Source organism: Halomonas shengliensis (assembly GCF_900104135.1).
Lineage (GTDB): Bacteria > Pseudomonadota > Gammaproteobacteria > Pseudomonadales > Halomonadaceae > Halomonas > Halomonas shengliensis.
On sequence record NZ_FNIV01000002.1, the window covers coordinates 1 to 226,868 of the forward strand.

Here is a 226,868-nt window from a genome sequence, read left to right on the forward strand (position 1 = left end):
GCGACGTAGAGCGGACCCTCGATGGTGCGCGGGGTGCCACCGGTGCGCTTGGCCTCGGCGTCGATGGCGTCCTGGCGCATGTCCAGGAAGTGGTCGAAGCCCAGGCCCGGGGAGAGCAGGCCGAACTGGGTCTGGCTGCCCAGGGCGTTGAGCAGGTTGACGGCGGACCAGTACTCCTCCTGGGTGACATCGAAGTCGTCGATCAGCTTGAACAGGTCGGAGATCAAGCGATGCACGATCTGCTTGGAGCGCTCGTTGCCGCCCTCCTGGTCGAAGCCGGCGATGGTCTTCAGGAAGTCCTGGACTTCGGGGGTGTCGAAAATCTTCACGGTCATGATGGGTATCCTCTTGGAATCTCTTCTTCTACCCGTCAGCGACGGGAACTGGCGTGATTCATCCGTGACTCAGGAGTCGTCCTCGCGGATGGAGGACGGATGGCGGCACAGCGGCTTGACGCTGATCTCCATGTAGGGGAAGAGCGGCAGGTTGCTCACCAGCTCCTGCAGCTCGGCATTGTCCTCGACGTCGAAGATGCTGACGTTCGAGTAGCTGCCGGCCACGCGCCACAGGTGGCGCCACTTGCCCTGGCGCTGCAGGTCCTGGGCGTAGGCCTTCTCGGTGGCCTTGATCTCGGCGGCCTGCTCGGCCGGCATGGACGGGGGCAGCTTGACGGTCATTTCCACCTGAAACAGCATGGCTCGATCCTCCGGTTGTCGTGTCGTGTTCTTGCTTGCCGCGCTCGGCGGGCACGCCTGGCGCGATCTCCTGCGCGATGCCTCAAGAGCGGGCGTAGTGCGCCAGCTTGTCCTCATCCAGGGCGATGCCCAGTCCCGGACCGCTCGGCAATGCGACGCCAAAGTCATCGTAGGCCAGCGGCTCGGCGACGATGTCGTCCTTGAGCAGCAGCGGGCCGAACATCTCGGTACCCCAGGCCATCTCCGGCAGGGTCGCCCAGGCGTGCAGGGAGGCGGCGGTGCCGATGGTGCCCTCGAGCAGGGTGCCGCCGTAGAGGCCCACCCCGGCCGCCTGGGCCAGGTGCGCCAGCTCCAGCACGCCCTGCAGGCCGCCTGACTTGGCGATCTTCAGGGCGAAGGCGCCGCTGAAGCCGCCGGCGATCAGGTCGAGGCCGTCACGGGCATCCTGCACCGCCTCGTCGGCCAGCATCGGCACGTTGAAACGGTTGGCCAGGCGGATCAGGCCGGCGTGCTCGCGGGCAGGGATGGCCTGCTCGATCAGCTCGATGCCGGCGTCCTGCAGGGCCTGGATGCCGTAGACCGCGGTGGACTCGTCCCAGGCCTGGTTGACGTCGACGCGCACCCCGGCGCGATCGCCCAGGGCCTCCTTGATGGCAGCCACATGGCGCACGTCCTGCTTGACCGGGTTGGCGCCGATCTTGAGCTTGAAGTCGCAGTGGCGACGCTGCTCCAGGCGCAACAGGGCCTCGTCGATGTCCTTGGCGGTATCGCCGCTGGCCAGGGTCCACAGCACCGGCAGGTGCTCCTGACAGGCGCCGCCCAGCAGTTCGGCCACGGACAGCCCCAGGCGCTTGCCCTGGGCGTCGAGCAGCGCGGTCTCCAGCGCCGACTTGGCGATGGCGTTGCCGCGCGCGCTGCGGTTGAGGCGGGCACGCAGGGCGTTGAGGTTGCCGGAGGGCTGGCCGATCAGCAGCGGCGCCAGGTAGGTGTCGATGTTGGTCTTGATGCTCTCGGGGCTCTCGGGGCCGTAGGCCAGCCCACCGATGGTGGTGCCCTCGCCGAGCCCCTCGATGCCATCGGAGTGGCGCATGCGCACGATCACCATGGTCTGGCAGGCCATGGTGGTCATGGAGAGCTTGTGCGGACGGATGGTCGGCAGGTCGACCAGCAGCGTCTGGATGGATTCGATCACGGATGACATGGCGGCTCCCGCTCGGGTATTCGGTGATTGGGTGGCAGTTTGATTGCAGCGAGAAGACGTAACCAATATTGTTTGGGTGGCCCGCCATACCCTGGAGGTATCATGGAGCTGCGCCATCTGAGGTACTTCTGCGTGGTCGCCGAAGAGCTCAACCTGACCAATGCGGCCGAGCGCCTGCACATGTCACAGCCGCCTTTATCAAGACAGATCAAGCAGTTGGAAAAGGAAGTCGGGGCCGAGCTCTTCGAGCGCAGCTCCCGCGGCCTGCGCCTGACCCCCACCGGGCAGTTCTTCCGCCAGCACGCCCTGCAGATACTGGAGAAGGTGGATGTCACCCTGGAGGCCACCCGGCGCATGGCCCGAAGCAAGCGCAGCCTGTTCGGTATCGGCTTCGTGCCCTCGGTGTTCTATGGGCAGCTGCCGCTGCTCGTGCGCGATTTGCGACAAAAGGATAATGTCGAGCTGACCCTGGCCGAGCTGACCACGGTGCAGCAGATCCAGGCGCTCAAGGCAGGGCGCATCGACATGGGCTTCGGTCGTCTCAGGATAGACGACCCCGACGTGGAGCAGGAGGTACTGTTCGACGAGCCGTTGATCGCCGCCCTGCCCTGCGGCCATCCGCTGGAGGGTACCACCCCGAGCCTCGAGGAGCTGGCCCGCTACCCATTGATACTGTTTCCCGCCAAGCCGCGCCCGAGCATGGCCGACATGGTGCTGGGCCTGTTCCGCCGCAAGGCGCTCAAGGTGGAGGTGGTGCAGGAGGCCAACGAGCTGCAGACGGCGTTGGGCCTGGTCGCCTCGGAGGTGGGCATCACCCTGGTGCCGGAACAGGTCAAGCGCGTCCAGCGCGACGGCATCAGCTACGTCTACCTGGCCGATCCGAGCCTGACCTCCCCGGTAATCTGCAGCCGCCGTCGTGGCGAGCCCCCCTCGGCGGTGATGCAGGAGGCCGACGCCATCCTCGAGGTGCTGGTGGAGAACCGCCGCAGCGGGCGCTACCCCTGACGCGACGACGCCCCGGGACCGTCTGGCGGCCCCGGGGCGGCATGCGTCCGTGGGTACGACCTACCCCAGTGACTCGTAGGGCAGCCCCACGTAGTTCTCGGCGATGGTGGTCAGTCCCGCCTCGGAACTCGTCACGTAGTCCAGCTCGGCCTGCTGCATGCGGGTGTTGAAGTCCTCCTCCTCGGAGAACTTGTGCAGCATGGAGGTCATCCACCAGGAGAAGCGCTCGGCCTTCCAGATCCGCTTGAGGCAGGTCGCCGAGTAGTTGGGGATCAGGTCCGTGCGCCCTTCCTGGTAGACCTTCACCATCAGCCGGTAGAGGGTGTTGACGTCGCTGGCCGCCAGGTTGAGCCCCTTGGCCCCGGTGGGCGGCACGATATGGGCGGCGTCGCCGACCAGGAAGAGGCGGCCGTACTGCATTGGCTCCACCACGAAGCTGCGCAGCGGGGCGATGCTCTTCTCGATGGAGGGACCGGTGACCAGCTTCTCGGCCACGTCGTCGGGGATGCGGCGCTTGAGCTCCTCCCAGAAGCGCTCGTCGGACCACTCCTCGACCTTCTCGTCCAGGCCCACCTGGATGTAGTAGCGGCTGCGTGTCGAGGAGCGCATGCTGCACAGGGCGAAGCCACGCTCGTGGCGGGCATAGATCAGCTCCTCGGCCACCGGCGGGGTGTCGGAGAGCAGGCCCAGCCAGCCGAAGGGATAGACCTTCTCGAACTCCTTGATGCGATCCGCCGGGATCGACTGGCGCGAGATCCCGTGGAAGCCGTCGCAGCCGGCGACGTAGTCGCAGTCGAGGCGATGGGTCTCGCCATCCTTCTCGAAGGTGACGTAGGGGCTGTCGCTCTCCAGGTCATGGGGCTGGACGTTGTCGGCCTCGTAGATCGTGGTGGCACCGATCGACTCGCGCGCCTCCATCAGGTCACGGGTGACCTCGGTCTGGCCGTAGACCATCACCGTCTTGCCGCCGGTGAGCCCGGCCAGGTCGACGCGCACGCGCCGGTTGTCGAGGGCCAACTCGACGCCGTCGTGCACCTCGCCCTCCTCGTCCATGCGCCGGTCGACGCCCGCCTCGCGCAGCAGGTCCACCATGCCCTGCTCCAGCACGCCCGCACGGATGCGGCTCAGCACATACTCTCCGGACTTGCGCTCGAGGATGACGTTGTCGATGCCCTGGCGGCTGAGCAGCTGGCCTAGCAGCAGGCCAGAGGGGCCGGCGCCGATGATCGCGACCTGTGTCTTCATGGGAAACTCCGTGCGTTCGATCAGGGTGAACAAGTGTTCGCTATGTGGATTGTATTTTTCACTGAAAAACCGCCCCGCTTAAGGCAATATTGGCAGTGTTATCTGGACAATCCCAATATCATCCTCCATCTTTGGTCGAAGCCGTTCCCCGGGGAGGCCCCATGCCCGATGCCGCCGTTCCTGTCTTCAAGCTGTATGGCGAGACCCGCCATTGGCCCACGCCCGACCTGCTGCACTGCGAATCGATCCCCGAGCGAAGCCGCCTGCACGACTGGCGCATCCAGCCCCACCGCCACAGCGACCTGGTGCACCTGCTCCACCTCTCCGGCGGCGAGGTGGAGCTGGAGCTCGAGGGCAGCCTGCACCGCGGCCGCGCGCCACTGCTGATCGTGGTGCCGGCCCTGTGCATCCACGGCTTCCGCTTCTCACCGGACACCCAGGGCCACATCATCACCCTGGCCCGGCCCCTCGGCGAGGCGCTGGCGAACCGGCTGGGCGAGGCCGCCGCCATCCTCAACCGGGCGGCGCCCTACCCGCTTGGCGAGCCCCAGGCACGGCGCATCGCGCGCCTGGTCGCCCAGGTCGACGAGGAGTACCGCCACCCCGCCCCCGGCCGCGAGAGGCTGCTGGGCGCCCTGTGCGACGCCCTGGTGGTGGAGGCATCGCGCCTGGCCGCGCCGCCGGGCGATGCCGCCCGCCCCCCGGGCCCGCGTCGCGAGGCGCGCTCGCTGCGTCACCTGAAGCACTACCAGGCGTTGATCGAGCAGCAGTTCCGCCAGCAGCCCAGCGTCGAGCGCTTCGCCGAGCAGCTGGGCATGACCAGCGCCCACCTCAACCTGCTGTGCCGACGCCTGGCCGGGCGCAGTGCGCTACAGCTGCTGCACGAGCGCCTGCTGCTGGAGGCCAAGCGCCAGCTCACCTACACCAACATGACCGTCGGCCAGGTGGCCGACTCCCTGGGCTTCTCGGAGCCCGCCTACTTCACCCGCTTCTTCAAGCGGCTGACCGGCTTCTCGCCCCGGGACTTCCGTCGCCGCCAGCCCGAAACCGCCGACTGAGACGACTCCCCAAGTCCCCCGCAACGACGACGCCCCCGGCAGCCTTGCTGCCGGGGGCGTCGTGGGGGTGTGACCGAGGGCCGCTGGCGCGCGTCAGCTCGCCACGGCCATCGCCCTGTGCTCGAAGGCCGCCGCGTTGGGACAGAAGGCGCGGCACACCTCCCGGGACGCCCCGGCGCGCATCGCCTTCCAGCAGCGCCCCACCGCCGGGCAGCGGTTGCACACCCGCTCGAGCTCGGCATAGCCGCTCGGCTCGCCGTCGAAGGCCTCACGGGTCAGCGTGAAGCGGGCCATCATCTCGGGCATCAGGGTCTCGGCGGGGATCAGGTCGCGCTGGCCGGCAGCGTTCAGGGTGCGGGCCACCTCGCGCTCGAAGCCCGGTACCATTGGCGCCTTGAGGTCACGCACCAGGGCGCGGTACTCGACGCTTGCCTCGTGGCGCATGCCCTGTACCACCTGGGGCAGGCTCGCCTCGAAGAGCCGCTGTTCGAGTCGGGCCAGCCAGCCCTGGCCTTGGGTCTGCTTGTCGCTCATCTCGCACCTCCATCGGGCCCGCCGGCACCACCGGCCACCCATCGTCATTGGTCTGTGGTCAGCATGGCCCCATGCGTACCGGCTGCCAAATGAGGATTCGGCGCACCTCTATAACTCCATGGTTATGCCAATCCCCCTCGCCCCTACAGCAGGAACAGCGTGGTGAGCACCGGGAAGGCGATCAACAGCGCCAGGCGCAGGAAGTCCGAGACGATGAAGGGTGCCACCCCGCGGAAGATCTCGCCCAGCCCCACGTGGGGCGCCATGGCCTTGATCACGAAGACGTTCATGCCCACCGGCGGGGTAATCAGCCCCAGCTCCACGGTGAGCACCGTGATGATGCCGAACCACACCGGATCGATGCCCAGCGACTGAATGATCGGGAACACCACCGGCACCGTGATCACCAACATGGCGATGGCATCCATGAACATCCCCAGCACGAAGTAGAGCGCAAGGATGCACAGCACCACCACCAGCGGCGACAGCTCCATGCCGTAGAGCAGGTCGGTGATCGAGAAGGAGATCCGCGACACCGAGATGAAGTAGCCGAGCATCTCGGCCCCCACCAGCATGAAGAACACCACCGTGGAGAGCGCCAGGGTCTCCTGCACGCTGCGCCACAGCTCGGCACCGCGCATGCCCTTGGCCAGGGCGTAGAGCAGGGTGGCGAAGGCGCCGACGCTGGCCCCCTCGGTGGGGGTGAAGGCGCCGAAGTAGATGCCCAGGATCATCACCAGGAAGACCGCGAAGAAGGGCACCAGCCCCGTCAGCGAGGCCAGCTTCTCCCGCCAGGCCGTCGGCTCGCCGGCCACCGCCAGCGACGGCTTCAGGCGCATCACCACGGTCACCGTCAGCGCGTACATCGCAAGTCCCATCAGCCCGGGCACCAGGCCGGCCATGAACATGTCGCCCACCGACTGCTCGGTGAGGATGGCGTAGATCAAAAGCGCGATGGAGGGCGGGATCATGATCCCCAGGGTGCCGCCGGCGGCGAGTGCCCCGGTGGCCAGGCCGCGATGGTAGCCGTAGCGCTCCATCTCCGGCAGGGCGACCCGGGTCATGGTGCTGGCGGTGGCCAGCGAGGAACCGGAGATCGCCGAGAAGATGCCGCAGGAGCCCACCGCGGCGATGGCCAGCCCGCCCTTCCAGCCGCCGCAGATCACCCGGGTGGAGTGGAACAGCTTGCCGGCCATGCCGGAGTGGGCCGCCAGCACCCCCATCAGGATGAACATCGGCACCGCGCTGAAGCTGTAGTTGGAGAGCACCTCCACCGGCACGGTCTTGAGCTGGGCGATGGCGGCGTCCCAGCTGATCACCTGGGCGAAGCCCGCCACCCCGACGATCAGCATGGTCAGCGCCACCGGCACGCGCAGCGCCATCAGCAGCAGCAGCAGGCCCAGGCCGATGGCCCCGATCATCTCACTCCCCATGACTCACCTCCCCCTCGGCCCCGAACAGGGCACCGAGCAGCGCGTGGATCAGGGCCCGGACGCCCAGCAGCAGGCTGAGCACGGCGGCGGTGGTGTAGATCGGCCCCATCGGCAGCCGCAGGTCCTGGGTCACCTCGCCGTGGCGGGCCGCCGCGGCGGCGGAGTCCACCAGGCCGAGGCACAGGATCAGGCCGAGCGCCGCGAAGCCCAGCAGGTAGACGCCCTGCAGGCGGTGCTTGAAGCCGGGCGAGAGGCCGTGGGAGAAGGCCTCCACCACCACCTGGCTCTTCTCCACGTTGGCGGCCATGGCCGCCAGCAGAGAGCAGAGCATCAGGTAGCTGACCAGCTCGACGCTGCCCAGCAGGGTCACCGCCACCGCGCCGTCGCTGAGCCGGTCGAGGTAGCGCGTGGCCACGTCGACGATGGTCACTCCCAGCATCGCGATCAGGGCGACGCCGGCGATGACACGACAGACGAGGGCCAGCCAGTGGCTGGCCCTCTCCAGGATCGACCGCATCATCCCTTACCCCTGCTCGGCGGCGCAGGACTCGCTGGCGGCCAGCGCCGCCTCGTAGACCTGGCGACCCGGCAGGCCACGCTCCTCGAGCTCGGCCAGGTAGCTGTCGATGCCGGCCTGCAGCGGCTGCTGCCAGTCCGGATGCTCCAGGGGGTTCTCGATCTCACGGATGGTGTGGCCGGCGTCACGGGCCTCCTGCTTGCCCTCGACGTCCAGGCGGTCGAAGACCACACCGGCGTTCTCGGCCCAGCGCATGCCGGAGTTGGCGTCGATCACCGCCTGCTGCTCGGGGGAGAGGCCGTCATAGGTGCGCTGGTTCATGGTGGCCACGAAGATCAGCGTGTAGAAGGGCACCTCGGTGTGGTAGTTGACCAGCTCGTTGATGCGGAAGCCCTTCAGCCCCTCCCAGGGGAAGCTCAGGCCATCGATCACGCCACGCTGCATGGCGGTGTAGATGTCCGGCGCCGGCATGCCCACCGGGCTCGCCCCCATGTTCTCCAGCATCTCACCGGCCACCGCGGTGGGACGGCGGATGCGCAGCCCCTCGAGGTCGGAAGGCACCTGCACGTCGGTGTCGATGGTGTGGATGCCACCCGGGCCGGTGGTGAAGAAGAACAGCGGCCGGGTGTCGGCGTATTCCTCGTCGAGGTGGCCCTCATCGTAGAGGGTCTGCAGCACGCAGGCGCCCTGGGTCGCGGTGGTGGCCACCCCGGGCAGCTCGACGATCTGGGAGAGCGGGAAGCGCCCGGCGGTGTAGCCCTGGGCGGTGGCGCCGATATCGGCGATGCCGTTGGCCGCCGCCTCGTAGAGGGAGTCGGGCTTGGCCAGGGTGCCGGAGGGGAACATCTCCACCCGCAGCTCGCCGCCGGACTCCTCCTCCAGGGTGGCCGCCCACTGCTCGAAGATCTCCTGGTTGACCCCGGAGGCGCCGGGCCAGAAGTGCGCCATGCGCAGGGTGGTGGAGGCCTGGGCGGCGGAAGCGGCGGTCAGGCCGGCGATGGACGCGGTCAGCAGGCAGCGAGTCAGGACGCGTTTCATGGGAGTCCTCCGGGGCGTTGTTGTCATGGGCTTGGTGTCATGGACTTATCGAAAGTTCGCATCCCGAATACACGTTCGGGACAAGGGCAAGCTACCCCACTCTCGGGGCCCTGAAAAATGGACCTTGGTCTAGGATAGGGCGCCCGCCGGCGATACGCCCATGCCCCGACAAACGCAAACGCCCCGACCAGGACAAACCGTCAGTAAAGTTGGACGATTCGCATATTCCCGTCGAGGCGTCGTGTTTCCGGGCGCCCGAGCCCACCCCGGCAAAAGGCCGGAGGGCCGGCTCGGCTCAGTTGGGTTCCACCATGAAGCCGGAGAAGAAGGCGTCGAGCGCGTCGAAGCCATCCAGCGGCAGCACCAGGGAGACGTACTGGTCGGGGCGCACCACCACCAGGGCGCCGGCGCCGCGGTCGATGCCCCGCAGGTCGAAGATGTCCTGATCCGTCCCCAGCACCGGCGCATGGGCCTTCTGGTAGTCCTGCAGGCCGAGAGGCCCCTTGTGCGGCTTGAGCAGCGCGTGCATGTCGGCCCAGTCCACCTCGAGGTGGGACTGCTGGATGATGCCGTGGACGTCGAAGATGGCATCCGGATCGGCCCCCTTGGGCGTGAAGCGGCGGATCGGCGAGGCGTCGCTGGCCAGGTAATCCATCAGGGCGTTGAAGCGTGAGCTGGGGCTTCGCGGGTCGACCATGTCGGCGAAGGCGTAGAGCCGCCAGCGGCCGTCGGCACGATGCACGTGCCCCAGGTGCACCTGCTTGGCATCGCCGAGCCGGATCACCTCGGCGGAGTGGAAGCGGCGCCCGGGCGGGAAGCCGCTGGCCAGATGCAGGTGGCGATCGTCGCCCGTAAGCAGGGCCGGGGTGTAGTGGGTGGCGAAGCCGGCGGTGAACTCGCTGTTGGTGACGAACTGGCGCTGCACCTCGGCCAGCCCCTTCATCGCGGCCTCGGGGTCGTCGGAGTCCTGGGCGGCGCCGATCGCCCGCGACCAGCGGGTATCCATCTCGATCAGGTTCTCGGCGATGACATGGCGCTCATCGTTGTAGGTGTGCAGCAGGCTCGCCGGGCTGCGCCCCTCGAGCACCGAGATCAGTTTCCAGCCCAGGTTGAAGGTGTCCTGCATCGACACGTTCATGCCCTGACCGGCCTTGGCGGTGTGGGTGTGGCAGGCATCGCCGGCGATGAAGACCCGCGGGGTGCGACTCTCCACCTGGTCGTCATCGACGTCGTCGAACTTGTCGGTGACCCGGTGGCCGACGCGGTAGACGGAGAACCAGGCGGTCTCCTTCACCTCGAAGGTGTAGGGCGCCAGCACCGCCTGGGCCTTGGCCAGCACCTCCTCCTTGGTCAGCCAGGCGTCCGGGGCGATGTTGCCCATGTCGACGTAGAGCCGGACCATGTAGCCGCCCTCGCGGGGAATCAGCAGGATGTTGCCCGCCTCGGCGGACTGGATGGTGCACTTGAAGCGGATGTCCGGGAAGTCGGTCACCGCCAGCACATCCATCACGCCCCACGCCTTGTCCTCGCCGTGGCCCTGGGGCACACGTCCGATGGACTCGCGCACCACGCTGTGGGCGCCATCGCAGCCGACCACGTACCTGGCGCGCACCGTCTTCTCGCCCTCCGCGGTCTTGAGCCGGACCGTGACGCGCTCGTCCGGGTTCTCGGGGACCTTTACCTCGAGGGTCTCGTGGCCGTAGTCGACCCCCAGTCGGCTGGGCGAGTTGTGCATGTACTCGAGCAGGAAGTCGAGCAGCCGTGCCTGGTTGACGATCACGTGGGGGAACTCGGAGAGGCCGTCGCGCACGTCCTGGACGCGGCCGAGGCGGGTGATCCGCGACGTGTCGCCGGGGGCCGGCCCCCAGAAGTGGGTCTCGTTGATCCAGTAGGCCTCGGTGGTCAGCTTCTCGGCGAGGCCGAAGGCCTCGAACATCTCCACGGTGCGGCAGGCGATGCCGTCGGCGCGCCCCACTTCCAGCGGCCCGTCGGCCTTCTCCACCACGCGGGTGACGATCTCCGGGAAGGTCGACAGCTGGGCCGCCAACAGCAGTCCCGCCGGGCCGGTGCCGACGATCAGCACGTCGACCTCCTCCGGCAGCGGGCCCTGCACCTCACTGCGACCTTCGGCCACGGGCTGGATCCGGGGGTCGCCGCTGCGGTAACCGTCGAGGAAGTACTGCATCTTTCTTCTCCATCCCGCCTGTCGCGGGTCGTTGTTGGGGTCCATCAGGGGTCGGGGTCTGTCCGCTGCGGCAATCCGCCACGGCAATAATGATCAGTATTGTGATCAATATTGCGGCGAACAATACGACTTTCCGCCAAGGCCGCCCGTCGATGCCCCACCCTCGGGTCACGGCGACTCATCGCGATATCGACCTTCGGACCATTGCTCACTACTGTGATGATCACAATACTGACGCAGATCAAGGAGTGACCACTTCCTTGCCCATCGCCCCCGACCACACGACAAGCGAGCCGACAATGACAACCACCACACGCCACCCGCTGCGTCGCCCCCTGACCCTGACGCTGCTCTCCGCCTCCCTGCTGGCCGCCAGCGCCCCGGCGCTGGCCAAGGAGCTCAGGCTCGGCATGATCACGCCGCCCCAGCACATCTGGACCCAGACCGCCGAGAAGTTCGCCGAGAGCGTCGCCGAGCGCAGCGATGACGAGCTGAGCGTCGCGCTCTTCCCGTCGGGCCAGCTCGGCGACGAGTCCGCCATGTTCTCCCAGATGGAGACCGGCCTGCTGGACATGGGCATCATGACCGCGGCGCTGACCAGCCAGCGCGAACCCTCCATCGTCGGCTGGTTCACCCCCTTCCTGTTCGACAGCGTGGCGCAGGCCGCCAAGGCGACCGAGACCGAGGCCGCCCGGCTGATGCTGGACAACCTGGAGAGCAAGGGGTTGCACGCCTTCGGCTACACCTTCGCCGGCATGCGTCACATCCTGATGCGCGACCAGCACGTGACCCGCGCCGAGGATGTCGCCGGCAAGAACATGCGCATCATCCCCTTCGCCGCCATGAACACCTGGTGGCGCGCCATGGATGCCCGCCCCACCCCCATCAGCCTGCCGGACGTCTACCAGGGCCTGCAGAACGGCATGCTCGACGGCGTCGACATCGACCTGGACGCTCTGGTCGGCTCGGGCTTCTACGAGGTGGCGGAGTACCTGACCCTGACCAGCCACATGGCCTTCCCGGCCGTCTCGGTGATGAGCCAGGCGACCCGTGCCTCGCTCTCTGAGGAGGAGCGCGAGATCATCGACACCGCCATGCAGGAGGCCCTGGCCTGGGGCATCGAGGCGCAGATCGAGGCCGAGCAGCGCAACCTCGCCACCCTCGAGGAGCGCATCGACGTCTACACCCTCGAGGATGCCGAGGGCGTCTTCGCCGAGGCCAACCAGGCCTTCGCCGAGCGCTTCGGCGACCACCCGCTGATCCAGGCCTTCCAGCAGCAGGCCGCCGAGCGCCTCGCGGCCGAGTGATGCCACCGGGGCGCCGCCGCGCCCCGACGCGCACCGAAGGAGTCCCCATGCCGTCTCGACCCCTGACCTGGCTGAGCCGGGCGAGCCGCCGCCTGGCCGCGCTGGAGCAGGCGCTGTGCAGCCTGCTGATCGTGGCCTTCGGCGCCCTGCTGATCGCCAACGTCTTCGCCCGCTACGTACTCAACAGCCCGCTCTACTTCGCCAACGAGCTGGCGGTCTACATCCTGATCTGGATGGCCTTCCTGGCCGTCTCCATCGCCATCCACCATGACCAGCACGTGCGCCTGACCATGCTGGTGGGCCTGCTGCCGGCCCCCGCCCAGCGCGCCTGCTACTGGCTGACCGAACTGCTCTGCGTGGCGATGCTGGCGGTGATGCTGTGGTACGCCATCGGCTGGCTACGCTCGCCGTCGGTGACCTACGACATCGCCATCACCCTCGACTGGCCCAAGTGGCACTTCTACCTGATCGTGCCGATCTTCTGCGCCACCTCCCTCTTTCACCTTATCGCGCGCCTGCCCGACCGTTCCCGTACGGTCTTCAGCCTGCCCAGCGACGAGGAGTGACCCATGACGCTCGCCGCCTTCCTGCTGCTCATGCTGCTCGGCATGCCCATCGCCTTCGTGCTGCTGGGCGCCACCTTCACCTTCATCATCGCCTCGGGCAACTTCCGCCTGCTGGAGAACCTGCCCCAGGTGATCTTCGGCTCGCTGGAGGTCTTCGACCTGCTGGCGATCCCGCTCTTCATCCTGCTCGGCGAGATCATGAACGAGGGGGGCATCACCCGGCGCATCATCACCGCCGCGCGCGCCTGGTTCGCCTGGGTGCCCCACAGCATCGCCTACGTCTCGCTGACCTCGAATCTGATGCTCGCCTCGATCATGGGTTCCGCCACCGCGCAGATCGCCATCATGAGCCGGGTGATGACCCCGGAGATGGAGCGCGACGGCTACGACAAGGGCTTCGCCGCCGCCCTCACCGCGGGGGCCGGCCTGCTCGGCCCGATCATCCCGCCGTCGATGGTCTTCATCATCTACGGCGTCATCGCCCAGGTCTCGATCGGCGCCATGTTCATGGGCGGCATCATCCCGGGGCTGGTGCTCTTCCTGCTGATCAGCGGCCTGATCGCCCTGGTGGCCAGGCGCGCCCACCGCAGCGGCGGCGCCGAGAAACGGCGCATCCCGCTGTGGGGCGCGACACGCGGCGCCCTGCTCACCCTGAGCATCCCGCTGGTGATCGTCGGCGGCATCGCCTTCGGCGTGGTGACCCCGACCGAGTCCGCCGCCGTGGCGACGCTGATGGCGCTGATACTCGGCGGGCTGTTCTTCCGCGAGCTGCGCTGGGGCCAGTTCCCCGGCGTGCTGGCCAGGACGGCACGCAACACCGCCATCGTGCTGTTCCTGATCGCCGCCGCCAAGGCCTTCAGCTGGGTGCTGGTCTACAACCAGATCCCCCAGCAGGTGGCCGGGCTGATGCAGGGCACCACCGAAAGCCCGGTGGTCTTCATGCTGCTGGTGTTCGTGATGCTGATCCTGGTGGGCATGGTGCTCGACGGCATCGCCGCGCTGATCATCCTGGTGCCCATCCTGCTGCCGGTGGCCCAGCAGAGCTACGGCATCGACCCCATCCACTTCGGCATCGTCACCTGCATGACCCTGAGCCTGGGGCTGCTGACCCCGCCGGTGGGGGCTGGTCTCTACGTCGCCTCCGCCATCAGCAACGTCAGCCTGCCGCGCATCACCAAGTGGATCTTCCCCTTCGTGCTGGCGGCTTGCCTGGTGATCCTGGCCACCATCTTCAGCCCAGGGCTGGTCAGCGTCTTCCGCTAGGCACCGCCCCGGGATGGTAGAATACGTCCTGACGATCCACCCGAAGCGCCGGGGCCCTTCCCATAGCGGCCCCGGCGCGCCAGCAACCGGCAGCCCCCATGCAGACACCCGCCCCCCATGCAGCGCCGTCTCGCGAGCCCCGGGATGGCGCCCTCTCGACGGCCAGCGCCCTGCCCGGCAACCTGCTGCGGCGCTGCCACCAGATCAGCGTCGCGATCTTCCTGCGCAAGTGCGAGGCCTTCGAGCTGACCCAGCTGCAGTACATCATCCTCTGCGCCCTGGAGGAGAAGGGGGCGATCGACCAGATCACCCTGGGCGGGCACACCGCGCTGGACCGCAACACCGTGGCCGTGGTGGTGCGCAAGCTTGAGGAGCGCGGCCTGGTGAGCCGCGACCGCAACCCCGAGGATCGCCGCTCGATGCTGGTGAGCCTGACCGCGGAGGGCCGCCGGCTACGCCACGCCGCCGAGCCCGCCGTGGCCGAGGTACAGGAGGCGCTGCTCGCCCCCCTCGACGAGGAGGAGCAGGAAACGCTCTGCCGGCTGCTGCAGACCGTGGCCGACGAGAACAATCACCTGAGCCGGGTCCCCGTGCGCCAGGCGGGCTGAGTCGCCGCGTCGGACTCGTCGCCCAAGCCCTAGGAGAGGCCGCAGCAGGCCTTGAACTTGCGCCCGCTGCCGCAGGGGCAGGGCGCATTGCGGCCGGGCTTGAGGCGCTCTAGCACCGGGGTGCCGTCCAGGTAGGTCCAGCGCCCCGCCTCGCGCACGAAGCGCGAGCGCTCCTCGAGTACCGCCCAGCGTCGCCCCTCGCGGAAGGTGGCACGGAAGTGGACCCAGCCGCTCTCGCCCGCCTCGCCACTGTCGAGGATCTCGAGGCGCTTCCAGGTCGTCGTCGCGTCCCGCTCAAGCATCGACGGCCGGGTGCTGGGGTGCCAGGTCGAGAGCAGGTAGTCGGTCAGCTGCAGCGCGAAGGCACTGTAGCGCGAGCGCATCAGCGCCTCCGGGGTCGGCGCCGGCTCTCCGCCGTGGTAGCGACCGCAGCAGTCGGCCAGCGGCCGCCCGCTGCCGCAAGGGCAGGTGGTGGGACTCAGCATGCCTTGCCCATCTCCATGGCGGGTTCGGGCGAGACCCCCTGGGCCAAGGCCGCCTCCCGCTCCACGCCCAGGGCGCGGCGGAAGGCCGGACGCCGCTGCAGGCGCTCCCAGTAGGCGGCCACCGGGGGCTTGAAGCGCTCGGCGAGCCCCACATGGCTGGCCAGCAGCAGCGCATACCCCACCGAAACATCGGCGGCGGTGAAGCGCCCCGCGCACAGGAAGGGCTCGCGCTCGAGGCGCGGCGCCAGGGTGCGCAGGCGCGACAGGCACCAGCGGGCATAGTCTTCCACCACCTGGGGCTGGCGCCGCTCCGGCGGCTCGAAGTGGCCGTAGCGCAGCACCAGGGTCTGGGGGAAGGTGAGGGTCGCCTCGCCGAAGTGCAGGAAATTGAGGTAGTCGCCATAAGCGGGCTCGTCCGGCGCCACCTCCAGCCCCGCCTCGGGCAGCCGTGACGCCAGGTACTGGCAGATGGCCGCGGACTCGGTCATCACCACCTCGCCGTCGAACAGCGCCGGCACGGTGCCCAGCGGGTTGAGCTCGAGAAAGGCCTCGTCATGCACCCGCGGCGGGAAGGGATGCATCACCAGCTCATAGGGCAGCCCCAGCTCCTCCAGCAGCCACAGGGGGCGGAAGGAGCGTGCGCTGATACAGTGGTGGAGCTTGATCATGGCGGTATCCAGGCAACGGTCTTACGGTCATGGTGCCCCGAACGCCGCGGGTCGCGAAAGCCCCTCTCCCTCACCAGTCTAAAGACGCCGAACCCGCCACTTGGGCGGGTTCGGAAAGTTGCCATCAAGACAGCGGGCTCACTCCCACTCGATGGTCGCGGGCGGCTTGCTGCTGACGTCGTAGGTCACGCGGGAGACGCCGCTGAGCTCGTTGATGATGCGGTTGGAGACCGTCTCCAGCAGCTCGTAGGGCAGGTGGGCCCAGCGGGCGGTCATGAAGTCGATGGTCTCCACGGCGCGCAGGGCGATGACCCACTCGTAGCGGCGGGCGTCGCCGACCACGCCCACCGAGCGCACCGGCAGGAAGACGGCGAAGGCCTGGCTGGTCTTGTGGTACCAGTCCGCCTTGTGCAGCTCCTCGATGAAGATGGCGTCGGCCTCGCGCAGGATGTCAGCGTACTCCTTCTTCACTTCGCCGAGGATGCGCACGCCCAGGCCCGGCCCCGGGAAGGGGTGACGGTAGACCATGTCGTAGGGCAGGCCGAGCTCGACGCCGAGCTTGCGCACCTCGTCCTTGAACAGCTCGCGCAGCGGCTCGACGAGCTTGAGCTTCATGGTCTCGGGCAGGCCGCCAACGTTGTGGTGGGACTTGATGACATGCGCCTTGCCGGTCTTGGCGGCGGCGGACTCGATGACGTCCGGGTAGATGGTGCCCTGGGCCAGGAAGTCCACGCCCTCGATCTTGGCGGCCTCGGCGTCGAAGACGTCGATGAAGGTGTTGCCGATGATCTTGCGCTTGGCCTCGGGGTCGGACTCGCCCTCGAGGCGCGAGAGGAACTGATCCTCGGCGTCGACACGGATCACCCGCACGCCCATGTGGCGGGCGAAGGTCTCCATCACCTGGTCACCCTCGGCCTTGCGCAGCAGGCCGTTGTCGACGAAGACGCAGGTGAGCTGGTCGCCGATCGCCTTGTGCAGCAGGGCCGCCACCACCGAGGAGTCGACGCCGCCGGAGAGGCCGAGCAGCACGTGGCGGTCGCCCACCTGGGCCCGAACGCGCTCGATCTGGTCCTCGATGATCTGGGCCGGGGTCCAGTTGCACTCGGCCTGGCAGATGTCGATCACGAAGTGCTCGAGGATGCGCTGGCCCTGCAGGGTGTGGGTCACCTCGGGGTGGAACTGCACACCGAAGAAGCGCTTCTCCTCCCAGGCCATGGCGGCGATAGGGCAGCTCGGTGTGGAGGCGGTGACGGTGAAGGCGTCGGGCACGCGGGCCACCTTGTCGCCGTGGCTCATCCACACGTCCAGCAGGCTCTTGCCGGTCTCATGGTCGACATGGTCGGCGATGTCCTTGAACAGCGCGGTCTCCTCGTCGAGGCGGATCTGGGCGTAGCCGAACTCGCGGACGTGGGAGCCCTCCACGGCGCCGCCGAGCTGCTCGGCCATGGTCTGCATGCCGTAGCAGATGCCCAGCACCGGCAGGCCCAGCTCGAACACGCACTGGGGGGCGCGCGGCGAGCCGAGTTCGGTGACCGACTCCGGGCCGCCGGCGAGGATGATGCCGTTGGGGGCGTACTCGCGGATCTCGGCCTCGGTGATGTCGAAGGCACGGATCTCGGAGTAGACGCCGATCTCGCGCACGCGGCGGGCGATCAGCTGGGTGTACTGGGAGCCGAAGTCCAGGATCAGGATCTTGTGGGCGTGAATGTCGGTCATCAATCTGGTCCTTAACCCGCCCGGTAGTTGGGGGCTTCCTTGGTGATCTGCACGTCATGCACGTGAGACTCGTTGAAGCCGGCCCCGGTGATCTGCACGAACTGCGGCTTGGTGCGCATCTCCTGGATGTCGCGGCAGCCGGTGTAGCCCATGGAGGCGCGCAGGCCGCCCATCAGCTGGTGGACGATGGCGCCCATCATGCCCTTGTAGGGCACGCGGCCCTCGATGCCCTCCGGCACCAGCTTCTCGGCGCCGGCGTCCTTGTCCTGAAAGTAGCGGTCGGCGCTGCCCTGGCTCTGGGACATGGCGCCCATGGAGCCCATGCCGCGGTAGGCCTTGTAGGTGCGGCCCTGGTAGAGCTCGATCTCGCCGGGGGCCTCCTCGGTGCCGGCCAGCAGGCCGCCCACCATCACCGCGCTGGCGCCGGCGGCGATCGCCTTGGCCAGGTCGCCGGAGAAGCGCACGCCGCCGTCGGCGATCAGCGGGACGTCGTAGGGGGCGAGCGCCGCGGCGACGTTGGAGACCGCGGTGATCTGCGGCACGCCGACACCGGCCACCACCCGGGTGGTGCAGATGGAGCCGGGGCCGATGCCCACCTTGACGGCGTCGGCGCCGGCCTCGGCGAGGTCACGCGCCGCCTCGGCGGTGGCGATGTTGCCGCCCACCACCTGGATACGCGGGAAGTGCTCCTTGACCCAGCGCACCCGGTCGATCACGCCCTTGGAGTGGCCATGGGCGGTATCGACGATGATCAGGTCCACGCCGGCCTCGGCCAGGGCCGCGACGCGGTCCGGGGTCTCGGGGCCGGTGCCCACGGCGGCGCCAGCCAGCAGGCGGCCGTCGGCATCCTTGGCGGCATGGGGGAAGGTGCGCGCCTTCTCGATGTCCTGGAAGGTGACCAGGCCACGCAGGCGGAAGGCGTCGTCCACCACCAACATCTTCTCGACCCGGTGCTCCTGCATCTTGCCCTTTATCACGTCGAGGCCGGTGCCCTCCGGCACGGTGACCAGGCGCTCGCGTGGGGTCATGATGTCGGCGACACTGTCGCCGTGGTTGGGCTGGAAGCGCATGTCACGCTCGGTGACGATGCCCACCAGGGTCTCGCCCTCGACCACCGGGAAGCCGGAGAAGCCGTGCTCCTCGGCCATGGCCAGCAGGTCCTCGAGCTTGGCCTTGGGACCCACGGTGACCGGGTCCTTGACGATCACGCTCTCGTGCTTCTTGACCTTGCGCACCTCGGCGGCCTGGTGGGCGATGGTCATGTTCTTGTGGATGATGCCGATGCCCCCTTCCTGGGCCATGGCGATCGCCAGGCGCGCCTCGGTCACGGTATCCATGGCCGCGGAGAGCAGCGGGATGTTGAGGTGAAGGTCGCGGGTCAGGCGAGTCCGCAGGCTGACGTCCTTGGGCAGGACCTCGGAGTAGCCGGGTACGAGAAGGACGTCGTCGAACGTCAGGGCTTCTTGGGCCATACGTAGCATAGTCGGCACACCCAGTGGGCTGGTGGGAGGAGGGAGGTGAAGTTAATCCCCCATTATAACGGGTGGAGGCGCCACTCGTCACGGGCAGCGCGTCCTTCGTTCTTGCCACGCGCCCGAGCCCTTCGCGCCGGCCGCATGCTAGGCTGGGCTCATCGCCCAGTGACGAGTCGCCGCCATGCCCGATGCCGCCCCGCTCTCCGTCAGCGAGCTCAATCGCCACGCCCGCCAGTGCCTCGAGGGGCGCTTCGGCGAGGTGTGGGTGGAGGGCGAGCTCTCGGGGGTGTCGCGGCCGAGCTCCGGCCACGTCTACTTCACCCTCAAGGATGACAGCGCCCAGCTGCGTGGCGCGCTGTTCCGCCAGCGGGCGCGCTTCGTGGGCGCGCCGATGCGCGACGGCGACCGGGTCAAGGTGCGCGGGCGGCTGTCGATCTTCGAGCCCCGCGGCGACTACCAGCTGATCGTTGATGCGGTGCAGGCGGCCGGCGTGGGCGAGCTGCTGGCGGCCTACGAGCGCCTCAAGGCGCGGCTCTCCGCCGAGGGGGTGTTCGCCAACGCCCGTGCCCTACCCTGCCCGCCGCGCCACCTGCTGGTGGTCACCTCGCCCAGCGGGGCGGCGATCCGCGACGTGCTGGCGGTACTCGCCGCGCGCTGGCCGCTGACCCAGGTGACGCTGATCCCGGTGCCGGTGCAGGGGCGCGAGGCGGCGCCGGCGATGATCTCGGCGCTGGGCCTGCTCAACCGCCAGTCGGCGCTGGACCCGGCCCGCGACGCCGTGCTGCTGACCCGCGGCGGCGGCAGCCTGGAGGACCTGTGGGCCTTCAACGACGAGCACCTGGCCCGGGCCATCTTCCATTCGCGACTGCCGGTGATGTCGGCGGTGGGCCATGAGGTGGACGTCACCCTGGCCGACTTCGCCGCCGATGCCCGCGCGCCCACCCCCTCCGCCGCCGCGGAGCGGCTGGTGCCGGACCGCCGCGAGCTCGTCGGGCGCCTGGCGACCCTGGGCGAGCGCCTGGGCCGCGCCACCCAGGCCCGCCTGGACGGCGAGGGCCAGCGGCTGGACCACCTGCGCGCCCGGCTGCGCCACCCCGGCGAGGGGCTGGCGCGACAGCGCCAGGCCCTCGCGCAGCAACAAGGACGGCTGCGGCGCGCCATGCGGCTACGCCTGGCGGAGGAGCGCCGTCGCCAGGCGCAGCTGGCCCGCCGCCTGCTGGCGCATCCGCCCGAGCGCCAGCTGGCCCAGGCCGAGCAGCGACTGCAGGCGGTGCGGCGACGCCTGGCCACCGCCGCGCCGCGGGAGCTCTCCCGGCATCGCGAGCGGCTGGCCGGGGTGGTACGCGAACTCCAGGCGGTCAGCCCGCTGGCGGTGTTGGGCCGCGGCTATGCGATCCTCGAGGACCGCGATGGCCGGGTGGTACGCCGCGCGGCGGACACCGCCCCCGGCGAGCGGCTGGCCGCGCGCCTCGGCGAGGGTCGCCTGACCCTCGAGGTGCTGGAGCGCGACAACACACCGCAGGACGAGCCCTCATCGACTCAATAGATTATGGAATATGGTTATCCCATAAAAACCTATCCATGCTGGAGTCGCTAAGCTTAGTCACAACGAATCTTGACGCGCTCGGCCAGATGCCGTTTCGTCGTCTGTCTCAACCGCCCCCGCCGCCGGCGAGGGCCCATCACCACGCAACAGGGAGTATCCCCATGTCTCTGCGCATCAACGACGTCGTACCGGACTTCGAAGCCGACACCAGCCAGGGCCCCATCCGCTTCCACGAGTGGCTCGACGGCCAGTGGGCGATCCTGTTCTCCCACCCCAAGGACTTCACCCCGGTGTGCACCACCGAGTTCGGTGCGGTGGCCAAGCTCGGCGAGGAGTGGAAGAAGCGCAACACCAAGGTGATCGGCGTCTCGGTAGATGGCGTGGAGGAGCACAAGGGCTGGATCCAGGACATCGCCAGCTACGCCAGCTGCGACGTCGGCTTCCCGATCATCGCCGACGAGGACCTCAAGGTCGCCAAACTGTTCGACATGCTGCCGGCCGACGCCTACCTGCCGGACGGCCGCACCCCGGCGGACAGCGCCACCGTGCGCTCGGTGTTCATCATCGGCCCGGACAAGCAGCTCAAGCTCTCCATGACCTACCCGATGAACGTCGGCCGCAACTTCGCCGAGGTACTACGCGCGCTGGACGCCCTGCAGACCGCCAACGGCGAGAACGTCGCCACCCCGGCGGACTGGACCGTCGGCCAGGACGTGATCATCCCCACCAGCGTCTCCGACGAGGACGCCAAGGCGAAGTACGGCGAGTTCGAGACCGTCTTCCCCTACCTGCGTCGCGCCAAGCTGCCGCAGAAGTAAGCGACCCGGCATTCGCCATCGCCTCCGACCCCTGCCCTTCGGCAGGGGTCTTGCGTTGGGCGGGCGTCAGCGACCCGGCTTGAAGGCGGAGGGCTCCAGGTCGTGGCGCCCCAGCAGCTTGTAGAAGTCGGTGCGGTTGCGCCCGGCGATGCGCGCCGCCTGGGTGACGTTGCCCTCGGTGAGCTTGAGCACCTTGATCAGGTAGCGCCGCTCGAAGGCCGCCCGGGCGTCGTTGAAGGTGGGCAGGGCCTGCTCCTCGGCGGCCAGCGCCTGGGCCACCAGCGCCTCGGGGATGATGGCGGTGCTGGTCAGCGCCACGCACTGCTCCACCACGTTGACCAGCTGGCGCACGTTGCCCGGCCAGGCGCTGCCCGCGAGCAGCTTCAGCGCCTCCGGCGAGAAGCCCTTGACGAAGGGCTTGTGGCGCTCGGCAGCCTGGGTCACCAGGTGCTTGGCCAGCAGCGGCACGTCCTCGGCGCGCTCCTGGAGCGGCGGCAGGCGCAGGTTGACCACGTTGAGGCGGTAGTAGAGGTCCTCGCGGAACTCCCCCTCGGCCATGGCGCGATCGAGGTCGCGGTGGGTGGCGGAGATCAGCCGCACGTCCACCGGCACCGAGGTGGTGGAGCCCAGCGGGCGGATCTGGCGCTCCTGCAGGGCGCGCAGCAGCTTGACCTGCAGCGGCAGCGGCATGTCGCCGATCTCGTCGAGGAACAGGGTGCCGCCGTCGGCGGCCTGGAAGAGCCCGCGGTGCTCGCTCACTGCCCCGGTGAAGGCGCCCTTGGCATGGCCGAAGAGCTCACTCTCCAGCAGCTGCTCCGGCAGCGCACCGCAGTTGAGCGCCACGAAGGGCTTGTCGGCACGGCGGCTGGCGCGGTGGATGGCCCGCGCCATCAGCTCCTTGCCGGAGCCGGAGGGGCCGGTGACCAGCACGCTGACGTCGGAGGCGGCGACCATGCGCGCCTGCTCCAGCAACCGCTCCATCTCGGGGCTGTGGGTGATGATCTCGGCGCGCCAGGCGTCGTCGCCCTCGGCCACCACCCCTGGTGTCTGGGCCAGCGCCTCCTCGATGGCGGCGAACAGCTCGTCGCGGTCCACCGGCTTGGTGAGGAAGCTGAACACCCCCTCGCGGGTGGCGGCGACGGCATCGGGAATCGAGCCGTGGGCGGTGAGCAGGATCACCGGCAGCCCCGGCACCTCGCGCTGTACCTCGCGGAACAGCGCCAGGCCGTCCATCTCGTCCATGCGCAGGTCGGTAAGTACCAGGTCGGGGCGGTTGACCTCCAGGGCGCGCAGCGCCTCGCGGCCGCTCTCGGCGGTGGTCACCCGGTAGCCGCGGCTCTCCAGGCGCATGCCCAGCAGCTTGAGCAGGCTGACGTCGTCATCCACCAACAGGATATGCGCCGCCTGCCGTCGGCCGGTGCCGCCGGCCGGCGCCACGCGGGTGGCGTCGGCGCGGCCTTGCAGGGGGAACAGGGTCTTCACGGAGTGGCCTCCCTCAGGGTTCGGACTGCTGTCGCAGGTTGATGCTGCGCTCGATGGCGGTGAGCGCCTCGAGCTTCTTCTCCAGCGCCGCCTTCTCCTCGGCCAGCTCGGCCTCGCGCGCCTCGTGACGGGCCACCGCCGCGCGGCTCTCGGCCAGGCGTGCGGCCCGGGCGCGCCGCCCCTCCAGCTCGTTGAGCCAGTAGCGCAGCAGCGGCTGCAGGGCGACCGGCGCGGTGGCGAGGTCGGCCTTGTAGAGCTCCGAGGCGCGTTCCCACTGGGACTCGCTGCCCCAGGCGAGGGCCACCGCCCGGGCGAGGCGCCGCTGCGGCAGCGACCCCTCCAGGCGGCCCAGTACGTCATCGCGCCAGGCGCGATCGCCGCGCTGGGAGGCCAGCCCGAAGGCCACCCACTCCGGCAGCAGGCAGTGGTCGTCGACGAAGTCCGGCAGTTCGGCACGGCAGCCGCCGGCCGCACCCTCGGCGGCCGAACGGTTGGTGGGCAACTCGAAGGGCATCCGAGGCAGCGCCTCGCAGCCGGCGAGCCAGGTCGCCGCCAGGCAGACCAGCAGGGGGCGAAGGCGAAGGGTCATGGCATCAGTTCCTTGCATGGGCGTCCGCCTCCAGGGCGGACTCACTGTTGTCGTGCGCCGGCGACGGCGTGGCGGCCGGCAGCGTCAACCGGAAGCACACCGCCAGGCGCGGGTCATCCACCAGCGCCAGCTCGCCGCCTTGGAGGCGCGCGCAGTCGGCGGCCACCGAGAGGCCGATCCCCGAGCCCTTGAGCGGCCCCTTGCGACGGGTCTGCCCCTGGTAGAAGGCCTCGAACAGCCGCGGGCGGTCGGCCTCGGCGATGGGCTCGCCGCTGTTGGCCACCTCCAGCTCCAGGCGGTCGCGGCGGCGCCGGGCACGGATGACCAGCTCGCCGCCATCGGCGCCATAGGCCAGCGCGTTGGAGACCAGGTTGTCCAGCAGGCGCATGGTGGCGGTGCGGTCCAGGGCCCACATCACGGGCCCATCGAAGCACTCGACCCGCATCCCCTTGTGGGAGAGCGCCAGGCGGTGCTTGGCCAGCACCTCCCGCACCAGGGTGGCCAGGTCGTGGCGGGCGATCTCCGCCCGGCGGCTGTGCTGGAGCAGGTTGTAGTCGAGCAGCTGCTCGATCAGCCGCTGCAGCTCGCGGCCGCTGCCGTCGATCAGCTCGAGGATCTCGAGCTGGCGCGGGGTGAGCTCGCCGGCCACGCCGTCGGCGAGCAATGCCGAGCCCTCGCGCACGCTGGCCAGCGGGGTCTTGAGCTCGTGGGACATGTGGCGCAGGAACTGCTGCTTCTCGGCCTCCAGCTCGTCGAGTCGCGACGCCAGCCAGCGCAGGCGCTCATCCAGCTGGACCAGCTCCGCCGGCCCCTGGACGGGCCGCGGAGGCTCGCTGCGGCTGCCGCTGCCGATGCGCAGGATGCGCCGCTCCAGCTGGCGCACCGGGCGGATGATCAGCCACGAGAAGAGCAGCATCAGCACCAGGCTGGCGGAGACCAGGGCGCCGGTCTGCCACCACAGCCGCCCCTGCACGCCCTGGGCACTCTCGCGGATCGAGTCGATGCGGGTGTCGATGCGCCGGTTGGTGGCCTGGCGGATCGCCTCGGTGCGCTGGGCGAACACCGGGAAGTCGGCGAGCCGCGCCTCGAACGCCTCCAGCGGTAGCCCGGGCAGCTCCGCCAGCTCGTCGAGCTGCCGCGAGAGCGCCGCCACGTCGGGGTCATCGGGGAGCAGGCGGCGCTGCAGCGCCAGCAGCTCGCGATACTCCGCCAGCCGCTCGGCGTAGATCTCCAGCAGGCTCTGCTGCTCGAGCACGGCGTACTGGCGGGCGCTGCGCTCCATCTCCAGGGCCAGGGCCCCCAGGGTGCGGGCGCGACGGGTCTCCTCCACCGCCTGGCGGGCACTGACGTCGGCCAGCCGTGAGAGCTCGGAGAGCGCCTGGGCGGCCTGGAACATCAGCACGGCCAGGGGCAACATCACGGTCAAGAACGCGATCAGCACGAGTTGCAACAGGGAACGGGGGCGCCAGCGGCGCACGGCGCGGGTGGTCATGTCCAGCGATCTTCGCAGCGGGCCGATGGGCGGGGCGGTGGATGGGGCTGCCATCATGTCGAACCTTCAGGATACCAGAGTTTGCTAAGGGGCCCCGGCCTCCGCTCCCGGCCCGGACCGGCGTCGAAAAAAAGGGCCGGCAGAGCCGGCCCAAGTACGCAGGGAACTGAAGGGTCTGGAAACGTCGACGCCGATCGGCCTGGTCCGTCCGGCGACTTCCCTTCCAGGCGGGCCGGGGAGGGCCCTCGAAGCCATGAGGCCACCCTGTGCCACCAGGGGCGGGTCGTCTCATGCGGCCGATGCGCCAGGCGCATCGCCCTGCTTCGTCGGTGGCGGCGTCGCCCGCTTGGGGCGCCGCCGCGCGATTCGATCCCCCGTGAGGGGGAGAGGCATCCATGCCAGGGCATCCTTGCCCCTTGGGGTACGCGTCCCTGAGCGTGTCGGTACCCGTCTCATCGCAACCTAAGTCACACATCGCTAGGAGCAGACGCTGATCGCCGGGGGAGCGAGGCACAGGGCAGTGTGGTTCCGCCCCCTCGGCGATCGAAAGCGGCTCGAGCCGTAATGAACCGCTTCCGTTTGCTCACCCAGAACATTGCGATCCGCGTGCCAAAATCTGGATTTCGTATAAATATCAGTTAGATAAAAATATCCAGCGGAGGCGAACGACGATCTCGAGGGAAGAAGGGGCAGGACATCGGGGCGTTTCTGTCGCCATATGGCAACGCCGAATGGAGGCGGGGCAATAACCCCTTTAATGTCATAGGGTTATGACGTCGCCTATCGGCGACGCCGCCACACAGGGTGGCGTCGCCAGGCGACAGCTCGCCGCTCTCAGCCCAGTGCCTTGACCAGCACCTTGGACTTGCGGGCGTGGTTGTAGGTGTCGCGGCGCAGCGGCGGCAGCGCCTGGAGGTCGGCCAGGCGGAAGCCGTGCTCGAAGAACCAGTGGGTGGTGTGGGTGGTCAGGGCGAACAGCGCCACCAGCCCCAGGCGCCGCGCCCGGCGCTCGATCTCGGCGAGCAGCAGCTCGCCCCGGGCGCCGCCGCGGTAGTCGTCGTGGACCGCCACGCAGGCCAGCTCGCCCATGGCGGCATCGTCGAAGCGGTGCAGGGCCGCACAGCCGATGATCATGCCGTCGCGCTCGATCACCACGTAGTCGTCGATCTCGTGCTCCAGGCGCTCCCGGGAGCGCGGCACCAGCATGCCGCGCCGCTCCAGCGGCTCGAGCAGCTCGAGCAGGCCGCCGATATCACGCAGCTCCGCCGGGCGCAGCTGTTCGTAGCGGTGCCGGGTGATCATGGTGCCCACGCCGTCGCGGGTGAAGAGCTCGCCCAGCAGGGCGTCGTGGTCGTGCCAGCTGAGCAGGTGGGTGCGTGCCACGCCATGGCGCGCCGCCCGGCAGGCGGCCCCCAGGTGACGGGCCAGCTCGCTGCCGGCGGGCGCCTGGTCGAGTAGCGGCAGGGCCTCGTCCGGGGTCAGCTGGCGCTGCAGCTGACCGCTGGCGTCGAACAGGCCGCTGGCCTCGCCGAGCAGGATCAGCTTGTCGGCGGAAAGCGCCATGGCGGCGTGCTGGGCCACGTCGGAGGCATCCAGGTCGAACACCTCGCCGGTGCTGGAGAAGCCCAGCGGCGGCAGCACCACCAGCGAGCCCTTCTCCAGCAGACCCTCGATGGCGGTGGCACGCACCCGGCGCACCTCGCCGCTGCGGTCGAAGTCGACCCCCTCGCGCACCCCCAGCGGCTTGGCCATCACCAGGTTGCCGGAGACCGCGGTGAGCTCGACGCCATGCATGGGGGTGTTGGGCAGCCCCAGCGAGAAGCGTGCCTCCAGCCACAGCCGCTGCTGGGCGGCGACCCGCTCGATGCAGGCCATCACCTCGCCGTCGGCGACCCAGCGCCCCTGGTGCTGCCCCGGGGAGACCCCCGCCGCCTCCAGCGCCTGCTGCACCTGGGGCCGGATGCCGAACACCACCACCAGCCGCACGCCGAGGGTGTGCAGCAGCGCCAGGTCCTGGATCAGCTGCTCGCCGCGCCCACGGGCCATCGCCTCGCCCTCGATCAGGATGACGAAGGTGCGTCCGCGATGGGCATTGATGTAGGGCGAGGAGTTGCGAAACCAGTCGACGAAGGGGAAGCGTGTATCCAAGGGCCGCTCTCCGGCAGCGGGTGAACGAAAGGCGCTGGGGCGCCACGACTATAGCAGAGCAACGAAAACGGCGGCACCACTGCCGTGGTACCGCCGATCAGCAAGATTTCCCCACTGAAGGAAGCTCGATTTACGTCGCGAGCGACGTCAGGCTGGCCGCCGCCGCAGCGCAGCCGCCGGAGTGTAGCCCGCTACATGAGGACGGCGAGCAGCGCCGGCGGCCAGGATGTCGAGCGCAGCAGTAAATCGTTTTCCTTCAGCCGAACATGCCCTTGAACATGAAGAAAAACAGGATCGCCAGCGCCGCGCCGGCCGGCAGGGTGATCAGCCACGACATGGCGATGGTGCCGATCACGCGCAGGTTGAGCGCCGCCATGCCCCGCGCCAGGCCCACGCCCAGCACCGCGCCCACCAGGGTGTGGGTGGTGGAGATGGGCAGGCCGGTGCCCGAGGCCAGCACCACGGTGACCGCGGCGGCCAGGGTGGCGGCGAAGCCACGGCTGGGGGTGAGCTCGGTGATGCCGGTACCCACGGTGGCGATCACCTTGTGGCCGTAGGTGACCAGGCCGACGACGATGCCGCCGCCGCCCAGCACCAGCACCCACCAGGGCACCAGGGCCGCGGACTCGATCTCGCCGCCGGTCTGCACCACGCTGATCACCGCCGCCAGCGGGCCCACCGCGTTGGCCACGTCGTTGGAGCCGTGGGCGAAGGCCATGGCGCAGGCGGTGAAGATCATCAGCACGCCGAACACCCGTTCCACGCCCGAGAAGCCGAACTGGTCGGTCTGACGGCTGCTGGCCTGGACCCGACGCTCCATCACCGTGCCCAGCGCCGCCACCGCGACGCCGGCGAGGATGGAGAGCAGCAGGCTGGCGCCGAAGCTCAGGTCGAGGCCGACATGCTTGAGCCCCTTGGTCAGGGTCACCATGGTCACCGCGAAGCCGACCAGGAAGACGTACATGGGCACATAGCGCTTGGCGGCGGCGAAGGGGTCCCGGGCCTCGAAGATCAGGTGCTGCACCGACTTGAACAGGGTGAAGGCGATGGTGCCTGAGAGCACCGGCGACACCACCCAGCTGGCGGCGATGGTCATCACCGAGCCCCAGTCCACCGAGGCGGCCCCCAGGCCCGCCACCGAGAAGCCGACGATGGCGCCGACGATGGAGTGGGTGGTGGAGACCGGCCAGCCCTTCATGGAGGCGATCAGCAGCCAGGTGGCCGCCGCCAGCAGCGCCGCCAGCATGCCGTAGACCAGCAGCTGGGGGTCCCCCTGGAGCAGCTCGGGATCGATGATCCCCTTGCGGATGGTATTGGTGACCTCCCCCCCGGCGAGCCAGGCGCCGAGGAACTCGAAGATCACGGCGATAAGGATCGCCTGCTTGATGGTGATGGCGCGAGAGCCCACCGAGGTACCCATGGCATTGGCCACGTCGTTGGCACCCACACCCCAGGCCATGAAGAAGCCGAAGAGGCAGGCCAGGATGATGAAGATCTCGCCGTGCTGCGCAATGATCGACATGAGGATGTGTCCCCTCGTTGCGGTCGTGAGATGGCGTAACGTTTCGGCCCCGGGATCGCCGGGGCCGTGGTGTTCAGTTGGCCGTCATGATCTGCAGGCGGCTGCCGACGCGCTCGGCGCGGTCGGAGAGCTCGCCCACCCAGTCGATGATCTTGTAGAGGAACATCACGTCCACCGGCGGCAGGCGATCCTCGAGGCCGAACAGCTGGCGGCGGATGGCGATCTGCTGGTCATCGGCCTGCTGCTCCAGGCGATGCAGCTCGCGGATCAGCTTCTGCATCACGTCGCTGACGTTGCGGCCGAAGCCCGATTCGAGCAGGTCCTTGAGCTCCTCGAGGGCATGGCGCGCCTGGGCCACGCAGGCCACCGCGGTGCGCATGTAGTCGCGCATCGGCTGGGCCAGCTCCTCGGGCACCTGCATGCGGCGGCCGAGCATGATGCCGGTGATGTCGCGCACCTTGTTGGCGATCTTGTCCTGTACGCTGATCAGGTCGAGCAGGTCGGAGCGCGACACCGGCAGGAAGAGGGTGTTGGGGAGGTTGAGGCGCAGCTCGGTCTTGAGCTCGTCGGCATCGTGCTCGAGGCGGGTGACCGTCTCACGGTGGGTCGCCGCCGCCTCCCAGTCGCCCTCGAGGGTGGCCTCGAAGAAGGGCAGCAGCTGGTCGGCACACTCGCTCGTCTTGACGATATGGGCCAGCAGCGGCTGGAATGGCGAGCGACCGAACATCGCGGAGAAGGGGTTGGATGTCACCATGGGGCATCTCGGAACCTGGAAAATGGCGGCGTCAGTATAGTGACCAAGGCTGCTATCGTCATGAAAAATTCACTTAAGTGTCACCAACACGAGGACGCCGCGCCATGAGCCAGGAGATCGAACTCAAGCTCGCCCTGGGGCCCGAGGGGCCTGCCGCCCTGAGGGGCCATCCGCTGCTCCGGGCCCTCCCCCCGACGGTCGCCGAGCTCGGCAACACCTACTACGACACCCCCGACGGTGCGCTCGAGGCGGCACGCATGGCGCTGCGGCTGAGACGCCTCGACGGGCGCCTGCTGCAGACGGTGAAGACCCGCGGCGAGGGCGGCGGTGGGCTGTCGCGACGCGGCGAGTGGGAGTGGGAGGTGCCGGGCCCCGGCCTCGACCTCGCGGGGCTTGAGGGGCTGCCGCCGGCGGCGCTCGGCGAGGGGGTGCTGGAGCGCCTGGAGGCGCGCTTCACCACCGACTTCCGCCGCGAGGCCTGGACCCTCGAGCACCGGGGAGCGCGTATCGAGCTGGCACTGGACGAGGGGGCGATCCTCGCCGCCGGGCGGCGGGTGGCGATCCGTGAGCTGGAGCTGGAGCTCAAGGCGGGCGAGCCGGCCGCCCTGTGGTCGCTGGCCGAGGCGCTGGCCGAGCGCGTGGCGCTGCGTGCCTCGGACACCAGCAAGGCGGCCCGCGGCGGGGCCCTGCTCGCCGGCGAATGGCGCCTGCCCGAGGGGCACTCGGCCACGGCCTGGCTGCACCGTGCGGTGGTGGCGCTGGACGCCCACGCCGATACCGGCGAGCCACGCCTTCGCGAGGCGGCCCGGGAGGCCTTCCAGCGCCTGGCCGCCCTGGGCGACGCCGAGACCCGCGACGACGCCCGCACCCTCGCGGCGGCGCTGGCCGACGAGGGGACGCCGACGCCGGCCCTGGGCCGCACGCTGCTGCGCCTGTCACGACGCCTTTCCGGCGCCTCGCCGCTGGCCTGATCGCCCCACCACAAGGATGCCGCCGTGAACCACCTCCCCAAGCCCGCCGCCGAAGGCCTGCGCACCCGGGTCTTCCAGATCATCTTCGAGTCCGACACCCCGCTGGCCAAGGGCTTCGACATCGCCCTGATCGTGGCGATTCTCGCCAGCGTGCTGGTGGTGATGCTGGAGAGCATCGAGAGCCTGCGCGCCGACTACGGCACCCTGTTCTTCTGGCTCGAATGGGGCTTCACCCTCCTCTTCACCCTGGAGCTGGCAGTACGCCTCTACTGCCTGGAGCGGCCGCTGCAGTACCTGCGGAGCTTCTACGGCATGGTGGACCTGATCGCCATCCTGCCCACCTGGCTGGCGCTGCTCCTGCCCGGCGCCCAGACCCTGGTGATGGTGCGCCTGCTGCGCACCCTGCGCATCTTCCGGGTGCTGCGGCTGATGGAGTTCGTCGGCGAGGGCCGGCTGCTGATCGGGGCGCTGAAGCGCAGCAGCCACCAGATCTTCCTGTTCCTGTTCACCGTCTTCATGCTGGTCTCGATCTTCGCCTCGCTCGTCTACCTGATCGAGCCCGCCGAGGCCGGTTTCACCAGCATCCCCACGGCGATCTACTGGGCCATCGTCACCCTGACCACGGTGGGCTTCGGCGACATCGTGCCGGTGACCCCGCTGGGCCAGGCGATCTCGGTGATGGTGATGCTGATCGGCTACTCGATCATCGCCGTGCCCACCGGGGTCTTCTCCGCCGAGGTGATCCGCTCGATCCGTGCCGACCGCTACTCCGACGAGGCCTGCCCGGGCTGCGGCCATGACCGCCACGAGCAGCGCGCCAAGTACTGCCTGCTGTGCGGCACCTGGCTCGACGAAGACAGCCCCGACCCGCGGCTCAGCGAGGAGGAGCAGGCGGCCTGGTGGGAGGAGCATGGCGGCCAGGGCAACGACGCCTGACCGCCACGGGAGTGAGGCTTACTCGCGGAAGGGCTCGACGTCGCCGCGGCCCTCGCGCAGGATCGTCGGCGGCAGCTCGCGCAGGTCCACCACGCTGGTGGGTTCCAGGTGGCAGGCGCCGCCGTCGATGATCAGGTCGAGGTGGGCGCCGAAGCGCTCGCGGATCTCCTCGCCGTCGGTCATCGGCAGTTCCTCGCCCACCGGGATCAGGGTCACGCTCATCAACGGCTCACCCAGCGCCTCGAGCAGGGCATGGGTGATGCGGTGGTCGGGCACGCGCACGCCGATGGAGCGCCGCTTGGGGTGCAGCAGCAACCGCGGCACCTCGGTGGTGGCGGTGAGGATGAAGGTGTAGGGCCCCGGGGTATGGGCCTTGAGCAGGCGGAAGACGGCGTTGTCCACCTTGGCGTAGGTGCCGATCTCGGAGAGGTCGGAGCAGACCAGGGTGAAGTTGTGCTTGTCGTCGAGCGAGCGCAGCCACTTGATCTTGTCGATCGCCTTCTTCTCGCCCAGCGAGCAGCCCAGGGCATAGCCGGAGTCGGTGGGATAGGCCACCACCCCGCCCGAGCGGATGATCTGGATCGCCTGGTCGATCAGGCGCTTCTGGGGATTCTCGGGGTGGATCTGGAAGAACTGGCTCATGGTCACGCTCCTTGGGTGAACCGCGGCGCCAGCCGCGGGTGGGTCCATACCGGCGGCGTGGCGGTGCGCGGTACCGGGCCGAGGCTGCCCGGCGCCAGGTGGCCGCCGGGGGAGTGGAAGTCGCTGCCCAGCGAGGCATAGAGCGAGCGCTCCTGGAGCTGGCGCGCCAGGTCGCGGGTCACGTCGGCATTCTGGAAGCCGCTGACCAGCTCGGCGGCCTGGCCGCCGGCGGCGGCGAAGTCGTCCAGCAGCAGGCCGCGCTTGCGTCGGGTCAGGCCGTGGCGCAGCGGATGGGCCAGCACCGCTACCCCGCCGGCATCCAGGATCCAGCCCACCGCCTCGGGGATCCCCGGCCACAGCATCTTGACGTCGCCGGGCTTGCCGTCGCCCAGGTACTTGTTGAAGGCGGTGGCGACGTCGGGCACCCGCCCCGCCGCCACCAGCGCCCGGGCGAAGTCGGGGCGGCCCAGCGGCCGCTCGCTGCCGGCCTGCTCCCGCGCCCGGGCCAGGGCGTCGGGCAGGCCCAGCTTCTCCATGCGCGCGGCGATGGTCTCGGCACGCCGGGTACGCGCCTCGGCCTGGGCCGCCAGGCCCGCCACCAGGGTGCCCCGGGCGCCCGCCGGCAGCAGTCCCACCACGTGGATGTTGTGGCCGCGCCACTGGGTCGAGAGCTCGCAGCCGGCGATCAGCACCAGTCCCTGCGCCTCGGCGGCCGCGGCGGCCTCGGCCACGCCGTCGACGGTATCGTGGTCGGTCAGCGCCATGTGGGTCAGGCCGCGCGCGGCGCACAGCGCCACCAGCTCGGCGGGCGACAGGGTGCCGTCCGAGGCGGTGGAGTGCATGTGCAGGTCGATGGTGAGCGGGCCGGGGTCGCCCGTGAAGCGGTCGGGAAGCGGGGGCATTGGCATGACGCCGGGCGGCGACTTTGTCAGAATGGCTCTTCATGGTGCGCGCCAGACCGGTGCCGGTCAATGGCGCCCGAGCCCGCGGCGCGAGCCGCCCCACAGAAGGAAGCCCCCATGCTCTACGCCATCATCAGCGAGGATGTGAACAACAGCCTGGAGCGTCGCCTGGCCGCGCGCCCCGACCACCTGGCCCGCCTCGAGGCGCTGCGCGACGAGGGCCGCCTGGTGCTGGCCGGCCCCCACCCCGCCATCGATGGCGAGGACCCGGGCGAGGCCGGCTTCTCCGGCAGCCTGGTGGTAGCCGAGTTCGACAGCCAGAAGGCGGCCCAGGCCTGGGCCGATGCCGACCCCTACATGATCGCCGGCGTCTACGCCCGGGTGACGGTCAAGCCCTTCAAGAAGGTCCTCCCCTGACCCACCGCGTTTCTCCACAGCCGGTTTTGCACAGCGGCTGTGGATAACGCTGTTGAAACGCCGCGGATGCCTGCCGGAAGCCCCCGGCCCCTGCCGCCGCGGCCCCATCGATCACATCCTGACCAGCGCCCGGAGCCCCCGTGACTGCCGCCCCCGATGGCCTGCCGCCCCTCGCCGCCCTGGAGACCGCCCGCCTCGACTGGCGGGACGACGCCGGTGGCGAGGCCGTGCCGCACTCGGCCGCCTTCGACGATGTCTACTTCTCTCGCCACGACGGCCGCGCCGAGACCGAGCATGTCTTCCTGGCCGGCAACCGCCTGGCCGAGCGCTTCGCCGCCTGGCGGGAGGCCCGTCCCTTCGTGATCGGCGAGACCGGCTGCGGCACCGGGCTCAACCTGCTGTGCGCCTGGGCCTGCTTCGCTGCCCATGCCCCGCCCGGGGCGCGCCTCCACCTGGTCTCCACCGAGAAGTTTCCCCTCACCCGCGAGGACCTGGCCCGGGCGCTGCGTGCCTGGCCCGACCTGGCCGAGCGCGCCGGCGTACTGATCGCGCAGTGGCCCCGGCCGGTGGCCGGGGTCCACCGCCTGTGGCTGGACGACCGAGTCACCCTGGACCTGCACCTGGGCGACGCCGCCGAGCGCCTGGCGCTGCTCGAGGGCCAGGTCGACGCCTGGTTCCTGGACGGCTTCGCACCGGCCAAGAACCCCGAGATGTGGCGGCCCGAGCTGTTCGCCGCCATGGCGGCACGCTCCCGCCCCGGCGCCACCTTCGCCACCTTCACCTGCGCCGGGGTGGTCAAGCGCGGCCTTGCGGCGGCCGGCTTCGCCTGGCGCAAGGCGCCGGGCTTCGGGCGCAAGCGCGAGATGCTCTGCGGCGAGATCGCGGCGCCACCGGCGCAGTCTCGCCGCCATGACACCCCCTGGTTCACCCCACCGTCCCCCCGGCCGCCGCGGCGGGTGGCGGTGATCGGCGCTGGTATCGCCGGGGCCAGCACCGCCGCCGCCCTGGCCCGCCGCGGGGTCGAGGTGACGCTGATCGACCGCCTCGACCGCGCCGAGCTGGCCGAGCTCCCCCTGCAGGGCGCCCTCTACGTCAAGCTCGCCGCCGATACCAACCGCCAGAGCCGCGTCTACCTGGCCGGGCTCCTCCACAGCCGCCGCTGGCTCGCCCGCCTCGACCCCGAGGAACGGGTGTGGCGGCGCTGTGGCGTGCTGCAGCTGGCGCTGGGCGAGAAGGAGCAGCGCCGCCAGGCACGCTTCCTGGCCAACCACCCGCTGCCCGAGGCGGTGGTGCGCGGGCTCGACGCCGAGGCGGTCGGGGATGCTGCCGGCGTGGCGGTGGAGGCGCCGGCGCTGGAGTACCCCGAGGCGGCCTGGGTGAGGCCGCTGGCGCTGTGCGCCCGGCTGGCGCGCACACCGGGGATCCGCTTCCGGCAGGGTGAGGTCACGTCCCTTGAACGCGACGGCGAGGGGTGGCGGCTGACCCTCGCCGAGGGGGAGGCCGAGCTCGCCGACCAGGTGGTGGTCGCCACCGCCACCGAGGCGGGGCGCTTCGCCGAGACCGCGCCCCTGCCGCTGCAGCCGGTGCGCGGGCAGCTCAGCCAGCTGCGCCTGCCGCCCGGGGCGCCCGCGCTCCAGCGGGTGGTGTGCGCCGGCGGCTATGTGCCGCCGGCCGCCGACGGGGTGCTCAACTTCGGCGCCACCTTCGGCCCCGGCGACACCGACACCGCCGAGCGCGAGGCGGACCACGCCGCCAACCTCGCCGAGCTCGAGCGTGGCCTGCCGCGCTTCGTGGCGGCCCTGCGCGAGGCCGGCGCCGACCTCTCCCCGGCGGCGCTCACCGGGGTGGTGGGGATACGCGCGGCGAGCCCCGACAAGAGCCCCTACGCGGGCCCGGTGCCCGACGCCGACGCCTGGCGGGCGAGCTACGCCGTGCTGGCCAGGGACGCCACCCGCATCCCCGACATCCCGGGCGCCCACCACGACGGACTATGGATCAGCGCCGCCCATGGCTCGCGCGGCATGGCCAGCGCGCCGCTGTGCGCGGAGCTGCTCGCCTCGCGGATCTGCGAAGAGCCGCTGCCCCTGGAGCAGCCGCTGGTGGACCACCTGCACCCGGGGCGGCGGCTGATCCGCGACCTGATCCAGGGGAAATAGCCTCGGCGGAGGCGTCGGGCACCGCACATGGCAGCGCCTGCGCCTTACCCCTCTTCCTCGTCGTCGGCCAGGTCGCGGCCGAAGGCGCGCCACTGCGCCAGGGTCATCACCTCGGTGCTCTCGGTCCTGAGGTCGTGGGCGATGATCAGCTCACCGTGCTCGAGCTGGCGCCTGAGCTCGGCGACCCAGCCGCGCATCCCCTCGCCGGTATCGGTGGTGTCGTAGCCCTGGCGGGTGACGAAGGCCTCGAGCAGCGCCTCCAGGGTCTCGCCCGGGAGCATGCGGTAGGGCACCTCGATGAAGCGATCGCCATTCATGCCCGATCCCCCCGTGACGCGTCCTCTGCGGATTCGCCGGCCTCCCAGGCGGCCAGGCGCGCCAGGAAGGCCGCCTCGTCCAGCACCGGCACCCCCAGCTGCATCGCCTTCTCGAGCTTGCTGCCGGCGGCCTCGCCGGCCACCAGGCCGGCGGTCTTCTTCGACACGCTGCCGGCCACCTTGGCCCCCAGCGCCTGGAGGCGCGCCTTGCCCTGGTCGCGGGTCATGCTCTCCAGGGTACCGGTGAGCACCCAGGTCTGCCCCGCCAGGGGCTGGGGGCGCTCGGCCACCGCCTCCTCCTCCCAGCGCAGGCCACAGGCGAGCAGGTCGTCGAGGGACTCGCGGTTGTGGGGCTGGCGGAAGAAGGTGTGCACATGAGCGGCCACCACCGGCCCCACGTCCTCCACCGCCTCCAGCGCCTCGATATCGGCCGCCATCAGCGCCTCCAGGGTGCCGAAGTGGCGCGCCAGGTTGGCCGCGGTGGCCTCACCCACCTCACGGATACCCAGGGCGTAGATGAAGCGCGGCAGGGTCGTCGCCTTGGCCTTCTCCAGCGCCGCCACCAGGTTCTCGGAGGACTTCTGACCCATGCGCGGCAGCGTGGCGAGCCGCTCGGCGTCGAGGCGGAAGAGGTCCGCCGGGGTGGTGACCCATTCCCGCTCCACCAGCGCCTCGATCAGCTTCTCGCCCAGGCCGTCGATATCCAGGGCGCGGCGCGAGGCGAAGTGCTTCAGCGCCTCCTTGCGCTGGGCCGGGCAGTAGAGCCCGCCCGAGCAGCGCGCCACCGCCTCGCCCTTGAGGCGCTCGATCTGCGAGCCGCAGGCCGGGCAGCGCGACGGGAAGGTGATCTCCCGGGCCTCGGCCTCCGCTGCCGCCTCGACCACCCGCACCACCTGGGGGATGACATCCCCGGCGCGGCGGATGGCCACGCTGTCGCCGATCCTCACCCCGAGGCGGACGATCTCGTCGGCATTGTGCAGGGTGGCGTTGGCGACGGTGACTCCGGCCACCGAGACCGGCTCGAGGCGGGCCACCGGGGTGATGGCGCCGGTGCGGCCGACCTGGAACTCGACGTCGTTGAGCCGGGTGACCTGCTCCTGGGCGGGAAACTTGAAGGCGATGGCCCAGCGCGGCGCCCGGGCGACGAAGCCCAGCTCGCGCTGCAGGCGCAGGTCGTCGACCTTGATCACCACGCCGTCGATGTCGTAGCCGAGGCGGTCGCGGGCCTCGCCCAGCCGCCGGCAGTAGTCGATCACCCCCGCGGCGCCCTGAACCACCTCGAGGCGAGCGCTGGTGCGCAGGCCGAAGTCGCCCAGGTGGGCCATCAGGGCACTGTGAGTGGCGTCGCCGGGGTCGGGCTCGACGCGGGCCACCTGGTAGGCGGTGAACTCCAGCGGCCGGCTCGCGGTGACCTTCGGGTCGAGCTGGCGCAGGCTGCCGGCGGCGGCGTTGCGCGGGTTGGCGAAGACCTTGGTCTCCTCCGCCCGGGCCTGCTCGTTCATCGCCTCGAAGCCGGCGTGGCTCATGATCACCTCGCCGCGCACCTCGAGCAGGTCGGGCGGGGCCTCGCCGCGCAGCCTGAGCGGCACCGAACGCAGGGTGCGCAGGTTGGAGGTGATCCCCTCGCCGGTGCGCCCGTCGCCGCGGGTGGCACCGCTGGCCAGTCGCCCGTTCTCGTAGACCAGCGACACCGCGGCGCCATCGAGCTTGGGCTCGCAGCAGAAGGCGATCGCCTCGCCGTCGCGCTCCAGGCGCTCGGCCACGCGCTGGACGAAGGCCTCGAGCTCGGCCTCGTCGAAGGCGTTGTCCAGCGAGAGCATGGGCACCGCATGCTCCACCTCGGGGAAGCCGGCCTCCGGGGGCGCGCCGACCCGCTGGGTGGGCGAATCGGGGCTGGCGAGTTCGGGATGGTCGGCCTCGAGTTCCTGCAGGCGGCGCAGCCGGCGATCGTAGTCGGCATCGGTCAGGCGAGGGTCGTCGAGGACGTAGTAGCGGTAGTTGGCATCGTCGAGTTCGGCGCGCAGGCGCTCGACCTCTTCGCGGGTCGTCGAGTCGGGCTGGGTCATTGCGTCCTGGTTCTCGGTCCTTGGCAGAGCCTCGACGGGCGAGGCGGGCATGTGCGCCTAGCTTATCAAAGCGACGACCCCCGTGGGCGGTGCCTCACGGGGGTCGTCTCGGGGCTGACGAGCGCTGGTCGCCGGGTCAGTTCACCTGGTAGCGATGCAGGCGGTTGCGACGCACGAACTCCTGCACGCGCTGGCGGGCGAATTCCACCGTCTGGGCGGTCATCACGCTGTGATGCTCATCCTTCAGTTCTCCGCCCAGGTGGCGCACGATCACCATGGCGGTCTCGACCATCGCCTCGAAGGCCGCGCCGCAATCCTCGGCGCCCGGCAGCGGCATCAGCAGGGTGATGCCGGCGGTGCGGAAGTCGTCCATCGCCTCGATGGGGAAGGTCCCGGGCTTGACCACGTTGACCATGGAGAACTGCAGCCGGCTCTCGGGATCCTCGGTCTCGAAGCGATGGAAGACCCCCATCTCGCGATCGTAGCGCAGGCCGCAGGCCATCATCAGGTCGAGCAGGGCGGTGCCGGAGAAGCCTTCGTCGTCGCGGGCCATCACCGAGATCACGATGATCTCCTCGGCCTGGCTCAGGGTGAGGCGGGCATGCTCGGCGCTGACGTCGTGGCGCAGGGCCTTCTCGAGCACCGGATGCACGCGCACCTTGTCACTGTGCCGGGACGCTTCCAGGGCGGCTTCCTCGGGAGCCAGGGTCTCGTTGGCCTCGGCGGCGGCCGGGCGCGAGGGAGCGAAGAGCGGATCGCCCTCGTCCTCGTCCATGGCGGCCGCGGCCTGACGCCGACTCTCCGCCTCCTTCGCGGCAAGCGCCGACGCCTCCTCGGCCTGGCGGCGCTGCTCGGCCTGTTCGGCCGCACGACGCGCCTTCTCCTCCTCGCGGCGGGCCTTCTCGCGACGCTTCTGCTCGCGCCGCTCGGCCAGCCCCTTCTGCAGGGAGGCGCCGAAGCGCTGCACCGAGGCGCCCATGCGCTTCGAGCCACTCTTCAGGGAGTCGCCCATGCCGTCGAGGTCCACCAGGCGGTAGCGTTCGACGTCATCGAGCTCCTCGTGATCCCGGGGATCGGCGGCCAGGGGTGCCTCGCCACGCGAGTCGGCCGTCGCCGGAGCCGGCGCGGCATCGTCGTCATCCAGTGCCGACAGGGTCGGCTCGTGGCGCGACGGCGGGGCGGCCTCGGCACGCGGCTCGTCGGACGCCGCCAGCGGCGACGCCTCGGCGGGCGCTTCTGGCTCAGGCTCTGGCTCCGGCGTCTGGGTCACACCCGGCGTGGCTGCCGTCGGCTGCTCGGGCGCCGGACGCGGCGGCGCGGTGCGCCCGGAGGTAGGCGCGGTGGCAGGCGACGACGGGTTGGCGGCACCTCCGGAGGGCATGGCTACCTGCGCCTGCTCGGTCTCGGCTGCCTCGTCGGTGGTCGCCGCCTTCCAGCCGGAGAGCACCCGGGAGGGCCCGGGATGCTCCTGGCGCTGCAGCTTGGGCTTGGGTTGCACACGGCTGTAATCCGCGGGCCTGACGACTCGCGCCCCTCCGTTGGGCAGTTCCCAGTTGATTTCGGCCTCGCGGGCCGCCGCGTCGGGGTCGGTGCTGTGGGCGTCTTCCGCCACCTCATCGAGACGAGGGATGCGTCGCTGGCGCTGCAGGCGACGCACACCATCCACCACGATGAGGGTCACCAGCGCCAACCCCAGGATGATCAGCCACTCTCTAAGTTCCATGGGTCGTCAGCCTTTGCTAGGGCGCCATGCCTGATGGTTGTCCGTCACCAGCATAGCGCGATTGCCGAAAAAAGGGCCACTTTTTTTGTTTGTCAAGCCTTGGTGTTTGGTCACACCAGGCGTCGAGTACCCTTCGCAATCGCCCTTCGATGATCCCCCTGCTTCCATGCGATGCAGCATGTCATCCTTCCTTGTTACCCGTTTTCGGGCTTTCCTTCAAGCGTTCAGGCCTCCGCCAGGGCGGCGGCCTCCTCGACGTCCACCGCCACCAGGCGGGAGACACCCGGCTCCTGCATGGTCACCCCCATCAACCTCTCGCCTGCCTCCATGGCGATCTTGTTGTGGGTGATATAGATGAACTGGACGCTCTCGGACATCTCCTTCACCAGCTTCGCATAGCGTCCCACGTTGGCATCATCCAGCGGCGCATCCACCTCATCGAGCATGCAGAACGGGGCCGGGTTGAGCTGGAAGATGGCGAACACCAGCGAGAGGGCGGTCAACGCCTTTTCGCCCCCCGAGAGGAGATGAATGGTGCTGTTCTTCTTGCCCGGCGGGCGCGCCATGATCGCCACCCCGGTCTCCAGCAAATCGTCGCCGGTCAGCGTCAACCATGCGGTTCCGCCACCGAAGACTCGTGGAAAAAGTGACTGCAGGCCGGTGTTGACTCGCTCGAAGGTGTCGCGGAAACGGCTGCGGGTTTCCTGGTCGATGCGCCGGATCGCCCGGTCGAGGGTCTCCAGGGCCTCGCTGAGCTCGGCGTGCTGGGCCTCCAGGTAGTCACGCCGCTCGGCCTGCTGGTCATACTCCTCGATCGCCGCCAGGTTGATGGCGCCGAGCCGGCGGATGCGCTCGCCGAGCTCCTCGAGGCGGGTCTGCCAGGCGGACTCGGTGGCGTTGGGGTCGAGACCCTCGCCCAGGGCCTGGGCGTCATGGCCCAGCTCGCGCAGCTGCTCGTCCTGCCCCTCGGCCTTGAGGCGCAGCGCCTGGACCTGCATGCGGGACTCCTGCAGCCGCTCGCGGATGCCCTCCAGGCCGCGCTCGTGGCCCTGGCGCGCCTGCTCGTCCTCGCGCAGCCGCTCCACCAGTTCGGCGGCACGGGCACGCACCGCGTTGAGGCTGCGCTCCTCGCGTTCGCGACGGTCGAGCAGCTCCTCGAGCCGCTCGCGGCGCTCCTCCTCCGGCTCACGCAGCAGCTCGCGCTCCTCCTCGAGCTCCTCGAGGCGGCCCTCCAGGCGCTCACGCGCCTCGCCGGCGCGGCCCTGCTGCTCGGCCAGGCCGGCCCGTTCGGCGGCCAGGCGTTCCTGCTCCAGGGCCAGGCGCTGCAGCTGTTCCGCCAGGGGGCGCTGCTGCCCACGCAGTTGGGTGAGCCGCTCTCGGGCCGCCTGGCGCTCGCGCTCCAGCCGCTCGCGCCGCTCGGCCCCCTCCTCCAGGCGCGCCATGGCGGCCTGCCAGGCCTCACGCGCCTCATCGATGGCGAGCACCGCCTCCTCCCGGGACTCGGCGAGGTCGGCGAGCTCCTGGTCGAGCTCCTCGGCACGTCCCTGGAGGTGCTCCAGGCGGCTGGCCAGGCCGCTCTGCTGGACGGCGAGCTGCTGGTGCTGCCGGTCGAGTTCGCGCTCCTCGCCGCGGCACGCCTCGAGCGCGTCATCGGCGTGGGCTACGCGCTCCCGGGCCGTCTCCAGGCGCGCCTCCTCCTCGGCGAGCCGGTCGTCCACCGCCGCCAGCTCGGTGCGTGCCTCCTGCTCGCGGCGGCGGCTGACCAGCAGTGCATCCGGTCCCTCGGCGGCGCCGCGGCGGCGTGCCCAGTCGGGCCCCAGCCAGAGGCCGTCCGGGGTAATCACGCTCTCGCCGGGCGCGAGTGAGCCACGCAGGGCCCAGGCCGCCTGCGGGTCCTCGACGCAGCGGATCGCCGCCAGCCAGCGTGCGGCGGCGCCGGCCCCCGCGACCCGCGCGGCGAGGCTCGCCTCGGGCGCCTCGGCCTCGCTCGCCTCGATCAGCCCCAGCTCCGCCGGGGCGGCGGACAGGGCCGCCTCGCGCCCGGCCAGGGGCGCGACCCGGGCGCGCAGCCAGGGGGCCAGCACCCAGGAGACGACCTCCTCCCAGCCGGGGTCGACGGCGAGGCGTTCGCCCAGCCGCGGTGCCGCGGCGAGGTCGTGGTCGGCGAGGTGGGCGTCGAGCGCCTCGTCGTGGTCGGCAAGCCCGGCCTCGATCAGCGCCTCCAGGGAGGCGAGCTCGCCGGAGAGCTCGCTGCGCCGCTGGCGCTGGGCCTCGCGGGCCGCCTCGGCCTGCTGCACCGCCTCCCGGGCCGCCTCGCGCTCGAGGGTGAGGGCCTCGCGGCGCTCCTCCAGGGCCTCACGCGACAGCGAAAGCTCGGCCAGCTCCTCGCCGGCCGCCGCGTGCTGGGCAGCGAGGCCGCCGAGGTCCGGCAGCTCCTGCTGCTGCTGGCGCCGACGGGTGAGGTCAGCCTCCAGGCGCTCGAGCCGCGACTCCCGCTCACGCAGCCGGTCCTGGCCGCGCTCGGCCTCGCGGCTCGCCGTTCGCCACTGCTCGCTGAACGCCTCCCAGGCGGCGTCGGCCTCCTCCGCCTCGGGCTCGGCCTCCTCCAGTGCCGCCTCCAGCTCCTCCAGGCGCTCGGCCAGCGCCTCGCGCTCCGGGACCAGGGTCGCCAGGCGTTCGTCGAGGCCGGCCAGGCGCTCGCCGTCGTCCTCGCCCAGGCGGTCGAGCTCGGCGAGCTCGCGGCGGGCGGCCTCGAGGTCGCGAGCCAGCTGGCCATCGCGGGCCCGGGCATGCTCCAGGTCCTGCTCCAGACGGGCGATGGCGGTGGTGGTCTCGAAGAAGCGCGCCTGCTCGGCATCGAGCTCGGTGGCCAGGCGGTCGTGGTCGGCACGGGCCTCCTCCAGACGGGTCTCGCACTGGCGCAGGCCCAGCACCTCGCGCTCCACGGCGGTCTCCAGCTCGGCGACGCGGCGCTCCTCCTCGCCCTGACTGGCGCGCAGGGCGCGGGCGCGCAGCAGCGCCAGCTCGCCCTTGACCCGGTGCTCCTCGTTCTTGAGCTGCTGGTAGCGGCGCGCCGCCTCGGCCTGGCGCCTGAGGCGCTCGAGCTGCTTGTCGAGCTCCTCGCGGATGTCCTCCAGGCGCTCCAGGTTCTCCTGGGTACGGCGCATGCGGTTCTCGGTCTCGCGGCGCCGCTCCTTGTACTTGGAGATGCCGGCGGCCTCCTCGAGGGTGGCCCGCAGCTCCTCGGGGCGCGCCTCGATCAGCCGCGAGATCATGCCCTGGCCGATGATGGCGTAGGAGCGCGGCCCCAGGCCGGTGCCCAGGAAGAGGTCGGCGATGTCGCGGCGACGGCACTTCTGGCCGTTGAAGAAGTAGCTGGACTGCCCCTCGCGGGTGACCTGGCGCTTCACCGCGATCTCGGCGTACTGGGCATAGGGGCCGCCCATGGTGCCGTCGCGGTTGTCGAAGCGCAGCTCGATGGCGGCCTGCCCCACCGGCTTGCGCCCGGTGGAGCCGTTGAAGATGACGTCGGCCATGGACTCACCGCGCAGGGTCTTGGCGGAGGACTCCCCCATGACCCAGCGCACGGCGTCGATGATGTTGGACTTGCCGCAGCCGTTGGGCCCGACGATGGCGGTCATGTTGCCGTCGAAGGGCACCGTGACCGGGTCGACGAAGGACTTAAAGCCCACCAGGCGGATCGAGGTCAGACGCATCGACGGCGGCCCGCGCGGCTCATTCGACGACGCTGTCGATCACGACCTCGACCGGCTCGCCGGCGGTCTCGCCCACGGCGACGCCGGCGCGCTGGCCGAACATGTCGCCTGGCTGGGGTTCGGCCTGGCCGCCCGCCGAGACCCGCACCACCAGGCGCGCCTGCTCCACCTGGGCGAGGCTGGCCTGGGGGGACATGGCGTGGCGGCCATCGAGCACCAGGTCGGCGGGAAGCTCCCCCAGGGTCAGGCGTGCCACCGCCAGGGGAGGCAGCTCACCGGCCATGTCCCGGGCGACCACGAACACCGGGGTGTCGGCATCGTGCCGGCCGGCGAGCGCCTCGTCGAGGCGGACCCGGGCATGGATGCCGGGTCCCTGGGACGCCGTCGCCGCTCCACCCTCGGGGGCCTGGCCGAGGCGCTGCTGGGCGATCTGGATGCCCTGGCGCAGCGCATCCGCCGAGCCGGGGTCATTCATGCCGGCGATGGCGCGCCGCCAGTGGTCGATCGCCTCCTGGTAGGCACCGCGATCGAAGGCCTCGATGCCCAGCAGGCCGAGCACGGTGGGCTCGCTGGCGTCCTTCTCCAGGGTCTCGTCGACCAGCGACTGGACGCGTTCGGTGAGGCGGCGGCCGGCGACGAAGAACTCGATCTGCGCCAGCTGCGCCAGCAGCTGGGGATGACGTCCCTCGATCTCGATCAGCCGCTCCAGGGCGTCGATGGCCCGGTCGCCCTGGCCGCTGTCGCGATAGAGCGGGAAGAGCATGCTCCAGACGTTGGGGTTCTCCGGCTGGCGCGCGGCCTGCTCCTCGAGGCGCTCGATCAGCATCTCGGGGGAGCCCTGGGGGTCGCTCATCACCGCCTGGCGCACCCCCATCAGCGCCAGGTCACCCTCGGCGCCCTCGTGCTGGTACCAGAGGGCACTGGCCACCACCAGCGCCAGCATCACCACCGGCACCGCCAGGCGGCCGGAGGCGGAAGGCTTCAGCGGTGCTCGCTTGAGGCGCTCGGTGTCCTCCAGCAGGCTGCGCTCGAGCTCCAGGCGGTCCTCCTCGAAGCGTGCCGCGTCGATGTCGCCGCGCTCCCGGGCCTCCTCCAGGGAGGCGAGGCGGCGCCGGAAGACGGCCACGTTCTGTTCGGCGGTGCGGTCGTTGGCCTCATGGTCGCGCTGGGCGTCATGCACCGCGCGCGCCCGCTTGAGGGGCGCCACCAGCAGCCACAGGGCCGGCAGCAGCAGGAGGGCGAAGGCGATCCACAGCAGGGTCATTCGGTTCTCTCGCGGTTGATCAGGGCATCCAGGCGCTTGCGCTCCTCGGTGGAGAGCGCCTGGGCGGAGGCGTTGCGGCGGGAGCGCACCAGCAGCCCCACCAGCACCAGCCCCAGCACGGCCAGGGCGGCAGGGAGCCCCCACAGCAGGAAGGTGCGCCCCTCCAGCCGCGGGTTGTAGAGCACGTAGTCGCCGAAGCGATCCACCATGAAGTCGAGGATCTCCTTGTCCGAGCGCCCGTCCTTGAGCAGCGCATAGACACGGTCGCGCATGTCACCGGCGATGGGGGAGTCGGAGTCATCGATGGCCTGGTTCTGGCACTTGGGGCAGCGCAGGGTCGCGGTCAGCTCCGCATAGCGCCGCTCCATGACCGGGCCATCGAACTCGCGAACCTCGATGCCCCCGGCCAGCGCCAGCCCCGGCAGCAGGAAGAGCAGCAGCAGGGAGGTCGATATCACTCGCGCCATTTTTCCACCTCCGGCAGGATCACCTCGGTCACGTCCTGGGGCTTGATGTAACCGGTATGGTGATAGCGAATCACCCCGTCGGCGTCGACCAGGAAGGTTTCCGGCGCGCCATAGACGCCGAGGTCGAAACCCAGGTCGCCGTCCGGGTCGAAGATATTGACCTCGAAGGGGTTGCCGAACTCCGCAAGGAAGCCCAGCCCCTTCTCACGGGTGTCCTTGTAGTCGACCCCCACCAGGCGCACACCGCGCTCGGCAAGCTCCAGCAGCTGCGGCATCTCCTGCTTGCAGGTCGGGCACCACTCGCCCCAGACGTTGACCAGGGTGACCTCCCCCTGAAGCAGGGACTCGTCGACCGTGCGGGAAGGATCCTCCAGGGTCGTCAGCTCGAAGGCGGGAAAGGTCTCCGCCATCAGCGCCGAATCACGCTGGAAGGGGTTCAGCGACAGCCCCTGGTAGAAGAACACCGCCAGCACCAGGAAGAGCGCCAGCGGAAGCAGCAGGATGAGACGACGCTTCATGCGGTGGCCTCCCGACCCGCCGGACGGGCACCCTTCTCCTCGGGGTCCGGCGCGGTGGCCAGGCGCCGGTAGCGCCGGTCGGCCACCGCCAGCACCCCGCCGAAGGCCATCAGCAGGCCGCCCAGCCACAGCCAGCGCACGAAGGGCTTGTACTGCACCCGCAGCGCCCAGCTGCCGTCACCCAGGTCCTCGCCCATGGCCACGTAGAGGTCACGGAAGAAGCCGGGGCGCAGCGCCACCTGAGACATCGGCATGCGGGTCGCCAGGTAGAGGCGCTTCTCGGGGTTCATGGCGAAGCTCCGGCGGCTGTCGCCGTGCTGCACGGTGATGTTGGCGCGGTCGGCCAGGAAGTTGGGGCCCTGGCGGCTGGACAGCTCGTTCATGGTGAAGGTGTAGCCGGCCACCTCGACGCTGTCGCCCGGGGCCATGCGCACGTTCTGCTCGATGCTGTAGTTGGAGACCACGGCCACGCCGACGATGGTCACCGCCACGCCGAGGTGGCCGAACTGCATTCCCCAGTAGGCCAGCGACAGCTTCTTGAGGCCGGCCCCCACGGAGGCGGCGTTTCGGGTCTTGTCGACCAGGTCACGGACCATCGGCAGCACGATCCACAGCGCGGCGACCAGCCCCAGCGCCACCGCCGGGCTCCAGCGCTCGGCGAACAGCAGCGGCAGCGCGCCACCCAGCACCACGGCCCCCAGCGCGGCCAGCCACAGGCGCCGCACCAGCAGCGCCACCGGGGTCTGCTTCCAGCGCGCCACCGGGCCGAGCCCCATGAACAGCGCCAGTACCAGGGTCAGCGGCACGAAGAGGGCGTTGAAGTAGGGAGGGCCGACGCTGATCTTGCCCAGCTCCAGGGCGTCGAGCAGCAGCGGGTAGACGGTGCCCATCAGCACGGTGATGGTCATGATCACCAGCAGGATGTTGTTGATCAGCAGCAGGGCGTCGCGGGAGAGCCAGGTGAAGCCCACCTTGTGGCTGACCCGCGGGGCGCGCAGGGCGAACACCAGCAGGGACAGGCCCACGGTGATGCCCAGCAGCATCAGGATGAACTGGCCGCGGGACGGGTCGTTGGCGAAGGCGTGCACCGAGGTGAGCACCCCGGAGCGCACCAGGAAGGTGCCCAGCAGCGACAGCGAGAAGGTGAAGATCGCCAGCAGCAGGGTCCAGCTCTTGAAGGCGCCGCGCTTCTCGGTCACCGCCAGGGAGTGCATCAAGGCGGTGCCGGTCAGCCAGGGCAGCAGCGAGGCGTTCTCCACCGGGTCCCAGAACCACCAGCCGCCCCAGCCCAGCTCGTAGTAGGCCCACCAGCTGCCGAGCGCGATGCCCACGGTGAGGAAGGCCCAGGCCAGGTTGGTCCAGGGGCGGGCCCAGCGTGCCCAGGCGGCGTCGAGGCGGCCGCCCAGCAGGGCGGCGATGGCGAAGGCGAAGACCACCGAGAAGCCCACGTAGCCCATATAGAGCATCGGCGGGTGCATGATCAGGCCGATGTCCTGGAGCAGCGGGTTGAGGTCGGCGCCGTCGGCGGGCACGTTGGGCAACAGCCGCTCGAAGGGGTTGGAGGTGATCAGCACGAAGGCCAGGAAGCCGGTGGCCACCAGGCCCAGCACCCCCAGCACCCGGGCCACCATGTCCCGGGGCAGCTCGCGTGAGAAGCGTGCGGCGAGGTAGCCCCAGGCCGCCAGCAGCAGGCTCCACAGCAAGACAGAGCCCTCGTGGTTGCCCCATACCGCGCTGAGCTTGTAGTACCAGGGCAGCAGCGAGTTGGAGTTGTTGGCCACGTTGGCCACGCTGAAGTCATCCAGCATGTAGCTGGCGGTGAGGCAGGCGTAGGCGATGGCCAGGAACAGGAGCTGCCCGGCCGCCATGGGCCGGGCATAGGCCATCCACAGCGGGCGGCGGGTGGCCGCCCCGGCCAGCGGCATCACGCCCTGCACCGCGGCCATCAGCATGGCGATGACCAGGGCGTAGTGGCCGATCTCGGGGATCATCAGGGTCTGCATGGGCTCTCCGCTGGTTACTGGGTGGCGCCTTGCTGCTCGGCTTCCATCCGCTTGCCCACCTCGGCGGCCTTGGCCTGGTAGTCCTCCGGCGCATAGCCGGCCTCCTCCAGCGCCTGGGCCACCTCGGGGGGCATGTAGTTCTCGTCGTGTCGCGCCAGCACCTGGTCGGCGCGCAGCCAGCCCTGGGGCTGCAGCTCGCCCACCACCACCACGCCCTGCCCCTCGCGGAACAGGTCGGGCAGGATGCCGCTGTAGCGTACCTCCAGGTCGTCGACGTAGTCGGTGACCACGAAGGCGACGTCGAGGCTCTCGGGGTCACGCGCCACGGTGCCCTCCTTGACCATGCCGCCGGCACGGATCTGGCGCTCGAGGGGGGCGTCGCCGGCGGCGATCTGCACCGGGCTGAAGAAGAGGTTGATGTTGCTGCGCAGGGCGTAGAGGGTCAGGCCCACGGCGATCGCGGCCAGGGCGACAAGCCCCAGGATCACGAACAGCCTCTGCTTGCGCTTCGGTGTCAGGCTAAGTGTCATGACGATTACCACCCGATTGATGTGAAACTCTCGCCGCCTCGCCCTGATCGGCTCCCAGGCGCTGCTCGCGGCGGGCGCGGCGCCGCAGGTGGCGCAGCAGCTGGCGGCGCTCGGCACGGGCGTGGAGGACGATGGCGACGAGCAGCGCGGCGGTCGCCGCCCAGGCCGCCCAGACATAGGGGGCATGCCCCCCCATGGCGATGAATTCGTTGAAGGAGTCGAAGGCCATCAGTGTCTCTCCCCGGCCAGCTCGCGCACCCAGCGCTTGTTGGATTCGCGGCGCAGGATCTCGCTGCGGGTACGCATCAGGGTGACGGCGATGAAGAAGCTGTAGAACCCCAGCACCATGATCAGCAGCGGGGCCCACATCTCCATGGGCATGCCGACACGCCCGGTGACGGTGAAGGTGGCGGGCTGGTGCAGGGTGTACCACCAGTCCACCGAGTACTTGATGATGGGGATATTGATCACCCCCACCATGGCCAGCACGGAGGCGGCCCGGGAGGCGCTGTCACGGCTCGCGAAGGCGCCACGCAGGGCGATCACCCCCAGGTAGAGGAAGAACAGGATCAGCATCGAGGTCAGCCGCGCATCCCACATCCACCAGGTGCCCCAGGTGGGCACGCCCCACACCGCCCCGGAGAACAGCGAGATGAAGGTCATGGCGGCCCCCAGCGGCGCCACCATGGCGGCGACCATGTCGGCCACCTTGATCTTCCACACCATGTAGACCAGGCCACACACCGCCATGCTGACGAAGATCGACTGGGCCAGGAAGGCCGCCGGCACGTGGACATAGATGATACGGAAGCTGTTGCCCTGCTGGTAGTCGGCGGGGGCGAAGGCCAGCCCCCAGACGCTGCCCACCAGGATCAGCGCCGCCGCCGCCACCCAGAACCACGGCAGCAGCCGTTCGCTGATGGCGTAGAACCACTTGGGGGAACGCAACTTGTTAATGAAGGCCCACATGCCTCTTCCACCTCTCAACCGTTGATGCTGATGCGCAGTGACGCCGCGATCGCCCAGGGGGCCAGCATCAGCGCCAGCGCCAGCAGGGCCCCCAGGATGGCCAGATGGGCCGCGGCCCCGTCACCGAGAATCGCCGCCTGGACGGCGCCGGCGCCGAAGATCAGCACCGGGATATAGAGCGGCAGCACCAGCAGCGACAGCAGCACCCCGCCCCGGGAGAGGCCCACGGTCAGCGCCGCGCCGATGGCGCCGATCAGGCTCAGGCTGGCGGAGCCCAGCGCCAGCGAGATCGCCAGGATCAGGTAGCTGCCCGCGGGCAGCGCCAGCATGATGCCCAGCACCGGGGCCATCAGCGCTAGCGGCAGGCCGGTCAGCAGCCAGTGGACCGCCACCTTGGCCAGCCCCAGCATGGCAAGCGGCTGCGGCGCCAGCAGCAATTGCTCCAGGGAGCCGTCGTCATAGTCGCCGCGGAACAGGCTGTCCAGGGAGAGCAGCGCGGCGAGCAGCGCCGCCACCCACAGCAGACCCGGCGCGATGGTGGCCAGCAGCTCGGGGTCGGGCGAGATGCCGATCGGGAACAGCGTGATCACCAGGGCGAAGAACACCAGCGGATTGAGTACCTCACCGCGGCGCCGCAGCATCAGGGTCAGGTCGCGCTTCAGGGTGGCCCACACTGCGACCGCCAGGCCGCCGCCGGGTTCCCCGACCGCCGCCGGGTGGGCCGCATCACGCTGCACGGAGGAGTCAGCCTTTGACATCCGGCCCTCCCGATCCGAGACGCACTCGCCGGAGCTCCTGCGAGGCCTTGAGTTCATGGTGGGTGGTCACCAGCACGCAGCCGCCCGAGCGGGCGTGGATCACCAGCCGCTCCTCCAGCGCCGCCACCCCCTCGCGGTCGATGGCGGTGAAGGGCTCGTCGAGCACCCACAGCGGGCGCGGCGTCAGCTCTAGCCGGGCCAGCGCCACGCGGCGCTGCTGGCCGGCGGAGAGCTGCCCCGCGGGCACGTCCTCGAAGCCGGCCAGGCCCACCGACTCGAGCGCCGCCAGGCGCGGCGCCTCGTGGCTCACCTCGCCGGCCAGCGCCTGATACCAGGCGAGGTTCTCCAGCGGCGTCAGCGCCGCCTTCACCCCCGGGGCATGCCCCAGGTAGAGCAGGTTCTCCAGGAAGGCCTGGCGCGCCTGGCGCATGGGTCGTTCGTTCCAGAACAGCTCGCCATGGTAGTCGGTGAGCTGGCCGGAAAGGATCTTGAGCAGGGTGGTCTTGCCGCTGCCGTTGGGGCCTTCGACGCGCACGATCTCGCCGCCGCGAATGTCCAGGTCGAGCTCCTCGAACAGCCACCGATCATCCCGTTCACAGGCCAGGCCTCTGGCTTGCAGGCGCAGGGTCAAGACACTCTCCGGCATGGGTAATTTGGCTCGAGACTCTACACGGAAAGGCCTTTTTCTACCAGAGACGCCCACTGCGTCAGCCGGTCGCGGTTGACATGCATCAAGCGGCGCGTGGATAGCGTGCCTTGCCAGATTCGAGCGCCCTGCTATGCTCAACAAACACTGTATGTTTCAACAGGAGATGCAGCATGCCCGAGGTCACCACGCGGTTCATGATCCGTCGCCCCAACCTGCCCCTGGCCGAGGCCTGGCATCCCTGTCCCGAACCCGACGCCAGCGAGGCGCTGGTGGAGGTGCCGCTGCTCGGCAGCGTCGCCGCGGGCCTGCCCATCGAGGCCTGCCCCAGCGTGAGCCATATCCACGTCCCCCGGCGCATGGTGCGGCGCAACACCTACGCCCTGCGCGTGCGCGGCGACTCGATGATCGATTGCAACATCTTCGATGGCGATGTGATCATCATCGAGCAGTGCGAGAGCGCCGAGAACGGCGAGACCGCGGTGGTGATGATCAACAACCAGGAGGTCACCCTGAAGAAGCTCTATATCGAGAGGTCCGGCGTGCGCCTGCAGCCGGCCAACGAGCGCATGGCCCCCATCTTCCTGAAGAACAGCGACATCCAGGTGCTGGGCATGGTGATGGGCGTGGTGCGCCAGGCCGAGATGGCCGCCTGATGCGCTACCCGGTGCCCGACCTGCCGCCCGGCGAGTGGACCCGGAGCGAGCTCGAGGTGGAGAGGAGCCGCTTCCTCACCTGGGTGTGCCACGCCCCCGACGTGGCCGCCTTCGAGGCGCTGCTGGCCGAGGCCCGGCGGCGCCACCCCGACGCCAGCCACCACTGCAGCGCCTTCATCGCCGGCCCGCCGGGGGAGCAGGCAGCCATCGGCTTCTCCGACGACGGCGAGCCCGGCGGCACCGCCGGCCGCCCCATGTTCCAGGTGCTCGAGGGCTCGGGGCTCGGCCAGGTGGGCTGCGTGGTCACCCGCTACTTCGGCGGCACCAAGCTGGGCACCGGCGGCCTGGCGCGGGCCTACGCCCAGGCCGTCGCCCAGGCCCTGGAGGCCCTGCCCCGCCGCGAGGTGGTGGAGCGCGACCCGCTGCGCCTGCGCCTCGACTTCGCCGGCGAGGCCGAGGCCCGGGCCTGGCTCGCCGAGCGCGAGATCCCCGTGGAGGCGGCCGACTACGACGCCCGGGGCGTGCGCCTCACCGTCGGCTGGCCCCGCGACCTCGCGGTGGACCTGAGCCCGCTGGCATCGCGGCTGCGCGGCCACCTCGAGCTCCTCGAGGCCTGACCCCTCCCCTTTCACCACCGCGAAAGGACGAAAGGCGCCCGCAGGCGCCTTTCTGGCATGGCTGGGGGGTCGCCGTGGCGATCACCCCAGGTACTTGATCATCACCCCGGCGGCCACCGCCGAGCCGATCACCCCGGCCACGTTGGGGCCCATGGCGTGCATCAGCAGAAAGTTGTGGGGGTTGGACTCCAGTCCCACCTTGTTGGAGACCCGTGCCGCCATGGGCACCGCCGAGACCCCGGCGGAGCCGATCAGCGGATTGATCGGCATGCGGCTCACCGTGTTCATCAGCTTGGCCATCAGGATCCCGCAGGCGGTGCCGATGGCGAAGGCCACCATGCCCAGCCCCAGGATGCCCAGGGTCTCCACCGCCAGGAAACGATCGGCCATCAGCTTGGAGCCCACCGAGAGCCCAAGGAAGATGGTGACGATGTTGATCAGGGCATTCTGGGCGGTATCGGAGAGACGCTCGACCACGCCGCACTCGCGCATCAGGTTGCCGAAGCAGAACATCCCCAGCAGCGGTGCCGCATCGGGCAGGAAGAGCACCACCAGGATCAGCAGCGCCAGCGGGAAGACGATCTTCTCCAGCTTGGACACCGGGCGCAGCTGGGTCATGACGATCTCGCGCTCCTTCTGCGAGGTCAGCGCCTTCATGATCGGCGGCTGGATCAGCGGCACCAGCGCCATGTAGGAGTAGGAGGCGACGGCGATGGCACCCAGCAGCTCCGGCGCCAGGATGCTCGACACATAGATCGAGGTGGGGCCGTCGGCGCCGCCGATGATGCCGATGGCGGCGGCCTGGTTGAGCGAGAAGTCCATCCAGCCCATGGCCGTCATGCCCACCGCCCCGAGCAGGGTGGCGAAGATGCCGAACTGCGCCGCCGCGCCCAGGAACAGCGTCCGGGGGTTGGCCAGCAGCGGTCCGAAGTCGGTCATGGCGCCCACGCCCATGAAGATCACCAGCGGGGCGATGCCCGAGGCGATGGCCACGCTGTAGAACTGGTAGAGCATGCCGTGGGCATAACCGGCGTCCATGGCCACGTCGTTGGCGGCGCGCACCAGCGCCGGCGAGATGTCGCCATGCAGGACCTCGGCGATGGCGTGGCGCCACCCCTCGACGCCGGCGGCGGGGTCGAGGGAGGTGCCCAGGGCGGTGGCCATCTGCTCGAGCACGCCGGGGCGCGCCAGGTGGGCGGCCTGTTCGGCCGCCGAGAGCGCCAGCCCCGCCTCGGGGATGTTGGCCAGTATCCCGCCGAAGCCGATCGGCACCAGCAGCAGCGGCTCGAACTTCTTGGCGATGGCCAGGTAGAGCAGCCCCAGGCCCACCAGGACCATGACGCCCTGCCCCAGGCTGAGGTTGTAGAGCCCCGAGCCATACCAGAGGGTAAGCAGTTTCTCCATGACGGGGCCCCTAGAGTTCGATCAGCACGTCGCCGACGGCGACGCTGTCGCCCTCGCCGACCTTGACGGCGGAGACGGTGCCGGCGCTCGCCGCGCGCACCTCGGTCTCCATCTTCATCGCCTCGAGGATGATCACCACGTCGCCCTCGGCGACGCTGTCACCCTCGCGCACGTTGACCTTGAAGATGTTGCCGGCCAGCGGCGCGGTGATCGCCTCGCCGCTGGACGCCGGGGCCGGCGCGCTGGCGGGCTGGGCCTCGCCCTGGGCGGTGACGTCGCCGATCTCGCCCCCCTCGGCGACCTCCACCACATAGGCCTTGCCGTTGACCTTGACGGTATAGGTCTCGGGGCCGGACGGCACGGCCGCGCCCCCCTTGGCCTCGGCCTTCGCCGGCGGCTGCGATGCCTGGGCATCCGGTGCCTGGGGCGCCGGCTCGAAGGCATCGGGGTTGTCGCGGTTGTTGAGGAACTTCAGGCCGATCTGCGGGAAGAGCGCGTAGGTGAGCACGTCGTCGATCTCGCGCTCGCCCTCGGCCAGGCGGATGCCCTCGGCCTTGGCCTTCTCCTTGAGCTCGGCGGCCAGGCGGTCCATCTCGGGGCTGAGGTTATCGGCCGGGCGGCAGGTGATCGGCTTGCCCCCCTCCAGCACGCGCGCCTGCAGCTCCTGGTTGAGCTCGGCGGGGGCGGCACCGTACTCGCCCTTGAGCAGCGCCTGGACCTCCTTGGAGATCGACTTGTAGCGCTCGCCCATCATCACGTTCATCACCGCCTGGGTGCCGACGATCTGCGAGGTGGGGGTGACCAGCGGGATGTAGCCGAGATCCTTGCGCACCGCCGGGATCTCCTTGAGCACGTCGTCGAGCTTGTCGCCGGCGCCCTGCTCCTTGAGCTGGTTCTCCATGTTGGTGAGCATGCCGCCCGGGACCTGGGCGACCAGGATGCGCGAGTCGATGCCCCTGAGCGAGCCCTCGAAGGCGGCGTACTTCTTGCGCACCTCGCGGAAGTAGGCGGCGATCTCCTCGAGCAGCTCGAGGTCGAGGCCGGTGTCGCGCTCGGTGCCCTGGAGGATCGCCACCACCGACTCGGTGGGACTGTGGCCATAGGTCATGGACATGGAGGAGATGGCGGTGTCGACGTTGTCGATGCCCGCCTCGGCGGCCTTGAGCGCGGTGGCGGTGGACATGCCGGTGGTGGCATGGCACTGCATATGGATGGGGATATCCACCGCCTTCTTGAGCTTGGTGACTAGCTCATAGGCGTCGTAGGGCTTGAGCAAGCCGGCCATGTCCTTGATCGCCAGGGAGTCGGCCCCCATGGCGGCGATGGTCTTGCCGAGCTCGACCCAGCCGTCCAGGGTGTGCACCGGGCTTACCGTGTAGGAGAGGGTGCCCTGGGCGTGGCCCTCGACCTGGCGCACCGCCTGGATGGCACGCTCCAGGTTGCGCGGGTCGTTCATGGCATCGAAGACACGGAAGACGTCGACGCCGTTGGTCTTGGCCCGCTCGACGAACTTGTCCACCACGTCATCGGCGTAGTGGCGGTAGCCGAGCAGGTTCTGGCCGCGCAGCAGCATCTGCTGGGGGGTGTTGGGCATGGCGGCCTTCAACGCCCGTATCCGCTCCCACGGATCCTCGCCGAGGTAGCGGATACAGGCGTCGAAGGTGGCCCCACCCCAGGACTCCAGCGACCAGAAGCCGACGCGGTCGAGCTTCTCGGCGATGGGCAGCATGTCGTCGAGGCGCATGCGGGTGGCGAATAGCGACTGGTGGGCGTCGCGCAGGACGACATCGGTGATGCCAAGCGGGCGTACGGTGTCAGTCATGGTCGTGACCTTGTCGTTATGAATGGAAAATGAAGGGGACGGAAGAGGCGGGATATGGCAGGCTGCCGCTCAGCGACGGTGGCGGCGGCGGTAGCGGTGCACCGCGGCACTGATGGCCACCATGACGTCGTCGTCCTGGCTCGGCGCGGCGGCGCCACGGCCGCGGGCCGGCGTCGCCGGGGCCACGGGCTCCGGGAAGAAGCGCCCGATGACCTTGGACATCAGGGTGGTAACGATCACTAGCAAGGTAAGAAAAACAAAAACAAAGCCCATGCCCAGGGCCATGAGGGACAGGCCCTCCTCCAGTAGCTGCATGTCCTGCATCGGGCGCCTCCTGACGTTATCTCGCTACCATGCGCCCTATTTCGCGGAACATGGCGGCTTGCGCAGAATGATTATGGTATAACCTGCCAGATTGTCGACAAATTGCAATGGATTCATGGTGGAAGTCAGCGTTGTTAATTTACTACAAGAGTCACCCGGTTTCATCGGCCTGGCCCCGATGGAGGGGGTCATCGACGCCCATACCCGGGACCTGCTGACCCGCCGGCCGGGATTCGACTGGGTGGTGACCGAATTCGTGCGCGTGGTGGACGCGCGCCTGCCGCCGCGAGTCTTCCACAAGCACTGCCCCGAACTGCGTGAGCCACGCCTCGCCACCCCCGCCGGGGTGCCGGTGCAGCTGCAGCTGCTCGGCTCCGACCCGGCGGCGCTGGCCGCCAATGCCGAGCAGGCCCTGCGCCTGGGCGCCACCGGCATCGACCTCAACTTCGGCTGCCCGGCCAAGCTGGTCAACCGCCACGACGGCGGCGCCTCGCTGCTGCGCGACCCCGGCCGCGTGCGCGCCGCGGTGGCGGCGGTCCACGACGCCGTGGGGCACGCCATCCCGGTAACCGCCAAGATCCGCCTGGGCTTCGCCGACCGACGCCTGGCGCTGGCCTGCGGCCGCGCCGCCCAGGCCGGCGGCGCCCGCCACCTGGTGGTCCACGGCCGCACCCGCAACGAGGGCTACCGGCCGCCCGCCCACTGGGAGTGGATCGGCAGGCTCAGGCGCGACCTCTCCATCCCGGTGGTCGCCAACGGCGACATCTGGACCCTGGAGGACTACTGGAAGGCGCGCACCCTCTCCGGCTGCCGTGATGTCATGCTCGGCCGCGGGGCACTGGCCGACCCCTGGCTGGCGTCACGCATCCGCCACTGGCAGCACACCGGCGAGCGCCTGGCACCGACCCCCTGGGCGGCGCGGGCAGGGATCCTGAAGAAATTCGCTGCACTGCAGCGTAGCACACTCCCCGAGCGCGTGGTCACGTCGCTGGTCAAGCAGTGGCTCAACCATATGCGCCAGGGCGACGCCGAGGCGGCACGACGCTTCCAGCGCCTCAAGCGGCTCACGGCGCTGGACGAGCTGCTGGCGGGCCTGGCGGCCGATACGCCGGGATACGAGGAGGCCGCCGCCCGGTCGATGATGGCCATGACGACAGCCCAGGCAGCCTCTGCGGGATAACCATGACGGCAGGATAAAAAGGAGGCGCACGTCGCGGGGGCGACGGCGCCTCAAACGATCGCTGGGGCGCCGGGAGGCGGCGCCCCGGCTAGCAGAACCGGGCGGGACCGGGGTCCCGAGAAAGAGAAGACCCGCCCTCCAAGGAGGACGGGTCGCAGTCTGGCGCGCCCGGGAGGATTCGAACCTCCGACCACCTGATTCGTAGTCAGGTACTCTATCCAGCTGAGCTACGGGCGCGAAGTGCGGTGTTGTGTGTGACCGCCATCACCTGTCTTGCGTGGAAGCTGGCGCGCCCGGGAGGATTCGAACCTCCGACCACCTGATTCGTAGTCAGGTACTCTATCCAGCTGAGCTACGGGCGCTTGTGCTTCACGGTGTCGCTGTGGCGGAGAGGGAGGGATTCGAACCCTCGATGAGGCTATAAACCCCATACTCCCTTAGCAGGGGAGCGCCTTCAGCCACTCGGCCACCTCTCCCTAACGACACGGCGCATATCCTACCGTTACCGAAGGGGTTTGTCCAGCCTCCCTGCGGTTTTTTGCATCGCGGCGAGGCTACTCCTCATGATCGCCGGCATCCTCGTCGCTCTTCTCGCGCTGGATGCGCTGGTAGATCTCCTCGCGATGCACCGCCACATCCTTCGGCGCATTGACGCCGATACGCACCTGGTTGCCTTTCACGCCCAGTACCGTCACGGTGATGTCGTCCCCGATCATCAGGGTCTCGCCGACGCGGCGGGTCAGGATGAGCATGGCTGATCTCCTTCTCAGGCTTTGTTCTCTGGCTGGCAACGGGATGTTGGCCGGCGGTACCACGCCGCCCCATTATGTGGCAGAACGTCCTCCGTGACCAACACGGCAGCCCATCAGACACGGGCCGCCCGTTGAAGGGAAGCGCCGCGACGCGACGCCGGGCGCTTCCCTACCAGCGTAGAAGGTAATCCGCCGCCGGGGGTCGGCTTATTCCTCGCTCTCGATGTCGGCCTTGTCGAGGCCGAAGGCCTTGTGCAGGGCGCGCACGGCGAGCTCCATCTGCTTCTCGTCGATCACCACGGAGATCTTGATCTCGGAGGTGGAGACCATGCGGATATTGATGTTCTCCTCGGCGAGCACGCGGAACATCTTCGAGGCCACGCCGGCATGGGAGCGCATGCCCACGCCCACCAGGGAGACCTTGGCGATGTTGTCGTCGCCCTTGACCTCGCCCTCGCCCAGGTCCGGCAGCACCTGCTCGTTGAGGATCTTGAGAGTCTGCTTGTAGTCGCCCTTGGCCACGGTGAAGGTGAAGTCGGTGTAGTCGCCGGCCGGGGCCACGTTCTGGACGATCATGTCGACTTCGATGTTGGCGTCGGCGATGGGGCCGAGGATGCGCGAGGCCACGCCCGGCACGTCCGGGGTATTGAGCAGGGTCAGCTTGGCCTCGTTGGCGGTGAAGGCGATACCGGAGATCAGCGGTTCTTCCATGGAGTCCTCGTCTTGGTCGGAGTCTGCAACGATCAGGGTGCCGGGGCCATCCTCGAAGCTAGATAGCACGCGCAGCGGGACATTGTACTTGCCGGCGAACTCGACGGCGCGAATCTGCAGGACCTTGGAGCCCAGGCTCGCCAGCTCCAGCATCTCCTCGACGGTGATGGTCTCGAGGCGCTGGGCCTTGCTGCAGACCCGCGGGTCGGTGGTGTAGACGCCGTCGACGTCGGTATAGATCTGGCACTCGTCGGCCTTGAGCGCCGCGGCCAGCGCCACGCCGGTGGTGTCGGAGCCGCCGCGACCGAGGGTGGTGATGTTGCCCTCCTCGTCGACGCCCTGGAAGCCGGCGACCACCACAACCTGGCCGTCGTCCAGGTCGGACTGCAGCTCGTCGGTCTCGATGCGCTGGATGCGCGCCTTGGTGTGGGCGCTGTCGGTCTGGATGCCCACCTGGGAGCCGGTGTAGGAGGTGGCCGGCACGCCGATCTTGTGCAGCGCCATGGCCAGCAGCGAGATGGTGACCTGCTCGCCGGTGGAGACCAGCATGTCCATCTCGCGGGGGGTCGGCTCGTCGTTGATCTCGTTGGCCATGCCGATCAGGCGGTTAGTCTCGCCGCTCATGGCAGAGACCACCACCACCACCTGGTGGCCGTTGTCGCGGAAGCCCTTGACCTTCTCGGCCACGGCCTTGATGCGCTCCACCGAGCCCACCGAGGTACCGCCGAATTTCTGAACGTATAGTGCCATCTGTGAGTTTTCCCTCGTGCGTCGGGCATCGATGCCCGGATGAGTGAAAGGTGACTCGCTACGAACAGGGCCGGCGCCCTTCGGCGACCGGCCCTGTGGTATCTACTCGCCGAGGCGCTCCTCGACCCAGGCGGCGACGCTCTCCAGGGCGCCCGGCAGGGCCGCCACGTCGCTGCCGCCGGCCTGGGCCATGTCAGCCCGGCCGCCGCCCTTGCCGCCGACCTGGCCGGCCACGTGATTGACCAGCTCGCCGGCCTTGACGCGGCCGGTGAGGTCGTCGGTGACCCCGGCGATCAGGCTGACCTTGCCGGCGGCTTCGTCGGCGACGCCGAGCACGATGATGCCGGAGCCCAGCTTGTTCTTGAGCTGGTCGAGCAGGCCGCGCAGCTCCTTGCCGGAGACGCCTTCCAGCACCCGGGCCAGCACCTTGACCCCGTGGATCTCGCGGGCCTCGGCGGCCATGTCGCTGCCGGCGGCACTGGCCAGCTTGGCCTTGAGGCGCTCGAGCTCCTTCTCCAGGCCGCGGTTACGCTCCACCAGGGCGTCGACGCGCTCCTCGACCTGCTCGGGCTTGGCCTTGAGGCGCTCGCCGATGCGGTTGACCCGCGCCTCCTGCTCGCGGAACCAGGCGAGTGCCCCTTCGCCGGTGATCGCCTCGATGCGGCGTACGCCGGAGGCGATACCCTGCTCGCCGACGATATGGAAGCAGCCGATGTCGCCGCTGCGCGCCACGTGGGTGCCACCGCACAGCTCGATGGAGAAGTCGTCGGCGCCGATGGTCAGCACCCGCACGCTGTCGGCGTACTTGGCCTCGAAGAGCGCCGCCGCCCCCTTGGCCTTGGCCTGGTCGAGGGTCATCTGCTCGATGCGGGTCGGCGCGTTGGCCAGAACCTGCTCGTTGACCAGGCGCTCCACCTCGGCGAGCTGCTCGGCGGTCATCGGCTCGAAGTGGCTGAAGTCGAAGCGCAGCCGCTCCGGGGTCACCAGCGAGCCCTTCTGGGCGACGTGGTCGCCCAGCACCAGGCGCAACGCCTTGTGCATCAGGTGGGTAGCGGAGTGATTGCGCACCGTGGCGGCGCGCAGCCCGGCGTCCACCTCGGGGCGCACCGTGGCCCCCACGGCAAGCTCGCCCTCGAGCAGCACGCCATGGTGCAGGTGGTGGCCGCCCTGCTTCTGGGTGTCCTCGACCAGGAAGCGTCCGCCGCCCTCGAGGTGCAGGTAGCCGGTATCCCCGACCTGGCCGCCGGACTCGCCATAGAAGGGGGTGCGGTCGAGCACCACCACCGCCTTGTGCTCGGGGGCGAGCGCGTCCAGGGCATTGCCGTCACGGTCGGCCAGGGCGGTCACGGTGGCGCTGTCCGCGAGGCGCTCGTAGCCGGTGAAGGTGGTCTCGCCCTCGAGCTCCAGGGCGGCGCCGTAGTCGGCGCCGAACTGGCTGGCGGCACGGGCGCGCTCGCGCTGGGCCTCGAGGGCGCGCTCGAAGCCGACCTCGTCCAGGGTCACGCCGCGCTCGCGGCAGACGTCGGCGGTCAGGTCATAGGGGAAGCCGTAGGTGTCGTAGAGCTTGAACACCGTCTCGCCGGGCAGCACCTCGCCGTCGAGGCCGGACAGGGCCTCCTCGAGCAGGCCCATGCCGTGCTCCAGGGTGCGGGCGAACTGCTCCTCCTCCTTGAGCAGCACGCGCTCGATCTGGTGGCGCGCCTCGCGAAGCTCGGGATAGGCGTCGCCCATCTCGGCATCCAGCGCCCCCACCAGCCTGTGGAAGAAGTGGCCCTGGGCGCCCAGCTTGTGGCCATGGCGGATGGCGCGACGGATGATCCGGCGCAGCACATAGCCACGCCCCTCGTTGGAGGGCAGTACACCGTCGGCGACCAGGAAGGCGCAGGAGCGGATATGGTCGGCGATCACCCGCAGCGAGGGGTGGCGGGTATCGGCGTGGCCGGTATGGCGCGCCGCCGCCTCGAGCAGGTTCTGGAAGAGGTCGATCTCGTAGTTGGAGTGCACCCCCTGCATCACCGCGGCGATGCGCTCCAGGCCCATGCCGGTGTCGATGGAGGGCTTGGGCAGCGGGTGCATGGTGCCCTCGGCATCGCGATCGAACTGCATGAACACCAGGTTCCAGATCTCGATGTAGCGATCGCCATCTTCCTCGGGGCTCCCGGGCGGCCCGCCCCACACCTCGGGGCCATGGTCATAGAAGATCTCGGAGCTGGGGCCGCAGGGGCCGGTGTCGCCCATCTGCCAGAAGTTGTCCTCATCGAGCTTCGAGAAGCGCTCGGGGTCGATGCCGATCTCCTCCTTCCAGATCGCCTCGGCCTCGTCGTCGCTGACGTGGACCGTGACCCACAGCTTCTCCTTGGGCAGCCCCAGGGTGCCGGTGAGGAACTCCCAGGCGAAGCGGATGGCGTCGCGCTTGAAGTAGTCGCCGAAGCTGAAGTTGCCCAGCATCTCGAAGAAGGTGTGGTGGCGGGCGGTGTAGCCGACGTTGTCCAGGTCGTTGTGCTTGCCGCCGGCGCGCACGCAGCGCTGGGCCGAGGTGGCACGCACGTAGGGGCGCGGGTCGCGGCCCAGGAAGACATCCTTGAAGGGCACCATGCCCGCGTTGGTGAACAGCAGGGTCGGGTCGTTGCCGGGAACCAGGGAGCTGGAGGGCACGACGGTGTGGCCGTGCGCCTCGAAGTAACTCAGAAAGGCCTGTCTGATGTCTGCGCTTTTCATGGGGTATCCGTGGCGATGAACGGGGTGACCCGGCGGGCGACGCTGGCTCGAGACGGGCGCCACGACACGGCGGATGACGACGCGTCACGGTGCCGCGGGATGCCACCCGGGGCGTTCGCAAAGGGAGTCATTATAGCGCAGCTGTCAAGGGACTGAAGGGGCGGGGCGCCCCGGCGGGGCGATCAGACCTCGTCCCAGGCATGCGCCAGGGCGTGGCGCACCTGGTCGAAGTCGAAGCCGCGGCCGGCCAGGAAGCGCTCGCGGCGGGCGCGCTCGCGGGGGGAGTCGCCGGGCCCGGAGAAGCGCCGCGCCAGGGTCTCGGCGGCCAGCGCGAACCAGTCGGTCGCGCCGCCGGCCTCCTGCTCGGCGAAGGCCGTGGCGACGACCTCGCGCTCGACACCGCGGCGCTCGAGCTCCAGGCGGATCTTGACGGGCCCCTGCCCCCGCGCCAGGCGCGAGCGCAGGAAGCTCTCGGCGAAGCGCGCGTCGGACTGCAGCCCCGCTTCTGCCAGGGCGTCGAGGCAGGCCTCGACCTCCGCGGCGGCATGCCCCTTGGCCGCCAGGCGCTCGGCCAGCTCGGCGCGGGCATACTCGCGCCGGGCCAGCAGGCGGATGGCGTCGTCGCGGGGCGTGGCCTCGCCCGGGGTCCGCTCGCGCATGGCTTACAGCAGGTCGTCGTCCGCGTCGCCGCCGGCGGGCAGGGCGGCCGACTCGGCCTCCTCCTTGGGCTTGGGCACGGTGAGCAGCTGGGCGCGGATCTCGCTCTCGATCTCCTCCATGATCGCCGGGTTGTCCTCGAGGAACTGGGCGGCGTTGGCCTTGCCCTGGCCGATCTTGTTGCCCTGGTAGCTGTACCAGGCACCCGCCTTGTCGACCAGCTTGCACTGCACCCCCAGGTCGATCACCTCGCCGGCGTGGTAGATCCCCTTACCATAGAGGATCTGGAACTCGGCCTGGCGGAACGGCGGCGCCACCTTGTTCTTGACCACCTTGACCCGGGTCTCGTTGCCGGTGACCTCATCGCCCTGCTTCACCGAGCCGGTACGGCGGATGTCGAGGCGCACGCTGGAGTAGAACTTCAGGGCGTTGCCGCCGGTGGTGGTCTCGGGGCTGCCGAACATCACGCCGATCTTCATGCGGATCTGGTTGATGAACACCACCAGGCAGTTGGCGTTCTTGATGTGGCCGGTGATCTTGCGCAGCGCCTGGGACATCAGGCGCGCCTGCAGGCCGACGTGGGAGTCGCCCATCTCGCCCTCGATCTCGGCCCGCGGGGTCAGCGCCGCCACCGAGTCGATGATGATCACGTCGACGCCGCCGGAGCGCACCAGCATGTCGGTGATCTCGAGGGCCTGTTCGCCGGTGTCGGGCTGGGAGACCAGCAGGTCGTCGAGGTTGACGCCCAGCTTCTCGGCGTAGCTCGGGTCCAGGGCGTGCTCGGCGTCGACGAAGGCGCACACCTTGCCCTGCTTCTGGGCCTCGGCGATCACCGACAGGGTCAGGGTGGTCTTGCCCGAGGATTCGGGGCCGAAGATCTCCACCACGCGGCCATAGGGCAGGCCGCCGATGCCCAACGCGATGTCCAGGCCCAGCGAGCCGGTGGAGACCGCCGGCATGGCCACCCGGGGCGCGTCGCCCAGGCGCATCACGGTGCCCTTGCCGAACTGGCGCTCGATCTGGGAGAGGGCGGCGTCGAGCGCCTTGGAGCGGTTGTCATCCTGAGCCATCACGGGCCTCCTGAATCTGGGGTCTCTGAAATACTGTATGACTGCACAGTAGTATGGCGAAAAAACGCGGGCGCGGCCAGTGCCGATTCGCCCGCGGCGAGGGCGTCACGCCTGCTCCAGGCGCCGCACCAGCCCGACCAGCGCCTCGCGCACCGCCTGCTCGCGCACCGCCCGGCGATCGCCGGGGAAATGGTGGCACTCCGCCTCGGCCGCCTCGGCGCCGCCCCAGGCCAGCCACACCGTGCCCACCGGCTTGTCGGGGCTGCCGCCGCCGGGGCCGGCCACGCCGCTGATCGCCACGCCGAGTGAGGCGCCGCTGTCGCCACAGGCGCCGCGCACCATGGCCTCCACCACCTCGCGGCTGACCGCGCCGTGGGCCTCGAGCAGCGCCTCGGGCACCCCCAGCAGGCGGGTCTTGGCGGCGTTGGAGTAGGTGACGTAGCCGGTCTCGAAGTAGTCGGAGCTGCCGGCCACCGCGGTGATGGCGCTGGCCACACCACCGCCGGTGCAGGACTCGGCGGTGGTGAGGGTGGCGCCGCGCCGTCGACACTGCCGCCCCAGGCGCTCGGCCAGGGTGACCAGGTCGAGGTTGGCGAGGCTCGCCGGGGAGTGGGACATGGAAACACCTCCTGGGTCGCGTGCAATCGCTCCTGACGGAGCCGCTGCCTGGGGGCTAGAATACTGGCTTTTGCCCGCGAGTGCAGAGCCCCAACAGGATCCCCGATGTCACAGGCCGCAAGCCCGCAACACACGCCGATGATGGCCCAGTACCTGAAGATCAAGCGCGAGCACCCCGAGGTGCTGCTGTTCTACCGCATGGGCGACTTCTACGAGCTCTTCTACGACGACGCCCGGCGCGCCGCGGCGCTGCTCGACATCACCCTGACCCAGCGCGGCCAGTCCGCCGGCAAGCCGATTCCCATGGCCGGGGTGCCCTACCACAGCGCCGAGGGTTACCTGGCGCGGCTGGTGGCCGCCGGCGAGTCGGTGGCGATCTGCGAGCAGATCGGCGACCCCGCCGCCGCCAAGGGACCGGTGGAGCGGCGCGTGGTGCGCATCGTCACCCCCGGCACCCTCTACGACGAGGCGCTGCTCGACGCCCGCCGCGACAACCTGCTGGTGGCGGTGCACGGCGCCGGGGAGCGCATCGGCCTGGCCTGGCTGGAGCTCTCCAGCGGACGCTTCGGGGTGCTGGAGGTGGAGGGCGAAGGCGAGATGCTCGCCGAGCTCCAGCGTCTCGACCCCGCCGAGCTGCTGGTGGCGGAGAGCCTCTCCCTGCCGCCGGCCCTGGAGGGACGCCGCGGCCTGCGCCGCCAGAGCGACTGGCTGTTCGACCTGGAGAGCGCGATCCGCCTGCTCTGCGACCAGTTCGGCGTGGCCGACCTGCGCGGCTTCGGCTGCGCCCATCTCGAGGCCGCCATCACCGCCGCCGGGGTGCTGGTGGAGTACGCCCGGGACACCCAGCGCTCGCGCCTGCCCCACGTCACCGCCATCGGCGTGGAGAGCCGCGACGACGCCGTGGTGATCGACGCCGCCAGCCGCCGCAACCTGGAGATCGACGTGAACCTCGGCGGCGGTGGCGACAACACCCTGGCCAGCGTGCTGGACACCAGCGCCACCGCCATGGGCTCGCGACTGCTCAAGCGCTGGCTCAACCGCCCGCTGCGCGACCGCGAGCGGGTGGAGGCGCGCCAGGCGGCGGTGGCGCTGCTGCTGGAACATGATGGCTTCGCGCCGCTGCGCGACGACCTCAAGGCGATCGGCGACGTGGAGCGTATCCTCGCCCGGGTGGCCCTCTACAGCGCCCGCCCCCGGGACCTCGCCCGCCTGCGCGACGCCCTGGTGGCGCTGCCGGCGCTGGAGCAGACGCTCGCCGACTACCCCGAGGGCTCCGCCCTGGACGAGCTCAAGCGCCATGTCCACCCCTACCCCGAGCTGGCCGACACCCTGACCCGCGCCCTGGTGGAGAACCCGCCGGTGGTGATCCGCGACGGCGGGGTGATCGCCGAGGGCTTCGATGCCGAGCTCGACGAGCACCGCGGCCTGGCCGAGCACGCCGGCGACTACCTGGTGCAGCTGGAGACCCGGGAGCGCGAACGCACCGGCCTGCCCGGCCTCAAGGTGGGCTACAACCGCGTCCACGGCTACTACATCGAGATCCCCCGCGCCCAGGCCACGGAGGCCCCCGCGGACTACATCCGCCGCCAGACCCTGAAGAACGCCGAGCGTTTCATCATTCCCGAGCTCAAGGCGTTCGAGGACAAGGCACTGTCGGCCAAGTCCCGGGCCCTCGCGCGGGAGAAGCTGCTCTACGACGGCCTGCTCGACACCCTCAACGCCGAGCTCGACGCCCTCCAGGCCAGTGCCCGGGCACTGGCCGCCCTGGACGTGCTGTGCGCCTTCGCCGAGCGCGCCCAGGCGCTGGAGCTCACCCGGCCGCGGCTCGCCGATGCCCCGGGCATCGCCATCCGCGGCGGGCGCCACCCGGTGGTGGAGCATGTCTCCGACGCCCCCTTCGTGCCCAACGACCTGATGATGGGCGACGACCGCCGCATGCTGGTGATCACCGGCCCCAACATGGGCGGCAAGTCCACCTACATGCGCCAGGCGGCGCTGATCGTGCTGCTGGCCCACACCGGCGCCTTCGTGCCCGCAGACGAGGCCAATATCGGCCCGGTGGACCGCATCTTCACCCGCATCGGCTCCTCGGACGACCTGGCCGGCGGTCGCTCCACCTTCATGGTGGAGATGACCGAGACCGCCAGCATCCTGCACAACGCCACCGACGAGAGTCTGGTGCTGATGGACGAGATCGGCCGCGGTACCAGCACCTTCGATGGCCTGTCGCTCGCCTGGGCCAGCGCCGAACACCTGACCCGCACCCGCGCCTTCACGCTGTTCGCCACCCACTACTTCGAGATGACCGCCCTGGCCGAGCAGGCCGAGGGGGTGGCCAACGTGCACCTGACGGCGGCGGAGCACAAGGACGGCATCGTCTTCATGCACCGGGTCGAGGAGGGGCCGGCGAGCCAGAGCTATGGCCTGCAGGTGGCCCAGCTGGCCGGCGTGCCCCAGGGAGTGATCGCCCGGGCGCGGGAGAAGCTCGCCCAGCTCGAGCAGCAGGAGGTCGACCAGGGCAGCCGCACCGCACCGGGCGCCGAGGGCGGCGGCTCGGCACCGCTGCAGAGCGACCTATTCGCCAGCGCCCCCCACCCGCTGGTGGAGGAGCTCGGCTGCCTCGCCCTGGACGACCTCACCCCGCGCCAGGCGCTGGAGCTGCTCTACCGCTGGCGGGAAACGCTTTGAATACTGCGCAGGTTCGTCACCGCCCCCAGCACCGCTCGGGCTGACCCGGGGGCAGGCCTGCAGGGAGGCGCTGTAAACCCATCCCTGGGCGCTACCGACGCCGTCCCTGGCGTAGGACCTCCCTTTCGGCCTGCCCCCGGCGCTCCTCGCTACGTGCCCCGCGGCACTGTCCTGCAGTCGCTTGCTTGCGGCGGCCTGGCGGCGGCGACTAGAATGGACGGATTACCGGACACGTTAGAATAAGAAAGCTTCTTTTTATTACCTTTTACTATTCACAGCGGCCGCGGCCCCAGGCGCGCCCGGCCATGAGGGAGGGAAGAGCGGCATGACATTCGTCGTCACCGAGAACTGCATCAAGTGCAAGTACACCGACTGCGTCGAGGTGTGTCCGGTGGACTGCTTCTACGAGGGACCCAACTTCCTGGTGATCCACCCCGACGAGTGCATCGACTGCGCCCTGTGCGAGCCGGAGTGCCCCGCCGAGGCGATCTTCTCGGAGGATGAGCTGCCCGACGGCCAGGAACCGTTCATCGAGATCAACGCCGAGCTCGCCGAGGTGTGGCCCAACATCAGCGAGAAGAAGGACCCGCTGCCCGACGCCGAGGAGTGGGACGGCAAGCCCGGCAAGCTCGAGCAGCTGGAGCGCTGAGCCGGCCGCCACTCCGCCGGCAGGCTGGCCATGAAAAAAAGCGCCGACCATCTCGCGATGGTCGGCGCTTTTCATGCTGCCCTGCCGGGCAGCAGGAGAAGCACACCACTCACTGAAGGAAAAAAGGCGGCCCTCAGGCCGCCAGCTCCAAGCCGTTCCTCGAGCGGGTCCTTCCGCCCGGACTCCCGTGATGACTTCCTTGCCCGGAGGCGGCGTCCTGCCGCACCTGGCGCATCACTCAGCATCCCGTTGCATCCTGCCGGGGGCATCGTCCCATGCCCCCTCGTCCCGCTGTGCATTCTGGCAGAGCCTGGCGGGGGCACAAGCACCCGGTGCGCCGCCACCGGTGACGCTCCCAGTTCCTTCAGGGCAGCACCCTCTCGGGAATAACGCTTAAATTTCAAACAGATAAGAAAAAAGCCGGCACCCTGGGGTACCGGCCTCCTCGCCGCCATATCGGCCATCGCCTACGCAATATGTAGGCGATTTCCTACACGAGGTTACTGTCCCTTGATCGCCGCGAGGCCGGGATAGCCCACGCCATCGCCGAGCTCCTGCTCGATCACCAGCAGGCGGTTGTACTTGGCCACGCGGTCGCTGCGGCACAGCGAGCCGGTCTTGATCTGGCCGGCGCTGGTACCCACGGCGAGGTCGGCGATGGTGGTGTCCTCGGTCTCGCCGGAGCGGTGGGAGATCACCGCGGTGAAGCCGGCATCCTGGGCCATGCGGATGGCGTCCAGGGTCTCGGAGAGCGAGCCGATCTGGTTGAACTTGATCAGGATGGAGTTGCCGATCTGCTCGTCGATGCCGCGCTTGAGGATGCGGGTGTTGGTGACGAACAGGTCGTCGCCCACCAGCTGCACCTTGTCGCCCAGCCGGTCGGTCAGCGCCTTCCAGCCCGCCCAGTCGGACTCGTCCATGCCATCCTCGATGGAGACGATGGGGTACTGGTCACACAGCTCGGCCAGGTAGTCGACGAAGCCGGCGGCGTCGAAGGCCTTGCCCTCGCCGGCCAGGGCGTACTGGCCGTCCTTGAAGAACTCGGAGGAGGCACAGTCCAGCGCCAGGGTCACGTCGCGGCCCAGCGCGTAGCCGGCGTCCTCGACGGCCTGCTTGATCACCGCCAGGGCCTCGGCGTTGGAGGCCAGGTTGGGGGCGAAGCCGCCCTCGTCGCCCACCGAGGTGGAGAGGCCGCGGCCGGCGAGCACCTTCTTCAGGGCATGGAAGATCTCGGCGCCCATGCGCAGGCCCTCGCGGAAGTTCGCCGCGCCCACCGGCTGGACCATGAACTCCTGGATGTCGACGTTGTTGTCGGCATGCTCGCCGCCGTTGAGGATGTTCATCATCGGCACCGGCATCAGGTACTGGCCAGGCTGGCCGTAGAGCTCAGCGATATGCGCGTAGAGCGGCACGCCCTTGGCGTTGGCGGCGGCCTTGGCGGCGGCCAGCGACACCGCGAGGATGGCGTTGGCACCCAGCTTGGCCTTGTTGTCGGTGCCGTCGAGGGCCAGCATGGCGTCGTCGAGGCCGCGCTGGTCGCGGGCGTCCATGCCGACGAGGGCCTCGCGGATGGCGCCGTTGACGGCGTCCACCGCCTTCAACACGCCCTTGCCCAGGTAGCGGGCCTTGTCGCCATCGCGCAGCTCCAGGGCCTCACGGGAGCCGGTGGAGGCGCCGCTGGGGGCGCAGGCCACGCCCACGGCGCCGCTCTCCAGGCGCACCTCGGCCTGGACGGTGGGGTTGCCGCGGGAGTCGAGCACCTCGAGGGCGCGAATATCGACAATCTTGGTCATCTTTGTCGTCCTTTCATGATGTCAGCGTTGATGGAGTCGATGGGAAACCGCCGGGCTCTCTCGGCTTGCCGGTGCTGCCTGGGTAGCCGGATTATTCGATGTCCAGGGCGGGGAACCCCTTGACCAGCTCGTCGATGGCCTTGAGCTGCGCCAGGAAGGGCTCGAGGCGGTCCAGCGGCAGCGCACAGGGGCCATCGCACTTGGCGTTGTCGGGATCGGGGTGGGCCTCCAGGAAGAGCCCCGCCAGGCCCACGGCGACCCCGGCGCGGGCCAGCTCGGCGACCTGGGCGCGACGCCCGTCGGCGCTGTCGGCGCGCCCGCCGGGCCGCTGCAGCGAGTGGGTCACGTCGAAGAACACCGGCAGGCCGGTCGCCTTCATCTCGCCGAAGCCGAGCATGTCCACCACCAGGTTGTTATAGCCGAAGCTCGAGCCGCGTTCGCAGAGGATCACCCGGTCGTTGCCGGCCTCCTCGCACTTGCGCACGATATGGCGCATCTCGTGGGGCGCCAGGAACTGCGGCTTCTTGACGTTGATAACCGCCCCGGTCTGCGCCATGGCCACGACGAGGTCGGTCTGGCGGGCCAGGAAGGCCGGCAGCTGGATGACGTCGGCCACCTCGGCCACCGGGGCGGCCTGCCAGGGCTCGTGGACGTCGGTGAGGATCGGCACCCCGAAGCGCGCCTTGATCTCGGCCAGGATCTCGAGCCCCTTCTCGAGGCCCGGGCCACGGAAGGAGTGGATGGAGCTGCGGTTGGCCTTGTCGAAGCTGGCCTTGAAGACGTAGGGCATGCCGAGCCGGCCGGTGACCTCGACGTAGGCCTCGGCGACCTCCAGGGCCAGCTCCCGGGACTCCAGCACGTTCATGCCGCCGAACAGCATCAGCGGCAACGAATTGCCGGCCTTCAGGCCGGCAATCTCGAGGGTTCGTTCGGGTGCGCTCATCGGCATCACTCCTGGTGGGAGGACTGGGCGCGGGTCCGCGCCGCCTTGTGCTCCAGCGCGGCGTTGACGAAGCCGGTGAACAGCGGATGGCCATCGCGCGGCGTGGAGGTGAACTCCGGGTGGAACTGGCAGGCGACGTACCAGGGATGGTCGGGCAGCTCCACGACCTCCACCAGGGAGTTGTCGACGCTCTTGCCGGAAACCACCAGGCCCGCCTGCTCGAGCTGCTCGACGAACTGCTCGTTGACCTCGAAGCGGTGGCGGTGGCGCTCGACGATCTCGTCGGCTCCGTAGGCCTCGCGGGCCTTGCTGCCGGCCTTGAGCTGGCACACCTGGCCCCCCAGGCGCATGGTGCCGCCGAGGTCAGAGGCCGCGTCGCGCAGCTCGACCTTGCCCTCGGGGCTCAGCCACTCGGTGATCAGGCCCACCACCGGGTGCAGGGTGTCGTGGGTGAACTCGGTGGAGTTGGCGTCCGCCCAGCCGGCCACGTGGCGGGCGAACTCGATCACCGCCACCTGCATGCCGAGGCAGATGCCGAGATAGGGGATGCCGTTCTCGCGGGCGAAGCGGGCCGTTTCGATCTTGCCCTCGACGCCGCGCTCGCCGAAGCCGCCGGGCACCAGGATGGCGTCCTTGCCGGCCAGGCGCTCGGTGCCGTGGCGCTCGATGTCCTCGGAGTCGATGTAGTCGACGTTGACCTTCACCCGGGTCTGGATGCCGGCGTGGATCAGCGCCTCGTTGAGCGACTTGTAGGCGTCGAGCAGCTCCATGTACTTGCCGACCATGGCGATGTTGATCGACTTGAGCGGGTTGAGCTTGGCGTCGAGCACCTTGACCCACTCGGAGAGGTCGGCCTCGTCGGCGGTAAGGCGCAGCTTGTCGCAGACGATCTCGTCCAGGCCGTGCTCGTGGAGCATCAGCGGGATGCGGTAGATAGTGTCGGCATCCTGGAGCGGGATGACCGCGCGCTCCTCGACGTTGGTGAACAGCGCGATCTTGCGCCGCTCGGTCTCCTCCAGCTCCACCTCGCTGCGGCAGATCAGGATGTCCGGCTGGATACCGATGGAGCGCAGCTCCTTGACGCTGTGCTGGGTCGGCTTGGTCTTGGTCTCGCCGGCGGTCTTGATGTAGGGCACCAGGGTGAGGTGCATGAAGATCGCCCGACTCGCCCCCAGCTCGCTTCTGATCTGGCGGATCGACTCCAGGAAGGGCAGCGACTCGATGTCGCCCACGGTGCCACCGATCTCCACCAGGGCCACGTCGAAGCCCTCGCCGCCCTCGTAGACGCGGCGCTTGATCTCGTCGGTGATGTGCGGGATCACCTGCACGGTGCCGCCCAGGTAGTCGCCGCGGCGCTCCTTGCGCAGCACGTGCTCGTAGACCCGGCCGGTGGTGAAGTTATTGCCCTGGGTCATCTTGGTGCGGATGAAGCGCTCGTAGTGGCCAAGGTCCAGGTCGGTCTCGGCGCCATCCTCGGTGACGAACACCTCGCCGTGCTGGAAGGGGCTCATGGTGCCCGGGTCCACGTTGATGTACGGGTCGAGCTTGAGCATGGTGACCTTGAGGCCGCGCGCCTCGAGAATCGCCGCCAGCGAGGCCGACGCGATGCCCTTGCCGAGAGAGGACACAACGCCGCCGGTCACGAAGATGTATCGTGTCATGGAGAACCTGTCGAAACGTGATCGGTAGGCCCGGCAGGAAGCCGCGCCAGGATGGGTCGACAGGATAGCAGAGGGCGACCTTGGTCTCAATTTCGGGCTATGGCACCCTGTGCCCGACATGTCATCAGAGCCCACTCGGGGCTGCTCTGGCGGCAAGCCTGCGAGGAGGCGCTGTGAATACCTCCCTGTACGCTACCTCGGCCATCCCTGGTCCTCGGACCTCCTCTTCGGCTTGCCACCAGCGCCCCTCGCTCCTTGCCACTTCATACCGGCTTCAAGCCAGCCTTACACCCCCAGGTAGTCCAGGATGCCCTCGGCGGCCTGGCGCCCCTCGTAGATAGCGGTGACCACCAGGTCCGAGCCGCGCACCATGTCGCCGCCGGCGAAGATCTTCTCGTGGCTGGTCTGGAAGGCGAACTCGCTCTGCTCCGCGGCCTTGACCCGGTCGCGCTCGTCGACCTCGACCCCTGCCGTCGCGAACCACTCGGGTGGGTCGGGCTGGAAGCCAAAGGCGATGACCACGGCGTCGGCGGGGATCACCTCCTCGGAGCCCGGCACCACCTCGGGGCGGCGGCGGCCGTTCTCGTCGGGCTCGCCCATGCGGGTGCGCACCACCTTGACCCCCTCGACCTTGCCCTCGCCCACCACGGCGACGGGCTGGCGGTTGAACAGGAACTCCACGCCCTCCTCGCGCGCGTTGGCCACCTCCTTGCGCGAGCCGGGCATGTTCTCCTCGTCGCGGCGATAGGCGCAGGTGACGCTGGTGGCGCCCTGGCGGATCGAGGTGCGGTTGCAGTCCATCGCGGTGTCGCCGCCGCCCAGCACCACCACCCGCTGGCCCTTGAAGGAGATGTACTCGCCCGGGTCCTTCTCGAAGCCCAGGCAGTGGTTGACGTTGGCGATCAGGAAGTCGAGGGCCTTGTAGACGCCGGGCAGGTTCTCGCCGGGGAAGCCGCCCTCCATGTACTTGTAGGTGCCCATGCCCAGGAACACCGCGTCGTACTCCTCGAGCAGGCTGTCGAAGGTGATGTCGCGGCCGATCTCGACGCCGAGGCGGAACTCCACCCCCATCTCCTCGAACACCGCGCGGCGACGCTCCATGACGTTCTTCTCGAGCTTGAACTCGGGGATGCCGAAGGTGAGCAGGCCGCCGATCTCGGGGTTGCGGTCGAACACCACCGGCTTGACGCCGTTGCGCACCAGGATATCGGCACAGCCCAGCCCCGCCGGGCCGGCGCCGACCACCGCGACGCGCCTGTCGGTCCAGCTCACCTGGGACATGTCCGGGCGCCAGCCCATGGCGAAGGCGGTATCGGTGATGTACTTCTCCACCGAGCCGATGGTGACGGCACCGAAGCCGTCGTTGAGGGTACAGGCGCCCTCGCAGAGGCGGTCCTGGGGGCACACCCGTCCACACACCTCGGGCAGCGAGTTGGTCCGGTGACACAGCTCCACCGCCTCGAGGATGTTGCCCTCGCTGACCAGCTGCAGCCAGTTGGGGATGTAGTTGTGCACCGGGCACTTCCACTCGCAGTAGGGGTTGCCGCAGTGCAGGCAGCGGTGCGACTGGCTGGCCGCCTCCTGGGGCTTGAAGGGCTCGTAGATCTCGGCGAACTCCCGCGAGCGGGTGCGGGCGTCGCGCTTCTCGGGGTCCTGGCGACCCACGTCGATGAACTGGAAATCGTTGCTCAGACGGTTTGCCATCTTGTCTCTCCTGGAAGTCCTGTCGGCCGCCCCGCCGGTGCCCGGCGGGGCGCATCACCTGTTGTCAGTGGCGCTATTCCGGCTGACGCCTGGATTGGGCCAACAGGCTGTTCAGGCTCGCCGCCTTGGGCTTCACCAGCCAGAAGTGGCGGGTGAAGTCGCTGAAGTCCTCGAGGATGGCACGGCCGCGGGCGGAACCGGTCTCCTCGACGAACTCCTCGATCACCTCGCGCAGGTGGCGGCGATGGGCTTCCATGGCCTCGGTATTGATGCGGTGGATCTCCACCAGCTCGTGGTTGTACTTGTCGACGAAGGTGCGGTCCTCGTCGAGCACATAGGCGAAGCCGCCGGTCATGCCCGCGCCGAAGTTGACCCCGGTCTCGCCGAGAACGGCCACCAGGCCGCCGGTCATGTACTCGCAGCAGTGGTCGCCGGCACCCTCGATCACCGCGTGGGCGCCGGAGTTGCGCACCCCGAAGCGCTCGCCGGCGGTACCCGCGGCGAACAGCCTGCCGCCGGTGGCGCCGTAGAGGCAGGTGTTGCCGACGATGGCCGTCTTGTGGCTCTCGAAGCGGCTGCCCTTCGGCGGGGTGATCACCACCTTGCCGCCGTTCATGCCCTTGCCGACATAGTCGTTGGCATCGCCCTCCAGATAGAGGTGCAGGCCGCGGGCGTTCCACACCCCGAAGCTCTGCCCGGCCACGCCGGTGAAGCGCGCGGTGACCGGGGCGTCCTCGAGGCCCGCCTCGCCGTAGCGCTTGGCGATGGCACCGGAGGTCAGTGCGCCCACGCTGCGGTCGCAGTTGGTGATGGTGAAGGCGAACTCGCCGCCGCTCTTCTGCTCGATGGCCTCCTTGAGCGCCTCCAGCACCTCCTGGTTCTTGGCGCCCGGGTCATGGGGCACGTTGCGGCTCACCTGGCAGAACTGCGGGGCCTGCGCCGGCACGTGGTCGTTGCCGAGCAGCGGCGTGAGGTCGAGCTTGCGCTGGGAGGCGGTCACCCCCTCGATCGTCTCGAGCAGGTCGGTGCGGCCGATCAGGTCGGTGAGCTGGCGCACGCCGAGCATGGCCATCAGCTCGCGCACCTCCTCGGCGATAAAGCGGAAGTAGTGCTTGACCATGTCCACGGTGCCGCGGAAGTGCTCGCCGCGCAGGTAGTCGTGCTGGGTGGCCACGCCGGTGGCGCAGTTGTTGAGGTGGCAGATGCGCAGGTACTTGCAGCCCAGCGCCACCATGGGCGCGGTGCCGAAGCCGAAGCTCTCGGCGCCGAGGATCGCCGCCTTGACCACGTCGAGGCCGGTCTTCAGGCCGCCATCGGTCTGCAGGCGGATCTTGTCACGCAGGCCGTTGATGCGCAGCGCCTGATGCACCTCGGGCAGGCCCAGCTCCCAGGGGGAGCCGGCGTGCTTGATGGAGGTGATGGGGCTCGCCGCGGTGCCGCCGTCGTAGCCGGAGACGGTGATCAGGTCGGCGTAGGCCTTGGCCACGCCGGTGGCGATGGTGCCGATGCCGGGCTCGGAGACCAGCTTCACCGAGACCTGGGCGTCCGGGTTGACCTGCTTGAGGTCGAAGATCAGCTGGGCCAGGTCCTCGATGGAGTAGATGTCATGGTGCGGCGGCGGCGAGATCAGGGTCACGCCGGGTACCGCGTAGCGCAGCCGGGCGATCAGCTCGTTGACCTTGCCGCCGGGCAGCTGGCCGCCCTCGCCGGGCTTGGCGCCCTGGGCCACCTTGATCTGCAACACCTCGGCGTTGACCAGGTAGGCCGGGGTGACGCCGAAGCGGCCCGAGGCGATCTGCTTGATCTTGGAGGAGCGGATGGTGCCGTAACGCGCGGCATCCTCGCCGCCCTCGCCGGAGTTGGAGCGCCCGCCGGTCTCGTTCATGGCCTGGGCGAGTGCCTCGTGGGCCTCAGGGGAGAGCGCCCCCAGCGACATGCCGGCGCTGTCGAAGCGCGGCAGCAGCGCCTCGACCGGCTCCACCTCCTCGAGGGGCAAGGGCTCTGCGGCCGGCTTCAGGCGCAGCAGGTCGCGCAGGGTGGCAGGATCACGCTCGTTGACCAGCGCCGCGAACGTCTTCCACTTGGCGTAGCTGCCCTCCTGTACCGCCTCCTGCAGCGACTTGACCACGTCGGGGTTGAAGGCGTGGTACTCGTGGCCGTGGACGTACTTGAACAGGCCGCCCTGGCTGATCCCCTTGCGCGGGATCCAGGCGTCGCGGGCGAGCAGCTCCTGCTGCAGCTGCAGCTCGGCGAAGCCGCTGCCCTGGATGCGCGAGGCCATGCCCGGGAAGCACAGCGCCATCACCTCGTCGTCGAGGCCCACCGCCTCGAACAGCATGGAGCCACGGTAGGAGGCCAGCGTCGAGATGCCCATCTTGGAGAGGATCTTGAACAGCCCCTTCTGCAGCCCCTTGCGGTAGTTCTCGCGGGCGTCGGCGGGGTTGCCGACCAGCTCGCCGGTGCGGTGCATGTCGGCCATCACCTGGTAGGCGAGCCACGGGAAGACCGCGGTGGCGCCGACGCCGAACAGCACCGCCATCTGGTGGGCATCGCGGGCGTAGCCGGTCTCCACCACGATGTTGCAGCGCGGGCGCAGCGCCAGCCGGCCCAGGTGATGGTGCACGGCGCCCACCGCCAGGGCGGCATGGATCGGCAGCTCGCCCTTGTCGAGGTCGGCGTCGGAGAGCACCAGGATCACCTTGCCATCCTGCACCGCCTGCTCGGCCTCGCGGCAGAGCTCGCGCAGGGCCGCCTGCAGGCCGTGGCGTTCGGGGTCGTAGGCCATGCGCAGCCGCTGGCTGGCGTAGGCCGGGTCCTCCTGCTCCACCAGGGCGGTGAACTTGCGCGGCGAGAGGATCGGCGTGGTCAGGATGATGCGGTGGGCATGCTCCGGGGTCGCCTTGAAGACGTTGCGCTCGGCGCCGATGCAGGTCTCCAGCGACATCACGATCGCCTCGCGCAGCGGGTCGATGGCCGGGTTGGTGACCTGGGCGAACTTCTGGCGGAAGTAGTCGGTAAGCAGGCGCGGCTTGGCGGAGAGCACCGCCATGGGGGTGTCGTCGCCCATGGAGCCCACCGCCTCCTGACCGCTCTCGCCCAGCGGACGCAGCAGCAGGTCACGCTCCTCGAAGCTGACCTGGAACATCTTCTGGGCCACCGCCAGGGCGTCGGCATCCATGTTGTGGAAGCTGGCCAGTTCGGTGAGCGCCGACTCCAGGTACTGCGCCTCCTGCTTCAGCCAGCGCTTGTAGGGGTAGGCCGACTTGAGGCGCTCGTCGATGTCGTCGGTATGCAGCACCTCGCCGGTCTCGGTGTCCACGGCGAGCACCTGCCCCGGCCCCACGCGGCCCTTGGCCACCACGTCCTCGGGGGCATAGGCGTAGGTGCCGATCTCCGAGGCCAGAGTGATGAAGCCATTCTTGGTGATCACCCAGCGCGCCGGGCGCAGGCCGTTGCGGTCGAGCATGCACAGCGCCTGGCGGCCGTCGGTCATCACCACCCCCGCGGGGCCGTCCCAGGGCTCCACGTGCATGGAGTTGTACTCGTAGAAGGCGCGCAGCTCGGCGTCCATCAGCTCGACGTTCTGCCACGCCGGCGGCACCATCATGCGCACCGCGCGGTGCAGCTCCATGCCGCCCATCAGCAGCACTTCGAGCATGTTGTCCATGCTGGAGGAGTCGGAGCCCACGGTGTTGACGATCTCGTCGAGCTCGGCGATGTCGGGCAGCCGCTCGCAGACGAAGTTCTCCTTGCGCGAGTTGGCCCAGCCGCGGTTGGCCTCGATGGTGTTGATCTCGCCGTTATGAGCCAGCAGCCGGAACGGCTGGGCCAGCGGCCAGCGCGGCGCGGTGTTGGTGGAGAAGCGCTGGTGGAAGACGCAGATGGCGGTCTCCAGTCGCTCGTCGCCGAGGTCATGATAGAAGGCCGGCAGGTCCACCGGCATCACCAGGCCCTTGTAGGAGAGCACCTTCTCGGAGAGCGAGCAGACGTAGAACTCCTCCTCGTCGCGCAGCGCCTGCTCGGCGTGGCGGCGCGCCATGAAGAGGTCAACCTCGAAGGTCTCGGCGCTGCCGTTCTTGCCCGGCTCCACGAAGAGGTGACGGATGCGCGGCAGGCACTCGAGGGCCATGGGGCCGCACACCGAGGCATCCACCGGCACCTCGCGCCAGCCGCGGATCACCAGGCCACGGGCGCGCAGCTCGCCCTCGAGCACCTCGGCGGCGCGGCCGGCGCGGGCGTCGTCATCGGGCAGGAACACCGCCCCCACCGCGAAGCGCTCGCCGAGGGTGACGCCCAGGTCCGTCTCGGCGACGTCACGCATGAAGGCGTCCGGCAGCTGCAGCAGCAGGCCGCAGCCATCGCCGGTCTTGCCGTCGGCGGCGATGCCGCCGCGGTGGGTCATGCAGGTGAGGGACTCGATGGCGGTACGCAGCAGCTCGTGGCTGGCACGGCCCTCCATATGGGCGATCAGGCCGAACCCGCAGTTGTCGCGGAACTCGCCGGGCTGATGAAGACCTCTGTTCATTGGCGCGCCTCGGTGAAGGTGGTTTTCTTGGCAGGAATCCCGTGCTATTTTAAAAAGTTTTTCTTTTTATGGGCTTGGCGCGAGTCTCGCGCCGTCCTGCGCGGCAAAAGGCCAACCAGCATAGCCAGCGCCCACGCTGCAGCGCAATGGAAAGCCCCTCCCCCTCGCACAAAAACCGTCGGCAAATCCGGTGGTTGCCCCACCCCCTCGAGACAAAAAAGCCCGCCACTCAACGACTTGCACACCCCATAAACGCAGTGCAAACGAAGCACGCCAGACACTAGACTTTGGTCTAATTTGTGCCGATTCCTCCATGCCGATAGCGCATGAGGCATGCCGATCGATCGCGATCTGGGCGCCGACGCGCGTCTTTCACCCAGCATAGACGAGCACGCCCGCGCCGAGATGGCGCGGGCGTGACGATCCGATGACGGGGAAACCGGAAGGCGGGGACGGGGTCAGCCGCGGGGAAAGTGCTCCAGCAGCTCCCGCAGGGTCGCCTCCGGGGTGGCGTCGTGGACGCAGGCGGCACCCAGGGCACGCAGCAGCACCAGGCGCAGGCGGCTGTCGATGTTCTTCTTGTCGAGGCGCATGCGGGCGAGGAAGTCCTCCACGCCCATGGCGGCCGGAGCGGCCGTGGGGAGCGCGGCGGCCTCGAGCAGCGCCTCGACCCGGTCGACGTCGGCCGACGCGAGCCAGCCCAGGCGCGCCGAGAGCTCGGCCGCCATCAGCATGCCGGCGCCCACCGCCTCGCCGTGCAGCCAGGCGCCGTAGCCCTGGTGCGCCTCGATGGCGTGGCCGAAGGTGTGGCCCAGGTTGAGCAGGGCCCGTACGCCCTGCTCGGTCTCGTCCGCGGCGACGATCTCGGCCTTGAGCGCACAGCTACGCTCGATGGCGTGGGCCAGGGCGGCCGGCTCCAGGGCACGCAGCTCGGGCAGTGAGCGCTCCAGCCAGGCGAGGAAGTCGGCGTCGCGGATCAGCCCGTACTTGATCACCTCGGCCAGGCCCGCGGAGAGCTCGCGGGCCGGCAGGGTGGCCAGGGTATCGGTATCGATCAGCACCGCCCGCGGCTGCCAGAAGGCGCCGATCATGTTCTTGCCCAGCGGATGGTTGACCCCGGTCTTGCCGCCCACCGAGGAGTCCACCTGGGCCAGCAGGGTGGTGGGCACCTGGATGAAGGCCACGCCGCGCTGGTAGCAGGCCGCGGCGAAGCCCACCATGTCACCGATCACGCCGCCGCCCAGGGCGACCAGGGTGCAGCGGCGGTTGAAGCCGGCCTCGAGCAGGGCGTCCCAGATGCGCGAGACATGCTCGAGGGTCTTGGTGGCCTCGCCGTCGGGCAGCACCAGCTCGCGCACCTCGGCGTCGGCGGGCAGGGCCGCCCGGCAGCGCTCGAGGTAGAGCGGCGCCACCGTCGCGTTGGTGACGATCATCACCTGGCGGCCGGCCAGCCAGGGCGCCAGGGCGGCGGGCGTGCCGAGCAGGCCGGGGCCGATATGGATGGGGTAGCTGCGGCTGCCCAGCGCCACCTCGAGGGTGCGCGAGCCGGAAGGGGTGTCGGTCATGGTTCAGGCCTTGGCTTGCAGGGGATCCACCAGCCGCGTCACGCGGCGGACGATGTCGTTGACCACCGAGCGCGGGCCGCGGCGGTCGGTGCGCACGGTGAGGTCGGCGGTGGCGCGGTAGAGAGGGTCGCGCACGCCGAACATCTCGCGCAGCACCGCCTCCTTGTCGGGGCGCTGCAGCAGTGGCCGGTTGCGGTCCTTGGCGGTACGCCTTAGCTGCTGCTCCACGGTGGTGTAGAGGTAGATGACGGTGCCCCGCTCGCGCAGCAGGCGGCGGTTCTCCTCGCGCAGCACGGCGCCGCCGCCGGTGGCGATCACCACGCCCTCGCGCCGGGTCAGCTCGTCGATCATCTGGGTCTCGCGGTCGCGGAAGCCCGCCTCCCCCTCCACATCGAAGATCCAGGGGATATCCGCCCCGCAGCGCGCCTGGATCTCGTGGTCGGTGTCGAGGAAGTCACGAGAAAGCTCGGCCGCCAGGAGGCGGCCGATGGTGCTCTTGCCGGCCCCCATGGGGCCGATCAGTATCAGGTTGGGTAGTGCCAGCATCAGCGAAGTGCCACGCCTTCATCCAGGATTCGTGGGGTAATGAATACCAGCAACTCTACCTTCTCGTCGCTCTGCTGGGTATAGCGGAAGAGATTGCCGAGCACCGGAATGTCCCCCAGGAAGGGCGTCTTCACCAGGTTGCGCAGCTCCTCAGTCTGCAGGATACCGCCCAGCACCACGGTCTCGCCGTTATCCACCAGCACCTGGGTCTCGATCTCGTTGGTGTTCACCGGCGGCTCCTCGCCGGGATTGAACTCGCCGAAGGAGTCGTTGGTGATGGCCACATCCATGATGATGCGATCATCCGGCGTGATCTGTGGCGTCACCTCCAGGGAGAGCACCGCCTCCTTGAAGTCCACCGCCGAGGCCCCGCTGGCCGCCGCCTCGCGGTAGGCGCGCTCCTGGCCCTGCTTGATCACCGCGGTGCTCTGGTTGGCGGTGATCACCCGCGGCTGGGAGATGGTGTAGCTCTTGCCATCGCTCTCCATGGCGCGCAGCTCGAGGTCCAGCAGCACGTCACCGGAGAGGTAGCCGAAGGCGAAGCTGGTCATGCCACCCACCCCACGGTCGGTGGAGCCGAAGTCCACGGCGAGGCCGCCCAGGCCGGAGATCGGCGAACCATCCGAGGCGCCACCCAGGTCGAAGCGGCTGCCGCTGCCCGAGACACCCCAGTTGACCCCCAGCTCCCGGGAGGCGCTGTCGCTGGCGATGACGATACGCGCCTCGATCTGCACCTGGCGCACCGCCACGTCGAGGCGCTCCAGGGTCGCCATGATGCTGTCGATCTGCTCGGCGGTGTCCTGGATCAGCAGGGTGTTGGTGCGCGGGTCCACCGCCACCTTGCCACGCTCGGTGAGCAGGCCGAAGCCGGCCTGGCCACCGCCACGCAGCAGGGCCGCGATGTCGTCGGCCTTGGCGTAGTTGACCTGGATATACTCGGTCTCCAGCGGCGCCAGGGTCTCGAGCTGCTCGCGGGTCTGCAGCTCCAGCTGCTCACGCTGGGCAAGCTCGGCGGCGGGCGCCACCACGATCACGTTGCCCTCCTGGCGGCTGGCCAGGCCGTGGCTCTTGAGCACCAGGTCCAGCGCCTGGTCCCAGGGCACGTCCTGGAGGTTCAGGGTCACTCGTCCCTGAACGCTGTCGCTGGCCACCAGGTTGAGCCCGGTGAAGTCGGCGATGATCGCCAGCACCGAGCGCACCTCGATGTCCTGGAAGTTGAGGGTGATGCGCTCGCCGGTATAGGGGAACTGTTCGCGCACCCGCCGCTCCTGTTCCTGGCGCGTCACCGGCTGGGCCTCGATGGTCAACTGGCGCCCGCTCTGGGTGGAGACCATGGCGTAGTCGCCGCTGCCCTCGATGTTGAGGGTCACGCCGTTGCGGCCCACCAGCGGGGTGATGCGCTGCAGGGGGGTGCCGAAGTCGCTGACGTCATAGACCTGGTCCAGGGAACGCGGCAGGTCGACGTCCATCAGCTCGGCGGTGATGCGGTTGCGCCCGCTCTCGCGCACCCGGGCGTCGACGCCGGCGCGGTCGAAGGTGACGATCAGCCGCCCGGCTCCGTCGCTGCCACGGCGGAAGTCGATGTCCTCGACGCTGGGGCCGCTGCTCACCGGCTGGCGCGGGGCCGGCTCGGTCGTGGACGCGGTGGTGGCAACGGTCGAGGGGGTGGCGGTGGTGGCCACCCCGGTGTCGGCGGCACCGCCGCCGATGGCCAGGCGCAGGCGATCACCCTGCTGGCGAGTGTTGTAGGGCAGCGGCCCGTCGAGGTCGAACACCAGCCGCGTGCGCGAACCGGCCTCCAGGGCGGTGACCTGCTGCACGCCACCGATGCCCAGGGAGTAGCGCCGCTCGGGAAGGCCATTGTCGGTCTCCATCAGGTCGATGGTGAGCCGTGCCGGATCGTCGATGCGGTAGCCGCGCACCTCGGGCACCGCCCCGACGAAGTCCAGATCCACCTCGAGCTCGCCACTGGGGCCCTGGCGGAAGTCGAGGTCCTGGAGCGTCGAGGCCGCCAGGGCCACCCCGGAGACCGCCAGCAGGGCGAGCGCCGCCGCTGCACGCTTGATGATGAGTGATCGCATGGTTCCCTTCCCCCCGCTTGATGCCACCCTCATACGGGCGGCTATCGCTTGCTGTGCTGTTGGTTATCTCTGGCCGGCGTCCTGGCCGTTGAGCTCGAGCCTGGTGGTGCGCTCGATCCAGCCACCACGACCGGTGGGCACCACCTCGACCAGCTGGACCGAGGACGAGGTGATGCTGACGATGCGACCGAAGTCGCTGCCCATGTGGTTGCCGACATAGAGGCGATGCACCTGGCCGTCCGGTGCCCTCACCAGCGCCGAGGGCTGACCATCCTCCACCAGGGTCCCCACCAGGCGGAGCTCGGAGAGGCGGTAGGCCTCGAGGGTCTCCCGCGGGCGGGTCATGTCGGGCGCCAGCTCCTCGGAGCCCTGGGCCTGCTCCTCGGCCTCGGGCAGGCGAGCCACGAAGGGGCTGCGCTCGTCGGCCGCGGTGTAGGGCACCGGCTCGTACTCGGGAATCTCAGGCAGCTCGACGTTGGGCGTCGGGCCGGGGTTGTTGCGGATATCGGCCAGCTCGCGGTCGAGGCTAGCCAGCTGTGGGTCGGCGCAACCGGCCAGGGCCAGCAGCACCGCGGCGCCGAGAAGGGGTACCAGCCGATACGTCATGAGCCACCCTCCTCTCGCTGGCGATAGCTGTAGGTGCGCGCCAGCATCGACAGGCGCAGGTCCTGGCCGTTGCTGCCCTCGGGGGTCAGCGTCATGTCATGCAGGGTGACGATGCGTGGCAGGCCGGCCACGCCGGCCAGGAAGGAGGCGATGCGGTGGTAGTCGCCGCGTACCTGGATGTCGAAGGGCTGTTCGACATAGTGCTCCCGCGCCGCGGTGCCACGCAGGCGGATGTAGTCGATGGCCAGCTGGTTCTCCAGCGCCGTCTCGGTGATGTTGTCGATCAGCGCGGGCACCTCGGCGCCGCTGGGCAGCATCTCGCGCAGGGTATCCATGCGCGCCTCGAGCACGCCCATCTGTTCGCGCATCGCCTCGAGGTTGGCGGCCTGGGCCGCCTTGCTGCGGTAGTCGCGGATCAGCTGGGCCTCCTGCGAACGAACCTGCTCCAACTCTTCCTTGGCGGGGCCGGCCAGGTACCAGTGCATGCCGGCGAAGGTGATCCCCAGCAGCAGCAGGCACAGCACCAGCTGCAGCGACCAGGGCCAGATGCCGGCCTCCTTGATGTCCAGTTCGCGCCAGTCCAGCTCGCGCAGGCGGCGCATCTCTGCCTTGAGACTCATGACCCCTCCCCTTCACCGCCACCCTCGGCGGTCGTCGCGCTGGATTCCGGCGGCATGCGCTGGCTCATGCTGAGGCTGAAGCTGCGACGCTCGCCGCCCCCCTCGGCCTCCACCGCGGAGAGCACCGGCTCGGTGAAGGAGGCCGCCGCCGCCAGGGCACGCAGCTGGTCGGAGACCTGGCCGTTATTCTCGGCACGACCGGAGAGGCGCAGGCTGTCGCCCTGGCGATTGAGCTGGGTATAGTGCACCCCCTCCTCGAGGCTCTCGGTGAGGTCGTTCATCACGTGGACCGTCTGGGTGCGCCCGTTCTGCAGCTCGGTGAAGACCCGCACCTGCTCGAGCATCTGCTCGCGGATCTGTTCCAGTTCGCTGATCTCGCGGATCGCCGAGTCGAGCTGGCGGCTCTGGGCCTCGATATGGGCGTTGCGCTGGCGCTGGGCCTCGACCTCCTCCTGGTAGTACCAGGTCATGCCGTAACCGCCACCGAGCCCGAGCAGGGCGGCGAGGCCCAGGGTCACGTAGAAGCGCTTGCTGCGGCGGGCGCGCTGCTCCTCGCGCCACGGCAGCAGGTTGATCTCGATGGTCATGGGCGCGCCCTCATTGCCAGGCCGCAGGCCGTGAGCATCGCCGGCGCATCACCGGAGAGGGTCTGCACGTCGATGCGGTTGGTGACCTTCATGCGCGCCAGGGGGTTGGCGATGGTGACCTCCATGCCGCTCTCCTGGGCCAGGCGCTCGGCCAGTCCGGGGAGCACGCTGGAGCCGCCGGCCAGCACCATGTGACGCACCTCCTGCTTGCGCCCGGCGGTGTAGTAGAGCTGCAGCGAGCGCCCCACCTGCTGCACCAGGGTGTCGAGGAAGGGGTCGAGGACGCTGCGCTGGTAGTCCTCCGGCAGGCCACCGCGCTTCTTGGCCAGGCCCGCCTCGTCGAAGCTCAGCCCGTAGCGATTGCGGATCTCCTCGGTGAGCTGGCGCCCGCCGAAGACGGTGTCACGGCTGTAGACCACGCGCCCCTGGCGAAGCACATGGAAGGTGTTCATGGTGGCGCCGATATCCACCAGCGCCACGCAGTCGTCGTCGCCGGCCAGCGCCGGCAGCTGGTGACGCACCTCGGTGAAGGCGCGCTCCATGGCGAAGGTCTCGACATCCACCGCCGCCGGGGTCAGGCCGGCCTGCAGCACGGCGTCGGTGAGCTGGCTGACATCCTGCTGGCGACAGGCCACCAGCAGCACGTCCTGCTGGTCGGCGTAGCGGGCGTTGAGCCCCAGACGCTGGAAGTCGAAGGCGACCTCGCTGAACGGAAAGGGGATATGCTTGTCTGAATCGAGCTGGATGCGCGCCTCGATCTCGTCGTCGCTGAGCGAGGCCGGCAGCGTCAGGGTCTTAGTGATCGCCGCGCTGGCCGGCACCGCCACCACCGCCTTGCGGGTGTGCGGCTTGGCCTGCTGGACGGCACGGGTGAGGGCGTCGACCACCTCGCCCATGTCATGGATGCGCCGCTCGACCACCGCGCCCTCGCGCAGCGGGCGGACGGCATAGCTTTCCACCTGATAAGTGGCGCCAGCACGCCGGAGTTCCACGAGCTTGACCGTGGCCGAGGTGATATCGACGCCGATCAGTCCCTTGCTGGATGCCATCAATCGCATCTCGGTCCTGCCCCTGCTGAGTCACGCGGCTTTTCCGCCTTGTCATGGTGCCTGCCGTTCCTGGCGCTGGCAGGGCTTCCTATTTTTCCCATCCTGTAAGCATGAGGTTACATGATCTTGCCAAGTCTCACACGGTAAACATTGGGCGTGCACGGTCAACGCTGGTGACCCCCGCCCCGGCTTCCTATAATGGCGGCGCAACCGAGCGTCACCTTCACCTCCTTTCCGCTCACGCCCCCTGCACGGACACCGCCTTTACATGACGTTTCTCAGAACCCTGCTCTTCTCCCTGGCCTGGCTCGTGGTCTCGCTCACCGCCGCGGCCGGGCTGGGCGTGGTGGGCGCCGCGCTCTACTTCGCCCCCGGCCTTCCCGACGTGCGCCAGCTCCAGGACGCCGAGCTGCACTCGCCGCTGCGGATCTACACCCGCGACGGCAAGCTGATCGGCGAGTTCGGCGAGGAGCGCCGTCTGCCGATCGACTATGACGAGATCCCGCGGACCTTCATCGACGCCCTGCTGGCCGCCGAGGACGACCGTTTCTTCGAGCATCGCGGGGTCGATCCCATGGGGCTGGCGCGCGCCGCCTCTGAACTGGTCGCCAGCGGCGGCGAGATCCAGTCCGGTGGTTCCACCATCACCATGCAGGTGGCACGCAACTACCTGCTGACCCTGGACCGCACCTTCACCCGCAAGATCCGCGAGATCCTGCTGGCGCTGCAGATGGAGCAGGTGCTGAGCAAGGAGGAGATCCTCGAGCTCTACGTCAACAAGATCTTCCTCGGCCACCGCGCCTACGGTATCGCCGCCGCCTCCGAGATCTACTACGACCGCCCGCTGGCCGAGCTGACCCTGGCCGAGACGGCGATGATCGCCGGCCTGCCCAAGGCCCCCTCCAGCTTCAACCCGCTCTCCAACCCGGAGCGCGCGCTGATCCGCCGCAACTGGATCCTGTTCCGCATGCGCGAGCTGGGGCACATCGACCAGGCCGCCTACGACGAGGCGGTGCAGGCCCCGGTCACCGCCGAGCGCCACGTGGCCCAGGCCGAGGTGGATGCCGACTACGTCGCCGAGATGGCGCGCCAGTATGCCGTGGAGCGCTTCGGCGAGAGCGAGGCGTACACCGGCGGCTACCACATCACCACCACCCTGGACAGCGAGCTGCAGCCCATGGCGCGCCGCGCCCTAGCCCGGGGCCTGATCGAGTACGACACCCGCCACGGCTGGCGCGGCCCCGAGGAGGAGGAGATCCCCCAGAGCCTCGCCGAGGCCCAGGACCGCACCGAGCGCAGCGGCCTGGAGGAGGAGCTCGAGGAGTCCCCCGAGGTGCTCGAGACCGCCCGCCGCGCCGCCGAGCGCAGCGAGACCCGGGTCGAGGGCATCGACGGCGACGTCAGCAACTGGGTCCAGGTGCTGGAGCGCACCCCCCGCTACGGCCTGCTCCGCCCGGCCATCGTGGTGGAAAGCGAGGGACGCGAGATGCGCGTGCTGCTGCGCGGTGGCGAGCTGCGCACCATCGCCTGGGACGGCCTCTCCTGGGCGCGCGAGTTCCGCACCGCCCAGTACCGCGGCCCCGAACCGGGCTCCGCCGCCGAGATCGCCGGCCGTGGCGACCTGGTGCGGGTGATGGAGCGCGAGGACGGCAGCCTGCGCCTGGCCCAGCGTCCCGGCGCCGAGGGCTCGCTGGTGGTGCTCGAGCCCGACACCGGCGCCCTTCTCGCCCTGCAGGGTGGCTTCGACTTCGACGCCAGCAAGTTCAACCGCGCGGTGCAGGCCCAGCGCCAGGCGGGCTCGATCTTCAAGCCCTTCATCTACCTGGCGGCGCTGGAGAGCGGCCTGATGAACGCCGCCAGCGTGGTCAACGACGCCCCGGTGGTGGTCAACGACGGCAGCGACGAGCTGTGGCGCCCGGTCAACTCCAGCGGCGACTTCCTGGGCCCCATGCGCCTGCGCAACGCCCTGGCCCGCTCCCGCAACCTGGTGACCATCCGCGTGTTGCGCGAGGTGGGGCTGGACACCACCATCGACTTCCTCACCCGCTTCGGCTTCGAGAAGGAGCGGCTGCCGAACGGCCTGTCGCTGGCGCTGGGCAGCGCCAGCCTGACCCCGCTGGAGATGGCCAACGCCTACGCGGTGCTGGCCAACGGCGGCTTCCAGGTCTCGCCCTGGTTCGTCGAACGCATCGCCCAGGGAGAGACGCTCATCGAGGAGGCCCTGCCCGCGGTGGCGTGTCGCGACTGCGCCCCCGGCACCGAGGAGGTGACCCGCGGGGACCGGCGCTACCCGGTGGCCAGGCGCGTGGTGGACCCGGTCAACCTCTACATCCTGCGCGACATGCTGCGCGACGTGATCGAGAACGGCACCGGCCGCCGCGCCCTGGAGCTGGGTCGCGAGGACATCGTCGGCAAGACCGGCACCACCAACGGCCAGCGCGACACCTGGTTCTCCGGCTTCAACAGCGAGCTGGTGGCCACCGCCTGGGTGGGCAAGGACGACAACACCACCACCGCCGAATATGGCTCGAGCGCCGCCCTACCGGTGTGGATGCACTTCATGGGCGAGGCGCTGGAGGGCCAGCCGCCGGCGATGCCCGAGCCTCCCGCCGCCCTGGTCACCGCCCGCGTCGACCCGGACACCGGCCGACGCCTGCCCGATGGCGCCGGGGGCGGCATCAGCGAGATCTTCCACCCCGACCACCTGCCCAGCGTGCAGCCCCGCCAAGTGGAGCGCGAGGTGGAGCGGCGCAGCGGCTCCCAGGGCACCGGCACCTACGAGGCGATCTTCTGAGAGGCGGCAGGCGCCACCCGGCGCCTGCCACCCTGCCCGGACACGACAAGGCCGGCCCCGAGGGGCCGGCCTTGTCGTTGTGGCGACTGGCGTCTGCGGCATCAGCCGCCGTAGACGTCGTCCACGGTCTTCAGCGGGTAGTGGGCGGGATAGGGCTTGCGCGCCACCCCGGAGTCCACCGCCGCCTGGGCCACCGCCGAGGAGACGCGCTCCAGCAGGCGCACGTCCACCGGGGTGGGGATGATGTAGTCGCGGCCGAAGCTCATGCTCTCCTTCTCGTAGGCCACCAGCACCTCCTCGGGCACCGGCTCCCGGGCCAGGTCCTTGAGCGCATGCACCGCCGCCACCTTCATCTCCTCGTTGATGCGGGTGGCACGCACGTCCAGGGCACCGCGGAAGATGAACGGGAAGCACAGTACGTTGTTGACCTGGTTGGGATAGTCCGAGCGACCGGTGGCCATGATTACGTCGTCGCGCGCGGCGAAGGCGTCGGCCGGATGGATCTCCGGGTCGGGGTTGGAGCAGGCGAACACCACCGGGTTGGGTGCCATCTTCTTGAGCTGCTCGGGGGAGAGCAGGTTGGGTCCGGAGAGGCCCAGGAAGACGTCGGCGCCGTCGATGGCGTCGCCCAGGGTACGCTTGTCGGTCTCGGTGGCGAACATCGCCTTGTACTGGTTGAGATCCTCGCGCCCGCTGTGGATCACCCCCTTGCGGTCGAGCATGTAGATGTTCTCGGCACGCGCGCCGCAGCTGACCAGCAGCTTCATGCAGGCGATGGCCGCGGAGCCGGCCCCCATGCAGACGAAGCGCGCCTCCTCGACCGACTTCCCGGCGATGGCCAGGGCGTTGAGCATGCCCGCCGTGGTGACGATGGCGGTGCCGTGCTGGTCGTCATGGAAGACCGGGATGCTGCACTGCTCGATCAGCGTCTGCTCGATCTCGAAGCACTCGGGCGCCTTGATGTCCTCGAGGTTGATGCCCCCCCAGGTATCGGCGATGCGTGCCACGGTGTCGATGAAGGCCTGCGGGCTCTCGGCATTGACCTCGACGTCGACGGAGTTGATGCCGGCGAAGCGCTTGAACAGCACGCCCTTGCCCTCCATCACCGGCTTACTGGCCAGCGGGCCCAGGTTGCCGAGGCCGAGGATGGCGGTGCCATCGGAGATCACCGCCACCAGGTTGCCCTTGCCGGTGTAGCGGTAGGCGTTCTCGGGGTCGCGGGCGATCTCGCGCACCGGCTCGGCGACGCCGGGGCTGTAGGCCAGCGAGAGGTCGCGGGCGGTGGCGGTGGGCTTGGTCAGCTCGACGGAGAGCTTTCCGGGAATGGGCTTGGCGTGATAGTCCAGCGCTGCCTGTCTTGCGTCAGTCATGCTTTGTGTCCGCTCAGGGTGAAGTCGTGATCCAGAGTATAGAAAAAGTTTCCATATCTTTACAGCACCTTGCATAGCCGCCCGATCGGCGCTCATTCGACGCCATTGTCGACATTATTCCGGCCAGATACGCAAGAACCCGCCCAAGGGGCGGGTTCTTGTCACGCACGGCGAAGAGCCGCAACGCGATCAGCGCTTGAGCGCGGCGCCGAAGCGCTTGTTGAAGCGCTCGACGCGACCACCGGTGGTCGCCTGCTTCTGCTTGCCGGTATAGAAGGGGTGGCACTGGGAACAGACGTCCAGCTCCAGGTCGTGGCCGGCGGTGGAGCCGACCTCGAAGGTGGCGCCGCAGGAGCAGGTCGCGGTGACCGCCTTGTATTCGGGGTGGATACCTTGTTTCATCTTGGGCCTCGTTGCGCTGTATGCCGCCACCTGATCCATTGCCAGGCACCGCATACGGTTGTGATCCGGTTGCCGAGCAACCGCGGAAACTCACCAGGAATCCCCGCCACGCCGTATCGGCATTTCGGGGAGCGCCGCATTCTACCAGAGCCGCCACCGGAGGCCAATTGCCTGACTCCCCCGCCCCTCGGGTGCTGCGCGTCGCCGTGCCCTCGCCGCTGCGCCGCCTGTTCGACTACCGCCCCGCCCGCGAGGCGCCGCCCGGCGGCTGGGCGCCGGGACTGCGGGTGCGAGTGCCCTTCGGGCGCCGCGAGGTGGTCGGCGTGGTGGTGGCCTGCCTCGACCACGGCGAGCTGCCGCTCTCGGAGCTCAAGCCGGCGCTGGCCTGTCTCGATGAGGCCCCGCTACCGGCGGACTGGCTGTGGCTGTGCCGCTTCACCGCCCGCTACTACCAGCACCCGCTGGGGGATACCCTGCACCAGGCGCTGCCGGTGCTGCTGCGCCAAGGACGCCCCCTGGCCGGGCGCACCCGGGAGCGCTGGGCGCTCACCACCGCCGGCCGGGACGCCGGCCCCGAGGCCCTCGCCCGCGCCCCGCGCCAGGCGGCGCTGCTGGCCATGCTCGCCCAGCACCCCCACGGCCTGGCCAGCCAGGCGATCCTCGCCCAGGCCTTCAGCCGCGACCAGTTGCGCTCGCTGGCCGCCAAGGGGCTGATCGAGCGGCAGGAGGAGGCGCTGAGCGCACCGGCCCGCCCCGACGCCGACCACCTGCTGGCCGAGCCCGCCCTGCCCCTCAACCGCGAGCAGGCCCAGGCCCTGGCGGTGCTCCACGAGCGCCTCGATGCCTACCACCCCTGCCTGCTGGAGGGGGTAACCGGCAGCGGCAAGACCGAGGTCTACCTGCAGCTGATCGAGGCGGTGGTGGGACGCGGCCGCCAGGCGCTGGTGCTGGTGCCCGAGATCGGCCTCACCCCCCAGACCCTGGCGCGCTTCCGCCGTCGCTTCCGGGTGCCGGTGGTGGCGCTCCACTCGGGGCTCACCGACCACGAACGCCTGGACGCCTGGGAGGCCGCCGCCAGCGGCCGTGCGCCCATCGTCATCGGCACCCGCTCGGCGATCTTCACCCCCCTGGCGCGGCCCGGGGCGATCATCGTCGACGAGGAGCACGACGGCTCCTACAAGCAGCAGGACGGCCTGCGCTATCACGCCCGCGACCTCGCCGTGGCCCGCGCCCACCGCCACGCCATCCCGGTGCTGCTGGGCAGCGCCACGCCGTCGCTGGAGAGCCTCGCCCTGGCCCGCCGCGGCGACTGGCGCCACCTGCCGTTGACCCGGCGCGCCACCCGCCACGCCCCGGCGGCGCTGGAGCTGCTCGACCTGCGCGGCCGACGACGCCTGGGCGGCCTCGCCCCGCCGGCGCTGGAGGCGATCGCCGAGACCCTCGACGCCGGCCACCAGGTGCTGGTGTTCATCAACCGCCGCGGCTTCGCCCCCACCCTCGCCTGCCACGCCTGCGGCTGGCTGGCCGAGTGCGACGCCTGCGACGCCCGCATGACCCTGCACCGCCGGCCGCCGCTGCTCGCCTGCCACCACTGCGACCGCCGCCGCGCCCTGCCCGAGGCCTGCCCCGAGTGCGGCAGCATCGACCTGCGCCCCCTGGGCAGCGGCACCGAGCGCACCGAGGAGACCCTCGCCGAGCGCTTCCCCAAGGTGCCGGTGCACCGCATCGACCGCGACAGCACCCGTCGTCGCGACGCCTTCGAGGCGGTCCTCGCCGAGGTGCGCCGGGGCGAGCCCTGCCTGCTGGTGGGCACCCAGATGCTGGCCAAGGGGCACCACCTGCCCCACGTCACCCTGGTGGTGGTGGTCAATGCCGACGCCGGCCTCTACGCCAGCGACTTCCGCGCCCTGGAGCAGGGCGCCCAGCTGCTGGTACAGGTGGCCGGCCGGGCCGGGCGCGCCGCCCACCCCGGCCGGGTGCTGGTACAGACGATGCACCCCGACGACCCCCACCTGCGCCTGCTCGCTGAGCGCGGCTACGCGGCCCTGGCCGACCGCCTGCTGGAGGAGCGCCGCGCCGCCGCCCTGCCGCCCTTCCGCTTCCTCGCCCTGCTGCGCCTGGAGAGCGCCCGGGAGGAGGCGGTGGGCGAGCTCGCCCGGCGCGCCGCCACGGCCCTGCGCGGCTGGCTGGCCGAGCGCAAGCTCGCGGTAGACTGCCTGGGGCCGGTGCCGGCTCCCATGGAGCGCCGCCAGGGCCGCTACCACCTGCAGCTGATGCTCGGCGCCGAGCGGCGCAGCACCCTCCACGAGGCCGGCGCCTGGCTGGCCGCCTGGCTCGAGGCCACCCCCGAGGCGCGCCGGGTGCGCTGGTCGCTGGATATCGACCCCCAGACGCTGAGCTGAGCGTCGCCCTTTAAAGCCGCCCCACAATTGCCGATAATGGCCAGCCGCGCCGCCAAGGCTCCCCATCCATGCCCGCATCGCACGAGCGCCTCGTCACCGCCGGTTCATCGGCCGCTCGCCGCGACGCCACAGGACATTCCGACGCCTCATGAAAGAGACCATCGTTGCGCTGCTCGAGGACGCCCTCGACTCCCTCCGGCAGCAGGGCGTACTGCCCGCCGACCTGTCCCCGACCATCAAGGTCGACCCCACCAAGGACAAGACCCACGGCGACTACGCCTCCAACCTGGCCCTGATGCTGGCCAAGCCGGCGGGCCGCAAGCCCCGCGAGCTGGCCGAGGCGCTGGTCGGCGCCCTGCCCGAGAGCGACGCGGTGCAAAAGGTGGAGATCGCCGGCCCCGGCTTCGTCAACTTCTTCGCCGCCACCGATGCCGCCGCCCAGGTGGTGCGCCAGGTGCTCGACTCGGGTGACGCCTTCGGCCGCAGCCTCACCGGCCAGGGCCGCAAGGTGCAGGTGGAGTTCGTCTCCGCCAACCCCACCGGCCCGCTTCACGTGGGCCACGGCCGCGGCGCGGCCATCGGCGACTGCCTGTGCCGCCTGCTGGAGGCCACCGGCCACGACGTCACCCGCGAGTTCTACTACAACGACGCCGGCGCCCAGATCACCAACCTGGCGCTCTCGGTGCAGGCGCGCGCCAGGGGGCTCGACCCCGAGGACGCGGGCTGGCCGGCAGATGGCTACCGCGGCGGCTACATCATCGACGTGGCCAACGCCTACCTCGCCGGCGAGACCGTCCACGCCGACGACCGCCACGTCACCGCCCAGGCGGACCCCGACGACCTGGCGGCGATCCAGGAGTTCGCCGTGGCCTACCTGCGCCGCGAGCAGGATCTCGACCTCAAGGCCTTCGGTGTGCATTTCGACGTCTACTTCCTGGAGTCCTCCCTCTACCGCGACGGCAAGGTGGAGGCGACCGTCGAGCGCCTGATCGAGAAGGGCCACACCTACGAGCAGGATGGCGCCCTGTGGCTGCGCACTACCGACTTCGGCGACGACAAGGACAGGGTGATGCGCAAGTCCGACGGGCAGTACACCTACTTCCTGCCCGACGTCGCCTACCACCTCGACAAGTGGCAGCGCGGCTTCGAGACGGTGATCAACGAGCAGGGTGCCGACCACCACTCCACCGTGACCCGGGTGCGCGCCGGCCTGCAGGCCCTGGAGGCCGATATTCCCAGGGGCTGGCCCGATTACGTGCTGCACCAGATGGTGATGGTCACCCGCTCCGGGGTCGAGGTGAAGCTCTCCAAGCGCGCCGGCAGCTACGTCACCGTGCGCGACCTGATCGACGAGGTGGGCCGCGACGCCACCCGTTTCTTCCTGGCCGCGCGCCGCGCCGACTCCCAGCTCACCTTCGACATCGACCTGGCGCGCTCGCAGTCCAACGACAACCCGGTCTACTACGTGCAGTACGCCCACGCCCGGGTGTGCAGCGTGGCGCGCAAGGCCGAGGCCGAGGAGAAGCCCTTCGACCACGCCCTGGCCATGCAGAGCCTGGCCCTGCTGGAGGCCGACCAGGAGAAGGCGCTGCTCAACCGCCTGGCACGCTTCCCCGAGGCCGTGGAGCACGCCGCGGCCTCCCGTGAGCCCCAGCAGATCGCCCAGTACCTGCTCGACCTCGCCGCCGACTTCCACACCTGCTACAACGCGGTGAAGGTGATGGTCGAGGACGACGCCCTGCGCAACGCCCGGCTGGCGCTGGGCCTGGCCACCCGCCAGGTGCTGCGCAACGGCCTGGACCTGATGGGAGTCGGTGCCCCGGAGGAGATGTAAGCCATGGCCACCCGCAAGCCACCCGCCAAGAAGCGCGGCGCCACCAGCAGCCGCCGCCAACCCACCAGCAGGACGCGACGCGAGTGGCGCCTGCCCGGCTGGCTATGGGGGCTGACCGGCCTGGTGGCGGGCTTCCTGCTCTCCCAGCACCAGCATGGCGTAGCCCCCTGGCAGGACGAGGACTCGCCGCTGGCCCGGGTGCTGCCGCGCAGCGCGCCGCCGCCCGGCGAGCCCGCACCAGCGGCCGAGCCCGAGCCGCCGGCGATGCCGACCTTCGAGTTCTACACCCTGCTGCCGGAGTCCGAGGTGATCGCCCCGGGCGGCGAGATGCCGGCCTCCACCGCCACCCCGCCGCCGCCGGAGGCGCCGGAGGCCGAGGGGTCGACTAGCGAGCGCGCCCCCGATGCGGACCCCATCGCCCAGGTGATCGCCGCCAACTTATCCAAAGACCGTCAGGCCAACGACCGCCAGGCCCAGGCCGAGGCGGCCGACACCCGGGCCACCCCGGCCACCACCGCCTCGGGCCAGCGCTTCATGCTCCAGGCCGCCTCCTTCCGCGAGCCCGGAGATGCCCAGCAGCTGCGCAGCCGCCTGCGCGACTTCGGCCTGCTGGCCCAGGTCAGCGAGGTCAAGGCGAGCGGCAACCAGACCTGGCACCGGGTGCAGGTGGGCCCCTACGAGGACCGCCGCGAGCTCTCCCGGGCCCGCGACCTGATGGTCACCCAGGGCATCGAGCCGCTGCTGATCCAGCTCAACGACTGACCTCCTGCACGCCTGGGCAACCTCGGTCGGCTCTGCTCGATAGCGAAAGGCGCCGGGTAAGCCTGAGCCATGCCGCCCCTTGCGATGGGTCTCCCGCGCGCGGCGCTTGAATTCTCGGCCGCGCGCCCGCACCTACTCCCGTCAGACCGCTTCGTCACGGCGCCCGTCAGGGCGCCGAAAGTCATCGGGAGCCGATCACCCGCTCCCCCAAGGAGTCCCCTCCATGACCACGATCGTATCCGTTCGCCGCGGTGACCAGGTGGCGCTGGCCGGTGACGGCCAGGTATCGCTGGGCAACACCGTGATGAAGGGCAACGCCAGCAAGGTCCGCCGCCTCTACCGCGGCGAGGTGCTGGCGGGCTTCGCCGGCGGCACCGCCGACGCCTTCACCCTCTTCGAGCGCTTCGAGGCGCAGCTGGAGAAGTACCAGGGCAACCTGGTCAAGGCCGCCGTGGAGCTGGCCAAGGAGTGGCGCACCGACCGCGCCCTGCGCCGCCTCGAGGCGCTGCTTGCCGTGGCCAACAAGGACGCCTCGCTGATCATCACCGGCAACGGCGACGTGCTGGAGCCCGAGGGCGGCATCATCGCCATCGGTTCCGGCGGCAACTATGCCCTGGCCGCGGCCCGCGCCCTGCTGGGGAACACCGACCTCTCGGCGAAGGAGATCACCGAGAAGTCGCTGGCGATCGCCGGCGATATCTGCGTGTTCACCAACCACAACGTCACCCTCGAGGAGCTGCCTGCCAAGGCAGGCTAAGGCCGATACCATGACCCAGATGACCCCCCGCGAGATCGTCCACGCCCTGGACCAGTACATCATCGGCCAGCAGGACGCCAAGCGCGCCGTGGCCATCGCCCTGCGCAACCGCTGGCGTCGCATGCAGCTCGACGGCGACCTGCGCCAGGAGGTGACGCCCAAGAACATCCTGATGATCGGCCCCACCGGGGTGGGCAAGACCGAGATCGCCCGCCGCCTGGCCAAGCTGGCCCGCGCGCCCTTCATCAAGGTGGAGGCCACCAAGTTCACCGAGGTAGGCTACGTGGGCCGCGACGTGGAGTCGATCGTGCGCGACCTCACCGAGGCCGCCATCAAGCTGGTGCGCGAGCAGGCCAAGGAGGAGGTGCGCCACCGCGCCGAGGACGCCGCCGAGGACCGCATCCTCGACGCCCTGCTGCCGCCGCCCCGTGGCCAGGAGGACCAGCCCCGCCAGGAGAGCGGCACCCGCCAAGCCTTCCGCAAGAAGCTGCGCGAGGGCGACCTGGACGACAAGGAGATCGACATCGAGGTCTCCCAGCAGGGCCCCAACCTCGACATCATGACCCCGCCGGGCATGGAGGAGATGACCAGCCAGCTGCAGAGCCTCTTCTCCGGCATGGGCAAGCAGAAGACCGAGACCCGCCGGGTGGCGGTGAAGGACGCCTTCGCCCTGCTGCGTGACGAGGAGGCCGCCAAGCTGGTCAACGAGGAGGAGATCAAGGCCCGTGCCATCGAGTCGGTGGAGCAGAACGGCATCGTCTTCCTCGACGAGATCGACAAGGTGGCCAAGGGCAGCGGCCAGTCGAGTGGCGGCGAGGTCTCCCGCGAGGGGGTGCAGCGCGACCTGCTGCCGCTGATCGAGGGCTCCAGCGTCTCCACCAAGCACGGCATGGTGAAGACCGACCACATCCTGTTCATCGCCTCCGGCGCCTTCCACCTCTCGCGTCCCTCGGATCTGATCCCCGAGCTGCAGGGCCGCCTGCCGATCCGCGTCGAGCTCAACGCCCTGACCCCCGAGGACTTCAAGCGCATCCTCACCGAGCCCTCCGCGGCGCTGACCAAGCAGTACCAGGCGCTGCTGGCCACCGAGGGGCTCGACGTCACCTTCAGCGACGACGGCATCGAGCGCATCGCCGAGATCGCCTGGAAGGTCAACGAGGGCACCGAGAACATCGGCGCGCGCCGCCTGCACACCGTGATGGAGCGCCTGCTGGAGGAGGCCTCGTTCCGCGGCAGCGACATCGGCAGCCCGCTGGTGATCGACGCCGCCTATGTCGACTCCCAGCTCGGCGAGCTGGCGATGGACGAGGACCTGTCGCGGTATATCCTGTAAACCCAGCCGTAAGCTTTAAGCGATAAGCTGTAAGCAACCCCTCGGTGGCGCAGTCCCGATAGCATCACGATCACGGAACTGCGCCCCAAGGAGGCGTTGCGAGCAGGAACTGGCCGCAGGCCACTTACGGCTTAAGGCTTGCAGCTTAAAGCTCCGGGCGAAGCCCGGTACCGAAGGTGCTTATGACAGCCCCAATCCCCACCAATGTCCACTACCACCAGCAGGCCCGCGAGCTCGAGCTGACCTACCCGGGCGACGAGCGCCATCGGCTGCCTTGCGAGTACCTGCGGGTGTTCTCGCCCTCCGCCGAGGTGCGCGGCCACGGCAAGGGCCAGGAGACCCTGCAGGTCGGCAAGAAGTTCGTCGGCCTCAAGGACATCACCCCCACCGGGCGCTATGCGCTCAAGCTGCACTTCGACGACGGCCACGACAGCGGCCTCTACAGCTGGGACTACCTGTGGTGGCTGATCCAGCATCGCGAGGCCAACTGGGCGGAGTACCTCGAGCGCCTGGAGGCGGCCGGCGCCAGCCGCGAACCGCTGGGCATCCAGATCCGGCAGCTCTAACCCGCGTCAAGACAAGCGATGCCGCCCGAGGCTACAATGGCGCCCATTCGAGGCAGCGACCTCTTCCCATTGCAGCGATTCGGGAGCCCCATCGCATGAGCGCCAACCCCAGCTCCAGGGACCAGCAGACCACCGACTTCGGCTACCAGGAGGTGCCCCTCGAGGAGAAGGCCTCCCGGGTCGCCGATGTCTTCCACTCCGTGGCGGCCCGCTACGACGTCATGAACGACCTGATGTCGTTCGGCATCCACCGCCTCTGGAAGCGCCTCACCATCGAGCGTGCCGGCGTCCGCCCCGGCCACAGCGTGCTCGACATCGCCGGCGGCACCGGCGACCTGACGCTGAAGTTCTCGCGGCTGGTGGGGCCTCGTGGGCGGGTGGTGCTAGCCGACATCAACGAATCGATGCTGCGGGTCGGGCGCGACAAGCTGCTCAACCACGGCGTCGGCGCCAACGTCGAGTACGTCCAGGCCAATGCCGAGTGCCTGCCCTTCCCCGACAACACCTTCGACTGCATCACCATCGCCTTCGGCCTGCGCAACGTCACCGACAAGGACGCCGCCCTGCGCTCCATGGCCCGGGTGCTCAAGCCCGGCGGCCGCCTGCTGGTGCTGGAGTTCTCCAAGCCCGACAACCCCCTGCTCACCCGGGCCTACGACGAGTACTCCTTCCGCCTGCTGCCGCGCATCGGCCAGGTGGTGGCCAGCGACGCCGACAGCTACCGCTACCTCGCCGAGTCGATCCGCATGCATCCGGACCAGGAGACCCTCAAGGGGATGATGGAGGCGGCCGGCCTGGAGCGGGTCGAGTACACCAACATGACCGGGGGCATCGTCGCCCTGCACCGCGGCATCAAGCTCTGAGGTGGGCATGGCGTTGACCCCGACCCTGCTGCTCGCCGCCGCCGAGCGGACCCTCAACGGCCTGCTCGCCCGTGACCCGGCGGCGCCCGGTCGCCTGGCGCGCCTCGCCGGCCAGCGGCTGCTGGTACGCCTGGAGAATCCTGCGCTGGCCCTGGCGCTGCACTTCCATCCCGAGGGACTCGACCTGCTGCGCCCCGATGACGCCGACGAGGCGGACTTCGACGCCGTGCTGGAGCTCGACGCCGAGACCCTCGGCGCGCTGCTCGGCGGCGCCGACATGGAGCGCCTGATGTTCCAGGGCAGGCTCGCGGTGCGCGGCCGCATCCCGCTGCTGGAGGCGACCCGTGACCTGCTCCTCGACCTCGACCTGGACTGGGAGGGCGAGCTGGCGCGCTGGCTCGGCGACCTGCCCGCCCACAGCCTGGCCGAGGGGCTGCGTCGCCTGGGCCGCTTCGGCCTGCGCACCCGCGAGGAGTTCTGCGCCGACCTTTCCGAATACCTGGTCGAGGAGGCCCGCCTGCTGCCCGGCCGTCCCCAGGTCGAGGTGCTGCGCGACCACCTCACCGAGCTCGAGGTCACCGCCGATCGCCTCGAGGCGCGCCTCGCCCGCCTGCACCGGCGCCTCGCCGGCGGGGCTGCGCCATGATGCTGCTGCGGCTGCTGCGCATCCTGTGGGTGATCACGCGCTACCGCCTGGACACCCTGATCCCCGTCGAACGGCTGCCCTGGGTGCTGCGCACCCTGCTCAGGCTCTCGCCGCTGCGTCTGGTGCCCATTGGCGAGCGCAGCCGGGGCGAGCGCCTGCGCCTGGCGCTGGAGTCGCTGGGACCGATCTTCGTCAAGTTCGGCCAGGTGCTCTCCACCCGGCGCGACCTGCTGCCGGAGGACATCGCCGACGAGCTCAAGCGCCTCCAGGACCAGGTACCCCCCTTCCCCGGCCACGAGGCCCGCGCGGTGGTCGAAGCGGAGCTGGGCCTGGCGGTAACCGAGGCCTTCGCCCGCTTTGACCCCGAGCCGCTGGCCTCGGCCTCCATCGCCCAGGTGCACGGCGCCCGGCTGCACGGCGGCGAGGAGGTGGTGGTCAAGATCATCCGCCCCGGGATCGAGCGGGTCATGCGCCAGGACATGGCGCTGCTCTACCGCTTCGCGCGGCTGCTGGCGCTGGTCCCCGAGGCGCGCCGCCTGCGCCCGGTCGAGGTGGTGCGCGACTACGAGGTGACCCTCTTCGACGAGCTCGACCTGCACAAGGAGGCGGCCAACACCTCCCAGCTCAAGCGCAACTTCAAGGACTCCGCCCACCTCTACGTGCCGGGTATCCACTGGGAGCTGACCCGCCAGCGGGTGATGGTCCAGGAGCGCATCTACGGCATCCCGGTGGCCGACGTCGCCGCCCTACGCGCCCAGGGCACCGACCTCAGGAAGCTCGCCGAGCGCGGGGTGGAGATCTTCTTCACCCAGGTGTTCCGCGACAACTTCTTCCACGCCGACATGCACCCGGGCAACATCTTCGTCTCACGCCGGCACCCCCACGACCCGCAGTACATCGGCATCGACTGCGGCATCGTCGGCAGCCTGACCCGCGAGGACCAGGACTACCTGGCCCGCAACCTGCTGGCCTTCTTCCACCAGGACTACTACGAGGTGGCGGCGCTGCACATCGAGTCCGGCTGGGTCGGCGAGAATACCCGGGCCAACGAGTTCGCCGCGGCGATCCGCACCGTGTGCGAGCCGATCCTGGAGAAGCCGCTCAAGGACATCTCATTCGGCCAGGTGCTGCTGGGGCTGTTCCAGACCGCGCGGCGCTTCGACATGGAGGTGCAGCCCCAGCTGGTGCTGCTGCAGAAGACCCTGCTCAACATCGAGGGCCTGGGGCGCCAGCTCTATCCGGAGCTCGACCTGTGGCAGACCGCCAAGCCCTACCTGGAGCGCTGGATGGAGGAGCGCGCCGGGGTCAAGGGCCTGTGGGCCTCGCTCAAGCGCCAGGCCCCGGAGCTCAGCCATCGGCTGCCCGAGCTGCCCACCCTGGCCCACCAGGTACTGCTCCAGGCGGAACTCGAGAAGCGCCAGCGTCGCCGCCAGGGCGAGGCGCTCGGCGGCATCCGCCGCCAGCTGGAGCACCAGGGTCGGCGCGGCCGACGGCTGCGCCTGGGGCTCTTGCTGCTGGCCCTGGCGCTGGCCTGGCAGCCGCTGGCCGAGTGGGCCGGCGGCCAGCCCTGGCCGGCGCTGGCCGCCGCCGCCCTGGGCCTCGCGCTGCTGGCCTGGCACTGATTCTTTCGCGTTTCACGGAGACGTCACCGATGAGCGATATCCTCGAACGGCTGCAGGTTGTCCTGGATCGGCGTCGCGACGCCGACCCTGACGACTCCTACGTGGCCTCCTTGCATCACAAGGGCCTGAACAAGATACTCGAGAAGGTCGGCGAGGAGGCCACCGAGGCCCTGCTCGCGGCGAAGGACGCCGAGCACGGCGGCGAGGCCGAGCGCCAAGCGTTGATCGCCGAAACGGCCGACCTGTGGTTTCATAGCCTGGTGATGCTGTCGCATCTCGGGCTCGACCAGCAGGCGGTGCTCGACGAGCTGGCGCGGCGCTTCGGTATCTCGGGCCACGACGAGAAGGCCGCCCGGCCGCAATAGACCCATTCGGCTCCCGGACAGCCCGGGACCACGTTTCAGAGGAAGCGCACATGTTAGGTGGTATCAGTATCTGGCAGCTGCTGATCGTTCTCGGCATCATCATCCTGATCTTCGGGACCAAGAAGCTGCGCAACGTCGGCACCGACCTCGGCGGCGCCGTGAAGGGCTTCAAGAAGGCGATGAACGAGGACGAGAAGGGCGAGAAGTCCGACGAGGAGGGCGAGGCCCAGCCCCAGGCCCGCGTCGACCACAAGGAAGAGTCGACCAACACCTACGACGTCCAGGCCGAGCGCAAGCCCGAGGAACAGGAAGAGCGCAAGTAAGCCGCCATGTTTGACATCGGCTTTCTCGAACTCCTGCTGCTGGGCGTGGTGGGGCTGCTGGTGCTGGGTCCCGAGCGGCTGCCCAAGGCGGCGCGCACCCTGGGCTTGTGGATCGGCAAGATCAAGCGGACCGTCTCCGGCATGCAGCGCGAGATCAGCGCCCAGCTGGAGGCGGAAGAGCTGCGCCAGAAGCTCGACGAGCAGCAGAAGAAGCTGGACGACAGCGTCAACCAGGTGAAGCGTGGCGTGGAAGGCATCGCCGAGCCCGAGCGCCCCGCCAGGGGCGAGGCGGGCAGCGGCGAGACGCCGGCCCGCGCCACCCCGGAGCAGCGCCTGGATGATGCCTTGGCACGCGCCCGCGAGGGCGCCGACACCGCACCCGACGCCTCGCCCGAGCCCTCCTCCGCCGACAAGGACGCCCCCGAACGATGAGCAACCCCGGCGACTCCCCGGAACAGCACCAGGCGCCGCTGATCGAACACCTGATCGAGCTGCGCTCGCGCCTGCTGCGCGCGGTGGTGGCGGTGCTGGTGATCTTCCTCGGCCTCTACGCCTTCGCCAACGACATCTACCTGTTCGTGGCCCAGCCGCTGATGGCGCTGCTGCCGGAAGGCTCCCAGATGATCGCCACCGAGGTGGCCTCGCCCTTCCTGGCGCCCTTCAAGCTGACCCTGGTCACGGCGGTGTTCATCGCCGTGCCCTATGTGCTGCACCAGGCCTGGGCCTTCGTGGCCCCGGGCCTCTACGACAACGAGAAGGCGCTGGCGCTGCCGATCCTGGCCTCCAGCGTGCTGCTGTTCTATGGCGGCGCGGCCTTCGCCTACTACGCGGTCTTCCCGCTGCTGTTCGAGTTCTTCACCCAGACCGGGCCGGAGAACGTGACGGTGATGACCGACATCAACGCCTACCTCAACTTCGTGCTGAAGCTGTTCTTCGCCTTCGGCGTGGCCTTCGAGATCCCCATCGCCACCTTCCTGCTGATCGCCTCCGGCGCCACCACGGTGGAGAGCCTGTCGAAGAAGCGTCCCTACATCATCCTGGGCTGCTTCGTGGTGGGCATGCTGCTGACGCCCCCGGACGTGATCTCCCAGAGCCTGCTGGCGATTCCCATGTACCTGCTCTACGAGATCGGCCTGCTGTTCGGGCGTCTCGCCCGGCGCAAGAAGCAGCAGCGCGAGGCGGAGGAAGAGGACGCCTAAGCGGCAAGCAAGCGTTCCTGGTCCTCACCAACAGTGAACCCCGCAAGCGAGAGCCTGCGGGGTTCCTTGCTGCTGGGCGCTGGTCGCTTGTGGCTTAGAGATCCATCAGCTCGTCGAGGCGATCGACCAGCTTGAAGATGCCGGTGGCGGCCTCGCTGATGCGGGTGGCCAGCATGTAGGCGGGGGTGGTCACCACGCGATGCTCGAAGTCGACCACGATGTCCTCGACCCCGCAGCTGCGGTGCAGCCCGCCCATGGCGCTGATGGCGCCGGAGACGCCCGGGTCGTGGCCGATGGTCACGGCGATGCCGTTGCCCAGCAGCCGCGGCACCATCACCGGGCTGATGCACATCAGGCCGATCGGCTTGCGCGCCTCATGGAAGTCTTCGAGGACCTCTTTGAGCTCGTCGAGCACCTGCATCTCGGCGCCCGCCTCGGCGAAGGTGGAGAGGTTCTTGGCCGCCCCGAAGCCACCGGGCAGCACCACCGCATCGAACTCGTCCGCGGCCAGCTCGTCGAGGGGCAGGATCTCGCCCCGTGCCAGGCGCGCCGACTCGGTCAGCACGTTGCGCGTCTCGCCCTCGACCACCTCGCCACGGCGATGGTCGACCACGTGGTGCTGGGCGATGTCCGGCGCGAAGCAGCGGTAGCCGATGCCCAGCTGGTCGAGCCGCAGCAGGGTCAGGGTGGTCTCGTAGATCTCGGAACCGTCCTGGACGCCACAGCCCGAGAGGATGACCGCCACCTGTTTGCTCATGCCTATCTCCTTGCAGGGTTCGCCTGCCCGCGGCAGGACCGAAAAGAAAGCCTCACTCTAGAGCGATCCCCCCGGTGCGACAAGGCGAGACTTTCGGCGCATCGGCGCACTGATATACTCGAGGCCAGACGACACACTCGCTGTCACACTTCTGTCACACCGCGCCGCCAGACTGATATCGGCGGCGCCAGAGCCGGAGAGACGACCTTGAGCTTCACCACCCCACGCCAGTTCCCCGCCACCCGCATGCGGCGCATGCGCCGCGACGCCTTCTCGCGCCGGCTGATGCAGGAAAACGTGCTGACCCCGGCCGACCTGATCTGGCCGGTCTTCGTCCAAGAGGGCGAAGGCCAGCGCGAGGCGGTGCCCTCCATGCCGGGGGTCGAGCGCCTGTCGCTGGACCTGCTGATCGAGGAGGCCCGCGAGGCGGTGGCGCTGGGTATCCCCGCCATCGCGCTGTTCCCGGTGGTCGACGCCTCGCTTAAGAGCGAGCTGGCCGAGGAGGCGTACAGCGCCGGCGGCCTGGTGCAGCGAAGCGTGCGCGCCCTCAAGGAGGCCCTCCCCGAGCTCGGCATCATCACCGACGTGGCGCTGGACCCCTACACCAGCCATGGCCAGGACGGGATCATCGACGACCAGGGCTATGTGCTCAACGACCGCACCGTGGAGACGCTGCTCAAGCAGGCCCTCTCCCACGCCGAGGCCGGCGCCGACGTGGTCGCCCCCTCGGACATGATGGATGGCCGCATCGGCGAGATCCGCCGGGTGCTGGAGCAGGAGCAGCTGGTCAACACCCGCATCATGGCCTACAGCGCCAAGTACGCCTCGCGCTACTACGGCCCCTTCCGCGATGCGGTGGGCTCCGCCACCAACCTGGGCAAGGCGGACAAGCGCACCTACCAGATGGACCCGGCCAACGGCGACGAGGCGCTGCACGAGGTGGCAGTGGACCTGGCCGAGGGCGCGGACATGGTGATGATCAAGCCCGGCATGCCCTACCTGGACGTGGTGCGCCGGGTGAAGGACGAGCTCAAGGCGCCCACCTACGCCTACCAGGTGAGCGGCGAGTACGCCATGCACATGGCCGCCTTCGAGGCCGGCTGGCTGGACGCCGACGAGGTGATCCTGGAGTCGCTGCTGTGCTTCAAGCGTGCCGGTGCCGACGGTGTGCTGACCTATTTCGCCAAGCGAGCGGCCCGCCTGCTCGCCCAGTGATGGAAGGGACTGCGCGCCCTTCCCTGCCACGAGAGAGTTGCCCATGGAAGATCGCAGTCCCACCTCATCGCCCGCCACTCCGTTGGCCCTGGCCGCCCCCGGCGACGACGCCGGAAGCGACGTGCCGAGCCCGCGCCTCAACCAGACACGGGCCGGCATCAAGCCCAAGGCACCACCGGCGAGCGACGCCGACCTGAGCGACCCCACGCTCTATTTCAACCGCGAGCTCTCCCACCTGCAGTTCAACATCCGGGTGCTGGAACAGGCGCTGGACGAGGCGCATCCCCTGCTCAACCGGCTGATGTTCCTGTTGATCTTCTCGTCGAACATGGACGAGTTCTTCGAGATCCGCGTCGCCGGCCTAAAGCACCAGCTGGCGCTGGGCGACATCAGTTCCGGGGCCGACGGGCGCACCCCGCGGGCGGTGCTCGCCGAGATCTCGCGCATCGCCCACGAGCAGATCGAGCGCCAGTACCGCATCCTCAACGCGTCGCTGCTGCCCGCGCTGGAGGAGAAGGGGTTGCGCTTCCGTCGCCGCCGCGACTGGACCAAGGCCCAGCGCGAGTGGGTGCGCGACTACTTCGAGAACGAGATCATGCCGGTGATCAGCCCCATCGGCCTCGACCCCTCCCACCCCTTCCCGCGGCTGGTCAACAAGAGCCTCAACTTCATCGTCCAGCTCGAGGGCAAGGACGCCTTCGGGCGAGAGGGGGGGCTCGCCATCCTGCCGGCCCCGCGCTCGCTGCCCCGGGTGATCAGCCTGCCCGAGGCGCTGTGCGAGCAGGGCTTCAAGGAGGCGGTGTTCCTCTCCTCGATGATCCACGCCCACGCCGAGGAGCTGTTCCCGGGCATGACGGTGCGTGGCTGCTACCAGTTCCGGCTGACGCGCAACGCCGACATGACGGTGGACCCCGAGGAGGTCTCCGACCTCGCCTCGGCGCTGCGCGGCGAGCTGCTGGCACGCCGCTACGGCAGCGGCGTACGCCTGGAGGTGGTGGACACCTGCCCCGACGAACTGGCCGGCTTCCTGCTTCGCCAGTTCGAGCTGGAGGAGGAGGACCTCTACCGGGTCAACGGGCCGGTCAACCTGACCCGCATGATGTCGATGATCGGCGAGGTGGAGCGACCGGAACTCTTCTACCGGCCCTTCACCCCGGGGCTGCCCAAGAACCTGCGCAAGGAGGGCAGCCTGTTCGACACCATCACCGCCGGCGACGTGCTGCTGCACCATCCCTTCCACGCCTTCTCACCGGTCGAGGACCTGCTCTCCGAAGCCGCCCGCGATCCCGGGGTGCTGGCCATCAAGCAGACCCTGTATCGCACCGGTGCCGACTCGCCCATCGTCAACTCGCTGGTGGAGGCGGCCCGGGGCGGCAAGGAGGTGACGGTGGTGATCGAGCTGCGCGCGCGCTTCGACGAGGCCGACAACCTGGCGCTCGCCTCGCGGCTGCAGGAGGCCGGCGCCATCGTCATCTATGGGGTGATGGCCTACAAGACCCACGCCAAGATGATGCATATCGTGCGCCGCGAGAAGGAGGGGCTGCGCTACTACGTGCACCTGGGCACCGGCAACTACCACTCCAAGACCGCGCGGCTCTACACCGACTACAGCCTGCTGACCGCCAACCCGACCCTGTGCGAGGACGTGCACCAAGTGTTCCAGCAGCTCTCCGGCATGGGTCGCGCACGCCGCATCGAGACGCTGCTCCACGCCCCCTTCACCCTGCACGAGCGGATGGTGGAGATGATCGAGCGCGAGGCGGCCGAGGCACGCAAGGGCAAGCGTGCCCACCTGATCATCAAGTGCAACTCGCTGACCGAACCCAGGCTGATCCAGGCGCTCTACCGCGCCTCCCAGGCCGGGGTAGAGTGCGACCTGATCATCCGCGGCCAGTGCTGCCTGCGCCCCGGCGTTCCCGGCGTCTCGGAGAACATCCGAGTGCGCTCCATCGTCGGGCGCTTCCTGGAGCACACCCGGGTCTTCTACTTCCATAACGGCGGCAAGCCGGAGGTGTGGGCGTCCAGCGCCGACTTCATGACCCGCAACATGTTCCATCGGGTGGAGACCTGCTTCCCCCTGCTGGACAAGAAGCTGGCCGCCCGGGTGCGCAAGGACCTGGAGACCTACCTGGTGGACAACTGCCAGAGCTGGCTGCTGCAGCCCGATGGCAGCTACGTCAAGCAGCACCCCGGCGAGGCCGCCCCGATCAGCGCCCAGGAGACCCTGCTCTACGCCTACGCCGCCAAGGCCTGACCGAGCGCCGGGCATAGCTCGGCGCCAGGAGCTGGCTGGAAGCCAACATGATGTGGCACCTCCATAGACAACACACCCCGCAACCACGGTGGCGGGGTGTGTTGTCTTGCAGCTTCCAGGCGCGAAGCGCCACTCTTCCAGCGCCCGGATGGCGTCCGGGCGCTAGAAGCCGGGTCAGACGGCGATCGGGCCACCATCCTGCTTCTGGATCACCACGGTAGAGGCCCGCGGGCGCACCTTGCCCTGGGTGGCCGTGGTGGCATCCTCGGCGGCCGGCCAGTTGCCCGGGTGCTGGATGTTGATGAACAGCGCGGTCTTGTCGGGGGTGGCGAAGATCCCGGTGACCTCACAGCCGCTGGGCCCCACCGCGAAGCGCTTGAGGTGCTGCTGGGTCTCGGGCGTGACCACCCCGCCCTCCAGGGCGGCCGGCACCACCGCCAGCAGCTGGTCATTGGTATGCTCGGCGACGCCTTCGTAGCCGTTGTCGGTCTGGATCCACAGGATACCCTGGCCATCGCCGCGATCGTCGTACCAGAGACCATCGGGGCTGGCGAACTGGTTCGCCTCGGTCAGGCCCGAGCGGTTGTCGGCATCCGCGGCGGCGGCGCCGAAGACGAACACCTCCCAGGCGAAGCGAGCACCATCATCGACTTCCCGCCAGCGAAGGATATGCCCGGCGCCGTTGTCGGGGCGCGGGTTGGCCTCGTTGACCGGGGCGGTGGCGAAGCCCACGCCGGGCTCGTCGATGGCGCCTCCCCCGTTGGTAAAGGTCGCCTCGCTGCCCGCCGCGGTGCGCTTGCTGTTGTTGGTGAGGGTGATGTAGACCTCGCCTGAGGCAGGATCGACGCTGGCCCACTCGGGACGATCCATGGGGGTCGCGCCCATCAGGTCGGCGGCATCGCAGGTATGGATGATGATGCCAGCCTGGTCGTCGGCGGCCAGCCCCAGGGCCTCGTGAAGCGGGCGACCATCACGGCTCTTCGCCAGCGGCGTCAGCGGCAGCCACTCGCCGCTTCCGTCGGCATCGAAGCGGGCAGCATAGAGGGTTCCCTCGTCCAGGTACTTGGCGCCGATCGCCAGGCGGTCATAGGCCGCACCGGGGCGGTTGGCATCGGCCGGGTCCCAGCCGGCGGCGGAGACGAACTTGTAGATGTACTCGTTGCGGGCATCGTGACCGGAGTAGAAGACCACCGGCTTGCCCGGCTCGAGCTTGCCGAGCCAGCACCCCTCGTGGCGGAAGCGCCCCAGGGCGGTGCGCTTCACGGCACGGCGGCTGCCGTCGTAGGGGTCGATCTCCACCTGATAGCCGTAGGTGCGCGCCTCGTTGCGATAATCCTCGCGGGCATCGGCGCCGCGCGGGGTGATATCGAAGCGAGCGAACTCGTCGTTCGCCTCGCTGGGATCCCCCGCCGAGGTCTCCCAGCCGTAGCGGCCGCGCTGGGTGGGAATCCCGATGCGGGCGTCGTCGGCGAAACGCTCGCCGGTGTTGACGAAGATGTTGGGCCAGTTCTCCTCGCAGGCCAGGTAGGTGCCCCAGGGGGTGAAGCCGTTGCCGCAGTTGTTGTTGGTGCCGCGGGTGAGGCGCCCCTCCGGCGAGAACTTGGTCCTGACGTAGGCGCTGCCGGCGACCGGACCGGCCAGCTCCATCTCCGTGGCGCTGGTAAAGCGGCGGTTGTAGGGGGAGCCCGGCACATGGGACCAGCGACCGTCGCCTTCCTTCACCACCTCCACCAGGGTCACGCCATGGGCGTTGATCTCGGTACGCGACTCCTCGGCGGGGCGCGCGCCCTCCTCGGCATTGGTGGGGCCGCCCTGGGGCGCCCACAGCGCCTGCTGGTCGATGTACTCGTTGTTGAGCGCCAGCACGAAACGGCGCGAGGCGCTCGCCTCATCCAGCGGGAAACCGTGCATGCCGTCATGGTGCATGCCCACGCTCTGCGCCTGACGCTCGGCGGTCATGGCGAGGTCGTCGCGCCACGCCGACGCCTTCTCCGAGAGCGGCGTGCCCCAGGGCACCAGCACCTGGGCGGTGTAGCCCGGCGGCACCACCACGGCGTCGCTGCGCGAGCCGGCGATCGACTCGAAGGCCAGACCCAGCGGCGTCTTCTCATGGCTGGTGCTCGAGGCTAGCGCCTGGGCGGCACCGCCGAAGCCCAGCATCGAGGCGGCGGCCAGCCCAAGGCCACCGCGCATCACGCTGCGCCGGGAGACATGGCGCTCGAGAACGGAGGCGAAGGGCTCGTTGGTGCCGGGGTTGAGGTCGCGATGATCCTCGATTTCCTTGCTCATGGGGGACTCCTCGTCGGATGGAAGGAGGCATGGGGACGCCTCCAGGACGAGGTCAGGCTAGGTGAGCAAGGTGACAGACCGATGAAGCGACAGGCAGACGCTCGGCTGGAGGGCCTATCCCCTGCGGAAGGCGGCCAGGTCGTGGGGATCGAAGCCCTCGACGCGCTCGGCCAGGCCCTGCTCGCGGCGTGCCATCCGCACCACCTCGCGCTCGGCGAGCAGCTCGGCGTCGTCGTCCAGGGTGCGGCCGTTGAGCTCGGCGAGCTGGGCCATGCCCTGGTGATAGAAGGCGAGCAGGTCCAGGGCGGTGCCGTTGCCCTCCGCCATGCCGCGACGCAGCGCCGGCAGGTAGCCGCTGACCCGGGAGAGGTGGTGCTTGAGCTGCCAGGCATAGCGCACCTCGTCCATCCAGGGGCGCTCGCGCAGCACCGCGAACACCAGGCTGGTGGCCACCAGCCCCAGCACCACGCCCAGCACGTTGAGCCAGAAGCCGCCGTCGAAGGCGGCCTGCAGCAGCTGCACGAAGACCAGCCCGAAGACGATCAACTGACCGGCCATGGCCAGGCTGATGAGGCGCCCCTTGCGGCGGTAGGTCTCGGGGTCTTGCTCCTCGAACTGGAAGGGCATGTTGGGCTCCTGGGGTGGCGAATCGACGATCGAGGCCATTATCCCGGGATCCTTCACCACGGTACAGCAGACGCTATCACCGAAATCGCTCCGGCTAACCCGAGCTATAGGTCTTAGCGCAGCCGCTCGGCGGCGGTGAGCAGCAGGTGCTCCGTGGTCTCCCAGCCGATGCAGGCGTCGGTGACCGAGACCCCGTGGCGCAGGCGACCGGGAGCGAGCGGCTGCTTGCCCTCGTGGAGGTGGCTCTCCAGCATCAGTCCGGCGATCGCCGTCTCGCCGGCCTCACGCTGGGCCAGCACGTCGAGCAGCACCTCGCTCTGGCGGCGGTGGTCCTTGCGGGCATTGGCGTGGCTGCAGTCGACCATCAGCCGCGGCGAGAGGCCCGCCTCCTCCAGGGCGCGGCGCGCCGCCTGGACGTGGTGGGCCTGGTAGTTGGGCTCGCCGTGGCCGCCGCGCAGCACCAGCTGGGTATGGGGGTTGCCCGCGGTATCGCGGATCGCCGGGCGCCCACCGGGGTCCATGGCGAAGTGGCTGTGGGGGTGGGCGGCAGCGCGCATGGCGTCCAGGGCCACGCCGGTGTCGCCGCCGGTGGCGTTCTTGAAGCCCACCGCCGCCGAGAGGCCGCTGGCCAGCTCGCGGTGCAGCTGGGACTCGGTGGTGCGCGCCCCGATGGCGACCCAGGAGAGCAGGTCCTCCAGATAGGGGGCGAGCATCGGCTGCAGCAGCTCGGTGGCGACCGGCAGCCCCAGTGCGGCCACGTCGCGCATCAGCCGCCGCGAGACCTCGAGGCCACGGGCCATGTCACCCGTGCCGTCGAGGTCGGGGTCGTAGGCGAGCCCCTTCCAGCCCACGGTGGTGCGCGGCTTCTCCACGTAGACCCGCATCACCGGCAGCAGGCGGTCGGAGAGGCGCGGCGCCAGCTCGGCGAGGCGCCGGGCATACGCCAGCGCCGCCTCGGGGTCGTGGATGGAGCAGGGGCCCACCACCACCAGCAGGCGGTCGTCGCGGCCGGCGAGGATGTCATGCACGGCGCGGCGCTGGGCCTCGACCCGGCGGGCCAGGGCCGGGGAGAGGGGCAGGCTGCGTTGCAGCTCTCCCGAAGTGGGCAGCGGGCGCATCGGTGTAGCGTCTGGGGTGACGGTGGGGGTGGCGTCGTTCAGGGTGGCGGCGGCGAGGGTCGCGTTCATGGGGCTCAGCTCCGGTCAGCGGTCATACATCGTGTGGATCGGGTGCCACCGAGTACGCTACGGCCGGATGTGGCGGAGGGAGCCGACCGCAGCTCGCTAAATCGCCAGGCGCCGTAATAGCCGGGAAAACCACGGGTCTGGCGGATGGCGATGGTAGCGGTCATGGTCTCTCTCCTGAATGTCATCTGATGGTTCACGCTCTCGTATCACGCCGCCCGAAACGCAGAACCCCCGGGCGGGGCTGCCGTCCGGGGGTTCTGTCGGAGGCGGCCCTGGCGGGTGTGCCTCCGGCGATGTCGCGTATTGCGCTCAGGACATGGCCGCCGGCACACCGGTCATAAAATAGCCATACCAGAAACCGCCCACGGCCACGCACGACGACTCCCCACGGCCGCAGGCGGCGTGGTGAGGAAGGTGCTGAGTGATGGGTGCGGTCATGGGGTTCTCCTGAGCTGTCGCTTCATCCTGCCGCATCGCGGCATGGCTGACAAGGGCGCCGTTCAGCCGGCGAACAGCTGATACCAGCCGATGGTGGCCGGCAGGCAGCTCATGGCCACCAGCACGATCAGGCCCATGATGATGGAGAGCAGGCCGCTGCTGTCGCGGAAGTTCTCGTCGTGTCCCGCCATGTGTCACTCCTCCGATTGCGTCAGGGTTGGGGTTCAGGGGTGGCAGCCATTCTAGCGAAGTTGGCAGGCCTCGGCACGGCACCGATGGTCGCAGGCTGGGGCTATCGCAGGTGGCGCCCGCCGTCCACCGGCAGGGTCGCGCCGGTCACATAGCGGTTGTCGAGCAGGTAGCGCAGCGTCTGGTAGATCACCCCCGGGCCGGGCACCATCTGCATCGCCGACTTGCCGCGGGCCTTCTCGGCGTAGGCCTCGTCGTCGCCCTCGTTGAGCATGATCAGCGCCGGGGCGATGGCGTTGACCTGGACCTCAGGGGCGTACATGGCGGCGAAGGACAGCGTCAGGTTGTCGAGCCCGGCCTTGGTGGCGGCATAGGCGGCGTGCTTCCTGGAGCCCTTCTGCACCACGTAGTCGGTCATGTGCACGATGTCGCGCTGGGGCTCGCGGCACGCCTCGAGCAGCTCGCGGGCGTGCAGGTTGATCAGGTAGGGCGCCAGCATATGGATACGGAACAGCCGCTCGAAGGTCGCCCCCGCCTCGGGCCCGGTGGAGTCCGGTGCCCAGTCGCTGGCGTTGTGGACGATGGCTCGCAGCGAGGCGGTCTCGGCCTTGAGACGGGCCAGGAAATCGAGGATCCCCTCCTCCGTCGAGAAGTCAGCCGGCAGGGTGACGATGCCGCGGCCGCTCAGCGCCTCGAGCTCGGGGCGCTCGCGACGGTAGCTGATGATCACCGGATGGCCGTCGTCCACCAGGCGCTCGGCGCAGTGGCGCCCCAGGCGCTGGGCACCGCCGGTGATCAGGATCGGCGAGGCGCTCATGAGCCCGCCTCCCGACGCAGGCTGCCGGCGGTGGGCACGATGGGATCGCGCGGGGCGTAGGCGAAGACATCCGAGAAGACCCGCGAGGACGAAAGGCCCAGGGAGGCGAGTACGTCGACGCAGGCGTAGACCATGCCCGGCGAGCCGGAGAGGTAGACGTCGTGGCCGGAGACGTCCTCGAGCGAGGCGGCCAGGGCCTGGTCGATGCGCCCACGATGGCCCACCACCCGTTCGCCGGCCCAAGGGAGCTCCGGGGCGACCTCGGTGACCGGATGGAAGGTGAAGCCGGCGTGGGCCTCGGCCCACTCCCGGGGCAGGCGCTCCAGGTAGAGGTCGCGCTCCTCCCGCGCGGCCCACCACAGGGCGATCTCGCGCTGCGGGTCGGCGGCGAGCGCCCCCTCGACCAGCGCCTTCATCTGGGCGAAGCCGGTGCCGGCGGCGACCAGCAGCAGCGGCCGCCGGCTCTCGGGGTCCAGCACGCAGTCGCCCCCGGGCAGGCGCAGGGTCAGGCGGTTGGCCACCTGCAGGAGCTCGCGCAGCCGCGCGGAGTTCTCGCGTTCCGGCCAGTGCTGGATATGCAGCTCGATCTCGCCATCGCCGCGCCAGGCGTTGGCGATGGAGAACGGCACCCAGATGCCCTCGTCGAGCTTGAGCTCCAGGTACTGGCCGGGATCGTGGGCGGCCGCCTCGGCGCGGCCGTCGAGCCGGACACGGAAGACGTCGGGGCTGAGGTCCTCGACCTCGGTGACCGGGCAGGTCAGGGTCCTTGGCGTCATGTATGCCTCGTGGCTTGTCAGGGGGTCGTGGTGTCGGGGAGGTCGATGCCCAGCTCGTGCCAGCGCTCGCTGACGCGGGCCTTGACGGCCTCGTCCATGACGATGGGCACGCCCCACTCGCGATCGGTCTCGCCGGGCCACTTGGTGGTGGCGTCCAGCCCCATCTTGGAGCCGAGCCCCGAGACCGGCGAGGCGAAGTCCAGGTAGTCGATGGGGGTGTTCTCCACCATCACGGTGTCCCGGGCCGGGTCCATGCGGGTGGTGATGGCCCAGATCACGTCCTTCCAGTCGCGGGCGTCGACGTCGTCGTCGAGCACCACCACGAACTTGGTGTACATGAACTGGCGCAGGAAGCTCCACACCCCCATCATCACCCGCTTGGCGTGGCCCGGGTACTGCTTCTTCATGGTCACCACCGCCATGCGGTAGGAGCAGCCCTCCGGCGGCAGGTAGAAGTCGACGATCTCCGGGAACTGGCGGCGCAGGATCGGCACGAACACCTCGTTGAGGGCCAGCCCCAGGATCGCCGGCTCGTCGGGCGGGCGGCCGGTGTAGGTGGAGTGGTAGATGGCGTTCTCGCGCATGGTCATGCGCGTCACCGTGAACACCGGGAAGCTGTCCACCTCGTTGTAGTAGCCGGTGTGGTCGCCGTAGGGCCCCTCGGGCGCCATGTCGTCCGGGTAGATGAAGCCCTCCAGGATGATCTCTGCCGAGGCCGGCACCTCGAGGTCGGCATGGCCGCACTTGACCAGTTCGGTGCGCGAGCCGCGCAGCAGCCCGGCGAAGGCGTACTCGGAGAGCGAATCCGGCACCGGGGTCACCGCGCCGAGGATGGTGGCCGGGTCGGCACCCAGCGCCACCGCCACCGGAAAGGGCTCGCCGGGGTGGGCCTGCTGGAACTCCTGGAAGTCCAGCGCCCCGCCACGGTGGGAGAGCCAGCGCATGATCAGGCGATTCCTGCCGAGCTTCTGCTGACGATAGATGCCGAGGTTCTGGCGCTTCTTGTGGGGCCCCCTGGTGATCACCAGCGGCCAGGTGACCAGCGGCGCGGCATCGCCGGGCCAGCAGTGCTGGATCGGCAGGCGGTCGAGGTCGACCTCGTCGCCCTCATAGGCCAGCGCCTGTACCGGCGCCGAGCGCACCGTCTTCGGCCCCATGCTCATCACCTGCTTGAAGATCGGCAGCTTGTCCCAGGCGTCGCGGAAGCCCTTGGGCGGCTCCGGCTCCTTGAGGAAGGCCAGCAGTTCCCCCACCTCGCGCAGCGCGGCCACCGAGTCCTGGCCCATGCCCATGGCCACCCGCTTCGGCGTGCCGAAGAGGTTGCCGAGCAGCGGCATGGTGTGGCCCTTGACGTTCTCGAACAGCAGCGCCGGACCGCCGGCGCGCAGGGTGCGGTCGCAGATCTCGGTGATCTCGAGGTAGGGGTCCACCTCGGCGGTGATGCGCCTGAGCTCGCCCTGGGCCTCCAGGGCGGCAATGAAGTCGCGCAGGTCCTTGTACTTCATTCGGATTTCCCGGTTCCGGAATGACGAAAGGGGCAGCATAGCATGCTACCCCCTGGGCCTTCGTACAACATTTGCACAGTTTTCTGCGCTCGGCTGCCCCCAGGCTCCCAGGACAAACCTTTCAAGGCGAAGGCGTTGAAGGCTGGCCGTCACGAGCGAAGGTGATACAAGCGAAGCAGGCCAGGATCAACGCCGTTTCATGGCCTCGAAGAACTCGATATTGGTCTTGGTATCCTTGAGACGGTCGATCAGGAACTCGGTGGCCGCGGTGTCTTCCATGGGGTTGAGCAGCTTGCGCAGGATCCACATGCGCTGCATCTCGTCCTCGGAGGCGATCAGGTCCTCGCGGCGAGTGCCGGAGCGGCGGATGTTGATCGCCGGGTAGACGCGGCGCTCGGCCAGCTTGCGGTCGAGGTGCGCCTCCATGTTGCCGGTGCCCTTGAACTCCTCGAAGATCACCTCGTCCATCTTGGAGCCGGTGTCCACCAGCGCCGTGGCGATGATGGTCAGGCTGCCGCCCTCCTCGATGTTGCGCGCCGCACCGAAGAAACGCTTGGGCTTCTCCAGGGCGTGGGCATCGACGCCACCGGTGAGCACCTTGCCGGAGCTAGGCACCACGGTGTTGTAGGCGCGTGCCAGGCGGGTGATGGAGTCGAGCAGGATCACCACGTCCTTCTTGTGCTCCACCAGGCGCTTGGCCTTCTCGATGACCATCTCGGCCACCTGCACGTGGCGCGCCGGCGGCTCGTCGAAGGTGGAGGCCACCACCTCGCCGCGCACCGTGCGCGACATCTCGGTCACCTCCTCGGGGCGCTCGTCGATCAGCAGCACGATCAGGTGGCACTCGGGGTTGTTGCGGGTGATCGAGGTGGCGATGTTCTGCAGCATCAGGGTCTTGCCCGCCTTGGGCGGGGAGACCAGCAGGCCGCGCTGGCCCTTGCCGATGGGCGCCACCAGGTCGATGATCCGCGCCGTCAGGTCCTCGGTGGAACCGTTGCCGATCTCCATGCGCAGCCGCTCCTGGGGGAACAGCGGCGTGAGGTTCTCGAACAGGATCTTGCTCTTGGCGTTCTCCGGCCGATCGAAGTTGATCTGGCTGACCTTGAGCAGCGCGAAGTAGCGCTCGCCCTCCTTGGGGGGGCGGATCTTGCCGGAGATGGAGTCGCCCTTGCGCAGGTTGAAGCGCCGGATCTGGGAGGGGGAGACGTAGATGTCGTCGGGCCCGGCCAGGTAGGAGCTGTCGGCACTGCGCAGGAAGCCGAAGCCGTCCTGCAGGATCTCCAGCACGCCGTCGCCGTAGATCGGCTCACCGCTCTTGGCGTGCTTCTTGAGGATGGCGAAGATGATGTCCTGCTTGCGCGAACGGGCCAGGTTGTCGATGCCCATCTCGCGGGCGATCTCCAGCAGGTCCGGCACGGGCTTTTGCTTGAGTTCGGTAAGGTTCATCGGTGTGTTCAGACGTTGCTCTTGGGAAGCCGGGCGGCGGTGCGCCATGAGGAAAGCGACAGGAGGCGAGACGATGACGCCCTGTGATGCGTTCAGAGCCCGGACAGGCTAGCCTCGTCGTGGCGCGGCGTGTGGCCATGGGCGGGCGACCGCACGAGGGGTGGCCGGGCCGATGGCGTGAGCGAGGAAGCAGGTTCGATTCGCCTGATCAGCGGTTCTGGGCCGCAAGGCCGGGAACGCGGGCTGATGCAGTGGGCTGTCTGACGACTTGGAGTTGACCGAGACGGGATCGCCGGATCGGTCGGGGAAATCAGGAAAAGGCGAACGCTTCGATACTAGACAAGCCCGCCTGGGAACGCAAGCCCCGGCGCGACCGGCGATTGACAGCGCCGCGCCTTGCCCGCACCCTTTTTCCAGACTCGCCGAAGGAAGCCCCATGACCCCGCCACCGGACCCGGCCATTCCCCGTCAGGAGGGCGCCAGCGACCCGCGCCGCCTCGCCGCCATCGACCTTGGCTCCAACAGCTTCCACCTGCTGGTCGCCAACTACCAGGAGGACCGCCTGCAGGTGGTCGCCCGCCTGGGCGAGAAGGTGCAGCTCGCCGCCGGCCTCGACGACGACGGCCGCCTGGACGACGCCACCATGGAGCGTGCGCTGGGCTGCCTGGCGCGCTTCGCCCCCTTCCTCGAGGGCGTCACCCCCGACCACCTGAGGGTGGTGGGCACCAATGCCCTGCGCGAGGCGGCCAACAGCGAGGCCTTCATCGAGCGCGCCGAGGCGGAGCTGGGCCACCGCATCGAGATCATCGCCGGCCGCGAGGAGGCGCGCCTGATCTACCTGGGCGCGGCCCACGCCCTGGCCGAGCAGGGACGGCGGCTGATCGTCGACATCGGCGGCGGCTCCACCGAGTTCATCATCGGCGAACGCTTCGAACCCCTGGCGCTGGAGAGCCTGCGCATGGGTTGCGTCTCCTTCAGCCGGCGCTTCTTCGCGGACGGCGAGATCAGCGAGAAGCGCATGCGCCGGGCCGAGCTCGCCGCCCTCTCGGAGCTGGCCAACATCCGCCGCCCCTATCAGGAGCTTGGCTGGCGCGACCCGGTGGGCTCCAGCGGCACCATCAAGGCCGCCGCGGCGGTGCTGGCCGCCAGCGGCGACGCCCCGGAGGGGGTGATCACCCGCGAGGGGCTGGCCGCGCTGCGCCGCCGGCTGATCAAGTGCAAGAAGCTGGACAGGGTGGCCATGGAGGGGCTCAAGCCCGACCGTGCCCGGGTGTTCCCCGCCGGCATGGCGATCCTCGGCGCCATCTTCGAAGCCTTCGACCTGGAGCGCATGCGCTACGCCGACGGCGCCCTGCGCGAGGGGGTGCTCTACGACCTGGTGGGGCGTAATGGCGCCGAGGACAGCCGCCTCAAGACCCTGGAGAACCTCAGCCGCGGCTACCAGGTGGACCCGCGCCAGGCCGACAACGTCGCCGCCACGGCGCTGGCGCTGGCCGCCCAGGTCCGCGAGGCGTGGCGCCTCAACGAGACCCAGGTGCGCTTCCTGGGCTGGGCGGCGCGGCTGCACGAGATCGGCCTGGCCATCTCCCACAGCCAGTTCCATCGCCACGGCGCCTACCTGCTGGAGCACTCCGACCTGCCGGGCTTCTCGCGCCCCGAGCAGCGCCTGCTGGCCTTCCTGGTGCGCGCCCACCGCCGCAAGTTCCCGCTCAAGGAGTGGCAGGCGCTGCCCGCCCCCGACCGCGACTCCCACGCCCGCCTGGCGCTCCTGCTGCGCCTGGCGGTGATCCTCAACCACTCGCGCCCCGAGCAGCCCCCCGCGGCCCCGCGCCTCACCGCCGAGGGCGACACCCTTACCCTCGACATAGGCGAGGGCGAAGACCCCGCCCTGCTGCTCAACGACCTGGAGCAGGAGGCCGCCTACCTGAAGGCCGCCGGGTTCGAGCTTATCCTGTCACGCCGCTGACCAGCCCTCGGCCAGCGCCAGCCAGCGGCCGGCCTGGGGGTCGAGCACGGCCACCGGCGCCTCGCCGGCCCACACCACCACCAGCCGCTCGCGGACCCAGGGCGGCACCGCGAGCTCCTGCAGCAGCCGCCTGAGGTCGCGACCGCCGCGCCCGGCCAGGCGCAGCCTCTCGCCGCCGCGGCGCACCGCCACCCGCAACCTCTCCCCTTCTGCCGCCCCCCCGAGTGCCACCGCGCAGCGCCCCAGCGGCGTGGCGAGCGGCGCGTGGCCATCCCAGTCGCTGGCCCAGGCGGATGGCAGCGCCAGGGGCGGCGCCATCAGGTAGAGATGCCCGCGCCAGCCCCGCCCCTCGGCCCCGGGCCAGGCTACCCGCGGGACGGCGTCGGGGCGCGCCGCCTGCTGGGCCAGCAGGCTCTCCAGGCGCCGCGCCGGCGGCGAGGGCAGGCCCAGGGCCGCGCAGGCGTGGCGCACCAGCAACCGTCGCCGGGCAGGGGAGAGCCCCGCCAACCCCGCCAGGGGCAGTCGCCCCGGATCACCGCCGAGGCGCGCCAGGTCGAGCGCGGCCAGCTCCGCCAGCAGGCCATCCGCCTCGGCGGCGAGCGCCGCGCTGCGCGCCAGCGACGCGGCGGCATGGGGCCAGCGCTCGCCGAGGCGCGGCAGCACGGCATGGCGCAGGTAATTGCGATCCTGGTCGGGCGCGGCGTTGGTGGGATCCTCCACCCAGGCGACGCCGAGCCAGCGCGCGGCCTCGGTCAGCTCGGCCCGGGAGCAGCCCAGCAGCGGTCGCACCAGGCGCCGCCCCTGCCACTGGCGCCCCGGCGGCATGGCGCCGAGCCCGCGGGGGCCGCTGCCACGCAGGGCGGCGAGCAGGAAGGTCTCGGCCTGGTCGTCGCGATGCTGGGCCAGCCACAGGGTCTCGCCCTCCCCCACCCGCCGGGCGAAGGCGGCGTAGCGGGCCTCCCGGGCGGCGCCCTCCAGCCCCTGACCGCCGGCGGCATCGACCCGCACCCGCTCGACGTCGAGCCCCACCCCCAGCCCCTCGCACAGGGCGCGGCAGTGGCCCTCGAAGCCATCGGCGGCCTCCTGGAGGCCATGGTGAACGTGGAGGGCCCGCAGCGGGCGGGGGTGGCGACGGGTCGCCGCGGCGGCCAGGGTCAGCAGCAGGCAGGAGTCGAGGCCGCCGGAGAGGGCGACCCAGACGCGACGCCCCGGCGGAGTCTCGGCCAGGGCGTCGTTGATCAGGGACTGGAGGGGGTGGTCCATCCCGTCAGGCAGGGGCGCCGTAGCTCATCAGCTTCTGGTAGCGGCGCTCCAGCAGCGCCTCGGTGTCCATGGCATCGAGGCGCTCGAGGCTGGCCAGCAGGGCGTCCTTGACGCGCTCGGCGGTGGTCACCGGCTGGCGATGGGCGCCACCCAGGGGTTCGGGGATCAGGGTGTCGACCAGCCCCAGCTCCTTGAGGCGCTCGGCGGTGATGCCCATGGCCTGGGCGGCGTCGGCGGCCTTCTCGGCGCTCTTCCAGAGGATGGAGGCGCAGCCCTCCGGCGAGATCACCGAGTAGGTGGAGTACTGCAGCATGGCCAGCTCGTCGCACACGCCGATCGCCAGGGCCCCGCCGGAGCCGCCCTCGCCCACCACGGTGGCGATGATTGGGGTGCGCAGCCGCGACATCACGCCCAGGTTCCAGGCGATCGCCTCGGACTGGCCGCGCTCCTCGGCGTCGATGCCGGGGTAGGCCCCCGGGGTGTCGATGAAGGTGAGCACCGGCATGCGGAAGCGCTCGGCCATCTCCATCAGGCGGCACGCCTTGCGGTAGCCCTCGGGCCGCGGCATGCCGAAGTTGCGCCGCACCTTCTCGTGCACGTCGCGCCCCTTCTGGTGGCCGATCACCATCACCGGGCGGTCATCAAGGCGCGCCACGCCGCCGACGATGGCGGCATCATCGGCGAAGCGACGGTCGCCGTGGAACTCATCGAAGTCGGTGAAGACGTGCGCCAGGTAGTCCAGGGTGTAGGGACGCTGGGGATGGCGCGAAAGCTGCGAGACCTGCCAGGGCGAGAGGTCCTTGAAGATCGACTCGGTAAGCTTGCGGCTCTTCTCCTCGAGGCGCTCGATCTCCTCGCTGAGGTTGACCTGGCTGTCGTTGCCGACCAGCCGCAGCTCCTCGATCTTGGCCTGGAGTTCGGCGATGGGCTGTTCGAAGTCGAGATAGTTGGGATTCATTGGCCGGGTGCCTTGTGGTGTTCCACCGGCCACCGCTCTGGATGCGGCCGGCGCGTCGAAAAGGGAAAGTGGCTCGCATTATCGCACCCTCAACGCGCCACGCAAGGCGGCGCACCTGGTGCTGGCGACTACTCGTGGCTGATCCGGGAAAAGGCCTTCGGGGAGGCGCTGTGAACCCCTCCCTGGGCGCTACCGACGCCATCCCTGGCGTAGGACCTCCCCTGCGACCTTCCCCGGCGCCCCTCGCAGGCAAGCGGCGAGGGGTGCACTCCGAGAAAGCCCGTGGTCAGGTTACCGGTATTTCAGCCGTACCCCGTCCTGGCCCTGCACCTCGCGCAGCCCGATAAGCAGCTCGTCGGTGGGCGCCACCCGCCACTCCTCGGCCAGCTCCAGCCAACCGGTGGCCTCGGCGTTGCGGTAGCGCAGGCGTACCGGCAGGCCCTGGGCGTCGCGGTGCGGGTCGAGGCTCGCGCGCAGCGAGTCTACCAGGCGGCCGTTGACCGCGGCGCCGTCCAGGGAGAGCTCCACCGCCTGGCCGTAGCGGGTGCGCGCCGCCACCATGGGGGTGACCTCCTTGCCGCGCAGGCGCAGCCCGCCGGAGTAGTCGTCGGTAGAGACCTCGCCCTCGACGATCAGCACCTGGTCGGCCTCCAGCTGGCCGCGCATCTGGTCGAAGAGCTCGCCGAACAGCGACGCCTCGATGCGCCCGGTGCGGTCGTCCAGGGTCAGGAAGGCCATGGTGTCGCCGCGCTTGGACTTCATGGTGCGCATCCCCACCACCAGGCCGGCGACCCGCTGGGGCTCGCGGGAGGGCTTGAGGTCGCCGATGCGAGTGGAGACGAAGCGCTCAAGCTCCTTCTCGTACTCGTCGATGGGGTGGCCGGTGAGGTAGAGGCCCAGGGTCTCCTTCTCGCCAGCCAAGCGCTCCTTGTCGCTCCACTCCCGCACCCGGCGGTAGTCGGCATAGGCGTCGGCGTCGCCGGCTCCCTCCTCCGGGGCGACGAAGGCCTCGCCGAACATGTCCATCATGCCCAGGTTCTGGTTGGTCTGGCTCTGGGCGGCGGCCTTGAGGGCATCGTCCAGGGCGGCGGTGAGCACCGCCCGGTTGGGGCCCAGGGTGTCCAGGGCCCCGGAGCGGATCAGCGCCTCCAGGGTGCGCTTGTTCATGCGCTTGGGGTCGACGCGGCGGCAGAAGTCGAACAGGTCGGCGAAGGGCCCCTCCGCCTGGCGCGCCTCGACGATGGCGCCGATGGGCCCCTCGCCGACGCCGCGGATCGCCCCCAGGCCGTAGATCACGCGCCCCTCGTCGTCGACGCTGAACTTGTAGCCGCCGACGTTGACGTCCGGCGGGGTCACGGTCAGCCCGAGGTGGCGGCACTCCTCGATCAGCGGCACCACCTTGTCGAGGTTGTCCATCTCGGTGGACATCACCGCCGCCATGAAGGGGCCCGGGTAATGGGCCTTGAGCCAGGCGGTCTGGTAGGAGACCAGCGCATAGGCCGCCGAGTGCGACTTGTTGAAGCCGTAGCCGGCGAACTTCTCCACCAGGTCGAAGATGTTGCCGGAGAGGTCGGCATCGATGCCGTTGGCCGCGCAGCCCTCCAGGAAGCCGGCGCGCTGCTTGGCCATCTCTTCAGGCTTCTTTTTGCCCATGGCGCGGCGCAGCAGGTCGGCCTGGCCCAGGCTGTAGCCGGCCATCACCTGGGCGATCTGCATCACCTGCTCCTGGTAGAGGATGATGCCGTAGGTGGGCGAAAGCACCGGCTTCAGCAGCTCGTGCTGGTAGTCCGGGTGGGGGTAGGAGACCTCGGCGCGACCGTGCTTGCGGTTGATGAAGTCGTCAACCATGCCCGACTGCAGGGGGCCCGGGCGGAACAGCGCCACCAGGGCGATCATGTCCTCCAGCGAGTCGGGCAGCAGGCGCTTGATCAGCTCCTTCATGCCCCGGGACTCGAGCTGGAACACCGCGGTGGTCTCGGCGCGCTTGAGCATCTCGAAGGTGGGCGCGTCGTCCAGCGGGATGCTGTCGATGTCCAGCGGCCCCTCGCCACCGGCGGCGCGCACCTTGTCGACCATCTCCAGCGCCCAGTCGATGATGGTCAGGGTGCGCAGGCCGAGGAAGTCGAACTTGACCAGCCCAGCGTCCTCGATGTCGTTCTTGTCGAACTGCACCACCAGCCCCGAGCCGTCCTCGTCGCAGAGCAGCGGCGAGAAGTCGGTGAGCCGGGTCGGCGCGATCACCACGCCGCCGGCGTGCTTGCCGGTCCCCCGTGTGATGCCCTCGAGCTTGACCGCCATCTCCCAGATCTCGGCGGCCTCCTCGTCGGCCTCCAGGAAGTCGGCCAGCTGCGGCTCGGCCTCCAGCGCCTTCCCGAGGGTCATGCCCACCTCGAAGGGGATCAGCTTGGAGAGCTTGTCGCCCAGCGAGTAGGGCTTGCCCTGGGCGCGGGCGACGTCGCGCACCACCGCCTTGGCGGCCATGGTGCCGAAGGTAACGATCTGGGAGACGGCGTCGCGGCCGTAACGGTCGGCCACGTAGTCGATCACCCGGTCGCGCTTCTCCATGCAGAAGTCGACGTCGAAGTCGGGCATCGAGACCCGCTCGGGGTTGAGGAAGCGCTCGAACAGCAGGTCGTAGCCAATGGGGTCGAGGTCGGTGATCTTCTGGGCGTAGGCCACCAGGGAGCCGGCACCGGAACCGCGTCCGGGACCCACCGGGACGTCGTTGTCCTTGGCCCACTGGATGAAGTCCATCACGATCAGGAAGTAGCCCGGGAAGCCCATCTGGATGATGATGTCGAGCTCGAAGTCCAGGCGCTTGCGGTAGCGGGCGTCGATCTCGGCATACTCGGCGCCGTCTCGGGGGTACTGCTCGGCTGGGTAGAGGAAGTCCAGGCGCTCGGTGAGGCCGTCGTGGGAGATCTTGCGGAAGTACTCGTCCTGGGTCATCCCCTCGGGGATCTCGAACTCGGGCAGGAAGATCTCGCCCAGGCGCACATCGACCGAGCAGCGCGCGGCGATCATCACGCTGTTCTCGAGCGCCTCGGGCACATCGGCGAACAGCTCGGCCATCTCCTCGGGACTCTTGAGGTACTGCTCCTCGCTGTAGCGCTTCTCCCGGCGCGGGTCGTCCAGCGCCTTGCCCTCGCCGATGGCGACCCGGGTCTCGTGGGCCCAGAAGTCCTCCTTCTCGAGGAAGCGCACGTCGTTGGTGGCGACCACCGGGGTGCCGCTCTCGGCGGCCAGGGCCACCGAGAGGTGCAGGCACTCCTCCTCCTGGGCACGGCCGGTGCGGGTCAGCTCCAGGTAGAAGCGCCCCGGGAAGGCCGCGTTCCACTCCTCGAGCAGGGCGCGTGCCTCGTCGGGGTGGTCGCTCAGCAGGTGGCGGCCGACCTCGCCCTCGCGCCCGCCGGAGAGCGCGATCAGCCCCTCGCTCTTGGCCAGCACCCAGTCACGCGCCAGCAGCGCCTGGCCCTGGTGCTGCCCCTCCATCCAGCCACGGGAGATCAGCTCGGTGAGGTGGCGATAGCCGGTCTCGTTCATGGCCAGCAGGGTGAGCCGGTAGGGGTGCTCCTCGTCGTGAGGGTTGGTCAGCCACAGGTCGGCACCGATGATCGGCTTGAGCCCGGCCCCCTGGGCCGCCTTGTAGAACTTGACCAGGCCGAAGAGGTTGGCCTCGTCGGTCACCGCCAGCGCCGGCATGCCCAGTCCCGACGCCTGCTTGACCAGCGGCTTGAGGCGCAGCAGGCCGTCGACCAGGGAGTATTCGGTATGGACGCGCAGATGGACGAAGGGCGTTGTCATAGAGGACTCGGGGCTGGGCGGTGAAGTGTCATTCTAGAAACCAGGCTATCGGGTCTGCCACATGAAGTGGACATCGCATTCGGTTCCGCTCGGAGCTGATCCGGCGACAGGCCCCGAAGCGTCGGACCGGCGCGGAGGCGCTGTGAATACTTCCCTGTACGCTACCTCGGCCGTCCTGAGCCTCGGACCTCCCCTTCGACCTGTCCCCAGCGCTCCTCGCTAGCTTCTGCTCTCGGAACTCTGGGGTAGGTCAGAACAGCGCCAGCTGGCGCCTGACCGGGCCGAAGGAGCGGCGGTGCTCCGGCAGCGGCCCCAGGCGTTCCAGGGCGGCAAGGTGCTCGCGGGTCGGGTAGCCCTTGTGGCGGGCGAAGCCGTAGTCGGGATGGCGGGCGTCGAGGGCCAGCATCTGGGCATCCCGGGCCACCTTGGCGAGTATCGAGGCCGCGGCGATGGCCGGGTGGCGGGCGTCGCCCTTGACCACCGCCTGGCCGGGCACATGATGCCCGGGCAGGCGATTGCCGTCCACCAGCAGGTACTCGGCCGCCGGGGAGAGGGCATCGATGGCGCGGCGCATGGCCAGGTGCGTGGCGTGGTAGATGTTGAGCTCGTCCACCTCCGCGGGGGAGGCCTCGGCCACGGCGAAGGCCAGAGCGTCGCGGCGGATCGCGGCGTCCAGCGCCTCGCGGCGCCGCGCGGTGAGCGCCTTGGAGTCGGTGAGCCCGGCGATGGGGCGCGCCGGGTCGAGGATCACCGCCGCGGCCACCACCGCACCGACCAGCGGGCCACGGCCGACCTCGTCGACCCCGGCCAGGCGCCCGCCGGTGTAGTCGATGGTGAGCGGCGGCAGCTCGCGCGCCGGCCGACGGCTCACGATGTGCCCTCCTCGGCCCGCTCGGGAGCGACGCTCTCCGGCAGGGGGAGCCCTGCGACCAGCGCCTCGATGGCCTCCCCCGCCCGGCGGCTGGCGTCGCGCTGCAGCCCCGCATGCATGCGGGCGAAGCGCGCCTCCAGGGCCGCCCGGCCCTCGCCGTCATCGAGCAGCTCGCCGAGCCCAAGGGCAATCGCCGCGGGACTCGCCGCCTCCTGGATCAGCTCCGGCACCAGGGTCTCCCGGGCGATCAGGTTGGGCAGCGAGATCCACTCGGTCTTCACCAGCCGCTTCGCCAGCCAGTGGGTGGCCGGCGCCATGCGATAGGCCACCAGCATGGCGCGGTGGCAGAGCATCGCCTCCAGCGCCGCGGTGCCGGAGGCGAGCAGCACGGCATCAGAGGCCACCATGGCCTCGCGGGCCTGGCCATCGAGCAGGGTGACGCGTCCCGCCAGGCTCGGTCGCTCGTCGAGCAGCGCCTCGAGCTCGGCGCGCCGCGCCGGGGTGGCCGCGGGGATCACCACCGAGAGGCCGGGGCGCTCGGCGCACAGCTTTTCGGCGGCGGCCAGGAAGGTGTCGCCGAGGAAGCGGATCTCGCTGGCCCGGGAGCCCGGCAGCACGGCGAGCACCGGCGCGCCGTCGGCGAGCCCCAGGGCGACGCGGGCGGCGCTGCGGTCGTTGTCGAGCGGCAGCTCGTCCGCCAGGGGATGGCCGACGAAGGCCACCGGCACGCGATGGCGGGCGTAGAAGGCGGCCTCGAAGGGCAGGAAGGTGAGCATGGCATCGACGGCCCGCGCGATGCCCTTGACCCGCCCCTGGCGCCAGGCCCACACGGAGGGACTGACGTAGTGGGCGGTGGTCAGCCCCGCCTCGCGCAGCTGCCGCTCGAGGCCGAGGTTGAAGTCGGGGGCGTCGATGCCGATGACGATATCGGGTCGCCAGGCCAGGGCGTCGCGCCGCAGCTCGCGGCGCACGCCGACCAGCCGCGGCAGGTGGCGGAGCACCTCCACCAGGCCCATCACCGCGAGGGTCTCCAGGGGGAAGCGGCTGTCGATGCCCTCCTGGATCATGCGCGGGCCGCCGATGCCGCGAAACTCGACCCCGGGATGGCGCGCCTTGAGCGCGCGCATCAGGCCGGCGCCGAGAATATCCCCGGAGAGCTCGCCGGCTACCAGGTAGACGCGCCGCATGCTCACCCTCAGCGGATGATGCCGCGGGTCGAGGCCTCGATGGAGGCGACGAAGGCCTCGGTCTCGGCCAGCGAGAAGCGGCGACGGATCTCGGTCAGGGCCTGCTCCACGGTGAGCCCCTGGCGGTAGACCAGCTTGTAGGCCTCGCCCAGGCCACGCAGCGCCTCCTTGGAGAAGCCGCGGCGCTTGAGGCCCACCAGGTTCAGGCCGTGTACCTGGGCGGGGTTGCCGTTGATCATCACGTAGGCGGGGGTGTCCTTGGTGATGATCGAGCCGCCGCCGGCCATGGCGTGGGTGCCGAAGTGGCAGAACTGGTGCACCGCGGAGAGACCGCCGAGGATGGCGAAGTCGCCCAGCCTGACGTGGCCCGCCAGGGTCACCTGATTGGCCAGGATGCAGTCGTCGCCGATCACGCAGTCGTGGCCGACGTGGACATAGGCCATGAACAGGTTGCGCGAGCCGATGGTGGTCTCGCCGCGGTCCTGGACGGTGCCGCGGTGCAGGGTGACCCCCTCGCGCACCACGTTGTCGTCGCCCATCACCAGGCGGGTCGGCTCGCCGCCGTACTTCTTGTCCTGGCAGTCCTCGCCCACCGAGGCGAACTGGAAGATGCGCGTGCGCGCCCCCAGCACCGTGGGCCCCTTGATCACCACATGGGGACCGATGCGCGAGCCGGGCCCGATCTCGACGTCGGGCCCGATCACCGTGAAGGGGCCAACCTCGACGTCGTCGGCCAGCCGTGCGGCGGGGTCGATGAGGGCGGTGGGATGAATCAAGCGACCTTCCTCTCGGCACAGATGATCTCGGCCTCGCAGGCCACCTCGCCGGCCACGCTGGCCTTGCAGGCGAACTTCCAGATGCCGCGTTTCTCGCGGACCACGTCGGCGCGCAGCTGCAGCTGGTCGCCGGGCATCACCGGGCGCTTGAAGCGCACGTTGTCGCTGCCCACCAGGTAGTAGACATAGCCGTCGGCGGGCAGCTTGTTGACGGTCTTGAAGCCGAGGATGCCGCAGGCCTGGGCCAGCGCCTCGATCACCAGCACCCCGGGCATGATGGGGTGGTGGGGAAAGTGGCCATTGAAGAAGGGCTCGTTGATGCTGACATTCTTGTAGGCGACGATGGACTCGCCGAGGGCCAGCTCGGTGACCCGGTCCACCAGCAGGAAGGGATACCGGTGGGGCAGATACTCACGGATCTCGTTGATGTCCATTACCATCGTCACAACCTCTGAAAAGTCAGTATGCCCGCCCTCTCGGCAGGCGCGAGCCGGCGGCGCCGGTCAGGCGGGGGATTATAGCGCCCCCCGCGGGGCCCTCAAGCGTCACGGCCCTTCTCGAGCCGGGCGAGGCGCTTGGCGATGTCGTCGAGCTGCTTGAAGCGTACCGCATTCTTGCGCCACTGGGCGTTGGCCATGGCCCCGGTGCCCGAGGAGTAGACCCCGGGCTCATGGATCGAGTTGGTTACCAGGCTCATACCGGTGACCTGCACCCCGTCGCAGATCGTCAGGTGGCCGGCCAGCCCCACGCCGCCGCCCAGCAGGCAGTGGCGCCCCACCTGGGTGGAGCCGGCGATCCCCACGCAGCCCGCCAGGGCACTGTGATCGCCGACCTGGACGTTGTGGGCGATCTGCACCTGGCTGTCGATCTTGACGTCGTCGCCGATCAGGGTGTCGCCGAGGGCGCCGCGGTCGATGCTGGAGCCGCTGCCCACCTCGACGTCGTCGCCCAGCACCACCCCGCCGAGCTGGGCGATCTTGTGCCAGCGGCTGCCGTCATGGGCGAAGCCAAAGCCGTCGGCGCCGATCACGCAGCCGCTGTGCAGGATGCAGCGCGCCCCGATCACCACCGCGTGATAGAGGGTAACGTTGGCGTGCAGCCGCGTGCCATCGCCGATGACGGTGTCGGCGCCGACCACCGAGCCGGGCCCGATCACCACATCGTCGCCCACCGAAACCCCGGCCTCGATCACCGCGTTGGCGCCCACCTCGACCCGCTCGCCCAGGGTGGCGGAGGGGTCGACCACCGCCGAGGGGTGGATGCCCGCCGGCTCACGTCCCGCCAGGGGATCGAAGAGTCGCGAGGCCGCCGCGTAGCCCAGGTAGGGGTTGTCGAGCTCGAGGCGGTCCACCGGACACGCCTCGCCATGCTGGGGGTGCAGCAGCACCGCCGCGGCGCGGGTATCGGGCAGCTCCTTGAGGTAGGCGCGGTTGGCCAGGAAGGCGACCTGGTCGGGGCCGGCCTCGCGCAGGGTCGCCAGGCCGCGCACCGGGCGCTCGGCGTCGCCGACCAGGCGCGCCCCCAGGCGCCGGGCCAGCTCGGCGAGGGTCAGGGTGGGTAAGGCGCTTCGCGTCATCACTGGACCCCGCCCGTTCACAGCATGGAGTTGAGGATCTCGGTCACCTCGGCGGTGACGTTCTGCAGGTCGCGCTCGGCATGCAGCACGCCCTGGGGCTCCACCAGCACCTGTATGCTGTGGCGGGCGATGATCTGCTCTACGGCCTGCTGCAGCTTGGGCTCGGCGCGCTGCAGGAAGGCCTGCTCGGAGGACTGGCGCTGCTGCATGATCTCTCCCATCAGGCGATTGAGCTCGGCCACCTTGCGGTTGGCCTCCTGGCGCTCGCTCTCGGAGAGGCTGTCGGCACGCTGCTGGAGCGCATTGAGCTCCTGCTCCAGGGCCTGGGCCTGCTGCTGCTGGCTACCCACCTGGCTCTCCAGGTCGCTCATCGAGCGCTGGGCGGCATCGGTCTCGAGCAGGGCGCGGCGCCAGTCCAGCACCGCGATCTCGTCGGCCATGGCCGGCAGGGCGGCGGCGAGGAGGAGCAGCAGGGAGAGTGCGGCGATCGGCTTGCGCATGTCGTAACTCCTGTGGCGGGCCGCGCGCGGCGGCCCGGAATGGCGAGTGGGCATCCGGCCCCGGTCAGAAGGTCTGGCCGAGGGAGAACTGGAAGAACTGGGTGTCGTCGCCGCTCTCGTCGTTGAGCGGCTCGGCGACGCTGAAGGTCAGCGGCCCCACCGGGGTCAGCCAGGAGAGCCCCAGGCCGACGCTGTAGCGCAGGTCGCCGAAGTCCACCCCGGAGCTGCAGTTGGATGGTGCATCCTCGTCCAGCACCGGGTAACAATCGGTGAGGAAGGTGTTGCCGCCATCCAGGAACAGCGCGGTCTGCACCGAGCGCTGGTCCTCGACGAAGGGGGTCGGGAAGAGCAGCTCGGCGCTGCCCTGCACCAGGATGTTGCCGCCCAGGGTGCGATCGCGGGTCGAATTGCCCGACGACGTGGTGGGCTGACCCAGGGTATTGCCGGTGAAGCCGCGCACCGAGCCCAGGCCCCCGGCGTAGAAGTTCTCATAGAACGGATAGGGGTCGCTGCCGCCGAGGGTGTCGGCATAACCCACCTCGCCGGCGAACTTCAGCGCCCAGTCATGGTTGTCGTCCAGCGGGAAGAGCTGGCGGGCCTGGGCGCGCAGCTTGGCATACTCGGCGTCGCTGCCGGGCACGGCGGTCTCCAGCGACAGGCGCTGGTAGCTGCCGGCGGTGGGCATGATGCCGCGGTTGAGGTTGTTGCGGGTCCAGCTGGCGGTCAGCTTCAGCGACTGGGCATCGCCGCCCTGGTCCTCGACATAGCGTTTGATCTCGGAGGCGGTGTCGTTGTAGGTCTTGACCGAGAGATCCTCCACCGCGGTGCCGAAGTTGAGGCGGGTGATCTCGTTGATCGGGTAGCCGAAGTTGATCCCGGCACCATAGGCGTCGGTGGAGTAGGTGGAGATGTCGGAGTCCTCGTAGTCGGACTCGCGATAGTAGAGGTTGTAGCCCCGGGAGATCCCGTCCATGGTCCAGTAGGGATCGGTGAAGCCGAAGTTGAGGCTGGTGAAGGTGTCGCTGCGCTGGGCGCCGATGTTGACGCGGTTGCCGGTGCCCAGGAAGTTGCTCTGGGAGAGGCCCACGCCGTAGATCACCCCGGCGCTCTGGGAGAAGCCGATGCTCGCGGAGATGGAGCCGGAGGGCTGCTCCTCGACGCGGTAGGTGACGTCGAGCTGGTCGGGGGCCCCCGCCACCGGCTGGGTCTCCACCTCGACCTGGCTGAAGAAGCCCAGCCGCTCGAGGCGCTGCTGGGACTGGCGGATCGCCTCGGTGGAGGCCGGGGCGCCCTCCATCTGGGTCATCTCGCGGCGCAGCACCTCGTCCATGGTGGTGGTGTTGCCGACGAATTCGATGCGCCTCACGTAGGCGCGCTGGCCGGGGTCGACGCGGAACACCAGGTCGACGGTATCGCCGCCGGCGGGCTCGGGGATGCCGTCGACGCTGGCGAAGGCGAAGCCGTCGGCCCCCAGGCGCGAGCGCAGCGCCTCGGCGGAGGCGGTGACGTCGCTGCGCGAGAAGGTCTCGCCGGGGGTGACCTCGAGCAGCTCGCGCGCCTCGCGCTCGGCGATGGGCAGGTCGCCGACGAAGCGCACCTCGCCCAGGCGGTACTCGGTGCCCTCATCGACGTTGATGGTGATGAAGATCTCGGACTTGTCGGGGCTGATGGAGACCTGGGTCGACTCGACATTGAAGTTGACGTAGCCGCGATCGAGATAGAAGGTGCGCAGCCGCTCCAGGTCGCCGGCCAGCGCCTCGCGGGAGTACTCGTCGCGGGAGAACCAGCCGAAGATCCGCCCGGGACGGTCGTTGAGCTCGAACACCTCGCGCAGGGTCTCGTCGTCGAAGGCACGGTTGCCGACGATGTTGATCTGGCGGATCTTGGCGACCGCGCCCTCGTTGATGTCGATATCGACCTGGACGCGCCCCTCGTCGATCTCGCGCACGCTGGTGTCGATGCTGGCGCTGTAGCGCCCCTGGGACTGGTAGACCCCCTCGAGCTCGCGCTCGATCTCCTCCAGGGTGGAGAGCTCGAGCACCTGGCCCTCCTCGAGGCCGGCCTCGCGCAGGCCCTGGCGCAGCTGCTCGCCTTCGAGCTGCTGGTTGCCGGTGATATTGAGGCGCGTAATGGTGGGGCGTTCGACCACCTGGATGATCAGCACGTCGCCCTCACGGGCCAGCCGGATATCCTCGAACAGGCCGGTGGCGAAGAGCTCGCGGGCGGCCTCGGCGAGCTCGCGCTCATCGACGCGGTCGCGGGCGCTGACAGGAAAGGCGTTGAAGACGGAAGCGGGGGAGATGCGCTGCAGACCCTCCACGCGAATGTCGGCAACGTCGAAAGGTTCCGCCTGGGCCGTCGCGGCCCCGGCAAGCAGCAGCGCCGCCAGTCCGATGGTCTTGATTTTCATGCAGTCGATTCGCTCGCGTTGATCTGCCAAACCTGTCCAGACAGGCACCTTATACATTTGCACGGCCAGCTGACAAGGCGAGGCCCTCGGGGCCCGGGCCCTGCCCTACCACAGCCGCATCAGATCGAAGTAGATCGCCATCAGCATCAGGGACCCCACCAGCGCCAGGCCGATGCGCAACCCGATGGCCTGGGTCCGCTCCGAGACCGGGCGCCCGCGCACCACCTCCATGGCATAGTAGAGCAGGTGACCGCCGTCGAGGACCGGGATCGGCAGCAGGTTGAGCACCCCGAGGCTGATCGACAGGTAGGCCAGGAAGCTGACGAAGCTCTCCAGCCCCGCCCGGGCGGAGTCGCCGGAGATCTGGGCGATGGTGATCGGTCCGGAGAGGTTGGAGGGGGCGATCAGGCCCACCAGCATCTTGCGTACGGCGTCGAGGGTCAGCACGATCATCTCGCCGGTGCGCGACACCGCCTCACCCACCGCGGCCAGCGGGCCGTAGCGGATCTCGCGGCGGTAGTCCTCCGGCCACGCCACCGGGGCCACGCCGGCACCGATGTAGCCGATGGTCTCACCCGCCTCGAGGGTGTTCTCGCGGGGCGTTACCGCGAGGCTGAGCGTCTCGCCGGCGCGTCGCACCTCGAGGCTCAGCGCCTCGCCCGGGCTGGCGCGCACGATCTCGACGAAATGCCGCCAGTCCGCCACCGGCTCGCCGTCCACGGCGAGGATCTCGTCGCCGGCGGCCAGCCCCGCGGCGGCGGCGGGCTCGCCCTGGGCCACCTGCCCCAGCACCGCCGGCATCGGCGGCCGCCACGGGGTCACGCCCAGGGTGGCCAGGGGCTGGGGCGGCTCCTGGCGCACCAGCCAGTCGGTCACCGGCACCCGGTGCTCGCGGGGCGCGGCGGCGGCGTCTTCGCGGGTGGCGATGGAGAGCGCCTCCTGCTCACCGATGGCCGCCACCAGCTTGAGGTTGACCTCGTCCCAGGAGCGCACCCGCTCGCCCTGCACCGCGGTGATCTCGTGGCCTGCCTCGAGGCCGCCGCGCGCGGCCGGGGAGTCGGGGGCGACCTCGCCGATCACCGGCGCCACCGTGGTGGTGCCGGCCACGAACAGCGCCCAGTAGGCCACCAGGGCGAGCAGGAAGTTGGCCACGGGGCCGGCGGCGACGATGGCGATGCGCTGCCAGACCGTCTTGCGGTTGAAGGCGTGATCGAGCTGGTCATCAGGCACCGCCCCCTCGCGCTCGTCGAGCATCTTGACGTAGCCGCCCAGGGGGATGGCGGCGATGGCGAACTCGGTGCCGTGGCGGTCCACCCGCGACCAGATCGGCGTGCCGAAGCCCACCGAGAAGCGCAGCACCTTCACCCCGCAGCGCCGCGCCACCCAGAAGTGGCCGAACTCATGGAAGGTGATCAACAGGCCCAGCACCACGATCACGGCCAGGATGTTCTGGATCAGGCCCACGGTGTTCTCCTCCGCCTTCAGGGTTGGGGGTGGGGCGGCGCCTCAGCGGCGCACCAGGCACGCCTCGGCGGTGCGGCGCGCCCGGGCATCCGCCTCGAGGATCGCCTCGAGTTCGTCGGCGGGGGCGACCGGCTCGGCGTCACGCACCCGCGCCACCAGCTCGGCGATGCCGGTGAAGGGCAGGCGTCCCGCCAGGAAGGCCGCCACCGCCACCTCGTTGGCGGCATTGAGCACCGCCGGCGCCGTGCCCCCCGCCGCCATGGCCTCCCGGGCCAGGCCCAGGCAGGGAAAGGCGACCTCGTCGGGGGGCTCGAAGTCGAGCCGGGCGACCTGGAAGAGGTCCAGCGCCTGGACCCCCGCCTCGATCCGCTCGGGCCAGGCCAGCCCGTAGGCGATGGGGGTGCGCATGTCGGGGTTGCCGAGCTGAGCGATCACCGAGCCGTCGCTGTAGGCGGCCATGGAGTGGATCACGCTCTGCGGGTGCACCACCACCTCGACCTGGTCGGGGCGGGCGTCGAACAGCCAGCACGCCTCGATCAGCTCGAGTCCCTTGTTCATCAGGGTCGCGCTGTCCACCGAGATCTTCTGGCCCATGCTCCAGTTGGGATGGGCGCAGGCCTGGGACGGGGTCACACCGGCCAGGGCCTCGGCGGACCAACCACGGAAGGGGCCGCCGGAGGCGGTCAGCAGCAGCTGGGTCACGCCGTGACGCGCCAGGCCGCCGCGATGCTCCACGGGTAGACACTGATAGATGGCGTTATGTTCGGAGTCGATGGGCAGCAGGGTGGCGCCGTGGCGACTCACCGCCTCCATGAACAGCGCCCCGGACATCACCAGGGCCTCCTTGTTGGCCAGCAACACCCGCTTGCCGGCGCGCACCGCGGCGAGGGTCGGCAGCAGGCCGGCGGCGCCGACGATGGCCGACATCACCACCTCGGCCTCGGCGGCCTCGGCCACCGCCACCAGCGCCTCGGGGCCCGAGCGCACCTCGATGGGAAGGTCGGCCTCGCCAAGCCGCTCGCGCAACCAGGCGGCATCGGCCTCGCGCTCGAGCACCGCCACCGCCGGGCGGTGGCGGTGGCACAGCGCCAGCAGCGGCTCGCGGGAGCGATGGGCGGTGAGGGCGTGCACCCGGTAGCGCTCCGGGTGACGCGCGATCACATCCAGGGTGCTGGTGCCGATGGAGCCGGTGGCCCCCAGCACCGTGACGCCCTGGCGAGGCGCGGAAGCGGCCTGGCGCATCTAGAGCACCCCCGGCACGAGCAGGGCGAACAGCGGCAGCGCCGCGGTCAGGCTGTCGATGCGATCGAGCACCCCGCCGTGGCCCGGCAGCAGGTTGCTGGAGTCCTTGATGCCGCGATGGCGCTTGAGCATGCTCTCGAGCAGGTCGCCGAGCACCGAGACCAGGGTCACCGCCAGGGTGGTCAGCACCAGCAGGGCGCTATCACGGCCACCCAGCCCCTGGGCCAGTGCCACCACCAGCGCCAGTAACAGGGTCGCGGCCAGTCCGCCGGCCACCCCCTCCCAGCTCTTGCCGGGGCTCACCGCCGGCGCCAGCTTGTGGCGGCCGAAGGCGCGGCCGGCGAAGTAGGCGCCGATGTCGGCGCTCCACACCAGCAGCAGCACGAACAGCAGCCAGAGGCCGCCGAGCTCGCGCAGCACGTTGAGGCCGACCCAGGCGGGCAGCAGCACCCACAGGCCCATGGCCAGGCGCCGGGCGGGGGCGGCCCACTGCGCGGTGCGGGCGGGATAGTGGGTGACCCAGGTGAGGTTGAGCGCCCAGCCGGCCAGGCCCAGCCACAGCGGCCAGGCGGCCAGGGCGGAACCGGAGGCCCACAGCAGCGCCATGGCCAGGGCCAGCACGCCGACCAGCGTAAGGCGTCGGCCGCGCCCCGCGATGCCGGCCAGGTTGGTCCACTCCCAGCCGCCCAGCAGCACGACGACCGCGGTAAACAGGGCGAAGGCGCCGCCGTCCAGGCCGAACAGGCCGGCCAGCATCAGCGGGGCCAGCCAGGCCGCGGTGATGATGCGTTGTCTAAGCACCCTGAGCCTCGTCGATCTGGTCATCGGTCATGCCGAAGCGCCGCTTGCGACGCCGGAAGTCCTCGAGGGCGGCATCGAAGGCGTCGGCGTCGAAGTCGGGCCACAGGCACTGGGTGAAGTGGAGCTCGGCGTAGGCCAGCTCCCAGAGCACGAAGTTGGAGATACGCTGCTCCCCGCTGGTGCGGATGCACAGGTCCACCGGGGCCACGCCGGCCAGGCTGAGCTCGCCGCCCAGCGCCGCCTCGTCGATCGCCGCAGGGGCGAGCTCGCCGGCGGCGACCCGCTCGCCCAGGCGGCGCGCCGCCCGGGCCAGGTCCCACTGGCCGCCGTAGTTGGCGGCGATCACCAGGTGCAGGCGGGTGTTGTCCCGGGTCTTCGCCTCGGCCCGGGCGATATGGCCCTGGATCGCCTCGGAGAAAGCGCTGCGGTCGCCGATCACCGTGAGGCGGATGCCGTTGGCGTGGAGCTTGTTCACCTCGCGCTTGAGCGCCAGCAGGAACAGCTCCATCAGCGCGCTCACCTCGGCCCGGGGGCGCTTCCAGTTCTCGCTGGAGAAGGCGAACAGGGTCAGGGTCTGGATGCCGCGCTCGGCGGCCCGACGGATGGTGGCGCGCACCGCCTCGACGCCGGCATGGTGGCCACGCACACCGGAGAGGCCCCGTGCCTTCGCCCAGCGGTTGTTGCCATCCATGATGATAGCCACGTGACGTGGCAGGCCGGCCGCGGAGGCGGCGGAGGCGCCGCTGTCGGCGCCAGAGGGGAGCGGTGACGTCATGGGGTCTCGCTTCGGGGGTGGTTCGCCGCCGCCCGGCCGCGAGCGGGCCGGGCGAGGGTCCTCAGATCTGCATCAGATCGCGTTCCTTGGACTCCAGGGTCTTGTCGATCTCGGCGATGTACTTGTCGGTCAACTTCTGGATCGCCTCCTCGCCCTGGCGCTGCTCGTCCTCGGTGATCTCCTTCTCCTTGAGCAGGGACTTGATGTCACCGTTGGCGTCACGGCGCACGTTGCGCACCGCCACCCGGGCGTTTTCCGCCTCGTGGCGCGCCTGCTTGATGTAGCCCTTGCGGGTCTCCTCGGTGAGCATCGGCATCGGCACACGGATGTTGTTGCCGGCCGTGGAGGGGTTCAGGCCAAGGTCGGAGGTCATGATCGCCTTCTCGATCTTGGGCACCATGCTCTGCTCCCAGGGCACGATCGAGAGGGTGCGGGCATCCTCGGTATTGATGTTGGCTACCTGGTTCAGCGGGACCTGGCTGCCGTAGTACTCGACGGTGACCGAGTCCAGGATGCTGGAGTGGGCCCGCCCGGTACGAATCTTGTTCAGGTTGCCGTGGAGCGCCTCGACGCTCTTCTTCATGCGGCTCTCTGCGTCCTTCTTGATGTCATTGATCACGATATCAGCCTCTGTCTATCAGCGTGCCTTCCTCGCCGCCCACCACCAGGTTGAGCAGGGCGCCGGGCTTGTTCATGTTGAAGACGCGAACCGGCATGTCATGGTCCCGCACCAGGCAGATGGCGGTCAAATCCATGACGCCGAGCTTCTGGTCCAGCGCGTCGTCGTAGCTGAGCTGGTCGTACTTCACCGCGTCCGGATGCTTGACCGGGTCCTTGTCGTAGACCCCGTCCACCTTGGTGGCCTTGACCACCACGTCGGCGTCGATCTCGATGCCGCGCAGGCAGGCCGCGGAGTCGGTGGTGAAGAAGGGGTTGCCGGTGCCGGCCGAGAACAGCACCACGTCGCCGGAGGTGAGGTAGCGGATGGCGGTGCGGCGGTCGTAGTGCTCCACCACGCCGCTCATGGGGATCGCCGACATCACCCGCGAGCGGATGTTGGAGCGCTCCAGGGCGTCGCGCATGGCCAGGGCGTTCATCACCGTGGCCAGCATGCCCATATGGTCGCCGGTGACCCGCTCCATGCCGGCCTCGTGCAGGGCGGCACCCCGGAACAGGTTACCGCCGCCGACCACGATGCCCACCTGCACCCCGATGCCCACCAGCTGCCCGATCTCCAGCGCCATGCGATCCAGCACCTTGGGGTCGATGCCGAACTCGGCGTCGCCGGTCAGCGCCTCGCCGGAGAGCTTGAGCAGGATCCGCTTGTACTTCGACTTCTGGGAGCGGGGCTTGGCGGGGGTCTCGACGGGGTCGCTCGTGGACATGGCATCATCTCCTGCATCGGCGGTGGCATGGCGGCCGGATCGACCGGCCGGATACGCGAAGGCGTGCGCTCGCGCGCACGCCATCATCTTAGCGGAACTTGCGACCTCAGCTGCGCTTGGCCTGTTCCATCACTTCCTTGGCGAAGTCGACCTCTTCCTTCTCGATGCCCTCGCCCACCTCGAAGCGGGTGAAGCCGAGCACCTCGCCGCCGGCGTCCTTGACGAACTGGGCGACGGTCTGGTCCGGGTTCTTGACGAAGGGCTGCTCGGTCAGGCTGTTCTCGGCCAGGTACTTCTTGAGGCGGCCCTGAACCATCTTCTCGGCGATGTTCTCGGGCTTGCCGGCCATGTCGGGCTGGGCCAGGATGATCGCCTTCTCGGCGTCCAGCTTGTCCTGGGGCATGTCCTCGGGACGCGCCACCGCCGGGTTGATGGCGGCCACGTGCATGGCGACGTCGCGCGCGGCCTGCTCGGTGCCGCCCTTGAGGACGGTCAGCACGCCGATGCGGCCACCGTGGACGTACTCGCCCACCAGGTTGCCGTCGCCGGCCTCGACCACCACGCTGCGACGCACGCCGATGTTCTCGCCGATCTTCTGGACCAGCTGCTCGCGGGCGGCTTCCAGGTCGCCTTCCATCACGGCGGCGACATCCTCGCTCTTGGCGGCGAAGAAGGCATCGGCCACCTTGTCGGCGAAGGCCTTGAAGTTGTCGTCACGGGCGACGAAGTCGGTCTCGGAGTTGATCTCGACCATCACGCCGACGCTGCCATCCTCGGCCACACGGGTCACCACGGTGCCCTCGGCGGCGGTACGACCGGCCTTCTTGGCGGCCTTGAGGCCGGAGTTCTTGCGCAGGTTCTCGATGGCGACCTCGATGTCGCCGCCGGCCTCGGTGAGGGCCTTCTTGCACTCCATCATGCCGAGCCCGGTACGCTCGCGCAGTTCCTTGACCTGGGAGGCGCTGATAGCTGCCATGGGTGTTACCTCTGACTTAACTCGGGAAGTGGGCCCGGACCCTCGCTGGCGAGGATCCGGTGAATTCGGAGACGAAAGGGGGCCGTGGCCCCCTTCCTGCCGACCGGCACCGCCCGACGGGCGAGTGCCGGCCCCGGGCCGCGATCACTCGGCGGCGGCGTCGCCTTCCTGGGCGGGCTCTTCGGTCACCTCGACGAACTCGTCGGGACGACCTTCCTTGGCGCGCGCACAGGCATCGGCGATGGCCTTGACGTAGATCTGGATGGCGCGGATGGAGTCATCGTTGCCGGGGATCACGTAGTCGACGCCGTCCGGATCGGAGTTGGTGTCCACCACGCCGATGACCGGAATGCCCAGCTTGTTCGCCTCGTTGATGGCGATGCGCTCATGGTCGACATCGACCACGAACAGGGCGTCGGGCAGGCCACCCATCTCCTTGATGCCGCCCACGGACCGCTCGAGCTTGGCCTGCTCGCGGGTCGCCATCAGCACTTCCTTCTTGGTCAGCTTCTCGAAGGTGCCGTCCTGGTGCATCGCCTCAAGCTCACCCAGGCGCTTGATGGAAACGCGGATGGTCTTGTAGTTGGTCAGCATGCCGCCGAGCCAGCGATGGTTGACGAACGGCTGACCGACGCGGGTCGCCTCTTCCTTGATGATCTTGCTCGCGCTGCGCTTGGTGCCGACGAACAGGATCTTGTTGTTGGCCGCCGCCATCTTCTCGACCACGTCGATCGCCTCGTTGAGGGCCGGCAGGGTGTGCTCGAGGTTGATGATGTGGATCTTGTTGCGGGCGCCGAAGATGAACTTGCTCATCTTCGGGTTCCAGTACTTGGTCTGGTGACCGAAGTGAGCACCTGCCTTGAGCAGGTCACGCATGTTGACGTGTGCCATGGATGACTCCTGGAAAATCGGGTTAGGCCTCCATGCACCCCATGGATCCGACCGCCACGCTCGCGAGAGACGCGGCAGCACCCGGGACCATGTGCCGGTGCATGTGTGTTTTCAAGGCGTTACGTTGATTGACGCCATCGTGAACGCCGGCTCGCCAGGGTGGCGGGCTCGGCGATTGCAGGAAGGCGCGCGGCTTTATACCATGGAATGACGCCGAGATGAAGTCGCCCGCCCCCTTCCCCCGGGCGCGGGCCGCCCCACCCCCGACCCCGAGACTCCATGAACGTACCCATCAAGACGCCCGACGAGATCGAGAAGATGCGCGAGGCGGGCCGTCAGGCCGCCAGCGTGATCGAGATGATCACCCCCCATGTGACGGCCGGCATCTCCACCGGCGAGATCGACCGCCTCTGCCACGCCTACATCGTCGACGAGCTGGGCTCCACCCCTGCCCCGCTGGACTATCACGGCTTCCCCAAGTCGGTGTGCACCTCCATCAACCACGTGGTGTGCCACGGCATCCCCGACGACGCCAAGAAGCTCAAGAACGGCGACATCATGAACCTGGACATCACCGTGAAGACCGCCGACGGCTACCACGGCGACTCCAGCGTGATGTTCGTGATCGGCGAGACCATCCAGGGCGAGCGCCTGTGCCGCGTCACCCAGGAGTGCCTCTACAAGAGCATCGCCCTGGTGCGCCCGGGGGTGCACCTCTCGGAACTGGCCCGCGCCATCCAGCAGCACGCCGAGGCCAGCGGCTACTCGGTGGTGCGCGACTTCTGCGGCCACGGCATCGGCGCCAGCTTCCATGAGGACCCGCAGGTGCTCCACTACGACGGCTACGCCCCCGAGGCCGACATCGCGCTCGCCGCGGGCATGTGCCTGACCATCGAGCCGATGATCAACGTCGGCGGCTATCGCACCAAGGTGCTGCGCGACGGCTGGACCGCGGTGACCCGCGACCGCAGCCTCTCCGCCCAGTGGGAACACACCCTGCTGGTCACCGAGACGGGGGTCGAGGTACTGACCGCCCGCCGCGACGAAGACCTCTCCTTCCTCGAGCGCTGAGCCCATGCTGCTCCACCACTACCGCTTCACGCCGGACGAGACGCTGTTCGACGTGGCGGCCTTCCGCGAGGAGCTCGCCGGCAGCCGCTCCCCCATCGCCCCCTTCAAGGCGGCGCTGGGCGAGCTCCAGGCCCGGCTCGACGCACGCTTCCGCGACGGCGCCGACATCCGCGACCTGGTCCACGGGCGCGCCTGGTGCCTCGACCGGCTGCTGGCGGTGGCCTGGGAGCAGCAGGCCTGGCCCGAAGGCGACGGCCTCGCCCTGCTCGCCGTGGGCGGCTACGGCCGCGGCGAGCTGCATCCCCACTCCGACGTCGACCTGCTGCTGCTGCTCGAGCACGACGACGATGCCCCCTACCGGGAGGCGCTGACCGCCTTCATCACCTTCCTGTGGGACATCGGCCTGGAGATCGGCCACAGCGTGCGCTCGCTGGCCGACTGCGAGCGCGAGGCCGCGGCCGACGTCACGGTGATCACCAACCTGCTGGAGAGCCGCACCGTGGCGGGTCCCGAACGGCTGCGCGAGGCGATGAAGGCACGCCTGGCGCCGGAGCGGCTGTGGCCCGCCGACCGCTTCTTCGAGGCCAAGTGGCAGGAGCAGATCAGCCGCCACTATCGCCACAACAACTCCGAGTACCACCTCGAGCCCAACATCAAGAGCGCGCCCGGCGGGCTGCGCGACATCCAGATGATCGGCTGGGTGGCCAAGCGCCACTTCGGCAGCGAGCGCTACGAGGACCTGGTGGCCACCGGCTTCATGAACGACCCGGAGCTGCGCATCCTCAGCCAGGGCCAGGCCTTCCTGTGGCAGGTGCGCTACGCCCTGCACATGCTCACCGGCCGCGCCGAGGACCGCCTGCTGTTCGACCACCAGCGCACCATCGCCGAGCTGTTCGGCTTCCGCGACACCCCCGAGCGCCTCGCCGTCGAGCAGTTCATGAAGCGCTACTACCGCCATGTCACGGCGCTGGCGGGACTCAACGACATGCTGCTGCAGCACTTCGACGAGGCGATCCTCCACGCCGGCGAGACCCTGCCGGTGGCGCCCCTCAACGAGCGCTTCGAGATCAAGGACGGCTATATCCAGGCGCGCTCGCGCACCGTGTTCCGCGACCGCCCCTCGGCGCTGCTGGAGCTCTTCCTGCTGATGGCCGAGCACCCCGAGATCGAGGGGGTGCGCGCCGACACCATCCGCCTGATCCGCGACCATCGCCACCTGATCGACGACCTCTACCGCGACGACGTGCGCCACCAGAGCCTGTTCATGGAGCTGCTGCGTTCCGGCGGCAACGTGGCCCGCCAGCTGCGGCGCATGAACCGCTACGGGGTGTTGGGCAAGTACCTGCCCGAGTTCGGCCGCGCCGTGGGGCTGATGCAGCACGACCTCTTCCATATCTACACGGTGGACGCCCACACCCTGCGTCTGCTGAAGTTCATCCACGGCTTCCGCAAGCCCGAGGCCCGGGAGACCTTCCCGGTGGCCGCCAACGTGATCCACCAGCTGCCCAAGCTCGAGCTGCTGTGGATCGCCGGGCTCTACCACGACATCGGCAAGGGACGCGGCGGCGACCACTCGCTGCTCGGCGCCCGAGACGTCGAGGCCTTCGCCGAGCGCCACGGCCTCTCGCCCCGGGACACCCGGCTGGTGAGCTGGCTGGTGGAGCACCACCTGACCATGTCCATGGTGGCCCAGAAGCGCGACATCACCGACCCCGACGTGATCGCCGAGTTCGCCCGCCTGGTCGGGGACGAGACGCGGCTGGACTACCTCTACGTGCTCACCGTGGCCGACATCAACGCCACCAACCCCACGCTGTGGAACGGCTGGCGCGCCTCGCTACTGCGCCAGCTGCACGCCGAGACCAAGCGCGCCCTGCGCCGGGGCCTGGAGAACCCGCTGGAACGCAACGACTGGGTCAACGAGACCCGCGACGAGGCGCTCTCGCTGCTCGCCGCGGTGGGCGCCGAGATGCCCCGGGTCCAGCGGCTGTGGGAGTCACTGGGCGAGGACTACTTCCTGCAGTACGCCCCCAGCGAGATCGCCTGGCAGACCCAGGGCATCCTCGCCCATGGCGACAGCCAACTGCCGCTGATCCTGCTCGGCGCCCCGGCCGAGGACATGGCCGAAGGCGGTACCAAGGTATTCATCCACACCCGCTCGGTGGATGACCTCTTCGCCGCCACCGCCGCCGCCCTCGACCAGCTCGGCCTCTCCATCCACGACGCCCGCATCGCCACCTCCAGCAACGACTGGACGCTCAACACCTTCATCGTGCTCGACGACCAGGGCCGCGCCATCCGCGACCCCGAACGCCTGGAGGAGATCCGCGCCCACCTGGTGGAGGAGCTCGACGACCCCGACGACTACCCGCAGATCGTCACTCGCCACACCCCGCGCCAGCTCAGGCACTTCAAGGTGCCCACCGAGGTGATCATCGAGCAGGACCCGGCCAACGAGCGCACCCTGCTGGAACTGATCGCCCCGGACCGCCCCGGCCTGCTGGCCCGGGTCGGGCGCATCTTCATGGAGCAGGACATCGCTCTCTCCACGGCCAAGATCGCCACTCTCGGCGAGAAGGTGGAGGACGTCTTCTTCATCACCGACAAGGCTGGCCACCCCCTCACCGACCCCGAGCGCCAGGCGCGCCTGCGCGAGCGCCTGGTGGAGGAGCTCGACGTTTGAGGCCTCTCCCGGGCTTCCCTATAATCGAGCCCCTTCCGACAACGGCTCACCACCCTGATAACGACGACGCCCGAGGCCACGGCCGACGCGGCGCGCCTGGACACCCATGAACCCCGACCTCGACGCCCTCAAGCCCTACCCCTTCGAGCGGCTCGCCGCCCTCAAGGCCGGCCTCACGCCCCCCGCGGGGCTCGCGCACATCCCGCTGACCATCGGCGAGCCGCAGCACGCGCCCTACCCCGCGGCGCTCGAGGCGCTGCACGCCCACCAGGCCGACTTCGCCCGCTACCCAGCCACCGCCGGGCTTCCCGAGCTGCGCACCGCCATCGCCGGCTGGGCCAACCGGCGCTTCGCGCTCGCCGGGCTCGACCCCGAGGCACAGGTGCTGCCGGTCAACGGCACCCGCGAGGCGATCTTCGCCTTCGTGCAGGCGGCGCTGGACCGCACGCGCCCGGCCCGGGTGGCGATGCCCAACCCCTTCTACCAGATCTACGAGGGCGCCACCCTGCTCGCCGGCGGCGAGCCGCTCTACCTGGACTGCCGCGCCGAGAACGGCTTCCGTGCCGACCTCGACGCCGTACCCGCCGCCACCTGGCGCGAGGTGCAGGTCGTGTTCCTCTGTTCGCCGGGCAACCCCACGGGCGCGGTGACGCCGCTCGACGACTTCAAGCGACTCATTGCCCTGGCGGATGAGCATGACTTCATCATCGCCTCGGACGAGTGCTATTCGGAGCTCTACCTGGACGAGGCCGCCCCGCCGCCGGGGCTACTGGAGGCCTGCGCGGCGCTCGGCCGCCACGACTACCGCCGCTGCCTGGTGTTCCACTCGCTCTCCAAGCGTTCCAACCTGCCGGGGCTGCGCTCCGGTTTCGTGGCCGGCGACGCCGCGCTGATCGCCCCCTTCCGGCGCTACCGCACCTACCACGGCTGTGCCATGGCGCTCCCCGTGCAGCACGCCGCCATCGCCGCCTGGAACGACGAGGCCCACGTACGTGCCAACCGCGACGCCTACCGCGAGAAGTTCGCCGCGGTGACCGAGATCCTCGCCCCGGTGCTGGACTTTCCCACCCCCGAGGCGAGCTTCTACCTGTGGCCGGCGGTCCCGGGGGGCGACGACGAGGCCTTCGCCCGCGAGCTCTTCACCCGGGCCCATGTCAGCGTGCTGCCCGGTTCCTATATGGGTCGTCCCGCCACCGACGACAGGATGGGCCGAGCCGGCACCGGCGACAGCGGCGCCAACCCCGGCCGCGGCCGGGTGCGCCTGGCGCTGGTGGCCGAAGTCGAGGCCACCGTCGAGGCGGCCCGCCGCATCCGCGATGTCATCGAGAGGAGGCTGTGATGATCACCCTGTACGGCATCAAGAACTGCGACACCTGTCGCCGCGCCCGCAAGGCGATGGACCACTCCGGCATCCCCTACCAGTACCACGACCTGCGCGAGGACGGCCTCTCCGCGGCACTGCTCGAGCACATCCTGGAGCAGGTGCCGGTGCTCACCGCGCTCAACAAGCGCAGCACCACCTGGCGCAACCTCCCCGAGGAGGAGAAGCTGGCGATGGACGCCAACCGGGCCCGCGAGCTGCTGCTGGCCCACCCCACCCTGCTCAAGCGCCCGCTGCTGGACACCGGCGACGAGATCCGCGTGGGCTTCCGCGACGGCGACTACGACGACATCAAGGGCTGAAGCCCTTCCCGACTCCCCCTCTTCCCACTCGACGCACGAGGACCCTCGACATGCTGAGCTTTGCACTCGGAACCGGCACCCAGAACACCCAGGGCGACTGGCTGGAGATCTACTACCCGGCACCGCTGCTCAACCCCGACGACGGCCTGATCGCGGCGGTCAAGCAGGTGCTGGACGTGCCCGAAGGCAACGCCGCGGTGAGTTTCCTGCCCGAGCACTGCGCCGAGCTCGCGGGCGCGCTGAAGGCCGCGGGCCACGCCGAGCAGGCCGAGCTGGCCGAGGCCTTCGCCGGCGCCCAGCGCCCGCTGGTGGCGATGTTCCTGGCCGAGGACCTGCCGCCGCAGTCCGCACCCGAGGTCTACCTCAAGCTGCACCTGCTCTCCCACCGCCTGGTCAAGCCCCATGGCCTCGACCTCACCGGCATGTTCGGCCTGCTGCGCAACGTCGCCTGGACCAACGAGGGCGCCATCGATGTCCAGGAGCTGCCCGCCCGCCGGCTCAAGGCGCGCCTGGCCGGCCGCCACCTCTCGGTGGACTGCGTCGACAAGTTCCCCAAGATGACCGACTACGTGGTGCCCGGCGGCGTGCGCATCGGCGACACCGCCAGGGTACGCCTGGGCGCCTACCTGGGCGAGGGCACCACGGTGATGCACGAGGGCTTCGTCAACTTCAACGCCGGCACCGAGGGCCCCGGCATGATCGAGGGTCGCATCTCCGCCGGCGTGATGGTGGGCAAGGGCTCGGACCTGGGCGGCGGCTGCTCCACCATGGGTACCCTCTCCGGCGGCGGCAACATCGTCATCAAGGTGGGTGAAGGCTGCCTGATCGGCGCCAACGCCGGCATCGGCATCCCGCTGGGCGACCGCTGCACCGTGGAGGCGGGCCTCTACCTCACCGCCGGCGCCAAGGTCACCCTGCTCGACGACCAGGGCCAGGAGGTCAAGACCGTGGCCGCCCGGGAGCTGGCCAACCAGGACGACCTGTTGCTGCGCCGCAACTCCCAGAACGGCCGCATCGAGTGCCTCACCAACAAGAGCGCCATCGCGCTCAACGAGGCACTGCATGCCCACAACTGATCCCGGCGACCTCTCGCCCACCCTGCGGCTCGCCTTCGACCTGCTGGCACGCCCCTCGGTGACGCCGGACGACCTGGGCTGCCAGGCCCTGATGATCGAGCGCCTCGAGGCGCTCGGCTTCCACGTCGAGCGCCTGCCCTTCGGCGACGTCGAGAACTTCTGGGCCACCCGCGGCCACCACGGCCCGCTGCTGGCCTTCGCCGGGCACACCGACGTGGTGCCCAGCGGCCCCCATACCCGCTGGGACTTCCCGCCCTTCGCGCCCTGCATCGACGACGAGGGCATGCTGCGCGGCCGCGGCGCCGCCGACATGAAGGGCAGCCTGGCGGCCATGGTCACCGCGGTAGAGCGCTTCCTCGCCGTCCACCCCGACCACCACGGGCGGCTGGGCTTTTTGATCACCTCCGACGAGGAGGGCCCCGCGGTGGACGGCACCCGCGCCGTGGTCGAGCAGCTGCGCGAACGCCATGAGCGGCTCGACTACTGCATCGTCGGCGAGCCCTCCTCCACCGCGCGCCTCGGAGACGTGATCAAGAACGGCCGGCGCGGCTCTTTGGGCGGGGTACTGCACATCCGCGGCATCCAGGGACACGTGGCCTACCCCCACCTGGCGCGCAACCCCATCCACCAGGCGCTGCCGGCGCTGGACGCCCTGGCCAGGGAGCACTGGGACGGCGGCAACGCCTTCTTCCCGGCTACCAGCTTCCAGGTCTCCAACGTGCGTGCCGGCACCGGCGCTACCAACGTCATCCCCGGCGAGGTGGAGGTGGTGTTCAACTTCCGCTTCTCCACCGAGGTGACCGACGAGGAGCTCCGCTCGCGCACCGAGGCGATCCTCGACGCCCACGGCCTGGACTACGAGCTGGACTGGACGCTCAACGGCGAGCCCTTCCTCACCGCCGAAGGCGAGCTGGTGGAGGCGGCGCTGCGCGGGGTCGAGGAGGTCACCGGCCACACCCCTGAGCTCTCAACCTCGGGCGGCACCTCGGACGGCCGCTTCATCGCCACCCTGGGCAGCCAGGTGGTGGAGCTGGGCCCCCTCAATGCCACCATCCACCAGGTCAACGAGCGCGTGCCTGCCGCCGACCTGGACACCCTGAGCCGGGTCTACGAGGCGATCATGACGCATCTGTTCATCGACGGCGCCCGCCCCTGAGGAGCCCCATGGCAAGCGAAGCCCGCTATCCCGACATCGAGGTCTACCTGGCCCAGGCGTCTCAGGACGCGCTGAACGACTGGCTCGGCGACACCCTCGCCGCCGCCCCCCTGGCCCCTGCCGGCAAGGGCAAGTGGCGCACCCGTGGCCGCCTGGGCGACAACGAGATCCCGGTGCTGCTGGTGGAGCGCGCCGCCGACGGCTACGCCAGCCTGTGGTTCGACAGCCCGCACACCCCCTGGGAGAGCGACGCCGCCTGCGCCCGGGCCGCGGCGGCCCGCCTGGCCTGCGAGGTGCGCTGCTCGCTGGGCGGCTGGCAGCCCGGCGACGACCCCGACCGCTTCCTGCGGGTGCTGCCGGACGGCAGCGAGGCACAGATCGACTGGCCCGACTCCGGCCACTAGCCACAAAGACAGCGCCCCGCTCGAGGCGGGGCGCTGTCGTGAAAGGCATGAAACAAGCGGTGTCTACAAGCAAGAAGCTGCCGAGCGATGGCCAGGCTAGGCGGAAGTGCGGCGTGAGAGCGGAGTTTACTTTAGTAAATGAGCATCTCGCGTCGCGCTTCCAACAACGCCTGGGCGAGCGCAGGCGCGTCGATTCACGTAATCACCGTGACATCGTCGGCCTGCAGCCCCCGCTCGTTCTCGATGATGTGGTAACGCACCTTCTGCCCCTCGGCCAGGGTGCGATGGCCGCGCCCGCGGATGGCGCGGAAGTGCACGAAGACATCCTCCCCGCTATCGCGGGTGATGAAGCCGTAGCCCTTGTTGACGTTGAACCACTTCACCTCGCCGAGCTCGCGGTCATCGCTCTCGACCTCGGCCAGGTTGACCAGTTGCGGGGTGAGCACGTTGACGGCCAGGGTGCCGAGCAGCAGCAGCAGGAATACCGCCACGGCCGCGGCGGCGTAGACCACGGCGACGCCGCCGATGGCGAGGCTCTCGAACAGCGCCTCGGAGAGGGCGCCGCCGGCCAGGTGGATGAACAGGGCGATCAGCAGCGGCGCCGGGGCGGCGAGCAGCAGGCTGACCAGGATGCAACGAAACATGACCTTGCGATTCATGGACTCGAATGACTCTCTTGTTGGGTGATGAACGACAACAGCAATCACGGGAAGGTGCCACGGTGAACGGTGACACGCAGCGGCAGGATTCTAGCATGAGCACGACGACGGCGCCCGAGGGGCTGGAGGCGCGCCTGGAGGCCCTGGAGAGCCGGATCGCCTATCAGGAGCACTGGCTCGACACCCTCGATGAGGCCGTCGCCACCCAGGAGCGGCGGCTTGCCCGGCTGGAGCGCATCAACGACCTGATGCAGCAGAAGCTCCGCAACCAGCAGCAGGCGCTGCAGGAGGGCGATGCGGCACAACCTCGCCCCGAGGACGAGCTGCCGCCGCATTACTGACACTCGCAGAGTTGGCAAGGTCACACGCCAGGCTAAGCTGTCCGCCTGGCCTGCGCGGCACTGAGTCGCGGCTTGCCCGGCGACAGTCCTCCGAGGAGGCGCTGTGAACCCCTCCCTGGGCGCTACCGACGCCATCCCTGGCGTAGGACCTCCTCTACGGACTCTCCCCGGCGCCGCTCACCTCAGTGACATTGACACTCAGCGCCTTTTCCCGGGTAGGAGGGATTACAGCTCGTCCAGGTAGCGCTCGGCGTCCAGGGCGGCCATGCAGCCGCTGCCGGCGGAGGTGATGGCCTGGCGGTAGACATGGTCCATGACGTCGCCGGCGGCGAACACGCCCGGCACGCTGGTGGCGGTGGCATTGCCGTCGAGGCCGGACTTCACCTTGATATAGCCGCCGCTCATCTCGAGCTGCCCCTCGAAGATACCGGTGTTGGGGCTATGGCCGATGGCGATGAACACGCCAGGCGCCTGAAGCTCCTTGGTCTCGCCGGTGTCGGTGGACTTCAGGCGCACGCCGGTCACCCCGGTGTTGTCGCCCAGCACCTCGTCCAGGGTGTGGTTCCACTCCAGCACCACCTTGCCCTCCTCCGCCTTCTGGAAGAGCTTGTCCTGGAGGATCTTCTCGGCACGCAGGCTGTCGCGACGGTGCACCAGGGTCACCTTCGAGGCGATGTTGGCGAGATACAGCGCCTCCTCCACGGCGGTGTTGCCGCCGCCCACCACGACCACCTCCTGGTTGCGGTAGAAGAAACCGTCACAGGTGGCGCAGGCCGAGACCCCCTGACCCATGAACTGCTGCTCCGACGGCAGCCCGAGGTAGCGGGCGCTCGCCCCGGTGGCGATGACCAGAGCGTCGCAGGTATAGGTACCGGCGTCCCCCTTGAGGGTGAAGGGCCGGCTGCGCAGCTCGACCTCATGGATATGGTCGAACAGCACCTCGGTATCGAAACGCTCGGCGTGGCGCTTCATGCGCTCCATCAGCTCCGGCCCCTGGACCCCGGTGTCGTCGCCGGGCCAGTTGTCCACGTCGGTGGTGGTGGTGAGCTGGCCGCCGGCCTGCATGCCGGTGATCAGCAGCGGCTTGAGGTTGGCACGGGCGGCATAGACCGCGGCGGTGTAGCCCGCCGGGCCGGAACCGAGAATGATCAGGCGTTCGTGACGCGCGTCGCTCATGGAGAATCCTCGTGGCTGTCGCATTCTGGAAGGTGGCGCCATTGTAGCAGCCGCAGGCGGCCCCCGCGGCCCGTCAGGCGTGACGCGCCGTTACGCGCCAGCGATCACCTCTACAGCACCTCGTCGTCGCGGCCCAGGCTCACCGCCAGCGCCTCGGGATCGGCAGGGTCGGCCTCGATGCGCACCTGGATCGGCGCACAGCACACATGGCAATCCTCCCAGGTCAGCTGGCTGCCCTGGGAGGGGTCCAGCAGCAGGTCGAAGGGGGCATCGCAGTAGGGGCAGCGCACCCGCCGCGGGATCAGCTCCTGCTCATGCATGTTGGCTCCCCGGGCGTCGCCGGCCCGTCATCACGTGGGTGGAAACTGTTGCGGTGGACATGGCGGCGAAGGCCCGGCGTTTCAAGCGTCGGCTCCCGGAACGATCGCCGGGGCCAGGCAGCCATTGAAAAGGCTGCCTATCATGACCATGTACACTCACACGACCAGGAAGGTTCGTTCACACTCCGCGACGAGGAGGACTTCGATGAGTACCGACTCCACCCCCGATACCCTGCAGACCCTCGAGGCCGGTGGCCACACCTATCACTACCACAGCCTGGGCAAGGCCGCCGAGGCGCTGGGCAACATCGAGCGGCTGCCCAAGACCCTGAAGATCCTGCTGGAGAACCAGCTGCGCTTCGCCGATGACGAGAGCGTCGCCCGCGAGGACATGCAAGCGCTGGTCGACTGGCAGCGCGAGGGGCGTTCCGACCGCGAGATCGGCTACCGCCCGGCGCGGGTGCTGATGCAGGACTTCACCGGGGTGCCCGGGGTGGTCGACCTGGCCTCCATGCGCGCCGCCGTGCAGCGCCTGGGCGAGGACCCGGCCCGCATCAACCCCCTCTCGCCGGTGGACCTGGTCATCGACCACTCGGTGATGGTGGACAAGTTCGGCAACCCCACCGCCTTCAAGGACAACGTCGCCCTGGAGATGGAGCGCAACCGCGAGCGCTACGAGTTCCTGCGCTGGGGCCAGCAGGCGTTCGACAACTTCCGCGTGGTGCCGCCGGGCACCGGCATCTGCCACCAGGTCAACCTGGAGTACCTAGGCAAGACGGTGTGGACCAAGGAGGAGGACGGCAGGACCGTCGCCTACCCCGACACCCTGGTGGGCACCGATTCCCACACCACCATGATCAATGGCCTCGGCGTGCTAGGTTGGGGCGTGGGCGGCATCGAGGCCGAGGCCGCCATGCTCGGCCAGCCGGTCTCCATGCTGATCCCCGAGGTGGTGGGCTTCAAGCTCACCGGCAAGCTGCGTGAGGGCATCACCGCCACCGACCTGGTGCTCACCGTCACCGAGATGCTGCGCAAGCGCGGCGTGGTGGGCAAGTTCGTGGAGTTCTACGGCGACGGCCTCAAGGACCTGCCGCTGGCCGACCGTGCCACCATCGCCAACATGGCCCCCGAGTACGGCGCCACCTGCGGCTTCTTCCCGGTCGACGACGAGACCCTCAACTACCTGCGGCTGACCGGCCGCGACGACGCCCAGATCGCCCTGGTGGAGGCCTACAGCAAGGCCCAGGGGCTGTGGCGCGAGCCCGGCGACGAGCCGGTCTTCAGCGATACCCTGGCGCTGGACATGGGCGAGGTGGAAGCCAGCCTGGCCGGCCCCAAGCGCCCCCAGGACCGCGTCGCGCTGAAGGACATGCAGGCCGCCTTCGAGAAGGTGATGGAGGACGACGGCAAGCCGCTCTCCTCCACCGAGAAGGGCAAGCTGATGTCCGAGGGCGGCCAGACCGCGGTGGGCGTCGAGCGCAGCTATGAGCACGCCGACAGCCAGGACGTCGACCTCGACGGCGAGCGCTTCAAGCTCGACCCGGGCGACGTGGTGATCGCCGCCATCACCTCCTGCACCAACACCTCCAACCCCAGCGTGATGATGGCCGCCGGCCTGCTGGCCCGCAAGGCCCGCGAGAGGGGCCTCGCCACCCGGCCCTGGGTCAAGACCTCGCTGGCCCCCGGCTCCAAGGTGGTGACCGACTACCTGGCCGCCGGCGGCTTCAACGAGGACCTGGACGCGCTGGGCTTCAACCTGGTGGGCTACGGCTGCACCACCTGCATCGGCAACTCCGGCCCGCTGCCCGAGGCCATCGAGAAGGCCATCGACGAGGGCGACCTCACCGTGGCCTCGGTGCTCTCCGGCAACCGCAACTTCGAGGGCCGGGTGCACCCGCTGGTCAAGACCAACTGGCTGGCCTCGCCGCCCCTGGTGGTGGCCTACGCCCTGGCCGGCAACGTGCGCTGTGACCTGACCCAGGATCCCCTCGGTACCAGCAGCGACGGCGAACCGGTCTACCTCAAGGACATCTGGCCCAGCCAGGCGGAGATCGCCGAGGCGGTGGCCCAGGTCAACACCGCGATGTTCTCCAGGGAGTACGCCGAGGTGTTCGACGGCGACGAGGTGTGGAAGGCCATCAAGGTGCCCGAGAGCCAGGTCTACGAGTGGCCCGAGTCCACCTACATCCAGCACCCGCCCTTCTTCGAGGGCATGGGCCGCGAGCCCGACGCCATCGAGGACGTCAAGGAGGCCCGCATCCTGGCCATGCTGGGCGACTCGGTGACCACCGACCATATCTCGCCGGCCGGTGCCATCAAGCCCGACAGCCCCGCCGGGCGCTACCTGCAGGAGCACGGCGTCAAGCCGGTGGACTTCAACTCCTACGGTTCGCGGCGCGGCAACCACGAGATCATGATGCGCGGCACCTTCGCCAACGTGCGCATCAAGAACGAGATGCTCGACGGCGTGGTCGGCGGCGAGACCCGCCACGTGCCCTCGGGCGAGCAGATGGCGATCTACGACGCCGCCATGCGCTACCAGCAGGAGGGCACGCCACTGGTGGTGGTGGCCGGCAAGGAGTACGGCACCGGCTCCTCCCGCGACTGGGCCGCCAAGGGCACCCGGCTGCTCGGCGTGCGCGCGGTGCTGGCCGAGTCCTACGAGCGCATCCACCGCTCCAACCTGATCGGCATGGGCGTGGTGCCGCTGCAGTTCCCGGAGGGCGACAGCCGCCAGACCCTGGGCCTGACGGGTGACGAGACGATCTCCATCGAGGGGCTCGCCGAGCTCACCCCGGGCGGCAAGGTCACCGTGACCGTCAAGAGCGACAAGGGCGAGAAGCAGATCGAGGCGCTGTGCCGCATCGACACCGCCAACGAACTGGCCTACTACCGCCACGGCGGCATCCTGCACTACGTGCTGCGCAAGATGATCGGCGCCGCCTAAGCCCTGCGCTCGGTGCCGCAGCAAAAGGCCCTGCCGGGAAACCGGCAGGGCCTTCTTGTCGGCGCTTGGTAGGAGTCAGAACGAGCGGCGACGATAGCGCCGGTACTCCGGCGTCCAGCTGTTGCGCTCGATGGCCTGGCGCAGCTTGATGCCGTTGGTCTTCAGCGCCACGCCCTCGCCCTGGGCCTGGCCGGCGACGTCGAAGGCGATCGCCTTGGAGAGCTCGCGGATCCAGGAGAGCGGCGGCAGCAACGCCCCTTCCCCCTCCTTGACGATGGGCGCCTCGCGGGCCAGCGCCCGGGAGGCCGCCATCAGCATGTCGTCGGTCACCCGGCTGGCCCCCGAGGCCACCACCCCGAGGCCGATGCCCGGGAAGATGTAGGCGTTGTTGCACTGGGCGATGGGGATCGTGCGTCCCTCGTGCTCCACCGGCGGGAAGGGGCTGCCGGTGGCCACCAGGGCGGCCCCATCGGTCCAGCGGATCACATCCGCGGGCAGCGCCTCGGCCTGGGAGGTGGGGTTGGAGAGCGGCATGATCACCGGCATCTCGCAGCCGGCGTGCATGGTGCGCACCACCTCCTCGGTGAAGATCCCCGGTCGCCCGCACACTCCGATCAGCACCGTGGGCTTGACCCGGCGGATCGTCTCGACCAGCTCCTGGCCGTCCCAGCCGTCGGTCGACGCGGCCTCGTGGGCCAGGCGGCGCTGGAAGTCGCGCAGCCAGTCCTGATCATCGGTGACCAGGCCCTCGCGGTCGACCATGTAGATGCGCGCGCGAGCCTCCTGCTCGGAGAGCCCCTCGGCCTGCATGGCCACCACCACCATCTCGGCGATACCGCAGCCGGCGGAGCCCGCCCCCACGAACACCACCCGCTGCTGGGCGATGCCCTCGTGGCGAGCCTGGCAGGCCGCCATCAGGGTGCCTACCACCACCGAGGCGGTACCCTGGACGTCGTCGTTGAAGCAGCACAACTCGTTGCGGTAACGCGACAGCAGCGGCACCGCGTTGGCCTGGGCGAAGTCCTCGAACTGCAGCAGCACGCCGGGCCAGCGGCGCTTCACCGCGGCGATGAACTCCGCGAGGAAGGCGTCGTACTCCTCCTGGGAGATGCGCGGATGCCGCCAGCCCATGTACATGGGGTCGTCCAGCAGCGCCTGGTTGTTGGTGCCCACGTCCAGCATGATCGGCTGGGTGTAGGCGGGACTGATGCCGCCACAGGCGGTGTAGAGCGCAAGCTTGCCGATGGGAATCCCCATGCCGCCGATGCCCTGGTCGCCAAGCCCCAGGATGCGCTCGCCGTCGGTGACCACGATCACCTTCACCTTGTCCTTGGTGGAGGAGCGCAGGATGTCATCCATGCGGTCGCGGTCGCCGTAGTTGATGAACAGCCCGCGGTGGTTGCGATAGATGTTGGAGAACTCCTGGCACGCCTTGCCCACGGTGGGGGTGTAGATGATCGGCAGCATCTCCTCGAGGTGCTCCGAGACCAGCCGGTAGTAGAGGGTCTCGTTGTCGTCCTGGATGGCACGCAGGTAGATGTGCTTGTCCAGATCGGTCTGGCACTGCTGATACTGGCGATAGGCCCGCTCCACCTGCTCCTCGATGGACTCCACGTTCTGGGGCAACAGGCCGATCAGATTGAACTCGATGCGCTCCTCACGGGTGAAGGCGCTGCCCTTGTTGAGCAGCGGCATCTCCAGCAGCGGGGGTCCGGCGTAGGGGATGTACAAAGGGCGCTTGGTGTCGGTGGTCATCTCAGCTCTCGATCGGTTTGACGGGAACGGGCCGTGGGCGCTCTACCGGCGCCTTTTCGGAACACTCTACCATGCCCGAAATCACCACGCCCCGGCAGGGCCGGGGCGCAAGATGCGGCGAAGGTAGCGCGGATGCGCTAGTCGAGATCCTCGAGCGTCACCACCAGGTCCCGTCGCGAGACGTCGACGCCCCAGAAGGTATAGGTGTCGTCGTCTTCATCGATCAGCCGAATGTCGAAGATGGGGCTCTTGTATCCCTGGAGATTGACGCGCTGCGTCGTTCCACTCGGCATCACATCGCTCCCCAGCACATCCTCTTCCCAGGAGGAGGCGTGCTCCGGACTGACATAGAGGTAGTAGATGGTGTAACCCGTCTCATTGGTGATATCGACGTAGTAGTCCTGGGCATGCGCCATCACGGCAAACAGCAGCAGGCACAGCGTCAGCGCCAAACGTTGAAACAGCATGGTCGGTTCCTTGCGCAATGACAGCATCGTGGCCTTGCGGCCCTGTTCTTCTGCTTGAGGCGTGTCGCCGTGCCGCTGCCGACAGCCTTGAGACTACATATTAGCAGATACCATCGTAAATTCGTGCGCCTGGCGTGCCGCGTCACGCGGGTGCGAAAGCACGGTTCCGGGAGCGCCCCGTCAGCAGCCCTTGGCGACGGGCTTGCGCGCCGCCTCGCCGGTGAAGAACAGCGGCCGCAGGCGCACGCCGACCAAGTTGCCGGCGAACGCTGCCACCAGCCACACCCAGCCATGCAGGCTGCCGGAGGCGATGCCGCTGAAGTAGGCGCCGATGTTGCAGCCGAAGGCCAGGCGCGCGCCGTAGCCGAGCAGCAGGCCGCCGATCACCGCCGCCGCGATGGACCGGGCCGGGATGCGGAAGCTGGGGGCGAACTTGCCGGCCAGGGAGGCGGCGATCAGGGCGCCGACCAGGATGCCGATGTTCATCACGCTGGTGATGTCACGCCAGATCGTCGCCTCCAGCGCCGCGGCATTCCAGGAGGCCTGCCAGTAGCCCCACTGGCTGACATCGCCGCCGATCGCCTCGAAGCCCTTGGCGCCCCACAGGGCGAAGGCCGAGGTGATCCCCCAGGGGCGGCCAGCCAGGGCCAGGGTGGCGAAGTTGAGCAGCGCCAGGGCCACGGCGCCGAACAGCAGCGGCCAGGGGCCGGTGAGCCAACGGCGGTTGCCGGTATCGATCGCCGGGGCGCGCTCCAGGCCGCCGTGGCGACGCCTCTCCATGACCACGGTGAAGGCGGCGATGGCGGCGAAGAGTCCCAGGCTGACCACCAGGCCGCCGCCGACGCCGAACTCCCGCACCAGGGAGACCGGCTGGAAGGCGGGCAGGCTCTGCCACCAGGTGAAGTGGGCGGTACCGATCAGCGAACCGACGATGAAGAACAGCAGGGTGATCAGCATGCGGGCGTTGCCGCCGCCGGCGGTGAACAGGGTGCCGGAGGCACAGCCGCCGCCCAGCTGCATGCCGATGCCGAAGAGGAAGGCGCCGACGATCACCGAGACGCCGATGGGCGACACGAAGCCATAGACCGACTGGCCGAACAGGCTGCCGGCGCCCAGCGCCGGGAAGAACAGCAGCACGGCGATGGCCAGCATCACCATCTGGGCGCGCAGGCCGCGGCCGCGGCGCTCGGTGATGAACACCCGCCAGGCGGCGGTGAAGCCGAAGGCGGCATGGTAGAGCACCATGCCGAGCAGGCCACCGACCACCATCAGGGCGCCGAGACGCGCGCCGAAGGCGGTGCCCACGGCCAGGGCACCCAGCAGCAGGGCGCCGGCGGCGATGGCCGGCACGGAGACCCGCGCGGGGCGGGAAAGGGCGAGTTCACTCATGGAGGGCTCCCACGAAGTCGTCGGGGGTCAGGGGTAACCCGGCATGGTATCGCCCTCGCCTCAAGATGGAAAAGAATTTAAATAAAACCTTTAATTCCACAAAGGAATATCAATGTCGTCCTCGGCCCTGACCGACGACGGGCGCCACCGGGGCGCCCGTCGAGGAGGGAGAGTCGGCAAGGGAGAACAGCCTAGACGAAGCGGCCCAGGCCGGCGGCGTGGCGCAGGCGCTCCATCAGCGGCGCCGCCTCGGCGCGGGCGCGCTCGGCGCCCTTGAGCAGCACCTGCTCGATATGGCCGGGGTCCTCCAGCAGCGCCTGGTAGCGCTCGCGGGGCTCGCGCAGGTGCTCGTTGAGGTACTCGAAGACGCGGTTCTTGGCCTCGCCCCAGCCGATGCCAGCCGCGTACTCGTCGCGCATGGCCGCGGTCTCCTCGGCGCTGGCGAAGGCGGAGTAGATCTGGAACAGGGTGCAGGTATCGGGGTCCTTGGGCTCGCCGGGCTCCAGGGAGTTGGTCTTGATCTTGCGCACCAGCTTGAGCAGCTTCTTCTCGGAGACGAACAGCGGGATGGTGTTGTTGTAGCTCTTGGACATCTTGCGCCCGTCGAGGCCGTTGAGCACCTCCACCTTCTCGTCCACCGCCGCCTCGGGCAGGGTGAAGAACTGCCCCTTGTAGAGGTGGTTGAAGCGCCCGGCCATGTCGCGGGCCATCTCGATGTGCTGGATCTGGTCACGCCCCACCGGCACCTTGTTGGCGTTGAACATCAGGATGTCGGCGGCCATCAGCACCGGGTAGCCGAACAGGCCCATGGTGATGCCCTTGTCCGGGTCCTGGTTGCCGGCGGCCTCGTTCTCCGCCACCGCCGCCTTGTAGGCATGGGCGCGATTCATCAGCCCTTTGGCGCAGACGCAGGAGAGCATCCAGGTCAGCTCGGGGATCTCGGGGATGTCCGACTGGCGATAGAAGATGGCGTTGTCGGTATCCAGGCCCAGGGCCAGCCAGGTGGCGGCGATCTCCAGGCGCGACTCCTGCACCCGGCGCGGGTCCTGGCACTTGATCAGCGCATGCAGGTCGGCGAGGAAGTAGTAGGACTGGACGTTGGGGTCCTGGCTCGCCTCGATGGCGGGCTTGATGGCGCCGACATAGTTGCCGAGGTGGGGGGTACCGGTGGTGGTGATGCCGGTGAGAACGCGGGTCTTCTCGGAAGCTGCACTCATGGGGTAAGCGGACTCTGCGATGCGGAAATGGCCGCTATGGTAACGCGGGGCCCCGATCAAGGCGACCGGGGCCCGCTCGCTTACCCCAGCAGGTCGGCCGGGTCGACGGCATCAAGGCCGAAGGCGTCCGCCACCGCCTGGTAGGTCACCCGACCGTCATGGACATTGAGACCCGGCAGGAAATGCGGGTCATCGGCCAGCGCCTTCTGCCAGCCCTTGTCGGCCAGTGCGAGCACGAACGGCAGGGTGGCGTTGGTGAGCGCCTGGGTGGAGGTGCGCGCCACCGCCCCGGGCATGTTCGCCACGCAGTAGTGGACCACGCCATCCACCACGTAGGTAGGCTCGGCGTGGGTGGTGGGCCTGCTGGTCTCGAAGCAGCCGCCCTGGTCGATGGCCACGTCCACCAGCACGCTGCCGGGCTTCATCTCGGCGAGCATCTCGCGGGTGATCAGCTTGGGGGCGGCGGCACCGGGGATCAGCACGGCCCCGACGATCAGGTCGCTCTCGCGCACCGCCTCGTCGATGGCATCCGCGGTGGAGAAGACCGTCTTCATGCGCCCCTGGTAGCGGTCGTCGAGGGTCTCGAGCCTCGGGATCGACTTGTCCAGCACCGTCACCTCGGCGCCGAGGCCCAGCGCCATGCGCGCGGCGTTCTCGCCCACCACGCCGCCGCCGATCACCGCGACCTTAGCCGGGGCCACGCCAGGCACCCCGGGCAGCAGCACGCCGGCACCGCCCTGGGCCTTCTCCAGGCTGTGGGCGCCGGCCTGGATCGCCATGCGCCCGGCCACGGTGCTCATCGGCGCCAGCAGCGGCAAACCGCCCTGGCGGTCGGTGATGGTCTCGTAGGCGATGCAGGTGGCGCCGCTCGCCATCAGGCCGCGAGTCAGCGGCTCCTCGGCGGCGAGGTGCAGGTAGGTGAAGAGCGTCTGGCCCTCCTTCAGGCGGGCGACCTCCTCGGGCTGGGGTTCCTTGACCTTGAGGATCAGCTCGGCGCCGTCCCAGAGGCGCGCCACGTCCGCCTCGATGCGGGCGCCGGCGGCCTCATAGGCGGCATCGGCGAAGCCGGCGCCCTCGCCCGCCCCGGCCTGCACCGTGACCGTGTGGCCGCGCCCGGCCAGCTCCCGGGCGCCGGTGGGGGTCAGGGCGACGCGGTACTCGTGGTTCTTGACCTCCTTGGGCACGGCGATCTGCATGGGGCCTCCTGGTGTCGTGATGGGGGATCGTTCGGCCACCATTACAGCACAGGCAGAGCATCCACGAAGGGTCCACGCTGCATTTCAACAAGAATCCACGCAATCCAGCGTCGCCACCGAAAATCCTGTGACGGGAGGGGAACGAGACAGAAAGGCTTTCGGCACCGACCGCCCGGATCGCTCAGGCGCCGCCGTCGGGGCGCCCGGTGCCGCAGCGCCAGCAGGTATCGAAGACGCCCTCCAGCGTCTCGCCACAGCCCGGGCAGCGCCAGGCCGGCGCCTCGCTCTCCCCGGAAAGGGCCTGCCGGATCAGCGCCTCGGCGCGCTCGCGGTTGTGGGGGCGCACCCAGACCTCGGGCTCGCACTCGGTGAGGGGCAGCTCGCCGGCGCCGCCGCCCAGGGTCATGTTGCGCAGCTCGACGGGGATCCCCGCCGCCGCCAGCAGGTTGCGCACATGGCCGACCAGCAGCGCATTGGCGTGGGCGAAGACGCGGACCGAGTCGGGGGACATGCGACGCTCCCGGCTCAGTCGCGGAAGACGCGCACGCCCAGCGCCTTGAGGTAGCTGGTCTCGGGGATGGCCGGGTGTACCGGATGGTCCGCCCCCTGGTGGCCCTGGAAGAGCACCTGGCCGTGGCGGTCCTGGTGGCGCACCGCGCCGCGCACCACCTCCATCAGCCGCTCCGGCGCCAGATGCATGGAGCAGGAGGCCGAGAGCAGCAGGCCGTCGCGACCCAGCAGGCGCATCGCCTCGCGGTTGAGCCTGGCGTAGGCGCGCTCGCCGGCGGGGATGTCCTTGCGCTTCTTGATGAAGGCGGGCGGGTCGAGGATCACCACGTCGAACTGCTCGCCCTCCGCCTTGAGCGCCGCCAGCGCCTCGAAGGCATCGCCCTCGCCCACCGCGACCTGCTCGTGCAGGCCGTTCAGGGCGGCGTTCTCGGCCACCCGCTCCAGGGCCGCCGCCGAGGCGTCCACGCAGAGCACCTCGCTGGCGCCATGGGCCGCCGCCTGCACACCCCAGCCACCGACGTAGCTGAACAGGTCCAGCACCCGCTTGCCGGCCACCAGCTGGTTGAGCCAGGCGCGGTTGGCGCGGTGATCATAGAACCAGCCGGTCTTCTGGCCGTCGAGCACCGGCGCGGCGAAGCGCACGCCGTTCTCCTCCAGCAGCACCGGGTCGGCCACCTCGCCCTTGACCACCTCCACGCCTTGCTCGAGGCCCTCCTGGCGACGGCCGCTGGTGTCGTTACGCAGCACCACCGTGGTCGGCGCGAGCACCTTGTCCAGGGCGTCGAGCAGCTCGGGCAGCACCGCCTGCATGCCGGCGGTGCTGAGCTGCACCACCAAGGTGTCGCCGAAGCGGTCGATCACCAGGCCCGGCAGCAGGTCGCCCTCGCCGTGCACCAGCCGGTAGAAGGGCGCGGCGAAGAGGCGCTGGCGCAGCGCCAGCGCCTGGTTGAGGCGGTGCACCAGCAGCGAGCGGTCGAGCCCCTGCTTGGGGTCTCGGGAGACCAGCCGCGCGCAGATCAGCGAGTGCGGATTGACGTAGGCCACCCCCATCGCCTTGCCGTTGGCGGCCTCCACCACCACCTGGGCGCCGGGCTCAAGGCCCTTGAGCGGGGTGGCATCGGTATCGATCTCGTTGGAGTAGAGCCACAGGTGGCCGGCCTTGAGGCGGCGGTCGGCGTGCTTCTTGAGGCGCAGGGAGGACAGGGTCATGGGAGCTCTCTCGAAAGGGTCAGGTCTGGCAATGGGGGCAGTAGACACTGGCGCGCTGGCCCAGGGTGACCAGGCGCAGCTCGGCGCCGCAGCGTCGGCAGGGCTGGCCATGGCGGCCGTAGACGTTGAGGCGCTGCTTGAAGTAGCCGGGTTCGCCGGTACCGCCGACGAAGTCGCGCAAGGTGGTGCCGCCCTGGGTGATCGCCGCGGCCAGCACCTCCTTCGCGGCGGCGGCGAGGCGCGCGTAGCGCTCGGCCGAAATGCGCCCGGCGGCACGGCGCGGGTCGATGCCGGCCAGGAACAGCGCCTCGCTGGCGTAGATATTGCCCACCCCCACCACCACGGCGTTGTCCATCAGGAAGGGCTTCACCGCGACGCGACGCCCGCGGGAGAGGCGATGGAGCCGCGCGCCGTCGAAGGCGTCGGAGAGCGGCTCCGGGCCCAGCCGGGCCAGCCGCGGGTCCTGCTCGACGCTGCCCGCCAGCCAGTCGACGAAGCCGAAGCGCCGCGGGTCGTGAAAGCGCAACAGGGCGCCGTCGTCGAGCACCAGGTCGAGGTGGTCGTGCTTCCTGGGCAGCTCACCGAGACGGGCGATGCGCAGGCTGCCGGACATCCCCAGGTGCCACAGCAGGGTGCCCGTCGCCTCGCCGCCGACCAGCGGCAGCAGCAGGTACTTGGCGCGCCGCGATAGCGCCCCGACGCGCGCCCCCACCAGGCGCTCGACCAGGTCGCCGGGCACCGGCACCCGCAGGCGCGGCTGGCGCACGATCACCTCGGTGATCACGCGCCCCTCGATATGGGGGGCGATGCCGCGGCGGGTGGTCTCGACTTCAGGCAGCTCGGGCATGACGGGTCTCGCGAAACAGGCCCCGGAAACGCCAGAACCCGGCTGGAGCATCAGCCGGGTTCAGGGCGACAGGCTTGAACACCTGTGGAAGACGACCAAGGATTACTTGATCTTGGCTTCCTTGTACATCACGTGCTTGCGGACCACCGGATCGAACTTCTTCATCTCGAGCTTGTCCGGGGTGTTCCGCTTGTTCTTGTCGGTGGTGTAGAAGTGGCCGGTACCGGCGCTGGACACCATTCTGATCTTGTCGCGCATGACTGCTGCTCCCTAGGTGGAATCGCTTAGACGGCTTCGCCGCGCTTGCGGATATCGCCGAGCACTGCCTCGATACCCTTCTTGTCGATGATGCGCATGCCCTTGGAGGAGACGCGCAGCTTGACGAAACGGTTCTCGGACTCGACCCAGAAGCGATGGGTGTGCAGGTTCGGCAGGAACCGGCGACGGGTCTTGCGCTGGGAGTGTGAAACGTTGTTACCAGTCACCGGGCGCTTGCCGGTAACCTGACATACTTTGGACATGGGAGCCTCCAACCACTGGCCAGGTGTTCAACCACCTGTTGTGTTCAAAACCTGTCGGGCAAACCGGGGAGATCCCGTGACATTTGACCCAAGGGAATTCAAAGGCTGCACTTTATACCAGAGACCGCCCCGCCGGACAAGCCCGGAGCGCGAGCGAAGGCAGGGCCCCGCGTCAGCGAGGACGATACGGAGGGCGACTGGCGATGGGCAGGCGCTTGGCAGGCGACCCGAGCGATCGGGGCCGGGCGCAGCCGAGGCAGCATTATAGAGGAAGCGTCGCCCCGCGTCATGTCCTACAGCCACCCCCGTTCGGCGAAGGAGACCACCTCGCCGTCGCCCACCACGAAATGGTCGAGCACGCGGATCTCGAAGAGTCCCAGGGCCTCGCGCAGCCGTTCGGTGATGCGCCGGTCGGCGTCACTGGGCTCGGCCACCCCCGAGGGGTGGTTGTGGGCGAGGATCAACGCCCCGGCGCCCAGCTCCAGGGCGCGCCGCGCCACCTCGCGGGGGTAGACCGAGGCGCTGTCCAGGGTGCCGCGGAACAGCGACTCGTAGCGGATCACCCGGTGCTGGGTATCGAGGAAGAGGGCGGCGAACTCCTCGTGCCCCAGGTGGCGCAGCTGGCTGGCCAGGTAGGCGCGCACCAGGGTCGGCGAGGTCAGCGCCTCACCCCGCGCCAGCTGGCTGGCCAGGTGGCGCCGCGAGAGTTCGAGGGTCGCCTGGAGCTGCACGTACTTGGCGTCGCCCATGCCCCGGGCGGCGCAGAAGCGCTCGCGGCTGGCCTCCAAGAGCTGGCGCAGGCCACCGAACTCCAGCAGCAGGTCCCGGGCGAGGTCCACCGCCGAGCGTCCCGGCACGCCCACGCGCAGGAAGATCGCCAGGAGCTCGGCATCCGACAGCACCTCCGGCCCCAGTGCCAGGAGCTTCTCCCGGGGACGCTCCCCCTCCGGCCACTCGCGGATCGACATCGCCACCCCCTCCCTGTCGCCTGACCTCAGTGTAGCCACTGCTCGGCGAGCGCCGCTCGGCTACGCAAGGTCGGGCCCCGGTGGTAAGGTAGGCGGCTGATATCGACGCCGGACCCATGCCCATGTCAACGCCCTCCGGATCCCTCACAGGCCAGCGCGTGCTGCTCGGCATCAGCGCCGGCATCGCCGCCTACAAGAGCGCCCTGCTCGCCCGCCTGCTCAAGCAGGCCGGTGCCGAGGTGCGCGTGGTCATGACCGACGGCGCCCAGGCCTTCATCACCCCGCTGACGTTCCAGGCGCTGACCGGCGAGCCGGTGCGCACCTCGCTGCTCGACCCCGAGGCCGAGGCGGGCATGGGCCATATCGAGCTGGCCCGCTGGGCCGACACCCTCCTGATCGCCCCGGCCACCGCCGACCTGATGGCGCGTCTGGCCGCCGGCATGGCCGACGACCTGCTCACCACCCTGTGCCTGGCCAGCCGGGCCGAGAGGGTGATGGCCCCGGCCATGAACCAGGCGATGTGGGCCCACCCGGCGACGCGGCGCAATGCCGCCCGGCTCGCCGAGGATGGCTGGCGCCTGCTGGGGCCGGACAGCGGCGACCAGGCCTGCGGCGACGTCGGCCCGGGCCGCATGCTGGAACCCGAGGCGATCCTCGCCGCGCTGCTGCCGGCGGCATCCGTCGCCAAACCGTCGAGGGAGCCGGCAGCGGACGACGCGTCCTCACCCGTCAGCGGGGCGGCGGCGGACCTGCATATCACCATCACCGCCGGCCCCACCCGGGAGCCGCTGGACCCGGTGCGTTACCTCTCCAACCACAGCTCCGGCAAGATGGGCTATGCCCTGGCCGAGGCTGCCGCGGCGCTGGGCGCCCGGGTCACCCTGATCAGCGGCCCGGTGGCCCTGCCCTGCCCCGCCGGGGTGGAGTGTCTGCCGGTGGAGACGGCCGGCGAGATGCACGCCGCCGCCCAGCGGCTGGCGCCCGAGAGCGACCTGTTCATCGGCTGCGCCGCGGTGGCCGACTACCGCGCCGAGGCCGCCGCCGAGCACAAGATCAAGAAGGTGGAGGGCGAGGACGTCCTGACCCTGCGACTGGTCAAGAACCCCGACATCATCGCCGCGGTGGCCGCCCTGCCCGAGGCCAGCCGGCCGCTGGTGGTGGGCTTCGCCGCCGAGACCCGGGACGTGGAGCACTACGCCCGGGACAAGCTCGCCCGAAAGGGGCTGGACATGGTCGTCGCCAACGACGTCTCCCGCGAGGGCCTCGGCTTCGGCGCCGACGACAACGCCGCGGTGCTGCTGTGGCGCGAAGGAGGCCGCCAGGCGTCGCCGCAGGGCGACGATCTCGGCCGCGACGCCCTACCCCCGCAGCCCAAGGCGCGGCTCGCCGAGGCGATCCTGCGCCGCGCCCTGGCCTGCCTCGCCGCCCGGCAGGCCCCCTGACCGACACCAAGACTTCCAGGAAACCCGATGCCCGTACCCGCCACCTCCCCGCGCCTCGCCGTGAAGCTCCTCGACGAGCGCCTGCGCGACCACCTGCCCCGCTACGCCAGCGAAGGTTCCGCCGGCATGGACCTGCGCGCCCTGCTCGACGCCCCGCTGACCCTGGCCCCGGGCCAGTGCGAGCTGGTGGGCACCGGGCTTGCCGTGCACATCGCCGACCCGGGCCTCGCCGGCTTGATCCTGCCGCGCTCGGGGCTGGGCCACAAGCACGGCATCGTGCTCGGCAACCTGGTGGGGCTGATCGACTCCGACTACCAGGGCGAGCTGATGATCTCGGTGTGGAACCGTGGTACGGCCGACTTCACCGTCGAGCCCTTCGAGCGCCTGGCACAGTTCGTGCTTGTTCCCGTGGTGCAGGCCGCGCTCGAGGTCGTGGAGGACTTCGACGCCAGCCGGCGAGGCGACGGCGGTTTCGGCAGCTCGGGCCGACACTGACGCCGGCCGCCCACGACACCCCACTTCAGGACAAGGACCTCCCATGACAGTCGACACCCAGACCGTTCCCGCCTCCATCTTCCGCGCCTACGACATCCGCGGCATCGTCGACGACACCCTCAGCGAGGCGAGCGTCGAGGCGATCGGCCGCGCCATCGGCAGCGAGGCGGCCGCGCGCGGCGAGGCCACGGTGGTGGTGGCCCGCGACGGCCGCCTCTCGGGCCCGCGCCTCAAGGACGCCCTGGTGCGCGGCCTGACCGCCGCCGGCCGCGACGTCATCGATATCGGCATGGTGCCCACCCCGGTGCTCTACTTCGCCACCCACGCCCTGGACGGCACCGCCTCGGGCGTGATGGTCACCGGCAGCCACAACCCCCCGGACTACAACGGCTTCAAGATCGTGCTCGCCGGCGAGACCCTCTCCGGCGACGCCATCACCGCGCTGCACACCCGCATCGTCGAGGATGACCTCACCGAGGGAGAGGGCGGCGTGCGCCAGGTGGACGTGCGCGACGCCTACCTGGCACGGATCCTGGCCGACGTGCGCCTGGAGCGCCCGCTCAAGGCGGTGGTGGACTGCGGCAATGGCGTGGCCGGCGAGCTGGGGCCGCAGCTGGTGGAGAAGCTCGGCGTCGAGACCCTCCCGCTGTTCGCCGAGATCGACGGCACCTTCCCCAACCACCACCCGGACCCGGGCAAGCCCGAGAACCTCGAGGACCTGATCTGCGTGGTGCAGGAGAGCGGCGCCGACATCGGCCTGGCCTTCGACGGCGACGGCGACCGTCTGGGGGTGATCACCCCCCGGGGCAGGCTGATCTACCCCGACCACCTGATGATGGCCTTCGCCGAGGACATGCTGACCCGCAACCCGGGGGCGAAGGTGATCTTCGACGTCAAGTGCACCGGCAACCTGGCCCGGGTGATCGATGAGGCGGGTGGCGAGCCCGAGATGTGGCGCACCGGCCACTCGCTGATCAAGGCGCGCATGAAGGAGACCGGCGCCCTGCTGGCCGGCGAGATGAGTGGCCACATCTTCTTCAAGGAGCGCTGGTACGGCTTCGACGACGGCCTCTACGGCGCCGCCCGCCTGCTGGAGATCCTCTCCCGCCAGGCGCTGGACGCCGACGCCTTCTTCGATCGCTTCCCCCAGGACAAGGGCACCCCGGAGATCAACGTCGGCGTCAGCGACGACACCAAGTTCGACCTGGTGGCACGCCTGGCCCGCGAGGGCGACTTCGGCGAGGAGGGCGTCAAGACCACCCTGGACGGGATCCGCGTCGACTACCCCGACGGCTGGGGCCTGTGCCGCGCCTCCAACACCACCCCGGTGCTGGTGCTGCGCTTCGAGGGCAAGAGCGACGCCGCGCTTTCGCGCATCAAGGCGCGCTTCGCCGACGCCCTGGCCCAGGTGGCGCCCGAGCTGGACGTGGCGCTCTGAGCCCGTGACGTGATGACCCGCCGCCGCCAGACGCGGCGGCCCCGAGCCTGACAAGGGAACCCGAGATGACCGAACAGACCCGTGACCCACGCCTGGTGGTGGAGGTGCTCTCCGAGGCGCTGCCCTACATCCAGCGCTTCTCCGGCAAGACCGTGGTGGTGAAGTACGGCGGCAACGCCATGACCGAGGATACCCTGATCGACTCCTTCGCCCGCGACATGGTGCTGATGAAGGAGGTCGGCATCAATCCGGTGGTGGTCCACGGCGGCGGCCCCCAGATCGGGGACCTGCTCAAGAAGCTCAACATCGAGTCGCGCTTCGTCAACGGCATGCGGGTCACCGACGCCGAGACCATGGACGTGGTGGAGATGGTGCTGGGCGGGCTGGTCAACAAGGGCATCGTCAACCTGATCAACCAGTGCGGCGGCAAGGCGATCGGCCTGACCGGCAAGGATGGCGCCCAGATCCGCGCGCGCCAGCTCAAGGTGGAGCACCAGACCCCGGAGATGACCGCCCCCGAGATCATCGACATCGGCCACGTCGGCGAGGTGGAGCATATCGCCACCGACCTGATCGAGATGCTCGCCGAGCGCGACTTCATCCCGGTGATCGCCCCCATCGGCGTCGACGCCGAGGGCCACAGCTACAACATCAACGCCGACCTGGTGGCGGGCAAGGTGGCCGAGGCCCTCTCCGCCGAGAAGCTGATGCTTTTGACCAACGTCGCCGGGCTGATGGATGGCGGCGGCGAGGTGCTCACCGGGCTGACCACCGCCCAGGTCGACGCCCTGATCGCCGATGGCACCATCCACGGCGGCATGCTGCCCAAGATCCGCTGCGCCCTGGAGGCGGTGAAGGGCGGCGTCGCGAGCGCCCATATCATCGACGGCCGGGTGCCCCACGCCACCCTGCTGGAGATCTTCACCAACGCCGGCGTCGGCACCCTGATCACCGACACCGCCCAGGAGGGGTGATCCGGCTGCCGCGGCCCTGGCGTCGCGGCGGGCGCCCGACTAGCATGGCTCGACCATGAGAAAAGAAAAGAGCGATATGACGCAGGCAACCCCCACCCCCAGCCGCCGGGAGCAGATCCTCCAGGCGCTGGCGCTGATGCTGGAAGAGGATAGCGGCAAGCGCATCACCGTCGCCGCCCTGGCGCGCCAGGTCGGCGTCACCGAGGCCGCCCTCTACCGCCACTTCCCCAGCAAGGCGCGGATGTTCGAGGACCTCATCGCCTTCATCGAGGAGTCGCTGTTCGCGCGCATCGGGCGCCTCCTGGAGGAGGAGCAGGAGGCGCTGCCGCGCTGCGCGGCGCTGCTCACCCTGCTGCTGGGCTTCGCCGAGAAGAACCCCGGCCTCTCGCGCCTGCTCGACGGCGGCGTGCTCACCGGCGAGACGGCGCGCCTGCGGACCCGCATCCACCAGCTCTTCGAGCGCCTCGAGACCCAGCTCAAGCAGATCCTGCGCGAGGCGGAGCTGCGCGAGGGGCGGCGTCCCAGCCTGCCCGCCTCCGCCGCCGCCAACCTGCTGCTGGCCACCGCCGAGGGGCGCATCAGCCAGTACGTGAGGAGCGACTTCAGGCGTCGCCCCACCGAGCACTGGGCGGAGCAGTGGGCACTGCTCTCGGCACAGCTGCTCAGCGAGAGCCCGCAGCCGGCCTGACAGGAGCAAGGAGCAAGGAGCAAGGAGCAAGGAGCAAGGAGCAAGGAGCAAGGAGCAAGGAGCAAGAAAGGCTAGCCTGAAACAGAAGGAGCAAGCCAAGGGGGTCCCTTGCAGCTTGCTCCTCGATACTTCATGGCGGGCTCAGCCGCCCACGCCAGACACCAAGCGCCCTGCCGTGGATCATGCCACCAGGGCGTCGCCGATCTGCTGCTTGATCTTCTTCATGGCGTTCTTCTCGAGCTGGCGGATACGCTCGGCGGAGACGCCGTAGACATCGGCCAGCTCGTGCAGGGTGGCCTTCTCCTCGGCCAGCCAGCGGCGCTGCAGGATGTCCCGGGAGCGCTCGTCGAGGGCCTCCATGGCCTGCTGCAGGCGACGGGTAGCGTCGCCCTCCCAGTCGCTCGCCTCCAGCTGGGTCGCCGGATCGGCGGAGGCGTCGTCGAGGTAGTGCACCGGCGCCTGCCAGCTGCTCTCCTCGTCCTCGCCGGGGGCGGCGTCGAAGCCGGCATCGTGGGCGGAGAGCCGCCCCTCCATCTCGCGCACCACCTCGGGCTTGACGTCGAGGTCCTTGGCGATCGCCTCGACCTCGTCGCCATTGAGCCAGGCCAGGCGCTTCTTGGCGCTGCGCAGGTTGAAGAACAGCTTGCGCTGGGCCTTGGTGGTGGCGATCTTCACGATGCGCCAGTTGCGCAGCACGAACTCGTGGATCTCGGCCTTGATCCAGTGCACGGCGAAGGAGACCAGCCGCACCCCCTGGTTGGGGTCGAAGCGTTTGACCGCCTTCATCAGGCCGACGTTGCCTTCCTGGATCAGGTCGGCCTGGGGCAGGCCATAGCCGGAGTAGCTGCGGGCGATATGCACGACGAAGCGCAGGTGTGACAGCACCAGGCGGCGCGCGGCCTCCAGGTCGCCCTCGTCGTGCAGGCGGAAGGCCAGCTCACGCTCCTCGTCGACGGTGAGCATGGGGATGCCGGTCACCGCCTGGATGTATCCGTTGAGGTCGTGCCCCGGGGAGAGCTGGCCCACCGGAAGAAGACTGTTGCTCATGTGCAGGATGTCTCCTCAATCAGCCCATGCATGGTTGCCCTGACGTGCGGCTCCTCAGACGCCAGGGACGGCGGAAAGTTCCGCGATCTCTCGCTGGCCGGCCTCAGCGCGGCTTGACCTCCGCCAGGTGGCGGCTCACCGCGATCCAGGCGCCCAGCCAGCCCAATAGCATACTACAGCCGATCAGGGCGACGGAACCGTCCAGCCCGAGGCGTGGCAAGCCGAAGCTGGCGCCGTAGCTGGCCGCCAGGGCTGCTACCGGTGCGGCCAGCCAGTTCCCCCCCAGGGTCAGCAGGCCCCAGGCCAGCAGGCCGCCGCCCAGGCCATACCAGGCGCCGCTGTAGAGGAAGGGGCGGCGCACGAAGGCGTGGGTGGCACCGATCAGGGTGACCACCTCGATCTCCTTGCGCCGGCTCTCCACCGCCAACCGGATGGTGTTGCCCACCACCAGTAGCACGCCGCTGCCGAACAGCACCGCCAGGGCCAGCGCCACCCGCCGCCCCAGCTCGCCGATATGACGCAACCGCTCGATCCAGGCCAGGTCCAGGCGCACCTCCTCGACCCCGGAGAGCGCCTCGAGGTCGGCGGCGAGGGCACGCATCGCCGCGGGGCCGGGGTCGATGGGGGTCACCACCACGCTGGCCGGCAGCGGGTTGGTGTCGAGGCGCGCCAGGGCATCCTCGAGCCCCAGCGCCTGCTGGAACTCGACCATCCCCTCGTCGGCGGTGATCAAGCGAGTGCTGGCCACGCCGGGCTGGGCCCCCAGGGCCTCGTCGATGCGCCCCGCCTCGGCCGCCTCGACCCCCGGGGCGAGATAGGCGGTGAGGGTGGCGCTCTCGGTGAGCTCGGCGTCGAGCAGACGCGCCCCGTCGAGGGCCAGCCACAGCGCCGCCGGCAGCACCAGGGCGATGGCGATGGCGAGCATGGTCACCAGGCTGCCGACGGGGGCACGCAGCAGCCGGCCGGCGCTGTCCAGCGCCATGGCACGGTGGTGGCGCAGCCAGCCGCGCAGGCGGCTGGTGGAGCGGGTGCGATGGCGGCGGGCACCGCGGGCGGGCGCCTCGGGGCGTCGGCTCATGCGGCCTCCTGGTCGCCCACCAGGCGCCCCTCGCGCAGCCGCAGGGTGCGGTGGCGCAGCCGGGCGATCAGCGCCAGGTCGTGGCTGGCGATCATCACCGTGGTGCCGATGCGGTTGAAGTCCTCGAACAGCGCCATGATGTCGGCGGAGAGCTGGGGGTCGAGATTGCCGGTAGGCTCGTCGGCGAGCAGCAGCGCCGGCTTGTTGACCACGGCGCGGGCGATGCCCACGCGCTGCTGCTCGCCGCCGGAGAGCTCGATGGGCAGCGCCTTCTCGCGGTGCAGCAGCCCCACCTTGTCCAGGGCCGCGCGCACCCGGCGCGCGCCCTCGCGGGGCTCGACGCCCTGGATCTCCAGGGGCAGGGCCACGTTGTGGAAGATGGAGCGGTCGTAGAGCAGCTGGTGGTCCTGGAAGACCACGCCGATCTGGCGCCGGTAGAAGGGCACCTGGCTGGGGTGGAGGCGGTCGATGTCGTGGCCGGCCACCAGGATCCGCCCGCGGGAGGGACGCTCCAGGCGCATGATCAGCCGCAGCAGCGAGCTCTTGCCGGCCCCGGAGTGGCCGGTCAGGAACACCATCTCACCACGCCGCACGTGGAAGTCGAGGTTAGCGAGCGCCTCGAAGCGCCCGCCGTAGCGCTTGCCCACGTGCTGGAACTCGATCATGCCCCGGCGTCGTCCCGCTCGCGGTCGAACAGGGCATCGACGAACTCGTCTGCGACGAAGGGGCGCAGGTCGTCCAGGGTCTCGCCGACGCCGATGAAGCGGATCGGCGTGCCGAGCTGCTTGGCCAGGGCGAAGATGATGCCACCCTTGGCGGTGCCGTCGAGCTTGGTCAGGGTCACCCCGGTGATGGGCACCGCCTCGTTGAAGGTGCTGGCCTGGGAGAGGGCGTTCTGGCCGGTGCCGGCATCGAGCACCAGCATCACTTCGTGGGGAGCGGTGGCGTCGAGCTTGCCCATCACCCGGTGCACCTTCTTGAGCTCCTCCATCAGGTGCGCCTTGTTGTGCAGGCGGCCGGCGGTGTCGGCGATCAGCACGTCGACCCCGCGCGCCTTGGCCGCCGCCACGGCGTCATAGACCACCGAGGCGCTGTCGGCGCCGGTGTGCTGGGCGATCACCGGCACCCTGTTGCGCTCGCCCCACACCTTGAGCTGCTCCACCGCCGCGGCACGGAAGGTATCGCCGGCGGCCAGCATCACGCTGCGCCCCTCGCGCTGGAAGCGCTGGGTCAGCTTGCCGATGGTGGTGGTCTTGCCCACCCCATTGACGCCGACCACCAGGATCACGAAGGGGCCCTCGCCCTTGGGCGGCAATGTCAGCGGCTGGCTTACCGGCGCCAGCATGGCCGCCAGCTCCTCCTGCAGGGCGCGGTAGAGCGCCTCGCTGTCCTTGAGCTCCTTGCGCGAGACCCGCTCGGTCAGCCGGTCGATGATCGTGGTGGTGGCCTCGATGCCCACGTCCGCCATCAGCAGCTGGGTCTCGAGGTCCTCCATCAGGTCGTCGTCGATCTGCTTCTTGCCGAGGAACAGGTCCGCCAGGCCGTCGGTGAAGCTGGCGCGGGTCTTGCCGAGGCCGGCCCGGATGCGCGCGAACCAGCCCTTCTTCTCCCCGGCAGCGGGCTTCTCCTGCAGCGCGGCGCGGGTGGGCTCGGGCTCGGGCTCGGGCTCGGGCTCGGGCTCGGGCTCGAGGGCAGGTTCCGGCTCCGGCGGCGTTTCGACGACAGGGTCGTGGCGAGGTTCGGGGTCAGACGCCGACACAGGCCGGGCGCCGGCGTCCGGTTCCTCGGATGTCACGGGCTCGTCGGCAGGGGGCGTCTCGGGGAGCGGCGCCGGTTCACGCTCGGGCGACGGGACCCGTTCAGGCTCGGTTTCCGGCTCGGGCTCCCGCGGAGATTCGTCGCCGGTTTCAGGGGTCGCCTCAGGAACCGCTCGCGCCTCCGACCCAGGCTGCGCCTTCGTCTCGGATGGCGCCGTGGCCTCGGCGCCCTCCTCTTCGACGGCGTCGACCGCCTCCTCCTGAGGCTCCTGCTCCTGGCGGGTCGCCTCGTGCTCCTGCTGCTTCTTCTTGCGCTTGAAAAAACCGAACATGGACAGAATCAGCCTCGCGGATGAACGAATCGCCACATCCTACCACCGCCCACCATGACTGTGGACAAGCGCCCCGGTACAATCGCGCCATGACGCGACATCCCTCACGCCACCGACGCCCGAACCGGCGCGGCACCCACACATCAGGCGCCAGGCCCTCCGGCCGGCTGCGCCTGATCGGCGGCGACTACCGCCGCCGGCTGCTGCCGGTGCTCGACAGCCCTGGGTTGCGCCCCACCCCCGACCGGGTCCGCGAGACCCTGTTCAACTGGCTGACCGCCGCCCTGCCCGGCGCCCGGGTGCTGGACCTCTTCGCCGGTACCGGTGCGCTGGGGCTGGAGGCGCTCTCCCGCGGCGCCCGCGAGGCCACCTTCGTGGAGCGCGACGTCCGGGTGGCCGCCCAGTTGCGCGAGAACCTGGCGACCCTTGGCGCCGAGGCGCGCGGACGGGTGGTGGACGCCGACGCCGCGGCCTTCCTTGCCGGCCCGCCGGTCCCGGTCACCCTGGCCTTCCTCGACCCGCCCTTCCGCCAGGGCCTGGCCGCGCCCTGCTGCGCCGCCCTGGAGGCAGGCTGGCTGGCCGACGATGCCTTCATCTACGTCGAGACCGAGGCGGAGCTCGCCCCCGAGGTCCCGGCGACCTGGCGGCTGCACCGCGAGCTGCGGGCGGGCGACAGCCATGGCCGGCTCTACCGCCGCGAGGCTTCCTCGTCGCCAGCCGACGACGCTTGCTGAGCCTCAGGTGCGGCGTTACTCTGCGGCCACCGGCTTCGCCGCCCAGGCCGCCGCTCCAACCGCATGGACCACCCCCGGAACGACACCCAGGAGAACAGGATGAGCATCGAACTCTTCAACCGGCTCGAGCAGAAGGTCACCAGCGCCGTCGAGGCCCTGGAGCTGCTGAAGATGGAGGCCGAGGAGCTGCGCGAGGAAAACAGCCGCCTGAAGCAGGAGCGCGAGGAGTGGGAGCGCCGCCTGACCGCCGTACTGGGCAAGCTGGACGAGGTGGACGGCGGCCAGCAGGGGTAAGGCCCCCACCCGGGCCGCTACTCCGGCTCCGGCATCCCCAACGCCAGCGACATCAGCAGCGCATCCTCCCTGCCCGCCCCGTTTTGACGGGGCGGTGTCGTGTCTGGCCCCCGTGAGGTCGCCGCGGGCAGCGGCGGATAGTAGCCGCGGCGCCGGCCGTCCTCGACGAAGCCCGCCGCGCGATAGAGGGCAATGGCCGGGGCGTTGCCGGCCCGTACCTCCAGCAGCAGCCGCTCGCTGCCCCAGCCACGGGCCTGCTCGATCACCGCCGCCAGCAGCCGCCGCGCCAGCCCCTGCCCCCGGCAGGGTGCCGCCACCAGGATCGCCTGCAGCTCCGCCTCGAAGGGCAACCGCGCCACCGCGGCGTAGACCACCAGGGCAGCGTCGCGGGCGAGGCCAAGCACCGCCATGGCGTCATCGTCGAGGGTCGCCGCCAACGCGGCTGGCGAGCCGCCGGTGGGCCAGCCATGGGCCGCCTCCAGCGCCGCCACCGCGGCCAGGTCATCCGCGCCCAGGCGCCGCAGGCGTGGCGCCTCAGTGGCCATCGCCATCCTGCCCGTCATCGCCGGCGCCTGCCGGGCGCTCCCCGGCCTCATCGGCCTCGGCACACCACACCTTGCTCATCTCCAGCAGCCGCGGCAGCAGGGCCCGCTTGGCCTCGGCACCGGCGGCGAGCGCGCCCAGGGCGGGCGCATGCCAGGCCGGCAGGTCCAGGGTGACACTGCGCCCCTCCTCCAGCGCCAGCACCCGTGCCAGGGCCTCGTCGTCGCCGAACATCAACAGCCGGCGCGGCGCCCAGCCGCGCCGGCTCGCCCCATTCAGGAAGGCACGCAGCCCCTCGCGCGCCTCCGCCAGGGGCTCCTGCACCGGTAGGCCCTCCTGCAGCGGCCAGTGGAAGGGCTGGAACACCGGCAGCGGCGAGGCGATCCCGGCGCCGCGCAGCAGGTTGGCCAGCAGCCGCAGGCGGGTCCGCCCCGGCGGCGCCTCGCCGGGCAGCAGCAGCAGCCAGCGCCCCTCCAGGCAGGCCACCTGGAAGGCGAAGCGCAGCGCTTCGCGGGGTGCCTCGGGCGCCGCCTCCGCGGTCTCCGGCTCGCTCGGCGCCTCGGCCACCGGCGCCTCGCCGAGCAGCGCCACCCGCGCCCTGCCGGGGCGCGGCGGACGGGCGGCTCGCTCCGGGGAGGCGGCGGGCTTGCGGGGCGCCGGCTCCTGTTCGCGGGCCTCGTCGAGCAGCGCATGCAGGCGCTCGCCGGGGGGCGCGGCGGTAGGGGCCGCCGGCGTCTCCCACTCGCAGGCCGGGGTCGGCCGGGCGTTGGGCAGCACATAGCGCGCCGCCCAGCCGGTCAGCCCCATCGCCTCCAGGTACTGGAGGCGGTGCGGCTCGCTGGTCACCGTCCGCCGCCCCGGCAGTCGGGCGAGTCGGGGCGGCTCTGGCCGCCGGCTTCCCACTCGCTCGGGGTGTAGAGGTGCAGGGCCAGGGCGTGCACGGGGCCTGCCAGCTCGTCGGCCAGGGCGGCGTAGACTTGCTGGTGGCGCTTGACCGGCATCATGCCCTCGAAGCGCGCGCTGACCAGAGTCACCTTGAAGTGGGTCTCGGAGTTGGGCGGCACGGCGTGGCGGTGGCTCTCGTTCTCGACCTGGAGGAAGGCCGGCTCGAGGGCCTTGAGCTTCGCTTCGATGCTGGACTGGATGCGCATGGCGGCTTCCCGACGTGGTGAAGTGAAGGGGTCATTGTACTCGCTATGGGCGGTGCGAACGATGCGCCTCAGTCGCCACCGGCGGCCTCGACGGCACGACGCTCGCGCTGGGCGGCGGCGGCCAGGGGCAGCCGCGCCAGGCTGGCCAGCAGCGCCAGCAGGGAGGTCAGGGCACCGAGCCACAGGGTCGCCTGCACGGCAATCCCGGCGGCCAGGAAGGCGCCCACCAGGGCCACCCCCAGCGACTGCCCCACGGTGCGCGAGGTGCTCATGGCACCGGAGGCGTTGGCGCTGCGCTCGCGGGGCACGCTGCCGATCAGCTCGCGGTTGTTGGGCGGCTGGAAGAGGCCGAAGCCGATGCCGCACAGCGCCATCCGCCACAGCACCTCCACCACGCCGGCCTCGGCCTCCAGCCGGGCCAGCGACGCCAGCCCCGCCACCAGCAGCGCCAGCCCCGCCGAGGCCAGCAGGCTGGGGTTGAGCCGGTCCGCCAGTCGGCCTGCCAGGGGGCCCACCAGCATGATCGCCAGCGGCCAGGGGGTGAAGAGCCAGGCGGTCTCCAGCGGCGAGAAGCCCATCGCCTGCTGGAACAGGAAGGAGAGCGCCACGAAGGCGAGTCCCTGCCCCACGAAGGCGCTGCCCTGGGCGGCGAGCGCCAGGCTGAAGCGGCGCTCGGCGAAGAGCGAGAGTGGCAGCAGCGGGTGAGGCGCGCGTCGCTGGCGCCGCAGGAACAGCATCGCGGCCACCAGGCTGCCCCCCGCCCAGGCGGCGATCCCCACGACCGACATATCGTGGCCGACGCCGTCCATGGCCACGAAGAGGCCGGCCAGCATCGCCACCGAGAGCAGCGCGCCCTGCCAGTCGAAACCGCCGGGCCGCGCCGCCTCCCGGGGCAACGCCCGCCAGGCCAGCACCACCGCCACCGCACCCAGCGGGAGGTGCAGGGCGAACAGCCAGGGCCAGTCGGCCAGCGACAGCAGCACGCCGCCGATGGCGGGGCCGGCGGCATAGCCCGCCGCCACCACCAGGGCGGAGAGCCCCAGGGCGCTGCCGAGCAGGCGGGAGGGGAAGATCTGGCGATAGATCGAGGGGCCGATGGAGAGGGTCGCCGCCGCCCCCAGCCCCTGCAGGGCGCGGAACACCAGCAGACTCTCGAGGCTTTGGGAGAGGGCGCTGCCCAGCGCCGCCAGGGTGAACACCGCCACCCCCGCCACGTAGAGCCGGCGACGGCTGAGCAGCTCGCTCAGGGCGGCGAACACCAGCAGGAAGGCGGCACAGGTGATCTGGAAGAGGTTGGTGACCCACACCGCCCGAGAGGCGGAGACCTCCAGCCCCGCGGCGATGGAGGGCAGGGCGATGTTGACCATGGTGGTGTCCACCACCGCCATCAGGGTGCCGAGGATCAGCGCCAGCACCGCCAGGCGCCGCTCGGGGCCCGGCAGGCCATCGTCGCCGGGGCGGGTCGCGAAGAGTCGACTCATGCCATCTTCCGTCGGGGGTCCGTAACGTAAGAGACCGGCCGAAGCCGGTCTCTCCTGAGCAGTGCGGGTCGACCGTCAGTCCTGATCGGTCTCCAGCAGCAGGCTGTCGTCGACCTCGGAGATCTCCAGCGCCGTCTCGTCATCCAGGTCGATGGCCAGGTAGCTGTGCTCGAGCTGCAGGAAGCGCTGGAAGAGCGGCCAGTCGAGGGCCTCGGGCCACTGGCGCTCGTCCTCCTCCCAGGCGCGCAGCTCAGTCTCGAGGATCTCGAGGTAGCGCTCGCGCACGAAGCCCTGCAGGGCCTCCGGGGTGTCCATCTCCGGGATCAGGTAGATGGTGCTCTCACGCTCGACGTCGGCCAGCGTCAGGTCGTCGTCGCCGAGGGTGGGCTCGAGCCCGTTGATCCAGTCCACGAAGTGCTGGGTCGGGCGAACGCTCAGGGCAGAGCGGTTGAGCAGTTTCATGGTGGTCTCCTCGACGTCGAAACGACCGCCATTATGGGCGCTGTCTGCAGTGTTTACCAATGCTTCCCTCTTACAGACCAGGACAGCCGCTGTTGCCCATGCGCGAGGGAGCGCCGGGGGTAGGCCGAAGAGGAGGTCCTACGCCAGGGATGGCGTCGGTAGCGCCCAGGGAGGGGTTCACAGCGCCTCCTCGAAGGCCTGCCCCCGGATCAGCCCCGAGCGCTTCCGCCATCGACGCAAATGTCAGTCCACCTCGGGCCGCATGGCCGGGAACAGCAGCACGTCACGGATCGAGGCGCTGTCGGTGAGCAGCATCACCAGGCGGTCGATGCCGATGCCCTCGCCGGCGGTGGGTGGCAGGCCATACTCCAGTGCGCGCACATAGTCGGCATCAAAGTACATCGCCTCGTCGTCGCCGGCCTCCTTCTCGGCCACCTGTTCGCGGAAGCGCTCGGCCTGGTCCTCGGCGTCGTTGAGCTCCGAGAAGCCGTTGGCGATCTCGCGGCCGCCGACGAAGAACTCGAAGCGCTCGGTAACGAAGGGGTTGGAGTCCTTGCGTCGCGCCAGCGGGCTCACCTCGGTGGGGTACTCGGTGATGAAGGTGGGCTGCTGCAGGCGATGCTCCACGGTCTTCTCGAAGATCTCGATCTGGATCTTGCCCAGGCCCCAGCCATCCTTGACGTCGATATCCAGGCGCTCGGCGATCTGGCGCGCCGCGGCCTCATCGGCCAGCGCATCGGCGTGGATCTCCGGGTTGTACTCGAGAATCGAGTCGAACACGGTCAGGCGGCGCAGCGGCTGGCCGAAGTCGTACTCGAAGTGCTCCAGCACCTCGCCATCGCGGTTGCGCACGGTGTTGACCACGGTGGTGGTGCCCAGCACCTCGCGGGTCAGGGTGCGCAGCATCTCCTCGGTGAGGTCCATCAGGTCGTGGTAATCCGCGTAGGCCTGATAGAACTCGATCATGGTGAACTCGGGGTTGTGGCGCGTGGATAGCCCCTCGTTGCGGAAGTTGCGGTTGATCTCGAAGACCTTCTCGAAGCCGCCCACCACCAGACGCTTGAGGTAGAGCTCCGGTGCAATGCGCAGGTACATGTCCTGGTCCAGGGCATTGTGGTGGGTGACGAAGGGGCGCGCCGTGGCGCCGCCGGGAATCGCCTGCAGCATGGGGGTCTCCACCTCCATGAAGCCGCGCGCCTCGAAGAAGCGGCGCATGGCGCTGATCACCCCGGCACGGGTCTCGAACACCTGACGCGAGTCGGGGTTCATGATCAGGTCCACATAGCGCTGGCGGTAGCGCGCCTCCATGTCGGTGAGGCCGTGGAACTTGTCGGGCAGCGGACGCAGGCTCTTGGTGAGCAGCAGCGCCTCCTCCATCATCACGTAGAGGTCGCCCTTGCCCGACTTGTGCACCGGACCACGCCCCGCGACGATATCGCCGATGTCCCAGCCCTTGATCTCCTCGAGGGTCTCGGCGGGCAGCCCCTTCTTGTCGACATAGAGCTGAATCTGACCGCTGACGTCCTGGATGACGATGAAGGGGCCACGCTTGCGCATGATGCGTCCGGCCACGCCGGCCTGACGGTTCAGCGCCTCGAGCTCGGCCTTGTCCTTGTCACCCAGCGCCGCGTTGAGCTCGGCGGCATGGCTGTCGCGACGGAAGTGGTTGGGAAAGGCACTCTCGCCTTGCGCGGCGGCCCGCTCGCGGCGCGCCGCCAGCTTCGCGCGACGCTCGGCGATCAGGCGGTTCTCGTCGTTCTGGGGGCTGTCCGGGGTGGGGCTCTCGTTGGCCATTTCGCTACCTGTTGGAAATCTTTGATAAGGAAACTGGGACCCGCCTGCTGCTATCGCCACGCGAGCGATGCCGAGACAAGGCGCCCCTCTTCGAGAGAGCGGCGTTGACGGTAGTCAACGAGCATCCATCACAGAGGGGCAACGCCGTATCGGCGAGCGCAGCAGGCTATAGGCCCTGTTTGAGGCTGGCGACGATGAACTGGTCCAGATCACCATCCAGCACCTTGTCGCAGTTGCTGGTCTGCACGCCGGTGCGCAGGTCCTTGATGCGCTGGTCATCCAGCACATAGGAGCGGATCTGGCTGCCCCAGCCGATATCCGACTTGGAGTCCTCGGCCTCCTGCTTGGCAGCGTTGCGCTTCTCCATCTCGTGCTCCCACAACCTCGCCTTGAGCTGCTTCATGGCGAAGTCGCGGTTGGCATGCTGGCTGCGCTGGCTCTGGCAGGCCACCACGATACCGGTGGGCTCGTGGGTGATACGCACCGCCGAGTCGGTGGTGTTGACGTGCTGACCGCCGGCACCGCTGGAGCGATAGGTGTCGACGCGCAGGTCCGAGGGATTGATCTCCACCTCGAAGCTGTCGTCGATCTCCGGTGACAGGAACACCGAGGCGAACGACGTATGGCGGCGGCCACCGGAGTCGAAGGGACTCTTGCGCACCAGGCGATGCACGCCGGTCTCGGTGCGCAGCCAGCCGAAGGCGTGGTCACCCTGGATATGCAGGGAGGCCGACTTGATGCCCGCCACCTCGCCGGCGGAGAGCTCGGTGATCTCCGCCTTGAAGCCGTGGTGCTCGGCCCAGCGCAGGTACATGCGCAGCAGCATGTTGGCCCAGTCCTGGGCCTCGGTGCCGCCGGAGCCCGCCTGGATATCGAGGTAGGCGTTGTTCTCGTCCATCTCGCCGGAGAACATGCGCCGGAACTCGAGCTTCTCGAGGCTCGCCCTGAAGCCCTCCAGTTCCTTCTCCACCTCGGCGACGGTGCCCTCGTCCTCCTCCATCTCGGCCAGCTCCAGCAGGTCGCGGCTGTCGCCGAGGCCCTGGTCCAGCTCGTCGATGGTAGCGACGATAAGCTCCAGGGAGGCCCGCTCCTTGCCCAGCTTCTGGGCATAGTCCGGATCATTCCAGACATTGGGATCCTCGAGCTCGCGGGTGACTTCCTCTAGCCGATCCTTCTTCTCGGCATAGTCAAAGATACCCCCTCAGGACATCTGTCCGCTCAGACAGGTCCTTGATGAGGTTGTGAATCGGGTTGGTTTCCAGCATGGGGCGTCTCGCCTGAATCTGCGGTGGACGTACGGCCGCCGCGGCACCGGCGAGAGGCCGGCGCCGCGGCGGCACGGAAAAGACATCCATTGTAGCGAAAGCCGCGCCGAGTCGCATCCACTCGCCGCGCGCCCCCCGGCCCCGAACGCAAGGAACCCGGCCGGAGCCGGGTTCCCTGGATACGCCGTGCTGGCTGCCGCTCAGAAGCGGTAGGTCAGCTGGGCGCCGAAGCCGTGGGCCTCGTTCTTGTAGTCGGCGTTGTAGGTCGAAATAATTGTTTCATTGGCATCCGGACGACTTTGATTAACCTGGGTCCCCCTCTCTGTCAGATAAGAGTAAGCAAGATCAACTGTGAAATTCTCAACCGGTGTCCAGCCAGCACCGATGGAGAAGATGCGACGATCATCAGAAGGAATACGGGCGCTCCGGAATTGGTCGCTGGTAGGCGTTTTATCAATGGAGAGCCCAGCACGCAACTCCCATTGGGGGGTTAACTGATACTCCCCCCCAACAGCAAATGCCCAAGCATTGGAGTAGTCCTGCTCTTCATAGGTAATTTCATTACCGGCAGCGTCGGTGACGAGGATCTCATCGAATCTGCTCCACCGCGTCCAGGATGCACCAAACATCAGCTTAAGGCGCTCGGTCATTTCCTGAGTGATGGAAAAATTCACCGTTTCCGGTGTATCCAGGTCAAGCTGGGCAGACTTATCCTGACGCTCCCCAGTCAAAGGGTTTACATAGACTTCACCATCGGCGGCCGTAGAGCGGTAATCACCGGTAAGGGTATAGCTTACCTTTGAGCGATAGGTCAGACCCAACGTCGTCTCGGGCGCAGGCTGGAACATGACACCGAGGTTATACCCCCAGCCGTCATCATCGCCCTCGATACGTGCATCAAGTTCTTGCGTTCCTGTAACCCCTACAACAGGCACCCCATTATCCATCCCTACCAACCCGAAGGTCGGTGTTGGCACCTGTCTGTGAAGCTCACCTTCAACACGGTTATAGGTCAGACCTGCCCCCACAGACCACTGGTCGTTGAAGCGATAAGATACCGTAGGCTGGGCGCTCATCACCGTCAGCTCGGTGTAGTTACCCAAGTTTCGACCAATGAAGCCGCCCTCATAATCTGTCTTGGAACCGAAAGGCGCATAGACGCCGAAACCGAAGGCCAATTTGTCGGTCACCGGCTGGGCATAGAAAGCGTAGGGAATCAGGCTTCCAGGCACCATATCGCCATCACTAGACCCAGTGATCGGAGCACCATTTCGAGTCGCCGAGGCATTATCGATATCCGTACTGACATCCAGATAGGTCCCACCTACCGATACCTGGGCGCGATCCAGGAACGACATCCCCGCCGGGTTGCCGAAGACGATGGTGGCGTCGTTGACGTTGGAGCTGCGACCGGCGTGGCCATAGCCCTGGCCGCTGACGCTCTGCTCGTTGATCTGGTAGCCGCCGGCCTGGGCCTGGCTGGCGAAGGCGGCAGCCGCCACGGCGGCGGCGAGGGTCAGGCGGTTGAACTTGTTCTTCATGGATCCATCCCTTGCGGTGCTGTTATGACGTTGGCGCCGGCGTAGCCTCTCGCGGAGGCTGGCGCGTGCCCCTCCCTTTTCGCGTATGCCAACGAGCGTTTCAACCCCAAACGAGCGTTTTAATGCTGAAAACGCTAATACTTTGGTCGCACGGTCGTTTGAAGCCATGAACTTTCATGGAGTTACCTCTCGCCTGTCCCGTAACGAATCGGCACATTCCGGCAGCCAGTGAATGCCTTGACCTTTGGGTAACACAAGGGTTTTACACTACAGCCATGCCAATCCCGAGAGGCGATCCCATGAAGGTCAGTGAACTGGCAAGGGGTGCCGGCGTCACCGCCGAGACCGTGCGCCACTATGTGCGGGAGGGTCTTCTGCACCCCGAGCGCCACCCCGACAACGGCTACCAGCTGTTCACCCATGAGGACCTTGAGCGGCTGCGCTTCATCCAGCGCGCCCGCACCCTCGGCTTCGGCGTCGCCGAGATCCGCGAGATCCTCGACCACGCCGACCACGGCGACTCCCCCTGCCCCATGGTGCGCGACCTGCTGGCCAGCCGGCTGCCGCAGATCCGCGAACGCATCGCCGAGCTCCAGGCCCTGGCCGAGCGCATGGAGCGCGCGCTGAACGCCTGGGCCGAGATGCCCGACGGCACCCCGGACGGCCACAGCCTGTGCCGGCTGATCGAGAGCTTCCCCGAACCGCTCCACGCCGACGCTTCCGACAAGGAGACGCCATGAACGCCACCCTCGAACGTCAGGTACCCGGCATGAACTGCCAGGGCTGTGTGAAGCGCATGCGCGAGGCGATCCAGGCCGAGGATCCGGACGCCGAGGTGGTCGGCGAGCCGAGCGAGAAGCGCCTGACCGTCACCTCCACCCTCGATGAAGAGCGCCTCGATCGCACCCTTCAGGGTGCCGGCTATGCGCCGGCGAATCGCCCGCTGCGCCACGAGCGCCGGGTGCCCGGCATGAGCTGCCAGGGCTGCGTGCGGCGCATGCGCGAGGCGGTCCAGGCCGAGGATCCGGAGGCCGAGGTGGTCGGCGAGCCGAGCGAGAAGCGCCTGACCGTGACCAGCCGGCTGGATGACGAGACCCTGGACCGCCTGCTGGGCGAGGCCGGCTATCCGCCGGGCGGGGCTTCGGGGCCGGCCGAGGAGGCCGAGCCGACGCCCGACTCCACCGCGGCCGAAACGCCGCCCGAGACACCCGCCGGGCAAGACGCCGACGAGCACGCCACCACCCGGCGCCTCTCCATCGGCGGCATGACCTGCGCCAGCTGCGTGAAGAGCGTCCAGCAGGCGCTGGAGCGCACTCCGGGGGTGGTCTCGGCCACGGTCAACTTCGGGACCCACACCGCCCAGGTACAGGGCAGCGCCGACGAGGAGGCGCTGATCGAGGCCGTGGAGGCGGTGGGCTATGGCGCCGAGCCGATCCACGACCTGCGCCAGGCCGAGGCGGCCCGCGCCGAGCGCGAGCGGCGCGAGTATCGCCGCCTGCTGCGCGGCAGCGCCTGGTCGCTGGCGTTGGCCGTGCCGCTGATGGTGGGCATGTTCGTCTACCACCCCCACCCGGAAGGCGCCGGCCGGCTCTTCTGGCTGGTGGTCGGGGCGCTGACGCTCGCGGTGATGGCCTTCCCCGGTCGCCACTTCTTCGTCAACGCCTGGAAGAACTTCCGCCACCACCAGGCCAACATGGACACCCTGATCGCCATGGGCACCGGCACCGCCTGGCTCTACTCCATGGCGGTGGTGGCCTTCGCCCCCTGGCTGCCCGAGATGGCCCGCGGCATCTACTTCGAGGCCTCATCGATGGTCATCGGCCTGGTGCTGCTGGGCAACGCCCTGGAACTGCGTGCCCGGGGCCGCACCAGCGACGCCCTCAAGCGCCTGCTCGACCTGCAGAGCCGCACCGCCCGGGTGATCCGCGACGGCGAGGAGCGCGAGGTGGAGATCGACGCGGTGCGCGAGGAGGACCTGATCCGCGTGCGCCCCGGCGAGCGCCTGCCGGTGGACGGCGAGGTGACCGAGGGCCAGAGCCATATCGATGAATCCATGCTCACCGGCGAGCCGCTGCCGGTGGCCAAGGCCGAGGGCGACGAGGTGAGCGCCGGCACCGTGAACGGCAAGGGCTCGCTGGTCTACCGTGCCACCCGGGTCGGTGCCGACACCCGCCTCGGGCGCATCACCGAGCAGGTGGCCAGCGCCCAGAACTCGCGGCCGCCCATCGGCCAGCTGGCCGACCGGATCTCGAGCATCTTCGTGCCTTCGGTGATGATCATCGCCGTGCTCACCGCCCTAGTCTGGTACAACCTCGGCCCCGAGCCGCGGGTGCTGCATATGCTGGTGACCGCCACCACGGTGCTGATCATCGCCTGCCCCTGCGCCCTGGGCCTGGCCACGCCGATCTCCACCATGATCGGGGTCGGCAAGGCCGCCGAGCACGGCGTGCTGGTGAGAAGCGGCGACGCCCTGCAGACGGCGAGCCGCCTCACCACCCTGGTGGTCGACAAGACCGGCACCCTGACTGAGGGCAAGCCTCGGGTCACCGAGGCCGAGGTGCTGGATGGCGACGAGCAGGAGCGCCTCGGCCTGGTGGCGGCCCTGGAGCGCGGCTCCGAGCACCCACTGGCGGCGGCCCTGCTCTCGCATGCCGAACAGGCCGGCGCCGAACCCGCCGAGATCCGGGACTTCGACAGCGTCACCGGCGGTGGCGTGAAGGCCGAGACGCCTGACGGCCGCAAGCTGCTGCTGGGCAACGCCCGCCTGCTGGAGGAGGCCGGCGTCGACCTGGGCAAGGGCCGCGAACGCGGCGCCGAGCTGGAGAAGCAGGCACGCACGGTGGTCTACCTCGCCGTGGAGGGCAGGCTGGCCGCGCTGTTCGGCATCAGCGACCCGCTGCGCCACGACACCGTGGCGGCGGTGCAACGCCTGCAGGCCGACGGCCTCAAGGTGGTGATGCTGACCGGCGACAACGAGCATACCGCCGGCGCCATCGCCCGAGAGGTGGGCATCGACGACTTCCGTGCGGGACTGCTGCCCGAGGACAAGCACGCCGAGATCGAGCGCCTGCAGGGCGAAGGCGAGGTCGTAGGCATGGTGGGTGACGGCATCAACGACGCGCCGGCACTGGCCCGGGCCGATGTCGGCTTCGCCATCGGCCAGGGTACCGACGTGGCCATCGAGAGCGCCGGCATCACCCTGGTGCGCGGCTCGCTGCACGGGGTGGCCGCGGCCATCGAGGTCAGCCGGGCGACGCTCTCCAACATCAAGCAGAACCTGGTGGGCGCCTTCGGCTACAACGTGCTGGGGATCCCCATCGCCGCCGGGGTGCTCTATCCGCTCACCGGCACCCTGCTGTCGCCGATGATCGCCGGGGCGGCGATGTCGCTCTCCTCGATCACCGTGGTCAGCAACGCCAACCGCCTGCGCCTGTTCCGCCCCACCGGCGAGGCCGGCGGCGCCGAACCGTCATCCGACACCCCCGAGGAGGCACGCCCATGAGCTGGATCGTCAATCTGGCCGGCCTCGCCCTGATCGGCCTGATCGCCTGGTGGTTCTGGGGCAGGCGCTGAGCGTGGCGGCGCTCAGCTCACCCCCATGTAGCGCCCGGGTTTGTGGTTCAGGGCGATGATCAGGTTGAGCGCCACCGCGCCGAGCACCGAGAGCCCCACCCGGTCGGCCGGCAGCAATGCCAGGCCGGCCAGCATGATGGCGCCGTCGATGGCCAACTGCACATAGCCGGCGCGCAGCCCGAAGCGGTCCTGGAGGTAGAGCACCAGGATGTTCACCCCGCCGAGGCTGGCGCGGTGGCGGAACAGGATCAGCATGCCGATGCCGATCAGGCAGCCGCCCATCAGTGCGCCGTAGAGCGGCGCCAGGCCGGCGATGTCGATCCAGCGCCCGGTCAGCTCCGAGAACAGCGAGACCAGGCCGATGGCGGCGAAGGTGCGCAGGGTGAAGGACCACCCCATGCGCCTGATGGCCAGCCAGTAGAACGGCAGGTTGATCAGGAAGAACCAGACACCGAAGGGCCAGCCGCTGGCGTACTGCAGCAGGAAGGCCATTCCGGCGGTGCTGCCGGTGAGCAGCGTGGCCTGGGTGTAGAGGGTCACGCCCAGCGCCACGAACAGCGTGCCCACCAGCATCGCCATGGCGTCCTCCCAGAGGGAGTGGGGGTCCTTGGGCAGCTCCTGCGGGTCCATGCCTGACTCCTTGTCTCGTCTGTCCGGGGTGTGCTCGATCGCTCGTCGCGGCTGCGGCAGGCTGGGTCAGGCCGTCGCTTCGGCGTGCTCGACCATCAGTTGCAGGCTCTCCCTTCCCCGCCAGCGGTTGCGGTTGAGCTTGTAGGCGCAGCGCAGGCGATCGCCCACGCCGAAGGCGGGCACCTCGCCAGCGGTCAGCGCCCGGAACCAGATCGCGCGGTGGGTCACCGCGCCCAGGGAGAGCTCCAGCATCAGGTGGGTGCCGTCGGCGCCCACCGGGCGCAGCCGCTCGACGATGAACTCGCCCTGGAAGAGCGGCGCCTCGAACTCGCGGCCGTAGGGGCCGAGCGCCTGCAGCTCCTCGAGCGTCGCCAGGCTGAGCTGCTCGGGGGCCAGGTCGCCGTCGGTGAGGATCCGCGGGTAGAGCTCTGCCTCCCCCAGCTGCTCGGCCACCGCCTGCAGGAAGGCGGCCTTGAAGGCATCGAGATGCTCGACAGGCACGCCGACCCCGGCCGCCCCACGGTGGCCGCCGAAGCGCGGCAACGCCTCCGGCGCCAGGGCAAAGGTGCGCTGCAGGGCGTCGCGCAGGTGGAGCGCCTCGATGGAGCGCCCGGAGCCGGTGAGCATGCCGGGTGCCGCGGCGGGGGTCAGCACCAGCGCCGGCCGCCCGTAGGCCTGCACCAGGCGCGAGGCGACGATGCCCTGCACCCCGGGGTGGCCATCCTCGAGGAAGACCACGATGGCCGGCTCATCGGCGGCCAGGGCCGGCAGCGCTAGCGCCCTCGCCTCCTCGGCCATGTCCGCCTCGATCGCCTTGCGCGACTGGTTGTCCTGATCCAGCACATCCAGATAGCGGCTCGCCACATGATCCTGCTCGGCGAGCATGAAGTGCAGCGCCGCATAGGGGTCGTCCAGGCGCGAGCGGGCGTTGATCCGCGGCCCCATCTGGAAACCCAGGGTCTCGGCATCGAAGGGCACGCTGTCGGCACCCAGGCGCTGGGCCATGGCGCGCCAGCAGGCCGCCTCCATGCGGTTGATCAGTGCCAGGCCGTGGGTCACCACGGCACGGTTGGCGGGGCTGTCGCCCAGCGAGACGCAGTCCGCCACGGTGCCCAGCGCCACGTAGGAGAGCCAGGGCGAGAGCTTGGGGGTGGCCTCGGGCAGCACCCCCCACTCGATCAGCACCGAGCGGGTCAGCGACATCACCAGCCAGGCCACCATGCACCCGGCGATGGTGGCGTCGGGGTAGGTGCAGTCGTCCCGGGTGGGGTTGACCACCGCGTGGGCGGAGGGCGGCGGCCCCTCCACCGGCAGGGCGTGGTGGTCGCTGACCACCACGTCGATGCCCTCGGCGGCCAGCCGCGCGATGCGCGGCTCGTCGGAGCTGCCGCAGTCGGCGGTGATCACCAGGCTCGGGCGCGGCGAGAGCGCCAGGGTGCGCTCCACCAGCGGCAGGCTGATGCCGTAGCCGTCGTGGATGCGATGGCCGATCAGGCTATGCAGGCGCGTCTCCGGCACGCCGAACAGCTCGTGCAGGGTACGCCGGATCACCACATGGGAGGTGATGCCGTCGACGTCGTAGTCGGTAAGGATGCCGATATGCTCGCCATCCACCACCGCCTGGGCGATGCGCTCCGCGGCACACCGGGCGTCGGCGAGCCTCTCGGGGTGGGCCAGGTGGCGCAGGCTGGGTGTGACCAGCGGGTCGAGCTCACCCTGGTAGCCGGCCAAACGGCCGGCCAGCACCCGGGCCTGGAGCTCGGAGAGGCCCTCGCGCTGGGCGCGGGCATAGAGGGCAGCATCCCGGGGACGCGGCAGGATGCGCGGCCTCAGACGCTCGCTCAGATCGATGGGATCGCTTGTGGCGTCCAACCCTGACTCCTCTGATTCAAGTCTGTGACCGCTGGGAAGAGAGGGGCGCCGGAATAGCGAGGGGCACCAGGGACAGGCCAGGGAGGTCTCAATGTCGCTGGAGCTGGATGCCCGCTCGGGGCTGATCCGGCGACAGGCCTGCGAGGAGGCGCTGTGAACCCTTCCCTGGGCGCTACCGACGCCATCCCTGGCGTAGGACCTCCTCTTCGGCCTGTCCCCGGCGCCCCTCGCTGCTTCCACTTCCCGCTTCTAGCTTATAGCTTCCGGCTTCAGCGGCGATTCTCGACGACGAACTGCTGCACGGCAGAAAGCTCCGCCGGCAGCACACTGTAACGCTCCTCGCGCTCCAGCAGGTCGTCCATATGTGGCGGCAGCGGCACGCCCGGGAAACCCGCCTTGACCACCGCCTCGGCGAACTTGGCCGGGTGGGCGGTGGCCAGGGTGATCATCGGCACGGCCGCATCGCCCCGCTCGCGCTCGGCGGCGCGGTAGCCGGTGGCGGTGTGCGGGTCGAGGATCTCCTGGGTGCGGTGGTGCGCCTCGCGGATCACCTCGAGGATGGTGGCATCATCCACGCTATGGCTGGCGAACTTCTCACGCAGCCGCGCCAAGGGGGCATCGGCGAGCGCCGTCGGCTCGGCCTGGAAGCGCTCGAGCAGCGAGGCCACGGCGGCGCCGTCACGCTCGTAGGCCTCGAACAGCAGGCGCTCGAAGTTGGAGGAGACCACGATATCCATGGAGGGCGCCAGGGTCGCCTTGAGCTCCTGCTTCGAGAAGTCGTTGGCGGCCAGGGTGCGGTGCAGGATGTCGTTGGCGTTGGTGGCGATCACGAAGCGCTCCACCGGTAGCCCCATGCGGTAGGCCATGTAGCCGGCGAAGACGTTGCCGAAGTTGGCCGAGGGCACGCAGAAGCTCACCGGGCGGTGCGGCGCGCCCAGCGCCACGGCGGAGGCGACGTAGTAGACGATCTGGGCCATGATGCGCGCCCAGTTGATGGAGTTCACCGCCACCAGGCGGGTGCCATTCAGGAACGACTGGTCGGCGAAGCTTGCCTTGACCATCGCCTGGGCGTCGTCGAAGTTGCCCTCGATGGCGACGTTGAAGACGTTATCCGCCAGCACCGTGGTCATCTGGCGGCGCTGCACCTCCGAGACCCGGTTATGGGGGTGGAGGATGAAGATGTCGAGGTTGTCGCAGTGGCGGCAGCCCTCGATGGCGGCGGAGCCAGTGTCGCCGGAGGTCGCCCCCATGATCACCGCGCGCTCGCCACGCTTCTTCAGGAAGTGGTCGAGGATGCGGCCCAGCAGCTGCAGCGCCACGTCCTTGAAGGCCAGGGTCGGGCCGTGGAACAGCTCGAGCAGGAAGTGGTTTGCGTCGAGCTGGTTGAGGGGCACCACGGCGTCATGGCTGAAGGTGGCGTAGGCCTCCTCGACGATAGCGCGGAAGGTGTCGTCGTCGATCTCGCCGTTGACGAACGGCTTCATCACCCGGAAGGCGATCTCGGCATAGGAGAGCCCCGCCATGGCGGCGAGGTCGTCACGGGAGAGTGAGGGGATCTCCTCGGGCAAGTAGAGGCCGCCGTCGCTGGCCATGCCGGTAAGCACAACCTCCTCGAAGGAGAGCGCAGGCGCCTGCCCGCGGGTACTGATGTAGCGCATGGCTTACTCCTGCTCGTCCAGGGACTCGACGCGGATCCGGGTCACGGGGCCGGCGATGTCGGCCATGGCCTCGATCTGGCGGATCGCCTCGTTCATGTGCTGCTCGCGGGTGCGGTGGGTCATCAGGATGATCGGCACCAGCTCGCCCTCGGTGGCCTCCTTCTGGATCAGCGCCTCGATGGAGATGCCCTGCTCGGAGAGGATGGTGGCCACCCGCGCCAGCACGCCGGGACGATCCACTGCCAGCAGCCGCAGGTAATAGGCGGTGGTGATCTCCTCCATGGGCATGATCGGCAGCTGGCTGACGTCCTCGCTGATGCCGCTGAAGGCCAGGTAGGGCACCCGGTAGTGATGGTCGGTGGCGATGTCGCGAGCCACGTCGAGCAGGTCGGCGACCACCGCCGAGGCGGTGGGCTCGGCGCCGGCACCGGCGCCGTAGTAGAGGGTCGGGCCCACGGCGTCGCCCATCACGGCGATGGCGTTCTTGACGCCGTGCACATTGGCCAGCAGCCGCTCCTTGGGGATCAGGGTCGGGTGCACGCGCAGCTCCAGGCCCTGCTCGGTGCGCTTGGAGATGCCCAGGTGCTTGATCACGTAGCCCAGGTTGTCGGCCTGCTCGACATCCTCGGCGGTGACCCGCGAGATGCCCTCGGTGTAGGCCTTCTCGAACTGCAGCGGCACCCCGTAGGCGATGGAGGCGAGGATGGTGAGCTTGTGGGCGGCGTCGATGCCCTCGACGTCGAAGGTGGGGTCGGCCTCGGCGTAGCCCAGCGCCTGGGCCTCGGCGAGGACGTCCTCGAAGGCCCGCCCCTCGTCACGCATATGGGTGAGGATATAGTTGCCGGTGCCGTTGATGATGCCGGCCACCCACTCGATACGGTTGGCCCCGAGCCCCTCGCGCAGCGACTTGATCACCGGGATGCCGCCGGCCACCGCGGCCTCGAAGGCCACGATCACGCCCTTCTCGTGGGCGGCCGCGAAGATCTCGTTGCCATGCACCGCGATCAGCGCCTTGTTGGCGGTGACCACGTGCTTGCCGTGCTCGATGGCGGTGAGCACCAGCTCGCGGGCCACGTCGTAGCCGCCGATCAGCTCCACCAGCACGTCGATATCGGGATTGGTGGCCACCTCGAAGACATCCGCGGTGCTGGCGATGCCGGTAAGGTCACACTCCGGGTTGGGGGTGCGATAGGCGACCTGCTCGATGACGATCGGCCGGCCGGCCCGGCGCTCGATGTCGTCGGCGTTGCGCGTCAGCACGTTGAAGGTACCGCCACCGACGGTTCCCAGCCCACAGATTCCTACTCTTACCGGTTTCAATGTCTTGCTCCTGCTCGCGTGTTCCGAGTTCGTTATATGGCGTGTCGTGTCCAGGCGTGTCGACGGCCCGCCTGGGTGGCGAGCCGTCGACCGAAAGGGAAGTGTGCCGGGCGGGTTCGGGCTATTCCGCCACGCCCAGCATCGCCGCCAGGCGCTCGGCGGGCACATAGCCCGGCACCAGACGGCCATCGGGCAGCACGATGGCGGGCGTGCCCTGGACGCCCAGCTCCAGCCCCAGATGATACTGTGCCTCGACCGGATTGTCGCAGTCTGCGGCGCCGGAAAGCGAATCATCGCGCTTGGCGGCGCTCATCGCCTCGGCGGGGTTCTCGGCGCACCACACCTGCTGCAGCTCGCGGGCGCCCTGGCCGTTCATGCCGCTGCGCGGGAAGGCCAGGTAGTGCACCTCGATGCCCAGCTCGTTGAGGCGCGGCACCTCCTCGTGGAGCTGCTGGCAGTAGGGGCAGGTGGTGTCGGTGAAGACCACCACCTCGGCCTCGCTCTCGGGTCCCCGGAAGATCACCCGCTCAGCCTCCGGCACCTCGGCCAGGCGCGCGGCGCGCTCGCCGTTGCGTGCCTGCTCGGTGAGGTTGACCAGCCCCTGCTCGGCGTTGCGGTAGAGGTCGCCGACCAGGAAGTGCTCGCCCTCGGCGTCGCTGTAGAAGCGCTCCCCGGTGGCCAGGCGCACCTCAAAGAGGCCCTCCATGGGCGCCTCGCGCACGCTCTGCACCGGCATCGCCTGGCCGTTGACCGCGAGGCGCTCGGCCAGGCGCTCGGCGCCGTCCTGCTCGGCGAGGGCCGGCAGGGCCAGCGGCGCGGCGAGGAGGGTGGCTAGAAGGGTCCGGGAAAGGGTCGTCATGTGTCGTCATCCTCGCGGGTGATGGTCGGCGTGCAGGCGCTCCAGGCGCGCCTGGGCCACATGGGTGTAGATCTGGGTGGTCGAGAGGTCGCTGTGACCGAGAAGCAACTGTACGACACGCAGATTGGCACCATGATTCAACAGGTGGGTGGCGAAGGCGTGGCGCAGGGTGTGCGGCGAGAGTGGCCGCTCGATGCCGGCGACCCGGGCATGGTGCTTGATACGGTACCAGAAGGCCTGACGGGTCAGGGAGCGGTCGCCACGCCCCGGGAAGAGGGCCGGCCGCGTGGGGTCCTGCATCAGCGCGCCGCGAGCGGTGCGCAGGTAGCGCGATAGCCAGTCGACGGCCTCCTCCCCCAACGGCACCAGACGGTCCTTGTCGCCCTTGCCACGCACCCGCACCACGCCCTGGCGCAGGTTGACCGCCTCCACGCCGAGGCCCACCAGCTCCGAGACCCGCAGCCCCGCCCCGTAGAGCACCTCCAGCATGGTACGGTCGCGCAGCCCCAGGTCGGTGGTCACGTCCGGGGCGGCCAGCAGCCGCTCCACCTCGTCCTCCTCCAGGGTCTCCGGCAGGCTGGGGCGAACCCGCGGCAGGCGGATCTCGGCCAGGGGGTCACGTTCGATCCGCCCCGTCTCCAGCGCCCAACGGTAGAAGCGCCGCAGGCTCGACAGCAGCCGCGCGTTGCTGCGCAGCCGGTAGCCCGCCTCGCGGCGCTCGTCGAGCCAGGCCGGCAACGTGGCCGGCGCCGGTGCCAGCAGCGCCTCGTCGCGCTCGGCCAGTCGCGCCGTCCAGGCCGCGAGGTCACGGCGGTAGGCGGCGAGGGTATGGTCGCTCACCCCCTGCTCCAGCCACAGGGCGTCGAGGAAGGCCTCGAGGGTATCGCGGTCGGCGGCGCTCATGGCGGGCTCCGGTGGGCAGGCCCCAGATGCAGCAAGACCCCGCCCCGCGGCTGCGGTGACGGGGTCCTGCGGACGAGCCGGGGCCTGGCCCCGGCTCGACGGCTCCGAGGCGGCTGCCTCAGGCCAGCTTTTCCTTGATGCGGGCGGACTTGCCGCTGCGCTCGCGGAGGTAGTAGAGCTTGGCCTGGCGCACGTCACCACGACGCTTGACGCTGATGGAGTCGACCAGCGGGCTGTAGGTCTGGAAGGTACGCTCGACGCCGACGCCGTGGGAGATCTTGCGCACGGTGAAGGCGGAGTTCAGGCCGCGGTTGCGCTTGCCGATGACAACGCCTTCGAAGGCCTGCAGACGCTCGCGGTTGCCTTCCTTGACCTTGACCTGGACGACGACGGTGTCGCCGGGGGCGAAGGCCGGGACTTCCTTGCTCATCTGCTCGGCTTCGAGCGCCTGGATCACCTTGTTCTTGCTGCTCATAACATGTAACTCCTTGATAACCTGACTCACCGGTCGGCTTGGGATGCCGGCGAATCGTGATCCCGGCGCCCGAGCGAGCTCGAGAGCGCGGGAGATGATGGGTGACACGAGCGAGCCCCTCGGGCTCCCCGCACCGCCGCCCTGCTTACCTGGCCGTCAGGGCGTGTTCCTCGAGATACTCCTCGAGCAGCTCGCGCTGCTCCCTGTCCAACGTCCTGCCCTCGAGCAGGTCGGGACGCCGCTGCCAGGTGCGCCCCAGGGACTGCTTCAGCCGCCAGCGCCGGATGGCGCCGTGGTTGCCGCTGAGCAGGACCTCCGGCACCTGCCGCCCATCGATCTCCTCCGGGCGGGTGTAGTGCGGGCAGTCCAGCAGCCCGTCGTTGAAGGAGTCCTCGACCGCGGAATCCTGATGGCCCAGCACCCCGGGCACCAGCCTTGCCGCGGCGTCGATCAGCACCATGGCCGGCAGCTCGCCGCCACTCAGCACGTAATCGCCGATCGACCACTCCTCATCGATGTCGCTCTCCACCACGCGCTCATCGATGCCTTCGTAGCGCCCGGCCACCACCACCAGTGGCGGCCCGGACGCCAGCTCCTGCACGCCGGCCTGGTCGAGCCGCCGCCCCTGGGGCGACAGGTAGACCACCTTCGGGCGCCGCCCGGTGGCCTGCTCGGCCCTAGCCCTGGCGGCGTGGATCGCCGCGCGCAGGGTATCGACCTTCATCAGCATTCCCGGACCACCACCATAGGGTCGGTCGTCCACGGTGCGATGCCGGTCGTTGGCGTAGTCGCGCGGGTTCCAGAACTCCAGCGCGATGCGCCCCTTCTCCACTGCCCGGCCGGTGACGCCGTGGCGGGTGATCGCCTCAAACATCTCCGGGAACAGCGAGACGACGCCGACCCACATGGCGTGATCCGGGTCGTGTTCGGGTGCGTCCTGTGCCGGCGCCGGGACCTCCATCAGAAGTCTGGATCCCAGTCCACGGTCATCACGCCCTCGGCGAGGTCCACCTCGAGGATCACCTCCTCGGGCAGGAACGGCAGCAGCCGCTCGCGGGCGTCGATGGCCTCCGGCTCGAGGCTCCCCTTCACCACCATGACGTCGTTGGCGCCGGTCTCGAAGAGGTGGTCGATGCGCCCCAGCACCTGGCCATCGCGGGTGACGACCCGCAGGCCTTCCAGCTCGTGCCAGTAGAAGTCATCGCCGGTGAGTTCGGGCAGCTCGGCCTTGGCCAGCAGGATCTCGGCGCCGGCCAGCGCCTCGGCGGCTTCCCGGGTGTCGCAGCCCTCGACCTGGGCCACCAGGCCCTTGCCGTGGCGACGCCCCTGCAGAAGGCGGCGGCGCTCCAGGCGCTCGCCCTGGCGCACGACCCACACGGGGTAATCGAGGATGCCCTCCATGGGGCTGGTGTACGAGTACACCCTGAGCCAGCCCTTCACGCCATAGGGACTGGTCAGCGTTCCCAGCACCACATGATCGTCGGCGGGCTGCTCCCTGGTGGATTCGCTCATCGACGACCTCGGAACCGAGACAAACATCGCATCAGGCATCAGGCCTGCTTGCGTGCTTCCTTGACCAGCTCGGCGACACGGCCGGAGAGCTGGGCACCCTGGCTCTGCCAGTGGGCGATGCGGTCGAGGTCGATGCGCAGGCGCTCTTCATGGCCGCGTGCGACCGGGTTGAAGAAGCCGAGACGCTCGATGAAGCGGCCGTCGCGGGCCTTGCGGGAATCGGTAACGGTCAGGTGGTAGAAGGGACGCTTCTTGGCGCCACCACGAGCCAGACGAATGGTAACCATGGCCTGTTCTGTCCTTCGGTTGAGTTGGATTCGGTCACGACGATGACCGCGCCATTCGCGGTCCTGCCAGTGAAGACGCAGCATTCTACGGAAAACAGCCCCGCTTGGGAACCTTTTTCGGGCTTACCGCCAGGGCATCCCGCCGGGGCCGCCCATACCCCCCATGCCGCCGGGGCCTCCCGGGCCGCCGCCGCCCATCATGCCGGACATGCCGCGCATCATCTTCTGCATGCCGCCCTTCTTGCCCGCCTTCTTCATCATCTTCTGCATCTGCTTGTGCTGCTTGAGCAGGCGATTGAGGTCGGGCACCTGCAGGCCGGCACCGGCGGCAATGCGCCGCTTGCGCGAGCCGTTGATGATCTCCGGCTTGCGGCGCTCCTGGGGCGTCATGGAGTTGATCAGCGCCTCGAGCTTGCCCAGCTCCTTCTCGGGGCCGGGCCCCTGGGCCATCTCGGCCATCTGGCCCATGCCGGGCAGCTTGCCCAGCAAGCCGCCCATGCCGCCCATCTTCTTGAGCTGCTGGAGCTGGTCACGAAAGTCCTCGAGGTCGAAGCCCTGGCCCTTCTTGACCTTCTTGGCCAGCTGCTCGGCCTTGCCCTTGTCGACGGTGCGCTCGGCCTCCTCGATCAGCGACAGCACGTCGCCCATGCCGAGGATCCGCGAAGCGACGCGATCCGGGTGGAAGGGCTCCAGGGCGTCGACCTTCTCGCCCACGCCCATGAACTTGATCGGCTTGCCGGTGATATGGCGCACCGAGAGCGCCGCACCGCCGCGGGCGTCACCGTCGGCCTTGGTGAGGATCACCCCGGTCAGCGGCAGCGCCTCGTGGAAGGCCTTGGCGGTGTTGGCGGCGTCCTGGCCGGTCATCGCATCGACGACGAACAGCGTCTCCTGGGGCGAGACGGCCTGATGCAGCGCCTGGATCTCCGCCATCATCGCCTCGTCGATGGCCAGGCGGCCGGCGGTATCCACAAGCACCACGTCGTGGAACTGGATCTTGGCGTGCTTGATCGCCGCCCGGGCGATCTCCACCGGCTTCTGGTCGGAGCGCGACGGGAAGAAGTCGACCTCGACCTCCTTGGCCAGGGTCTCGAGCTGGTCGATGGCCGCCGGACGGTAGACGTCGGTGGAGACCACCAGCACCTTCTTCTTCTCGCGCTCGCGCAGGTAGCGCGCCAGCTTGGCCACGGAGGTGGTCTTGCCCGCGCCCTGCAGGCCGGCCATCAGCACCACCGCCGGCGAGCCCTTGAGGGTCAGCCCCTCGTTGGCCTCGCCCATGGTCGCCTCGAGCTCCTGCTGGACGATCTTGACGAACTGCTGGCCCGGCGAGAGGCTCTTGGAGACCTCCTGGCCCACGGCGCGCTCGCGCACCCGCTCGATGAAGTCCTTGACCACCGGCAGGGCGACGTCGGCCTCGAGCAGCGCGCGGCGGACCTCGCGCAGCGTCTCCTTTACATTGTCTTCGGTCAGGCGCGCCTGACCCTTGATCGACTTGAGCGTCTGCGACAGGCGCTCGCTGAGATTCTGGAACATTGGCCTCTCCACATGTGCGACGGCCGGAAGGTTGGCGACGATTATACGCGCTGTGGCCGCGACTCTCCATGCGCCTGGCTTCGCGCCCGGGGCTATCGCAGGCAGCCTGCGCTGATAGCGAAAGGCGCCGGGGGCAGGCCGAAGAGGGGGTCCTATGCCAGGGATGGCATCGGTAGCGCCCAGGGACGGGTTCACAGCGCCCCCTCGAAGGCCTGTCGCCGGGAAAGCCTTGAGCGGTTCTTCTATCTGCGATGGCCCTGGCTTCGCGCCCCTGGGCGAGGTGCCCAAGGCCTCTCCCTGTGCGCCGCGCAGGGGATTGGGTATAGTAGCGGCACGCGACACAGGCTGATGCCATCTCCTCCCACCGGCGCACGGACCGCAACCCATGCAGGCGCTCTCCCTGGCCGTCCTGGCCTTTCTGCTCTATCTCGCCGCCGCCTCCTGGCAGGGGCTGACGCTGACCCGTCGGGTCGCGCCGCGCCCGATGCTGGTGCGTGGCCTGGCGGCGCTGGGCCTGCTCTGCCACCTGCCGCTGGTGGCCGGGCTGTTCGGGCACGACGCCCAGGTGCTGCCGGGGCTCTACGCCAGCATGGTGATGCTCGGCGCCATGGCCGTGGCGGTGCTGCTGGTGGCGAGCCTGTTCAAGCCCGTGCTCGGCGCCGCGGTCGGGGTGCTGCCGCTGGCGGGGCTCGCCCTGCTGCTGGCCGCCATGGCCCCGGCACCGCTGCCCAGCGAGGCCCTGCCCCCCGGGGTCGCGCTGCACGCCGTCAGCTCGCTGCTGGCCTTCGCGGTGCTGGCCATCGCCGCCGTCCAGGCGGTGCTGCTGGGTCTGCAGAACCGTGCCCTGCGCCAGCACCAGGTGCGAGGCCTCGTCCAGGCGCTGCCACCGCTGACCACCATGGAGCGGCTGCTGTTCGAGCTGATCTGGACCGGCATGGCGCTGCTGACGCTGGCGATCCTCAGCGGTTTCGTGTTCCTCGACAACATGTTCGCCCAGCACCTGGCCCACAAGACGATCCTGTCGCTGGCCGCCTGGGTGATCTTCGCCACCCTGCTGTTCAGCCACCACCGCCTGGGCTGGCGCGGCATGCGTGCCGTGCGCTGGACCCTGGGCGGCTGCGCGGTGCTGCTGCTGGCCTACTTCGGCAGCCGCTTCGTGCTGGACGTGCTGCTCGGCCGCGGCTGAAGCGACCCGGGGCCGCCTTGACACCGCGCCCGCCCCTCCCGTCAAATCGAGCCTGACCCGCGACCGAGGACCCTACGACTTGAGCGACGACTTCCCGCTGGGATTGCTGTTCGGCCTGCTGTTCCTGCTCATCTGCCTGTCGGCCTTCTTCTCGAGTTCCGAGACCGGCATGATGTCCATCAACCGCTACCGCTTGAGCCACCGGGCCAACAGCGGCGAGTCGCGCGCCCAGCGGGTGGCCAGGCTGCTCGCCCGTCCCGACCGCCTGATCGGCGTGATCCTGATCGGCAACAACTTCGTCAACAACCTGGCGGCCTCCATCGCCACCATCATCGCTATCCACTTCCTGGGCGACGTCACCGGCCCCGCGGTGGCCACGGCGGCGCTGACCATCACCATCCTGATCTTCGCCGAGGTCACCCCCAAGACCTACGCCGCGGTCAAGCCCGAGCGCATCGCCTTCCCCGCCTCGCGGGTGCTCGAGCCGCTGCTGATGCTGCTCTACCCGCTGGTATGGCTGGTCAACGTGATCTCCAACGGTCTGCTGCGACTGATCGGCGTGCGCAACATCGACGGCGGCGGCGACAACCTCACCCGCGACGAGCTGCGTACCGTGGTCCACGAGGCGGGCACCCTGATCCCCCAGCGCCACCAGGCGATGCTGCTGTCGATCCTCGACCTCGAGAACGTCACCGTGAACGACATCATGGTGCCGCGCCACGAGGTGGTGGGCATCGACCTGGACGACGGGCTCGACGAGATCCTGGCGCAGATGCGCACCAGCCAGCACACCCGCCTGCCGGTCTACAAGGGCGACATCAACAACATCATCGGCATGCTGCACCTGCGCAACTCGGCGCGGATCCTCTCCCGCGCCGAGGTGACCAAGGCGGCCATCGTCCAGGAGGCCCGGGAGCCCTACTTCATCCCCGAGTCGACCCCGCTGCACACCCAGCTGCTCAACTTCCAGAAACAGAAGCGCCGGATCGGCATCGTGGTGGACGAGTACGGCGACGTGGAGGGGCTGCTGACCCTGGAGGACATCCTCGAGGAGATCGTCGGCGAGTTCACCACCGACGTGGCCGGCATGGAGGAGGAGATCCACCGCCAGGAGGATGGCAGCGTGATCATCGAGGGCACCGCCAGCATCCGCGACATCAACAAGTCGCTGGGCTGGCAGCTGCCCACCGACGGCCCCAAGACCCTCAACGGCCTGATCCTGGAGCACCTGGAAGGCTTCCCCGAAGGGCCGGTGTCGCTGCAGCTGGGGGGCGTGCGCATGGAGATCCAGGAGGTGCGCGACAACCTGATCACCGCCGCGCGCTGCTGGCAGGCGCCGCGGCGGCGCTAGCGCCCCGGAACCACTGGTTCGCGAGTCGCGAGCGGCGCCGGGCTCAGTGGCGCTGGGCCTGGTGGACCTCGGCGGGGCAGCTCCAGGCATCGCCCTCGGCCTTGAGGTAGCGTACCCGGACCTCGAGCCGGTGGCGTGTCGCGGCCCCGGGGGAGAGCGGCTCGCCCAGGCGCAGCGCCACCCGGGCGCGCAGCCGCCGCGGCGGGCCGCTCAGCGCCGGACCATGGCAGTGGGAGGTCCAGGAGCCCCACAGCCCCGACAGGCTGGCCGGCACCACCGGTACCGGGTCGCGGGCCAGGATCAGCTCCAGGCCGCGGCGGAAGGGCTGCACCTCGCCGTCCGGGGTCAAGCGCCCCTCCGGGAACAGCATCACCACCTCGCCGGCGCGCAGCGCCCGGCTCACCTCCTCCAGCGCCCGGCGCAGGCTGCCCGGGTCGCGACGCTCCGACTCCACCGGGATCGCCCCCACCAGCCGGAACAGCCAGTTGAGCCACGGCGAGTCGTAGATCGGCTTGTCCATCAGGAAGCGCAGCGGGCGTCGGCTGGCGCCACCCACCACCAGGGCATCCATGAAGCTGACATGGTTGCAGACCACCAGGGCGGCGCCCCGGCGGGGGATATGCTCGAGCCCCTCGACCCGCAGGCGATAGACCAGGCGAACCAGCAGGTAGACCAGCAGGCGCACCGCGGGGCGCGGCGCACGTGCCACCCGCCAGGCGAGCCAGGCCAGCGCGCCGCCGGTCAGGGACCAGGCGAGCAGGGGCCAGGAGGGTACCGGCACCGCAGGACCTACCGGGCCCGCAGGCCGGCGAGGATGGTGCCCAGCAGCTGGTCGAGCAACTCGCCCACCTCTAGCGGCTGCCCCTGCCAGAAGCCCAGGCGCTCGTTGAGGCCGAGCTGCACCAGGCCGTGCACGCTGCCCCACAGGGTGCGGGCCAGGCGCCGCGCCTCGAGGTCATCCAGCGCCGGCTGGTACTCCTTGAGGGTCCCCTCCACCCGTACGAACAGCGCCTCGATCATCTCAGTCTGGCGCTGGTCGAGCTCGCCCTCCTGGGCCAGCGGGTACTCGAAGAGCAGCTGCCAGCGGTAGACCTCGCCCTGGGCGAACTGCCAGTAGGCGCGGGCCAGGGCAGTGAGGCGCTGCTCCGGGGTGGCCTGGCCGGTCAGCGGCTCGATCACCTCGCGCAGCCGCCCGAGGGTCTCGATGTTGACGTGCTGCAGCAGGTTGTGAAAGCTGCCGTAGAGCTTGAGCAGGGTGCTGGGGGCACAGCCCACCTCCCGCGCCAGGGCGCGCAGCGACAGGGACTGCACCGGCTGCTCCTTCAGCCAGGCGTCGCAAGCCGCCATGACCTGGGCATGGAGCGCCTCGGGGGCATGCTGTCTGGGACGGGCCATCGATTCCTCGGAGCCGACGCGGGCGGTTGGGTAACGGGCTCCAAGGATACCCCACATCGAACACTGTTTTCGATACCCGATCCACGGCGAAGGGCGACTTTACTGCCCTGGATCAGACGCTTTCCCCACGACCCACCCTTGGGTACCCTGTCCGCCCCTGAGCACGGAGCCCCCATGGCCGGCCGACTGCATATCGCCCCGATCGACCTTCGCGCCCTGCTGCCCGACCTGGCGGAGGATGCCCCGCTGGTGCGAAGCCCCAACCTGGCACCGCGACGGATGCTCTCGGCGATCCGCCTGGAGGCGGGAACGCCGTGCCTGGGCCACCTCTTCTGGGGCCTCACCCCGCCCTGGCTCAAGGTGCTGGACCACGCGCCCCACTGCGCCCGGGCGGAGTCGCTTGCCGAGCGCCCCATGTTCCGCGAGGCCTTCCACGCCCGGCGCTGCCTGGTGCCGGTGACGGGAGTCTACGCCTGGAAACCCCAGCCACGCTTCAAGCAGCCCTTCCTGGTCACCCGGGTCGACCGTGGCCCGCTGCTGCTGGCCGGCCTGTGGTGCCGCTTCCATACCAGCCTGGCCGAGCACACCGACTCCCTGGCGCTGATCACGGTGCCGACCAACTCGCTGCTGGCGCCCCTCACCGACCGCCTGCCGGCGGTCATCCCCGCCTCCGCCGCGCATCGCTGGCTCGACCCGCAGACCCCGGCGGAGGAGGCCATGGCCCTGCTGACGCCGGCCCCGAGGGAACTGTTGGGCGCTTTCCCGGTATCAAGACGAGTGAACCATCCGGCCAACCAGGACGCCGCCTGTGCCCACCCGGTGGGCCCCATGCTGCGCCACGACGCCTGAGCCGATATCGCCGCACAAGGAGAGAGAATGCCGCCCATCCTGCCCGCCGCCCGTCGCTGGCGGCTATTGCCCCTGCTGCTCGCCCTGCTGGCCCCGGCCTCACCGGCCCTGGCGTCCCAGGACACGGCCGCGCCCGCCGAGGCGGTCGTCGAGAGCACCACGCCGCGTGTCAGCCCCCACGACGAGCGCGACTACCGCGTTCTGACCCTGGAGAACGGCCTGACCGCCCTGCTGGTCAGCGACCCCGAGGCCGACAAGGCGGCGGTGTCGCTCAACGTCTCGGTGGGCAGCGCCCAGGACCCGGCGGATCTCGCCGGCCTGGCCCACTTCCTCGAGCACATGCTGTTCCTGGGCACCGAGCCCTACCCCGAGGCGGACGCCTACCAGGGCTATCTCACCCGCCACGGCGGCAGCCACAACGCCTTCACCGCGCCACGCGACACCAACTACTTCTTCGACGTGGAGCCCGACGCCCTGGCCGGCGCACTGGACCGCTTCAGCCAGTTCTTCATCGCCCCGCTGTTCAACGCCGAGCGCCTGGAGAGCGAACGCAACGTGGTGCACTCCGAGTACATGGCGCGCATCCGCGACGAGGGACGCCGGGCAGGCGACGTGCTCGACCGTCAACTCAACCCCGAGCACCCCTATACCGGCTTCTCGGTGGGCAGCCGCGACACCCTGGCCGACCGCCCCGCGGGCGAGCCGAACCTGCGCCAGCGGGTGATCGACTTCTACGAGTCCCACTACGGCGCCGGCGTCATGCACCTGGCGGTGGTCGCCCCCCAGCCGCTGGATGAGCTCGAGACGCTGGTCGGCGAACGCTTCGCCGCGGTGGAGAACCGCGGCCTGGCACGCCCCTCCATCGAGGCGCCGCTGGCCGAGGCGTCGAGCCTGCCCCGGCGGGTGGCGATGCGCTCTCTGCGTGACAGCCGCGCGCTCGCCTTCCACTTCCCGATCCCCGACCCCGAGGCGGAGTACCGCACCAAGCCCGCCGACCTGATCGCCCACCTGCTGGGCCACGAGGGCGAGGGCAGCCTGCTCGCCGTCCTGCGCGAGGCGGGCTGGGCCGACGGCCTCTCCGCTGGCGTCTCCCGGGGCGACGGCCAGCATGCCCTGTTCAGCGTCAGCGTCAGCCTGACCCCGGAGGGGGCCGAACGCCGCGACGCCATCGAGGCCAGCCTGTTCGCCGCCATCGAGGCGATCCGCGCGGCCGGTCCCGAGGCCTGGCGCTACGCGGAGAAGGCGCGCCTGGCCGAGCAGGCCTTCCGCTTCCAGCAGCATGGCTCGCCCCTGCAGGACGCCATGGGCCTGGCCATGAACCTGGCCCGCTTCCCGGTGGAGGACGTGCAGTACGCCGCCTACCGCATGGACGGCTACGACCGCGAGCGCACCCGCGACTACCTCGCCGCCCTGACCCCCGACAACCTGATCCGTCTCTACCGCGGCCCGGACGTCGAGGGCGAGCAGACCACCCGCTGGTTCGACGTCCCCTGGCGCGAGGACACGGTCGCCGAGGGTGCCGAGCCGCTGGCAGGCCTGGCGCTGCCCGGCCCCAACCCCTATATCGCCGAGGACCTGACCCTGCTCGAGGCGCATGACGCCCACCCCGAGCGGCGCCTCGAGGAGGACGGCTTCGCCTTCTGGCACAAGGCCGACGCCGAGTTCGACATCCCCAAGGTGGAGTGGCGCTTCAGCCTGCAGCACCCCCGGGCCGCCGAGGCACCCCGCGAGGCGGTACTCGCCCGGCTGTTGGCGGGCTGGCTGGAGGACAGCCTCAACGAGACGCTCTACCCGGCACGCCTGGCCGGCCAGGGGGTAGAGGCCTACGCCCATGCGCGCGGCCTCACCCTGGCCTTCTCCGGCTGGCGCGACCGCCAGGAGGCGGTGATGGAGCGGGTGATCGAGCAGCTGCAGCGGGGCGAGATCACCGCCGAGGCCGTCGAGCGGGTGCGCTACCGCCTGCAACGGGAGTGGCGCAACGCCCCCCAGGACCCGCTCTACCGCCAGGCGAGCCGCACCCTCCAGGAGGCGCTGGTGCGCCCCCAGTGGCCCAGCGCCGCGCTGCTCGAGGCGAGCCAGGGGCTCACGGCGGAGGACCTGCGCGCCTTCCGCGAGACCTTCCTGGGCGAGCTGCGCCTGGAGGCCATGGCGGTGGGCAACCTCGCGGCCGAACAGGCCGATGCCATCGCCCGGCGCGTCGCCGAGGCCCTCTCACCGACGCTTCCCGCCGAGGCGATCCCCGACCTGGTACCGCTGGATGTTACCGCCGAGCTGCCCACCCTGACCCCGCATACCGAGCGCCAGGAGTCGGTGCTGCTGCGCTACCTGCAGGGCCCCGACCGCTCACTGGAGAGCCAGGCAAGGCTGGCGGTGCTGGGGCAGCTGATCGACACTCCCTTCTACCAGCGACTGCGCACAGAGCAGCAGCTCGGCTACGTGGTCAACGCCGGCTACTCGCCGCTGCTGGACGCCCCCGGCCTGGCCCTGCTGGTGCAGTCACCCGAGACCACAAGCGAGGCGATCGCCGGGCACGTCGACGCCTTCCTCGACGAGTTCGAGACGACCCTGGGGTCGCTTGAGGAGGAGGACCTGGCCGCCTACCGCCAGGCGGTGCACGCCGAGCTGACCCGCCGCGACACCAGCCTTTCCGGCCGCACCGACCGCCTGTGGCGGGCCCTGGCCTACGGCGACACCACCTTCGACCGCCGCGAGCGGCTGGCCGAGCGGGTGCTCGAGGTCACGCCCGAGGCGCTTCGCCAGGCGTGGCAGGCGCTGCGCGCGGCGCCGGCGGTCGAGATCGCCTTCGATCCCGGCGACACGCCTGACGACGTGCTGGCGCTGACCGAGCACCTGGTGCCGCTGCCGGAGGACAAGAAGTGAGGGATAGGCGCGCGGCGCACTTGACAGAAGCGTAAGGGGCACCGGGGGCAGGTCGAAGAGGAGGTCCTACGCCATGGATGGCGTCGGTAGCGCCCAGGGAGGGGTTCACAGCGCCTCCTCGAAGACCTGCCACCGGTTCAGCCCCGAACTCTTCTATTCTCAAGCATCGAAAGCCTGGGGCGGCAGGATCGCCTCGACGTGCATCACCAGCTCCTCGAGCACCTGGCGGTCGCGATCGGTCAGCTCGACCCGGTTGAGGCGCTCGATCTCCCGGGCGAAGCCCTTGAGGGTGAGGCTCGCCACCTCGGCGTCGTTGAGGCGTGCCCAGCGGTAGGCCTCCCACTGCGCCAGCTCCTCGCCCTCCAGGGTCTCGGGGAAGCTGCGTGCCCGGTAGCGGAACAGCATCTCCTCCAGCCGCGGGTCCTGGAAGGCGAAACGCGCCCCCACCAGGTCCCAGGGGTCGGTATCACGAACCCGCTGCATCTGGGTCTTGTCCGCCGGCGAGAAGAAGCCCCCCGAGTAGAGCATCAGGTCGGGATCCCCCGGCCCCGCGGGGGGCGGCTCGGCGAACACCTCGGCGGCCCTCGCCGCCGCCTCGGGATGGCCCGCGAGGCGCTTCCAGTGGTCGCGGCAGGCGGCCATGTCCAAGCCCAGGCGCGCCACGATCTCGCCGTACTGCCCCTTGCGCTCCCCCGTCACGTCCTTGAGGGCCGCGGCCGGGAAGAGCACCGGGCACTTGTTGACGTGGATCACCTTGAGGGGGATGCGCTCGACACCCTCGGCGAGATCGTCGTTGCTGACGAAGACCCGCTGGCGGATCTGCTCGGCGGTGAGCTCCAGCAGCGGCGCCGGGTCCACCGAGAGGTCGTAGACGATCACCCCGTTGGGGTTGGAGGGGTGCTCGGCCAGCGGCATCACCAGGGCGGCACAGCCGCGGCTCGCCGGGTAACGCCGCGAGATGTGCAGCAGCGGCTTGCGTCCCGGCACATCGACCAGCCGGCCCACGGCACGCTTGCCGCGCATGCCCAGCAGGTGCTCGAAGAGGTTGGCGTTCACCTCGCGCAGGCGCCGGGCCAAGGCGATGGTGGCGCGCACGTCGGCCAGGGCATCATGGGCCCCGGCGTGCTCGATGCCGTTGGCGGCGGTGAGGTCCTCGAGGCGGAAGCTGGGGGCACCATCCTCGCGGCGCGGCCATTCGAGCCCCTCGGGACGCAGCGCATGGAAGGCACGCACCACGTCGATCAGGTCCCAGCGGGAGTTGCCGTTCTGCCACTCCCGGGCGTAGGGGTCGAGCAGGTTGCGGTAGAAGAGGTGACGGCTCACCTCGTCATCGAAGCGCACGCTGTTGTAGCCCACCGAGCAGGTGCCCGGCTCGCTCATCAGCGCCTCGATGCGACCGGCGAACTCCGCCTCGGGCATCCCGCGACGCCGTGCCTGCTGGGGCGTGATGCCGGTGACCAGGCAGGCCTGGGGATGGGGCAGGAAGTCGTCGGCGGGCTTGCAGTACCAGGTGACGGGCTCGCCGATCTCGTTGAACTCGGCGTCGGTGCGGATCGCGGCGAACTGCGCGGGGCGATCCCGCCGCGGGTCGGCACCGAAGGTCTCGTAGTCGTGCCACAGGAAGCTCTGCGGGGCGTCGGGCGGCGCCATGGGCTAGGTCTCTCCGGCAATCGGCATGGGCGGCCAGCCTAGCACAGCCCCGCGATGCGCTCAGCCGAACCGCTCGGCCGGGCTCAGCCCGGCGAGCCCTTGGGCAGGGTCACGTTGAGCTCCAGCACAGAACAGTTGTCCTCGCTGTCGAGGCTGATGTTGATGGCATCATCGTCCACCTCGACATAGCGCCGGATCACCTCGAGCAGCTCGCGCTCGAGCATCGGCATGTAGTCCGGCTGCCCGCGTTGGCTGCGCTGGTGGGCGACGATGATCTGCAGCCGCTCCTTGGCGACCGACGCGGACTTCTTGCGCTCTCGCTTCAGGAATTCAAGCAGTTTCACCGACGACCTCCTCCGAACATGCGGCTCAGCAGGCTCTTCTTCTGGTACTCGTGGAAGCGCAGGGGCACGTCCTCGCCGAGCAGCCGTGACACGGTGTCGGCATAGGCCTGGCCGGCATCGCTATCGCCGTCGTGGGTCACCGGCACCCCCTGGTTGGAGGCCCGCAGCACCGCCTCGGACTCCGGGATCAGACCGATCAGGTCGATGGCCAGGATCTCGCGGATGTCATCGAGGTTGAGCATGTCGCCACTGTCGACCCGCAGCGGGTTGTAGCGGGTGATCAGCAGGTGTTCCTTGATCTCCTCCGCGCCGCGCTCGGCGCGCCGGGTCTTGGAGGCGAGCAGGCCGAGGATGCGGTCGGAGTCGCGTACCGAGGAGACCTCGGGGTTGGTGACCACGATCGCCTCGTCGGCGAAGTACATGGCCAGCTGGGCACCGCGCTCGATGCCCGCCGGGGAGTCGCAGAGGATGTAGTCGAAGTCCTTGCTCAGGGTATCGAGCACCTTCTCGACCCCCTCCAGGGTCAGCGCGTCCTTGTCGCGGGTCTGGGAGGCCGGGAGGATATGCAGGTTGTCCACCCGCTTGTCACGGATCAGCGCCTGGCTCAGCCCCGCCTCGCCCTGGATGACGTTGACCAGGTCATAGACCACACGCCGCTCGCAGCCCATGATCAGGTCGAGGTTACGCAGCCCGACGTCGAAGTCGATGACCACGGTCTTGTTGCCGCGCAGCGCCAGGCCGGTGGCGATGGCCGCCGCGCTGGTTGTCTTGCCGACGCCTCCCTTGCCGGAGGTCACAACGATGATCTTGGCCAAGAGTCGCTTCCTGTCGTGTCGTTGAAATGGATCGGGCGATCGACCTTGCCGACTCAGGCGAGCGCGGCGATGCCCAGCTGGTCTCCGTCCAGGCGCACCTGCACCGCGGCACCCAGCAGGCGGCGGTCGATGTCCTCGAGACGCTTGTAGTTGCCGGCCACCGAGAGCAGCTCGGCATGGAGCTCACGGCAGAAGATGCTGGCCAGGGGGTCGCCGTGGATGCCCGCCAGGGCGCGGCCGCGCAGCGCACCGTAGACGTGCACGCTGCCGGCGGCGAGGACCTCGGCACCGGCGTTGACCGAACCGACCACCACCAGATCGCCCTCCGGCGCGGTGATCTGCTGGCCGGAGCGCACAGTGCCGCGGAAGATACGCCCGCCGCTGGTCACCCCGGGGGGCGTCTCGAGCTCGGCCTCGGCACCCTCGCCCGCGTCCGGCGTGGCCTCCGGCTCGCCCACGGCGACGCTCTCCAGCGCACGGCCACGGCCTCCCTCATGGGGCGGGAACCAGCCCAGGCCCAGGGCCCAAGCCGACTGCTTGACCGGGTCGGCACCGCCACGCACCGCCACCGGCAGCAACTTGTGGGCACGGCACACCGCGCAGATGCGCTCCAGCGCGAGGTGAGGCTCGTCGAGCTTCTCCACGCTCAGCACCACGGGGGTATGCTGGAAGAAGGCCGGCGACTGGCTGAGCTTGCCGGCGAGCTGCTCGCGGATCCGCTCGGGGTCGGCGCTGGCCAGTTCCATGACCGTCATCGGCAGCATGCCCCCCTTGAAGGTGAAGGCCATGCGCTCCCTGTCCAGTTTGAGACTCATTGCCGAACTCCAGGTCGGGATGGTGAGGGTAGAGTCAAAGCTAAGCGACTCCCTGCTCCCCTGCAACTTCTCCATCATACGCCCGCCGACGCGCCGCTGTCAGTGTCGCCGACTGGCCACAGGCACCCCGCGGCACGGCCTTTTCCCCAGGCGCGGCGCGTGCTTAGATAGTCCCTTTATAATGTACCAACAACGCTTCGGGCCGCGCGGCCCACCGCGCGGCGCCGCCTTCGCCAGGATGCCCCATGCCCGGACTCTTCCGTCGCCTCTTCGCCCCCCGCTGGCAGCACCCCGACCCCGGGGTGCGGCGCCAGGCCCTTGAGCGTCTCGACCCTGCCCGCGACGATCAGCGTCAGGCGCTGGAGCGGCTGGCCCGGGACGCCGACCCCGGGGTGCGCACCGCCGCCCTGGCACGGCTGGAGGACCCCGAGCGGCTGATCGCCCTGCTCGACGACGAGGAGACTCGCTCGGCGGAGCTGGAGCGGCGCCTGACGGCGCTGATCTGTGGCCGCGAGGGCGGCCTGGAGCTCGCTGCCCGGGTGGCCATGGTGGGGCGGCTCAGCGACACCGCCCTGCTCGAGGCGGTGGCCCTGGAGGGCGACAACCAGCAGCTGCGCCTGGCGGCGATCGCGCGCCTCGACGACGAGGCGGCGCTGGTGCGCCAGGCCTGCGACAACGGCATCGCCGCGGTGCGCCACGCCGCGGCCGCCCGGGTCGAGAGCGATGCGGGGCTGGCACGCCTGGCGCGAGAGGCGAAGCGCGACCGCCAGGTAATGCGCCAGGCCCGGGAGCGCCTCAACCGGCGCCGCGCCGATGCCGCCGAGCTGGCCGCCGCCCGGGAGCGTCGGGAGGCCCTGCTCAGCGACCTGGAGCGCCACGCCACTGCACCCTGGGAGCCACTCTATGCCGGCCGGCTGCGCCACCTGATGCGCGAGTGGCAGCAGCTCGAGGACACTCCCGAGGCGAGCCAGGAGCGCCGCTACCACGATGCCTGCCTGCGCTGCCGCAAGGTGATCGAGGACCACGAGGCCCAGGCCCGGGCCAGCGAGGCGGCCCAGCGCCACCGCGAGGACGCCCGGGAGGCCGGCGAGGGACTGGTGGAAGCCCTGGAGGAGGGGCTCGAGGCGCTGGAGCGCGGCGAGACGGTGACCGCCCAGGACATCGACAGCCTGCGCGCCCAGAAGCGCCTGCTCGCCCAGCGCTGGCAAGAGCTCGCCGACCGCCACCTGGTCGACGAGGCCTTGCGCCGCCGCTACGACGCCGCTCTGGCACGCTTCGAGACCCTCGCCGGGGCCTGGGTGCGCCACAGCCAGCGTGCCGGCGAGCTGGAAAGGGCCCTGGCCGACGGCGACGATGATCGCGCAGCCTCGCTGCTCACGGCCATCGCCTGGCCCGAGGGCCTGGCACCCACCGCCCTGATGCGCCGCGCCCGCCAGGCCCTGAGCCAGCGAGGTGAACCGCAGAAGTCCGACGAGGCGGCCTCCGCCGAAGGCCTCGAGCAGGAGCTCGACGAGCTCGAGCACCTGCTCGAGCGCGGCGCCTTCAAGCCCGCCAGCCGACTGCACCAGCGCCTGCGCCAGCACATGGAAGGGCTCCCCGCGGCCGCACGCCGGCCACTGGAGGGCCGCTTCAAGCGCCTCGGCGCAAGACTCGCCGAGCTGCGCGACTGGCGCGGCTTCGTCGCCGGCCCCAAGCGCGAGCAGCTGGTCGGTGCCATCGAGGCCCTGGCCGAGGACGAGGCCGCCGTGGAGGGCGCCCTCGACCGCCGCCACCGCCAGCTGGTCAAGGAGTGGAAGTCGCTGGGCGATGCCGCCGCCAACCGCGACCAGTCCACCCGCTTCCGTGCCGCCTCGGACCGCATCCACGAACGCCTGGCCCCCTGGCGCGAGCGGCTGGATGCCGATCGCCAGGCCAACCTCGCCACCCGCACCGCGCTGTGCGAACAGCTCGAGACCCTGCTCGACCATCCCGCCCAGGAGGCCGATCCCGATGCCCTGCGCGAGATCCGTGACCGCGCCCGCGACCAGTGGCGCCGCGCCTCGCCGGTGCCTCGCGACCAGGCCGAGGCGATCGGGCGCCGCTTCGGCAGCATTCGCCACCGGCTCCAGGCGCTGATCGACCAGCGTGCCCGGGAGATCGCCGAGGCCAAGCGGGCCCTGATCGAGGAGGCGCGCACGCTGGCCTCCGCCGAGATGCCCCCCGCGCGTCGGGCCGAGCAGGCCAAGGGCCTGCAGCGTCGCTGGCGCGAGCTGGGACGCGCCCCCAAGGGCGAGGAACAGGCGCTGTGGCGGGAGTTCCGCGGCCTCTGCGACACCATCTTCGCCAGCCGCGAGGCGGCGCGCGACGACCACGCCAGGCAGGCGCGGGAACGCCAGGACGCCATGCAGTCGCTGATCGACCGCCTCGACGCCTGGCAACCCAACCGCCTGGCCGACGAGGCGGTGCTGGCCCGCGCCATCGACGAGGCCGCCGCCCTGGAGCCGCTGCCCGGCGGGCGCCGCAGCGAGGGCATGCGCCGGCGCTGGTCCGGCATCGTGCGTGCCCGCCGCGAGCGGCTGGAGCGCCTGGCGGTGGCCGAACAGGTGGAAGGATGGCAGGCCGTGCGCCCGCTGCTGGAGGCGCACCTCGCGGCCGACGCCGAACGGCTTGCGGGCGGCGAAGCCCGCGAGGTGTCACTGCCGAAGGAGCTCTCCCTGAGCGACGACATGCGTCGCGCCCATGCCCGGCGCAACGCCGCACGCCTCGAGACAGCGGACCCGGAAGCGGTGGCGGAGGGGCTAGCGCGCCTTCGCGTCCACCTCTCGCTGCTGGCGGTGGGCAGCGTCAGCCAGCGCGACGATCAGCTTCGCCTGGCGATCCAGGTCGAGCGGCTCAACGAGAACCTCGGCCGCGAGCCGTCGCGCGCCGAGGAGGTCCGCGGCGTGCTCTGCGAGCTGCTGGCGGTGGGCCCCGTCTCCCCGGGGCTGTGGGAGCGCGAGGTGGTCGAACTGGACCGCATGCTCGAACGCCTGGCGCAGCTCCCCCCGCCCTGAGCCTCGGGACCGGGCCCCGAAACACCGGAGCGCGAGGGGGTCTCCCTCGCGCTCCGCTGGCGTGACGGCCCGTGGCGGGGCCGTGGCGACAGGCCTCAGCCCATGAACTGGCCGCCGTTGATATCGATGTTGGCGCCGGTGATGAAGCCCGACTCCTCGTCGGCCAGGTAGGCCACCAGGCGACCGATCTCCTCGGGCTTGCCATAGCGCTTCACCGGGATGGTCTCGCGGATCGACTCGCGCACCTTCTCCGGGATCTGCATGATCATGTCGGTGGCGATGTAGCCCGGCGAGACCGTGTTCACGGTGATGCCCTTGGTGGCGGTCTCTTGGGCCAGGGACATGGTCAGGCCATGCATGCCCGCCTTGGCGGCGGCGTAGTTCACCTGCCCGAACTGGCCCTTGCGGCCGTTGATCGAGGAGATGTTGATGATGCGGCCGTACTGCTGCTCCAGCATGCTCTCGATCACGCTGCGGCAGGTGTTGAAGACGCTGTTGAGGTTGGTGTCGATGACCTCGTGCCACTGCTCGGGGCTCATCTTCTTCATGGTGCCGTCACGGGTGATCCCGGCACAGTTGACCAGCACGGCGATGGGGCCATGCTTCTCCTCAATCTCCTTGACGCCCTTCACGCAGGCGTCGTAGTCGACCAGGTCGATGCCGGCGATGTCGATGTTGTCGAAGCCGGCGGCCTTCTGCTCCTCGAGCCAGGCCTTGGCCTTCTCCGGGTTATGATAGCCGGCCACGACCTTGTAGCCCTCGGCGGCCAGAGAACGGCAGATCGCGCTGCCGATGCCGCCGGTACCACCGGTTACCCAGGCGACGCGAGATGAATTGGCCATGTGTACCTCCCTGATGATGATGACACTGCGTCCCGACCCTGCCGGCCGGCACCACATTGTTCTCGGTCAAGCTGTCAGCTTTATGACAGCGCGGTCAGTATGGCCCAAGGGCGGCCCCAGGGACGAGCGTTTGACGCCCACGCTTGACTAAAGGCGAACACCCTGTAGAATACGCCCCACGTCGATGCGGGGTGGAGCAGCCTGGTAGCTCGTCGGGCTCATAACCCGAAGGTCGTCGGTTCGAATCCGGCCCCCGCTACCAAACATCGAATGAAGCCGATTCCTCAGGGAGTCGGCTTTTTTATTATCGACGACCTCAGGCGTCGGTTTCCTCTCGTTTCCCATTCAGCGGCCCCCACCACCAAGCATCGAAAGCGGCCGCCCCCTCCAGGAATCGGCTTTTTCATGCGCGCACCCCGGCCGAGACATCCAGAAACGCCCTGAGTCGCTCGAGAGGCATCGGCCGAGCGAGCAGGAACCCTTGGAAGACGTCGCAGCCATGCTCCTTCACCAACCGATGCTGGGTCGGCGTCTCGATCCCTTCGGCCACCACCTTGAGCCCCAGGTGGTGGGCCATGGAAACGATGCCGAGGGTAATAGCAGAGTCGCGCTCATTGCGTTCGATCTCGTGGATGAAGCTGCGATCGATCTTCACCGTGTCGATGGGCAGGTTCTTCAGGTAGCTGAGGCTCGAGTAGCCGGTGCCGAAGTCATCGATGGCCACGCGAATGCCCATCCCCCGCAGCGCATCGAGGGTGTCGATGGCGCTCTCGGTATCGTTCATCAGCACACCCTCGGTAAGCTCCAGAGTCAATTGACCGGGCGGCAGCCCGGTCTCTCGCAGTGTCTCGCGCAGGGTGGTGAGGAAGTTGCCGCGATGGAACTGCAGCGGGGAGAGGTTCACCGACACCCCCAGCGAGGTCAGGCCTTCGCGACGCAGCGCCTCCATGTCCCGGCAGGCCCGCGACAGCACCCAGCGGCTGATCGGCATGATCTGACCGGTCTGCTCGGCGAAGGGGATGAAGGTCGCCGGCGAGATGTCTCCCCGCTTGGGGTGGTGCCAGCGCAGCAGGGCCTCCATCCCGACGACCTCGCCATCACGGCCGAAAAGCGGCTGGTAGTGAAGCTCGAAGGCGTCAGTCTCGATGGCGTCCTGCAGCTCGTTACGCAGCGCCACCCGTTCGCCGACCCGCGCTGTGATCTCGGGCGTGAACCACTGGTAGGCATTGCGCCCATGCTGCTTGGCGCGATACATGGCCATGTCGGCCTGCTGGATCAGCTCCATGGGGGGCGTGCCGTCATCGGCGCTGACGGCGATACCGATGCTGGCGGTCAGGTGCAGCTCGTGCCCCTCGATCCGGTAGGGGCGCGCCACCAGCTCCAGCAGCCGCTCGGCCACCTCCAGGGCCTGCACCTCCTCCTTGAGGCCATTGAGCAGGATCACGAACTCGTCACCCCCGAAGCGCGCCAAGGTGTCGCCACGGCGCAGCACCTGCGCCAGCCGCCGTGCCAGTTGCTGGAGCAGGCGATCACCGATGGCATGCCCCAGGCTGTCGTTAATCGGCTTGAACTCGTCGAGGTCGATGAACATCACCCCCAGGCGAGTCCCTTGGCGCGCCGCCAGCGCCAGGTCATGGGCCAGCCGGTCCTCCAGCATGGCGCGATTGCCGAGCCCCGTCAGCGCATCGTGACTGGCATGGTAGGCCAGCTGCGCTTCGTAGGCCTTGTGTTCGGAGATGTCGTGCTGAATACCCACGTAGTGGGTGACCTGACCGGCGTCATCGAGGATGGGCGAGATATACAGGTCGTTCCAGAATGCCTCGCCATCCTTGCGGTAGTTGCGCAGGGTGACGTGCACCTCCTGTTCGGCGGCAAGCTGGTCTCGCAGCTGCTGCAGTGCCTGGGGGTCGGTATCGGGCCCCTGCAGGAAACGGCAGTTACGCCCCAGCACCTCGTCGCGCCGATACCCGGTCATCGCCAGGAAGGCGGCGTTGACATAGGTCATCGGCATGTCCGGGCGGCACGCATCGGCGATCACCACACCATTGACGCTGGCCTCGATGCCGCGCTCCAGGATGCGCAGGCGCACCTCGTTCTCCTGGCGCTCGGTGACATCCTTGGCGATGCCGTAGACCCCCTGGATGCGCTCCTCCACCACGATGGGAAGGTTGGTCATGTCCAGGCGCCGGGGCTCTCCGTCACGATTAAGCACCTCCAGCTCGTAGCGACACGGCTCACCGCGCAGGGAGCGCTCGAAGTGAGATTGGATGCGCGCCAGGTCGTCGGCCTGCACGAAGCGGGAGAAGTGGCCACCAAGGATCTCCTCGAGCGCGAAACCGGTCACCGACGCGCAGTGTGGGTTGGCGGTGGCGAAACGTCCCTGCAGGTCCAGCGAGAAGACCGCATCGGGGTGATAGGCGAACAGCGAACGGTACCGCTGCTCACTCTCGCGCAGGGAGTGACGATCCTGATCACGCTCGACTGCCAGGGCGACGATATCCACCGCCTGGCGCATCTGCTCGAGCTCCAACGGAGTGGGCCGGGCATGATACCGCGAGTAGACCGCGAAGGTGCCCAGCAGCCGGGTATCACTGGAAATAATGGGGTAGGACCAGCAGGCGATCAGCGCATGCTCCTTGACCAACTCATGATAGCCCTGCCAGGCGGGGTCATTGGGCAGGTCATCGCACACCACCACCTCACGCCGGTGGGCCGCGCTACCGCAGGCACCGATGCCCTGGCCGATGAGAATTCGCCGGATCCTGTGGCGGTAGGCCGCGGGCAGGCTGCGCCCAGCCGCCAGGCGAAGATATCCCTCCTCGCGGTCGGCCAGCATGATGGAACAGAGCCGGCCGGGCAGCTGTTCCTCCAGCATGCCGCAGACGGCCTCAAGCGACTCCTCGAGCGGCGCCTCCTCCACGATCCGGGCCTGGATTTCCTGCTGCTGCAGCAGGTGGCGGCGCGAACGGTCGAGGTCCCGCGAGCGCTCGGCGCTCAGCCGCACCAGCCCCAGGCTAAGTGCCAGCAAGTAGCTCAGCGTCAGTCCCCCCAGGCCGATTAAGGCCGGCATGCCTACCGCACGTGGCCAGGGTGACCGGGTAGCCGGGTGAATCGAGGGGCTGATCATCAGCCCTCCCGGAAGCCCGACATGGCGGGCCACCAGGCGCGGCGACTGCGCCAATGGCTGCGGGGTAACCCCCGGGGCAGCCAGCTGAAGCACCGGGTCGCCCTGGCGACGCAGCGCCACCTGAAACTCGCCCAGTGGAACGCGTAGCTCGCGCTCAAGCAAGGTGGCCATGTCCATCACGGCGAGCAGCTGCTGCCCATGACGCGGTACAGCGATCACCACCAGGGCCAGCATGGGGCGCTCGAGATCCGGCACCATCATCCGCGGCTGCGGAAAGGGCAGCCGGATCCACTCCTGCACGTCGGCCTGCCGTACCTGCCGAGAGAGCCAGGACTCATCCGGCAGGTCCCGTCCTCGCGTCCACCGCCAGTTGCCATCGACATCTAGCAGACCGAAGGCGCGGGCGCTGGGCAGGTCACGCAGCTGGCCGGCGAGGTCCTGGTCGATCACTCCCCGGTCGAGTCCGCTCGGGGCGGCATTGAGACGCTCGGCCAGCCGTCGAAGCAGCTGCAGACGAGAGCTCATCACTTGCTCGGCATTGAGCCGGATATTATCGAACACGAACTCGGCCCGCGCGTTCTCACGCGCCTGCTGCTGCCAGCTGAGCAGGTACCAGGCAGCGCTGCTGATGCCTACCCCCAGCAGGCAGGCGACGATGGCCGTGCGACCCAGCGGCGGGGTGCCGGCCATGGAACGCAGGCTCGCCGCCAGCATGGCCGCCCCGAACAGCAGCGCAAAGAGCGCCACCACCAGCGGTGAGGAGGCCTCACGGTCGATAGCGGTCACCTCGCTGGCACCCGGGAGCCACCCCAGCAGCAGCGCTCCGATGCCGACCAGCAGTGCCCCGACCAGACGCCACAGGCGCCTCAACACCCGCAGCGAACTGCCCAGCATCAGGCACAGCGATATCACCAGGAGCAACGACGCCCCAAGTGAACTAAGGCTGCTGCCTTGCCATCCCCAGGCGGCTGACGCCGCGTCACCTACCAGCCCGTTATGTAGCACCGTGAAGAGCGCCACCATCCCCAGCAGGATGCCGGCACCACCCCGCAGTCGGGGCTGACGAAGCAGCGTGCCCAGCAGCCCCAGGCCGGCGGCGAGTGCCGCCACCGCGGCATCCACGGCCAGCAGCACCTGCCCCGCGACCGTCGCGACGCTGGCCAGCAAGGCGGCCAGGCCCATCAACATGCAGGTGGCCGACACCATCATCAGCCAGGTGTCCAGGGCAAGGTCACGGGTCTTGAAGGGCATGCTTCACGTCCTTGTCATTGTTTGCGTCGATGGTGCAACGACTCGCCCCGCAACGCCACACCGCGCCCTCCTCCATTAGCCGCAGGCGGTCATGAGGGTGGCACCCGGGATGGGGTCAACCCCGGGTCACAGGGTGACGCGATGCAGCCGATTCTTGCCACGACGCTTGGCTTCGTACATGGCCTGATCCGCCTGACGCAGCAACTGGTCGGCATCCACCTCTTCACTGCCCGAACCAGGCAGGTAGCAGGCGAGCCCCAGGCTGGCCGACACCTGAACCCGTTCGCCGACCAGTTCCAGAGGGGCATCGATGCTCTTCAGGAGACGCCTGGCCGCCAGCTCCCCCTCCTCGGGCGTGGCCAGATCGACCAGCACCGCGACGAACTCGTCCCCGCCCAGGCGCGCCAGGGTGTCGTAGGCGCGCAGCACGCCCCCCATGCGTGCCGAGAGGGCCACCAGCAGCTGGTCTCCGACATCGTGTCCCAGCGAGTCGTTGACCGCCTTGAAGCCGTCGAGATCGATGAAGACCAGACCCAGCCAGGTCTCACGCCGCTCGGCCTGGGCCTGGGCCTGGCGCAGCCGGTCGGAGAGCAGCAGGCGATTAGGCAACCCGGTCAGGGCATCGTGCTGTGCCGCCTGCTGCAGCTCACGCTGGTGCCGCTTCAGCTGGGTGATATCCACCAGCAGGCCGACGTAGCGCTGCACCTGGCCGTAAGGATCGAGCACCGGGCTCAGGGTAAGGCGCAGCGGCTTGATGGTGCCGTCACGGCAGCGCCCTTCCATCTCCCCTTCCCAGTGCCCCTGCTCCATCAGCACCTGTCGCATCTGTAACAGGAAGTCGTTGCCATGGTCCTGTGCGGCCAGCATCAGAGCGCTGTGTCCCAGTACCTCCTCGCTCGGGTAGCCGGTGATACGCTCGAAGGCGCGATTGACATCCACCACGGTGCCACCCGGCGAGGTAATCATGATGCCCTCATGGGAGTGGGTGAAGACGCTCGCCGCCAATCGCAGACGACGGTGCTGAGTCTTCAGCTGACGATTGCTGCGCGCTAGGAGCAGCAGCAGCAGCGCCACCACCAGGGCGGAGCCGACGGCCACCAGCAGCGCGGGACGGAACCGATGCACCACATCGCGCCAGGTGAAGACCGGCACCTGTTCGAAGGGCGGTAGCCTCAAGGTGCGCGCCAGGTTCTCCACCGGCAGGTAGTCCTGGGGAGGCGCGAAGCCTGCCAGAAGTGCCGCCTGGGCGGCCGGGTGCTCCGGTGACAGCGAGAAGAGCGCCACCGCCACCTGACGCACGGTCTCGGCCGGCACATGCGGCAGGGCGATGAAGGGCCACTCGGGGTAGAGACGTGTCGAGACCGCGTAGGGGAAGCCGGCGAAGCGCTGCGGATGAATTACCTTGAGTTGAGAAGCGTCAAGCCGGCCCTCCGCCTGCATGCGCTCGATGATGCCGGTGCGCACGAAACCCACGTCGACATGCCCTTCCAGCAAGGCCGCGACCACCGCATCATGGCTCCCCAGTTCGACCAGCCCGGCATGGTCATCGAGTGGCACACCCGCCTGGTGCAGCTCGTAGGCGTGGACCTGATAGCCCCCCAGGAACCGTTTGCCCGGGATACCGATGCGCAGGCCGGCCACCTCCTGGAGGCTGGGTGGCGCCCCCTCCTCGGCGCGCGCCAGGATAACGCCGCCCAGCGCCGTCACTGCCTCCCCCTGCTCACGGCTGATCAGGGTCGCCAGGGCGCCGGTCAGGCTGTTGCGACTGCGCAGCCCCATGAAGTGCGCCGGATTGGTCATCAGCAGGTCCAGCTGCCGGTGGGCGATGGCCTGGTCGATCTCGTCCAGGGTGAGCACCCGCAGTTCGACGCTGGCATGGGGGGTCACCTCGCCGAGATAGTCGGCGAGGGGCCGATAGCGCGTCTCCATCACCTCCACGGGGCGATAGGCGAAGACCCCCAAGGTCAGGTCATGACCCGCCGAGGCGGCAGCCGGCATCAGCCAGGCCACAAGGGTCAGAAGCCAGCGGCGGCTCATGGCATCACCGCGCGGGTTGGCAGGAAGTCACTGCGCACCAGGCCCTCGAGGCTGACCGGCCCCTCCAGCAGTGACCAGGTCCGCATGATGTCGACCAACTTCTCCGCCGCCTTGGTGACGCCCCCCTCCGGCGCCAGGTAGCGATGGTTGGTGGCCACGTTGGGCAGTTCCATGCCCGCATAGGAGGCCCTCACTTCCTCGAAGGAGAGGCCGCGCCAGGCACCGATGCGCCGGAAGGCATCCTCGCGAAACATGCGCAGATGGGAAAGCCCACGGAAGTGGGACGCCACCAGGGCGGTGAGCGGCCCATCGCGCCAGCTCAGGCGATCCTCCCTGACCGCCAGCACGTCAAGGATCAGCTCGGGAAACTCGCTGCTGTCGTAGAGGAGCCCGGCCCCCAGCCGCGCCAGGCGGCTGGCGGTAGGCTCATAGGTCACGGCGACATCGATCTCGCCCTGTTGCCATGCCGCCACCTGCCGATCGGGCGGAATATCCACCAGGGTGACCTCGGCGGGCGACAGCGTCGCCGCTTCGAGCAGCTTGGCGAGTACCAGGCTACCCACGGCGGTCTGCTCCACGGCGATCCGGGCACCCTCGAGGTCGCCGAGCGTGGCGATCGGCTCGCGCGCCATCACCTGGTCCGCCCCCACCGAGTCGTTGAACACCAGTACCGCCTGCAGCGGCAGTCCGGCGGCCCGCACCTTGATGAGTTCGTCCAGGGTCAACGCCGCCCCGTCGAGGGAACCGTCCTCGAGCCCACGCAGGGAGTCACCCGCGTTGCGCCCTTCCACCAGGCGAACGGAGGACGGTACCCAGCCGAACGCCTGGGCCAGATAGAGTGGCTCGTAACCGGGCCAGGGGTGCAGACCGATCGTCATCGCGCGATTCGGCCGACACCCCACCAGCCCGGCGGGTGCCGCCATCAGACACCCCAGCAGGGAGAGGACATCGCGACGGTGCATGGCAAGGCGTCGAAATCGGGGATTGGCCAGGCAGCATGCCAGGCGACTTACGCGGTGTATATAAGCCCACGCCGAAGGTCTTGTAAGCCTTGACCTCGCTCAACACAAGGCGGGATCACGCCAGACGGGAATCACCCCAGCCGCCGGATGGCGCTGAGGCGACCGGTGTCGCTGAAGGTCAACCGGAAGGTGCCGTGAACGCCATCCCGCGTCACCACACGGCGCAGCGCCTCGGCGGGAAACACCACGCGACGTCCGTCGAGGCTGCGGGTATGCACCTGGCCGACCCGGCCTTCGTAGTGGGCCAGGCAGGCCTCGTAGCTGAGTTCGATGACCACATCGATGCTGGGCATGGCAGGGTGGGTTGCGGCAGGGGCTGGGCTTGGCAATACTCTACCAGAAACATGGCCCGGCCAGCGGGCGCCATCGCCGAGGTGACTCATGTTCGCGACAACGGTAGTAGGCCCGGTGCCCCTGCACGCCGGAGCACAACCCCAGCTCCAGCCCTCCCAGCCGACGTCCGACCCGGCGCAGGCCACTGCCGGCAACAGCGCCGGTAACGCCACCGAGCAGAGCGCCCAGGCCCTCGATGCCGAACGCACGCGCCGCCCCACCGAGGGCGAAGCGGCCACCAAGCCGAATGGCGAGGCCTTGAGCGAGGCGGAGCTGCGCCAGGTCGAACAGATGAAGGTCACCGACCAGGAGATCCGCCGCCACGAACTGGCCCACCAGGTCGCTGGCGGCGCCTATACCGGAGCACCCAGCTACTCCTTCGAGCGCGGCCCGGACGGCAACCGCTACGTGGTCGCCGGCGAGGTACCCATCGACTATGGCCCCGTGCAGGGCGACCCACGGGCTACGATGGACAAGATGCAGCAGGTGATCGCCGCCGCCCTGGCTCCCGCCGACCCGTCACCCAAGGATCATCAGGTCGCCGCCCGTGCCCGCGGCTACATGATGGCGGCCCAGCTGGAGCTGGCGCAGCAGCAGAGCGAGATGAACGGCGCCCGCGAAGGGGCCGCCGCCGGTGAGAAGCGCGCTGCCCCCACCCCGGATGAGAGCAACGAGCCACGGGGCTCATCGGTCGAGGCCAGCGACCGCATCGATGCCGGCCATGCACCTGCCGACCTGGCCCTCAGTCGCTACGACATCATCGCGCGCACCGTCAGCAGCGGCGCCCAGGAGGCCCTGCGCAGCCTGGCCTAGCACCGCTACGGCGCTTCGTCGAGGCGAGACGCCAGGCTCCTCGCCTGGCCCCTCAGGTAGTCGGCATAGGCGTCGGGGCCACGAAAGTCGACCCGCGTACCATGCTCGCGCTCCAGACGGTGAACGAGGCCCGGGTGCGACAGCACTCGGCGTAGGGCGCCGAGCCAGAGATCCAGTGCCTCGCGCGGAGTGCTCGGTGGCGCGAACAGGCCGCGGTCGGTGGTGTTGACGACATCGATCCCCTGCTCACGCAGGGTCGGCACCTCAGGCAGTGCCGACAGTCGCCGCTCATCCGCCACCCCTAGCGGCACCAGGGCCCCGTGATCGAAGAGCCGCCTGCCGGCAGGCAGATTGAGCATGGCCAGGTCGATCTCGCCGCCCAGCAAGGCCGCCACCTGGGAGCCGGTATCGGGATAGCCGACCCAGGTCAGCGCCTCCTGCGACAGCCCCGCCGCCTGAAGGAACTGCCGCCAGAAGAAGGCATCGGTGGAGTCGGGGATCATCCCGACCCTGAGCGAGGCGTCCTCTGCCTGCAGACGAGCGACCAACTCCGCCGCCGAGGCCACTCCCGCCTGGCGACGTGCCGCCGGAATATTCACCGTCCGCGTCAGCAGGGCCACCGGCGTGAACGCCTCATGGGAGAGCGACGAGCGCCCGCTGAGGTGAGCCAGGATCAGGGTCTGGTGGCTGCCGAGCAGGGTGCGACCGTCCGGGGGCGCCTCCTTCACCAGCAGCGCGCCGCGCATCCCGCTATGACCCGGCTGATTGTCGTAACGGATCGACGTGCCCAGCTCGCGCTCCAGCGCCCGTCCCACCTCACGAAAGAGCACGTCGCTGGCGCCACCCGGGCCGAAGGGCACCACCAGCCGCAGGCCAGGATCGCTGGTCTGGGCGACGGCGCCGAGGGCCAGAGCCAAAAGCCAGCACCCAAGCACCCAGCGAAGCCCTCTCCATCCGGGCATGGCGACTTCCTCGTATCGAACCGGAACTCACAGACTTATGCCCGCGGGCGTGTAAAGCAAGCGCTCAAGTTCGCAGGCCATCCGCCGACAGCATCCTCAACCCTTGCCCTGCCACCCTTACCTTGAAATGACGGGAGAGATACCGCCATGCCCCCACTGCGTCACGCCCTTCTCCTCGGCTGCCTGGTCCTGGCGCTCGGCCTAGCGGGGTGCGCCAACCATGCCGGTGCCCTGCACAACGCGCCGCCCGCCCCTACCCTGGAGGAGTCGCTGGGGGATGCCGCCGGCGGGATGCTTGCGAGCTTTCCCGCTCTCGAAGAGAGCGATCCCGTGGTCGTCGCCGCCAGCCTGATCGACCTGGAGGCCCCTGAGGTCACCAGCACCTTCGGGCGCCTGGCCGCCGAGGCGACGCTTGCGGCCCTGGCCGAGGGCGGGGTGGCGACCCGCGAGGTGCTGCTGGAAGGGGCCGGGGTGCTGCGCTACGTCGATGGGCTATCATCGCCCCGACAGCGGGTGCTGCAACGCCCGACGCTGAGCGATGCCGACGCCTTGCTGCTGGGCACCTATGCCCAGGGCGAACACCGCCTTTACGTCACCCTGCGCGTCGTCGCGGTTGCCGACGCGTCGATACTCGCCAGCGCCCGCCTGAGCCTGGTGCTCGACGATGACCTGAGGCGCCTGCTCCGTCAGCGGTGACGGAAACACTCACCGCGCCTGGATGGTGATCTCGACGCGACGGTTGCGGGCCCTGCCCGCCTCGCTGTCGTTGCTCGCCAGGGGGCGGGTATCCGCCAGCCCCACGGCGCGCAGCCGCGACGGCTCGACGCCTGCGGCCACCAGGGCCTCGACGATGGCGATCGCACGGGCGCTGGAGAGCGCCCAGTTGGAAGGGAAGCGCTCGGTGCTGATGGGCCGGCTGTCCGAGTGCCCCTCCACCGATACCTCCCCGGCATGGCGCGCGACCAGCTCACGCAGTCGCCCTGCCACCAGCGCTTGGCCTTCCTCGGTCAGCTTCGCCTCGGCGGTGTCGAACAGCAGACGATCCTGCAGGCGCAGCCGCACCCCCTCGGGAATACGCGATACCTCCATCCCCTCCAGGTCCGGCAGGTAGGGCGCCTGGCGGATCGACTCGGCGACGAAACGCGCCCCGCTGACGGCCTCCTCGTCCACCTCCTGAAAGCCCCCCGGCGGGTTGTCGGTGAGAATCAGCAGGGTGTCGGCCAAGGGCGCGGAGAGATCCAGGCCGCTGGGTAGCACGATCGAGGGTGGTGTCTGAGCATCGGGCGCAACGTTGGGTGATGGGCGTGCCAACAGGAAGGGGGGCGGCGACACGCGCCTCGGCAGCCCCGCCACGCCGAGCGCGACCGAGATCGCCGCGGGCATCAGCCGATCCGACGGCGCCGCCGCGGACGACCCGACCAGCGCCGAGCGCCTTTGGGTCGCCTCGCGCAGCGGCGATGGCAGCGGGATGGCGAACCTGGGCACGCGCTCCACGTGACCGACCTCGGGCGAGGCCGACTCGGAAGCGACCCGCCCCGGCCCCACGCCGATGCGCCCCAGGGCGATGACCAGCACCAGCAGGACCACCAGCAGCGTCATGACGTCGACATAGCTGATCATCCAGCCCCCCGTATCGTCTTCCGGCGGGGCCGGCGCCATCAGGATGTCGTGCCGACCGCGTCCGCGGTGCTCATCGATCATGCTGGCTCGGTTCCTTGCTGGGCGTATCGGCGGGGAGGGACGGAAAGACCGCCACCATACGGCGAGGCCATGGCGCGCTCAAGTCCTGTCCCACCCGCGCAGGCCTCAAGATAATCGCCGAACGGCCGATGACTACGTCAACAGCGCCAACCACGACAACAACGGCGGTATCGCTCATGCTTGCACGACTCAATCGCATCAACGTGAAGTACACCCTCGCCTTCATCGGCGTGGCCCTCTCGCTACTCATCGTCTTCGCCGCCAGCACCCTGCTGGTGGGCTCCATCAAGCAACGGATGACCGAATTCAGCGGCGCCTTCAACCCGGCGATCTCGGCGGTACTCAACGCCGACCGCGACCTCTACCAGGCACGCCTGGCCGAGCTGGCGGTGCTCGACGCACCGCCCGGCAGCGAGGCCGCAGAGGCCTGGCGCCAGGAGCACCAGGAGAACGCCGACCAGGCGCGGGAGCGCATGCACGCCTTCCTCGAGCGACTGGCCGACTACCCGACGATCACCGAGCCGCTGGGTGACTTCGAGACGCGCTTTTCCACCTGGCTCGAGGCCTCCTCCCGGGTCTTCACCCTGCACGCCCAGGGTGACCTCGAGGCGGCCCAGGCCCAGCGTGATGGCGACGCCGCCCAGGCCTTCGACGCCCTGCGCGAGCTCTACAACCTCGCCGGTGAGCGCGCCGACGAGGTCGGGCTGGCGCTGGAGGAGCGCACCCTGGCGGAGGTGGCCATGCAGCAGCGCTGGCTCGCTGGCTTCGCCGTGGTGGTGTTCCTGCTGGCCCTGGCGCTGGCCCTGGTCGGCCCCAACCTGATGTCGCGGGCCACTCGCCAGGTCAGCGCGCGGATCCGCGACATCACCGAGGGCGAAGGCGACCTCACCGCGCGCATCCAGAGCCGCCGCGGCGACGAGATCGGCGAGCTGGCCCGTGAGTTCAACGCCTTCATCGAGCGCATGGACCGCAGCTTCCAGGCGGTTCGCCACAGCGCCGAGACGGTGGGTCAGGCCTCCACCCAGATCGCCGGGGGCAGCGAGGACCTCGCCTCGCGCACCGAACAGCAGGCCTCGGCGCTGCAGCAGACCGCCTCCAGCATGGAGGAGATGTCCTCCATCGTGACCCAGAACAGCGATACCGCCCGTCACGCCGACGACGTCTCCAGCGAGGCTACCGAGAAGGCGGAGCTCGGCATCCGCGAGGTCGAGCACCTGGCTGAGATGATGCAGGCCCTGGATGTGAGCTCACGGCGGGTCGGCGAGATCATCGAGGTGATCGACTCCATCGCCTTCCAGACCAACATCCTGGCCCTCAACGCCTCGGTGGAGGCGGCGCGTGCCGGCGAGCACGGCCGCGGCTTCGCCGTGGTGGCCAGCGAGGTTCGCACCCTGGCCAGCCGCAGCGCCCAGTCGGCCCAGGAGATCCGCGGCATGATCGAGGAGATCACCTCCGGCATCGCCGGCGGGGTCAAGCAGACTACCCGCAGCCGCGAGAGCATCGAGGCCACGGTCACCGGCATCCGCCAGGTGTCGGGGCTGATGAACGAGATCGCCCTGGCCGTGAAGGAGCAAGAGTCGGGCATCCAGCAGGTCGGCACCGCGGTCACCCAGATGGACAGCGCCACCCAGCAGAACGTCAGGCTGGTCAGCGATACCTCCCACGCCGCCGCCGAGATGCAGGCCGCCGCCCGGCGGCTGCTGGAGATGGTCAACGCCTTCAAGCTGAGCGAGACCGCCACGATGCCTGCCACCGACAATAGCGGGGAGGCACCGCGCCCACAGGTGGAGACGCGCGACGAGGCGGCCTGGGAAAGTGCCACGGCAGATGCCTGAAGCGCAGGCCACGATCAGGCGAAGCCGGCACCGACGAGGACGACCATGCAAGGAGTGAGACGATGCAGGAGATGAGCTGGTGGGCCTGGCTGCTGCTGGGGGTATCGATCGCCCTCGCGGTGGCCGCCGTGGCGCTGTTCCTCAGGCTTCGAGGCCAGGAGGAGGAAGCGACCGACCAGGAACCCGCCCCAACGGCAGCGTCGAAGCCCGCGACGCCAGCGGATGACGCCAGGGTCGCAGAAGCCAACCACCAGGCGAGGCTCAGGGAGGCCTCCCAGTCGCTGCAACAGTGCTGGTTCGTGGTCTTCGACGCGCCCTCGGCCGAGACCAGCCGCCGACTCGCCGCCCTGCTCGAGGCGCGCAACGCTCTCTATGATGCCGAGCTCGGCGTCTATTACATCACCTCGGCGAGTGCCCGTTACCAGCTGACCCTTGCCCACTCCAGCTCGCCCGGGCACCTGCCACCGCTCCACCAGAGCGCGGAAACCGAGGTCGACGGCATCTCGGTGCTGATCAAGTTCCTGAACAAACGCAGCGTGGCCCGTCACCCCGATACCTTCGTCGACGTGGTGCTGGCCGCACAGGGGATCGGCGGGCAGATCCTCGACGGTGAACGACAGTCCTTATCGCCAGAGGCCTTTCGTGAACGGTTCGCCGCCATGCAGGCGCCTTGAGCTTTCCCGCCGCAGGGCTCAAGCTCCCTGGCAACACGCCACGCCGACTCACGGAGCCTCGATGGCCGATATCCGCCACCTGTTGAACGTCACCGAGCACGGTCGTGGAGAGACCCCGCTGCTGCTGATCCACGGCTTCGGCTGCGACCAGACCGCCTGGCGGAGGCTGCTGCCCTTTCTGGAGGCCGACTACCGCCTGATCCTGCTGGACCTGGCCGGTTTCGGCTGCGCCGCCCCCGAGGCCTTCGACCCCGAACGCCACGCCACGCCGGCCGGCCACGCCGAGGACATCGTTGCGCTGTGCGATGCGCTCTCGCTCGAAGGCGCGGTGATGCTCGGCCACTCCATCGGCGGCACCATCGGCCTGCTCGCCTCGATCGCGCGCCCCCAGGCCTTCCGCCGGCTGGTGATGGTGTGCAGTTCGGCACGCTACCTGGATGATCCACCCGACTACCGTGGCGGCTACAGCCACGACCAGCTCGACGGGCTGATGCAGCTGATGGAGCAGAACTACCTGGACTGGGCCGGCACCCTCTCCAAGGTAGCACTGGGCGATGCCGCCACCGCTTCTCACGAGCATGACCTGCGCGAACGCTTCCTGGCGGTGGAGCCACAGGTGCTGCGCCCGCTGGCGCGCAGCATCTTCCTGGGCGACACCCGCCACCACCTGGCCGAGGTCAGCGTGCCCAGCCTGATCGTGCAGACCGCCCGCGACGCCATCGTGCCACTGGAAGCCGCCGAGTACCTGCAGGCCCACCTGCCCGAGAGCGAGCTGGCGGTGATGGAGAGCGCCGGCCATTACCCCCAGCTCACCGACCCCGAGCTGCTGGCCCGGACGCTGCAGGGGCGGGTCACGATCCGAGCTGGCCGCCCCTGATGGGGATTCAGGCAGCCGACCTGGCCCGCTGGTGGCACCTCGCGCCCTTCGGGCAGGCGGTGATCGACGAGCAGGGAAGGATCCTGCAGGTCAACCGGACGCTCGGCGACTGGCTCGACGCGCCCATGCGCCGCCTGGTCGACCAGCCAGCCAGCGAGCTCTTCACCCCCGAGGCGCGCATGCTCTACCTGGGGCTGCTGGCCTACCGCGTGGCCGAACATGGCGAGGCAGACGAGGTGCACCTGACATTGCGGGTCAAGGGGAGCGAGCCCATGCCGGTGCTGTGCAGCGCCCGCCTGATCCTGCACCGGGGCGCCAGCCTCACCCTGCTCTCGATGCTCTCCATCGCGCGCAAGGATCGTCTGGAGCGGGAGCTGCTCAAGGCCCGTCAGGCGACCCAGCGCGCCCTGGCCGAGAAGAGCGCAGCGCTGGCCGAGCTGGAGGCCCTGCACGACACCCTGAGCGCCCAGCGGGCGGCGCTCGAGCAGGCCAACCGTCGACTGGGCCAGGAGGCACTCAGCGACGCCCTCACCGGGTTGCCCAACCGGCGTCGCTTTGACCAAGTGCTGGGCCAGCGGCTCAAGGAAGCGCCGCTTGCCGGCCATGTCGGGCCCTTCAGCGTGGCGATGCTCGACATCGACCACTTCAAGCCGGTCAACGACCGCCACGGCCATGCCGCCGGCGACCGCGTCCTGCAGCGCCTGGGGGATCTGCTGACCTGCCAGCTACGCGGTGACGACCTTGCCGCACGCATCGGCGGCGAGGAGTTCGGCCTGCTGATGCCGGGCACCGACGGCGAGGCGGCCCGCTGCGCCCTGGAGCGGCTACGCCGCGCCGTGGAGGCCCACCCCCTCGAGGGACTGGCGATCACCCTGAGCATCGGGGTGACCCAGTATCGTTCGGGCGACACCCGTGAGACCCTGATGCAGCGCGCCGATGACGCCCTCTACGCGGCGAAGCGCGCGGGTCGCAACCGCATCGTCGAGGACTGACCGGGAGCCTACCATGCACGCCAGGACGGCCGCATTACCTCGCGAGGAAAGCCACCTGCCCTATCGCATCCGCGATGTGGCCCTGGACATCGGCCTACTGATGATCGCCGCCACCTTCACCCTGCTCGGCGGCGCCGGACTGGTCGCCCATCTGCTGGGCGTGGCCTACCCGCTGAGCGGCCTGATGGTGGCCGACGCCGCCCTCGCCGGCTTGCTGGCCGGGCTCTGCCTGCTGGGCTGGCTCTACCAGGCACCTCGCCTGCGCCTCGCCGCGGCGCTGCCGCTGGTGGCCATCGCCCTCTACACCCTGGCCCATAACGCCTGGGCCGGCGCCCCCTGGCAGGGAAGCTCCTGGGTGACGGGCGGGTCACGCATCCTCTCGGTTGCCGCCTGCCTGCTGCTGCTGGTCGCCCTGTGCAGCCTGGTGGGGATGGCGAGCCGTTGGCGACGGCTGCTGTGGGTGGCCGGCGGTGCGCTGGCGCTGCTCGCCGGCGGCCTGTCCTTGGTGATGATGCTGCTGCCCGCCAGCCGCACCGAGTGGGCAGCGGGCTTCGTCTCGGCACCGATGCTCGCCACCCTCTACGCCCTGCTCGGTGGCATCGCCCTGCTGGGCGCGGCCTGGCGCGGTGCGCGGGCGATGCTGCCGGTGGGCCGGCTGCCCCAGGTCGCGGCCATGGCCGGCGTGCTGGTGAGCTGCCTGGCGTGGTACCTGCTGACCTGGAACGCCCAGGCCACCATCCATCGCCAGGCCGCGACTCTGCTGGACAACGTCGAGCTCAACGCGCGCCACACCATGACCGCCCAGCTGGAGCTGATCCAGCGACTGGCCTGGCGCCAGGGCCAGGAGCTCGCCTTCTTCGCCGACCGCTTGCGGGGGCATGACGTCGACAGCTACTTCCGCCACGCCCCTTACCTGGAGGCGCTGGTGCTGATGGACCCGCGAGGACGCATCGCCGACCTGCGCGCGCCCCACCTGCTCGACCCGCGCCGCCTGCGCCACGAGATCATGCGTGCCGAGGTCGGCGACTGGCTGGCCCTGCCGTGGCGGGTCCCCCATGCCATGCCGGCGCCGGACGCCCCCTCACGGCTGCTGATCGCCGCCCCGGTGGACGACGCCGGCCG

The 226,868-nt window shown here is 69.6% G+C and carries 199 protein-coding genes and 4 tRNA genes (1 of these 203 running past the window's edge); 65 read left to right on the forward strand and 138 right to left on the reverse strand.

Translation table 11 applies throughout. The features are described from left to right. The 3 genes from BLP95_RS02640 to BLP95_RS02650 all read right to left on the reverse strand — a co-directional run. Positions 1–335 (reverse strand): dioxygenase (locus BLP95_RS02640; protein ID WP_281187366.1); only part of this gene is annotated, 335 nt, incomplete at its 3' end. 69 nt (positions 336–404) lie between these two features. Then, positions 405–695, reverse strand: coding sequence for a muconolactone Delta-isomerase (gene catC / locus BLP95_RS02645; protein ID WP_089676903.1), 291 nt, complete (start codon positions 693–695; stop codon positions 405–407). An 82-nt stretch (positions 696–777) separates the two neighbouring features. Continuing rightward, on the reverse strand, positions 778–1,896 hold the full coding sequence (locus BLP95_RS02650) for a muconate/chloromuconate family cycloisomerase (RefSeq protein WP_089676904.1): 1,119 nt from the start codon (positions 1,894–1,896) through the stop codon (positions 778–780). Positions 1,897–1,998: 102 nt separating this feature from the next. Here BLP95_RS02650 and BLP95_RS02655 point away from each other — a divergent pair, with 102 nt between their 5' ends. Continuing rightward, the gene (locus BLP95_RS02655; RefSeq protein ID WP_089676905.1) at positions 1,999–2,901 is read left to right on the forward strand and encodes a LysR family transcriptional regulator; all 903 of its coding nucleotides are present in this window, start codon (positions 1,999–2,001) and stop codon (positions 2,899–2,901) included. 60 nt (positions 2,902–2,961) lie between these two features. Here the strand turns inward: BLP95_RS02655 and pobA are convergent, their stop codons facing one another. Next, positions 2,962–4,146: a 4-hydroxybenzoate 3-monooxygenase gene (gene pobA, locus BLP95_RS02660; RefSeq protein ID WP_089676906.1), complete on the reverse strand. Its 1,185-nt coding sequence runs from the start codon at positions 4,144–4,146 to the stop codon at positions 2,962–2,964. Between the two features lie 161 nt (positions 4,147–4,307). Here pobA and BLP95_RS02665 point away from each other — a divergent pair, with 161 nt between their 5' ends. Next, complete coding sequence (locus BLP95_RS02665) at positions 4,308–5,204, forward strand: helix-turn-helix domain-containing protein (RefSeq protein ID WP_089676907.1); 897 nt, start codon at positions 4,308–4,310, stop codon at positions 5,202–5,204. A 93-nt stretch (positions 5,205–5,297) separates the two neighbouring features. Here the strand turns inward: BLP95_RS02665 and BLP95_RS02670 are convergent, their stop codons facing one another. From BLP95_RS02670 to BLP95_RS02690, 5 genes are all read right to left on the reverse strand, one after another. After that, positions 5,298–5,738: a hypothetical protein gene (locus BLP95_RS02670; protein ID WP_089676908.1), complete on the reverse strand. Its 441-nt coding sequence runs from the start codon at positions 5,736–5,738 to the stop codon at positions 5,298–5,300. Positions 5,739–5,881: 143 nt separating this feature from the next. Continuing rightward, on the reverse strand, positions 5,882–7,171 hold the full coding sequence (locus BLP95_RS02675; RefSeq protein WP_089676909.1) for a TRAP transporter large permease: 1,290 nt from the start codon (positions 7,169–7,171) through the stop codon (positions 5,882–5,884). Further along, positions 7,161–7,691 carry a TRAP transporter small permease gene (locus BLP95_RS02680; RefSeq protein ID WP_342670380.1) on the reverse strand — a complete coding sequence of 177 codons (531 nt, stop codon included), beginning with the start codon at positions 7,689–7,691 and terminating at the stop codon, positions 7,161–7,163. Before BLP95_RS02680 ends, BLP95_RS02675 begins: the two co-directional genes overlap by 11 nt. 3 nt (positions 7,692–7,694) lie before the next feature. Beyond that, positions 7,695–8,726 (reverse strand): TRAP transporter substrate-binding protein, encoded by a 1,032-nt coding sequence (locus BLP95_RS02685; protein WP_089676910.1) that lies wholly within the window; start codon positions 8,724–8,726, stop codon positions 7,695–7,697. A 295-nt stretch (positions 8,727–9,021) separates the two neighbouring features. Beyond that, positions 9,022–10,911, reverse strand: a complete 1,890-nt coding sequence (locus BLP95_RS02690; RefSeq protein WP_089676911.1) for an FAD-dependent monooxygenase — start codon at positions 10,909–10,911, stop codon at positions 9,022–9,024. A 299-nt stretch (positions 10,912–11,210) separates the two neighbouring features. Here BLP95_RS02690 and BLP95_RS02695 point away from each other — a divergent pair, with 299 nt between their 5' ends. The 4 genes from BLP95_RS02695 (at position 11,211) to BLP95_RS02710 (ending at position 14,655) form a co-directional block, all read left to right on the forward strand. Beyond that, positions 11,211–12,218: a TRAP transporter substrate-binding protein gene (locus BLP95_RS02695; RefSeq protein WP_089676912.1), complete on the forward strand. Its 1,008-nt coding sequence runs from the start codon at positions 11,211–11,213 to the stop codon at positions 12,216–12,218. Between the two features lie 47 nt (positions 12,219–12,265). Beyond that, complete coding sequence (locus BLP95_RS02700; protein ID WP_176760217.1) at positions 12,266–12,784, forward strand: TRAP transporter small permease; 519 nt, start codon at positions 12,266–12,268, stop codon at positions 12,782–12,784. A 3-nt stretch (positions 12,785–12,787) separates the two neighbouring features. After that, positions 12,788–14,047, forward strand: a complete 1,260-nt coding sequence (locus BLP95_RS02705; protein ID WP_089676914.1) for a TRAP transporter large permease — start codon at positions 12,788–12,790, stop codon at positions 14,045–14,047. 98 nt (positions 14,048–14,145) lie between these two features. Further along, positions 14,146–14,655: a MarR family winged helix-turn-helix transcriptional regulator gene (locus BLP95_RS02710; RefSeq protein ID WP_089676915.1), complete on the forward strand. Its 510-nt coding sequence runs from the start codon at positions 14,146–14,148 to the stop codon at positions 14,653–14,655. A 29-nt stretch (positions 14,656–14,684) separates the two neighbouring features. Here the strand turns inward: BLP95_RS02710 and BLP95_RS02715 are convergent, their stop codons facing one another. From BLP95_RS02715 to guaB, 4 genes are all read right to left on the reverse strand, one after another. After that, on the reverse strand, positions 14,685–15,140 hold the full coding sequence (locus tag BLP95_RS02715) for a YchJ family protein (RefSeq protein WP_089676916.1): 456 nt from the start codon (positions 15,138–15,140) through the stop codon (positions 14,685–14,687). Continuing rightward, positions 15,134–15,808, reverse strand: a complete 675-nt coding sequence (locus tag BLP95_RS02720) for a glutathione S-transferase family protein (RefSeq protein ID WP_089676917.1) — start codon at positions 15,806–15,808, stop codon at positions 15,134–15,136. The genes BLP95_RS02715 and BLP95_RS02720 overlap by 7 nt, the downstream gene beginning before the upstream one ends. Before the next feature lie 138 nt (positions 15,809–15,946). Then, positions 15,947–17,524, reverse strand: coding sequence for a glutamine-hydrolyzing GMP synthase (gene guaA / locus BLP95_RS02725; protein WP_089676918.1), 1,578 nt, complete (start codon positions 17,522–17,524; stop codon positions 15,947–15,949). Between the two features lie 11 nt (positions 17,525–17,535). Beyond that, positions 17,536–19,005, reverse strand: coding sequence for an IMP dehydrogenase (guaB, locus tag BLP95_RS02730; RefSeq protein ID WP_031218839.1), 1,470 nt, complete (start codon positions 19,003–19,005; stop codon positions 17,536–17,538). 175 nt (positions 19,006–19,180) lie between these two features. On the opposite strand from guaB, the gene xseA reads away from it, so the two are divergent. Beyond that, positions 19,181–20,545 (forward strand): exodeoxyribonuclease VII large subunit, encoded by a 1,365-nt coding sequence (xseA, locus tag BLP95_RS02735; protein ID WP_089676919.1) that lies wholly within the window; start codon positions 19,181–19,183, stop codon positions 20,543–20,545. A 161-nt stretch (positions 20,546–20,706) separates the two neighbouring features. Then, complete coding sequence (locus BLP95_RS02740; RefSeq protein ID WP_089676920.1) at positions 20,707–21,363, forward strand: peroxiredoxin; 657 nt, start codon at positions 20,707–20,709, stop codon at positions 21,361–21,363. A 66-nt stretch (positions 21,364–21,429) separates the two neighbouring features. Here BLP95_RS02740 and BLP95_RS02745 read toward each other — a convergent pair whose 3' ends face one another. The 6 genes from BLP95_RS02745 to BLP95_RS02770 form a co-directional block, all read right to left on the reverse strand. Continuing rightward, on the reverse strand, positions 21,430–22,713 hold the full coding sequence (locus tag BLP95_RS02745) for a sigma 54-interacting transcriptional regulator (protein ID WP_245678682.1): 1,284 nt from the start codon (positions 22,711–22,713) through the stop codon (positions 21,430–21,432). Positions 22,714–22,858: 145 nt separating this feature from the next. Next, a complete protein-coding gene (locus BLP95_RS02750; RefSeq protein ID WP_089676921.1) occupies positions 22,859–23,434 on the reverse strand; it encodes a hypothetical protein in 576 nt (191 codons plus the stop codon). A gap of 4 nt (positions 23,435–23,438) precedes the next feature. Then, a complete protein-coding gene (locus BLP95_RS02755) occupies positions 23,439–24,926 on the reverse strand; it encodes a sensor histidine kinase (protein WP_089676922.1) in 1,488 nt (495 codons plus the stop codon). An 834-nt stretch (positions 24,927–25,760) separates the two neighbouring features. Next, a complete protein-coding gene (gene argA, locus BLP95_RS02760) occupies positions 25,761–27,074 on the reverse strand; it encodes an amino-acid N-acetyltransferase (RefSeq protein ID WP_089676923.1) in 1,314 nt (437 codons plus the stop codon). A 256-nt stretch (positions 27,075–27,330) separates the two neighbouring features. Further along, positions 27,331–28,596: an inorganic phosphate transporter gene (locus BLP95_RS02765; RefSeq protein ID WP_089676924.1), complete on the reverse strand. Its 1,266-nt coding sequence runs from the start codon at positions 28,594–28,596 to the stop codon at positions 27,331–27,333. A gap of 73 nt (positions 28,597–28,669) precedes the next feature. Further along, the gene (locus tag BLP95_RS02770) at positions 28,670–29,350 is read right to left on the reverse strand and encodes a TIGR00153 family protein (RefSeq protein ID WP_089676925.1); all 681 of its coding nucleotides are present in this window, start codon (positions 29,348–29,350) and stop codon (positions 28,670–28,672) included. Between the two features lie 104 nt (positions 29,351–29,454). Between BLP95_RS02770 and BLP95_RS02775 the strand changes: the two genes are divergently transcribed. Both BLP95_RS02775 and BLP95_RS02780 read left to right on the forward strand, forming a co-directional pair. After that, positions 29,455–30,321 carry a CYTH domain-containing protein gene (locus tag BLP95_RS02775; protein WP_089676926.1) on the forward strand — a complete coding sequence of 289 codons (867 nt, stop codon included), beginning with the start codon at positions 29,455–29,457 and terminating at the stop codon, positions 30,319–30,321. 24 nt (positions 30,322–30,345) lie between these two features. Further along, the gene (locus BLP95_RS02780; protein WP_089676927.1) at positions 30,346–31,257 is read left to right on the forward strand and encodes an ion transporter; all 912 of its coding nucleotides are present in this window, start codon (positions 30,346–30,348) and stop codon (positions 31,255–31,257) included. An 18-nt stretch (positions 31,258–31,275) separates the two neighbouring features. On the opposite strand, the gene BLP95_RS02785 is transcribed toward BLP95_RS02780, so the two are convergent. Then, positions 31,276–31,899 carry an L-threonylcarbamoyladenylate synthase gene (locus BLP95_RS02785; protein ID WP_089676928.1) on the reverse strand — a complete coding sequence of 208 codons (624 nt, stop codon included), beginning with the start codon at positions 31,897–31,899 and terminating at the stop codon, positions 31,276–31,278. Positions 31,900–31,901: 2 nt separating this feature from the next. Next, the gene (locus BLP95_RS02790) at positions 31,902–32,807 is read right to left on the reverse strand and encodes a PHP domain-containing protein (RefSeq protein ID WP_089676929.1); all 906 of its coding nucleotides are present in this window, start codon (positions 32,805–32,807) and stop codon (positions 31,902–31,904) included. Between the two features lie 111 nt (positions 32,808–32,918). Here BLP95_RS02790 and BLP95_RS02795 point away from each other — a divergent pair, with 111 nt between their 5' ends. Both BLP95_RS02795 and mnmC read left to right on the forward strand, forming a co-directional pair. Continuing rightward, positions 32,919–33,218, forward strand: coding sequence for a YciI family protein (locus BLP95_RS02795; RefSeq protein WP_089676930.1), 300 nt, complete (start codon positions 32,919–32,921; stop codon positions 33,216–33,218). A gap of 140 nt (positions 33,219–33,358) precedes the next feature. After that, positions 33,359–35,374 (forward strand): bifunctional tRNA (5-methylaminomethyl-2-thiouridine)(34)-methyltransferase MnmC2/FAD-dependent 5-carboxymethylaminomethyl-2-thiouridine(34) oxidoreductase MnmC1, encoded by a 2,016-nt coding sequence (gene mnmC, locus BLP95_RS02800; RefSeq protein ID WP_089676931.1) that lies wholly within the window; start codon positions 33,359–33,361, stop codon positions 35,372–35,374. Between the two features lie 44 nt (positions 35,375–35,418). On the opposite strand, the gene BLP95_RS02805 is transcribed toward mnmC, so the two are convergent. The 13 genes from BLP95_RS02805 to ccmA form a co-directional block, all read right to left on the reverse strand. Then, a complete protein-coding gene (locus tag BLP95_RS02805) occupies positions 35,419–35,691 on the reverse strand; it encodes a YheU family protein (RefSeq protein WP_089676932.1) in 273 nt (90 codons plus the stop codon). Further along, complete coding sequence (gene ligA / locus BLP95_RS02810) at positions 35,688–37,757, reverse strand: NAD-dependent DNA ligase LigA (RefSeq protein ID WP_089676933.1); 2,070 nt, start codon at positions 37,755–37,757, stop codon at positions 35,688–35,690. The genes BLP95_RS02805 and ligA overlap by 4 nt, the downstream gene beginning before the upstream one ends. 136 nt (positions 37,758–37,893) lie before the next feature. Beyond that, positions 37,894–39,480, reverse strand: a complete 1,587-nt coding sequence (zipA, locus tag BLP95_RS02815; RefSeq protein WP_089676934.1) for a cell division protein ZipA — start codon at positions 39,478–39,480, stop codon at positions 37,894–37,896. Between the two features lie 224 nt (positions 39,481–39,704). Next, positions 39,705–43,196 (reverse strand): chromosome segregation protein SMC, encoded by a 3,492-nt coding sequence (smc, locus tag BLP95_RS02820; protein ID WP_089676935.1) that lies wholly within the window; start codon positions 43,194–43,196, stop codon positions 39,705–39,707. A 19-nt stretch (positions 43,197–43,215) separates the two neighbouring features. Continuing rightward, a complete protein-coding gene (gene ccmI, locus BLP95_RS02825; RefSeq protein WP_089676936.1) occupies positions 43,216–44,460 on the reverse strand; it encodes a c-type cytochrome biogenesis protein CcmI in 1,245 nt (414 codons plus the stop codon). Further along, positions 44,457–44,927, reverse strand: coding sequence for a cytochrome c-type biogenesis protein (locus BLP95_RS02830; RefSeq protein ID WP_089676937.1), 471 nt, complete (start codon positions 44,925–44,927; stop codon positions 44,457–44,459). The genes ccmI and BLP95_RS02830 overlap by 4 nt, the downstream gene beginning before the upstream one ends. Next, positions 44,915–45,445 (reverse strand): DsbE family thiol:disulfide interchange protein, encoded by a 531-nt coding sequence (locus BLP95_RS02835; protein WP_089676938.1) that lies wholly within the window; start codon positions 45,443–45,445, stop codon positions 44,915–44,917. The genes BLP95_RS02830 and BLP95_RS02835 overlap by 13 nt, the downstream gene beginning before the upstream one ends. Then, the gene (locus tag BLP95_RS02840) at positions 45,442–47,436 is read right to left on the reverse strand and encodes a heme lyase CcmF/NrfE family subunit (protein WP_176760227.1); all 1,995 of its coding nucleotides are present in this window, start codon (positions 47,434–47,436) and stop codon (positions 45,442–45,444) included. Before BLP95_RS02840 ends, BLP95_RS02835 begins: the two co-directional genes overlap by 4 nt. 26 nt (positions 47,437–47,462) lie before the next feature. Next, positions 47,463–47,966 carry a cytochrome c maturation protein CcmE gene (ccmE, locus tag BLP95_RS02845; protein WP_089677319.1) on the reverse strand — a complete coding sequence of 168 codons (504 nt, stop codon included), beginning with the start codon at positions 47,964–47,966 and terminating at the stop codon, positions 47,463–47,465. A 1-nt stretch (position 47,967) separates the two neighbouring features. Beyond that, complete coding sequence (gene ccmD, locus BLP95_RS02850) at positions 47,968–48,207, reverse strand: heme exporter protein CcmD (protein ID WP_089676940.1); 240 nt, start codon at positions 48,205–48,207, stop codon at positions 47,968–47,970. After that, the gene (locus tag BLP95_RS02855) at positions 48,207–48,947 is read right to left on the reverse strand and encodes a heme ABC transporter permease (protein WP_089676941.1); all 741 of its coding nucleotides are present in this window, start codon (positions 48,945–48,947) and stop codon (positions 48,207–48,209) included. Before BLP95_RS02855 ends, ccmD begins: the two co-directional genes overlap by 1 nt. 14 nt (positions 48,948–48,961) lie before the next feature. Continuing rightward, positions 48,962–49,705: a heme exporter protein CcmB gene (gene ccmB / locus BLP95_RS02860; RefSeq protein ID WP_089676942.1), complete on the reverse strand. Its 744-nt coding sequence runs from the start codon at positions 49,703–49,705 to the stop codon at positions 48,962–48,964. Beyond that, a complete protein-coding gene (gene ccmA / locus BLP95_RS02865; protein ID WP_089676943.1) occupies positions 49,692–50,336 on the reverse strand; it encodes a cytochrome c biogenesis heme-transporting ATPase CcmA in 645 nt (214 codons plus the stop codon). The genes ccmB and ccmA overlap by 14 nt, the downstream gene beginning before the upstream one ends. A gap of 188 nt (positions 50,337–50,524) precedes the next feature. On the opposite strand from ccmA, the gene lexA reads away from it, so the two are divergent. Further along, positions 50,525–51,007 (forward strand): transcriptional repressor LexA, encoded by a 483-nt coding sequence (gene lexA, locus BLP95_RS02870; RefSeq protein WP_089676944.1) that lies wholly within the window; start codon positions 50,525–50,527, stop codon positions 51,005–51,007. Continuing rightward, on the forward strand, positions 51,007–51,624 hold the full coding sequence (locus tag BLP95_RS02875) for an IMPACT family protein (RefSeq protein WP_089676945.1): 618 nt from the start codon (positions 51,007–51,009) through the stop codon (positions 51,622–51,624). Before lexA ends, BLP95_RS02875 begins: the two co-directional genes overlap by 1 nt. An 81-nt stretch (positions 51,625–51,705) precedes the next feature. On the opposite strand, the gene BLP95_RS02880 is transcribed toward BLP95_RS02875, so the two are convergent. From BLP95_RS02880 to BLP95_RS02890, 3 genes are all read right to left on the reverse strand, one after another. Then, the gene (locus BLP95_RS02880) at positions 51,706–53,028 is read right to left on the reverse strand and encodes a sodium ion-translocating decarboxylase subunit beta (protein ID WP_089676946.1); all 1,323 of its coding nucleotides are present in this window, start codon (positions 53,026–53,028) and stop codon (positions 51,706–51,708) included. 10 nt (positions 53,029–53,038) lie between these two features. Beyond that, on the reverse strand, positions 53,039–54,850 hold the full coding sequence (gene oadA, locus BLP95_RS02885) for a sodium-extruding oxaloacetate decarboxylase subunit alpha (RefSeq protein ID WP_089676947.1): 1,812 nt from the start codon (positions 54,848–54,850) through the stop codon (positions 53,039–53,041). A gap of 69 nt (positions 54,851–54,919) precedes the next feature. Then, positions 54,920–55,174, reverse strand: coding sequence for an OadG family protein (locus BLP95_RS02890; protein ID WP_089676948.1), 255 nt, complete (start codon positions 55,172–55,174; stop codon positions 54,920–54,922). 178 nt (positions 55,175–55,352) lie between these two features. On the opposite strand from BLP95_RS02890, the gene BLP95_RS02895 reads away from it, so the two are divergent. After that, positions 55,353–56,354 (forward strand): tRNA dihydrouridine synthase, encoded by a 1,002-nt coding sequence (locus BLP95_RS02895; RefSeq protein WP_089676949.1) that lies wholly within the window; start codon positions 55,353–55,355, stop codon positions 56,352–56,354. 160 nt (positions 56,355–56,514) lie between these two features. Here the strand turns inward: BLP95_RS02895 and BLP95_RS02900 are convergent. The 9 genes from BLP95_RS02900 to BLP95_RS02940 form a co-directional block, all read right to left on the reverse strand. Then, a tRNA-Arg gene (locus BLP95_RS02900) sits at positions 56,515–56,591 on the reverse strand. A 48-nt stretch (positions 56,592–56,639) separates the two neighbouring features. After that, positions 56,640–56,716 (reverse strand) — tRNA-Arg (locus BLP95_RS02905). A 21-nt stretch (positions 56,717–56,737) separates the two neighbouring features. Continuing rightward, positions 56,738–56,830: transfer RNA gene (locus tag BLP95_RS02910), tRNA-Ser, on the reverse strand. 78 nt (positions 56,831–56,908) lie between these two features. Further along, positions 56,909–57,106, reverse strand: coding sequence for a carbon storage regulator CsrA (gene csrA / locus BLP95_RS02915; RefSeq protein ID WP_023007492.1), 198 nt, complete (start codon positions 57,104–57,106; stop codon positions 56,909–56,911). 207 nt (positions 57,107–57,313) lie between these two features. Beyond that, the gene (locus tag BLP95_RS02920) at positions 57,314–58,567 is read right to left on the reverse strand and encodes an aspartate kinase (protein ID WP_089676950.1); all 1,254 of its coding nucleotides are present in this window, start codon (positions 58,565–58,567) and stop codon (positions 57,314–57,316) included. 102 nt (positions 58,568–58,669) lie between these two features. Further along, entirely contained in the window at positions 58,670–61,285 is a 2,616-nt protein-coding gene (gene alaS / locus BLP95_RS02925; protein ID WP_089676951.1) for an alanine--tRNA ligase, read from the reverse strand. Positions 61,286–61,467: 182 nt separating this feature from the next. Continuing rightward, positions 61,468–61,944 (reverse strand): regulatory protein RecX, encoded by a 477-nt coding sequence (locus BLP95_RS02930; protein ID WP_089676952.1) that lies wholly within the window; start codon positions 61,942–61,944, stop codon positions 61,468–61,470. A gap of 3 nt (positions 61,945–61,947) precedes the next feature. Beyond that, positions 61,948–63,012 carry a recombinase RecA gene (recA, locus tag BLP95_RS02935; RefSeq protein WP_089676953.1) on the reverse strand — a complete coding sequence of 355 codons (1,065 nt, stop codon included), beginning with the start codon at positions 63,010–63,012 and terminating at the stop codon, positions 61,948–61,950. Between the two features lie 105 nt (positions 63,013–63,117). Beyond that, complete coding sequence (locus BLP95_RS02940) at positions 63,118–63,630, reverse strand: CinA family protein (RefSeq protein WP_089676954.1); 513 nt, start codon at positions 63,628–63,630, stop codon at positions 63,118–63,120. Between the two features lie 105 nt (positions 63,631–63,735). On the opposite strand from BLP95_RS02940, the gene mutS reads away from it, so the two are divergent. Both mutS and fdxA read left to right on the forward strand, forming a co-directional pair. Next, the gene (gene mutS / locus BLP95_RS02945) at positions 63,736–66,318 is read left to right on the forward strand and encodes a DNA mismatch repair protein MutS (RefSeq protein WP_089676955.1); all 2,583 of its coding nucleotides are present in this window, start codon (positions 63,736–63,738) and stop codon (positions 66,316–66,318) included. 325 nt (positions 66,319–66,643) lie between these two features. Next, positions 66,644–66,967 (forward strand): ferredoxin FdxA, encoded by a 324-nt coding sequence (fdxA, locus tag BLP95_RS02950; protein ID WP_023007499.1) that lies wholly within the window; start codon positions 66,644–66,646, stop codon positions 66,965–66,967. Positions 66,968–67,467: 500 nt separating this feature from the next. On the opposite strand, the gene eno is transcribed toward fdxA, so the two are convergent. The 12 genes from eno to pilM all read right to left on the reverse strand — a co-directional run bounded on the left by eno (position 67,468) and on the right by pilM (position 84,656). Next, on the reverse strand, positions 67,468–68,760 hold the full coding sequence (eno, locus tag BLP95_RS02955; RefSeq protein WP_089676956.1) for a phosphopyruvate hydratase: 1,293 nt from the start codon (positions 68,758–68,760) through the stop codon (positions 67,468–67,470). A 91-nt stretch (positions 68,761–68,851) separates the two neighbouring features. Further along, positions 68,852–69,703 (reverse strand): 3-deoxy-8-phosphooctulonate synthase, encoded by an 852-nt coding sequence (gene kdsA / locus BLP95_RS02960; protein WP_176760218.1) that lies wholly within the window; start codon positions 69,701–69,703, stop codon positions 68,852–68,854. 5 nt (positions 69,704–69,708) lie between these two features. Then, positions 69,709–71,364: a CTP synthase gene (locus BLP95_RS02965; protein WP_089676958.1), complete on the reverse strand. Its 1,656-nt coding sequence runs from the start codon at positions 71,362–71,364 to the stop codon at positions 69,709–69,711. Positions 71,365–71,649: 285 nt separating this feature from the next. Beyond that, the gene (locus BLP95_RS02970; protein WP_089676959.1) at positions 71,650–73,068 is read right to left on the reverse strand and encodes an FAD-dependent oxidoreductase; all 1,419 of its coding nucleotides are present in this window, start codon (positions 73,066–73,068) and stop codon (positions 71,650–71,652) included. Between the two features lie 73 nt (positions 73,069–73,141). Beyond that, positions 73,142–77,593, reverse strand: a complete 4,452-nt coding sequence (gene gltB / locus BLP95_RS02975) for a glutamate synthase large subunit (RefSeq protein ID WP_089676960.1) — start codon at positions 77,591–77,593, stop codon at positions 73,142–73,144. Between the two features lie 458 nt (positions 77,594–78,051). Beyond that, entirely contained in the window at positions 78,052–79,158 is a 1,107-nt protein-coding gene (gene aroB / locus BLP95_RS02980) for a 3-dehydroquinate synthase (protein WP_089676961.1), read from the reverse strand. A 3-nt stretch (positions 79,159–79,161) separates the two neighbouring features. Then, complete coding sequence (aroK, locus tag BLP95_RS17045) at positions 79,162–79,704, reverse strand: shikimate kinase AroK (RefSeq protein ID WP_089676962.1); 543 nt, start codon at positions 79,702–79,704, stop codon at positions 79,162–79,164. Then, a complete protein-coding gene (locus BLP95_RS02990) occupies positions 79,704–81,785 on the reverse strand; it encodes a type IV pilus secretin PilQ (protein ID WP_089676963.1) in 2,082 nt (693 codons plus the stop codon). Before BLP95_RS02990 ends, aroK begins: the two co-directional genes overlap by 1 nt. Before the next feature lie 63 nt (positions 81,786–81,848). After that, the gene (locus BLP95_RS02995; RefSeq protein ID WP_089676964.1) at positions 81,849–82,391 is read right to left on the reverse strand and encodes a pilus assembly protein PilP; all 543 of its coding nucleotides are present in this window, start codon (positions 82,389–82,391) and stop codon (positions 81,849–81,851) included. Further along, complete coding sequence (locus tag BLP95_RS03000; protein WP_089676965.1) at positions 82,388–83,011, reverse strand: type IV pilus inner membrane component PilO; 624 nt, start codon at positions 83,009–83,011, stop codon at positions 82,388–82,390. Before BLP95_RS03000 ends, BLP95_RS02995 begins: the two co-directional genes overlap by 4 nt. Continuing rightward, a complete protein-coding gene (locus BLP95_RS03005; protein WP_089676966.1) occupies positions 83,008–83,598 on the reverse strand; it encodes a PilN domain-containing protein in 591 nt (196 codons plus the stop codon). The genes BLP95_RS03000 and BLP95_RS03005 overlap by 4 nt, the downstream gene beginning before the upstream one ends. After that, the gene (pilM, locus tag BLP95_RS03010; protein ID WP_089676967.1) at positions 83,595–84,656 is read right to left on the reverse strand and encodes a type IV pilus assembly protein PilM; all 1,062 of its coding nucleotides are present in this window, start codon (positions 84,654–84,656) and stop codon (positions 83,595–83,597) included. Before pilM ends, BLP95_RS03005 begins: the two co-directional genes overlap by 4 nt. A gap of 259 nt (positions 84,657–84,915) precedes the next feature. On the opposite strand from pilM, the gene BLP95_RS03015 reads away from it, so the two are divergent. Continuing rightward, positions 84,916–87,441, forward strand: coding sequence for a penicillin-binding protein 1A (locus tag BLP95_RS03015; protein ID WP_089676968.1), 2,526 nt, complete (start codon positions 84,916–84,918; stop codon positions 87,439–87,441). A gap of 101 nt (positions 87,442–87,542) precedes the next feature. Here the strand turns inward: BLP95_RS03015 and BLP95_RS03020 are convergent, their stop codons facing one another. Beyond that, a complete protein-coding gene (locus BLP95_RS03020) occupies positions 87,543–88,811 on the reverse strand; it encodes a malic enzyme-like NAD(P)-binding protein (protein WP_089676969.1) in 1,269 nt (422 codons plus the stop codon). A gap of 189 nt (positions 88,812–89,000) precedes the next feature. Beyond that, positions 89,001–89,213 carry a 50S ribosomal protein L31 gene (rpmE, locus tag BLP95_RS03025; protein ID WP_023004843.1) on the reverse strand — a complete coding sequence of 71 codons (213 nt, stop codon included), beginning with the start codon at positions 89,211–89,213 and terminating at the stop codon, positions 89,001–89,003. A 20-nt stretch (positions 89,214–89,233) separates the two neighbouring features. Between rpmE and BLP95_RS03030 the strand changes: the two genes are divergently transcribed. From BLP95_RS03030 to tatC, 13 genes are all read left to right on the forward strand, one after another. Continuing rightward, a complete protein-coding gene (locus BLP95_RS03030; protein ID WP_089676970.1) occupies positions 89,234–91,615 on the forward strand; it encodes a primosomal protein N' in 2,382 nt (793 codons plus the stop codon). A gap of 148 nt (positions 91,616–91,763) precedes the next feature. Then, positions 91,764–93,449, forward strand: coding sequence for an arginine--tRNA ligase (argS, locus tag BLP95_RS03035; protein ID WP_089676971.1), 1,686 nt, complete (start codon positions 91,764–91,766; stop codon positions 93,447–93,449). A 3-nt stretch (positions 93,450–93,452) separates the two neighbouring features. Then, entirely contained in the window at positions 93,453–94,211 is a 759-nt protein-coding gene (locus BLP95_RS03040; protein ID WP_089676972.1) for an SPOR domain-containing protein, read from the forward strand. 223 nt (positions 94,212–94,434) lie between these two features. Continuing rightward, the gene (gene hslV / locus BLP95_RS03045; protein ID WP_023004847.1) at positions 94,435–94,968 is read left to right on the forward strand and encodes an ATP-dependent protease subunit HslV; all 534 of its coding nucleotides are present in this window, start codon (positions 94,435–94,437) and stop codon (positions 94,966–94,968) included. Positions 94,969–94,978: 10 nt separating this feature from the next. Next, complete coding sequence (gene hslU, locus BLP95_RS03050; RefSeq protein WP_089676973.1) at positions 94,979–96,301, forward strand: ATP-dependent protease ATPase subunit HslU; 1,323 nt, start codon at positions 94,979–94,981, stop codon at positions 96,299–96,301. A gap of 182 nt (positions 96,302–96,483) precedes the next feature. After that, a complete protein-coding gene (locus BLP95_RS03055) occupies positions 96,484–96,867 on the forward strand; it encodes a gamma-butyrobetaine hydroxylase family protein (protein ID WP_089676974.1) in 384 nt (127 codons plus the stop codon). A gap of 95 nt (positions 96,868–96,962) precedes the next feature. Next, a complete protein-coding gene (gene ubiE / locus BLP95_RS03060; RefSeq protein WP_089676975.1) occupies positions 96,963–97,730 on the forward strand; it encodes a bifunctional demethylmenaquinone methyltransferase/2-methoxy-6-polyprenyl-1,4-benzoquinol methylase UbiE in 768 nt (255 codons plus the stop codon). A gap of 7 nt (positions 97,731–97,737) precedes the next feature. Next, positions 97,738–98,376 (forward strand): ubiquinone biosynthesis accessory factor UbiJ, encoded by a 639-nt coding sequence (locus tag BLP95_RS03065; protein WP_089676976.1) that lies wholly within the window; start codon positions 97,738–97,740, stop codon positions 98,374–98,376. Then, positions 98,376–99,998: a ubiquinone biosynthesis regulatory protein kinase UbiB gene (ubiB, locus tag BLP95_RS03070; protein ID WP_089677320.1), complete on the forward strand. Its 1,623-nt coding sequence runs from the start codon at positions 98,376–98,378 to the stop codon at positions 99,996–99,998. The genes BLP95_RS03065 and ubiB overlap by 1 nt, the downstream gene beginning before the upstream one ends. A gap of 29 nt (positions 99,999–100,027) precedes the next feature. After that, positions 100,028–100,363, forward strand: coding sequence for a phosphoribosyl-ATP diphosphatase (locus BLP95_RS03075; protein WP_089676977.1), 336 nt, complete (start codon positions 100,028–100,030; stop codon positions 100,361–100,363). A 50-nt stretch (positions 100,364–100,413) separates the two neighbouring features. Continuing rightward, positions 100,414–100,686, forward strand: coding sequence for a Sec-independent protein translocase subunit TatA (gene tatA / locus BLP95_RS03080; protein WP_089676978.1), 273 nt, complete (start codon positions 100,414–100,416; stop codon positions 100,684–100,686). A gap of 6 nt (positions 100,687–100,692) precedes the next feature. Further along, entirely contained in the window at positions 100,693–101,118 is a 426-nt protein-coding gene (gene tatB / locus BLP95_RS03085; protein ID WP_089676979.1) for a Sec-independent protein translocase protein TatB, read from the forward strand. Further along, positions 101,115–101,885 (forward strand): twin-arginine translocase subunit TatC, encoded by a 771-nt coding sequence (gene tatC, locus BLP95_RS03090; protein ID WP_089676980.1) that lies wholly within the window; start codon positions 101,115–101,117, stop codon positions 101,883–101,885. The genes tatB and tatC overlap by 4 nt, the downstream gene beginning before the upstream one ends. Before the next feature lie 94 nt (positions 101,886–101,979). On the opposite strand, the gene elbB is transcribed toward tatC, so the two are convergent. Next, entirely contained in the window at positions 101,980–102,642 is a 663-nt protein-coding gene (elbB, locus tag BLP95_RS03095; protein ID WP_089676981.1) for an isoprenoid biosynthesis glyoxalase ElbB, read from the reverse strand. A gap of 207 nt (positions 102,643–102,849) precedes the next feature. Here elbB and hemB point away from each other — a divergent pair, with 207 nt between their 5' ends. Continuing rightward, positions 102,850–103,857, forward strand: a complete 1,008-nt coding sequence (hemB, locus tag BLP95_RS03100; protein WP_089676982.1) for a porphobilinogen synthase — start codon at positions 102,850–102,852, stop codon at positions 103,855–103,857. A gap of 43 nt (positions 103,858–103,900) precedes the next feature. Then, positions 103,901–106,111 (forward strand): polyphosphate kinase 1, encoded by a 2,211-nt coding sequence (ppk1, locus tag BLP95_RS03105; RefSeq protein WP_089676983.1) that lies wholly within the window; start codon positions 103,901–103,903, stop codon positions 106,109–106,111. A 174-nt stretch (positions 106,112–106,285) separates the two neighbouring features. On the opposite strand, the gene BLP95_RS03110 is transcribed toward ppk1, so the two are convergent. From BLP95_RS03110 to rho, 9 genes are all read right to left on the reverse strand, one after another. After that, on the reverse strand, positions 106,286–108,400 hold the full coding sequence (locus BLP95_RS03110; protein WP_089676984.1) for a PhoX family protein: 2,115 nt from the start codon (positions 108,398–108,400) through the stop codon (positions 106,286–106,288). 114 nt (positions 108,401–108,514) lie between these two features. Further along, complete coding sequence (locus BLP95_RS03115) at positions 108,515–109,027, reverse strand: DUF3087 family protein (protein WP_089677321.1); 513 nt, start codon at positions 109,025–109,027, stop codon at positions 108,515–108,517. Positions 109,028–109,140: 113 nt separating this feature from the next. After that, complete coding sequence (locus tag BLP95_RS03120) at positions 109,141–110,214, reverse strand: 3-deoxy-7-phosphoheptulonate synthase (protein ID WP_089676985.1); 1,074 nt, start codon at positions 110,212–110,214, stop codon at positions 109,141–109,143. Positions 110,215–110,523: 309 nt separating this feature from the next. Next, positions 110,524–110,652 carry a hypothetical protein gene (locus BLP95_RS17155; RefSeq protein ID WP_281187367.1) on the reverse strand — a complete coding sequence of 43 codons (129 nt, stop codon included), beginning with the start codon at positions 110,650–110,652 and terminating at the stop codon, positions 110,524–110,526. Positions 110,653–110,714: 62 nt separating this feature from the next. Beyond that, positions 110,715–110,843, reverse strand: coding sequence for a hypothetical protein (locus BLP95_RS17160; protein ID WP_023004631.1), 129 nt, complete (start codon positions 110,841–110,843; stop codon positions 110,715–110,717). A 101-nt stretch (positions 110,844–110,944) separates the two neighbouring features. Then, positions 110,945–111,658, reverse strand: a complete 714-nt coding sequence (folM, locus tag BLP95_RS03125) for a dihydromonapterin reductase (RefSeq protein WP_089676986.1) — start codon at positions 111,656–111,658, stop codon at positions 110,945–110,947. Beyond that, entirely contained in the window at positions 111,655–112,434 is a 780-nt protein-coding gene (locus tag BLP95_RS03130) for an NAD(P)H-flavin reductase (protein WP_089676987.1), read from the reverse strand. Before BLP95_RS03130 ends, folM begins: the two co-directional genes overlap by 4 nt. Before the next feature lie 17 nt (positions 112,435–112,451). Further along, positions 112,452–113,939, reverse strand: coding sequence for a 4-hydroxy-3-polyprenylbenzoate decarboxylase (ubiD, locus tag BLP95_RS03135; RefSeq protein WP_089676988.1), 1,488 nt, complete (start codon positions 113,937–113,939; stop codon positions 112,452–112,454). Between the two features lie 186 nt (positions 113,940–114,125). Beyond that, positions 114,126–115,385, reverse strand: a complete 1,260-nt coding sequence (gene rho, locus BLP95_RS03140) for a transcription termination factor Rho (RefSeq protein WP_023004627.1) — start codon at positions 115,383–115,385, stop codon at positions 114,126–114,128. Positions 115,386–115,821: 436 nt separating this feature from the next. Here rho and ppx point away from each other — a divergent pair, with 436 nt between their 5' ends. Further along, complete coding sequence (ppx, locus tag BLP95_RS03145; protein ID WP_089676989.1) at positions 115,822–117,351, forward strand: exopolyphosphatase; 1,530 nt, start codon at positions 115,822–115,824, stop codon at positions 117,349–117,351. Here ppx and tilS read toward each other — a convergent pair. From tilS to rpsB, 18 genes are all read right to left on the reverse strand, one after another. Next, positions 117,340–118,614 (reverse strand): tRNA lysidine(34) synthetase TilS, encoded by a 1,275-nt coding sequence (gene tilS, locus BLP95_RS03150; protein WP_089676990.1) that lies wholly within the window; start codon positions 118,612–118,614, stop codon positions 117,340–117,342. The genes ppx and tilS overlap by 12 nt on opposite strands. Before the next feature lie 4 nt (positions 118,615–118,618). After that, on the reverse strand, positions 118,619–119,572 hold the full coding sequence (gene accA / locus BLP95_RS03155) for an acetyl-CoA carboxylase carboxyl transferase subunit alpha (RefSeq protein WP_089676991.1): 954 nt from the start codon (positions 119,570–119,572) through the stop codon (positions 118,619–118,621). 291 nt (positions 119,573–119,863) lie between these two features. Continuing rightward, positions 119,864–123,376, reverse strand: a complete 3,513-nt coding sequence (gene dnaE / locus BLP95_RS03160; RefSeq protein ID WP_089676992.1) for a DNA polymerase III subunit alpha — start codon at positions 123,374–123,376, stop codon at positions 119,864–119,866. Between the two features lie 250 nt (positions 123,377–123,626). Continuing rightward, positions 123,627–124,247, reverse strand: coding sequence for a ribonuclease HII (gene rnhB / locus BLP95_RS03165; RefSeq protein WP_089676993.1), 621 nt, complete (start codon positions 124,245–124,247; stop codon positions 123,627–123,629). Continuing rightward, positions 124,244–125,440, reverse strand: coding sequence for a lipid-A-disaccharide synthase (gene lpxB, locus BLP95_RS03170; protein WP_089676994.1), 1,197 nt, complete (start codon positions 125,438–125,440; stop codon positions 124,244–124,246). The genes rnhB and lpxB overlap by 4 nt, the downstream gene beginning before the upstream one ends. Before the next feature lie 2 nt (positions 125,441–125,442). Next, on the reverse strand, positions 125,443–126,210 hold the full coding sequence (lpxA, locus tag BLP95_RS03175; protein WP_089676995.1) for an acyl-ACP--UDP-N-acetylglucosamine O-acyltransferase: 768 nt from the start codon (positions 126,208–126,210) through the stop codon (positions 125,443–125,445). Then, positions 126,207–126,650: a 3-hydroxyacyl-ACP dehydratase FabZ gene (gene fabZ, locus BLP95_RS03180; protein ID WP_031217530.1), complete on the reverse strand. Its 444-nt coding sequence runs from the start codon at positions 126,648–126,650 to the stop codon at positions 126,207–126,209. The genes lpxA and fabZ overlap by 4 nt, the downstream gene beginning before the upstream one ends. Before the next feature lie 98 nt (positions 126,651–126,748). Next, positions 126,749–127,786 carry a UDP-3-O-(3-hydroxymyristoyl)glucosamine N-acyltransferase gene (gene lpxD / locus BLP95_RS03185; protein WP_089676996.1) on the reverse strand — a complete coding sequence of 346 codons (1,038 nt, stop codon included), beginning with the start codon at positions 127,784–127,786 and terminating at the stop codon, positions 126,749–126,751. A 17-nt stretch (positions 127,787–127,803) separates the two neighbouring features. After that, the gene (locus BLP95_RS03190; RefSeq protein ID WP_089676997.1) at positions 127,804–128,286 is read right to left on the reverse strand and encodes an OmpH family outer membrane protein; all 483 of its coding nucleotides are present in this window, start codon (positions 128,284–128,286) and stop codon (positions 127,804–127,806) included. Positions 128,287–128,350: 64 nt separating this feature from the next. Then, on the reverse strand, positions 128,351–130,696 hold the full coding sequence (gene bamA, locus BLP95_RS03195; RefSeq protein WP_245678666.1) for an outer membrane protein assembly factor BamA: 2,346 nt from the start codon (positions 130,694–130,696) through the stop codon (positions 128,351–128,353). Between the two features lie 105 nt (positions 130,697–130,801). Next, complete coding sequence (gene rseP, locus BLP95_RS03200) at positions 130,802–132,160, reverse strand: sigma E protease regulator RseP (protein ID WP_089676998.1); 1,359 nt, start codon at positions 132,158–132,160, stop codon at positions 130,802–130,804. A 42-nt stretch (positions 132,161–132,202) separates the two neighbouring features. After that, positions 132,203–133,402, reverse strand: a complete 1,200-nt coding sequence (ispC, locus tag BLP95_RS03205) for a 1-deoxy-D-xylulose-5-phosphate reductoisomerase (protein ID WP_089676999.1) — start codon at positions 133,400–133,402, stop codon at positions 132,203–132,205. Continuing rightward, positions 133,403–134,203 (reverse strand): phosphatidate cytidylyltransferase, encoded by an 801-nt coding sequence (locus tag BLP95_RS03210; RefSeq protein ID WP_089677000.1) that lies wholly within the window; start codon positions 134,201–134,203, stop codon positions 133,403–133,405. It lies immediately after the preceding gene. Further along, a complete protein-coding gene (gene uppS, locus BLP95_RS03215; protein WP_089677001.1) occupies positions 134,196–134,978 on the reverse strand; it encodes a polyprenyl diphosphate synthase in 783 nt (260 codons plus the stop codon). Before uppS ends, BLP95_RS03210 begins: the two co-directional genes overlap by 8 nt. Before the next feature lie 61 nt (positions 134,979–135,039). After that, positions 135,040–135,597 (reverse strand): ribosome recycling factor, encoded by a 558-nt coding sequence (gene frr, locus BLP95_RS03220; RefSeq protein WP_089677002.1) that lies wholly within the window; start codon positions 135,595–135,597, stop codon positions 135,040–135,042. 4 nt (positions 135,598–135,601) lie between these two features. Continuing rightward, positions 135,602–136,363 (reverse strand): UMP kinase, encoded by a 762-nt coding sequence (pyrH, locus tag BLP95_RS03225; RefSeq protein ID WP_023004610.1) that lies wholly within the window; start codon positions 136,361–136,363, stop codon positions 135,602–135,604. A gap of 106 nt (positions 136,364–136,469) precedes the next feature. Then, positions 136,470–137,339, reverse strand: a complete 870-nt coding sequence (tsf, locus tag BLP95_RS03230) for a translation elongation factor Ts (protein WP_089677003.1) — start codon at positions 137,337–137,339, stop codon at positions 136,470–136,472. Between the two features lie 144 nt (positions 137,340–137,483). Then, positions 137,484–138,230, reverse strand: coding sequence for a 30S ribosomal protein S2 (gene rpsB / locus BLP95_RS03235; RefSeq protein WP_089677004.1), 747 nt, complete (start codon positions 138,228–138,230; stop codon positions 137,484–137,486). 279 nt (positions 138,231–138,509) lie between these two features. Here rpsB and map point away from each other — a divergent pair, with 279 nt between their 5' ends. From map to BLP95_RS03270, 7 genes are all read left to right on the forward strand, one after another. Beyond that, on the forward strand, positions 138,510–139,301 hold the full coding sequence (map, locus tag BLP95_RS03240) for a type I methionyl aminopeptidase (RefSeq protein ID WP_089677005.1): 792 nt from the start codon (positions 138,510–138,512) through the stop codon (positions 139,299–139,301). A 4-nt stretch (positions 139,302–139,305) separates the two neighbouring features. Continuing rightward, entirely contained in the window at positions 139,306–141,984 is a 2,679-nt protein-coding gene (locus BLP95_RS03245) for a [protein-PII] uridylyltransferase (RefSeq protein ID WP_089677006.1), read from the forward strand. 106 nt (positions 141,985–142,090) lie between these two features. After that, positions 142,091–143,323: a succinyldiaminopimelate transaminase gene (gene dapC / locus BLP95_RS03250; RefSeq protein WP_089677007.1), complete on the forward strand. Its 1,233-nt coding sequence runs from the start codon at positions 142,091–142,093 to the stop codon at positions 143,321–143,323. Next, positions 143,323–143,667, forward strand: coding sequence for an arsenate reductase (locus BLP95_RS03255; RefSeq protein ID WP_089677008.1), 345 nt, complete (start codon positions 143,323–143,325; stop codon positions 143,665–143,667). The genes dapC and BLP95_RS03255 overlap by 1 nt, the downstream gene beginning before the upstream one ends. 50 nt (positions 143,668–143,717) lie before the next feature. Further along, entirely contained in the window at positions 143,718–144,743 is a 1,026-nt protein-coding gene (gene dapD / locus BLP95_RS03260) for a 2,3,4,5-tetrahydropyridine-2,6-dicarboxylate N-succinyltransferase (protein ID WP_089677009.1), read from the forward strand. Beyond that, positions 144,730–145,899, forward strand: a complete 1,170-nt coding sequence (dapE, locus tag BLP95_RS03265; RefSeq protein ID WP_089677010.1) for a succinyl-diaminopimelate desuccinylase — start codon at positions 144,730–144,732, stop codon at positions 145,897–145,899. Before dapD ends, dapE begins: the two co-directional genes overlap by 14 nt. Before the next feature lie 8 nt (positions 145,900–145,907). Beyond that, positions 145,908–146,303 (forward strand): hypothetical protein, encoded by a 396-nt coding sequence (locus BLP95_RS03270; RefSeq protein WP_089677011.1) that lies wholly within the window; start codon positions 145,908–145,910, stop codon positions 146,301–146,303. 194 nt (positions 146,304–146,497) lie between these two features. Here BLP95_RS03270 and BLP95_RS17165 read toward each other — a convergent pair whose 3' ends face one another. After that, the gene (locus BLP95_RS17165) at positions 146,498–146,962 is read right to left on the reverse strand and encodes a cold-shock protein (RefSeq protein ID WP_089677012.1); all 465 of its coding nucleotides are present in this window, start codon (positions 146,960–146,962) and stop codon (positions 146,498–146,500) included. Between the two features lie 95 nt (positions 146,963–147,057). On the opposite strand from BLP95_RS17165, the gene BLP95_RS03280 reads away from it, so the two are divergent. Then, positions 147,058–147,303, forward strand: coding sequence for a SlyX family protein (locus tag BLP95_RS03280; RefSeq protein WP_089677013.1), 246 nt, complete (start codon positions 147,058–147,060; stop codon positions 147,301–147,303). Positions 147,304–147,528: 225 nt separating this feature from the next. Here BLP95_RS03280 and trxB read toward each other — a convergent pair whose 3' ends face one another. Continuing rightward, complete coding sequence (gene trxB, locus BLP95_RS03285) at positions 147,529–148,479, reverse strand: thioredoxin-disulfide reductase (protein ID WP_089677014.1); 951 nt, start codon at positions 148,477–148,479, stop codon at positions 147,529–147,531. 110 nt (positions 148,480–148,589) lie between these two features. Continuing rightward, positions 148,590–148,799 carry a CPXCG motif-containing cysteine-rich protein gene (locus BLP95_RS03290; RefSeq protein WP_023004597.1) on the reverse strand — a complete coding sequence of 70 codons (210 nt, stop codon included), beginning with the start codon at positions 148,797–148,799 and terminating at the stop codon, positions 148,590–148,592. A 205-nt stretch (positions 148,800–149,004) separates the two neighbouring features. Between BLP95_RS03290 and acnA the strand changes: the two genes are divergently transcribed. After that, positions 149,005–151,746 carry an aconitate hydratase AcnA gene (gene acnA / locus BLP95_RS03295; protein ID WP_089677015.1) on the forward strand — a complete coding sequence of 914 codons (2,742 nt, stop codon included), beginning with the start codon at positions 149,005–149,007 and terminating at the stop codon, positions 151,744–151,746. 75 nt (positions 151,747–151,821) lie between these two features. On the opposite strand, the gene BLP95_RS03300 is transcribed toward acnA, so the two are convergent. The 11 genes from BLP95_RS03300 to radC all read right to left on the reverse strand — a co-directional run bounded on the left by BLP95_RS03300 (position 151,822) and on the right by radC (position 161,825). Continuing rightward, complete coding sequence (locus BLP95_RS03300; protein WP_089677016.1) at positions 151,822–153,501, reverse strand: NAD-dependent malic enzyme; 1,680 nt, start codon at positions 153,499–153,501, stop codon at positions 151,822–151,824. A gap of 137 nt (positions 153,502–153,638) precedes the next feature. Next, complete coding sequence (locus BLP95_RS03305) at positions 153,639–153,968, reverse strand: hypothetical protein (protein ID WP_089677017.1); 330 nt, start codon at positions 153,966–153,968, stop codon at positions 153,639–153,641. A gap of 180 nt (positions 153,969–154,148) precedes the next feature. Then, entirely contained in the window at positions 154,149–155,357 is a 1,209-nt protein-coding gene (locus tag BLP95_RS03310) for a YeeE/YedE family protein (RefSeq protein WP_089677018.1), read from the reverse strand. A gap of 191 nt (positions 155,358–155,548) precedes the next feature. Beyond that, complete coding sequence (gene trpS / locus BLP95_RS03315) at positions 155,549–156,574, reverse strand: tryptophan--tRNA ligase (RefSeq protein ID WP_089677019.1); 1,026 nt, start codon at positions 156,572–156,574, stop codon at positions 155,549–155,551. Positions 156,575–156,654: 80 nt separating this feature from the next. Then, positions 156,655–157,770: an alanine dehydrogenase gene (gene ald, locus BLP95_RS03320; RefSeq protein ID WP_089677020.1), complete on the reverse strand. Its 1,116-nt coding sequence runs from the start codon at positions 157,768–157,770 to the stop codon at positions 156,655–156,657. 181 nt (positions 157,771–157,951) lie between these two features. Beyond that, on the reverse strand, positions 157,952–158,281 hold the full coding sequence (locus BLP95_RS03325) for a putative signal transducing protein (protein ID WP_089677021.1): 330 nt from the start codon (positions 158,279–158,281) through the stop codon (positions 157,952–157,954). 14 nt (positions 158,282–158,295) lie between these two features. Beyond that, positions 158,296–159,489 (reverse strand): class I SAM-dependent rRNA methyltransferase, encoded by a 1,194-nt coding sequence (locus tag BLP95_RS03330; RefSeq protein ID WP_089677022.1) that lies wholly within the window; start codon positions 159,487–159,489, stop codon positions 158,296–158,298. A 19-nt stretch (positions 159,490–159,508) separates the two neighbouring features. Beyond that, on the reverse strand, positions 159,509–160,336 hold the full coding sequence (gene mutM / locus BLP95_RS03335; protein WP_089677023.1) for a bifunctional DNA-formamidopyrimidine glycosylase/DNA-(apurinic or apyrimidinic site) lyase: 828 nt from the start codon (positions 160,334–160,336) through the stop codon (positions 159,509–159,511). Between the two features lie 102 nt (positions 160,337–160,438). Then, entirely contained in the window at positions 160,439–160,594 is a 156-nt protein-coding gene (gene rpmG, locus BLP95_RS03340; RefSeq protein WP_021819788.1) for a 50S ribosomal protein L33, read from the reverse strand. Positions 160,595–160,620: 26 nt separating this feature from the next. Next, positions 160,621–160,857, reverse strand: a complete 237-nt coding sequence (gene rpmB, locus BLP95_RS03345; protein ID WP_023007520.1) for a 50S ribosomal protein L28 — start codon at positions 160,855–160,857, stop codon at positions 160,621–160,623. 293 nt (positions 160,858–161,150) lie between these two features. After that, positions 161,151–161,825 (reverse strand): RadC family protein, encoded by a 675-nt coding sequence (gene radC, locus BLP95_RS03350; protein WP_089677024.1) that lies wholly within the window; start codon positions 161,823–161,825, stop codon positions 161,151–161,153. A gap of 122 nt (positions 161,826–161,947) precedes the next feature. Between radC and coaBC the strand changes: the two genes are divergently transcribed. The 5 genes from coaBC to slmA all read left to right on the forward strand — a co-directional run bounded on the left by coaBC (position 161,948) and on the right by slmA (position 166,862). Continuing rightward, positions 161,948–163,267, forward strand: coding sequence for a bifunctional phosphopantothenoylcysteine decarboxylase/phosphopantothenate--cysteine ligase CoaBC (coaBC, locus tag BLP95_RS03355; protein WP_089677025.1), 1,320 nt, complete (start codon positions 161,948–161,950; stop codon positions 163,265–163,267). Between the two features lie 27 nt (positions 163,268–163,294). After that, the gene (dut, locus tag BLP95_RS03360) at positions 163,295–163,762 is read left to right on the forward strand and encodes a dUTP diphosphatase (RefSeq protein WP_089677026.1); all 468 of its coding nucleotides are present in this window, start codon (positions 163,295–163,297) and stop codon (positions 163,760–163,762) included. A gap of 43 nt (positions 163,763–163,805) precedes the next feature. Next, on the forward strand, positions 163,806–165,200 hold the full coding sequence (locus BLP95_RS03365) for a phosphomannomutase/phosphoglucomutase (protein ID WP_089677027.1): 1,395 nt from the start codon (positions 163,806–163,808) through the stop codon (positions 165,198–165,200). A 65-nt stretch (positions 165,201–165,265) separates the two neighbouring features. Continuing rightward, complete coding sequence (gene argB / locus BLP95_RS03370; RefSeq protein ID WP_089677028.1) at positions 165,266–166,174, forward strand: acetylglutamate kinase; 909 nt, start codon at positions 165,266–165,268, stop codon at positions 166,172–166,174. Between the two features lie 76 nt (positions 166,175–166,250). Next, positions 166,251–166,862: a nucleoid occlusion factor SlmA gene (slmA, locus tag BLP95_RS03375; RefSeq protein ID WP_089677029.1), complete on the forward strand. Its 612-nt coding sequence runs from the start codon at positions 166,251–166,253 to the stop codon at positions 166,860–166,862. 180 nt (positions 166,863–167,042) lie between these two features. Here slmA and rpoH read toward each other — a convergent pair whose 3' ends face one another. The 4 genes from rpoH to ftsY form a co-directional block, all read right to left on the reverse strand. Further along, positions 167,043–167,909: an RNA polymerase sigma factor RpoH gene (rpoH, locus tag BLP95_RS03380; protein ID WP_089677030.1), complete on the reverse strand. Its 867-nt coding sequence runs from the start codon at positions 167,907–167,909 to the stop codon at positions 167,043–167,045. A gap of 103 nt (positions 167,910–168,012) precedes the next feature. Then, entirely contained in the window at positions 168,013–168,987 is a 975-nt protein-coding gene (ftsX, locus tag BLP95_RS03385) for a permease-like cell division protein FtsX (protein ID WP_089677031.1), read from the reverse strand. Further along, positions 168,984–169,652, reverse strand: coding sequence for a cell division ATP-binding protein FtsE (gene ftsE, locus BLP95_RS03390; protein ID WP_089677032.1), 669 nt, complete (start codon positions 169,650–169,652; stop codon positions 168,984–168,986). Before ftsE ends, ftsX begins: the two co-directional genes overlap by 4 nt. Further along, on the reverse strand, positions 169,649–171,076 hold the full coding sequence (gene ftsY / locus BLP95_RS03395; protein ID WP_089677033.1) for a signal recognition particle-docking protein FtsY: 1,428 nt from the start codon (positions 171,074–171,076) through the stop codon (positions 169,649–169,651). Before ftsY ends, ftsE begins: the two co-directional genes overlap by 4 nt. Before the next feature lie 89 nt (positions 171,077–171,165). On the opposite strand from ftsY, the gene rsmD reads away from it, so the two are divergent. Next, on the forward strand, positions 171,166–171,810 hold the full coding sequence (gene rsmD / locus BLP95_RS03400; RefSeq protein WP_089677034.1) for a 16S rRNA (guanine(966)-N(2))-methyltransferase RsmD: 645 nt from the start codon (positions 171,166–171,168) through the stop codon (positions 171,808–171,810). A 99-nt stretch (positions 171,811–171,909) separates the two neighbouring features. Further along, positions 171,910–172,104 carry a cell division protein ZapB gene (locus tag BLP95_RS03405; RefSeq protein WP_023005519.1) on the forward strand — a complete coding sequence of 65 codons (195 nt, stop codon included), beginning with the start codon at positions 171,910–171,912 and terminating at the stop codon, positions 172,102–172,104. 17 nt (positions 172,105–172,121) lie between these two features. Here the strand turns inward: BLP95_RS03405 and BLP95_RS03410 are convergent, their stop codons facing one another. The 8 genes from BLP95_RS03410 to BLP95_RS03445 form a co-directional block, all read right to left on the reverse strand. After that, positions 172,122–172,655 carry a GNAT family N-acetyltransferase gene (locus tag BLP95_RS03410; RefSeq protein ID WP_245678667.1) on the reverse strand — a complete coding sequence of 178 codons (534 nt, stop codon included), beginning with the start codon at positions 172,653–172,655 and terminating at the stop codon, positions 172,122–172,124. After that, positions 172,639–173,493, reverse strand: a complete 855-nt coding sequence (locus tag BLP95_RS03415) for a hypothetical protein (RefSeq protein WP_143004395.1) — start codon at positions 173,491–173,493, stop codon at positions 172,639–172,641. The genes BLP95_RS03410 and BLP95_RS03415 overlap by 17 nt, the downstream gene beginning before the upstream one ends. Beyond that, entirely contained in the window at positions 173,490–173,798 is a 309-nt protein-coding gene (locus BLP95_RS03420; RefSeq protein ID WP_023005516.1) for a BolA family protein, read from the reverse strand. The genes BLP95_RS03415 and BLP95_RS03420 overlap by 4 nt, the downstream gene beginning before the upstream one ends. Before the next feature lie 68 nt (positions 173,799–173,866). Next, on the reverse strand, positions 173,867–175,279 hold the full coding sequence (locus BLP95_RS03425) for an MFS transporter (protein WP_089677036.1): 1,413 nt from the start codon (positions 175,277–175,279) through the stop codon (positions 173,867–173,869). Between the two features lie 75 nt (positions 175,280–175,354). Then, positions 175,355–175,741, reverse strand: coding sequence for a hypothetical protein (locus BLP95_RS03430; protein WP_089677037.1), 387 nt, complete (start codon positions 175,739–175,741; stop codon positions 175,355–175,357). Between the two features lie 243 nt (positions 175,742–175,984). Then, positions 175,985–177,535: a lysine--tRNA ligase gene (gene lysS / locus BLP95_RS03435; protein WP_089677038.1), complete on the reverse strand. Its 1,551-nt coding sequence runs from the start codon at positions 177,533–177,535 to the stop codon at positions 175,985–175,987. A 166-nt stretch (positions 177,536–177,701) separates the two neighbouring features. Next, positions 177,702–178,797, reverse strand: a protein-coding gene (gene prfB, locus BLP95_RS03440; RefSeq protein ID WP_205743563.1) for a peptide chain release factor 2 whose coding sequence is annotated in 2 segments (ribosomal slippage) — positions 177,702–178,724 and positions 178,726–178,797 — 1,095 coding nt in all. Because the reading frame shifts where the segments join, the coding sequence is not laid out codon by codon here. Between the two features lie 203 nt (positions 178,798–179,000). Continuing rightward, entirely contained in the window at positions 179,001–180,341 is a 1,341-nt protein-coding gene (locus BLP95_RS03445; protein ID WP_089677039.1) for an OmpP1/FadL family transporter, read from the reverse strand. Between the two features lie 299 nt (positions 180,342–180,640). Between BLP95_RS03445 and BLP95_RS03450 the strand changes: the two genes are divergently transcribed. After that, a complete protein-coding gene (locus BLP95_RS03450; RefSeq protein ID WP_089677040.1) occupies positions 180,641–181,081 on the forward strand; it encodes a MerR family transcriptional regulator in 441 nt (146 codons plus the stop codon). Then, complete coding sequence (locus BLP95_RS03455; RefSeq protein ID WP_245678668.1) at positions 181,078–183,843, forward strand: heavy metal translocating P-type ATPase; 2,766 nt, start codon at positions 181,078–181,080, stop codon at positions 183,841–183,843. Before BLP95_RS03450 ends, BLP95_RS03455 begins: the two co-directional genes overlap by 4 nt. 83 nt (positions 183,844–183,926) lie before the next feature. Here BLP95_RS03455 and BLP95_RS03460 read toward each other — a convergent pair whose 3' ends face one another. The 11 genes from BLP95_RS03460 to ffh all read right to left on the reverse strand — a co-directional run bounded on the left by BLP95_RS03460 (position 183,927) and on the right by ffh (position 194,963). Further along, on the reverse strand, positions 183,927–184,544 hold the full coding sequence (locus BLP95_RS03460) for a YitT family protein (protein WP_089677041.1): 618 nt from the start codon (positions 184,542–184,544) through the stop codon (positions 183,927–183,929). 66 nt (positions 184,545–184,610) lie between these two features. Further along, a complete protein-coding gene (locus BLP95_RS03465; protein WP_089677042.1) occupies positions 184,611–186,416 on the reverse strand; it encodes a single-stranded-DNA-specific exonuclease RecJ in 1,806 nt (601 codons plus the stop codon). Positions 186,417–186,685: 269 nt separating this feature from the next. Beyond that, positions 186,686–188,074, reverse strand: a complete 1,389-nt coding sequence (gene thrC / locus BLP95_RS03470) for a threonine synthase (RefSeq protein WP_089677043.1) — start codon at positions 188,072–188,074, stop codon at positions 186,686–186,688. 3 nt (positions 188,075–188,077) lie between these two features. Then, positions 188,078–189,394: a homoserine dehydrogenase gene (locus tag BLP95_RS03475; RefSeq protein WP_089677044.1), complete on the reverse strand. Its 1,317-nt coding sequence runs from the start codon at positions 189,392–189,394 to the stop codon at positions 188,078–188,080. Positions 189,395–189,515: 121 nt separating this feature from the next. Further along, positions 189,516–190,253, reverse strand: a complete 738-nt coding sequence (locus BLP95_RS03480; RefSeq protein ID WP_023005504.1) for a DsbC family protein — start codon at positions 190,251–190,253, stop codon at positions 189,516–189,518. A gap of 6 nt (positions 190,254–190,259) precedes the next feature. Next, positions 190,260–191,156: a site-specific tyrosine recombinase XerD gene (gene xerD / locus BLP95_RS03485; protein ID WP_089677045.1), complete on the reverse strand. Its 897-nt coding sequence runs from the start codon at positions 191,154–191,156 to the stop codon at positions 190,260–190,262. A 118-nt stretch (positions 191,157–191,274) separates the two neighbouring features. Then, positions 191,275–191,631 (reverse strand): 50S ribosomal protein L19, encoded by a 357-nt coding sequence (rplS, locus tag BLP95_RS03490; protein ID WP_023005502.1) that lies wholly within the window; start codon positions 191,629–191,631, stop codon positions 191,275–191,277. Positions 191,632–191,776: 145 nt separating this feature from the next. Continuing rightward, complete coding sequence (trmD, locus tag BLP95_RS03495) at positions 191,777–192,538, reverse strand: tRNA (guanosine(37)-N1)-methyltransferase TrmD (RefSeq protein WP_089677046.1); 762 nt, start codon at positions 192,536–192,538, stop codon at positions 191,777–191,779. Between the two features lie 53 nt (positions 192,539–192,591). Then, complete coding sequence (gene rimM, locus BLP95_RS03500) at positions 192,592–193,143, reverse strand: ribosome maturation factor RimM (protein ID WP_089677047.1); 552 nt, start codon at positions 193,141–193,143, stop codon at positions 192,592–192,594. A gap of 38 nt (positions 193,144–193,181) precedes the next feature. Beyond that, the gene (gene rpsP, locus BLP95_RS03505) at positions 193,182–193,430 is read right to left on the reverse strand and encodes a 30S ribosomal protein S16 (RefSeq protein ID WP_089677048.1); all 249 of its coding nucleotides are present in this window, start codon (positions 193,428–193,430) and stop codon (positions 193,182–193,184) included. A gap of 123 nt (positions 193,431–193,553) precedes the next feature. Beyond that, on the reverse strand, positions 193,554–194,963 hold the full coding sequence (gene ffh / locus BLP95_RS03510) for a signal recognition particle protein (RefSeq protein WP_089677049.1): 1,410 nt from the start codon (positions 194,961–194,963) through the stop codon (positions 193,554–193,556). 385 nt (positions 194,964–195,348) lie between these two features. On the opposite strand from ffh, the gene BLP95_RS03515 reads away from it, so the two are divergent. Both BLP95_RS03515 and BLP95_RS03520 read left to right on the forward strand, forming a co-directional pair. Continuing rightward, a complete protein-coding gene (locus BLP95_RS03515) occupies positions 195,349–196,149 on the forward strand; it encodes a cytochrome C assembly family protein (RefSeq protein ID WP_089677050.1) in 801 nt (266 codons plus the stop codon). A gap of 79 nt (positions 196,150–196,228) precedes the next feature. Next, positions 196,229–197,500: an HlyC/CorC family transporter gene (locus tag BLP95_RS03520; protein ID WP_089677051.1), complete on the forward strand. Its 1,272-nt coding sequence runs from the start codon at positions 196,229–196,231 to the stop codon at positions 197,498–197,500. A 43-nt stretch (positions 197,501–197,543) separates the two neighbouring features. Here BLP95_RS03520 and BLP95_RS03525 read toward each other — a convergent pair whose 3' ends face one another. Beyond that, positions 197,544–198,209, reverse strand: coding sequence for a 1-acyl-sn-glycerol-3-phosphate acyltransferase (locus BLP95_RS03525; protein ID WP_245678683.1), 666 nt, complete (start codon positions 198,207–198,209; stop codon positions 197,544–197,546). 80 nt (positions 198,210–198,289) lie between these two features. Then, positions 198,290–198,895 carry a TetR/AcrR family transcriptional regulator gene (locus BLP95_RS03530; protein WP_023005494.1) on the reverse strand — a complete coding sequence of 202 codons (606 nt, stop codon included), beginning with the start codon at positions 198,893–198,895 and terminating at the stop codon, positions 198,290–198,292. 174 nt (positions 198,896–199,069) lie between these two features. On the opposite strand from BLP95_RS03530, the gene BLP95_RS03535 reads away from it, so the two are divergent. Both BLP95_RS03535 and BLP95_RS03540 read left to right on the forward strand, forming a co-directional pair. Continuing rightward, complete coding sequence (locus tag BLP95_RS03535; protein WP_089677052.1) at positions 199,070–199,744, forward strand: SOS response-associated peptidase; 675 nt, start codon at positions 199,070–199,072, stop codon at positions 199,742–199,744. Between the two features lie 27 nt (positions 199,745–199,771). After that, on the forward strand, positions 199,772–202,624 hold the full coding sequence (locus tag BLP95_RS03540) for an insulinase family protein (protein ID WP_089677053.1): 2,853 nt from the start codon (positions 199,772–199,774) through the stop codon (positions 202,622–202,624). A gap of 159 nt (positions 202,625–202,783) precedes the next feature. On the opposite strand, the gene sbcB is transcribed toward BLP95_RS03540, so the two are convergent. The 4 genes from sbcB to minC all read right to left on the reverse strand — a co-directional run bounded on the left by sbcB (position 202,784) and on the right by minC (position 206,248). Further along, positions 202,784–204,274: an exodeoxyribonuclease I gene (sbcB, locus tag BLP95_RS03545; protein ID WP_089677054.1), complete on the reverse strand. Its 1,491-nt coding sequence runs from the start codon at positions 204,272–204,274 to the stop codon at positions 202,784–202,786. Positions 204,275–204,357: 83 nt separating this feature from the next. Beyond that, positions 204,358–204,618, reverse strand: coding sequence for a cell division topological specificity factor MinE (gene minE / locus BLP95_RS03550; protein ID WP_023005490.1), 261 nt, complete (start codon positions 204,616–204,618; stop codon positions 204,358–204,360). Next, positions 204,615–205,433, reverse strand: coding sequence for a septum site-determining protein MinD (gene minD / locus BLP95_RS03555; protein WP_023005489.1), 819 nt, complete (start codon positions 205,431–205,433; stop codon positions 204,615–204,617). Before minD ends, minE begins: the two co-directional genes overlap by 4 nt. A gap of 53 nt (positions 205,434–205,486) precedes the next feature. Continuing rightward, the gene (gene minC / locus BLP95_RS03560; protein ID WP_089677055.1) at positions 205,487–206,248 is read right to left on the reverse strand and encodes a septum site-determining protein MinC; all 762 of its coding nucleotides are present in this window, start codon (positions 206,246–206,248) and stop codon (positions 205,487–205,489) included. 245 nt (positions 206,249–206,493) lie between these two features. On the opposite strand from minC, the gene BLP95_RS03565 reads away from it, so the two are divergent. Further along, the gene (locus BLP95_RS03565; RefSeq protein WP_089677056.1) at positions 206,494–209,280 is read left to right on the forward strand and encodes a DUF349 domain-containing protein; all 2,787 of its coding nucleotides are present in this window, start codon (positions 206,494–206,496) and stop codon (positions 209,278–209,280) included. Positions 209,281–209,375: 95 nt separating this feature from the next. On the opposite strand, the gene phbB is transcribed toward BLP95_RS03565, so the two are convergent. Beyond that, positions 209,376–210,122: an acetoacetyl-CoA reductase gene (gene phbB, locus BLP95_RS03570; protein ID WP_023005486.1), complete on the reverse strand. Its 747-nt coding sequence runs from the start codon at positions 210,120–210,122 to the stop codon at positions 209,376–209,378. Positions 210,123–210,307: 185 nt separating this feature from the next. Between phbB and BLP95_RS03575 the strand changes: the two genes are divergently transcribed. Beyond that, positions 210,308–210,384 (forward strand) — tRNA-Met (locus BLP95_RS03575). 141 nt (positions 210,385–210,525) lie between these two features. Here BLP95_RS03575 and BLP95_RS03580 read toward each other — a convergent pair. The 4 genes from BLP95_RS03580 to BLP95_RS03595 form a co-directional block, all read right to left on the reverse strand. Further along, a complete protein-coding gene (locus tag BLP95_RS03580; protein WP_245678669.1) occupies positions 210,526–214,500 on the reverse strand; it encodes an EAL domain-containing protein in 3,975 nt (1,324 codons plus the stop codon). 126 nt (positions 214,501–214,626) lie between these two features. Beyond that, positions 214,627–216,537 carry a diguanylate cyclase domain-containing protein gene (locus BLP95_RS03585; protein WP_089677057.1) on the reverse strand — a complete coding sequence of 637 codons (1,911 nt, stop codon included), beginning with the start codon at positions 216,535–216,537 and terminating at the stop codon, positions 214,627–214,629. Continuing rightward, positions 216,534–217,415, reverse strand: coding sequence for an ABC transporter substrate-binding protein (locus tag BLP95_RS03590; RefSeq protein WP_176760219.1), 882 nt, complete (start codon positions 217,413–217,415; stop codon positions 216,534–216,536). Before BLP95_RS03590 ends, BLP95_RS03585 begins: the two co-directional genes overlap by 4 nt. 215 nt (positions 217,416–217,630) lie before the next feature. Beyond that, positions 217,631–217,852, reverse strand: a complete 222-nt coding sequence (locus BLP95_RS03595) for a DUF2835 domain-containing protein (protein ID WP_089677059.1) — start codon at positions 217,850–217,852, stop codon at positions 217,631–217,633. 88 nt (positions 217,853–217,940) lie between these two features. Here BLP95_RS03595 and BLP95_RS03600 point away from each other — a divergent pair, with 88 nt between their 5' ends. After that, complete coding sequence (locus BLP95_RS03600; protein WP_089677060.1) at positions 217,941–218,705, forward strand: putative metalloprotease CJM1_0395 family protein; 765 nt, start codon at positions 217,941–217,943, stop codon at positions 218,703–218,705. Positions 218,706–218,710: 5 nt separating this feature from the next. On the opposite strand, the gene BLP95_RS03605 is transcribed toward BLP95_RS03600, so the two are convergent. After that, complete coding sequence (locus BLP95_RS03605) at positions 218,711–219,667, reverse strand: tripartite tricarboxylate transporter substrate binding protein (protein WP_089677061.1); 957 nt, start codon at positions 219,665–219,667, stop codon at positions 218,711–218,713. Between the two features lie 147 nt (positions 219,668–219,814). Here BLP95_RS03605 and BLP95_RS03610 point away from each other — a divergent pair, with 147 nt between their 5' ends. Then, complete coding sequence (locus BLP95_RS03610; protein ID WP_089677062.1) at positions 219,815–220,363, forward strand: FlgO family outer membrane protein; 549 nt, start codon at positions 219,815–219,817, stop codon at positions 220,361–220,363. 9 nt (positions 220,364–220,372) lie between these two features. Here the strand turns inward: BLP95_RS03610 and BLP95_RS03615 are convergent, their stop codons facing one another. Continuing rightward, entirely contained in the window at positions 220,373–221,368 is a 996-nt protein-coding gene (locus tag BLP95_RS03615; RefSeq protein WP_089677063.1) for an OmpA/MotB family protein, read from the reverse strand. 176 nt (positions 221,369–221,544) lie between these two features. On the opposite strand from BLP95_RS03615, the gene BLP95_RS03620 reads away from it, so the two are divergent. The 5 genes from BLP95_RS03620 to BLP95_RS03640 all read left to right on the forward strand — a co-directional run. Then, positions 221,545–223,203, forward strand: coding sequence for a methyl-accepting chemotaxis protein (locus BLP95_RS03620; protein WP_143004397.1), 1,659 nt, complete (start codon positions 221,545–221,547; stop codon positions 223,201–223,203). A 62-nt stretch (positions 223,204–223,265) separates the two neighbouring features. After that, entirely contained in the window at positions 223,266–223,877 is a 612-nt protein-coding gene (locus BLP95_RS03625; RefSeq protein ID WP_089677065.1) for a hypothetical protein, read from the forward strand. 61 nt (positions 223,878–223,938) lie between these two features. Then, entirely contained in the window at positions 223,939–224,754 is an 816-nt protein-coding gene (locus tag BLP95_RS03630) for an alpha/beta fold hydrolase (RefSeq protein WP_089677066.1), read from the forward strand. Then, positions 224,754–225,746, forward strand: a complete 993-nt coding sequence (locus BLP95_RS03635) for a GGDEF domain-containing protein (protein WP_089677067.1) — start codon at positions 224,754–224,756, stop codon at positions 225,744–225,746. Before BLP95_RS03630 ends, BLP95_RS03635 begins: the two co-directional genes overlap by 1 nt. 13 nt (positions 225,747–225,759) lie before the next feature. After that, positions 225,760–226,868 carry the beginning of a putative bifunctional diguanylate cyclase/phosphodiesterase gene (locus tag BLP95_RS03640; RefSeq protein WP_089677068.1) on the forward strand. 2,035 nt of this gene lie beyond the right edge of the window, so the window shows 1,109 of its 3,144 coding nt (coding positions 1–1,109); its start codon is at positions 225,760–225,762; its stop codon lies off the right edge, out of view.

Excerpts from the sequence above, each read along its gene's own strand:
- BLP95_RS02835 (WP_089676938.1), bottom strand. The coding sequence starts at position 45,445 with ATGAAGCGTCGTCTCATCCTGCTGCTTCCGCTGGCGCTCTTCCTGGTG.
- aroB (WP_089676961.1), bottom strand. The coding sequence starts at position 79,158 with ATGACCGACACCCCTTCCGGCTCGCGCACCCTCGAGGTGGCGCTGGGC.
- tatB (WP_089676979.1), top strand. The coding sequence starts at position 100,693 with ATGTTTGACATCGGCTTTCTCGAACTCCTGCTGCTGGGCGTGGTGGGG.
- lpxD (WP_089676996.1), bottom strand. The coding sequence starts at position 127,786 with ATGACGCGAAGCGCCTTACCCACCCTGACCCTCGCCGAGCTGGCCCGG.
- map (WP_089677005.1), top strand. The coding sequence starts at position 138,510 with ATGAACGTACCCATCAAGACGCCCGACGAGATCGAGAAGATGCGCGAG.
- BLP95_RS03535 (WP_089677052.1), top strand. The coding sequence starts at position 199,070 with ATGGCCGGCCGACTGCATATCGCCCCGATCGACCTTCGCGCCCTGCTG.
- rpsP (WP_089677048.1), bottom strand. The coding sequence starts at position 193,430 with ATGGTTACCATTCGTCTGGCTCGTGGTGGCGCCAAGAAGCGTCCCTTC.
- BLP95_RS02695 (WP_089676912.1), top strand. The coding sequence starts at position 11,211 with ATGACAACCACCACACGCCACCCGCTGCGTCGCCCCCTGACCCTGACG.
- phbB (WP_023005486.1), bottom strand. The coding sequence starts at position 210,122 with ATGGCCAATTCATCTCGCGTCGCCTGGGTAACCGGTGGTACCGGCGGC.
- tatA (WP_089676978.1), top strand. The coding sequence starts at position 100,414 with ATGTTAGGTGGTATCAGTATCTGGCAGCTGCTGATCGTTCTCGGCATC.
- acnA (WP_089677015.1), top strand. The coding sequence starts at position 149,005 with ATGAGTACCGACTCCACCCCCGATACCCTGCAGACCCTCGAGGCCGGT.
- mutM (WP_089677023.1), bottom strand. The coding sequence starts at position 160,336 with ATGCCCGAGCTGCCTGAAGTCGAGACCACCCGCCGCGGCATCGCCCCC.
- ftsE (WP_089677032.1), bottom strand. The coding sequence starts at position 169,652 with ATGATCGAGTTCCAGCACGTGGGCAAGCGCTACGGCGGGCGCTTCGAG.
- BLP95_RS03000 (WP_089676965.1), bottom strand. The coding sequence starts at position 83,011 with ATGAGTCTCAAGGCAGAGATGCGCCGCCTGCGCGAGCTGGACTGGCGC.
- ccmI (WP_089676936.1), bottom strand. The coding sequence starts at position 44,460 with ATGACCCTGCTGTGGATCGCCTTCGCCCTCCTGCTGCTGCCGGCCCTG.
- lexA (WP_089676944.1), top strand. The coding sequence starts at position 50,525 with ATGCCCGAGGTCACCACGCGGTTCATGATCCGTCGCCCCAACCTGCCC.
- BLP95_RS02720 (WP_089676917.1), bottom strand. The coding sequence starts at position 15,808 with ATGATCAAGCTCCACCACTGTATCAGCGCACGCTCCTTCCGCCCCCTG.
- ppk1 (WP_089676983.1), top strand. The coding sequence starts at position 103,901 with ATGGAAGATCGCAGTCCCACCTCATCGCCCGCCACTCCGTTGGCCCTG.
- BLP95_RS03270 (WP_089677011.1), top strand. The coding sequence starts at position 145,908 with ATGGCAAGCGAAGCCCGCTATCCCGACATCGAGGTCTACCTGGCCCAG.
- BLP95_RS03635 (WP_089677067.1), top strand. The coding sequence starts at position 224,754 with ATGGGGATTCAGGCAGCCGACCTGGCCCGCTGGTGGCACCTCGCGCCC.
- BLP95_RS02705 (WP_089676914.1), top strand. The coding sequence starts at position 12,788 with ATGACGCTCGCCGCCTTCCTGCTGCTCATGCTGCTCGGCATGCCCATC.
- ftsY (WP_089677033.1), bottom strand. The coding sequence starts at position 171,076 with ATGTTCGGTTTTTTCAAGCGCAAGAAGAAGCAGCAGGAGCACGAGGCG.
- thrC (WP_089677043.1), bottom strand. The coding sequence starts at position 188,074 with ATGCGCTACATCAGTACCCGCGGGCAGGCGCCTGCGCTCTCCTTCGAG.
- BLP95_RS03625 (WP_089677065.1), top strand. The coding sequence starts at position 223,266 with ATGCAGGAGATGAGCTGGTGGGCCTGGCTGCTGCTGGGGGTATCGATC.
- BLP95_RS03290 (WP_023004597.1), bottom strand. The coding sequence starts at position 148,799 with ATGCATGAGCAGGAGCTGATCCCGCGGCGGGTGCGCTGCCCCTACTGC.
- BLP95_RS02655 (WP_089676905.1), top strand. The coding sequence starts at position 1,999 with ATGGAGCTGCGCCATCTGAGGTACTTCTGCGTGGTCGCCGAAGAGCTC.
- dapD (WP_089677009.1), top strand. The coding sequence starts at position 143,718 with ATGCTGAGCTTTGCACTCGGAACCGGCACCCAGAACACCCAGGGCGAC.
- slmA (WP_089677029.1), top strand. The coding sequence starts at position 166,251 with ATGACGCAGGCAACCCCCACCCCCAGCCGCCGGGAGCAGATCCTCCAG.
- zipA (WP_089676934.1), bottom strand. The coding sequence starts at position 39,480 with ATGGAACTTAGAGAGTGGCTGATCATCCTGGGGTTGGCGCTGGTGACC.
- dut (WP_089677026.1), top strand. The coding sequence starts at position 163,295 with ATGCCCGTACCCGCCACCTCCCCGCGCCTCGCCGTGAAGCTCCTCGAC.
- rho (WP_023004627.1), bottom strand. The coding sequence starts at position 115,385 with ATGAACCTTACCGAACTCAAGCAAAAGCCCGTGCCGGACCTGCTGGAG.
- BLP95_RS02670 (WP_089676908.1), bottom strand. The coding sequence starts at position 5,738 with ATGAGCGACAAGCAGACCCAAGGCCAGGGCTGGCTGGCCCGACTCGAA.
- BLP95_RS02840 (WP_176760227.1), bottom strand. The coding sequence starts at position 47,436 with ATGATCCCCGAGATCGGCCACTACGCCCTGGTCATCGCCATGCTGATG.
- BLP95_RS02805 (WP_089676932.1), bottom strand. The coding sequence starts at position 35,691 with ATGAATGGCGATCGCTTCATCGAGGTGCCCTACCGCATGCTCCCGGGC.
- BLP95_RS03425 (WP_089677036.1), bottom strand. The coding sequence starts at position 175,279 with ATGAGTCGACTCTTCGCGACCCGCCCCGGCGACGATGGCCTGCCGGGC.
- BLP95_RS03310 (WP_089677018.1), bottom strand. The coding sequence starts at position 155,357 with ATGAGTGAACTCGCCCTTTCCCGCCCCGCGCGGGTCTCCGTGCCGGCC.
- BLP95_RS02685 (WP_089676910.1), bottom strand. The coding sequence starts at position 8,726 with ATGAAACGCGTCCTGACTCGCTGCCTGCTGACCGCGTCCATCGCCGGC.
- BLP95_RS03305 (WP_089677017.1), bottom strand. The coding sequence starts at position 153,968 with ATGCTGTTTCAACGTTTGGCGCTGACGCTGTGCCTGCTGCTGTTTGCC.
- BLP95_RS03620 (WP_143004397.1), top strand. The coding sequence starts at position 221,545 with ATGCTTGCACGACTCAATCGCATCAACGTGAAGTACACCCTCGCCTTC.
- BLP95_RS03255 (WP_089677008.1), top strand. The coding sequence starts at position 143,323 with ATGATCACCCTGTACGGCATCAAGAACTGCGACACCTGTCGCCGCGCC.
- tsf (WP_089677003.1), bottom strand. The coding sequence starts at position 137,339 with ATGGCAGCTATCAGCGCCTCCCAGGTCAAGGAACTGCGCGAGCGTACC.
- BLP95_RS03365 (WP_089677027.1), top strand. The coding sequence starts at position 163,806 with ATGACAGTCGACACCCAGACCGTTCCCGCCTCCATCTTCCGCGCCTAC.
- BLP95_RS03280 (WP_089677013.1), top strand. The coding sequence starts at position 147,058 with ATGAGCACGACGACGGCGCCCGAGGGGCTGGAGGCGCGCCTGGAGGCC.
- BLP95_RS02775 (WP_089676926.1), top strand. The coding sequence starts at position 29,455 with ATGAGCCAGGAGATCGAACTCAAGCTCGCCCTGGGGCCCGAGGGGCCT.
- BLP95_RS03610 (WP_089677062.1), top strand. The coding sequence starts at position 219,815 with ATGCCCCCACTGCGTCACGCCCTTCTCCTCGGCTGCCTGGTCCTGGCG.
- rpmB (WP_023007520.1), bottom strand. The coding sequence starts at position 160,857 with ATGTCCAAAGTATGTCAGGTTACCGGCAAGCGCCCGGTGACTGGTAAC.
- trmD (WP_089677046.1), bottom strand. The coding sequence starts at position 192,538 with ATGTGGGTCGGCGTCGTCTCGCTGTTCCCGGAGATGTTTGAGGCGATC.
- BLP95_RS03410 (WP_245678667.1), bottom strand. The coding sequence starts at position 172,655 with ATGGCGATGGCCACTGAGGCGCCACGCCTGCGGCGCCTGGGCGCGGAT.
- BLP95_RS02795 (WP_089676930.1), top strand. The coding sequence starts at position 32,919 with ATGCTCTACGCCATCATCAGCGAGGATGTGAACAACAGCCTGGAGCGT.
- BLP95_RS02940 (WP_089676954.1), bottom strand. The coding sequence starts at position 63,630 with ATGTCCCACTCCCCGGCGAGCCTCGCCAACCTCGACCTGGTCACCCTG.
- BLP95_RS03515 (WP_089677050.1), top strand. The coding sequence starts at position 195,349 with ATGCAGGCGCTCTCCCTGGCCGTCCTGGCCTTTCTGCTCTATCTCGCC.
- pilM (WP_089676967.1), bottom strand. The coding sequence starts at position 84,656 with ATGCGATTGATGGCATCCAGCAAGGGACTGATCGGCGTCGATATCACC.
- BLP95_RS02650 (WP_089676904.1), bottom strand. The coding sequence starts at position 1,896 with ATGTCATCCGTGATCGAATCCATCCAGACGCTGCTGGTCGACCTGCCG.
- BLP95_RS03005 (WP_089676966.1), bottom strand. The coding sequence starts at position 83,598 with ATGACCATCGAGATCAACCTGCTGCCGTGGCGCGAGGAGCAGCGCGCC.
- rsmD (WP_089677034.1), top strand. The coding sequence starts at position 171,166 with ATGACGCGACATCCCTCACGCCACCGACGCCCGAACCGGCGCGGCACC.
- ald (WP_089677020.1), bottom strand. The coding sequence starts at position 157,770 with ATGCAGATCGCCGTGCCCAAGGAGGTCAAGAACCACGAGTACCGCGTC.
- hslV (WP_023004847.1), top strand. The coding sequence starts at position 94,435 with ATGACCACGATCGTATCCGTTCGCCGCGGTGACCAGGTGGCGCTGGCC.
- BLP95_RS03330 (WP_089677022.1), bottom strand. The coding sequence starts at position 159,489 with ATGACCCTGTCCTCCCTGCGCCTCAAGAAGCACGCCGACCGCCGCCTC.
- ubiB (WP_089677320.1), top strand. The coding sequence starts at position 98,376 with ATGCTGCTGCGGCTGCTGCGCATCCTGTGGGTGATCACGCGCTACCGC.
- BLP95_RS03480 (WP_023005504.1), bottom strand. The coding sequence starts at position 190,253 with ATGACGACCCTTTCCCGGACCCTTCTAGCCACCCTCCTCGCCGCGCCG.
- BLP95_RS03115 (WP_089677321.1), bottom strand. The coding sequence starts at position 109,027 with ATGCCCTTCCAGTTCGAGGAGCAAGACCCCGAGACCTACCGCCGCAAG.
- BLP95_RS03590 (WP_176760219.1), bottom strand. The coding sequence starts at position 217,415 with ATGACGATCGGTCTGCACCCCTGGCCCGGTTACGAGCCACTCTATCTG.
- BLP95_RS03325 (WP_089677021.1), bottom strand. The coding sequence starts at position 158,281 with ATGTCCCCCGACTCGGTCCGCGTCTTCGCCCACGCCAATGCGCTGCTG.
- BLP95_RS02890 (WP_089676948.1), bottom strand. The coding sequence starts at position 55,174 with ATGCAGGACATGCAGCTACTGGAGGAGGGCCTGTCCCTCATGGCCCTG.
- BLP95_RS03630 (WP_089677066.1), top strand. The coding sequence starts at position 223,939 with ATGGCCGATATCCGCCACCTGTTGAACGTCACCGAGCACGGTCGTGGA.
- BLP95_RS02740 (WP_089676920.1), top strand. The coding sequence starts at position 20,707 with ATGTCTCTGCGCATCAACGACGTCGTACCGGACTTCGAAGCCGACACC.
- BLP95_RS17165 (WP_089677012.1), bottom strand. The coding sequence starts at position 146,962 with ATGAATCGCAAGGTCATGTTTCGTTGCATCCTGGTCAGCCTGCTGCTC.
- BLP95_RS02930 (WP_089676952.1), bottom strand. The coding sequence starts at position 61,944 with ATGCGCGAGCGGACCCCGGGCGAGGCCACGCCCCGCGACGACGCCATC.
- BLP95_RS03245 (WP_089677006.1), top strand. The coding sequence starts at position 139,306 with ATGCTGCTCCACCACTACCGCTTCACGCCGGACGAGACGCTGTTCGAC.
- rpsB (WP_089677004.1), bottom strand. The coding sequence starts at position 138,230 with ATGGCACACGTCAACATGCGTGACCTGCTCAAGGCAGGTGCTCACTTC.
- BLP95_RS03585 (WP_089677057.1), bottom strand. The coding sequence starts at position 216,537 with ATGAGCCGCCGCTGGCTTCTGACCCTTGTGGCCTGGCTGATGCCGGCT.
- pobA (WP_089676906.1), bottom strand. The coding sequence starts at position 4,146 with ATGAAGACACAGGTCGCGATCATCGGCGCCGGCCCCTCTGGCCTGCTG.
- alaS (WP_089676951.1), bottom strand. The coding sequence starts at position 61,285 with ATGAAAAGCGCAGACATCAGACAGGCCTTTCTGAGTTACTTCGAGGCG.
- BLP95_RS03300 (WP_089677016.1), bottom strand. The coding sequence starts at position 153,501 with ATGACCACCGACACCAAGCGCCCTTTGTACATCCCCTACGCCGGACCC.
- csrA (WP_023007492.1), bottom strand. The coding sequence starts at position 57,106 with ATGCTCATCCTGACCCGCCGCGTCGGCGAGACCCTGATGATCGGGGAC.
- uppS (WP_089677001.1), bottom strand. The coding sequence starts at position 134,978 with ATGACGTCACCGCTCCCCTCTGGCGCCGACAGCGGCGCCTCCGCCGCC.
- lysS (WP_089677038.1), bottom strand. The coding sequence starts at position 177,535 with ATGGCCAACGAGAGCCCCACCCCGGACAGCCCCCAGAACGACGAGAAC.
- BLP95_RS03580 (WP_245678669.1), bottom strand. The coding sequence starts at position 214,500 with ATGCCCTTCAAGACCCGTGACCTTGCCCTGGACACCTGGCTGATGATG.
- BLP95_RS02755 (WP_089676922.1), bottom strand. The coding sequence starts at position 24,926 with ATGACCACCCGCGCCGTGCGCCGCTGGCGCCCCCGTTCCCTGTTGCAA.
- BLP95_RS02750 (WP_089676921.1), bottom strand. The coding sequence starts at position 23,434 with ATGACCCTTCGCCTTCGCCCCCTGCTGGTCTGCCTGGCGGCGACCTGG.
- ffh (WP_089677049.1), bottom strand. The coding sequence starts at position 194,963 with ATGTTCCAGAATCTCAGCGAGCGCCTGTCGCAGACGCTCAAGTCGATC.
- sbcB (WP_089677054.1), bottom strand. The coding sequence starts at position 204,274 with ATGGCGCCGCCCGACGCCCCGCAGAGCTTCCTGTGGCACGACTACGAG.
- mutS (WP_089676955.1), top strand. The coding sequence starts at position 63,736 with ATGTCACAGGCCGCAAGCCCGCAACACACGCCGATGATGGCCCAGTAC.
- BLP95_RS02920 (WP_089676950.1), bottom strand. The coding sequence starts at position 58,567 with ATGGCACTATACGTTCAGAAATTCGGCGGTACCTCGGTGGGCTCGGTG.
- catC (WP_089676903.1), bottom strand. The coding sequence starts at position 695 with ATGCTGTTTCAGGTGGAAATGACCGTCAAGCTGCCCCCGTCCATGCCG.
- BLP95_RS02880 (WP_089676946.1), bottom strand. The coding sequence starts at position 53,028 with ATGGAGAAACTGCTTACCCTCTGGTATGGCTCGGGGCTCTACAACCTC.
- ligA (WP_089676933.1), bottom strand. The coding sequence starts at position 37,757 with ATGACCCAGCCCGACTCGACGACCCGCGAAGAGGTCGAGCGCCTGCGC.
- BLP95_RS03015 (WP_089676968.1), top strand. The coding sequence starts at position 84,916 with ATGACGTTTCTCAGAACCCTGCTCTTCTCCCTGGCCTGGCTCGTGGTC.
- smc (WP_089676935.1), bottom strand. The coding sequence starts at position 43,196 with ATGCGTCTGACCTCGATCCGCCTGGTGGGCTTTAAGTCCTTCGTCGAC.
- dapE (WP_089677010.1), top strand. The coding sequence starts at position 144,730 with ATGCCCACAACTGATCCCGGCGACCTCTCGCCCACCCTGCGGCTCGCC.
- BLP95_RS03130 (WP_089676987.1), bottom strand. The coding sequence starts at position 112,434 with ATGACGCCAAGGACCCTGACCTGCCCGGTCACCGAGGTCGAGGACCTC.
- argS (WP_089676971.1), top strand. The coding sequence starts at position 91,764 with ATGAAAGAGACCATCGTTGCGCTGCTCGAGGACGCCCTCGACTCCCTC.
- bamA (WP_245678666.1), bottom strand. The coding sequence starts at position 130,696 with ATGAAAATCAAGACCATCGGACTGGCGGCGCTGCTGCTTGCCGGGGCC.
- BLP95_RS03020 (WP_089676969.1), bottom strand. The coding sequence starts at position 88,811 with ATGACTGACGCAAGACAGGCAGCGCTGGACTATCACGCCAAGCCCATT.
- BLP95_RS02965 (WP_089676958.1), bottom strand. The coding sequence starts at position 71,364 with ATGACACGATACATCTTCGTGACCGGCGGCGTTGTGTCCTCTCTCGGC.
- trxB (WP_089677014.1), bottom strand. The coding sequence starts at position 148,479 with ATGAGCGACGCGCGTCACGAACGCCTGATCATTCTCGGTTCCGGCCCG.
- BLP95_RS02875 (WP_089676945.1), top strand. The coding sequence starts at position 51,007 with ATGCGCTACCCGGTGCCCGACCTGCCGCCCGGCGAGTGGACCCGGAGC.
- minC (WP_089677055.1), bottom strand. The coding sequence starts at position 206,248 with ATGAGTCTCAAACTGGACAGGGAGCGCATGGCCTTCACCTTCAAGGGG.
- ccmB (WP_089676942.1), bottom strand. The coding sequence starts at position 49,705 with ATGTCAAAGGCTGACTCCTCCGTGCAGCGTGATGCGGCCCACCCGGCG.
- xseA (WP_089676919.1), top strand. The coding sequence starts at position 19,181 with ATGCCCGATGCCGCCCCGCTCTCCGTCAGCGAGCTCAATCGCCACGCC.
- BLP95_RS02765 (WP_089676924.1), bottom strand. The coding sequence starts at position 28,596 with ATGTCGATCATTGCGCAGCACGGCGAGATCTTCATCATCCTGGCCTGC.
- aroK (WP_089676962.1), bottom strand. The coding sequence starts at position 79,704 with ATGCTGGCACTACCCAACCTGATACTGATCGGCCCCATGGGGGCCGGC.
- BLP95_RS03405 (WP_023005519.1), top strand. The coding sequence starts at position 171,910 with ATGAGCATCGAACTCTTCAACCGGCTCGAGCAGAAGGTCACCAGCGCC.
- BLP95_RS17155 (WP_281187367.1), bottom strand. The coding sequence starts at position 110,652 with ATGACCGCACCCATCACTCAGCACCTTCCTCACCACGCCGCCTGCGGC.
- BLP95_RS03540 (WP_089677053.1), top strand. The coding sequence starts at position 199,772 with ATGCCGCCCATCCTGCCCGCCGCCCGTCGCTGGCGGCTATTGCCCCTG.
- BLP95_RS02990 (WP_089676963.1), bottom strand. The coding sequence starts at position 81,785 with ATGCGATCACTCATCATCAAGCGTGCAGCGGCGGCGCTCGCCCTGCTG.
- BLP95_RS03430 (WP_089677037.1), bottom strand. The coding sequence starts at position 175,741 with ATGAAACTGCTCAACCGCTCTGCCCTGAGCGTTCGCCCGACCCAGCAC.
- BLP95_RS02830 (WP_089676937.1), bottom strand. The coding sequence starts at position 44,927 with ATGGCGCGAGTGATATCGACCTCCCTGCTGCTGCTCTTCCTGCTGCCG.
- BLP95_RS03030 (WP_089676970.1), top strand. The coding sequence starts at position 89,234 with ATGCCGCCACCTGATCCATTGCCAGGCACCGCATACGGTTGTGATCCG.
- BLP95_RS03595 (WP_089677059.1), bottom strand. The coding sequence starts at position 217,852 with ATGCCCAGCATCGATGTGGTCATCGAACTCAGCTACGAGGCCTGCCTG.
- dnaE (WP_089676992.1), bottom strand. The coding sequence starts at position 123,376 with ATGACAACGCCCTTCGTCCATCTGCGCGTCCATACCGAATACTCCCTG.
- ubiD (WP_089676988.1), bottom strand. The coding sequence starts at position 113,939 with ATGAAGTACAAGGACCTGCGCGACTTCATTGCCGCCCTGGAGGCCCAG.
- BLP95_RS03460 (WP_089677041.1), bottom strand. The coding sequence starts at position 184,544 with ATGGACCCGCAGGAGCTGCCCAAGGACCCCCACTCCCTCTGGGAGGAC.
- BLP95_RS02970 (WP_089676959.1), bottom strand. The coding sequence starts at position 73,068 with ATGGCAAACCGTCTGAGCAACGATTTCCAGTTCATCGACGTGGGTCGC.
- BLP95_RS03530 (WP_023005494.1), bottom strand. The coding sequence starts at position 198,895 with ATGGCCCGTCCCAGACAGCATGCCCCCGAGGCGCTCCATGCCCAGGTC.
- BLP95_RS02745 (WP_245678682.1), bottom strand. The coding sequence starts at position 22,713 with ATGCGCCTGGAGAGCCGCGGCTACCGGGTGACCACCGCCGAGAGCGGC.
- BLP95_RS03120 (WP_089676985.1), bottom strand. The coding sequence starts at position 110,214 with ATGAACGCGACCCTCGCCGCCGCCACCCTGAACGACGCCACCCCCACC.
- rpmE (WP_023004843.1), bottom strand. The coding sequence starts at position 89,213 with ATGAAACAAGGTATCCACCCCGAATACAAGGCGGTCACCGCGACCTGC.
- BLP95_RS02680 (WP_342670380.1), bottom strand. The coding sequence starts at position 7,691 with ATGATGCGGTCGATCCTGGAGAGGGCCAGCCACTGGCTGGCCCTCGTC.
- rimM (WP_089677047.1), bottom strand. The coding sequence starts at position 193,143 with ATGAGCGAATCCACCAGGGAGCAGCCCGCCGACGATCATGTGGTGCTG.
- BLP95_RS03450 (WP_089677040.1), top strand. The coding sequence starts at position 180,641 with ATGAAGGTCAGTGAACTGGCAAGGGGTGCCGGCGTCACCGCCGAGACC.
- BLP95_RS03605 (WP_089677061.1), bottom strand. The coding sequence starts at position 219,667 with ATGCCCGGATGGAGAGGGCTTCGCTGGGTGCTTGGGTGCTGGCTTTTG.
- dapC (WP_089677007.1), top strand. The coding sequence starts at position 142,091 with ATGAACCCCGACCTCGACGCCCTCAAGCCCTACCCCTTCGAGCGGCTC.
- rpmG (WP_021819788.1), bottom strand. The coding sequence starts at position 160,594 with ATGCGCGACAAGATCAGAATGGTGTCCAGCGCCGGTACCGGCCACTTC.
- rplS (WP_023005502.1), bottom strand. The coding sequence starts at position 191,631 with ATGAGCAGCAAGAACAAGGTGATCCAGGCGCTCGAAGCCGAGCAGATG.
- BLP95_RS03565 (WP_089677056.1), top strand. The coding sequence starts at position 206,494 with ATGCCCGGACTCTTCCGTCGCCTCTTCGCCCCCCGCTGGCAGCACCCC.
- BLP95_RS02995 (WP_089676964.1), bottom strand. The coding sequence starts at position 82,391 with ATGACGTATCGGCTGGTACCCCTTCTCGGCGCCGCGGTGCTGCTGGCC.
- BLP95_RS03065 (WP_089676976.1), top strand. The coding sequence starts at position 97,738 with ATGGCGTTGACCCCGACCCTGCTGCTCGCCGCCGCCGAGCGGACCCTC.
- BLP95_RS02710 (WP_089676915.1), top strand. The coding sequence starts at position 14,146 with ATGCAGACACCCGCCCCCCATGCAGCGCCGTCTCGCGAGCCCCGGGAT.
- oadA (WP_089676947.1), bottom strand. The coding sequence starts at position 54,850 with ATGACTGACACCGTACGCCCGCTTGGCATCACCGATGTCGTCCTGCGC.
- BLP95_RS02790 (WP_089676929.1), bottom strand. The coding sequence starts at position 32,807 with ATGCCAATGCCCCCGCTTCCCGACCGCTTCACGGGCGACCCCGGCCCG.
- rpoH (WP_089677030.1), bottom strand. The coding sequence starts at position 167,909 with ATGAGCAACAGTCTTCTTCCGGTGGGCCAGCTCTCCCCGGGGCACGAC.
- BLP95_RS17160 (WP_023004631.1), bottom strand. The coding sequence starts at position 110,843 with ATGGCGGGACACGACGAGAACTTCCGCGACAGCAGCGGCCTGCTCTCC.
- ispC (WP_089676999.1), bottom strand. The coding sequence starts at position 133,402 with ATGCGCCAGGCCGCTTCCGCGCCTCGCCAGGGCGTCACGGTGCTGGGG.
- eno (WP_089676956.1), bottom strand. The coding sequence starts at position 68,760 with ATGACCAAGATTGTCGATATTCGCGCCCTCGAGGTGCTCGACTCCCGC.
- BLP95_RS02700 (WP_176760217.1), top strand. The coding sequence starts at position 12,266 with ATGCCGTCTCGACCCCTGACCTGGCTGAGCCGGGCGAGCCGCCGCCTG.
- guaA (WP_089676918.1), bottom strand. The coding sequence starts at position 17,524 with ATGACCGACATTCACGCCCACAAGATCCTGATCCTGGACTTCGGCTCC.
- tatC (WP_089676980.1), top strand. The coding sequence starts at position 101,115 with ATGAGCAACCCCGGCGACTCCCCGGAACAGCACCAGGCGCCGCTGATC.
- BLP95_RS02785 (WP_089676928.1), bottom strand. The coding sequence starts at position 31,899 with ATGAGCCAGTTCTTCCAGATCCACCCCGAGAATCCCCAGAAGCGCCTG.
- BLP95_RS02855 (WP_089676941.1), bottom strand. The coding sequence starts at position 48,947 with ATGTGGGCCTTCATTAACAAGTTGCGTTCCCCCAAGTGGTTCTACGCC.
- recA (WP_089676953.1), bottom strand. The coding sequence starts at position 63,012 with ATGGCTCAGGATGACAACCGCTCCAAGGCGCTCGACGCCGCCCTCTCC.
- BLP95_RS02665 (WP_089676907.1), top strand. The coding sequence starts at position 4,308 with ATGCCCGATGCCGCCGTTCCTGTCTTCAAGCTGTATGGCGAGACCCGC.
- kdsA (WP_176760218.1), bottom strand. The coding sequence starts at position 69,703 with ATGAGCGCACCCGAACGAACCCTCGAGATTGCCGGCCTGAAGGCCGGC.
- radC (WP_089677024.1), bottom strand. The coding sequence starts at position 161,825 with ATGTCGATCCGCGAGTGGCCGGAGGGGGAGCGTCCCCGGGAGAAGCTC.
- BLP95_RS03420 (WP_023005516.1), bottom strand. The coding sequence starts at position 173,798 with ATGCGCATCCAGTCCAGCATCGAAGCGAAGCTCAAGGCCCTCGAGCCG.
- fdxA (WP_023007499.1), top strand. The coding sequence starts at position 66,644 with ATGACATTCGTCGTCACCGAGAACTGCATCAAGTGCAAGTACACCGAC.
- BLP95_RS03055 (WP_089676974.1), top strand. The coding sequence starts at position 96,484 with ATGACAGCCCCAATCCCCACCAATGTCCACTACCACCAGCAGGCCCGC.
- pyrH (WP_023004610.1), bottom strand. The coding sequence starts at position 136,363 with ATGTCCACGAGCGACCCCGTCGAGACCCCCGCCAAGCCCCGCTCCCAG.
- BLP95_RS03040 (WP_089676972.1), top strand. The coding sequence starts at position 93,453 with ATGGCCACCCGCAAGCCACCCGCCAAGAAGCGCGGCGCCACCAGCAGC.
- BLP95_RS02770 (WP_089676925.1), bottom strand. The coding sequence starts at position 29,350 with ATGGTGACATCCAACCCCTTCTCCGCGATGTTCGGTCGCTCGCCATTC.
- BLP95_RS03600 (WP_089677060.1), top strand. The coding sequence starts at position 217,941 with ATGTTCGCGACAACGGTAGTAGGCCCGGTGCCCCTGCACGCCGGAGCA.
- ubiE (WP_089676975.1), top strand. The coding sequence starts at position 96,963 with ATGAGCGCCAACCCCAGCTCCAGGGACCAGCAGACCACCGACTTCGGC.
- argB (WP_089677028.1), top strand. The coding sequence starts at position 165,266 with ATGACCGAACAGACCCGTGACCCACGCCTGGTGGTGGAGGTGCTCTCC.
- BLP95_RS03190 (WP_089676997.1), bottom strand. The coding sequence starts at position 128,286 with ATGCGCAAGCCGATCGCCGCACTCTCCCTGCTGCTCCTCCTCGCCGCC.
- guaB (WP_031218839.1), bottom strand. The coding sequence starts at position 19,005 with ATGCTACGTATGGCCCAAGAAGCCCTGACGTTCGACGACGTCCTTCTC.
- BLP95_RS03615 (WP_089677063.1), bottom strand. The coding sequence starts at position 221,368 with ATGATCGATGAGCACCGCGGACGCGGTCGGCACGACATCCTGATGGCG.
- tilS (WP_089676990.1), bottom strand. The coding sequence starts at position 118,614 with ATGGACCACCCCCTCCAGTCCCTGATCAACGACGCCCTGGCCGAGACT.
- folM (WP_089676986.1), bottom strand. The coding sequence starts at position 111,658 with ATGAGCGCCTCGCCGATCCTGATCACCGGCGGTGCCCAGCGCCTGGGG.
- ftsX (WP_089677031.1), bottom strand. The coding sequence starts at position 168,987 with ATGAGCCGACGCCCCGAGGCGCCCGCCCGCGGTGCCCGCCGCCATCGC.
- trpS (WP_089677019.1), bottom strand. The coding sequence starts at position 156,574 with ATGAGTGCAGCTTCCGAGAAGACCCGCGTTCTCACCGGCATCACCACC.
- BLP95_RS02690 (WP_089676911.1), bottom strand. The coding sequence starts at position 10,911 with ATGCAGTACTTCCTCGACGGTTACCGCAGCGGCGACCCCCGGATCCAG.
- gltB (WP_089676960.1), bottom strand. The coding sequence starts at position 77,593 with ATGAACAGAGGTCTTCATCAGCCCGGCGAGTTCCGCGACAACTGCGGG.
- BLP95_RS03075 (WP_089676977.1), top strand. The coding sequence starts at position 100,028 with ATGAGCGATATCCTCGAACGGCTGCAGGTTGTCCTGGATCGGCGTCGC.
- hslU (WP_089676973.1), top strand. The coding sequence starts at position 94,979 with ATGACCCAGATGACCCCCCGCGAGATCGTCCACGCCCTGGACCAGTAC.
- accA (WP_089676991.1), bottom strand. The coding sequence starts at position 119,572 with ATGAATCCCAACTATCTCGACTTCGAACAGCCCATCGCCGAACTCCAG.
- BLP95_RS02895 (WP_089676949.1), top strand. The coding sequence starts at position 55,353 with ATGGAGGGGGTCATCGACGCCCATACCCGGGACCTGCTGACCCGCCGG.
- BLP95_RS03445 (WP_089677039.1), bottom strand. The coding sequence starts at position 180,341 with ATGAAGAACAAGTTCAACCGCCTGACCCTCGCCGCCGCCGTGGCGGCT.
- xerD (WP_089677045.1), bottom strand. The coding sequence starts at position 191,156 with ATGAGCGCCGCCGACCGCGATACCCTCGAGGCCTTCCTCGACGCCCTG.
- BLP95_RS03110 (WP_089676984.1), bottom strand. The coding sequence starts at position 108,400 with ATGAGCAAGGAAATCGAGGATCATCGCGACCTCAACCCCGGCACCAAC.
- ppx (WP_089676989.1), top strand. The coding sequence starts at position 115,822 with ATGACCCCGCCACCGGACCCGGCCATTCCCCGTCAGGAGGGCGCCAGC.
- BLP95_RS02675 (WP_089676909.1), bottom strand. The coding sequence starts at position 7,171 with ATGGGGAGTGAGATGATCGGGGCCATCGGCCTGGGCCTGCTGCTGCTG.
- ccmD (WP_089676940.1), bottom strand. The coding sequence starts at position 48,207 with ATGGCCTTCGACTCCTTCAACGAATTCATCGCCATGGGGGGGCATGCC.
- elbB (WP_089676981.1), bottom strand. The coding sequence starts at position 102,642 with ATGAGCAAACAGGTGGCGGTCATCCTCTCGGGCTGTGGCGTCCAGGAC.
- BLP95_RS03455 (WP_245678668.1), top strand. The coding sequence starts at position 181,078 with ATGAACGCCACCCTCGAACGTCAGGTACCCGGCATGAACTGCCAGGGC.
- BLP95_RS02715 (WP_089676916.1), bottom strand. The coding sequence starts at position 15,140 with ATGCTGAGTCCCACCACCTGCCCTTGCGGCAGCGGGCGGCCGCTGGCC.
- fabZ (WP_031217530.1), bottom strand. The coding sequence starts at position 126,650 with ATGGTAATGGACATCAACGAGATCCGTGAGTATCTGCCCCACCGGTAT.
- coaBC (WP_089677025.1), top strand. The coding sequence starts at position 161,948 with ATGTCAACGCCCTCCGGATCCCTCACAGGCCAGCGCGTGCTGCTCGGC.